Annotated in this window: 203 protein-coding genes, 7 tRNA genes, 1 other RNA gene and 4 pseudogenes (2 of these 215 cut by a window edge); 120 read left to right on the top strand and 95 right to left on the bottom strand. The window is 44.7% G+C overall.

Translation table 11 applies throughout. The annotated features are described in order from the left end of the window. The 16 genes from AACU28_RS20380 to AACU28_RS20305 all read left to right on the top strand — a co-directional run. Positions 1-1,581 carry the 3' portion of a chemotaxis protein CheA gene (locus tag AACU28_RS20380; RefSeq protein ID WP_121603514.1) on the top strand. 600 nt of this gene lie to the left of the window's left edge, so 1,581 of the gene's 2,181 nt are visible here — the last part of the coding sequence; the start codon falls outside the window, past its left edge; its stop codon occupies positions 1,579-1,581. Between the two features lie 13 nt (positions 1,582-1,594). Beyond that, entirely contained in the window at positions 1,595-2,716 is a 1,122-nt protein-coding gene (locus tag AACU28_RS20375) for a protein-glutamate methylesterase/protein-glutamine glutaminase (RefSeq protein ID WP_121603513.1), read from the top strand. 10 nt (positions 2,717-2,726) lie between these two features. Continuing rightward, complete coding sequence (locus tag AACU28_RS20370) at positions 2,727-3,509, top strand: ParA family protein (protein WP_017076808.1); 783 nt, start codon at positions 2,727-2,729, stop codon at positions 3,507-3,509. Beyond that, the gene (locus AACU28_RS20365; protein ID WP_121603512.1) at positions 3,496-4,695 is read left to right on the top strand and encodes a chemotaxis protein CheW; all 1,200 of its coding nucleotides are present in this window, start codon (positions 3,496-3,498) and stop codon (positions 4,693-4,695) included. Before AACU28_RS20370 ends, AACU28_RS20365 begins: the two co-directional genes overlap by 14 nt. A gap of 74 nt (positions 4,696-4,769) precedes the next feature. Next, a complete protein-coding gene (locus tag AACU28_RS20360) occupies positions 4,770-5,264 on the top strand; it encodes a chemotaxis protein CheW (protein ID WP_004736225.1) in 495 nt (164 codons plus the stop codon). Further along, the gene (locus AACU28_RS20355; protein ID WP_017090989.1) at positions 5,264-5,776 is read left to right on the top strand and encodes a DUF2802 domain-containing protein; all 513 of its coding nucleotides are present in this window, start codon (positions 5,264-5,266) and stop codon (positions 5,774-5,776) included. Before AACU28_RS20360 ends, AACU28_RS20355 begins: the two co-directional genes overlap by 1 nt. Before the next feature lie 278 nt (positions 5,777-6,054). Then, positions 6,055-6,672, top strand: coding sequence for a cytochrome c biogenesis heme-transporting ATPase CcmA (gene ccmA, locus AACU28_RS20350; protein WP_012603450.1), 618 nt, complete (start codon positions 6,055-6,057; stop codon positions 6,670-6,672). A gap of 1 nt (position 6,673) precedes the next feature. Then, the gene (ccmB, locus tag AACU28_RS20345; RefSeq protein ID WP_004736228.1) at positions 6,674-7,342 is read left to right on the top strand and encodes a heme exporter protein CcmB; all 669 of its coding nucleotides are present in this window, start codon (positions 6,674-6,676) and stop codon (positions 7,340-7,342) included. A gap of 178 nt (positions 7,343-7,520) precedes the next feature. Beyond that, positions 7,521-8,261, top strand: a complete 741-nt coding sequence (locus AACU28_RS20340) for a heme ABC transporter permease (protein ID WP_004736229.1) — start codon at positions 7,521-7,523, stop codon at positions 8,259-8,261. A gap of 14 nt (positions 8,262-8,275) precedes the next feature. Continuing rightward, a complete protein-coding gene (gene ccmD, locus AACU28_RS20335) occupies positions 8,276-8,482 on the top strand; it encodes a heme exporter protein CcmD (RefSeq protein ID WP_004736230.1) in 207 nt (68 codons plus the stop codon). Beyond that, a complete protein-coding gene (gene ccmE / locus AACU28_RS20330) occupies positions 8,479-8,961 on the top strand; it encodes a cytochrome c maturation protein CcmE (RefSeq protein ID WP_017076805.1) in 483 nt (160 codons plus the stop codon). Before ccmD ends, ccmE begins: the two co-directional genes overlap by 4 nt. Then, positions 8,958-10,928 (top strand): heme lyase CcmF/NrfE family subunit, encoded by a 1,971-nt coding sequence (locus AACU28_RS20325; protein ID WP_017084525.1) that lies wholly within the window; start codon positions 8,958-8,960, stop codon positions 10,926-10,928. The genes ccmE and AACU28_RS20325 overlap by 4 nt, the downstream gene beginning before the upstream one ends. A 5-nt stretch (positions 10,929-10,933) precedes the next feature. Continuing rightward, positions 10,934-11,485: a DsbE family thiol:disulfide interchange protein gene (locus AACU28_RS20320; RefSeq protein ID WP_004736035.1), complete on the top strand. Its 552-nt coding sequence runs from the start codon at positions 10,934-10,936 to the stop codon at positions 11,483-11,485. Continuing rightward, on the top strand, positions 11,482-11,970 hold the full coding sequence (locus AACU28_RS20315) for a cytochrome c-type biogenesis protein (RefSeq protein WP_004736036.1): 489 nt from the start codon (positions 11,482-11,484) through the stop codon (positions 11,968-11,970). Before AACU28_RS20320 ends, AACU28_RS20315 begins: the two co-directional genes overlap by 4 nt. Then, complete coding sequence (ccmI, locus tag AACU28_RS20310; protein ID WP_004736037.1) at positions 11,970-13,190, top strand: c-type cytochrome biogenesis protein CcmI; 1,221 nt, start codon at positions 11,970-11,972, stop codon at positions 13,188-13,190. The genes AACU28_RS20315 and ccmI overlap by 1 nt, the downstream gene beginning before the upstream one ends. 125 nt (positions 13,191-13,315) lie before the next feature. Next, positions 13,316-14,101: an MlaA family lipoprotein gene (locus tag AACU28_RS20305; RefSeq protein ID WP_121603511.1), complete on the top strand. Its 786-nt coding sequence runs from the start codon at positions 13,316-13,318 to the stop codon at positions 14,099-14,101. A 96-nt stretch (positions 14,102-14,197) separates the two neighbouring features. Here the strand turns inward: AACU28_RS20305 and AACU28_RS20300 are convergent, their stop codons facing one another. The 4 genes from AACU28_RS20300 to AACU28_RS20285 form a co-directional block, all read right to left on the bottom strand. Then, positions 14,198-15,520 (bottom strand): outer membrane protein transport protein, encoded by a 1,323-nt coding sequence (locus AACU28_RS20300; RefSeq protein ID WP_017084529.1) that lies wholly within the window; start codon positions 15,518-15,520, stop codon positions 14,198-14,200. 296 nt (positions 15,521-15,816) lie between these two features. Beyond that, complete coding sequence (locus AACU28_RS20295) at positions 15,817-17,070, bottom strand: outer membrane protein transport protein (protein ID WP_017084530.1); 1,254 nt, start codon at positions 17,068-17,070, stop codon at positions 15,817-15,819. 297 nt (positions 17,071-17,367) lie between these two features. Continuing rightward, positions 17,368-18,096: a DUF3379 domain-containing protein gene (locus tag AACU28_RS20290; RefSeq protein ID WP_017084531.1), complete on the bottom strand. Its 729-nt coding sequence runs from the start codon at positions 18,094-18,096 to the stop codon at positions 17,368-17,370. After that, complete coding sequence (locus AACU28_RS20285) at positions 18,089-18,637, bottom strand: sigma-70 family RNA polymerase sigma factor (RefSeq protein ID WP_004736042.1); 549 nt, start codon at positions 18,635-18,637, stop codon at positions 18,089-18,091. Before AACU28_RS20285 ends, AACU28_RS20290 begins: the two co-directional genes overlap by 8 nt. 562 nt (positions 18,638-19,199) lie before the next feature. On the opposite strand from AACU28_RS20285, the gene fadI reads away from it, so the two are divergent. Both fadI and fadJ read left to right on the top strand, forming a co-directional pair. Next, positions 19,200-20,507, top strand: a complete 1,308-nt coding sequence (gene fadI / locus AACU28_RS20280) for an acetyl-CoA C-acyltransferase FadI (RefSeq protein WP_121603510.1) — start codon at positions 19,200-19,202, stop codon at positions 20,505-20,507. Further along, the gene (fadJ, locus tag AACU28_RS20275) at positions 20,507-22,723 is read left to right on the top strand and encodes a fatty acid oxidation complex subunit alpha FadJ (protein WP_121603509.1); all 2,217 of its coding nucleotides are present in this window, start codon (positions 20,507-20,509) and stop codon (positions 22,721-22,723) included. The genes fadI and fadJ overlap by 1 nt, the downstream gene beginning before the upstream one ends. Before the next feature lie 303 nt (positions 22,724-23,026). On the opposite strand, the gene AACU28_RS20270 is transcribed toward fadJ, so the two are convergent. Beyond that, positions 23,027-25,804 carry an insulinase family protein gene (locus AACU28_RS20270; RefSeq protein WP_121603508.1) on the bottom strand — a complete coding sequence of 926 codons (2,778 nt, stop codon included), beginning with the start codon at positions 25,802-25,804 and terminating at the stop codon, positions 23,027-23,029. Between the two features lie 304 nt (positions 25,805-26,108). Here AACU28_RS20270 and sixA point away from each other — a divergent pair, with 304 nt between their 5' ends. Then, positions 26,109-26,573: a phosphohistidine phosphatase SixA gene (gene sixA, locus AACU28_RS20265; protein WP_017076794.1), complete on the top strand. Its 465-nt coding sequence runs from the start codon at positions 26,109-26,111 to the stop codon at positions 26,571-26,573. Positions 26,574-26,682: 109 nt separating this feature from the next. Here sixA and smrB read toward each other — a convergent pair whose 3' ends face one another. Further along, positions 26,683-27,213, bottom strand: a complete 531-nt coding sequence (gene smrB / locus AACU28_RS20260) for an endonuclease SmrB (protein WP_121603507.1) — start codon at positions 27,211-27,213, stop codon at positions 26,683-26,685. Between the two features lie 62 nt (positions 27,214-27,275). On the opposite strand from smrB, the gene prmB reads away from it, so the two are divergent. From prmB to hflX, 10 genes are all read left to right on the top strand, one after another. Next, positions 27,276-28,208: a 50S ribosomal protein L3 N(5)-glutamine methyltransferase gene (prmB, locus tag AACU28_RS20255; RefSeq protein WP_017076792.1), complete on the top strand. Its 933-nt coding sequence runs from the start codon at positions 27,276-27,278 to the stop codon at positions 28,206-28,208. A 286-nt stretch (positions 28,209-28,494) separates the two neighbouring features. Beyond that, positions 28,495-29,136, top strand: coding sequence for a LysE family translocator (locus AACU28_RS20250; RefSeq protein ID WP_121603506.1), 642 nt, complete (start codon positions 28,495-28,497; stop codon positions 29,134-29,136). Positions 29,137-29,675: 539 nt separating this feature from the next. Continuing rightward, entirely contained in the window at positions 29,676-31,133 is a 1,458-nt protein-coding gene (locus AACU28_RS20245) for a protein adenylyltransferase SelO (protein WP_121603505.1), read from the top strand. A gap of 157 nt (positions 31,134-31,290) precedes the next feature. Next, the gene (locus tag AACU28_RS20240) at positions 31,291-32,019 is read left to right on the top strand and encodes a response regulator (protein ID WP_121603504.1); all 729 of its coding nucleotides are present in this window, start codon (positions 31,291-31,293) and stop codon (positions 32,017-32,019) included. 72 nt (positions 32,020-32,091) lie between these two features. Further along, a complete protein-coding gene (locus AACU28_RS20235) occupies positions 32,092-33,537 on the top strand; it encodes an ATP-binding protein (RefSeq protein WP_017076787.1) in 1,446 nt (481 codons plus the stop codon). 111 nt (positions 33,538-33,648) lie between these two features. Beyond that, entirely contained in the window at positions 33,649-34,896 is a 1,248-nt protein-coding gene (locus AACU28_RS20230) for an ABC transporter substrate-binding protein (protein WP_004736057.1), read from the top strand. 181 nt (positions 34,897-35,077) lie between these two features. After that, complete coding sequence (locus AACU28_RS20225) at positions 35,078-36,016, top strand: carbohydrate ABC transporter permease (RefSeq protein WP_010439457.1); 939 nt, start codon at positions 35,078-35,080, stop codon at positions 36,014-36,016. After that, positions 36,013-36,870 (top strand): carbohydrate ABC transporter permease, encoded by an 858-nt coding sequence (locus AACU28_RS20220; protein WP_004736059.1) that lies wholly within the window; start codon positions 36,013-36,015, stop codon positions 36,868-36,870. The genes AACU28_RS20225 and AACU28_RS20220 overlap by 4 nt, the downstream gene beginning before the upstream one ends. A gap of 6 nt (positions 36,871-36,876) precedes the next feature. Beyond that, positions 36,877-37,989, top strand: a complete 1,113-nt coding sequence (locus AACU28_RS20215) for an ABC transporter ATP-binding protein (protein ID WP_121603503.1) — start codon at positions 36,877-36,879, stop codon at positions 37,987-37,989. Between the two features lie 286 nt (positions 37,990-38,275). Beyond that, a complete protein-coding gene (gene hflX / locus AACU28_RS20210) occupies positions 38,276-39,643 on the top strand; it encodes a GTPase HflX (protein WP_017080345.1) in 1,368 nt (455 codons plus the stop codon). A 97-nt stretch (positions 39,644-39,740) separates the two neighbouring features. On the opposite strand, the gene pfaD is transcribed toward hflX, so the two are convergent. From pfaD to AACU28_RS24590, 5 genes are read right to left on the bottom strand one after another with little or no spacing between them, the layout of a single operon-like run. Beyond that, positions 39,741-41,378, bottom strand: coding sequence for an eicosapentaenoate synthase subunit PfaD (pfaD, locus tag AACU28_RS20205; RefSeq protein ID WP_121603502.1), 1,638 nt, complete (start codon positions 41,376-41,378; stop codon positions 39,741-39,743). 39 nt (positions 41,379-41,417) lie between these two features. Beyond that, positions 41,418-47,384 carry a hotdog fold thioesterase gene (locus tag AACU28_RS20200; protein ID WP_121603501.1) on the bottom strand — a complete coding sequence of 1,989 codons (5,967 nt, stop codon included), beginning with the start codon at positions 47,382-47,384 and terminating at the stop codon, positions 41,418-41,420. Continuing rightward, positions 47,381-49,438: a PfaB family protein gene (locus AACU28_RS20195; RefSeq protein ID WP_121603500.1), complete on the bottom strand. Its 2,058-nt coding sequence runs from the start codon at positions 49,436-49,438 to the stop codon at positions 47,381-47,383. Before AACU28_RS20195 ends, AACU28_RS20200 begins: the two co-directional genes overlap by 4 nt. Further along, the gene (locus tag AACU28_RS20190) at positions 49,438-57,249 is read right to left on the bottom strand and encodes a type I polyketide synthase (protein WP_121603499.1); all 7,812 of its coding nucleotides are present in this window, start codon (positions 57,247-57,249) and stop codon (positions 49,438-49,440) included. Before AACU28_RS20190 ends, AACU28_RS20195 begins: the two co-directional genes overlap by 1 nt. Beyond that, positions 57,249-57,440 carry a hypothetical protein gene (locus AACU28_RS24590; protein ID WP_017076779.1) on the bottom strand — a complete coding sequence of 64 codons (192 nt, stop codon included), beginning with the start codon at positions 57,438-57,440 and terminating at the stop codon, positions 57,249-57,251. The genes AACU28_RS20190 and AACU28_RS24590 overlap by 1 nt, the downstream gene beginning before the upstream one ends. 527 nt (positions 57,441-57,967) lie before the next feature. Between AACU28_RS24590 and AACU28_RS20185 the strand changes: the two genes are divergently transcribed. After that, entirely contained in the window at positions 57,968-58,801 is an 834-nt protein-coding gene (locus tag AACU28_RS20185) for a 4'-phosphopantetheinyl transferase family protein (RefSeq protein ID WP_121603498.1), read from the top strand. A 25-nt stretch (positions 58,802-58,826) separates the two neighbouring features. Here AACU28_RS20185 and AACU28_RS20180 read toward each other — a convergent pair whose 3' ends face one another. After that, the gene (locus tag AACU28_RS20180) at positions 58,827-59,234 is read right to left on the bottom strand and encodes a thioesterase family protein (RefSeq protein ID WP_121603497.1); all 408 of its coding nucleotides are present in this window, start codon (positions 59,232-59,234) and stop codon (positions 58,827-58,829) included. A 347-nt stretch (positions 59,235-59,581) separates the two neighbouring features. On the opposite strand from AACU28_RS20180, the gene AACU28_RS20175 reads away from it, so the two are divergent. The 3 genes from AACU28_RS20175 to AACU28_RS20165 all read left to right on the top strand — a co-directional run bounded on the left by AACU28_RS20175 (position 59,582) and on the right by AACU28_RS20165 (position 62,762). Continuing rightward, positions 59,582-60,577 (top strand): TRAP transporter substrate-binding protein, encoded by a 996-nt coding sequence (locus AACU28_RS20175; protein ID WP_004736072.1) that lies wholly within the window; start codon positions 59,582-59,584, stop codon positions 60,575-60,577. Positions 60,578-60,642: 65 nt separating this feature from the next. Then, a complete protein-coding gene (locus AACU28_RS20170) occupies positions 60,643-61,398 on the top strand; it encodes a TRAP transporter small permease (RefSeq protein ID WP_054548189.1) in 756 nt (251 codons plus the stop codon). Between the two features lie 2 nt (positions 61,399-61,400). Beyond that, positions 61,401-62,762, top strand: a complete 1,362-nt coding sequence (locus tag AACU28_RS20165) for a TRAP transporter large permease (protein ID WP_102449285.1) — start codon at positions 61,401-61,403, stop codon at positions 62,760-62,762. Between the two features lie 32 nt (positions 62,763-62,794). Here AACU28_RS20165 and AACU28_RS20160 read toward each other — a convergent pair whose 3' ends face one another. The 3 genes from AACU28_RS20160 to AACU28_RS20150 all read right to left on the bottom strand — a co-directional run bounded on the left by AACU28_RS20160 (position 62,795) and on the right by AACU28_RS20150 (position 66,335). Continuing rightward, on the bottom strand, positions 62,795-62,968 hold the full coding sequence (locus AACU28_RS20160) for a hypothetical protein (protein ID WP_004736075.1): 174 nt from the start codon (positions 62,966-62,968) through the stop codon (positions 62,795-62,797). A gap of 78 nt (positions 62,969-63,046) precedes the next feature. Continuing rightward, complete coding sequence (locus tag AACU28_RS20155) at positions 63,047-64,396, bottom strand: sigma-54-dependent transcriptional regulator (RefSeq protein ID WP_004736076.1); 1,350 nt, start codon at positions 64,394-64,396, stop codon at positions 63,047-63,049. A 97-nt stretch (positions 64,397-64,493) separates the two neighbouring features. Continuing rightward, entirely contained in the window at positions 64,494-66,335 is a 1,842-nt protein-coding gene (locus AACU28_RS20150; RefSeq protein ID WP_121603496.1) for a sensor histidine kinase, read from the bottom strand. A gap of 163 nt (positions 66,336-66,498) precedes the next feature. On the opposite strand from AACU28_RS20150, the pseudogene AACU28_RS20145 reads away from it, so the two are divergent. The 8 genes and pseudogenes from AACU28_RS20145 to AACU28_RS20110 all read left to right on the top strand — a co-directional run. Next, positions 66,499-66,681, top strand: a pseudogene (locus AACU28_RS20145) (hypothetical protein); the annotation flags it as partial. A 335-nt stretch (positions 66,682-67,016) separates the two neighbouring features. After that, complete coding sequence (gene tig, locus AACU28_RS20140; RefSeq protein WP_004736079.1) at positions 67,017-68,315, top strand: trigger factor; 1,299 nt, start codon at positions 67,017-67,019, stop codon at positions 68,313-68,315. A gap of 105 nt (positions 68,316-68,420) precedes the next feature. Then, positions 68,421-69,047: an ATP-dependent Clp endopeptidase proteolytic subunit ClpP gene (gene clpP / locus AACU28_RS20135; RefSeq protein WP_004736080.1), complete on the top strand. Its 627-nt coding sequence runs from the start codon at positions 68,421-68,423 to the stop codon at positions 69,045-69,047. Positions 69,048-69,128: 81 nt separating this feature from the next. After that, on the top strand, positions 69,129-70,409 hold the full coding sequence (clpX, locus tag AACU28_RS20130; RefSeq protein WP_004736081.1) for an ATP-dependent protease ATP-binding subunit ClpX: 1,281 nt from the start codon (positions 69,129-69,131) through the stop codon (positions 70,407-70,409). A 132-nt stretch (positions 70,410-70,541) separates the two neighbouring features. Further along, entirely contained in the window at positions 70,542-72,893 is a 2,352-nt protein-coding gene (lon, locus tag AACU28_RS20125; RefSeq protein ID WP_017076773.1) for an endopeptidase La, read from the top strand. A 170-nt stretch (positions 72,894-73,063) separates the two neighbouring features. Further along, positions 73,064-73,357 carry an HU family DNA-binding protein gene (locus AACU28_RS20120; RefSeq protein ID WP_012604504.1) on the top strand — a complete coding sequence of 98 codons (294 nt, stop codon included), beginning with the start codon at positions 73,064-73,066 and terminating at the stop codon, positions 73,355-73,357. A 220-nt stretch (positions 73,358-73,577) separates the two neighbouring features. Then, positions 73,578-75,443 (top strand): peptidylprolyl isomerase, encoded by a 1,866-nt coding sequence (ppiD, locus tag AACU28_RS20115; RefSeq protein WP_076646035.1) that lies wholly within the window; start codon positions 73,578-73,580, stop codon positions 75,441-75,443. Positions 75,444-75,704: 261 nt separating this feature from the next. Further along, on the top strand, positions 75,705-76,004 hold the full coding sequence (locus AACU28_RS20110; RefSeq protein WP_004736087.1) for a ComEA family DNA-binding protein: 300 nt from the start codon (positions 75,705-75,707) through the stop codon (positions 76,002-76,004). Here the strand turns inward: AACU28_RS20110 and rrtA are convergent. After that, on the bottom strand, positions 75,995-76,543 hold the full coding sequence (gene rrtA, locus AACU28_RS20105) for a rhombosortase (protein ID WP_029406501.1): 549 nt from the start codon (positions 76,541-76,543) through the stop codon (positions 75,995-75,997). The two genes, AACU28_RS20110 and rrtA, sit on opposite strands and share 10 nt — an antisense overlap. 9 nt (positions 76,544-76,552) lie before the next feature. Between rrtA and AACU28_RS20100 the strand changes: the two genes are divergently transcribed. Next, complete coding sequence (locus tag AACU28_RS20100; protein WP_032546456.1) at positions 76,553-77,152, top strand: tRNA-uridine aminocarboxypropyltransferase; 600 nt, start codon at positions 76,553-76,555, stop codon at positions 77,150-77,152. A gap of 26 nt (positions 77,153-77,178) precedes the next feature. Here the strand turns inward: AACU28_RS20100 and AACU28_RS20095 are convergent, their stop codons facing one another. From AACU28_RS20095 to AACU28_RS20085, 3 genes are all read right to left on the bottom strand, one after another. Continuing rightward, positions 77,179-78,522 (bottom strand): anti-phage deoxyguanosine triphosphatase, encoded by a 1,344-nt coding sequence (locus AACU28_RS20095; RefSeq protein ID WP_121603495.1) that lies wholly within the window; start codon positions 78,520-78,522, stop codon positions 77,179-77,181. Between the two features lie 54 nt (positions 78,523-78,576). Further along, entirely contained in the window at positions 78,577-79,161 is a 585-nt protein-coding gene (yfbR, locus tag AACU28_RS20090; RefSeq protein WP_121603494.1) for a 5'-deoxynucleotidase, read from the bottom strand. 344 nt (positions 79,162-79,505) lie between these two features. Next, positions 79,506-80,738: a pyridoxal phosphate-dependent aminotransferase gene (locus AACU28_RS20085; RefSeq protein ID WP_017084554.1), complete on the bottom strand. Its 1,233-nt coding sequence runs from the start codon at positions 80,736-80,738 to the stop codon at positions 79,506-79,508. A 296-nt stretch (positions 80,739-81,034) separates the two neighbouring features. Here AACU28_RS20085 and AACU28_RS20080 point away from each other — a divergent pair, with 296 nt between their 5' ends. The 6 genes from AACU28_RS20080 (at position 81,035) to menE (ending at position 88,417) form a co-directional block, all read left to right on the top strand. Beyond that, the gene (locus AACU28_RS20080) at positions 81,035-82,342 is read left to right on the top strand and encodes an isochorismate synthase (protein ID WP_004736095.1); all 1,308 of its coding nucleotides are present in this window, start codon (positions 81,035-81,037) and stop codon (positions 82,340-82,342) included. After that, positions 82,339-84,063: a 2-succinyl-5-enolpyruvyl-6-hydroxy-3-cyclohexene-1-carboxylic-acid synthase gene (gene menD, locus AACU28_RS20075; protein WP_102487428.1), complete on the top strand. Its 1,725-nt coding sequence runs from the start codon at positions 82,339-82,341 to the stop codon at positions 84,061-84,063. Before AACU28_RS20080 ends, menD begins: the two co-directional genes overlap by 4 nt. Positions 84,064-84,072: 9 nt before the next feature. After that, the gene (menH, locus tag AACU28_RS20070) at positions 84,073-84,873 is read left to right on the top strand and encodes a 2-succinyl-6-hydroxy-2,4-cyclohexadiene-1-carboxylate synthase (protein ID WP_017080363.1); all 801 of its coding nucleotides are present in this window, start codon (positions 84,073-84,075) and stop codon (positions 84,871-84,873) included. 102 nt (positions 84,874-84,975) lie between these two features. Continuing rightward, a complete protein-coding gene (gene menB, locus AACU28_RS20065) occupies positions 84,976-85,842 on the top strand; it encodes a 1,4-dihydroxy-2-naphthoyl-CoA synthase (RefSeq protein ID WP_029222208.1) in 867 nt (288 codons plus the stop codon). Positions 85,843-85,917: 75 nt separating this feature from the next. After that, positions 85,918-86,925 carry an o-succinylbenzoate synthase gene (gene menC, locus AACU28_RS20060; protein WP_004736101.1) on the top strand — a complete coding sequence of 336 codons (1,008 nt, stop codon included), beginning with the start codon at positions 85,918-85,920 and terminating at the stop codon, positions 86,923-86,925. A gap of 52 nt (positions 86,926-86,977) precedes the next feature. Beyond that, positions 86,978-88,417 (top strand): o-succinylbenzoate--CoA ligase, encoded by a 1,440-nt coding sequence (menE, locus tag AACU28_RS20055; protein WP_121603493.1) that lies wholly within the window; start codon positions 86,978-86,980, stop codon positions 88,415-88,417. A gap of 145 nt (positions 88,418-88,562) precedes the next feature. On the opposite strand, the gene nagE is transcribed toward menE, so the two are convergent. Continuing rightward, the gene (gene nagE / locus AACU28_RS20050) at positions 88,563-90,008 is read right to left on the bottom strand and encodes an N-acetylglucosamine-specific PTS transporter subunit IIBC (protein WP_183091213.1); all 1,446 of its coding nucleotides are present in this window, start codon (positions 90,006-90,008) and stop codon (positions 88,563-88,565) included. 193 nt (positions 90,009-90,201) lie between these two features. Between nagE and AACU28_RS20045 the strand changes: the two genes are divergently transcribed. Both AACU28_RS20045 and AACU28_RS20040 read left to right on the top strand, forming a co-directional pair. Next, positions 90,202-91,080 (top strand): LysR substrate-binding domain-containing protein, encoded by an 879-nt coding sequence (locus tag AACU28_RS20045; RefSeq protein ID WP_061025004.1) that lies wholly within the window; start codon positions 90,202-90,204, stop codon positions 91,078-91,080. Positions 91,081-91,186: 106 nt separating this feature from the next. Next, a complete protein-coding gene (locus AACU28_RS20040) occupies positions 91,187-91,354 on the top strand; it encodes a hypothetical protein (protein WP_169798677.1) in 168 nt (55 codons plus the stop codon). Between the two features lie 133 nt (positions 91,355-91,487). Here the strand turns inward: AACU28_RS20040 and AACU28_RS20035 are convergent, their stop codons facing one another. From AACU28_RS20035 to AACU28_RS20025, 3 genes are all read right to left on the bottom strand, one after another. Then, on the bottom strand, positions 91,488-92,408 hold the full coding sequence (locus AACU28_RS20035; RefSeq protein ID WP_004736106.1) for a YeiH family protein: 921 nt from the start codon (positions 92,406-92,408) through the stop codon (positions 91,488-91,490). A gap of 146 nt (positions 92,409-92,554) precedes the next feature. Beyond that, positions 92,555-94,429 (bottom strand): MFS transporter, encoded by a 1,875-nt coding sequence (locus AACU28_RS20030; protein ID WP_017084561.1) that lies wholly within the window; start codon positions 94,427-94,429, stop codon positions 92,555-92,557. 17 nt (positions 94,430-94,446) lie between these two features. After that, on the bottom strand, positions 94,447-95,037 hold the full coding sequence (locus tag AACU28_RS20025; RefSeq protein WP_004736110.1) for a TetR/AcrR family transcriptional regulator: 591 nt from the start codon (positions 95,035-95,037) through the stop codon (positions 94,447-94,449). 196 nt (positions 95,038-95,233) lie between these two features. Here AACU28_RS20025 and AACU28_RS20020 point away from each other — a divergent pair, with 196 nt between their 5' ends. After that, positions 95,234-96,142 (top strand): Tim44 domain-containing protein, encoded by a 909-nt coding sequence (locus AACU28_RS20020; protein ID WP_017076759.1) that lies wholly within the window; start codon positions 95,234-95,236, stop codon positions 96,140-96,142. A 91-nt stretch (positions 96,143-96,233) separates the two neighbouring features. On the opposite strand, the gene AACU28_RS20015 is transcribed toward AACU28_RS20020, so the two are convergent. The 8 genes from AACU28_RS20015 to AACU28_RS19980 all read right to left on the bottom strand — a co-directional run bounded on the left by AACU28_RS20015 (position 96,234) and on the right by AACU28_RS19980 (position 98,975). After that, on the bottom strand, positions 96,234-97,475 hold the full coding sequence (locus tag AACU28_RS20015) for a hypothetical protein (protein ID WP_102462646.1): 1,242 nt from the start codon (positions 97,473-97,475) through the stop codon (positions 96,234-96,236). A 294-nt stretch (positions 97,476-97,769) separates the two neighbouring features. Next, positions 97,770-97,854 (bottom strand) — tRNA-Tyr (locus tag AACU28_RS20010). A gap of 102 nt (positions 97,855-97,956) precedes the next feature. Further along, positions 97,957-98,041, bottom strand: a tRNA-Tyr gene (locus tag AACU28_RS20005). 102 nt (positions 98,042-98,143) lie between these two features. Then, a tRNA-Tyr gene (locus AACU28_RS20000) sits at positions 98,144-98,228 on the bottom strand. A 101-nt stretch (positions 98,229-98,329) separates the two neighbouring features. After that, positions 98,330-98,414: transfer RNA gene (locus AACU28_RS19995), tRNA-Tyr, on the bottom strand. A 102-nt stretch (positions 98,415-98,516) separates the two neighbouring features. Next, positions 98,517-98,601, bottom strand: a tRNA-Tyr gene (locus AACU28_RS19990). 102 nt (positions 98,602-98,703) lie between these two features. Further along, positions 98,704-98,788, bottom strand: a tRNA-Tyr gene (locus tag AACU28_RS19985). A gap of 102 nt (positions 98,789-98,890) precedes the next feature. After that, positions 98,891-98,975: transfer RNA gene (locus tag AACU28_RS19980), tRNA-Tyr, on the bottom strand. Positions 98,976-99,538: 563 nt separating this feature from the next. On the opposite strand from AACU28_RS19980, the gene AACU28_RS19975 reads away from it, so the two are divergent. The 3 genes from AACU28_RS19975 (at position 99,539) to AACU28_RS19965 (ending at position 104,190) form a co-directional block, all read left to right on the top strand. Further along, the gene (locus AACU28_RS19975; RefSeq protein WP_121603696.1) at positions 99,539-100,615 is read left to right on the top strand and encodes an efflux RND transporter periplasmic adaptor subunit; all 1,077 of its coding nucleotides are present in this window, start codon (positions 99,539-99,541) and stop codon (positions 100,613-100,615) included. Then, the gene (vexH, locus tag AACU28_RS19970; RefSeq protein ID WP_065681128.1) at positions 100,615-103,728 is read left to right on the top strand and encodes a vibriobactin export RND transporter permease subunit VexH; all 3,114 of its coding nucleotides are present in this window, start codon (positions 100,615-100,617) and stop codon (positions 103,726-103,728) included. The genes AACU28_RS19975 and vexH overlap by 1 nt, the downstream gene beginning before the upstream one ends. Positions 103,729-103,869: 141 nt before the next feature. Then, positions 103,870-104,190, top strand: a complete 321-nt coding sequence (locus tag AACU28_RS19965; protein WP_004736423.1) for a DUF1244 domain-containing protein — start codon at positions 103,870-103,872, stop codon at positions 104,188-104,190. A gap of 92 nt (positions 104,191-104,282) precedes the next feature. Here the strand turns inward: AACU28_RS19965 and AACU28_RS19960 are convergent, their stop codons facing one another. Further along, a complete protein-coding gene (locus AACU28_RS19960; protein ID WP_121603492.1) occupies positions 104,283-105,350 on the bottom strand; it encodes a PLP-dependent cysteine synthase family protein in 1,068 nt (355 codons plus the stop codon). A gap of 129 nt (positions 105,351-105,479) precedes the next feature. Here AACU28_RS19960 and AACU28_RS19955 point away from each other — a divergent pair, with 129 nt between their 5' ends. Next, a complete protein-coding gene (locus tag AACU28_RS19955; RefSeq protein ID WP_017099910.1) occupies positions 105,480-105,953 on the top strand; it encodes an Lrp/AsnC family transcriptional regulator in 474 nt (157 codons plus the stop codon). Between the two features lie 90 nt (positions 105,954-106,043). Beyond that, positions 106,044-106,709 carry a hypothetical protein gene (locus AACU28_RS19950; RefSeq protein WP_017078856.1) on the top strand — a complete coding sequence of 222 codons (666 nt, stop codon included), beginning with the start codon at positions 106,044-106,046 and terminating at the stop codon, positions 106,707-106,709. A 140-nt stretch (positions 106,710-106,849) separates the two neighbouring features. Here the strand turns inward: AACU28_RS19950 and tesB are convergent, their stop codons facing one another. Next, positions 106,850-107,710 carry an acyl-CoA thioesterase II gene (gene tesB, locus AACU28_RS19945; RefSeq protein WP_026012255.1) on the bottom strand — a complete coding sequence of 287 codons (861 nt, stop codon included), beginning with the start codon at positions 107,708-107,710 and terminating at the stop codon, positions 106,850-106,852. A 168-nt stretch (positions 107,711-107,878) separates the two neighbouring features. Between tesB and AACU28_RS19940 the strand changes: the two genes are divergently transcribed. Then, positions 107,879-108,319: a YbaY family lipoprotein gene (locus AACU28_RS19940; RefSeq protein WP_029222253.1), complete on the top strand. Its 441-nt coding sequence runs from the start codon at positions 107,879-107,881 to the stop codon at positions 108,317-108,319. Between the two features lie 75 nt (positions 108,320-108,394). On the opposite strand, the gene AACU28_RS19935 is transcribed toward AACU28_RS19940, so the two are convergent. Beyond that, a complete protein-coding gene (locus AACU28_RS19935; protein ID WP_004736416.1) occupies positions 108,395-108,697 on the bottom strand; it encodes an MGMT family protein in 303 nt (100 codons plus the stop codon). Between the two features lie 51 nt (positions 108,698-108,748). Between AACU28_RS19935 and AACU28_RS19930 the strand changes: the two genes are divergently transcribed. Both AACU28_RS19930 and ffs read left to right on the top strand, forming a co-directional pair. Next, the gene (locus AACU28_RS19930) at positions 108,749-109,492 is read left to right on the top strand and encodes a hypothetical protein (protein ID WP_017080372.1); all 744 of its coding nucleotides are present in this window, start codon (positions 108,749-108,751) and stop codon (positions 109,490-109,492) included. A gap of 196 nt (positions 109,493-109,688) precedes the next feature. After that, positions 109,689-109,785, top strand: an RNA gene (ffs, locus tag AACU28_RS19925) — signal recognition particle sRNA small type. A 322-nt stretch (positions 109,786-110,107) separates the two neighbouring features. On the opposite strand, the pseudogene AACU28_RS19920 reads toward ffs, so the two are convergent. Next, a pseudogene (locus AACU28_RS19920) lies at positions 110,108-110,273 on the bottom strand (IS5/IS1182 family transposase); the annotation flags it as partial. A 292-nt stretch (positions 110,274-110,565) separates the two neighbouring features. Here AACU28_RS19920 and AACU28_RS19915 point away from each other — a divergent pair. After that, positions 110,566-111,216 carry a helix-turn-helix domain-containing protein gene (locus tag AACU28_RS19915; RefSeq protein ID WP_017093455.1) on the top strand — a complete coding sequence of 217 codons (651 nt, stop codon included), beginning with the start codon at positions 110,566-110,568 and terminating at the stop codon, positions 111,214-111,216. A gap of 385 nt (positions 111,217-111,601) precedes the next feature. On the opposite strand, the gene AACU28_RS19910 is transcribed toward AACU28_RS19915, so the two are convergent. From AACU28_RS19910 to AACU28_RS19835, 16 genes and pseudogenes are all read right to left on the bottom strand, one after another. Next, positions 111,602-111,874, bottom strand: coding sequence for a hypothetical protein (locus AACU28_RS19910; RefSeq protein ID WP_017093456.1), 273 nt, complete (start codon positions 111,872-111,874; stop codon positions 111,602-111,604). Further along, positions 111,861-112,073, bottom strand: a complete 213-nt coding sequence (locus AACU28_RS19905) for a hypothetical protein (protein ID WP_017093457.1) — start codon at positions 112,071-112,073, stop codon at positions 111,861-111,863. The genes AACU28_RS19910 and AACU28_RS19905 overlap by 14 nt, the downstream gene beginning before the upstream one ends. A gap of 699 nt (positions 112,074-112,772) precedes the next feature. After that, the gene (locus AACU28_RS19900) at positions 112,773-112,958 is read right to left on the bottom strand and encodes a hypothetical protein (protein WP_017093458.1); all 186 of its coding nucleotides are present in this window, start codon (positions 112,956-112,958) and stop codon (positions 112,773-112,775) included. Between the two features lie 884 nt (positions 112,959-113,842). Next, positions 113,843-114,232, bottom strand: coding sequence for a hypothetical protein (locus tag AACU28_RS19895; RefSeq protein ID WP_133152880.1), 390 nt, complete (start codon positions 114,230-114,232; stop codon positions 113,843-113,845). Positions 114,233-114,249: 17 nt separating this feature from the next. Continuing rightward, a complete protein-coding gene (locus tag AACU28_RS19890; RefSeq protein WP_121603491.1) occupies positions 114,250-114,564 on the bottom strand; it encodes a hypothetical protein in 315 nt (104 codons plus the stop codon). A 29-nt stretch (positions 114,565-114,593) separates the two neighbouring features. After that, on the bottom strand, positions 114,594-114,875 hold the full coding sequence (locus AACU28_RS19885; protein ID WP_017093461.1) for a hypothetical protein: 282 nt from the start codon (positions 114,873-114,875) through the stop codon (positions 114,594-114,596). A 111-nt stretch (positions 114,876-114,986) separates the two neighbouring features. After that, positions 114,987-115,262 carry a hypothetical protein gene (locus AACU28_RS19880; RefSeq protein WP_065608022.1) on the bottom strand — a complete coding sequence of 92 codons (276 nt, stop codon included), beginning with the start codon at positions 115,260-115,262 and terminating at the stop codon, positions 114,987-114,989. Positions 115,263-115,327: 65 nt separating this feature from the next. Next, positions 115,328-116,329 (bottom strand): porin, encoded by a 1,002-nt coding sequence (locus tag AACU28_RS19875; protein WP_102488128.1) that lies wholly within the window; start codon positions 116,327-116,329, stop codon positions 115,328-115,330. A gap of 536 nt (positions 116,330-116,865) precedes the next feature. Next, positions 116,866-117,357: pseudogene (locus AACU28_RS19870) on the bottom strand (hypothetical protein). A 102-nt stretch (positions 117,358-117,459) separates the two neighbouring features. Further along, positions 117,460-117,648, bottom strand: coding sequence for a hypothetical protein (locus tag AACU28_RS19865; RefSeq protein WP_121603489.1), 189 nt, complete (start codon positions 117,646-117,648; stop codon positions 117,460-117,462). Beyond that, positions 117,645-118,067: a hypothetical protein gene (locus AACU28_RS19860; RefSeq protein ID WP_102488130.1), complete on the bottom strand. Its 423-nt coding sequence runs from the start codon at positions 118,065-118,067 to the stop codon at positions 117,645-117,647. The genes AACU28_RS19865 and AACU28_RS19860 overlap by 4 nt, the downstream gene beginning before the upstream one ends. Then, entirely contained in the window at positions 118,054-118,527 is a 474-nt protein-coding gene (locus tag AACU28_RS19855; protein WP_121603488.1) for a J domain-containing protein, read from the bottom strand. The genes AACU28_RS19860 and AACU28_RS19855 overlap by 14 nt, the downstream gene beginning before the upstream one ends. A 207-nt stretch (positions 118,528-118,734) precedes the next feature. Beyond that, complete coding sequence (locus AACU28_RS19850) at positions 118,735-118,965, bottom strand: hypothetical protein (RefSeq protein ID WP_050634774.1); 231 nt, start codon at positions 118,963-118,965, stop codon at positions 118,735-118,737. A 182-nt stretch (positions 118,966-119,147) separates the two neighbouring features. Further along, positions 119,148-120,578 (bottom strand): YadA C-terminal domain-containing protein, encoded by a 1,431-nt coding sequence (locus AACU28_RS19845; RefSeq protein ID WP_259462838.1) that lies wholly within the window; start codon positions 120,576-120,578, stop codon positions 119,148-119,150. Between the two features lie 10 nt (positions 120,579-120,588). Next, a complete protein-coding gene (locus AACU28_RS19840) occupies positions 120,589-120,738 on the bottom strand; it encodes a hypothetical protein (protein WP_157372781.1) in 150 nt (49 codons plus the stop codon). A 697-nt stretch (positions 120,739-121,435) separates the two neighbouring features. After that, positions 121,436-122,068 carry a LysE family translocator gene (locus AACU28_RS19835; protein WP_004736413.1) on the bottom strand — a complete coding sequence of 211 codons (633 nt, stop codon included), beginning with the start codon at positions 122,066-122,068 and terminating at the stop codon, positions 121,436-121,438. A gap of 90 nt (positions 122,069-122,158) precedes the next feature. Between AACU28_RS19835 and AACU28_RS19830 the strand changes: the two genes are divergently transcribed. Further along, a complete protein-coding gene (locus tag AACU28_RS19830; RefSeq protein WP_121603487.1) occupies positions 122,159-123,076 on the top strand; it encodes a LysR family transcriptional regulator in 918 nt (305 codons plus the stop codon). A gap of 33 nt (positions 123,077-123,109) precedes the next feature. Here AACU28_RS19830 and AACU28_RS19825 read toward each other — a convergent pair whose 3' ends face one another. After that, complete coding sequence (locus tag AACU28_RS19825; protein ID WP_121603486.1) at positions 123,110-123,448, bottom strand: hypothetical protein; 339 nt, start codon at positions 123,446-123,448, stop codon at positions 123,110-123,112. A gap of 237 nt (positions 123,449-123,685) precedes the next feature. Here AACU28_RS19825 and AACU28_RS19820 point away from each other — a divergent pair, with 237 nt between their 5' ends. From AACU28_RS19820 to AACU28_RS19800, 5 genes and pseudogenes are all read left to right on the top strand, one after another. After that, on the top strand, positions 123,686-124,519 hold the full coding sequence (locus AACU28_RS19820) for an AraC family transcriptional regulator (protein WP_102450208.1): 834 nt from the start codon (positions 123,686-123,688) through the stop codon (positions 124,517-124,519). Between the two features lie 161 nt (positions 124,520-124,680). Continuing rightward, positions 124,681-125,409: an AzlC family ABC transporter permease gene (locus tag AACU28_RS19815; RefSeq protein ID WP_108208911.1), complete on the top strand. Its 729-nt coding sequence runs from the start codon at positions 124,681-124,683 to the stop codon at positions 125,407-125,409. 2 nt (positions 125,410-125,411) lie between these two features. After that, positions 125,412-125,741, top strand: a complete 330-nt coding sequence (locus AACU28_RS19810) for an AzlD domain-containing protein (protein WP_108189044.1) — start codon at positions 125,412-125,414, stop codon at positions 125,739-125,741. A 319-nt stretch (positions 125,742-126,060) separates the two neighbouring features. Beyond that, positions 126,061-126,560: pseudogene (locus AACU28_RS19805) on the top strand (DUF2059 domain-containing protein). A 192-nt stretch (positions 126,561-126,752) separates the two neighbouring features. Beyond that, positions 126,753-127,526, top strand: a complete 774-nt coding sequence (locus tag AACU28_RS19800) for a ribonuclease H1 domain-containing protein (RefSeq protein WP_121603485.1) — start codon at positions 126,753-126,755, stop codon at positions 127,524-127,526. A gap of 194 nt (positions 127,527-127,720) precedes the next feature. Here AACU28_RS19800 and AACU28_RS19795 read toward each other — a convergent pair whose 3' ends face one another. Continuing rightward, complete coding sequence (locus tag AACU28_RS19795; RefSeq protein ID WP_017100983.1) at positions 127,721-128,869, bottom strand: glycosyltransferase family 4 protein; 1,149 nt, start codon at positions 128,867-128,869, stop codon at positions 127,721-127,723. A 293-nt stretch (positions 128,870-129,162) separates the two neighbouring features. On the opposite strand from AACU28_RS19795, the gene AACU28_RS19790 reads away from it, so the two are divergent. The 5 genes from AACU28_RS19790 to AACU28_RS19770 all read left to right on the top strand — a co-directional run bounded on the left by AACU28_RS19790 (position 129,163) and on the right by AACU28_RS19770 (position 133,241). Beyond that, the gene (locus AACU28_RS19790; protein WP_121603484.1) at positions 129,163-130,089 is read left to right on the top strand and encodes a glycosyltransferase family 2 protein; all 927 of its coding nucleotides are present in this window, start codon (positions 129,163-129,165) and stop codon (positions 130,087-130,089) included. Positions 130,090-130,105: 16 nt separating this feature from the next. Further along, on the top strand, positions 130,106-131,542 hold the full coding sequence (locus AACU28_RS19785; RefSeq protein ID WP_121603483.1) for a lipopolysaccharide biosynthesis protein: 1,437 nt from the start codon (positions 130,106-130,108) through the stop codon (positions 131,540-131,542). Positions 131,543-131,679: 137 nt separating this feature from the next. Then, positions 131,680-132,012: a hypothetical protein gene (locus tag AACU28_RS19780; protein ID WP_183091202.1), complete on the top strand. Its 333-nt coding sequence runs from the start codon at positions 131,680-131,682 to the stop codon at positions 132,010-132,012. 130 nt (positions 132,013-132,142) lie between these two features. Beyond that, on the top strand, positions 132,143-132,757 hold the full coding sequence (locus AACU28_RS19775; protein WP_017096045.1) for a LysE family translocator: 615 nt from the start codon (positions 132,143-132,145) through the stop codon (positions 132,755-132,757). A gap of 49 nt (positions 132,758-132,806) precedes the next feature. Next, on the top strand, positions 132,807-133,241 hold the full coding sequence (locus AACU28_RS19770; protein WP_017092567.1) for a GNAT family N-acetyltransferase: 435 nt from the start codon (positions 132,807-132,809) through the stop codon (positions 133,239-133,241). 42 nt (positions 133,242-133,283) lie between these two features. Here the strand turns inward: AACU28_RS19770 and AACU28_RS19765 are convergent, their stop codons facing one another. The 4 genes from AACU28_RS19765 to AACU28_RS19750 form a co-directional block, all read right to left on the bottom strand. Continuing rightward, positions 133,284-133,751 (bottom strand): DUF3429 domain-containing protein, encoded by a 468-nt coding sequence (locus tag AACU28_RS19765; RefSeq protein WP_121603481.1) that lies wholly within the window; start codon positions 133,749-133,751, stop codon positions 133,284-133,286. Beyond that, entirely contained in the window at positions 133,748-134,293 is a 546-nt protein-coding gene (locus AACU28_RS19760; protein WP_121603480.1) for a glutathione peroxidase, read from the bottom strand. The genes AACU28_RS19765 and AACU28_RS19760 overlap by 4 nt, the downstream gene beginning before the upstream one ends. A 104-nt stretch (positions 134,294-134,397) precedes the next feature. Further along, on the bottom strand, positions 134,398-135,717 hold the full coding sequence (locus AACU28_RS19755; RefSeq protein WP_121603479.1) for an ABC1 kinase family protein: 1,320 nt from the start codon (positions 135,715-135,717) through the stop codon (positions 134,398-134,400). A gap of 222 nt (positions 135,718-135,939) precedes the next feature. Continuing rightward, positions 135,940-136,326: a thiol-disulfide oxidoreductase DCC family protein gene (locus tag AACU28_RS19750; RefSeq protein WP_121603694.1), complete on the bottom strand. Its 387-nt coding sequence runs from the start codon at positions 136,324-136,326 to the stop codon at positions 135,940-135,942. A 401-nt stretch (positions 136,327-136,727) separates the two neighbouring features. Between AACU28_RS19750 and AACU28_RS19745 the strand changes: the two genes are divergently transcribed. Beyond that, on the top strand, positions 136,728-138,518 hold the full coding sequence (locus AACU28_RS19745) for a hypothetical protein (RefSeq protein WP_121603478.1): 1,791 nt from the start codon (positions 136,728-136,730) through the stop codon (positions 138,516-138,518). A gap of 102 nt (positions 138,519-138,620) precedes the next feature. On the opposite strand, the gene AACU28_RS19740 is transcribed toward AACU28_RS19745, so the two are convergent. Further along, positions 138,621-139,964 carry a sigma-54 interaction domain-containing protein gene (locus AACU28_RS19740; protein ID WP_121603477.1) on the bottom strand — a complete coding sequence of 448 codons (1,344 nt, stop codon included), beginning with the start codon at positions 139,962-139,964 and terminating at the stop codon, positions 138,621-138,623. Between the two features lie 287 nt (positions 139,965-140,251). On the opposite strand from AACU28_RS19740, the gene AACU28_RS19735 reads away from it, so the two are divergent. The 4 genes from AACU28_RS19735 to soxR all read left to right on the top strand — a co-directional run bounded on the left by AACU28_RS19735 (position 140,252) and on the right by soxR (position 144,042). Further along, a complete protein-coding gene (locus tag AACU28_RS19735) occupies positions 140,252-140,809 on the top strand; it encodes a DUF1439 domain-containing protein (RefSeq protein ID WP_121603476.1) in 558 nt (185 codons plus the stop codon). 226 nt (positions 140,810-141,035) lie between these two features. After that, complete coding sequence (locus tag AACU28_RS19730; RefSeq protein ID WP_121603475.1) at positions 141,036-142,598, top strand: glutamate synthase-related protein; 1,563 nt, start codon at positions 141,036-141,038, stop codon at positions 142,596-142,598. Positions 142,599-142,915: 317 nt separating this feature from the next. Continuing rightward, positions 142,916-143,437 (top strand): NADPH-dependent FMN reductase, encoded by a 522-nt coding sequence (locus AACU28_RS19725; protein WP_102533593.1) that lies wholly within the window; start codon positions 142,916-142,918, stop codon positions 143,435-143,437. Positions 143,438-143,601: 164 nt separating this feature from the next. After that, positions 143,602-144,042, top strand: a complete 441-nt coding sequence (gene soxR / locus AACU28_RS19720; protein WP_017087167.1) for a redox-sensitive transcriptional activator SoxR — start codon at positions 143,602-143,604, stop codon at positions 144,040-144,042. Positions 144,043-144,059: 17 nt separating this feature from the next. Here the strand turns inward: soxR and AACU28_RS19715 are convergent, their stop codons facing one another. Both AACU28_RS19715 and AACU28_RS19710 read right to left on the bottom strand, forming a co-directional pair. Then, positions 144,060-144,824 carry a carbohydrate deacetylase gene (locus tag AACU28_RS19715; RefSeq protein WP_121603474.1) on the bottom strand — a complete coding sequence of 255 codons (765 nt, stop codon included), beginning with the start codon at positions 144,822-144,824 and terminating at the stop codon, positions 144,060-144,062. Positions 144,825-144,934: 110 nt separating this feature from the next. Next, positions 144,935-146,263 (bottom strand): 6-phospho-beta-glucosidase, encoded by a 1,329-nt coding sequence (locus AACU28_RS19710; RefSeq protein ID WP_108189054.1) that lies wholly within the window; start codon positions 146,261-146,263, stop codon positions 144,935-144,937. 104 nt (positions 146,264-146,367) lie between these two features. Here AACU28_RS19710 and AACU28_RS19705 point away from each other — a divergent pair, with 104 nt between their 5' ends. The 3 genes from AACU28_RS19705 to AACU28_RS19695 all read left to right on the top strand — a co-directional run bounded on the left by AACU28_RS19705 (position 146,368) and on the right by AACU28_RS19695 (position 148,301). After that, positions 146,368-147,252, top strand: coding sequence for a LysR substrate-binding domain-containing protein (locus AACU28_RS19705; RefSeq protein WP_121603473.1), 885 nt, complete (start codon positions 146,368-146,370; stop codon positions 147,250-147,252). A 76-nt stretch (positions 147,253-147,328) separates the two neighbouring features. Continuing rightward, positions 147,329-147,709 (top strand): VOC family protein, encoded by a 381-nt coding sequence (locus AACU28_RS19700; protein ID WP_017092556.1) that lies wholly within the window; start codon positions 147,329-147,331, stop codon positions 147,707-147,709. Positions 147,710-147,881: 172 nt separating this feature from the next. Then, the gene (locus AACU28_RS19695; RefSeq protein ID WP_029406066.1) at positions 147,882-148,301 is read left to right on the top strand and encodes a globin; all 420 of its coding nucleotides are present in this window, start codon (positions 147,882-147,884) and stop codon (positions 148,299-148,301) included. Positions 148,302-148,397: 96 nt separating this feature from the next. Here the strand turns inward: AACU28_RS19695 and AACU28_RS19690 are convergent, their stop codons facing one another. After that, on the bottom strand, positions 148,398-149,165 hold the full coding sequence (locus AACU28_RS19690) for a hypothetical protein (RefSeq protein WP_121603472.1): 768 nt from the start codon (positions 149,163-149,165) through the stop codon (positions 148,398-148,400). 137 nt (positions 149,166-149,302) lie between these two features. Here AACU28_RS19690 and AACU28_RS19685 point away from each other — a divergent pair, with 137 nt between their 5' ends. Next, complete coding sequence (locus AACU28_RS19685; protein WP_017087160.1) at positions 149,303-149,692, top strand: DUF4345 domain-containing protein; 390 nt, start codon at positions 149,303-149,305, stop codon at positions 149,690-149,692. A 9-nt stretch (positions 149,693-149,701) separates the two neighbouring features. After that, the gene (locus AACU28_RS19680; protein WP_065681155.1) at positions 149,702-151,204 is read left to right on the top strand and encodes an arylsulfatase; all 1,503 of its coding nucleotides are present in this window, start codon (positions 149,702-149,704) and stop codon (positions 151,202-151,204) included. 146 nt (positions 151,205-151,350) lie between these two features. On the opposite strand, the gene AACU28_RS19675 is transcribed toward AACU28_RS19680, so the two are convergent. The 4 genes from AACU28_RS19675 to AACU28_RS19660 all read right to left on the bottom strand — a co-directional run bounded on the left by AACU28_RS19675 (position 151,351) and on the right by AACU28_RS19660 (position 156,415). Next, a complete protein-coding gene (locus tag AACU28_RS19675; RefSeq protein WP_050652338.1) occupies positions 151,351-152,382 on the bottom strand; it encodes a LacI family DNA-binding transcriptional regulator in 1,032 nt (343 codons plus the stop codon). A 263-nt stretch (positions 152,383-152,645) separates the two neighbouring features. Further along, positions 152,646-153,740 carry a porin gene (locus AACU28_RS19670; RefSeq protein WP_017080405.1) on the bottom strand — a complete coding sequence of 365 codons (1,095 nt, stop codon included), beginning with the start codon at positions 153,738-153,740 and terminating at the stop codon, positions 152,646-152,648. Between the two features lie 199 nt (positions 153,741-153,939). After that, positions 153,940-154,956, bottom strand: coding sequence for a nuclear transport factor 2 family protein (locus AACU28_RS19665; protein WP_004736372.1), 1,017 nt, complete (start codon positions 154,954-154,956; stop codon positions 153,940-153,942). 163 nt (positions 154,957-155,119) lie between these two features. Beyond that, positions 155,120-156,415 (bottom strand): MFS transporter, encoded by a 1,296-nt coding sequence (locus tag AACU28_RS19660; protein WP_017092550.1) that lies wholly within the window; start codon positions 156,413-156,415, stop codon positions 155,120-155,122. 348 nt (positions 156,416-156,763) lie between these two features. Here AACU28_RS19660 and AACU28_RS19655 point away from each other — a divergent pair, with 348 nt between their 5' ends. Together AACU28_RS19655 and AACU28_RS19650 are read left to right on the top strand one after the other, a co-directional pair. Next, positions 156,764-158,305: a sodium:solute symporter family transporter gene (locus AACU28_RS19655; protein WP_121603471.1), complete on the top strand. Its 1,542-nt coding sequence runs from the start codon at positions 156,764-156,766 to the stop codon at positions 158,303-158,305. A gap of 26 nt (positions 158,306-158,331) precedes the next feature. Beyond that, positions 158,332-159,702, top strand: coding sequence for an L-serine ammonia-lyase (locus tag AACU28_RS19650; protein ID WP_121603470.1), 1,371 nt, complete (start codon positions 158,332-158,334; stop codon positions 159,700-159,702). A gap of 117 nt (positions 159,703-159,819) precedes the next feature. Here the strand turns inward: AACU28_RS19650 and AACU28_RS19645 are convergent, their stop codons facing one another. Further along, complete coding sequence (locus tag AACU28_RS19645; RefSeq protein WP_004736367.1) at positions 159,820-160,305, bottom strand: Lrp/AsnC family transcriptional regulator; 486 nt, start codon at positions 160,303-160,305, stop codon at positions 159,820-159,822. A 122-nt stretch (positions 160,306-160,427) separates the two neighbouring features. On the opposite strand from AACU28_RS19645, the gene AACU28_RS19640 reads away from it, so the two are divergent. Next, entirely contained in the window at positions 160,428-161,027 is a 600-nt protein-coding gene (locus tag AACU28_RS19640) for a LysE family translocator (RefSeq protein ID WP_004736366.1), read from the top strand. A gap of 174 nt (positions 161,028-161,201) precedes the next feature. Here AACU28_RS19640 and ahpF read toward each other — a convergent pair whose 3' ends face one another. Further along, a complete protein-coding gene (gene ahpF, locus AACU28_RS19635) occupies positions 161,202-162,794 on the bottom strand; it encodes an alkyl hydroperoxide reductase subunit F (RefSeq protein WP_121603469.1) in 1,593 nt (530 codons plus the stop codon). 227 nt (positions 162,795-163,021) lie between these two features. Further along, positions 163,022-163,579 (bottom strand): alkyl hydroperoxide reductase subunit C, encoded by a 558-nt coding sequence (ahpC, locus tag AACU28_RS19630; protein ID WP_017078889.1) that lies wholly within the window; start codon positions 163,577-163,579, stop codon positions 163,022-163,024. A gap of 481 nt (positions 163,580-164,060) precedes the next feature. On the opposite strand from ahpC, the gene AACU28_RS19625 reads away from it, so the two are divergent. Together AACU28_RS19625 and AACU28_RS19620 are read left to right on the top strand one after the other, a co-directional pair. Then, positions 164,061-164,552 carry a VOC family protein gene (locus tag AACU28_RS19625; protein WP_029406249.1) on the top strand — a complete coding sequence of 164 codons (492 nt, stop codon included), beginning with the start codon at positions 164,061-164,063 and terminating at the stop codon, positions 164,550-164,552. Between the two features lie 303 nt (positions 164,553-164,855). Next, positions 164,856-166,232: a uracil-xanthine permease family protein gene (locus AACU28_RS19620; protein ID WP_102494574.1), complete on the top strand. Its 1,377-nt coding sequence runs from the start codon at positions 164,856-164,858 to the stop codon at positions 166,230-166,232. Positions 166,233-166,424: 192 nt separating this feature from the next. Here AACU28_RS19620 and AACU28_RS19615 read toward each other — a convergent pair whose 3' ends face one another. Beyond that, positions 166,425-167,321, bottom strand: coding sequence for a LysR family transcriptional regulator (locus AACU28_RS19615; protein WP_121603468.1), 897 nt, complete (start codon positions 167,319-167,321; stop codon positions 166,425-166,427). A 217-nt stretch (positions 167,322-167,538) separates the two neighbouring features. On the opposite strand from AACU28_RS19615, the gene AACU28_RS19610 reads away from it, so the two are divergent. After that, positions 167,539-168,249, top strand: coding sequence for an SDR family oxidoreductase (locus AACU28_RS19610; RefSeq protein WP_121603467.1), 711 nt, complete (start codon positions 167,539-167,541; stop codon positions 168,247-168,249). Positions 168,250-168,577: 328 nt separating this feature from the next. Next, positions 168,578-169,030: a septal ring lytic transglycosylase RlpA family protein gene (locus tag AACU28_RS19605; protein WP_054543090.1), complete on the top strand. Its 453-nt coding sequence runs from the start codon at positions 168,578-168,580 to the stop codon at positions 169,028-169,030. Positions 169,031-169,150: 120 nt separating this feature from the next. On the opposite strand, the gene AACU28_RS19600 is transcribed toward AACU28_RS19605, so the two are convergent. Further along, positions 169,151-170,044 (bottom strand): LysR family transcriptional regulator, encoded by an 894-nt coding sequence (locus tag AACU28_RS19600; protein WP_054543091.1) that lies wholly within the window; start codon positions 170,042-170,044, stop codon positions 169,151-169,153. Between the two features lie 125 nt (positions 170,045-170,169). Here AACU28_RS19600 and AACU28_RS19595 point away from each other — a divergent pair, with 125 nt between their 5' ends. From AACU28_RS19595 to AACU28_RS19565, 7 genes are all read left to right on the top strand, one after another. Next, positions 170,170-171,372, top strand: a complete 1,203-nt coding sequence (locus AACU28_RS19595; RefSeq protein WP_069593647.1) for an NADH:flavin oxidoreductase/NADH oxidase family protein — start codon at positions 170,170-170,172, stop codon at positions 171,370-171,372. Between the two features lie 242 nt (positions 171,373-171,614). Next, the gene (locus tag AACU28_RS19590; RefSeq protein WP_121603466.1) at positions 171,615-172,628 is read left to right on the top strand and encodes a manganese-dependent inorganic pyrophosphatase; all 1,014 of its coding nucleotides are present in this window, start codon (positions 171,615-171,617) and stop codon (positions 172,626-172,628) included. A 354-nt stretch (positions 172,629-172,982) separates the two neighbouring features. Continuing rightward, positions 172,983-173,435, top strand: a complete 453-nt coding sequence (locus tag AACU28_RS19585; protein WP_017089087.1) for a hypothetical protein — start codon at positions 172,983-172,985, stop codon at positions 173,433-173,435. A 382-nt stretch (positions 173,436-173,817) separates the two neighbouring features. Further along, on the top strand, positions 173,818-174,021 hold the full coding sequence (locus AACU28_RS19580) for a hypothetical protein (RefSeq protein ID WP_004736343.1): 204 nt from the start codon (positions 173,818-173,820) through the stop codon (positions 174,019-174,021). Between the two features lie 329 nt (positions 174,022-174,350). Further along, positions 174,351-174,719 carry a regulator gene (locus AACU28_RS19575; RefSeq protein ID WP_121603693.1) on the top strand — a complete coding sequence of 123 codons (369 nt, stop codon included), beginning with the start codon at positions 174,351-174,353 and terminating at the stop codon, positions 174,717-174,719. A gap of 264 nt (positions 174,720-174,983) precedes the next feature. Beyond that, positions 174,984-175,484, top strand: a complete 501-nt coding sequence (locus AACU28_RS19570; protein ID WP_121603465.1) for a hypothetical protein — start codon at positions 174,984-174,986, stop codon at positions 175,482-175,484. Positions 175,485-175,494: 10 nt separating this feature from the next. Then, positions 175,495-176,079: a hypothetical protein gene (locus AACU28_RS19565; RefSeq protein WP_121603464.1), complete on the top strand. Its 585-nt coding sequence runs from the start codon at positions 175,495-175,497 to the stop codon at positions 176,077-176,079. 484 nt (positions 176,080-176,563) lie between these two features. Here the strand turns inward: AACU28_RS19565 and AACU28_RS19560 are convergent, their stop codons facing one another. After that, positions 176,564-177,460 carry a LysR family transcriptional regulator gene (locus tag AACU28_RS19560; RefSeq protein ID WP_121603463.1) on the bottom strand — a complete coding sequence of 299 codons (897 nt, stop codon included), beginning with the start codon at positions 177,458-177,460 and terminating at the stop codon, positions 176,564-176,566. A 99-nt stretch (positions 177,461-177,559) separates the two neighbouring features. On the opposite strand from AACU28_RS19560, the gene AACU28_RS19555 reads away from it, so the two are divergent. After that, positions 177,560-178,444 carry an SMP-30/gluconolactonase/LRE family protein gene (locus AACU28_RS19555; RefSeq protein ID WP_017089396.1) on the top strand — a complete coding sequence of 295 codons (885 nt, stop codon included), beginning with the start codon at positions 177,560-177,562 and terminating at the stop codon, positions 178,442-178,444. 112 nt (positions 178,445-178,556) lie between these two features. Here the strand turns inward: AACU28_RS19555 and AACU28_RS19550 are convergent, their stop codons facing one another. From AACU28_RS19550 to AACU28_RS19530, 5 genes are all read right to left on the bottom strand, one after another. Beyond that, positions 178,557-179,450 (bottom strand): DMT family transporter, encoded by an 894-nt coding sequence (locus AACU28_RS19550; RefSeq protein ID WP_121603462.1) that lies wholly within the window; start codon positions 179,448-179,450, stop codon positions 178,557-178,559. Between the two features lie 136 nt (positions 179,451-179,586). Further along, entirely contained in the window at positions 179,587-180,606 is a 1,020-nt protein-coding gene (locus AACU28_RS19545; RefSeq protein ID WP_121603461.1) for a helix-turn-helix domain-containing protein, read from the bottom strand. Positions 180,607-180,710: 104 nt separating this feature from the next. Further along, entirely contained in the window at positions 180,711-181,709 is a 999-nt protein-coding gene (locus tag AACU28_RS19540) for a DUF2860 family protein (RefSeq protein ID WP_017084624.1), read from the bottom strand. Positions 181,710-181,768: 59 nt separating this feature from the next. Next, complete coding sequence (locus AACU28_RS19535) at positions 181,769-183,340, bottom strand: amidase (protein ID WP_121603460.1); 1,572 nt, start codon at positions 183,338-183,340, stop codon at positions 181,769-181,771. Between the two features lie 186 nt (positions 183,341-183,526). Then, on the bottom strand, positions 183,527-184,771 hold the full coding sequence (locus AACU28_RS19530) for a lipase family alpha/beta hydrolase (protein ID WP_054543102.1): 1,245 nt from the start codon (positions 184,769-184,771) through the stop codon (positions 183,527-183,529). An 835-nt stretch (positions 184,772-185,606) separates the two neighbouring features. Here AACU28_RS19530 and AACU28_RS19525 point away from each other — a divergent pair. From AACU28_RS19525 to AACU28_RS19515, 3 genes are read left to right on the top strand one after another with little or no spacing between them, the layout of a single operon-like run. Then, positions 185,607-187,703, top strand: coding sequence for a protein-disulfide reductase DsbD family protein (locus tag AACU28_RS19525; protein WP_121603458.1), 2,097 nt, complete (start codon positions 185,607-185,609; stop codon positions 187,701-187,703). Beyond that, the gene (locus tag AACU28_RS19520) at positions 187,700-188,227 is read left to right on the top strand and encodes a protein disulfide oxidoreductase (protein WP_017084628.1); all 528 of its coding nucleotides are present in this window, start codon (positions 187,700-187,702) and stop codon (positions 188,225-188,227) included. The genes AACU28_RS19525 and AACU28_RS19520 overlap by 4 nt, the downstream gene beginning before the upstream one ends. A gap of 10 nt (positions 188,228-188,237) precedes the next feature. Further along, positions 188,238-188,963 (top strand): DsbA family protein, encoded by a 726-nt coding sequence (locus AACU28_RS19515; protein WP_102560150.1) that lies wholly within the window; start codon positions 188,238-188,240, stop codon positions 188,961-188,963. 727 nt (positions 188,964-189,690) lie between these two features. On the opposite strand, the gene AACU28_RS19510 is transcribed toward AACU28_RS19515, so the two are convergent. Continuing rightward, entirely contained in the window at positions 189,691-190,953 is a 1,263-nt protein-coding gene (locus AACU28_RS19510) for a metal-dependent hydrolase family protein (RefSeq protein WP_121603457.1), read from the bottom strand. Positions 190,954-191,358: 405 nt separating this feature from the next. Here AACU28_RS19510 and AACU28_RS19505 point away from each other — a divergent pair, with 405 nt between their 5' ends. Then, a complete protein-coding gene (locus AACU28_RS19505) occupies positions 191,359-192,693 on the top strand; it encodes a CAP domain-containing protein (RefSeq protein ID WP_121603456.1) in 1,335 nt (444 codons plus the stop codon). A 287-nt stretch (positions 192,694-192,980) separates the two neighbouring features. Continuing rightward, complete coding sequence (locus tag AACU28_RS19500) at positions 192,981-193,469, top strand: hypothetical protein (protein WP_121603455.1); 489 nt, start codon at positions 192,981-192,983, stop codon at positions 193,467-193,469. A gap of 100 nt (positions 193,470-193,569) precedes the next feature. Here AACU28_RS19500 and AACU28_RS19495 read toward each other — a convergent pair whose 3' ends face one another. Beyond that, positions 193,570-195,300 (bottom strand): amidohydrolase, encoded by a 1,731-nt coding sequence (locus tag AACU28_RS19495; protein ID WP_121603454.1) that lies wholly within the window; start codon positions 195,298-195,300, stop codon positions 193,570-193,572. 125 nt (positions 195,301-195,425) lie between these two features. After that, entirely contained in the window at positions 195,426-195,602 is a 177-nt protein-coding gene (locus AACU28_RS19490; RefSeq protein ID WP_017086128.1) for a hypothetical protein, read from the bottom strand. Between the two features lie 154 nt (positions 195,603-195,756). Here AACU28_RS19490 and AACU28_RS19485 point away from each other — a divergent pair, with 154 nt between their 5' ends. Together AACU28_RS19485 and AACU28_RS19480 are read left to right on the top strand one after the other, a co-directional pair. Beyond that, on the top strand, positions 195,757-196,617 hold the full coding sequence (locus AACU28_RS19485) for a helix-turn-helix transcriptional regulator (RefSeq protein ID WP_121603453.1): 861 nt from the start codon (positions 195,757-195,759) through the stop codon (positions 196,615-196,617). 150 nt (positions 196,618-196,767) lie between these two features. Beyond that, positions 196,768-197,298, top strand: coding sequence for a lipocalin family protein (locus AACU28_RS19480; protein WP_017104130.1), 531 nt, complete (start codon positions 196,768-196,770; stop codon positions 197,296-197,298). 117 nt (positions 197,299-197,415) lie between these two features. Here AACU28_RS19480 and AACU28_RS19475 read toward each other — a convergent pair whose 3' ends face one another. Further along, complete coding sequence (locus tag AACU28_RS19475; RefSeq protein ID WP_017104129.1) at positions 197,416-197,802, bottom strand: hypothetical protein; 387 nt, start codon at positions 197,800-197,802, stop codon at positions 197,416-197,418. Between the two features lie 94 nt (positions 197,803-197,896). Next, positions 197,897-198,202, bottom strand: coding sequence for a monooxygenase (locus AACU28_RS19470; protein ID WP_108109910.1), 306 nt, complete (start codon positions 198,200-198,202; stop codon positions 197,897-197,899). A 156-nt stretch (positions 198,203-198,358) separates the two neighbouring features. On the opposite strand from AACU28_RS19470, the gene AACU28_RS19465 reads away from it, so the two are divergent. Next, the gene (locus AACU28_RS19465) at positions 198,359-199,270 is read left to right on the top strand and encodes a LysR family transcriptional regulator (protein WP_108109909.1); all 912 of its coding nucleotides are present in this window, start codon (positions 198,359-198,361) and stop codon (positions 199,268-199,270) included. Positions 199,271-199,288: 18 nt separating this feature from the next. On the opposite strand, the gene AACU28_RS19460 is transcribed toward AACU28_RS19465, so the two are convergent. Then, positions 199,289-199,903 (bottom strand): TetR/AcrR family transcriptional regulator, encoded by a 615-nt coding sequence (locus AACU28_RS19460; protein ID WP_004736309.1) that lies wholly within the window; start codon positions 199,901-199,903, stop codon positions 199,289-199,291. Between the two features lie 236 nt (positions 199,904-200,139). On the opposite strand from AACU28_RS19460, the gene AACU28_RS19455 reads away from it, so the two are divergent. From AACU28_RS19455 to cyoE, 7 genes are all read left to right on the top strand, one after another. Then, positions 200,140-201,255, top strand: a complete 1,116-nt coding sequence (locus AACU28_RS19455) for an efflux RND transporter periplasmic adaptor subunit (protein ID WP_121603452.1) — start codon at positions 200,140-200,142, stop codon at positions 201,253-201,255. Between the two features lie 8 nt (positions 201,256-201,263). Further along, entirely contained in the window at positions 201,264-204,362 is a 3,099-nt protein-coding gene (locus tag AACU28_RS19450; RefSeq protein ID WP_121603451.1) for an efflux RND transporter permease subunit, read from the top strand. Between the two features lie 786 nt (positions 204,363-205,148). Continuing rightward, positions 205,149-206,045: a ubiquinol oxidase subunit II gene (gene cyoA / locus AACU28_RS19445; RefSeq protein WP_077680639.1), complete on the top strand. Its 897-nt coding sequence runs from the start codon at positions 205,149-205,151 to the stop codon at positions 206,043-206,045. Between the two features lie 5 nt (positions 206,046-206,050). Next, positions 206,051-208,138 (top strand): cytochrome o ubiquinol oxidase subunit I, encoded by a 2,088-nt coding sequence (gene cyoB / locus AACU28_RS19440; RefSeq protein ID WP_017078918.1) that lies wholly within the window; start codon positions 206,051-206,053, stop codon positions 208,136-208,138. After that, positions 208,128-208,745, top strand: a complete 618-nt coding sequence (gene cyoC, locus AACU28_RS19435) for a cytochrome o ubiquinol oxidase subunit III (RefSeq protein ID WP_010439790.1) — start codon at positions 208,128-208,130, stop codon at positions 208,743-208,745. Before cyoB ends, cyoC begins: the two co-directional genes overlap by 11 nt. Next, positions 208,745-209,056, top strand: coding sequence for a cytochrome o ubiquinol oxidase subunit IV (gene cyoD / locus AACU28_RS19430; RefSeq protein ID WP_004736302.1), 312 nt, complete (start codon positions 208,745-208,747; stop codon positions 209,054-209,056). The genes cyoC and cyoD overlap by 1 nt, the downstream gene beginning before the upstream one ends. Then, positions 209,017-209,937 (top strand): heme o synthase, encoded by a 921-nt coding sequence (cyoE, locus tag AACU28_RS19425; RefSeq protein WP_102429141.1) that lies wholly within the window; start codon positions 209,017-209,019, stop codon positions 209,935-209,937. The genes cyoD and cyoE overlap by 40 nt, the downstream gene beginning before the upstream one ends. A gap of 77 nt (positions 209,938-210,014) precedes the next feature. Here cyoE and AACU28_RS19420 read toward each other — a convergent pair whose 3' ends face one another. The 5 genes from AACU28_RS19420 to AACU28_RS19400 all read right to left on the bottom strand — a co-directional run bounded on the left by AACU28_RS19420 (position 210,015) and on the right by AACU28_RS19400 (position 216,851). Further along, entirely contained in the window at positions 210,015-210,503 is a 489-nt protein-coding gene (locus AACU28_RS19420) for a hypothetical protein (RefSeq protein ID WP_016798082.1), read from the bottom strand. Between the two features lie 221 nt (positions 210,504-210,724). Beyond that, positions 210,725-212,701 (bottom strand): alkyl sulfatase dimerization domain-containing protein, encoded by a 1,977-nt coding sequence (locus AACU28_RS19415; protein WP_061022704.1) that lies wholly within the window; start codon positions 212,699-212,701, stop codon positions 210,725-210,727. A 286-nt stretch (positions 212,702-212,987) separates the two neighbouring features. Then, entirely contained in the window at positions 212,988-213,977 is a 990-nt protein-coding gene (locus AACU28_RS19410; protein WP_017078921.1) for an efflux RND transporter periplasmic adaptor subunit, read from the bottom strand. Next, a complete protein-coding gene (locus AACU28_RS19405; RefSeq protein ID WP_102452913.1) occupies positions 213,977-214,618 on the bottom strand; it encodes a magnesium transporter in 642 nt (213 codons plus the stop codon). Before AACU28_RS19405 ends, AACU28_RS19410 begins: the two co-directional genes overlap by 1 nt. Before the next feature lie 997 nt (positions 214,619-215,615). After that, a complete protein-coding gene (locus AACU28_RS19400; protein WP_121603450.1) occupies positions 215,616-216,851 on the bottom strand; it encodes an OmpP1/FadL family transporter in 1,236 nt (411 codons plus the stop codon). Positions 216,852-216,985: 134 nt separating this feature from the next. On the opposite strand from AACU28_RS19400, the gene AACU28_RS19395 reads away from it, so the two are divergent. The 4 genes from AACU28_RS19395 (at position 216,986) to AACU28_RS19380 (ending at position 220,598) form a co-directional block, all read left to right on the top strand. After that, on the top strand, positions 216,986-217,921 hold the full coding sequence (locus AACU28_RS19395; protein WP_017089150.1) for a LysR family transcriptional regulator: 936 nt from the start codon (positions 216,986-216,988) through the stop codon (positions 217,919-217,921). A gap of 216 nt (positions 217,922-218,137) precedes the next feature. Beyond that, complete coding sequence (gene gloA, locus AACU28_RS19390) at positions 218,138-218,515, top strand: lactoylglutathione lyase (RefSeq protein ID WP_121603449.1); 378 nt, start codon at positions 218,138-218,140, stop codon at positions 218,513-218,515. 14 nt (positions 218,516-218,529) lie between these two features. Next, entirely contained in the window at positions 218,530-219,627 is a 1,098-nt protein-coding gene (locus tag AACU28_RS19385; protein ID WP_121603448.1) for an alkene reductase, read from the top strand. Between the two features lie 110 nt (positions 219,628-219,737). Then, positions 219,738-220,598: a DMT family transporter gene (locus AACU28_RS19380; protein ID WP_102449362.1), complete on the top strand. Its 861-nt coding sequence runs from the start codon at positions 219,738-219,740 to the stop codon at positions 220,596-220,598. Positions 220,599-220,701: 103 nt separating this feature from the next. Here AACU28_RS19380 and AACU28_RS19375 read toward each other — a convergent pair whose 3' ends face one another. After that, entirely contained in the window at positions 220,702-221,130 is a 429-nt protein-coding gene (locus AACU28_RS19375; RefSeq protein ID WP_017086111.1) for a MarR family winged helix-turn-helix transcriptional regulator, read from the bottom strand. Between the two features lie 16 nt (positions 221,131-221,146). Beyond that, a complete protein-coding gene (locus tag AACU28_RS19370; RefSeq protein ID WP_121603447.1) occupies positions 221,147-221,791 on the bottom strand; it encodes a cytochrome b/b6 domain-containing protein in 645 nt (214 codons plus the stop codon). A 224-nt stretch (positions 221,792-222,015) separates the two neighbouring features. Here AACU28_RS19370 and AACU28_RS19365 point away from each other — a divergent pair, with 224 nt between their 5' ends. Continuing rightward, positions 222,016-222,453, top strand: a complete 438-nt coding sequence (locus AACU28_RS19365; protein WP_121603446.1) for a c-type cytochrome — start codon at positions 222,016-222,018, stop codon at positions 222,451-222,453. 130 nt (positions 222,454-222,583) lie between these two features. On the opposite strand, the gene AACU28_RS19360 is transcribed toward AACU28_RS19365, so the two are convergent. The 4 genes from AACU28_RS19360 to AACU28_RS19345 all read right to left on the bottom strand — a co-directional run bounded on the left by AACU28_RS19360 (position 222,584) and on the right by AACU28_RS19345 (position 225,056). Next, a complete protein-coding gene (locus tag AACU28_RS19360; RefSeq protein WP_004736286.1) occupies positions 222,584-223,078 on the bottom strand; it encodes a peptidylprolyl isomerase in 495 nt (164 codons plus the stop codon). 203 nt (positions 223,079-223,281) lie between these two features. Next, on the bottom strand, positions 223,282-223,881 hold the full coding sequence (locus tag AACU28_RS19355; RefSeq protein ID WP_054541062.1) for a thiol:disulfide interchange protein DsbA/DsbL: 600 nt from the start codon (positions 223,879-223,881) through the stop codon (positions 223,282-223,284). Positions 223,882-223,970: 89 nt separating this feature from the next. Further along, positions 223,971-224,345 carry a hypothetical protein gene (locus AACU28_RS19350; RefSeq protein WP_017078933.1) on the bottom strand — a complete coding sequence of 125 codons (375 nt, stop codon included), beginning with the start codon at positions 224,343-224,345 and terminating at the stop codon, positions 223,971-223,973. Between the two features lie 102 nt (positions 224,346-224,447). Then, positions 224,448-225,056: a TetR/AcrR family transcriptional regulator gene (locus tag AACU28_RS19345; protein WP_017095220.1), complete on the bottom strand. Its 609-nt coding sequence runs from the start codon at positions 225,054-225,056 to the stop codon at positions 224,448-224,450. 197 nt (positions 225,057-225,253) lie between these two features. On the opposite strand from AACU28_RS19345, the gene AACU28_RS19340 reads away from it, so the two are divergent. Beyond that, complete coding sequence (locus tag AACU28_RS19340; RefSeq protein WP_032546691.1) at positions 225,254-226,210, top strand: glycosyl transferase family protein; 957 nt, start codon at positions 225,254-225,256, stop codon at positions 226,208-226,210. A gap of 98 nt (positions 226,211-226,308) precedes the next feature. On the opposite strand, the gene AACU28_RS19335 is transcribed toward AACU28_RS19340, so the two are convergent. Next, positions 226,309-226,605: a hypothetical protein gene (locus tag AACU28_RS19335; RefSeq protein WP_004736279.1), complete on the bottom strand. Its 297-nt coding sequence runs from the start codon at positions 226,603-226,605 to the stop codon at positions 226,309-226,311. A gap of 184 nt (positions 226,606-226,789) precedes the next feature. After that, positions 226,790-227,023 (bottom strand): hypothetical protein, encoded by a 234-nt coding sequence (locus tag AACU28_RS19330; protein WP_004736278.1) that lies wholly within the window; start codon positions 227,021-227,023, stop codon positions 226,790-226,792. 283 nt (positions 227,024-227,306) lie between these two features. Here AACU28_RS19330 and AACU28_RS19325 point away from each other — a divergent pair, with 283 nt between their 5' ends. From AACU28_RS19325 to AACU28_RS19315, 3 genes are all read left to right on the top strand, one after another. Beyond that, complete coding sequence (locus AACU28_RS19325; protein ID WP_017078938.1) at positions 227,307-227,723, top strand: CBS domain-containing protein; 417 nt, start codon at positions 227,307-227,309, stop codon at positions 227,721-227,723. 186 nt (positions 227,724-227,909) lie between these two features. Continuing rightward, a complete protein-coding gene (locus tag AACU28_RS19320) occupies positions 227,910-229,373 on the top strand; it encodes an MATE family efflux transporter (protein WP_017086104.1) in 1,464 nt (487 codons plus the stop codon). A 174-nt stretch (positions 229,374-229,547) separates the two neighbouring features. Beyond that, positions 229,548-230,686, top strand: partial view of a zinc/cadmium/mercury/lead-transporting ATPase gene (locus tag AACU28_RS19315; RefSeq protein ID WP_121603445.1) — the 5' portion only. Its footprint extends 1,210 nt past the window's final position; the window shows 1,139 of its 2,349 coding nt (coding positions 1-1,139); its start codon is at positions 229,548-229,550; its stop codon lies off the right edge, out of view.

The raw sequence follows: 230,686 nt of genomic DNA, 5'->3' as shown, positions 1-230,686 counted from the left end.
ACTCCTGTTGCTCCTCAGCAGGTTGCTGAGAGCGGTGATATTACGGATGACGAATTCGAAAAGTTATTAGATGAACTGCATGGCGCGGGCAAGAGCCCGACGGCAGTAGGTTCACCGCCTCCTCCTCCGCCAGCACCTTCTTCCGCACCCGTTTCGGCGATGTCTGAAGGTGATGACCTGATGAGCGACGAAGAGTTTGAGAAGCTACTAGACCAGTTACATGGTTCAGGTAATGGACCAACTATTGAAGAGCTAGATGCAGCAACTAAACCTGCTGCAGCGAAGCCTGTTGCCCCAGTGCCTGCTCCACAAGCAGCACCTAAGCCTCAGCCATCTGCACCGGTTGCTGTTAAAGAAGCACCAGCGAAAGCTGAAGTTAAAGTGCCAGCGAAGAAACAACAAGCCGACGCTACAGTTCGTGTCGACACGTCAACACTGGATACCATCATGAATATGGTGGGTGAGCTGGTACTGGTTCGTAATCGACTTGTGAGCCTTGGCTTAAACAGTAACGATGAAGAGATGGCAAAAGCTGTCTCGAATTTAGATGTTGTTACCGCAGACCTCCAAGGTGCGGTAATGAAGACTCGTATGCAGCCGATCAAGAAAGTTTTTGGTCGTTTCCCACGAGTTGTCCGCGACCTTGCTCGTAGTTTGAAGAAAGACATTGTTCTTGAAATGCGCGGGGAAGAAACGGATCTTGATAAGAATTTAGTTGAAGCACTTGCCGATCCACTGATTCACTTAGTGAGAAACTCTGTGGATCACGGTATTGAAATGCCTGAAGCCCGTATTGCGGCTGGCAAATCACAAACGGGTAAAGTGATTCTATCTGCCTCGCAAGAAGGTGACCATATTGAACTGGCTATCGTTGATGACGGTGGCGGTATGGACCCTGATAAGCTTCGTGCTATTGCGGTTAAACGCGGTCTGATGGATGAAGATGCAGCATCTCGCTTATCAAACAAAGAGTGTTTCAATCTTATTTTTGCCCCTGGCTTTTCAAGCAAGGAGCAGATCTCGGATATCTCTGGTCGTGGTGTAGGTATGGACGTTGTGAAAACAGCGATCAACACACTTAATGGCTCGATTGATATTGATTCAGAGATGGGACAAGGCACCAAGATCACGATCAAGGTTCCATTGACGCTGGCGATTCTACCAACCTTGATGGTCGGTGTTGCCGGACATCCATTTGCATTGCCACTGGCTTCTGTAAACGAGATCTTCCACCTAGATTTAAGCCGCACAAACGTGGTTGATGGCCAGCTGACGATTATCGTTCGCGATAAGTCTATTCCGTTGTTCTACTTGCAAAACTGGCTGGCACCTAAAGCGGGTATTGTGGAATCGCGTAAAGGACACGGCCATGTTGTTATCGTACAACTTGGTAGCCAACGTGTTGGTTTTGTTGTTGATACGCTTATTGGCCAAGAAGAAGTTGTTATCAAACCACTTGATAAACTACTACAGGGCACGCCAGGAATGGCAGGCGCGACAATTACAAGTGATGGACACATTGCATTGATTCTAGATGTGCCGGACTTGTTGAAGCAGTACGCAGCTGCGTCAAGAATTTAATTTAAGGATAAATATGGCGATTAAAGTATTAGTCGTTGATGATTCGAGTTTTTTTCGTCGTCGCGTTAGCGAGATCATCAACTCAGAGGCTCGCCTAGAAGTCATTGATGTAGCAGTAAACGGTAAAGAAGCGGTTGAGAAAGCGAAACAGCTGAGACCTGACGTAATCACGATGGACATCGAAATGCCTGTCATGGACGGCATCACAGCCGTTCGTGAAATCATGGCTGCGTCGCCAACGCCTATTTTAATGTTTTCATCGCTAACGCATGATGGTGCGAGAGCAACGTTAGATGCGTTAGACGCTGGTGCTCTAGACTTCCTACCTAAGAAGTTTGAAGACATCGCACGTAACCGTGATGATGCTGTCGCATTGCTTCAACAACGTGTGATTCAGATTGCAGCAAAGCGTGCGTTTATGCGCCGTGCTCCGATTGCGCCACGAGCTACAGCTACAACAGCAACAACTTCAACACCATTGCGCCAACCGATTTCAGCCGCAACTTCAGCAGTGAAACCAGCGGTTGCATCAACGGCGAAATTCAGAGCTTCGGGTAAAAAGTATCAATTAACTGCAATTGGTACCTCTACAGGTGGCCCGGTTGCACTACAGAAAATTTTGACGCGCATCCCTGCACACTACCCACATCCGATTGTGTTAGTTCAGCATATGCCAGCAACGTTCACCGCCGCTTTTGCTAGCCGACTGAATACCTTATGCAAGATTGAGGTTCGCGAAGCACAAGACGGAGATGTGTTGAAACCTGGAGTGGCTTATCTTGCTCCTGGTGGTAAACAAATGATGGTTGACGGCCGTGCAGGATCTGCTCGCTTAAGAATTATCGATGGCGGCGACCGAATGAATTACAAACCTTGTGTGGATGTAACCTTCGGCTCTGCAGCGAAGATCTACGGTGACAAAGTCTTGTCTATGATACTGACCGGTATGGGCGCTGATGGTCGAGAAGGTTCGCGTATGTTAAAAACTGCGGGCTCGACAATCTGGGCGCAAGACGAAGATAGCTGTGTTGTATATGGTATGCCTCAAGCTGTAGCAAAAGCTGGCATTTCTACTGAAGACCTCCCTCTAGACCGCATTGCGGAAAGGATTTTGGTTGAAGTTGGGTTAGCTTAGGTAAATCGAAATGATTGTTTGGAGTGTTGCAAACCAAAAAGGTGGTGTTGGTAAAACGACCTCGACCGTGACCCTAGCAGGTTTACTTGCGTTGAAGGGGCACCGTGTTCTGTTGGTTGATACTGACCCGCATGCATCACTAACCACCTATCTGGGTTACGACTCAGATACGGTGGAATCGAGTCTGTTTGATCTATTTCAGTTGCGTGAGTTTAACGCGCCGACAGTAAGACCTTTGATTTTACAAACGGAAGTCGAAGGTATCGATATTATTCCCGCGCACATGTCTTTGGCAACATTAGACCGTGTGATGGGAAATCGAAGCGGTATGGGGTTGATCTTGAAGCGTGCTTTAGCCGCTTTGAAAGACGACTATGACTATGTGCTTATCGATTGTCCGCCGATCTTGGGTGTGATGATGGTCAACGCATTGGCTGCCAGTGACCGTATTTTGATTCCGGTACAGACTGAGTTTTTGGCAATGAAGGGCTTAGAGCGCATGATTCGCACTTTGGCTATCATGCAGAAGTCTCGCAAAACACCGTTTAAGGTGACGATTGTCCCAACGATGTACGACAAGCGAACTAAAGCATCACTGCAAACATTAACTCAGCTAAAAGAAGATTATCCAAATCAAGTTTGGACATCCGCTGTGCCGATAGACACTAAGTTTCGAGATGCGAGCCTAAAGCGCTTACCAGCATCTCATTTTGCATCGGGTAGTCGTGGTGTATTTGCTTACAAACAGCTGCTTATTTATCTCGAAAGGCTGGCGATAAATGAGCGCGAATAAAGAATCAACAATGGCGCGATCAAGTTTATCAAGTGAACAAGCACTGGATGATTACTTTACTGCGCTGTTAGGTGATGAAATGCTGGATTCTGACGAATTTTTTGTTGACGAGACCAGCGATGAGTCATCATCTGCAGAGCCAGAGCCAGAGCCAGAGCCAGAGCCAGAGCCAGAGCCAGAGCCAGAGCCAGAGCCAGAGCCAGAGCCAGAGCCAGAGCCAGAGCCAGAGCCAGAGCCAGAGCCAGAGCCAGAGCCCAAATATTCGAGTTACTCGACCTATGCCGAGTTGCGAGAAGCTGAATTTGAAGTGCCCAATCTGGAAGATGTTCAAAAATTACTGAACCGCTTAGAAGCGACGAACGTGGTTGATGAACTGAATCTTGATGAATTAATGGATCAGAACACGCAGAAAATTGCTCAGCAAGCAGACATGCAAATATTTGATGCTGCGGTGGAATCCGTTCAGCTTTCTGTAGAGCCTGAGATTCAAGATTGGAACCTCCCAGAGTCAGATTCATCAATGGTTGTTGATCGACCTGTTGAACGACCAATTGAGCAGCAAGCTGAGTCACCAATAGCTGAAGAGTCTCCAATAGCTGAAGAGTCGCAGGTTGAAGCTCAGCAAGACGGAACTCACACTGAAGAGTCAGAAATTGAATCTATCAGTGAACCCGAAGTTGAGCTTGAAACTCAATCTGGCGGTATTGAACGGTTTACATCTTGGGAAACTACGGCTCGAACAGAAGATTTTCAGGTACTGTATTTTGACGTCAACGGGGTAACATTTGCTGTTCCTCTTGATGAGCTTGGTGGTATTCATCGCCTTGAAGAGCTAAGCCATTTGATTGGTAAGCCTGCTTGGTATTTAGGTTTGCAAACAAATCGAGATAGTCAGTTAGATGTGGTCGACACTGCAAAGTGGGTGATGCCTGAGAAACTAACGAATGATGAATACAAAGAAAACTATCAATATATAGTGATGCTTGGCGAAAGCTTATGGGGGCTCGCGGGGACTGAACTTAAAGGTACCGAGCTTCTTAATACAGATAAAGTTCGTTGGCGAGAAATGGCAGGTAAACGCCCATGGCTCGCTGGTATGGTAAAAGAAAAAATGTGTGCTTTGATTCATGTTGAAGCATTGATCGCCATGCTAAACGCAGGGCTAGATGTAAAAGCATTAAGCTAGTAATAAGCATTAGGCTAACAATAAACGCATCAAGTTAATAATAGTGGTCGGTAACGACGGCAAGAGGATTAAATATGTCTCATATGAGTGAAATTGAAGTAAGAAAAGACCCAACCAATGATGAAGTACTTCAATGGGTGACATTCCAGCTAGAAGAAGAAACTTACGGCATTAATGTTATGCAGGTACGTGAAGTACTTCGCTACAGTGAAATTGCTCCAGTACCGGGTGCTCCAGATTACGTTCTAGGTATTATTAACCTGCGTGGTAACGTTGTTACTGTTATCGACACTCGTTCTCGCTTTGGTTTGATGCAAGGTGAAATCACAGACAACACTCGTATCATCGTTATTGAATCTGAGCGTCAAGTCATTGGCATTCTAGTAGACAGCGTTGCTGAAGTGGTTTACCTACGTTCTTCTGAAATCGACACTACTCCAAGTGTTGGTACTGATGAAAGTGCTAAGTTCATCCAAGGTGTAAGTAACCGTGATGGCAAGCTGCTTATCTTAGTAGATCTAAACAAACTACTAAGCGAAGACGAATGGGATGAGATGGCTCACCTGTAATGTTTGAAGCGCTTCCTTTAAGCCCTGTTGCTCTGATTGCCGGAGTCGGGGTTTTTACGTTATTCATCGTGATTTTGATTAGCAAAGTAAAACGTGCGATTCAAAAGCAGCTCGATCAGTCACGCCTGCAAGTTCGTAACTTGGACAAAGAGCTTCAAAAATCGAGCAAGCAATTGCTTGAGGTTCGCTCTGTCGTGGTTGGCCTTGGTCAGAAAGTGACGGAACAGCAAGATCTAATAAAGCACTTGAATGAACGCATTGTAGAGCTGGAACATGTTGATACCGATGGGCGCTTGTACACGCGTGCAACGAAGATGGTTCAGCTTGGTGCAGGGATAAACGAACTGATCGAAGAGTGTGAATTACCTAAAGCTGAAGCTGAGCTGATGATGTCTCTGCAGAATAAGCTCGCGGGTAAGGAAAAAATTCCTTCGCTAAGAAGTAACCCTTCATCGTACGATGAACAACCAGATGCATCTCATAAGCGCAGAGACCCAACTCGACGTCGTTAAATCGAGCGCTCGCTGCGTATTGAGTAATTGATGTTTATCGTGCACTCCTCTTAAAAGAAGCTTCGGCTTCTTTTTTTGTGCCTGACAGCTCTATATAGAACGATGTTTATAAGTGCTTGTATCTAAGGCAGTATCTTGTTTGTTGATGAAAATGTGTAAATTGTGATGCGGTGGTAACAGTTTCTTACGGAGTTTGTTCTATCGAAAACGCCTAGTCCTGTTTTGTCACCATATTGGTGTGCTACTATAGCCCTTTCATTACTCGACTAAATTTACCTATGCTTGAAGTCTCAAATTTAACTGCTATTCGTGACGACAGGGTTCTATTTGAATCGTTGTCTTTTCAATTGAAACCCGGTGAGCTGGTTCAGGTTGAAGGTCGTAACGGTACTGGGAAAACGACACTCCTTAGGATTATCACCGGCTTAGGTGATCGTGATGAAGGCACTATCTCTTGGGATGGTGAGTCCATTGAAACGAGTCGAGATGTGTATCACCAAAATTTGCTTTTTCTTGGTCACCAAACTGGCGTAAAACGCGAGCTTAGTGCCTATGAAAACCTGAGCTTCTATCAATCGATTCACAGCAGTGGAACGAGTAAGGAAGAACTTTACAATGCATTGGCTCAAGTCGGCCTTGCTGGACGAGAAGACGTGCCTGCAGGTCAACTTTCGGCGGGTCAACAGCGCCGTGTAGCATTGGCTCGTCTGTGGTTAAGTAAGCAAATGTTGTGGATTCTAGATGAACCGCTGACTGCCATTGATAAGCAAGGCGTTAAAGTTCTTGAGTCTCTTTTTTCTCAGCATGCAGACAACGGTGGCATTGTGTTATTAACCACACACCAAGATATGTTTGCTGATAGCCCGAAACTAAGAAAAATAAAGTTGGGTGAGTAATATGATTTCTTCAATGACAACGATCATTCGACGTGAGCTGTTGATCGCATTTCGTCGCCAAGCCGATATCTTTAACCCTCTGTGGTTTTTTATCATTGTCATCACCCTTTTCCCATTGAGTATCGGCCCTGAGCCAAACCTACTTGCGCGTATCGCAGCGGGCATTGTTTGGGTTGCTGCTTTACTTTCTGCATTACTCTCTCTCGAACGACTATTCCGAGATGATTTTCAAGATGGCGCCCTCGAGCAGATGATGCTGATGCCCATCCCGTTGCAGTTGGTAGTATTGTCCAAGGTCATAGCGCACTGGTTATTGACAGGGTTACCATTAATATTGATCAGTCCGTTGTTAGCGGTACTGCTGTCCTTGGATTTCGATACTTGGTTATCGGTGGTCTTAACGTTATTGGTTGGTACGCCTGCATTAAGCTTTATTGGTGCGATTGGTGTCGCTTTAACGGTTGGATTACAAAAAGGCGGTGTGCTGTTAAGTCTGCTTATTTTGCCGTTGTATATCCCAATTCTTATATTTGCTACATCCGCGATTGATGCGGCAGCACTAGGCGTTGCGTATAACGGACAATTAGCTGTGTTAGGGGCAATGCTAATGGGCGCAATGACGCTCACCCCATTTGCCATAAGCGCAGCGCTGAGAGTGAGTGTTAACTAGTTAATTATCTGATTAAAACTAGCTAACCAAGCGCTCACTTCCACTTTGTTTGTTCAGAGTGAACTAATTGAAGCTTTTAAACTCATAGAGTCACTGAAAGAGACAGTAAGCCAAATAAATTATAATAATTATAGCTGTGATAGCTGTAAGCAATATGAAGTAAGAGTGAGATTACAACATGTGGAAATGGCTCCATCCCTATGCCAAAGCAGAAACCTCTTATCAGCTTGCTGGTAAACTTCTGCCGTGGTTCTCTATCCTAGCGCTATTGTGTCTATCAGTAGGTACTGTGTGGGGGCTTGCATTTGCGCCTTCTGATTACCAACAAGGCGATAGCTTCCGTATCATCTATATCCATGTTCCGTCTGCAATTTGGTCGATGGGCGTATACATGTCGATGGCAATTGCGGCATTCATCGGCTTGGTATGGCAGGTGAGATTATCAGACATGGCTGCACTGGCTATGGCGCCTATTGGTGCTGTCTTTACCTTCATAGCGCTGCTAACCGGTGCTGTTTGGGGTAAACCAATGTGGGGTGCTTGGTGGGTTTGGGATGCACGTTTGACCTCAGAGCTGATTCTTCTATTCCTATACTTGGGTGTGATTGCACTACACCACGCGTTTGACGACCAAAAAACCGCAGCGAAAGCAGCAGGTATTTTGGCGATCGTTGGTGTCATCAACCTACCTATCATTCACTTTTCAGTAGAGTGGTGGAATACACTTCACCAAGGCGCGACGATTACTAAGTTCGATCAGCCTTCTATTTCAAGTGACATGCTATGGCCGCTTCTTCTCAACATCTTCGGCTTCGCCTTTTTCTTTGGTGCAGTGACTATGGTTCGTTTTAGAAACGAAATCATCAGTAAAGAAAGTCACCGTCCGTGGGTTCGTAAACTCGCGGCTGATAAAGCGTAGTAGGGTAGGTAATTATGTATTTTGAATCTCTGAGTGATTTCTTTGCCATGGGTGGCTACGCCTCATATGTATGGAGTGCATTTGGAATCACATTCCTCGCGATGATCATTTTACTGGTCTTAAGCGTTCGTCGTGGTAAGCAATTACTAAATGAAGTACAAGCTAAGATTGATCGTCAAGCTCGTATCGATGCAGCAAAAAATATGGAGAACACTCTATGAACCCAAGACGTAAAAAGAGGCTGGGCATTGTCTTAGCGATCTTTTTTGGTATCAGTGCAACTGTTGGATTAATGGTTTATGCGCTTAACCAGAACATGGATCTGTTCTACACGCCAACTGAGCTTGTTAACGGCAAAGACGGCAAGAAACCTGAAGTTGGCCAACGTCTGCGTATTGGTGGCATGGTTGTAGTCGGTTCTGTAAGCCGTGACAACGAATCACTACGTGTAAGCTTTGACTTGAAAGATGTTGGTCCTAAAGTAACGATTTTATACGATGGCATTCTTCCTGATCTTTTCCGTGAAGGGCAAGGTATTGTTGCTCAAGGCGTTCTGAAAGATGCGACAACAATTGAAGCTTTCGAAGTCTTAGCGAAACACGATGAAGAGTACATGCCTTCTGAAGTTGCTGAAGCAATGAAGAAAACCCATGAGCCAATGCAGTACTCGACAGAACAAAAAGAAGGAAGTGCTCAATGATAGCCGAGATCGGCCACTTTGCCATGATCCTGTCCTTAGGGCTGGGATTGCTATTGAGTGTGCTCCCGCTGTATGGGGCAGCTCGAAATAACACATTATTAATGAATAGTGCACGACCGCTATCATGGGGTATGTTCGGATTCCTAGCGATTTCGTTTTTTATCTTGTGCTACGCGTTCTACACCAATGATTTTACGGTTCAATACGTAGCAAGTAACTCGAATAGCCAACTTCCTTGGTACTACCGAATCACAGCGGTTTGGGGTGCTCATGAAGGTTCATTACTGCTTTGGGTTCTTATCCAAGCGGGTTGGACGGTTGCAGTAGCGACGTTTAGCCGTGGTATGCCTCAAGAGTCAGTGGCTCGCGTACTGGCTATCATGGGTTTGATTACTGTCGGCTTCTTGCTGTTCATTATCGTAACGTCTAACCCGTTCTTACGTACACTGCCTTACTTTCCTGTCGATGGCCGTGACTTGAATCCATTACTGCAAGACCCGGGTTTGATTATTCACCCGCCTATGCTTTACATGGGTTATGTAGGTTTCTCGGTTGCGTTCTCTTTCGCTATTGCTTCTCTAATGAGCGGTCGTCTAGATACGGCTTGGGCTCGTTGGTCTCGTCCTTGGACAATCGCTGCTTGGTTATTCCTAACGGTAGGTATCGCACTTGGTTCATGGTGGGCTTACTACGAACTTGGCTGGGGTGGCTGGTGGTTCTGGGATCCAGTAGAAAACGCTTCATTCATGCCTTGGTTGGCTGGTACAGCGCTGATGCACTCGCTTGCGGTAACAGAAAAGCGTGGCACATTTAAAGCCTGGACAGTATTGCTGGCTATCTCTGCATTCTCTTTAAGCTTACTAGGTACATTCTTAGTTCGTTCGGGCATCTTGGTATCGGTTCACGCATTCGCGTCAGATCCTGCTCGTGGTATGTTTATTCTAGGTTTCCTAGTGTTCGTTATCGGTGGTTCACTGCTGTTGTTTGCTGTTAAAGGCGCATCGGTTCGTGTCCGTGGTAACTTTGATTTGGTTTCTCGTGAAAATGCACTACTCGGCAACAATATCTTATTGATTGCTGCGTTAGTGGTTGTGTTAGTGGGTACATTGTTACCACTCGTTCATAAGCAGTTAGGTCTGGGCTCGGTTTCAATCGGTGCACCATTCTTTGATATGTTGTTCTTCTGGTTAATGATCCCGTTCTCGTTCTTATTGGGTATCGGTCCACTGATCCGTTGGAAACGTGACAACCTGTCTAAGCTTATTAAGCCGATGTTAGTTTCGGGTATCTTCTCGTTAGGTTTAAGTGCACTAATGGTGACCATGCTAGCTGACCGCTTCAGTGGTACTGCTTTTGCTGGTTGGGTGATGGCGTTCTGGATCTTCTTCATGCACGGCTTTGAGCTGCATGAGCGTGCAACACACCGTCATACCTTCATGAAAGGCCTAACTAAGCTACCTCGTAGCCATTGGGCAATGATCTGTGGTCACATGGGTTTAGCCGTAACAGTGATCGGTATCGCGATGGTGCAAAACTACAGCATCGAACGTGATGTGCGTTTAGCGCCAGGCGAAAGCTACCAACTTGAAGAATACAGCTTCCTGTTTACAGGGGTTCGTGACAAAGACGGCCCTAACTATGATGGTTACATTGCTGACTTTGAAATTACCAAAGAAGGCAAATACATCAACACGCTTCACGCTGAAAAACGTTTCTACACTACAGCTAAGTCTATGATGACTGAAGCGGCGATTGATCGTGGCGTAACGCGCGACCTTTATATCGCAATGGGTGAGCGTTTAGACGACAACAAATCTTGGGCTGTACGTATCTACTACAAACCATTTGTACGTTGGATCTGGGCGGGTTCTTTGATCATGTCGATTGGTGGTGTGATTGCTATCAGTGACCGTCGTTACCGTTTCCGTAAGCCAACGAAAAAGTCGGCTCAAGAGCAGGAGGCTTAATTCGAATGAACAAGAAGATTTTATTCATTCCATTGATTGCGTTCATGGTTCTAGCTGGAATCTTTGCAACTCAATTGATGCGTAACCAGTCGGGTGATGACCCGACTAAACTTGAATCCGTATTGATTGGTAAGCAGGTTCCTGAGTTTGGCCTAGAGGATTTGGAACAGCCGGGTAAGTTTCATGATCAAGCTATCTTTAAAGGTGAGCCGCTGCTTCTTAATGTGTGGGCGACTTGGTGTCCTACTTGTTATGCAGAGCACTCTTACCTGAATAAGTTAGCGGATCAAGGCGTTAAGATTATTGGTCTTAACTACAAAGATGATCGTAATAAAGCGGTTGGTTGGTTAAAAGAACTGGGCAACCCGTACTTAATCAGCTTGTTCGATGGCAACGGTATGTTAGGTCTTGACCTTGGCGTATATGGCGCACCTGAGACCTTCCTAATTGATGCTAACGGTGTGGTTCGTTACCGCCATGTTGGTGACGTGAACCCGACTAACTGGGCATCGACGCTTCAGCCGATGTACCAAGAGTTATTGGAGGAGGCGAAATGATTAAACAAACACTTGTAGCAATGTTTGCCACCTTCGCTATCTCTGCGTCGGTAACGGCTGCGCCTATCGAATTTCATGAGTTTGATACGGTCGATCAAGAGCAGCAATTTAAAGATTTGAGCAATACGCTTCGTTGCCCAAAATGTCAGAACAACACGATTGGTGATTCGAACGCGGAACTTGCGGTCGACTTGCGTCAAAAAGTGTATGAGATGACAAAAGATGGCAAGTCTGAGCAAGAAATTATTGATTACATGATTGCTCGTTACGGTAACTTTGTAACGTACAACCCACCACTGACCTTAGCGACATCGATCCTATGGGTTGGTCCGTTTGCGGTTGTTGTATTAGGTTTTGGTTTGATTGTTTTACGAAGCAGAAAGTCAAAATCAAAAGCAGTAGAGTCCAATAAAGACTGGGATGCAGACAAAGAAGCACGTTTAAAAGCGTTACTCGACGAAGAGAACGACGGAGATAAACAGTAATGACTCTATTTTGGATTTCTACAATTGTCCTTTCGCTAGCCGCAGTTTTATTGATTGTTCTGCCTTTTTTGAACAAGAAGGAAAACAACGATGACGTGCTTCGCGATGAGTTGAATAAAGCCTTCTATAAAGATCGCTTAGTTGAATTAGAGGTAGAAGCTGAAGAAGGCCTTGTTGATAACCAGCAAGAACTGATCGCTGACTTAAAACAGTCGCTACTTGATGACGTTCCAACGCAAGAAAAAATCAAGAGAACGCAAATATCTACGCTGGGTGTCGTTGTACCGTCAGTGATCCTGGTTCTGGTTGTGACTTATGGTATGTACTTTCAGTTTGGTGCATTAGATAAGGTTCAACACTGGCAAGAAGTGAGTTCAAACCTTCCTGAGTTGTCTAAAAAGTTAATGTCATCAGAAGGTGGAACGCTTACCGATGATGAACTTGAAGATTTGACTCTAGCGCTTCGTACTCGTCTTCACTATCAACCAAAAGATTCAACTGGTTGGTTATTGCTTGGTCGTATTGCATTAGCAAACCGTGACGCAGAAACAGCGAAAGATTCTATGGAAAGAGCTTACAAACTTGAGCCTAAGAATGAAGATGTTCAGCTAGGTTTTGCTCAAGCACTGATGCTTTCACCTGACGAAGCCGATCAAAACCAAGCGCGTTTGATTTTGAGCCGTTTGATTCAAAATGATTATGTTGATCTTCGTGTGTTCTCATTACTAGCGTTCGATTCGTTTGAACGTCAAGACTACCCAGGTGCTGTCAAGTACTGGAGCATCATGCAACAGATGATTGGTCCACAAGACAGTCGCTACGAGATGTTGTCACGCAGTATTGAAAGTGCTCAGAAGAAAATGGGCGACACCATGGGTGTTGACCAAGGTAAGAGCGTTGCAGTAACGCTTGAGCTGTCTGGCGACGTGAACGCTGATCCTAAGTCTGTGTTGGTTGTTTCGGTACATAGAGCTGATGGTTCGCCAATGCCGGTCGCTGCAGCCCGTTACCCATTGGGTTCTTTCCCTCGCACTGTTGTTCTCGATGATGGTAACAGCATGATGGAAGGCTCGAAGTTGTCTAGCCTTGAAACTCTGATGGTTAGAGCTAGGCTTGATACAGATGGTAACGTTTCAACTCGCGATGGTGATTGGTACGGTGAAAGTGAAGTGGTTGAACTGGGTGCTCCAGTGACCATTAATATAAATAAGCAATATTAATCATCATTTTGCATAGGTGTTAGCTATTCCGATTTTGCAACAAACGGTATAGACTTACGCAACCAATTGAGGCCAGCGATTGCTGGCCTTTTTTTATTATATGAATTCCTTATGGAAAAGGTGATATGTCTGTCAGTGTTTTAAGACTCTCGAGTTTACTTTTTATCGCAAGCTTAACGGTGGGCTGTTCTAGCGCGCCAGATGAAAGCACGAACGATAATAACCTCGAAACCTCTGAATACGTCGAAGAGTCCCACCCGAATGACCCTTTCGAAGGGTTCAACCGAGCGATGTGGGATATCAACTACGAATATCTTGATCCTTATTTAGTTCGTCCTGTTTCACTCGCTTATGTTGGCTACACCCCTGTTCCAGTTCGTTCTGGTATCTCAAATTTTTTAGCCAACTTAGACGAACCTGCGAGCATGGTGAACAACATATTCATGGGTAATGGCGAGAAAGCACTCGACCATTTCAACCGTTTTTGGATTAACTCAACCTTTGGCTTGTTAGGCCTAATCGATATTGCCAGTGAAGCGGGTATCACCAAATATGACGACAAGTCGTTTTCTGATGCGATTGGTCATTATGGGGTGGGTAACGGACCGTACTTTATGGTACCGGGTTATGGCCCTATTACGACTCGTGAAGTGACGGAGCAAGTGGATAGTTTATATGTGCCTTTAGCTCTGTTGAACTTCTGGGCGAGCCTAGGAAAGTGGGCATTTGAAGGTATGGAGACTCGAGCTCAGTTAGTTTCTCAAGAAGCTCTGTTGGATGGCTCGCCAGATCCATATGCTCTGACTCGTGAAGTTTACATTCAGCGTCGTGACTTTAAAGCCGAAATCGAACCTGAAGAAGTCGATCTGGAAGAAGAAGATTTCATTGACGGATACCTAGAAGATTACTAGATATAAGATTTTGAATAACTGATAAAAGAAAGGCTTGATGTTGAAAATAACATCGAGCCTTTTTAATGTTTGTTATTTTAGACTAAGTAAAACAGATTAGAAACGGTAGTTAGCTTGGATACCTACTAGCCAAACATTACCAGTCGTTGTGCCGATAAATTGACCGCCAACAGCTTCGGCTGCATCGTCAGATGCGTAACCACGAGATTCTGTGATTGGAGCATCTTTAGCAATGATGTAAGTAAAGCCAGCATCCAATGAAAGCTGTTCAGACCATTGGTAACCAGCACCAACACTTAACCATGTGCGATCAGTTTCTGGAATAGTGATAGTACGGTTTTTGTCGCTAACTGCAGAAGTATCGTAAGCTACACCAGTACGTAGTGCTAGTTTTGGGTCAACTTGGTAAGTTGCACCTAAAGCAAGGCGGTAGTTATCTTCCCAGTTTTCAACTTTAACTGTATGGCTGCCATATGTGTTCAGTTCTGCTTGAAGCTTCTCGAAAGAGCTCCAATCAGTCCAGTTGAAACTAGCGTGAACTGCCAATGCTTTTGTTAGTTGATGGAAACTTGCAAGTTCTGCTGTTGCAGGAAGTGCTAACATCATATGGCCGTTGTCACGTTGACCTGGTGTCATGCCAAAGCCAATGCCTTCTGCGTGACCTTCTAATTTCAGTTCAACCTCAGACTTGTAAGCAAAACCGATGCGGTGGTCTTCGTTGATCTGCCACGCTGTACCTACTTGCCAACCCCAAGCTGTATCATCGCCTTCCATATATTTCAATGTAGTACCAGCAGGAACGGAGATTGGCATTTTATTTGAGTCTAGTGCGACTGCGTTTTTTGCTGGTGCTGTTGCGCCAAAGCTACCTTCACCCATAACGTAACGAATGCCACCACCAATGCTAACTTGCTCAACAATTTGGTAAGCAAAGTTTAGGTTAGCTTCTTTAGTGATTACGCTTGCTTCGTTACCGAAATGAGAAGCATTGAAGTCATCTCCTAGATTAGTTTCCATGCCGTAGTTTGTGCCAAATGCAAAACCGACAGCGAACTTTTCATTATAACGGTGAGAAATGTAAAGATTCGGGATAATAGCGTCATCTGCGAAATCGTTTGAAGATGCTTGGCTTGTACCTATAGCAGGGTGAGCGTGGTTTACTTCACCTTTAACATCAATGTTAGGGTTAACGTAGATACCACCAACAGAAACTTGTGTGCCTTCTAGGTAAGTCAGCATTGCTGGGTTACGCCATTGTGCATCTGCACCGTCTGCCATTGCAGCTTCACCAGCATACGCGCGGCCTAAGCCTGTTGCTGAGTATTCTGCTAGTTGAAAACCAGCCGCTTGAGTGACGGTAGAAGTCGAAAGTAGTCCAACTGCCACTGCAGCAGATAGAAGAGTCTTATTCATTTTCATTATTATGTTCGCTGAATCATAAGTATTTAGTGTCGTGATTCTACGTTTAGAGTTATTACTTTAAAAATGAAATTCGAATAAAACAGTGTTTTAGGGATTAAATGAGTAAATGTGTTTAATTATTAGAGAAATAATCTAAATGTTTCGGCTGTGTTGCGAAGTTTGAGCGTACACTTGTAGGCATAATTTACCTCTGCAGGCTACAGCTGTAAGCTTAAATCGATGTCGGTCAGTGGGTTATGCAATAAAAAAGGGTCGCATAATGCGACCCTTTGGGATTGTTAACTTCGATTATATTAGAAGCTACGGCTGTACTGCAGACCTAGTAGGATTGCATCAGCATGTGTAGTTGCTGTAAGCGGAGTTCCTGAAGAGGTTTCCTTAACATCTACATCATCACCTAATAGGTAAGTGAAACCAAAGTCTACATTAGATGCTGTATCGATGTGGTAAGTAAAACCAGCAGATAACCACTGACGATCAGAATCAGGTACAGAAATTGAAGTCAGCTCGTCTTGTGCACTTGTGTCGTACATGTAACCAGTACGAAGTGTCCAAGTATCGTTTAGGTAGTAAGTACCACCAATTGCATAGTGCCAGCCATCTTGCCATTGGTACTCTTTATTGTATGTACCTTGGATAGCGCCTTGAGATAAGTTTTCGAATTCGATTTGATCGAAGTCACCCCAGCCGATCCATTGTACTGAGTAGTGGACTGCAAATTTGGTATCTTCAATTTTGTGGTAACCAGAGAATTCAGCAATGTCTGGTAGAGGAAGAGTAATCTCTTGACCTTTATCGTCTTTAGCTGTGATTTCAGGGCTGTAGCGGTAAGACAAGCCAAAGCGGTTGTTCTCATCCAATTCGTAAACAGTACCAACGTTGAAGCCTACTGCCCAACCATCAGCCTCGTCGACGTTTAATAAAGGAGTTCCTGCCGGTGGGATCCCCATTGATGGAGCTCCAGGGCCAAAACCTGCGCCAGCTGTACGTTTCATTGTACCTTGGCCGTAGATAAGATCTAAGCCAGCACCAAAGCTCCATTGAGAGTTTAGGCGGTATGAACCAGCAAGACCAAAGTTGATGCTCTTAACATCAGTCAAGCCGCCGTATTCAGCCGCAGGATAGCTGTCTTCAAACTCTGTTTTGGTACCGAAGTTTGAGTAAGCATTCACACCCCAAGCAAATTTGTCGTTTACTGGAACGATTAAGTGGATGTTCGGAGCGATTGACGTATCACCTACATCATCTGTATCACCGACAGGCACTGCACCACCCATATAGTTGACATCGTTTACTTCAATCATTGAAGTAATACTTTCAAAACCAAGAGATAGTTCAGTTTTATCAAATAGTGCCATTGCTGCAGGGTTACGTGCCATTACTGACGCGTTATCTGCGATTACTGCATCACCAGCGAAAGCACGGCCGATGCCGGTTGCTGATTGTGCGTTAAGTTGGAAACCTGCTGCCATCGCTTGCGAAGACGCCAGTGTGATTGTTACTGCTAAAAGAGACTTTTTAAACAGACGCGTGTTGTTGGTAGTCATTCATTTATTCCTTTATATATCCGCCTCTACAGGGCGATTAATTTGAGCAATTGCTCAATGGTGGCTGATCCTATTCGCAAGTATACGATATACAAATCCGACCATTGGAAATTTTGAGGGTAAAATTATGGAAATGACGCCTATCTGGCACGAAAATGGTGTGAAATGCTGTTTTTTAGAGTTTTAACTCTAGAGGTATTGGTGTGGTGAATGGTTTTTCGGTTTATTGATAAATAAAGCCCAGCAATATCAGTGATATACTTGCTGGGCCTTTTGTTACGGGGCTTTGAGAGTAAATTAGCTCATTGGTTTGATCATTTTTGTCAGCTTTTCGGCGATTTTAGAGACATCCTCGCCATCTTCGCCTACAAGGATCAAACTGCTGCCATCGATCGGTGTTACTGAGCCTGACATGCCTTCTTCATCAAAGTCGATAGACTTGTCAGTCGGAATGCCAGTTAAAAACAGAGTGACCTTGCCTTTTTCGCCTTGGAAAACCATGTGCATTGCGTTGGACTTGCCAAAGCCACAATGGTTCAGGTAATAGACGTGGTAAGGGAAGGCTTCATCAAACTGAAAAGCAAACGGATTCATCTTGGCATTGATTTGTTGTGAAGTAACATTCTCATCAAGCGCACTCACAAAGCTCTTTTCATCGACAACATGTTTCATTGCCGTATCTGCCAAACTTGCTTGCGCGGGTGAAACGAATGCATTGCCCCAGTTAACTTGGCCAACCAATAAACCAGCAACAAACGCCACCGAGGCTGCCATTGCCATCGCTCGTCTAGCAAACGTAGGTCTTACTACTTTGCTTTCTTCGCTTGAGGTCTGATTGAACAGTATACGATCAGCAAGATCGTCTGGCACATCCACATTCATTGCTGAATGGATCTGTTTATCAAGCGATAGTACATCGTCTAGAAAGTTACTATTGGCTTCGCTGCTTGCTGCTGCATCAATAATATCTTGTGTACGTTGCTTAGGTTCCGACAATACACGACGACGAAATTCCAAATCATCCATTATGTTGCCCCCTCTCTGCCTCTTCTGTATCCAGCATCTCTTTCAACTGATTTCGAGCTCTGAATAAACGTGTCATTACCGTGTTTTTGTTGAGGTCGAGAATATCCGCGATCTCATCACCACTAAAACCACCAATCACTTGTAAGAAGAGGGGTTCACGGTAATCGATTTCAAGTTTCATGATCTGAGCTTGCAACCACAGGTGTTGATGATGTGGGTCATCGCTGACACTTGCATCGTTACCATGATCGTCGATATCAACCAGATCAAACTGTTTGCGTTCAAAACGTCGAGCGTTCTCGCGTCGCAAGATGGTGATCAGCCAAGATTTAGCGGCTTTTTCATCTTGTAAGCTATCGAGTGACTTCCATGCACGAAGGCAAGTCTCTTGTACTAAATCTTCGGCAATGCTTTTGTCTTTACATAGCCAATAGGCGTAGCGAAAGAGGTCACGATGATAGGCACGAACGAGTGCTTCGTACTTTCTTTGTTTGTCCATATCAGAGTTGACCGGACGCTTGGCTGTTTTCTTTCCAAACATTTTTATTATTGACACACGAGCCTCCATAATTGCTCTGCGTATAGCTGTCCTCTATACGTTGTGCTTCGTTTTTATATTCTGTTTCGTTTTTAGGGCTAACGATCGGCAGGAAACCGTAAAATCACATTAAAATTGATCTACTTCAAAATCTAAGGCCTCGAACAAGCTATAGTACACCTTGTCGTCTAGTTAGTCATTCGTGGCTAGCATGTTGAGCAAGACGACACTTCCTTTTGAAGGCTGACTTTACTTTCTCCTAATCAGGAAACTGATTATTTCAATTGGCGTTAAGTTAATTGCTTTATATACATTCCGACCACACAGTTTTGTGTGGTTTTTTTTTGCCTCAAGAAAACCATTCCCTACACAGCGATAACAGTCTTTGCTTACAATAGTTTAGTCTCTTACGACAACCTTTCCCCCAAAAAGGTTCGCCTGAATACGCAGTTATATTTTCAAACAGTGAGATACTCGTATCACGTTTATTTAAACGCTCGTTTGATTTAATTAACAACTTCTTTACAATGCTTCAGGTCAGACCTCTTAACTTTAAGGAGAAACCATGGGCAAACAGGAAGTCAAAACGCGTTCTGGAGAACGTGTTGCCGTTGTCGCTGGACTACGAACCCCATTCGCTCGTCAGAGTACAGAATTTAGCCAAGTGCCTGCGGTTGACCTAGGCAAAATGGTTGTGAGCGAAATGCTTGCAAGAACAGATGTCGATCCTGCGCTTATCGAGCAAGTGGTGTTCGGCCAAGTCGTACAAATGCCAGAAGCACCGAATATTGCACGTGAAATCGTGTTGGGTACGGGCATGGACATCAATACCGATGCCTACAGTGTGACACGAGCATGTGCGACCAGCTTCCAAGCGGCTGTCAACGTGACCGAGAGCATTATGGCTGGCACGATTGATGTCGGTATTGCAGGCGGTGCGGATTCTTCTTCTGTATTGCCTATTGGTGTTTCGAAAAAGTTAGCGGCAAATTTATTAGCGCTGAGTAAAACGAAAACCATGGGTCAGAAGCTGAAGATTCTTAAAACACTTTCAGTCAAAGATCTGATGCCAGTGCCACCGGCAGTCGCAGAATACTCGACCGGTTTATCCATGGGACAAACGGCTGAGCAGATGGCGAAGACGCATGGTATTACTCGCGAAGCTCAAGACGCACTTGCTCACCGTTCTCACTCTTTGGCTTCTCAAGCATGGAAAGAAGGCAAGATTAAAGACGGAGTGATGACGGCGTTCCCAGCGCCTTATAAAAAGTACCTAGCGGAAGACAACAACGTTCGCCACGACTCAACGGTTGAAGGCTACGCTAAACTGCGCCCTGCATTCGATAGAAAGTACGGTAGTGTAACGGCAGCCAATGCAACGCCTCTTACCGATGGCGGCGCTGCGGTGATGTTGATGCGCGAAGGTAAAGCTAAAGAGCTAGGCTTAGAAGTACTTGGTTATATTCGTGGTTATGCATTCTCAGCGATTGGTGTTGAAACGGATATGTTGATGGGGCCAACCTATGCGACCTCTCAAGTGTTGAAGAACACAGGTCTAGAGTTGTCAGATCTAACTCTAATCGAGATGCACGAAGCATTCGCAGCCCAAGTTCTAGCGAACGTCAAAATGTTTGCAAGTGACGAGTTTGCTCAGAAAAATCTTGGCCGTGACAAAGCGATCGGTGAGATTGATATGGAGAAATTCAACGTGCTGGGTAGTTCAATTGCTTACGGACACCCGTTTGCTGCGACTGGTGCACGCATGATGACTCAAACATTACGTGAATTGAAACGTCGCGGTGGCGGCTTGGCACTGAACACAGCGTGTGCGGCTGGTGGTTTAGGTGCAGCAATGATCTTGGAGGTAGAATAATGTCTACGACTCTTGATGCAACAACAGAAAAAGAAACCGTCGCTCAACCAGATTCAACGTCGGCGACTGAATTAACCAAAAAGAAAGCGACAGCATTTACTCTTAATATCGATGAACAAGATATTGCTTGGTTAGCGGTTGATGTGCCAAACGAGAAAATGAACACGCTGCAAGCGGCTTTTGCTGAAGAAATGAAAGCCATCTTCGAGCAGTTAAAAGAAAAGCAAAGCCGAGTTAAAGGCTTAATCGTTCATTCACTAAAGCCAGATAACTTTATCGCTGGTGCTGATGTACGAATGCTTGATGCTTGTAAAACGGCTGACGAAGCACAGTCTCTTGCTCGTCAAGGGCAGGAGATGTTCCAAACACTCTCAGATCTTCCATATCCAGTAGTCGCAGCGATCCACGGTCCATGTTTAGGTGGCGGTTTAGAACTTGCGCTGGCATGTGATTACCGCGTATGTACCGACTCAGATAAGACTCGCCTTGGCTTGCCAGAAGTACAGTTAGGTCTGTTACCAGGCTCTGGTGGTACACAGCGTTTACCTCGCCTTATCGGGTTGCTGCCTTCTCTTGACCTTATTCTTACGGGTAAGCAGTTGCGTGCTAAGAAAGCAAAATCGCTCGGTGTTGTCGATGCTTGTGTGCCAGAAACTATCTTGCTTGAAGTCGCTAAGAGCTTTGTTGAAAAGAACTCAGGCGGAAAAAAAGGTAAGCGTCTTGCGTCTAAAAGCCAAGCTTCGACCAAAGAGAAGCTTATTTCACGCACGGGTCTTGGTCGTAAGGTTATTTTTGAACAGGCTTCGAAGAAAACCAACCAGAAAACACGCGGTAATTACCCTGCAGCCGATGCGATTCTTGATGTGATTCGTTACGGCCTTGAGAACGGTTTTGATAAAGGCCTTCAGTATGAAGCGAAGCGTTTCTCTGAACTGGTAATGACTTCAGAATCTAAAGCCCTGCGTTCGATTTTCTTTGCCACCACTGAAATGAAAAAAGAGCACGGCGCAGACGCAGAACCCAAAGCGGTTAAGCGTGTTGGTGTGCTGGGCGGTGGCCTTATGGGTGCTGGTATCAGCCATGTTAGCGTTGCCAAAGCGAAAGTGCCTGTTCGCATTAAAGACGTATCCAATGAAGGCGTTCTGAACGCGCTGAACTACAACTTTAAGTTGTTCGATAAGCAGCGTAAGCGTCGCATTCTGACTAAAGCTGGTCTGGAAAGTAAGATGCTTCAGCTTTCTGGTGGTATCGACTTTACGAGCTTTAATCACACTGATGTGGTGATTGAAGCGGTATTTGAAGACCTCGATCTTAAGCAATCAATGGTTGCGGACATTGAAGCCAATGCAAAGCCAGAGACTATCTTTGCGACCAACACGTCTTCACTGCCAATCCATAAGATTGCGGAGAAGGCGCAGCGACCAGAAAACGTGGTCGGTCTTCACTACTTCAGCCCGGCAGAAAAAATGCCGTTAGTTGAAGTCATTCCTCATGAAACAACCTCAGAAAAGACGATTTCGACGGTTGTAGCATTAGCGAAGAAGCAAGGCAAAACGCCGATTGTTGTTAAAGACACAGCTGGTTTCTATGTGAACCGTATTCTTGCTCCGTACATGAATGAAGCCGCGCACTTATTATTGGCAAATGAGCCGATTGAAAAGCTCGATAGCACGTTATTGGACTTCGGTTTCCCGGTTGGCCCAATTACTTTGTTAGACGAGGTGGGTGTTGATATCGGCGCGAAGATTACTCCAATTTTAGTGAATGAGCTAGGCGATCGTTTCCAAGGCCCTGATGTGTTCGATATTCTTTTGAATGACAACCGTAAAGGCCGTAAGAGTGGCAAAGGTTTCTACACTTACAAAGGTAAGAAGAAAGAAGTCGATAAGTCAGTTTACAAGCTGCTTAAGCTGCAACCCGATCCTAAGTTGAGCGACAACGATATCGCGATGCGCTGTGTGTTACCTATGCTGAACGAAGCGGTTCGTTGTTTGGATGACGGTATTATCCGCAGCCCACGTGATGGCGATATTGGTGCTATTTTCGGTATCGGTTTCCCTCCATTCTTAGGAGGTCCGTTCCGATACATGGATCAAATTGGTATTAAGTCATTGGTCGAAATGATGAACGACTTCGCTAAGAAGTACGGTGATCGTTTTGCGCCATGCGATGGCCTACTGACACGCGCTGGGTTGGGTGAATCTTTCTACAAGTAACTTTCTAACTCATTGATTAAGAAGCCCGTATCAAGCGATTGATGCGGGCTTTATTGTTTTATGAACGAGTGTGAAAGGAATGAGATTCCCGACTCAGTCGTTCCTCCTTTTCGGGAATGATGTTCGAGAGATAAAAAGTAAGTTATTGCGTTGATTAGAAAGGTGATCAAACACATCTCAATCGAAACTACCGTCATCTCCTAAAGCGACGAAGGAGCGTAATAGGAGATCTGATTTTGTGCTTCATCCAAGAAAAAAGGTTGATGCTTTCACATCAACCTTATGATTTTTATCCCAGCTTTATCAGCCAAGTTCACAGTCTTTAGGACGTAACTGAAACTCATCAATTGAGCCAATCTCCACACCTGCTGACAGCTTTTCTTCCTCATTATGAGCATTACCGTGTGCATGCATAATCAGACGATTTGCCGTACGAGGTTTAAGTTGGCTGACCACAAAACGCATCATATCTGAGCGTGTTAGACCTTTGAGGTCTCCCAAGACACGCTCTCTCTGATTGAATTCCAAGTCCTTATTGCCTATCGCAACCCATAAGCGCTGAGCGCGACCGCGCAAGGTGGTATCTGGCGTTGAAATCTGATTCCAGAGCCCGCGTTTACTGCTGTGCCATTGATAGTCGTTAAGCTCCAACAGCACCATGTAAAAGGCATTGAGGAACTCATCTATCGAGGCTAACAAGTCTGCAGGGGCAGCATTCGGTGATTGCACATATAACACAATACCTGGGTGTCGGTTCAACGGCATATTGCCAGTGCCGACCATATAGCCTAGCTGCTGCTTGGTACGAATCTCATGGAAGAAGGTGGCTGACATCAAATGGTTCGCCAATGAATACAGCGCAATATTTTTAGGTGAAATATCAGCACATTGGTAGTAAACCACGATGGCTGAATCATCTTGATTGCATACGACTTCGCGTTGGAAGCTACCATTTTCACCCAACATGATTAATGGGCGTAGTGACTCTTCGTAAGCTTGGTCTTGAACACGTAATGCATCTTTTAGCGTTTCAGCCATCTTGTGTGCATCGGCTTTTTTCCAATCACCATACACAAACATTTCGACATGCAGTTCTGCCAAAATCGCTTGAACAAAAGAAGAGAGTTCATCGACCTCAATCGTTTCCAATGCTTCAATTAATACGGAATAAGGCGGGTTATTTGGCTGAAGTACTCCGGTCATCGCATTAAACAGCTGCGAAATAGGACGATCTTGCGACGCGTTATTCCAGTTTCTGAGCAATTGATGCTTAATAGTTTCAAAGCGTGTTGGACTAAAGTCGCGTGCTTGGAAGCGCTCAAGGATCATGTTGAGCAGCTGTGGTTGCTTTTCGCTGAATCCCGAAAGCGTGAGTGTTACACCGCCCTGATGGGTATACATGTTGTAGCCCATACCCGCAATCTCAGCCTGATACGTATCTTTTTCAAGCGAGTCCAAGAACATCTCTACACACAAGCGTGTTTTAACGATGTTTCTCGGGGTGGCGACTGAATGTGGGCTGTCGATAGCGATATACACCACACCTTTAGGTACTCGAAATTGATGGTCTTGGAGGTGCCATAACTTAAAGCCGTCGAGCTCTTCTAACAGTTGTGGGTGCTTAGCGTCACCTTCGAGTTCTGCAGGGTCTAAGTCGTAGCAAATAAATGGGTTTTTACTTGGCAGCTCAAACATCCAGCCGGGGTTGATGCACGTAAAGCACTGGGTCTGCTCTGAGCTAAAAGGCGTAACGGAGTAGGGCGTAAAGTACCACTTCGCTTCTCTATCATACTCGAAGCCTTGAGCTACGATGGTGACCCGCATGTTGTCGACAGATAAGTAGGGAAGCAAAGAGCGTTGTAACTCTTCGTCAAAGTGCGACATCTTATAATCGCCATACACCACATCTTGCTCTTGATAGTGCTGCATGTTGATAACAAGATGACTGACGACATCGAGCGGTCTGGAGGGCTCTTGAAAGCGGAAAGCGGACTCTAAAACGGCGCGTTTTTCAAGATAACGCCACTCTTCGATGCCTTGTTGTTCAATGAGTTTGATGTACTGAAATATTGCTTGAACGACGTTATCGGTTTTGGTTAAGCCTTCGATGGTCATTGAGCAACTGATCGTGAAGTCACGATAGTTACTGCCACTTGCGCCGCCACCTGCCGAGAGGGAAGTAATCCAACCTTTCTCTTTCAGCTGCATCATCAAACTGCCTTCGCCTTCGTAACCGATAAGGTGTGCAAAGAATGATAATGGCTTAACCCCGTAGTGTTCATCCATGCTTGGCATAGGGAAGGTTAAGATAAGTTTGCGTACTTCTTTTATCGGTTTAACGTGTACTTGTACACCCGTGCTTAATTCGCCAACAATCGGAACTGCAACCTTTTTACCTTGTAGTTTGTGATTGGTAATCGAGCTAAAACGCTCCTCAACCCAACTTTGCATCTCATCTAATGATTGATTGCCAGACAGTGTCAGCGTCATTAGATCGGCTGAATATTGTTGCTGGTGGAAAGCCAAGATCTCTTGTCGAATCGTTTCACCGTTTCTGTCACCCAACGTCTCGATATTACCGACAGAAAACTTCGAGAATGGGTGATTGTGATTCACCAGTTCTTTGGTAACTTGGTACAAGCGTCGCGAGTCGTCGTTGAGTTTCATCTTGTATTCTGAATCAACGGCTTGGCGTTCTTTGTCTAGTGCTTCTTCGTTAAAAAGTGGTGCTGTAAAAAATTGGCTGAAGCGATCGAGTGCAGTTTCAAAGGCATTCAATTCAACATCAAAAAAGAAGCAGGTGTGTTCGGTTCCGGTCCAAGCATTGTTGCTACCGCCATGTTGGCTGATAAAACTTTGGAACTCTCCGACCTTTGGATACTTTTCAGTTCCCAAAAATAGCATATGCTCTAAGTAGTGCGCTAAACCCTCTCGGTCGGTAGGGTCATCAAAATGCCCGACATTAACGGCGAGTGCGGCTGCAGCTTTTTGAGCGTTCTGATCGTGAACTAACAGTACTCGCAATCCGTTATCCAAGGTTACGTAACGGTATTGATGTTCATCATTAGGGCTTAAATGCACAGAAGCATCTCCAGAGAAGGTGGTTTTTAAATTATGTACGCGATGATTTGAGGTGCAAACCTTGCGATCACATTTTGGGATATGAAGAGCTTTTTGGCGACTTCTAAATCATTTTTATCGATTTTTATCAGTGATTTATTTTCTTTTAATAAGATTGTTAAGAAAGTCGAACTCTTTAGCAAGTGACTTGATATAATTATTTATATAGACTGCGGCTTCTCTAGTTTGAGAGCCAAACGCTAAGTAGCGTATCGCTGATATGGGATATATCGACTTTCGAAATGTTACGTAGACAGGACTGAACATGAAAATATTCATAATGCGCCACGGTGAAGCAGAACATTTTGCGGATTCGGATGCAGAACGAGCGTTAACCAAGCGCGGGAAAATGGCATCTCTTGCAGTGGCTCAAGCTGCAAATGAGCAGGGGATTAGTCAATTCGATAAAGTGCTTGTGAGCCCATATTTAAGGGCACAAGAAACGTGGTTAGAAATCTCTCAGGCGTTTTCTGGAAAGAAAGTAGAAACCTGTGATGATATTACGCCTTATGGAATGTCCGACGACGTGTTTGATCTGACCGTAGCAATGGCAGAAGTAGAAAAACTAGAGACCATTTTATTTGTTTCTCATTTACCTCTAGTGGGCTACTTAACAGCAGAATTTGCAACGGGCATGGCGCCACCTATGTTTCCGACGTCAGGTTTGGCTTGCATTGAATTCGACCTTGAGACACAAAAAGGCGAGTTACTTTGGAACATCAATCCATAGTCGAGGTTATATCTAACCTATAGGCTGAAAGATAACAAAGAAAAGGGCACCTCAATGATTTGAGGTGCCCTTTTCTGTTTTTGACGTTGGGGGAAATAGTGAGTCGGAGTTATTTGTCTGGAATAGCAAGCAAAACCAACAACGCACCGTTACCACCGAACTCTAAAGGTGCTTGGTGAAAGGCCATCACGTCAGGGTGCTGCGCTAACCATAAAGGCACCTTCTGTTTAAGGATGTGTTTACCGATACCGTGCTGAACGCAGGCACATGCCACGCTCTCTTTCACGCAGTGCGCAATCATGGCACCTAACTCACGTTTCGCTTCTTGTTGAGTCATACCGTGCATATCAAGATACACATCAGGTACGTAGACACCACGACGTAAGCGCTTCACCTCATACTTAGAGACATCATCACTCGCATAACGTGTTGGGCCTTCTTCGCTAAGATGCGGAATGAACTCATCCGAGAAATAAAACTCGCTATCACTGGCTTGTCTTGCCGTGCGAGTAATTTCTTTTTGCTTGGCATTTCTTTTTGGCTGCTGGACTATGGTATCCTGTTGCAACTTTTTAACGCCCTTTACTGCATCGTTGAATAGGGCGAAATCGTCATCGAAGTCGGTGTCTTTTTTGCTCATCAGGTTATGAATTCTAATTAGAAACGTAATTAGCAGTATTGTAGCGCTTTTCGGAGACAATTTTGGATAAGATTTTTGTAGAAGAAGCGGTATCAGAACTACACACGCTTCAAGATGTGATTCGTTGGACTGTTAGTCGCTTTAACGCAGCGGGCCTTTTTTATGGTCACGGCACTGATAACGCGTGGGATGAGGCGGTACAACTTATTTTACCTACTCTTTATCTGCCGATTGATGTTCCTTCGCATGTTATGAACTCTCGTCTAACGAGCAGCGAACGTCTGCGTATTGTTGAGCGCGTAATCAAGCGTATCAATGATCGTACACCAACGGCTTACCTAACCAACAAAGCTTGGTTCTGTGGTCTAGAGTTCTTCGTTGATGAACGCGTTCTTGTGCCTCGTTCGCCAATTGGTGAGCTGATTGAAGCTCAATTCCAACCTTGGTTAACTGAAGAGCCAACACGCATCATGGACCTTTGTACGGGTAGTGGCTGTATTGCTATTGCTTGTGCTCATGCATTCCCTGACGCTGAAGTAGACGCGATTGATATCTCTACTGACGCATTGCAAGTTGCTGAGCAGAACGTTCAAGATCACGGCATGGAGCAGCAAGTGTTCCCAATCCGTTCAGATCTTTTCCGTGACTTACCAAAAGAGAAATACAACCTGATCGTATCGAACCCACCTTACGTGGACGAAGAAGATATGAACAGCTTGCCAGAAGAGTTTACTCATGAACCAGAACTTGGCCTAGCGGCAGGTACTGACGGGCTGAAATTGGTTCGTCGTATCTTAGCTAACGCGCCAAACTACCTAACGGATGATGGTATTCTGATCTGTGAAGTGGGCAACTCAATGGTTCACATGATGGATCAGTACCCAGAGATTCCATTCACTTGGATTGAATTCTCTAATGGTGGTCATGGCGTATTCATGATCACTCGTGAGCAGCTAGTGGCTTGCGCAGATGAGTTCTCTCTCTACAAAGACTAAGTTTTTTTATAGACTAAGTTTGCACAGACTAAGGTTTGTATAGACTAAGCTTTGTATCGAAAAAGCTTCTTTGATTAGATTCGGGTTACCTTCGTTATTAAAGAAACCCAATCTGTATTAATTTAAACGCCATGCAGCAGTGCATGGCGTTTTTTATTACCTACATTTTGGATATCGTAGTTAGCGTTGAGGATTCGTTGCATATTATTTAGTTGCTTAATCTGAATAACTATCACATATTGATGGTCAATGTTTAATCGTTTTAGTGAGTTAAGGAGAATTCGCGATGAGCTTTGATACATGGATTTATTATTTATTAGCGGTGCTGATTTTGACAGCTTCGCCCGGGCCAAGCTCTTTATTATGCATGACCAAAGGTGTGCAATCAGGCTTTAAGTTATCGATATTTACCGCCTTGGGTAGCGTGACTGCCATTACCGGAATCTTAACGTTATCGTTTACCGGTTTAGGGGTGATTATTGCTTCATCAGAAGTGGTGTTTAATATCATTAAGTGGACGGGTGCTGCTTACCTTATTTATCTCGGTTGGAAGTCGCTACGGTCGAGTCAGCAAGATTATGACAAGCTATCGAATCAACAAGCAGGCTCTCAACCAGTTAAAGAAAGCGCTACGCAGCATTATGTGAGTGGCTTTATTGTTGGCGCGAGTAATCCAAAAGCTATCCTGTTTTTTACCGCACTTTTCCCTCAGTTTATTGACCCATCGATAGCGCTATTTCCTCAATTTGTGGTGTTCGCTTTGACCTTCGTTGTCATGGAATTGTCTTGGTTATTGGTCTACGCCTACCTAGGTGAAAAATCATCAACTTGGTTGTTTGCAAAGGGTCGAGCCAAGGTGTTTAACCGTGTTACAGGGGGCGTGTTTATTGGTGCTGGAGCGCTACTTTCAACGACAAGCCGAGCATAACTTTTCGATTTATCAAAGGGCTGAATAGTTACAGAAAATTCTTAGTGCTGTCATAAAAGGTTAATATTAATATGCTTGCTGCTTTTGGCGAAAAGCCGATATATTGGTGTTACACCATCACGTTCTCGAGGAGAGACATATGCAGCATCAAGAAATGATTCAACACAGTAATTTCGGCGTTATCAGTCGCACTTGGATTTTCTCTACCCTTTCTCTAATGGGTATTCTTGCTCTAATGTAGTCAGTTTTATGGCTCAATATTTTCAGTTTTTATTATGAATACACTTGTTAAAAAGTCTTCAAAGTCAGAACTCTTACTCTCGTAAATGTGGCTCTTCTCATCAGTCTAGCCACTTAGCTTTTCCTCTTCTTAGCAGTACCTTTCTCTCAGTAACCTTTCTCTCAACAACATTTTTCTCTGAACAATCTCTTTGTCTGATTAACCCCTTTATCTCACTAGACTCACTGCATAACCTGATCTGAAGTTGTTATCAAACTGTGATAATCTTAAATCATCTTTTATCTACAGTGTGCCTCTCATGTCTGTCTGGGATTCTATTTCATTTAACAATCGATTTACCGCATTACCTCGACTGTTCTATACCCCAATTCAACCTACACCGCTCAGCAATGTCCAATGGCTCGCATGGAACCATAATCTTGCGAACGAACTTGGCTTTCCGTCATTTGAAAACGCTTCCGAGGAATTGCTTGAGACGTTATCTGGCAATATTGAACCTGAGCAATTCTTGCCTGTAGCAATGAAATACGCAGGTCATCAGTTTGGCTCTTATAACCCGGACTTAGGTGATGGAAGAGGGCTGTTATTAGCGCAAGTTGTCGCGAAAAGTGGTGAAACGTTCGACTTACACCTTAAAGGTGCAGGTAAAACCCCCTATTCACGTATGGGCGATGGTCGTGCGGTTGTTCGCTCAACGGTTCGTGAGTATCTATGTAGCGAAGCGATGGCGGGTCTTAATATCCCAACCACACGTGCGTTGGCGATGATGACCAGCGATACGCCGGTTTATCGTGAGAAGCAAGAGTGGGGCGCATTGTTGGTGCGCGCTGCTGAGTCACATATTCGTTTCGGTCACTTTGAACACCTGTTTTATACCAATCAGTTGGCAGAACATAAATTATTGGCCGACAAAGTCATCGAGTGGCACTTCCCAGAATGCCTCGATGAAGATAAACCCTACGCAGCCATGTTTAATGAGATTGTTGATCGCACCGCTGAAATGGTCGCATTGTGGCAAGCGAATGGTTTTGCTCACGGAGTGATGAACACTGATAACATGTCTATCATCGGGCAAACTTTCGATTATGGCCCATTCGCATTCCTTGATGAATATGACCCAAGATTGATCTGTAATCACTCGGATTACCAAGGTCGTTATGCTTTCAATCAACAGCCTAGAATTGGATTGTGGAACCTATCGGCACTGGCGCACTCACTTTCGCCTCTGGTGGATAAAGCCGAACTTGAGGCGGCACTCGAACAATACGAACCACAAATGAATGGTTATTTCAGTCAGATGATGCGTCGTAAGTTGGGGCTGCTTTCGAAACAAGAAGGTGACAGTCGTTTGTTTGAATCTATGTTTGAGCTTATGTCGCAAAACAAAGTCGATTACCCAAGGTTCTTTAGAACGTTGTCGAACTTGGATACCTTGCCGCCACAGGAAGTGATTGATTTGGTTATCGACCGCGAGGCAGCGAAGCTGTGGATGGATAACTACTTACAACGCTGCGAATTGGAAGAGAGTTCAGTGGCAGAGCGCTGTGAAAAGATGAGACAGGTTAACCCGAAATTCATCCTCAGAAATTACCTTGCTCAACTCGCCATAGATAAAGCCGAGCGTGGTGATAGCAGCGATATTGAAGCATTAATGGTGGTTCTGGCTGACCCTTATGCAGAACACCCAGACTATGAATACCTTGCCGCCTTGCCGCCTGAGTGGGGCAAAGCCATGGAAATCAGCTGTTCCTCTTAACCTTCTATGATTCTTTGAGTCGCTAAGTACAGGTAGAGGTCACTAAGATGTGATCTTTATCTGTTTGTTCGTCTAACTTTACAAACATGTCAATAATCAAATAATCGGCCAGCCTATACACTATGTGAATAAGTTGTAAATTTAATAGGTTTGGGCGATGCCAACAAATACTCGAATTCTCGTGGTGGATGATGATCAAGAAATCCGCGAGCTGCTGGAAGAGTACCTCACAAAATCGGGTTTCGATGTCTCTTCTGTTGGAGACGGTGTTGAATTAGAAGCCCACCTGCAAAGCCAAGGTTATCCAGACCTGATTCTGCTCGATGTTATGCTCCCCGGTGACGATGGTTTTACCTTGTGTCAGCGAGTTCGAAAGCAATCTAATGTGCCAATCATCATGCTGACAGCGGTATCGGATGAAACCGATCAAATTATTGGTTTAGAAATTGGTGCCGATGATTACATTGCCAAGCCATTTAGTCCGCGCCAATTAATGGCTCGTATCAAAGCGTTATTACGACGTGTTCAAGTAGTGGATGACAAGCCAAGTGATGCACTGCCAAAGCAGATTGTTTTTGGTGATTGGACGCTCGATACACTCGCGCATAGAATTTCTCACAATGAAAACTCAGAGGAAATGGATTTGTCGGGCAGTGACTTTTCTTTGTTAATGCTGTTCTTGACTCGTCCTAATGAAGTTCTCGACCGTGACACCATCTCTTTCGCCACTAGAGGCCGCGAAGCGCTGCCTTTTGAACGTGGTATTGATGTGCAGCTTAGTCGCCTGAGAAGTCGGCTGGGCGACAGTGGTAAATACCCTCACTACATCAAAACTATGCGCGGTAATGGCTACATTCTTGCTGTGCCGGTTCAGTATGAACACTAAGCATGACCTACTGTTAATGAAGTAATGTTAATAAAGTACTTCCAATGAAGTATTCCGGATGAAATATCTCGTATGAACTGGATGAGTTGGTTGAAACCAAATTCGTTAGTCGCAAGAACCTTATTGTTGACGCTGTTAGCCGTGGTGATAGCTCAAGGTATCGCAACGTCTATATGGTATAGCGAATCAAAACATAAAGAGCTGGAAGGGATTCGTTCTGCGTCGTCGAGCATGGCGAACATGTTTGCTTCAACGGTGACTTTTTTCCAATCTCTACCCGTTAAATATCGTCATATCGTGCTGGATCAAATCCGCAATATGGGGGGAACGCGTTTCTTCGTTTCTTTCAATAAAGAGGCTTTGATTGTCGAACCGATCCCCGATACCCGCTTAAAAACCGCCTCGATTGAAGCGATAGAAAGTGTTTTGAGTAGCAAACTCAATAAAGTGGCGTCAGTGCGGGTTGATTTCTCTCGTCCTGAACACCTTCGCTTGCTCAAAAATGACATATATTTAAGCGATCTTCCGCGATCATGGGCACATCATACTTTAACGTTAGAACCGCTGAATCCACCCATTCTAGTTGTACAAATCGAATTGACCAGTCACGAATGGGTATACATTGCGGCATTGTTGCCTGCTCCATACGTAAAGCTCGACGATACGATTCTCGGTCGTGAGCAAGTAATTTTCTTAGTTTCCTCGACACTCATTCTATTGGTTTTGACTTACTTGATGATTCGTCGCCAAGTGCGTCCTCTGAAAAAGTTAGCAAGAGCGGCCAATGAGATGAGCATGGATATTCAGCAGCCCCAACTGAAAGAAGAGGGGGCGACTGAATTGGTCACCGCGACGCGAGCCTTTAATCGCATGCAGCAACGGATTCGTCGCTATGTTGCCGACCGAGAGCACCTTTTTTCTGCGATCTCCCATGACTTAAAGACACCAATAACACGTCTAAGATTGCGTGCAGAGTTGTTGGAGAGTGAAGTAAAGAAAGACAAATTCAATAAAGATCTCGATGAGCTCGAGATGATGGTCAAAGGTGCTTTGCAAGCGGTAAGAGACACCGATCTACACGAGAATAATGCCATTATTGACCTCAATGAAATGGTGCTCTCTGTGATTGAATCTCATAACCAATACCAAACAAAGGTAGAGTTCGAGCCGGTCGTCATTGAGCCATTGGTCGCGAAACCACTGGCGATTAAGCGTGTACTGACCAACTTAATCGACAACGCAGTTAAGTATGGTTCATCTGCCGTAGTGGAAGTTAGTGGTGATGAGCTTTGGGTGGTCGTGACTATTCAAGACCGTGGCAATGGTATCCCAGAAGACAAGCTAGAGATGGTCTTTGAACCCTACTTTAGGCTTGCAACCGACGACCAAGGACACGGACTTGGCCTCGGGATCTGCCGAAATATCCTGCACGGACACGGCGGAGATCTCATTATTCGCAACTCCTCTCAAGGCGGCTTAGAAGCCAAAGTCTATATCCCCACAGGCTTAGAAGTGTAATGTAACAATTGTGTTACATAGGGCTTACCTTTTGTTTCAATCTTATCAATCAGAATAAGTAGACTCTTTATTGAACCGGACGTCGAGTCCGCTAAAACATGGAAGATAATAATGAAAATCAATAAAACCCTACTTACTCTATCTCTTCTTGCTGCCTCAACATTTTCTCAAGCTGGTGAAGTGGAAGTGCTTCACTGGTGGACTGCCGGTGGCGAAGCGAAATCCGCAGCGGTACTGAAAGAGATGATTGAAGAACAAGGCCATACTTGGAAAGATTTTGCTGTTGCTGGCGGCGGCGGTGAAAGTGCGATGACTGTTTTGAAAACTCGAGCAGTATCGGGCAATCCTCCATCTGCCGCGCAGATTAAAGGTCATGATATTCAGGAGTGGGGTGGTTTAGGTTTTCTAACGTCTCTCGATGCGACTGCTAAACAGGAACAATGGGATGAACTACTACCAGAAGTAGTGACTAAAGTGATGAAGTGGGATGGCGAATATGTGGCAGTTCCTGTCAACGTTCACCGTGTTAACTGGCTTTGGGCTAACCCTGTTGTTTTAGAAAAATCAGGCGTGACGGTTCCAACTACGTTAGATGAGTTCTTTGTTGCTGCAGACAAGATTAAAGCGGCTGGCTTCATTCCACTGGCTCACGGTGGTCAACCTTGGCAAGACGCAACCGTATTCGAAGCGGTGGCTCTCGATGTACTAGGCAGTGAAGATTACAACAAAGCGTTCGTTGATCTTGATATGGACGTATTATCGGGCGACAAGATGGTGGAAGTGTTCACCAAGTTCAAAAAGATGCGTGACTACATCGACAGCAACTCTCCAGGTCGTGATTGGAACGTCGCAACTTCAATGGTTATCAATGGCGAAGCCGCGATGCAAATCATGGGCGATTGGGCGAAAGGTGAGTTTACTGCTGCAGGCAAAGTGCCGGGTAAAGATTACATCTGTGCACCAGCTCCAGGTACTGACGGCCAATTTACCTTCAACATCGATAGCTTTGCGTTCTTTGAGTTAAGTGACAAAGAAAACCAAAAAGCGCAGCAAGATCTAGCGAAAACCATTCTTACTAAAGACTTCCAAGAAGTCTTCAACCTTAACAAAGGTTCTATCCCTGTACGTCTAGATATGGACATGTCTAAGTTTGACCAATGTGCGTTGGACTCAATGGCAACCTTCAAAGCGAGTGCTGAATCTGGCGATCTTGTTCCGAGTATGGCTCACGGCCTAGCGACAACAAGCTACGCTCAAGGCGCGATCTATGACGTAGTGACCAACTTCTTCAATGAGAAAGATGCCGATCCGAAACAAGCGGCAGCTAAGTTAGCAAAAGCAGTGAAAGCGGCTATCTAATCTAACTTGATAAGCGACACACAACGCACGTGAGTGACGGGTTGTGTTGCTTTATCGAACCCCCAGGGTGGGTAGGCTCGTAGGGAGCCTATCTGCTCTTCACTCCCAATTCTAATATGCGTGATGCTGATGTGGTGCCGAAAGGTAAGCCATTGGCTCGATTGTGCAACAAGGATAAGTTATGGAGCATGTTTTGACTGAGTCGACTCCAAAACCCACAAGGAGCCAGCCTGCACCGAAACCGAGTTTTGCTGACAGGTTGCAACATTGGTTACCTAAAATTGTGCTGGCGCCAACTGCGTTAGTGACCGTGGTGTGTATCTACGGTTATATATTTTGGACGGCCGCATTGTCGTTCACCAACTCTCGATTTCTTCCGAGCTTCAACTTCGTTGGTTTAACCCAATATGAAAAGCTGATGGATAACGATCGCTGGATCACCTCGATCACCAACCTCGGTGTGTTTGGTTTTCTATTCATGGCTATTGCTATCTTGCTAGGTGTTGGTTTAGCGGTATTGCTTGACCAAAATATCCGCCAAGAAGGCGCGATTCGTACTATCTATCTCTACCCAATGGCGTTGTCATTCATCGTGACGGGTACGGCGTGGAAATGGATTCTTAACCCGGGTCTTGGCATTGAAAAGTTGATGCAAGACTGGGGATTTACTGACTTCAAATTTGACTGGCTCGTCAATTCTGAAATGTCGGTTTACACCTTAGTGATTGCAGCACTTTGGCAGTCTTCTGGATTCGTGATGGCGATGTTCTTAGCAGGTCTGCGTGGCATCGATTCTTCAATCATCAAAGCGGCTCAAATCGATGGGGCAAGCTTACCCACTATCTATCTCAAAATCATTCTACCTTGCTTGCGCCCTGTGGTTTTCAGTGCGGTGATCATTACTTCTCATATTGCAATTAAGAGCTTTGACCTTGTGACGGCAATGACGGCAGGTGGCCCCGGTTATTCATCGGATCTTCCTGCGCTATTTATGTACGCACACTCCTTTACTCGCGGACAAATTGGCCTTGGTGCTGCCAGTGCCATGATGATGCTTGCTGGTATCTTAGCGATTCTCGTGCCTTATCTTTACTCTGAACTTAGGGAGAAAAAGTCATGATGAATAACATCAATTTTGCTCGAATCTTTATTTATTCAGCACTGCTTTTCTTCTGTTTAGTGTACCTAATGCCATTGTTCGTAATGGCGCTGACGTCATTCAAAACTCTGCCTGATATCAAGGCGGGCAACCTGATGAGCTTGCCAAAAGAGTGGGTGTTCGACGCTTGGTATAAAGCGTGGGACACCGCTTGTACAGGCGTGAAATGTGAAGGCATCAAAGGCTACTTCTGGAACTCGTTCCAAATGGTGATTCCTGCGGTTGCGATTTCAACATTGCTCGGTGCATTCAATGGCTATGTCGTGACGAAATGGCAATTCAGAGGTTCAAACCTGTTCTTTAGTTTGTTGTTATTTGGCTGCTTCATTCCATTCCAAGTGGTGCTACTACCAATGGCAACCATGCTCGGCAAGATGGGGCTAGCGAACACAACCATCGGCTTGGTGATTGTGCACGTTATCTACGGTATGGCATTTACCACACTGTTTTTCCGTAACTTCTATATCTCGATTCCTGATGAATTGATCAAGGCGGCAAAGCTCGATGGTGCTGGCTTCTTTACGATTTTCTTCAAGATCTTATTACCGATCTCGACACCAATCATTATGGTGACGGTGATCTGGCAGTTCACCGCGATTTGGAATGACTTTTTGTTCGGAGTGGTCTATTCCGGATCAGATACTCAGCCGATCACCGTGGCATTAAACAACCTAGTCAACACCAGCACTGGCGTTAAAGAATATAACGTCGACATGGCTGCCGCGATCATCGCCGCACTGCCAACGCTGTTGGTGTATGTCTTCGCAGGAAAATATTTTGTTCGTGGCCTAACGGCAGGATCAGTAAAAGGATAATTACCCATGGCAACATTAGATTTAAAACAGATCCGTAAAACCTATCGCAACGCGGACAACGAAACGTTAAAGGGCATCGACATCAGTATCGATTCGGGGGAATTTTTGATACTTGTCGGCCCTTCGGGGTGTGGGAAATCCACCTTGATGAACACCATCGCTGGGCTAGAGAATATTAGTTCGGGTGAGATTGTAATTGATGGCATAGACGTGGCGCAGGTTGAACCGAAAGATCGCGATATTGCGATGGTGTTTCAGTCTTACGCGCTTTATCCCAATATGACGGTACGCGGTAATATCGCTTTCGGTCTGAAGATCCGTAAGATGCCGCAAGACGAAATTGACGCAGAAGTGAATCGAGTGGCGGAAATGCTGCAAATCGAACAGTTGCTGGATCGTAAACCGTCGCAGCTTTCTGGTGGTCAGCGTCAACGTGTCGCGATGGGACGCGCTCTAGCTCGTCGTCCTAAGCTGTATCTATTTGATGAGCCGCTTTCAAACTTGGATGCCAAGCTGCGTGTTGAGATGCGTCATCAGATAAAGCGTCTGCACCAGAAGCTGAATACCACGATTGTTTATGTAACCCATGATCAGATTGAAGCTATGACACTCGCTGATCGCATCGCAGTAATGAAAGATGGTGAACTGCAGCAGTTAGGCACACCACAAGAGATCTACACCAAGCCAAATAACATGTTCGTGGCGGGCTTTATGGGCTCACCATCCATGAACTTCATTAAGACCATGGTGGATTTGGATGACGAGCAGAATCCGATTATTAAAGTGGTCGGTACCGCAGATCAAGAACACCATATTCGTTTGCCACAAAGTATGCGCGACCAAGACGGCAAAGAATTGGTGATAGGGCTGCGTCCTGAGCACATTACCGAGCAGCAGGGTGACGATGTTTCTGCCTCTACAAAGCTAGACTTACAACTAGAGGTATTGGAACCGACAGGGCCAGATACTATTGCGATGGTTAAAGTGAACGACCAAGAAGTCGCGTGTCGTTTATCGCCAGAATTTGAAGTGTCCGTTGGGCAAATGGCACCGCTGCATTTTGACTTATCAAAGGCCGTATTCTTCGATGCTCAAACCGAAGCGAGAATCGATTTCTAACTTCTAACTTCTAGTTATTGAGTTAGTTTAACAATCAAAGTTCATGTCTCAATCAAAGGCAGTATCACCAACTAGTCATAAGTAATGTGATGCTGTCTTTTTCGTTGTCTATACTTGCTTTTTATCCCTTATAAAAACAGAGGGATAAACGATATATATGCTTCTACTGCAATAATATCTTGATTTAGTATCCCTTAGCTCTATAAAGCTGACGTAGAAACGCGTAGGATCACACTACTTTAGACCAAAAACTAGGTTGCACCTTGGTGCATAAACAGAAGAATACATGAAACTAACAGCAAAACCAGCGGCGAATAACGCTTTACTTATTTCTATTACGACACCGGATTTTAAAGGTGACGAAGCAAAAGAGTCTCTTGCCGAACTTGCTCGCTTAGTGACAACCCTAGGGTTTAAAGTAGTAGGTACGCAATCGCAACATCACAGCTCATCACAACGACAAAACGTGTTGGGTGCCGGTAAGCTTGCTGAAATTGCACATCTAACTGGTTATCAAGGCTCTATTGAAGAAGCAGAAGATGAAGACTTTATTGATGAGTCGTTTGATTTTAATACTGAAATCGATGAGCTAGATTTTGATGATCTTCCAACGGGCAACTTCCAATACGGTGCCGCAGATGTTGTGGTATTTGACTGTGATTTAAGCCCATCTCAAATGCGTACTGTTGAGGCGAGTTTGGGTGTGGAAGTATTTGACCGTACTGGCATCATCATCGAAATCTTTAGCCGTCACGCTCGTACTCGTACTGCTCGTCTGCAAGTTGATATCGCTCGTCTAAACTACTTAGTGCCACGACTTCGTGAAACGGCTGAGGGTGATAAAGAGCGTCAAATGGGTCAGGGCGCAGGTGAAACTTCACTAGAGCTAGACCGTCGTAACGTACGTGACCAAATTGCTGCGCTTAAGCGTGAGCTAGTAAGCGTACAAGATGAAATGAAGACCCGACGCACAAGGCGCGCGGAGCTTTTCACTGTTGCTTTAGTTGGCTACACCAATGCCGGTAAGTCTTCGATGATGCGTGCAATGACCGCAACCGAAGTGGTGGGTGAAGATAAACTGTTCGCAACGCTAGATACTACGGTTCGTGCACTTCAGCCGATTACTCAGCCACGTATCTTGGTTTCAGACACCGTTGGTTTCATCAAGAAATTGCCACACGATCTGGTTGCTTCATTCCACTCAACACTAGCAGAAGCGCACGATGCTTCATTGTTGCTTTATGTGGTTGATGCTTCAGACGTTTCATTTCGAGCTCAGCTTGATGTCGTACACGACGTATTAGCACAAGTGGGCGTTGAAGGTAGCGAAAAACTATTAGTGCTGAATAAGTGCGATAGATTGACTGAAGAACAGCAATTAGAGCTGATCGAAGAATTCCCAGATGCGATGCTAACGTCGACTCGTGATCCGCTAGATATTACGAAGCTGCACAAGTACATCGTTGGTGTTGCTGAAGAAGGCATGATCGAAGAAGAGATCACTATCCCTTATTCTGGACAAGGCATCATCGGCGAGATTCGCTCAAACATGAGTGTGGTTAAAGAAGAGTACGACTACGAACACATCAAATTAACGGTTCGTTCAAGCGCCATTGATTTAGCGCGACTGAAAAAGCGTATGCAGAAGTCTTAATCTTTTAGCTAGCTTAAGAAAAATGACCAAAAGAAAAGCGACCCGTTAAGGTCGCTTTTTTTATTCGTTGAGCTTAATTAACGCTGTATTGAAATGCCTATGCCATTCTTTGCGTCGGCTTCCAACGCGCTAGTTCTGGATCAAGCTTGATGCCTTGTGAGGTCAGCAAGTTAACACGTGCTAAGTAAGCCGCACCGTGCATCAGGTGCTTAGCAAGGTCGACCGCATTACGCTGTTGGTAATCATCTAGGTAGCTGTCTTTTGCCCATGCGTTGAATGCGCCAAGTGCAGGGCCTGCCCATACTTGGTAATCCATTTCACGACCTTGTTCACCTGTGTTTGACCAGCGGCTAGAAAGCCCTAAGTACCAACGGAAGATCAACGCCATCTTACGCTTTGGGTTGCCTTCAGCACGTTCGATCTGTTTAGGATCGCGCTCGTTAAAGTGCGCCACAGTCCCCGCCCAAATGTCGTCCAGTGTTGAACGGAATACTTGCTTTTCTAGCTTTAGACGCTCTTCTACTGGAATCGCTTCAATAGAATCGTAACGTGTATAAAGCTCGTAAAGTTTGTTGGCACGCATTGGGAACAAGGTGCCACGCTTAACCACTTGCAGTTTCACGCCCATTTCGAACATGTCTGCCGCAGGAGCCATTGTCACGTCAGCCATTTCGGTTGTCGAAAGCAGCTTACGTGTGTGTTCGCTCGCGCCAGCCTCAACACACGCTTGGTTGATTGAACCAGTAACAATGTAAGCAGCGCCCATGTTAAACGTCGCTAGAGCCGCGTCAGGCGTACCTACGCCACCACCACAACCGACACGTAGCGGTGTTTTGAATTGATATTGAGCTTGGATTTGCTCTTTCAGCGCAAGAATCGTTGGCAGCAGTGTTACTAGCGGACGATTATCTGTGTGACCTCCAGAATCGGCTTCTGCGGTAATGTCATCAGCCATAGGAACTAGCTGTGCCAGTTCCATCTGTTCTGCTGTGATTCGACCTTCATCAACCAAAGCTTGCAGCATTTTCACTGGAGCTGGCTGCATGAACTTACTTGCGACTTCAGTACGGCTTACCTTAGCAATAACCTTGTTGCCAATCTGAATCTCACCTTGTGCATCGCGGCTAAGGCCAGCTGCACGGTAGTGAACGATTTGCGGTGTTAGACCTAAGAAGGCAGAAGCCTCAACCGTTTTTACTTTATGTTTCAAAAACAGCTCTACACTGCCGCGCTCTAGTGCGGGTTCGCTTGGGCTGTGAATCAGGTTAAACGCGTAAGGGCCGTTTGGCAGTGCTGCTTGAATACGGTTGATCGCTTGCTCAACGCGAGACGGGATTAAGCCCGCCGCGCCAAATGAACAAAGAATGCCAGCTTGGCCAAGCGCAATCACCAACTCTTCAGATGAAATGCCGTTTGCCATTGCGCCTGCATAGTAAGCGTATTTCACGCCGTGGCAGCGACGAAAATCTTCGTCGCCTAGGCTTTGTGTACCAAGAGCTGGAGCAAATGCGCTAACAGGTTGGTTGTTCGCTGAACTTGCTGAATCGCCTGATGCAATCTCTGCTTGTTGGCTTACGCCTAAGCCTTTTTCTGGGTGGTTCACGACGTAACAAGCAAGGCTTAAATCTTTCAAGATTGTCGACATTGCTGCGTTATCGAAACGCGTTGTGTTCTCTTCGATCTGCCAAGGCCACGGAGATAGCTTTTCGTTATTGATTGTAGTTTGAGTTGTCATACTAAATTCTTTCCTAATTCTCTGTCTCTAAATGGCGGCTTATGCTTTATCGATAACAGGGGCTTCTTCGATACAAATCGCGATGTCTTTCACTTCGTAAATACGAAGACCATCTTTGCTCAGGTTTGCGTCGCCGACGATGATGCGTTTGCCGTCTTCGTCTTTAATCGCAGTGATATGTACATCCAGAGACATCTGTTTGTTCAGAGGGTTAATCTGACCACGATATTTCCATTTCACTTCAGATTGGATTTGACCAAACTTAGGATTACGGAAGCCAGCGCCAAGGTCTTTGTTTAGCGCGTAGGTTTGCATCAGTTCGATGATCGCTTCGACACCTAGAGAACCTGGCATTACTGGGTCTTGATGGAAGTGGAACTGGAAGAACCAATCACTTGGGTCAATCGTACGCTCAGCGTATAGGTAACCAAGACCGTCTTTACCACCATCGCTGGTGATCTGCACCGTATCGATAAAGTTCAAGCGACCGCCAGCCAGTTGGTAGTGCTCTTGCACTTCACCCGAAGCAGAAATAGGTGCATTGAAGTAACGCGTCGTTTTGTCTAGCAGGTTGATGTTTACATCCGGTGTGCGGTTGTTATCAACGTGCCAAGGGTGAGTCACTTTACCGTTGTCCAAACCAAGTTGGTCTTTCAGTGCTGCGCCTTTGAAGTAACCAAATACCGCTGTACCTTGGTAGAAAGGCACGCCGTCAGTACTCAGTTCGAAGCTGAAGCTCTGTACGATGTTGGTGCCCATCATTACGGTTGAAAGCAGACGAGAATCGTTGGTGATCGTTTTGCCACGTAAGTCGACGTTACGCAGCATTTTGCCGCTGCCATCTAGGTTGCGGAAAAACAGTTCTTCACCTGGGAAGCCCAGTGTTGTACCCATGTAGCCAGAGATAAAGCCGTTTGGCTGCAGTGAAATCTCCATTAATACCGAGTAAGGCATTAGGGTCTGGTGGCTGTTTTCATCAAAGTACCATGCATTTTCTGGCACTTCGTACTCTGCGATACACGATGAAGGCTTCTTGAAGTCGCCACGCTTGCCATCAATCTCTACCACACGAGTTGTTAGCTGCAAGTCGCCACACGGAGTACGTGGTGGAATCATTCCACGGTAGATAGAGAAATCAGGGCCGAAACATTTCTCGATATCGCCAGTCGCGAATTCGAACATGTGGTAAGGCGTGAATGGAACCGTATCGGGTGTGCGGTTCGGGTAATCAGGCGTTACCGGCGCTTCAACGTGTTGAAGAGGAACCACACCTTTGTTAGGTGCAGTTTCTAGGTCTTCAATTTGTGCCATCAATGGCGCATTCGCTGAAGCCTGTTGGTTCACTGCTGGTGTATGGCCCAAGCTTTTATGGTCCAAGCTTTCGATAACAGGGGTCGCGACAGCTGTTTCTAAAGAAGGTAGGTAACGAGTACATTCGTCGTCTTCTTTGATCATCACACCTAAGTTTTGGAAATCAACAATCACTTTTCCATTCAGCAAAATATCGATGTTGGCTTTCGCGTATGGGCGAGGGCTTAGACCAATCTCGGTCACTTCCATGCGGTAAGTCAGCTCTGCCGATTGTGGGAGAACTTGACCACGACAGCGTACTTGTTGAGGCGCATTTTCAAGCGGTTGGAAACGACCATTTTGAACAAGCGTATGCATGCCAAGGTGCATCATGAAGAATTGAAGCAGTTGACCACAACCTTCTGCCATCAAAGAACCAGCCATTACCGAGTCATCTTTGAAGTGGCAAGGGAAGTACCAGTGCTCAGGCTCTAGCTGCTTATGACCTTCAATCAGACCAAGTCCCCATGTGCCGCCTTGCGGTTCAACACGGCTAACCTTTTCGATCATCATGAACTTCTCTGAGCTGAAGCACAAAGAAGGCTGGTGGCTATTGGATTGGTGAGTTGGACCAAAACACTCTGCAATGTTAGCAGTCAGTAGATGACGTAATTCTTGGTGGTTAAACTGCGTTTTAGGGCAGTGCAGCATAGGGTCGAAGCGTTGCTTAGTTGCAAGTTTACGAGCCTTGATTTCGTCTTCAGTGTGAATCACACCCTTGCCGTCTGCTAGCTCTTCATCAGTGAAGAAGCCCGCACAACCGTTATCCATTTTCAGGATCATCTTGTCGCCAACGAAACACTCGTACGAGAAGAAGAACAGTAATGTGTCGCCATTGCGAGCAAAGTTGTTGATTGAGATATCGTAACGCAGTGTATCGCCACCACGAGGCAAGTCGCCAAGGAAGGTCAGCGTACAATCAAGCAGGCGATAAACACGCTCGCCTTTGTTTTCAAAATCAATGCCTAAGTAGCTGATCAGCATTAGGTCACACTGACCAGATTCAACTGCAACAGCCCAAGGGATCTGACCATCAACAAGATACGGCGCATCAACTGGGATGTCGTATTCGGTGGTCATTGTGCTTGGCTTGTACTCGTTCATTGTTGCGTTGAGCTTAGTGACACGAGATACCAGTAGGTAGTCGGTGGTTGGCAAACGAACGCGGCGCGAGTAGCTATCGATGATCGCGTAATCAGGACCAAATACGTTAGCGATGTCGCCTTCAGCGTATTCAACCAGATCATCGTAATCCCAGATACATGGTTTACGGATAGGCTTTACTGGAGCTGGTGTCGCAAGTGCGTTAACTGGTGTTGACTGAACCTGAGCTGATTGAGCTTGAACAGGCTGAGCTAATGTTTCGGTTGAGCTATCTAAACCAGACGTAACTGCGTTTAGCTGTGCTTTCAATAGTACATCAGCCATCTGCATGCCTTGGGCACGAGTGTGCAGGAATGCTTTGTGTACTTGCTGCGCTGCTTGCTGGTTCTGAGCAAAAGCTTGGTTGTGTGGTGTTACAGACGGCTGTGATGCTGCATCCGTATTAGCGTCGATATTCGATACGCCATTTTTAGCGGATAGGACATGAGTCATATTGCTGTGGTTACCTGTTAGCTGACTGTGGCGAGTTGGCGCCAGAGTAGGGGATACTGATGTAGGAGTTTCGATTACTGGCTCTACCGCGTTCTGCGCTAGTGCTTTCTTCTCTAACTCTTTTTGCGCAAGGGCTGCTTGAATGCTTGCTGTCGTTGGAATCGACGCCACTCTTGCTGCTTGTTTGCCAGAAGCTTTCTGTTGAATCGTTGCTAAGTTGGTCATTGGGGTTTGGGCAATATGTTGATAGATATCGCGACCACCTAATGTCACTTGCTTAACCAATTGGCGCTTAGCATCACTCGCCAGCTCATTGTTTAAACGAACGGACAGTGATTGAGATTCAACACTCGATTGGCTTAGTAGCAGCTGTGAGCATTGTCCTTCGCTGATGTTGGCAACAATCGCGCTCTTAGAGCTGACATTTGGGTTCAGAGACTCAAGGTTCAGGTTGAGCAGACCGTGTAGCAGGCTTGCCATGCCAGAAGCTGCAGAGCAGTGACCCACACGTTGACTTGCTTGAGTCGTCTTTGTGTTCCCTAAACTTAGAGACGAAGACTGATGAGATGAAGACTGTGGTGCATGGTTAAGTTCAAGCAGAGAAACATCGTTCGAGCTCATACCAACTTGAGTCAGTAACTCATCAACAACGGCGTTGTTACGCTCGCTTGAACCAAACGCTAATGCGTTGATGCTGCCGTAAGCCGCATCTTGGTTGCTCGCTACTTGGTTTTCTTCAACAAGAACAATTGCACCTGCGCCTTCACCCACATTCCAACTGCCGTCTTGCGGTTGCCCGAATTTTGGAGAAAGTGACACTGGGCTCACGCTGTTCTTCAGAATCACATGTTCTGCACTGCCACTAAGGTCAACGGCTGCAATCACGACTGCGTCCATGGATTCTTGCGACATTAGGTTTTGCGCGACATCGATACAACGAGCAACTGATTGTTCAGCGGCTGAAATCGTAAAGGCAGGGCCGTTAAAGTCCCACAATGAAGAGATACGCGAAGCCATGATGTTGCCGATGAAACTGGTGTATTGGTTCAGCTTGGCTGCGTCCATCACACTGTCCATCGCGATGGTTTCTAGCGCTTGGTATTCGTCTTGAGTTAGTTCGATACCCATGTTGGCAAAGCTGTCAGCCAATTGGCTATGCAGGTTTACGCGTCCACGGAATTGGTGCATCTCAAGCTCTGTTTCCATCGCAACGAGTACTGCAACCTTTTGGCCTGCTACAAGCTTGGCATCTTTGATGGCTTCGTCTGCAACTTTCATCAGTAACAACTGCTGAGAGATCAAACGGTCATCTTCATTTGGCGGCACTTTGAAGCGTAGAAAATCGAGATCGAATTGATCGATGTACGCTCCGTTTGGAATGCCGTGTAACCCAAACTGATTCAGTAGTTCTGGATGTTGGTCTAAGCCTTTCCAGCGTTTCTTAGGCAAAGCAATGAAAGCATCGTTGTTGGTCTCAATCGCAGTGCTTAGCGCATTGATGCTTTGCAGAGAACCGAAGTGAGACGCTAGACCAGTAATGCTTAAATTAGACGGTTGTAGGCTTGGAGATACTGATTCTGGAATCTGGTTTACATGACTGGTGTCTGAATACGCTTCAAGCAGTAAGTGAGCGTTACAACCACCGAAACCAAATACAGAAACACCTGCGCAGCGCTCTGGGTTGCCCGCTTTACTTGGCCAAGGTTGCACTTGTGTTGGTAGTGTCTGTGAACCAAATAAACCTTCAGGCGACGATAGTGGCTTTTCCAAATTAATACTTGGAGGAAGCACGCCTTCTTTCATCGCAAAGATCATTTTCATGATCCCCGGCATACCCGCAGCAGTCAGTAAGTGGCCGAGGTTTGACTTCGCAGAGCCAATCAATGGCGGGTTAGAACCATTCAATTTGTCAGTAAAGAATCGCTCCATTGAGGTTAACTCAACCTTGTCACCTAATGGCGTGCCGGTTGCGTGACACTCAATCACTTCAATGCTGTCTGGTGATAGGTTTGATGCCTCGTAAGCGCGTTCAAAGGCTTGTACTTGTCCTTTGCTATTTGGGCTTAATACGAACTGGCCACGGCCATCGTTCGACAAGCCAATACCGCTGACGACTGCATAGATATTGTCGCCATCACGTTCTGCATCAGCTAAGCGTTTTAGGACTAAAACACCGGCACCTTCGCCAGCAAACAGACCTTTACTGTTGCTATCAAACGGAACCGAAACACCGTGGTCAGGGTAAGCGTGGAAGATCGAAAAACCCATGTTGATAAAGAATGGGTCAGCACCGGATACCGCGCCTGCCAACATCATGTCGGCTTTGCCTGTGTTCAAGTAATCACACGCTAACTTCAATGAATACACTGAACTTGCACATGCCGCATCCAGGCTAAGTTGCACGTTGCCTAGACCCAATGCATCAGCCACTAACTTAGAGGCGTTGTGTGCTGCAGCACCATTGATAGGATTGAGGTCTTGCGCGGTTTCATTGGTTGGTAACAGTGAAAACTGGTCATTAGCCAATTTAGCTTGCAGTGCTTTTTCGACCACCGAGTGATACATCGGCAGAAACAAGTCGTTTGAACGTGTGGTTGGGAACGAAAGGGCACCCATGATCACGCCTGTGCGCTCTAAAACATCGGCATTCAGATCAATACCTGCGTCGGTTAAAGCCTTACGACTGGTATCCAAAGCCCATAGGAAGCTTTGATCTACGCCGTTGAACGATTCTGCTGTTAAGCGGTAGCCATTGCTATCGAAATTGAAGTTTTCGATGTAGCCGCCTTTGTCACAGTAAAAGCGGTCTGATTCGCCTTGCACGCCCTGATAGCTTTCAGGTTTAGCTCCTAACTTTTCAGCGCTTAATGTGGTTCGAGAATCTTTTTTATTCAGCAAGTTTTGCCAAAAATCTTTTGGCGTATCCGCTTCTGGGTATTGGTTAGCAATACCGACAATCGCGATTTTATTGCACTTCACTTGCTGCTTATTCTTAGTTTGAGTTTGAGTTTGAGTTTGAGTTTGAGCTTGATATTGAGATGGCTTCGATTGAGAACTCATACTAGCTCTCCTTGATGATTCACTGCGCTGCCTTGAGACACACCACGTAATTGCTTAGCGGCGGTGATCTGTTGTTCTAGCCCTTGAATAAGTGGCTCGACAGACAGTGGAATTTGATGAGTAATGAGCTGACCAATGCATTTGATGAGCGTGACAACATCGTCACCGCCTTTGGCATTGGAAGCGATTGTGCAGTATTGGTCGGCTACGTTGTCGCTACGATTGATCTTGTCGATCAATGTGCTGGTTTGACGATCGGCACCTACTTCGACAAACAGACGCGCACCTTGTTGACGTGCACTTTGGATCAACGCGGTGAAATCCAGCGTCGAACAGAAAGTGTCGGCAATCGAAAGGGCGATGCTGTCGCTGTCTATATTGACTGGGGCGCCCGTCGGTAGACCTGCTGCGCTGATAAAGCGGATATGCTTTGGCAACTCGTCGAACAGTAGTTGCGTGTAAAACTCACGCACTTGGCTATGTTGGCTCAATGCTGGTGTAGTGTGCATTGCGGTAACACGGTTCGCGGCAATGCCACGTTTACCTAGTTTTTTGAGTAGTGCACGACAGGTGCTTTCACAACCTGCCAGTACGCAGGTGTCACCTTGGATAATGGCAAGATAAGCGCGTGGGAATTCTGGCAACAGAGCCTCAATCGCTTGCGCATCACTGCGAACTACAAAGCTATTCCATTGGATGCTTTCGTCTTCGTTCAGCTGCCAATCTTGACGTACTGCGGTGAGCTCACCAGAAATAGCCGTGGTGAAGATAGGACTGGTTTGAGTCATCTCAATCAGCGCATGTGGGTTTTTCCAAACATTCAAGCTAGCCCACATGGAAGCTTCACCCTTGGAGTAACCCAAAGCGAAGTCTGGCTGCACTTTGAATTCATCACACAGCAGTTGTGTTAACAGATAACTACTGCCGACACCTGCAATTGCCAATTCACTGAGCGACATTTCTTGCGAGTTTTCTGCGTAGGTTTTGTCAGCCTGCAGCATCTCTTTCAAGTTACCTTCGCGTTCTAAGCGAGCAAATAACTGTGGGAAATGGTGGTGAAATTCGCGCAACATGCCGGGATAAACCGTGCCAACACCAGGGTAAACAAATGCAACGCCACCTTTGCTTTGAGGCTTCGGTGAGAAACAACTGCCCGCAGGCGTTTTGTAGTGGCTATTGTCAGCCATTACTTTTGGCAACGCATTTTCTAGCGCTGTGATCTCTTGTAGTGCAGCCTCAATTGAAGCGGCTTGAATCACGATGTTCGCGCCAAGGTCAACATTTTGTTGAACGCTTTGAAAGTGGCTTAGGTTTGAATGCATCAAGCTGGCAATAGCAAGTTCGCTGTCAGCCGCTTCGTTAACGTATTTAAGCTCAGCTCTTAGTGAGGTCAACTGAGAAAACAATTCAGCTTGGCCATTGCCAGAAACCACAAACATCAAACGCTCGCTCGATAGCAATGGCTTTGGTTCGTGCAAACCGGTCGCCTGAGTCAATATCAGGCTGGTGGCTTTTTGGCTATCTTCATTGAAAGTTAACGCAGCAACACGTGCTTTGTTCGGCTCAGTGAACCAATAATGGTTAGGTAATGAATGGCTCGGCAATGAACGGCTCGATATTGCCTCAATCATATTCAACAACTCATTAAACTGCTGCGAAGCAGATAGGGTTGAGTATTGTTGTTGATGGCTTAAATCTGAAGCGGGGCGGCGTGACATATCCAGAGCAAGCTGAACGCTATCTCCATTATCTAGATCGAGAGCTTCAACAAAGCCCGCCAAATTCGCGTGTGGGTGAATCTTATTCTGAGCAGCATTCAGCGCACTTAACATCAACAATGATGGTGAGTGAGAGTCTAAACAAAGTTTAATAACACTACCTTGAATGACAGCCTCAATCGCTTGAGCAAGTGCTTGATTAAAATTGCCATCAACCACAACAGTAACCATCTCTGGAAGCGAAGGTGATAAGTCGGCAGAAAGCTCAGCCGCGTTTGCTGGCTGAGCTAAAAGAGCGATGCGCAATGGCATCGCTTTATTAGTAGGAACAGTCACTATGACAATTGCTCCTTTTCTGCGTTTTTAGTCGCCTCTTTCTTTGATACTGCTGAGCTAGACTTCGGCAAAAATGCATCGTTTAAACTCTTGCTGATGGTGACTTTGGCACCTTTCATTACCGCACTTAAACGACCATCTTGGTGGTAAAGTGAGATATCAGCTTGCAGCGAACGAGTCGTGCTTTTTATCACGCTCAGCTCTAGCCAACCTTGGTCACCATTGTGCATCGGTGCGTAACAAATAAACTCACCGATTGCAGACGGTAGGCTTGCCGCGCCGTACTTCAATCGAGCCCATACCAGCATTGCTTGCAACAGATAATCTTCAGCAAATGGTTGGCTATCGCCAAAGCCTTGCTTAGGAATAAATGATCCGCAGTCGCTGTTTTCAATCTGAGGCAACTGGCATTGAGCCAATAAGCCTAAGTCGTCAAAGCGTTCAACTGAGGTAATACCTTGCAATCTTGGTCCATGAAACAGAGTGCCGTCACTGTATAGAGCTTGTGCCGTTGTTACTGGTGTTGAAGAGTTAGCTTCAAAGCGCTTTGTAGACGCTTGTTGAGCATCTTCAGACACTTGCACAGAGGCAACTTGCAACTGAGCTTGATACTGTGGTCGCCCTTGGCAGCTGATTACTGCTTTTAGCTGATCTTTTGATTTAGCGTCTGAAGACAAGACAAGCGTTAGCTCTTGCACTTCATCAGTATCAAAAATCACACCCTTAAGCAGTTTATAGTTGTGAACGCTAACGTTCACCCCTAACAGTTGCTCTGCTATTTCACGCATCCATTGGATAGCACACACTGTCGGTAACACTGGGTTACCGGCAATGCAGTGATCTTGAATGAAAGGTAATGCCTTCGGATCAAGATGACGTGTCACAGTGATGCTTGTATTCAGCGGACTCTTTGCAAGATGCACAGACTCCGCATTAAGCTTTTTTACAGCAGCTTCCTTGTTGTCAGAACCTTGCATGCTCGTGCCAACCAGCAATTGAATGCCAGTTTCGTTCAGTAGCTGAGAACTAAACAGCTCTGCACCTGCTTGAAGAGGAATTACGTACACACCGCGCTCTGTAAACATACGTTTTAGTGCAGCGTTTACCATGCCACCGTCCCACGGTCCCCAGTTGAAGCTCATCACTTTCGCTTGAGGGTTACGAGCAGACAATTGCATAGCCGCTTTGTTTAGGATTTCGTTAGACATCGAGTAATCGCTTTGGCCTGTGTTTCCGTAGAAACCCGCCGCCGAAGAGAACATCGCAATCAGTTTTAGCTTGCTGCTATCAAGACCACCAAGAACCGCTTCTAGTCCGCCCACTTTCGTGCCGTAAACCATGTTCAGTTCATCAAGCGTTTTATCTTGAATGTGCTTGTCAGCAAGTACGCCTGCGCCGTGGATAAGACCTGTGATGCCTTCGAAATTCGCCAGCGTTTTCGCTACTGACTCATGGTTCGACACATCTAAGCTTAGGTATTCAGCGCTCGCGCCAATCTCGTTGAAAGCGGCAAGTGCTGCGTTGATTTCAAGGCTGCTCAATACCGGTTTTAGCAAGGCATCAACTTTCTTAGGCGTTGGTTTGTCACCTGTTGCTTGTAGGTGAGCGATAGCTGCTGGTTTTAGCTCTTTCTCTTGCTTACCTTGTGCCCACTGAGGTAGCTCAGCTGAAGTAATATGCTTACTACGACCTGCAAGAATGAAATGAGATTTACATTGCTTAGCAAGCGTTAGTGCACATTCAAACGTCACGCCTTTAGCGCCACCAGTTACGAGAACTTTGTCGCTCTTGGTGAGTTGAGCACCTGTGTTTTTAGTTTGTGCAGCGCCTGGTGTTGTCGCAATCAGTGTTGCACGACCAGATTCACCGTTTTCCGCATGGCTAAGGCCGATTTCAACCGTGTTGGTATCGATATCGAACAGTTCACCTGTGATAGCTTCAGCTAGGTGACGAGCATCAATAGAAGCGTCAGCATCCAATGCACGGCAGAATACGTTTGACCATTCATGGCTCAGTGTCTTAGTTAGACCAGATAGAGCCGCTTGGTTAAGTTCTGCATTCGCTAATTGCTTAGTATCTAGGTAACCAAAGCCACCATCGATACGGCTTAGTGTGAAGAACACGCTACGACCAGAAACGGCATTCAGTTGGCCATTTAGGTGCTTGGCGAATAAGAACGCTGTCGTCAGTGAAGCTCTTGAATCTGCATTCAAGTTAACCGCTTGCTCGTTGCTTTGTTTCGCATCAACGATAGCTTGTAAATGAATGAAGCCAGCAATCACTTTGTTCGACGTTTTAAGGTCTGCTTCGATGTCGTTAATAACTGCAGTCACACCAGCATCATCGACGCTGTTGAGTGTGTAGCTTGCGATTTCACTGTTTAAAGGTGACGCGGCAGAAAGGGCACTACGCACTACGGCAACTTGAATGCCGTTAGCGGTCAACTTTTCTGCTAGAACACCGGCGTTGTGACCATCATCTGTGATCACGACACAAGCGTCTTTTGAGAAACAATCGACGAGTTTATCTGCCGCTGGTAGCTTTTTTAGCGCTACCTCATTGTGTGGAGGAAGTTCCGCTGTCGCTGTTTCTGCGATAGGCGTTACTGACTCAGCTTTTGGAGTCGCTACGGGTGCAGTAGCTGATAGCTTGCTTTGCATGTAGGTAACGATTTCACCAAGCGTACGACACTCAGCTAAGTCTTCAGGGTTTAGCTCCGGCAGTGTTGGTAGCTGGTCTTGAACCGTACCCAAGATTTCAACGCGTTTGATTGAGTCGATACCAAGGTCTGCTTCCATGTCCATCGTTAGGTCGAGCATTTCTGCTGGGTAACCTGTTTTGTCGGCAACCACTTCCATCATAGTTGATTGAACGTGAGCAGGGTTTAGGTCGTTGCTCGTGCTTTCTGCAGCAGGAGCTACTGTCGTTGCTTCCGAACTAGGAGCTAACTTGCTATTCATGTAGTCAACGATTTCGCCAAGAGTACGACACTCAGCTAGATCTTCAGGGTTCAGCTCTGGCAATGTTGGTAGCTGGTCTTGAACCGTACCAAGGATCTCAACACGTTTGATTGAGTCGATGCCAAGGTCAGCTTCCATATCCATTGCTAGGTCTAGCATTTCTGTTGGGTAGCCCGTTTTATCAGCCACTACGCTCAGCATTGTTCTTTGAACTTGCTCGGCGTTTAAACCGTTTGAGACTGCTTGCGCAGGTGCAGATACTTGAGCTGCTGCTGGAGCAGAAGCCGGAAGCTTGCTGTTCATGTAGGCTACGATTTCGCCTAGAGTGCGACATTCAGCTAAGTCTTCAGGGTTTAGCTCTGGAAGAGTCGGTAGTTCGTCTTGAACCGTACCTAGAATTTCAACACGCTTGATTGAGTCGATACCAAGGTCTGCTTCCATATCCATTACTAGGTCTAGCATCTCAGTCGGGTAGCCCGTCTTCTCTGCCACTACTTCTAACATGGTTTTTTGAACGACAGCCGCATCTAGACCATTGCTAGCTGTTGCTGGAGCAACTACTGCTGCTTGTGAAGACACGGGAGCAGAAGCTGGAAGCTTGCTGTTCATGTAAGCAACGATTTCGCCAAGAGTACGACACTCAGCTAAGTCTTCAGGGTTTAGCTCTGGAAGAGTAGGCAGTTCATCTTGAACCGTACCCAGAATCTCAACACGCTTGATTGAATCGATACCAAGGTCTGCTTCCATATCCATTTCTAGATCAAGCATTTCCGTTGGGTAACCGGTCTTCTCAGCAACCACTTCTAGCATGGTTTGTTGAACGACTTTCGCATCAAGACCGTTAGCTGCTTGAACAGGAGCGGTTGCGCTTGGTTGTGCTGCCACAGGCGCTGATGCTGGCATCTTGCTGTTCATGCTTTTACTGTTCATGTACTCGACGATTTCACCAAGAGTACGACACTCAGCTAAATCTTCAGGGTTCAGCTCAGGTAGGTTTGGCATTTCGTCTTGAACGGTACCAAGGATCTCTACGCGCTTGATTGAGTCGATACCAAGGTCTGCTTCCATGTCCATTTCTAGATCAAGCATCTCCGTTGGGTAACCCGTTTTCTCGGCAACGACTTCTAGCATCACTTTTTCAGCGTCGGCTGTTTGTACTGCTACTGGTGCAGCCAAAGGAGCTGGTTGCGCTTTAACTGGCACAGGTTGAGCTGCAACAGACGCTGCCGCTTGAGCCGCTACTTGTGGTGCAGGAGCTGCTTTCTGTACTGGCGTAACTTGAACAGACTGAGCTTGAACTGGCGCGGCTTGTACAGCAGTCGCTTGTACTTGAGCTACAGGCTGTTGAACGATAGTAGCTGGAGATTGAATCGCTGGCTGAGCATTGACTGGCGCAACGAAGGTTGGTTGTGCCGTTTGTACTGAACCTTGCGTCAGCATATTAAGTGCTGAGTTGTTGCTGTGTGCTTGCATCTCTAGGTAATGAGCGTGAGCTTTTAGCGTTTCAGCTTGGTGCTGGTGGAACATTTCCATAGAACGTTGCAGGTTCTCTGGAATTGCTACGCCTGCTGTTGCCATTTTCGCTTGCTCAGACATTAGGGTGTTGAACGTGTCACCGTATTGCTGAGGAATCGCCAAGAATTGCTGATGTACTTCTGCTGCTTGTTGCTGAGCATTGAAGAACGATTGCAGTGAAGATTCATCAACTGTTACTTGAGCTGCTGGGGCAGTCTGAACCACTTGTGATTGTGGAGCAGCTGTTGCTACTTGTGCACTTGGTGCTGGAGCAACTGACTGTTGTACATTTGAAGCTTGAGGAGCAGCCACAGGTACTTCAACGATTTCTGTTTTAATCACTTCTTTTTCCACGATTTTCTCGACTTCAACTTTCACTTCAACAATCTCAGTCTTTTCGGTGACGTTGCCCGAAGCCAATGATTGATCCATTTTCTTACGAGTAGCAGGGCTGATGTAGTTGGTTGCATTCAGCTTGATGTTCATTGGTGATGCCTTTGCAGGTTCAGCAATGTCAGCTTGGTAAGGGTCAATGTTGTCTAATGAAACACCAGCCACGCACAGTTGAACCGCAGCTAAGCGAAGTTGTTGGTCACTGTCGCCTTTAGGGCTTGGGTTGATGCTGATTGCGTAAAGTTCTTCGTTCTTATCAGCCAGTGTTTTTTCAACCAGCTTTTGAAGAATGTTTTTAGGACCGAACTCAACGAATACGCGCGCGCCGGCTTCATACATCGCTTCAATTTGCTCACTGAAACGAACCGATTGCAGCATGTGTTGCTTGAACGCTTTCTTGATCGCTTTAGCGTCTTTGCTGTGCAGTCTGCCCGTTGCGTTTGAATAAAGCGGCAGCGTTGGAGCGCTGAATGAAGCTTTATCAATTGCCGCAGCAAATGGCTTTTGAGCGTGAGCAACAAGTGGTGTGTGGAAAGCACCAGATACTGGCAGAGCAATCGCTTTGAAGCCTTGTTCTGTTAGCGCTTGTGCTGCTTGTTGAACGGTTGCTGTTGGACCTGCAATAACCAATTGAGTCGGAGCGTTGTAGTTGGCAATGCTCACGCCTTCGAATTGGCTGATGCAGCTTTCAACGGCTGGAAGTTTGTCTGCGTCTAGGATGACCGCAAACATAGTACCGCTGTCGCCTTGTTCTGGTGTTGCAGCCATCGCATCGCCACGAGCGAAAGCTAGCTGGTAGTAATCGTCCTGCGAGATAACACCCGATGCACATAGTGCGCTTAGCTCACCAAAGCTGTGGCCTGCGACCATGTCTGCTTTGAAGCCAGCTTGAGTCATGATGTCGAACTGACCCATAGACACAGTACCAATCGCACTTTGCGCATTGGCCGTGTTGGTTAGCACTGCTTCTTGAGCTTTGGTTGCTTCTGGTGTGAAGGTTGGAATTGGGAACAGAATTTGCGACAGAGCTGTTTTCTTGTGCTGACCAAATACCTGATCCGCTTGAGCAAGCTGTTGACGCATTTCAGGGTAATGACAAGCAAGCTCGCGACCCATGTTTAGGTATTGCGAACCTTGACCTGCAAATAGCGCTGCCACTTTACCAGCGCCGTTTTCAGCAATCAGTGCCGACTCACGGTAGCTAGTACCGTTTGGCATCTGCCAATGTGTTTTGGTTTGGCTCTCAAGCATAGAAACCGCTTGAGTCAGTTGCGCTTGAAGGTCTGCTTGGTCAGTCACGACTAAACCAATACGAGCATGCTTAGCGTCAACTTCGCGTAGAGCGTGGTGCTCAGCAAGCGCTTCTAGTTTGAACGCAGCATCTGCAGTTTGAGTTGAAACCTGTTTAAGTTCATTGATCAGTGCTTGACGAGATTCTGCGCTGAATAACAGCGTTTGCGGCACTTGGCGCTGACGGTATTTGTCACCGCGAGCATGTTCTGGGGTGTACTCTTCCAATACAACGTGGAAGTTAGTGCCACCAAAACCGAATGAGCTGATACCTGCACGGCGTGGTGTGCCGTCGACACGTTTCATCCAAGGACGCGTTTGTGTGTTCAGGTAGAACGGTGAGTTCTCGATATCCAACTTAGGATTCGGAGCCGATACGTTAATCGTTGGCGGCAGTACTTTATGGTGCAGTGCTAATGCAGCTTTGATTAAACCTGCAGTACCCGCAGTTGATTTGGTGTGACCAATTTGAGATTTCACAGAGCCTAACGCAATGTGTTGCTTCTCTTCATTGTTCTCACTGAATACCGAGTTTAAGCCACCAAATTCAGCCACATCACCCGCTGCAGTACCTGTACCGTGTGCTTCTAATAGGCCAAGCGTATGCGGTGCGAAACCAGCATCATCGTAAGCACGTTTCAGTGCTTTTGCTTGTCCTTCAGGGCGAGGTGCGTAAATACTCTTGAACTTGCCATCCGAAGAAGAACCGACACCTTTAATCACTGAGTAGATTCTGTCGCCATCGCGTTCTGCATCTTCAAGACGCTTAAGAGCAACCATGCCGATGCCTTCACCAATCATCATGCCTTTTGAGTCGATGTCGAAAGGTTGAATGGTTTCATTGGTGGTAAACGCAGGTGTTTTAGAGAAGCTCATGTACATGGTTGGTGAGTTATCAGTACACACACCACCTGTGATCATCATTTCACTGCGGCCTTCAACTAGCTCACTAAGAGCCATGCGCATTGCAGCTAGAGAACCTGCACAAGCAGCGTCTACTACACAGTTGATGCCACCAAGGTCAAAGCGGTTAGCAATACGACCTGAAATTACGTTACCCAATGAACCAGGGAATGAGTTCTCTTCCCAGTGGATGTATTGGTCTTGGAATTTTTTGATCAGCATTTCGCTGTCTTCGTCGTTGATGCCACTGCTCTTGAAGACTTTTTTCAAAACAGGGTATTGCAGACGAGCATTCAGGCTTTGAGCGATCTTCTGACCACCACCAACACCGAGCGTGATACCGATCTTATCGCGATCGTAGCCTTCAGGCAGCTTGGCATCTTCAAGTACTTCTTTTGCCACGATCAGAGAAAGCAGCTGCGACGTATCAGTCAGTTCTAGGATATTTGGCGGAAGACCGAACTCCATAGGGTTGAAGTCCACTTCTGGGATGAAACCACCGCGCTTACAGTAAGACTTGTCTGGCGTAGTACGATCTGAGTCGTAGTAATCTTCTGGACGCCAGTGCGTATCGGGCACTTCAGTAATAGCATCGATCTTTTCGCTAATAAGGTCCCAAAATTTATTCAGGTAACGAGAGTTTGCAAACATGCTCGCCATACCAACGATAGCGACAGGCATATCTTTAAGGCGTTTATTCAGTCGAGTATCGTCGACTGATTCCGGTGTATTTGTCTCGGGTTGGCTCATTATGAGTCTCCACTAGAAATCACAGAAAGTGATGTCGTGTTTTGAGGCTGCGCTTTTAAAATTAAAGAAAGAAAATCTGAAACAGATTTAGGGAAGCGCAGCTGAAAATTCAGGTTGCTGAGTGGCGGCAACCAGATAGAAATTAGGCTTTCGAAGTGCGTTGACTTACGAGAGTAGGGGAGGTGTTTCATGCGCGACGGTGGCATTCAAATGTTGAGGCGATGTCCATTAAAATCCTGTTCAAAGTCTGACTAATTGAAAAGTCGGTATCCGCAAAGAAAACGTGTGAATTTGTTTAATGGTTGAGCAGGCTACCCGAGGTGACTTATTGATACAATGCTCCGAGAGGCCACTATGATCTGTTCAGACCAGATGAATTTGGCATGGTTTTGATTTTTGCATTTTCAATTTCATTAACTTGTTGATAATTAATGGTTATGAGTTGTTATTTAGTGTTTTTACTCTATATTTTGATTTGGTGAGATCTATGTCATGTTTTTGTAAGTAACATTTAATGGATGCCTCTTGTGCAAGGCTAAGTGTGATCTGTGTTTTAATTTGTTATTATTTAAAAAATTGGTTTTAAGCCCGTATATGAAGGGTGTTTCCCTCCCGTATTCTCTAGGTTTTACTTAAATCATAGATGAGTTAAATTTGTTCGATTTGGTTGTTCCAATCGTGTTTTGAAGAGTGATTTCTAGAAGTGAGTTCGAGTTAAATGAAAACTTCCGTTGTTGATTTGTGGCTATGTTCTCTGAGTAATTTAGATGACCAGCCAGACAATGTATCGCAGCTCAAAAAGAGACTGACAGCCGATGAGATAGCTAAAGTTGAGCGCTATCGAATGCCCTCATCTCAAATTCAGGCTCTGTATGTTCGAAATTACCTAAGAAAGGTGCTGTCTCGCTATTCTGATTTGATGCCTGAAGCGTGGCGCTTTGAATATGGCGAGAAAGGAAAGCCAAGTTTAGTCGCCAAACAGCAACTCAAGACGGGGTTAAATTTCAATATTAGTCATAGCAAAGAACATTTGTTGATTGCAGTTTGCCAGAGAGAAGGGAAGCAAGTTCAATTGGGTGTTGATATTGAACACGCCAGAAGTTCGACCAATATCGACTCGATCATGAAGCACTACTTTTCAGGTAAAGAATTGGCGGATTTACTTGAGCTCAGCAAAGAAGAGCAGAGAGAGCGTTTTTTCGATCTGTGGGCGTTGAAAGAGTCGTACATCAAAGCGACGGGTAAGGGGCTAGCCACATCGTTGCGAAGCTTTTCGTTCGAATTCTCCAATCTGACGGAGCAAACATTGCCAATTCACGCTTCGGATTTTCAGCCAAGCTTGCAGGATGAAATTAGATTGTATCGCGAAATCAGGCTAGATAGCGGGATTGGGTTGGATTTGGATTCTTATCAACAAGACGATATTTCTACAGATTGGCAATGTTGCTTGGGTCGATTAGATGACCAGTATCGTTTCGCCGTGACTCTTGGTGGGAATTTGCTACCCATGCAGATAGAGATGAGAACCTTTTCGTCGTCTCATCTCCTTTAAGCTAGTTTGGTGAGGTAAGATGAGGTTAGTTCGTTTCGCCAAGCATCGCTTTTAATACTTCAGCAGGCACGGGCTGCAGTTGCTTGTCTTTGTCTAAACAGACCATTTCGATATCACCAATCACCGCGGGTTTGGTTGCATCTTTGCGCCACACTTCTTGTCGCCATAGCGTTTTGTATTTGCCATCGAGTTCAAAAGAGGTTCGGATGTCGCAGATCTCAGCGAATTCAACACCATCTTGAAAAGTCATGTTGGCTTTATAGACCGCAAAACCGAGTCCGTGCTCGTTCCACAATTCCGCCAATTTATCGCTACCCAAGACATGTTCGCGCGCACGCTCAAAGTACTTTAGAAAGTTAGGGTGATAAACCACACCTGAGTGATCGGTATCTTCATAGTAAATTTGTACTGGGTGATGGTAGATCTGACTCATTGGTATCAACTCTTATTAAGTGTAAATCTGACTAAGTTGTGCAGCACTCTACAGGATAGGTCGAAATTACTTCAAGGTATCATCGGCAATGTGGCTCTTGGTCAGACCTCATTCGGCCGTATCCATTAGTGATGCGTTGGTCAACTCCCACCCATTTACAAATATTCTATGTGTCATTTCCCACCCATTGATTTTTGCAGCGAGTTGGTGATTGCAGCAGGCAGATATCATGAAGCCTTATGGTTAAAGGGTTGTTAATGATTTGTGTCAATGTGGCGCGCTAATTGCCTTAGTGAAAGCACGCAGTTCCCATTGAAGGGCTGTTTTGTTTACTAAGGAGAATAATAATGTTTAAGCCTCTTACCCTGCTGTCTGTCTCTGCTCTGGCGCTCACAAGTTTTAATGCTGCTGCAAACTGTGATCCAGGTGAAATCGTGATTAAATTCAGTCATGTAACCAATACCGATAAGCACCCGAAAGGCATTGCCGCTTCTTTACTGGAAGAGCGAGTAAACACGGAAATGAATGGCAAGGCTTGTATGCAAGTTTTCCCTAACTCAACACTTTACGATGATAATAAGGTACTGGAAGCCCTGTTAAATGGTGATGTTCAAATGGCGGCGCCATCGTTGTCAAAATTTGAGAAGTTCACTAAGAAATACCGCATTTTTGACCTTCCTTTCCTATTTGAAGACGTAGAAGCCGTTGACCGTTTCCAAAACTCAGAATCTGGCGAAAAACTGAAGAATGCGATGAAGCGTCGTGGCCTTCAAGGTCTAGCGTTTTGGCACAATGGCATGAAACAGATGTCGGCGAATAAGCCTCTTATCAACCCTGAAGACGCGGAAGGTTTGAAATTCCGTGTTCAAGCATCAGACGTATTGGTGGCTCAGTTTGAACAACTAGGCGCTAACCCACAGAAGATGTCTTTCAAAGAAGTTTATGGTGGCCTGCAAACTAAGGTTATCGATGGTCAAGAGAACACATGGTCAAACATCTACGGTAAGAAGTTCTTTGAAGTACAAGACGGCGTAACTGAAACCAATCACGGTATCTTGGATTACCTAGTGGTAACGTCAAACGACTTCTGGAAAGACCTACCTGAAGATGTACGTACACAGCTTGGCACTATCGTTCAAGAAGTCTCTGAAACACGTAATGCAGAATCTTCAAAAGTTAACCTAGCGAACAAAAATAACATCATCGAAGCCGGTGGTGAGGTTCGTACACTTACGCCTGAACAGCGTGAAGCATGGGTAGCTGCACTTCAACCAGTATGGAAGAAGTTTGAAAAAGACATCGGTTCAGACCTTATCGATGCAGCGTTAGCTTCAAACCAATAACACCGCTAAGGGAGTGGCGTGCATTTCGCCACTCCTTATTAAAATAACTATAAGCGGAGTCAATTATGGATAATCCTCAAATGGAACAACCAAATTCTAGCGAATCAGCACTGGAAACCTCTCTTTTTTCCAAAGTCGGAAGAGTTACGGATGTGATTGAAGAGTCATTAATCGCATTTTTCCTTGGCGCAATGACGCTACTTACTTTTGCTAATGTGGTATTCAGATACGCATTCAATGGCAATATCTTGTGGGCACTAGAACTGACTGTGTTCATGTTCGCTTGGATGGTGTTAGTGGGCGCATCTTATGGCGTTAAAAAACACTTCCACATTGGCGTTGATGTGATCATTAACCTTGCCCCAGAAAAGCTGCGTAAAGTGTATGCGTTAATCGCCGTCACAAGCTGCTTAGCATTCTCAATCTTACTTCTTATCGGTTCTTGGAATTACTGGTACCCGTTCGCGACTGAGCGCGCTTGGTACGAGACCGATGATATTCCAATGCCCGAGATGCTTCAGTTTCTTGCCGACTGGCTGAATGAAGGCGAGCGATACGAGAAACTGCCACGTTTTATTCCTTATATGGCGCTGCCGATTGGTATGGCAATGCTGACGTTCCGATTCATCCAAATCGCTTATCAAGTGGCGACGGGCAAGCTTGACCGCATGATTGCAGGCCATGAAGCCGAAGAAGAGCTGGATGCATTGAAAGCTGATGTGTTAGCGGGTTCTGATGAAGACGCGACAGCGGTATTGGATTCGACTAAGCAAAACAAGGCGAACGAGTCGGGTACAAAATCTAACGGTAAGGAAGACTAATCATGGCAATGTTATTTCTATTTTTAATGGTAATTGCTTTCATGTTGGTCGGTGTACCAATTGCGATTGCCCTTGGTTTATCAAGCGTCATATTCTTGTTGATGCACTCTGATGCGTCACTAGCTTCGGTTGCACAAACGTTGTTTAATGCATTTGCAGGCCACTACACACTCTTAGCGATCCCTTTCTTTATCTTGGCCTCTAGCTTCATGTCCACTGGCGGTGTGGCGAAACGTATTATCCGTTTTGCTATCGCAATGGTCGGCTGGTTCCGCGGCGGTTTAGCAATGGCATCGGTTGTGGCGTGTATGATGTTCGCAGCGTTATCTGGGTCGTCTCCTGCAACGGTAGTAGCAATCGGTAGTATTGTTATCGCAGGTATGATCAAAAACGGCTACACAAAAGAATTCGCGGCAGGGGTTATCTGTAATGCGGGTACTTTGGGTATCTTGATTCCACCATCCATCGTTATGGTTGTTTACGCTGCGGCGACGGATGTATCTGTAGGTCGTATGTTCCTCGGTGGCGTGATTCCTGGTCTGTTGGCGGGTGTGATGTTGATGATTGCTATCTACATTGCAGCACGTATTAAGAAGATTCCTGCACAGCCGTTTGTGGGCTGGGGTGAGATGTTCGCAGCAGCAAAAGACGCAAGTTGGGGTCTGCTACTGATTGTCATCATTTTGGGTGGTATCTACGGCGGTATCTTTACACCGACGGAAGCGGCGGCTGTTGCAGCGGTATACGCGTTCTTTATTGCCAACTTTATCTATAAAGATATGGGGCCTTTCGCTGATAAGAAGAATACAAAGCCTGCTTTGGTTAAAGTGTTCCAAACCTTCTTCCATAAAGATACCAAAGACACGCTCTATGATGCAGGTAAGCTGACGATCATGCTGCTGTTTATCATTGCCAATGCTCTGATTCTTAAGCATGTACTGACAGAGGAACGCATTCCTCAGATGATCACTGAGTCTATGCTTTCTGCAGGCTTAGGTCCGATCACCTTCTTGATTGTGGTGAACGTTCTACTCTTGATTGGTGGGCAGTTCATGGAGCCATCAGGCTTGCTGATCATCGTTGCGCCATTGGTATTCCCAATTGCAATTGCACTGGGCATCGACCCAATTCACCTTGGCATCATGATGGTGGTGAACATGGAGATAGGGATGATAACGCCGCCTGTTGGGCTCAATTTGTTTGTGACTGCCGGGGTTGCCAAGATGTCGATGATGAACGTGGTAAAAGCAGCGTTGCCGTGGGTTGGCGTGATGTTCTTGTTCTTGATTATCGTAACTTACGTACCTTGGGTATCAACATGGTTACCGACCACGTTGATGGGGCCAGAGATCATCACTAAGTAGATAGTGAAGTAACAACGAAGTGATGAGGAGGGTTAAACCTCCTCATCGATAATCTTGCCATATCTAGAGCCTGAATCAATCTGCTCATAGAGCGCTCTTTTTGCCTCTAATTCTGGCGTGTATAGATCGACATGATTGTCAGTATAAAAAATACCATCTATCTCGAAAGTATCGGTGATCGAGGGAACTCTTGTTTTCTCACCCATAGTTATGTCCTTATTACTTTGATTGCATAACATCCTGTTATCAAAATAAGTATAGGTGATCTTGCTCCCAAATCTAATTTAGTTTTCGTTTTGTCTGTATGACTCTTTCACTAGATGGTGTTTTTGCATCTTATCGTAGAGTGTTTTTCGGGGAAGTTGCAGCCTATCCATCGTCTCTTTTATGCTGCCATTACACTCAATAAGCGCTTGCTTTAACGTGTTTTTCTCAAAATCACAAACCAGTTCTGCTAACGACAAATGTTGGGTCGACTCCGAAGTGCTGTCTGATAAGTGAGATAGCTTGCCTAAAAGTACGAAACGCTCCGCAGTGTTACGCAATTCTCGTACATTTCCCGGCCAATCGTGGGCTAAAAGCTCGTGCAGTTCTTTCTGTGGAATTGCCGGGGCTGTTTTGCCATAACGTGCCGCAGCGACCAGTAAGAAGTGGTGGAAGAGTGCTGGGATATCCTCTTGGCGGCTTCTCAACGGCGGTAAATCTAGGGTGACGACATTCAATCGGTAGTATAGGTCTTGTCTGAAAGTCCCTTCTTCAGCTGCCTTTTTCAAGTCAACTTTGGTTGCGGCGATTACTCGAATATCAAGTGGGACTAATCCGTTTGAGCCAACTCTTTCGATGACGCGTTCTTGCAAGACACGTAACAAGCGAATTTGTGCCTGCATCGGCATGGATTCGATCTCATCTAAGAATAGGGTTCCGCCTTGAGCAAACTCGAACTTGCCAATACGTTTACTCTCAGCACCTGTGAATGCGCCTTTTTCATGGCCATACAACTCACTTTCAATCAGATTTTCTGGAACCGCCCCGCAATTGACGGCAACAAAGTTTTGTTCTCGTCGACTGCTTTGCTCATGTAGGGATCGTGCGACTAATTCTTTGCCCGTGCCTGTCTCACCAAACAACAAAATATCGGCGTTAGTGTCGGCAACGTGGGTGATGATAGAACGCAGTTCGGTCATTGATTGCGTGTCACCAATGATTCTTGGTCCAAGCGCTTTACTGGCCTTGAGAGAGCGCTTTAATTCAAGATTTTCAAGGGTAAGTTGGCGTTTTTCAATCGCTCGCTTAGTGGTTTCGATTAGACGTTCATTGGCGAACGGCTTTTCAATGAAGTCATAGGCGCCGTCTTGGATCGCTTGCACGGCCATGGAGATATCGCCGTGGCCAGTGATCATGATTACGGGGACTTCTTTATCTTTGTGCATTACGGTGTTGAGCAAGTCATGCCCGGAAATACCCGGTAAACAGATATCAGTGATGATCACGTGGGGTAAGCCGTTCTCTTGAATTGCGAGCAGAGCAGATTCGGCATCGGGAAAGAACTCCGCTTCAATATCGGCGAGCTCAAAGCTCTGTTCAATCGCCATTCTTAGATCGGATTCGTCATCAATGAAATAGACGTGACACATAGTGATTCCTTTACTTCTTTGTATTCTGATTATCGCTGAGTTTTTTGCTTGTTGGTTGGCTCGCTTGTTCAATAGTTAGCTTGCTAACGGTTTAATCTCAGTCTGTTGTTTTTGGTTTGGGTGTTGGTTTTTTTTCTTTTTGTTCTTGCTCAACAAGGGGCAACTCTATGCTGAATCGAGCGCCACCTAGAGGGCTGTGACCGGTAACGAGCTTGCCGTTGATTCCGCTGATTATTTGTTGAGAAATCGATAACCCAAGTCCAAGTCCGTTTTTCTTGGTGGTATGGAAAGGTTCAAAAAAATCTCCGCTCGAAGAGGAAGTGAAGCCGGGGCCATTATCATCGACATGAATCAGCAAGGTGCTGGCTTGTTGATGGTCGGATTCCCTAATCTCTAACAGAATAGCTAATTGCTTGTCGTCTTGTTGCTCCATCGCCTGAATCGCGTTGGTCAGCAAATTAATGATCACTTGTTCCAATTGAATGGCGTTGGCGAGCACGCAAGCATCAAAGGTTTCAGGGAGTTCGTTGACCTTAACTCGTTCACTCTTGAGTTGTGGTTTCATCAGCTCTCTTGACGAGTGCAATACGGGAAGTATCTGTAACGTATGTAATTCTTCCGCGGTGGATTTCTTTGCAAAAGAGCGAAGCTGGTGGCTGATTTTCGCCATGCGATCAGTGAGCACCGAGATTCGCGAGAGGTTGTCATCGACACGATCGGTCTTTTCTTTGGCAAGAAACAGTCGGCCGTTGTCGGCATAACTGCGAATCGCAGCGAGAGGGTTATTCAACTCATGGCTAATGCTTGCCGACATTTGCCCTAGCACCGCCAGTTTGGCGGCTTGGATGAGTTCGTCTTGTGTCTGTCTCAGTACATGTTCGGTTTCGATACGATGTTTAATCTCGACATGCAGCTCTGATGTGCGCTCAAGCACTTGAAATTCCAGCTTTTGTTTGGCTTCAGATTGCAGCCTATCAATTTGGGCACGCCTTTGTTGTCGATGGTGATTGAGCTGCATCGTTAGATAAATAATCGCAAAGATAAGGCTCAAAACCACTAGGTAAGCCACCAGATTCCACCAAACTAAGTGGGTTGGAGAAAAAACCCGTATGGTGAGTTTCGGTTCGGCTAAGAAGCGTGATGAGCTAAAGAATTGCTCTTGGACGAGCTTGTGCGGAGACTCAATATTGCTAGTAGCACTCTCGAAATCACCAGAGAAGTGAAGGCTTTCTATTTTGGTATCGAGATATTGTCTGCTTTCTTGAATTCGAGCTTGCTGTGCTTGGCTCAGCGGCTGAAGGCTCTTGAACAGCCATTCAGGATTACTCGACATGAATACTATTTGGTCTTTATCGTCAGCAACAAAAAAACTCTGTTTGCCTTTCCAACTTGCTTCAATCAGCGATAAATCCATCTTTACGACAATGACGCCAATAATCTCAGCGGCATAGGAGACGGGGTAAGAATAATAATAGCCTCGCTTCCCAGACGTTGAACCTAGCGCAAAATATTGATTTTCATTGCCCTGAATGGCTTCTTGATAGTAGGGACGGAAAGCAAAGTTTCGACGAATAAAAGAATGCGGTTGATTCCAGTTACTGGCTGCGATAGTGGTGCCAATGCTGTCTAATAAATAAGTGTCGGACGCTTGAATCACCGAATTTACGTGCTCTAGATAGCGATTGGTGAGTTCGATTTGCGCAGAGTTACTTGGAGAGTGAAGGGCATCGACCAGCTCTTTGTCTTTTGAAAGCAGCTCTGGAATGTGCGCGAACTTATCCAATTGGCTTGAAATATGAACCGAAAAGCGGTCTAGCTTAGATTGATGATCATTTAACAAACTTTTATGACTTGTACTCCACACCCAATGACCGCCAAAGACCATCAGTAGACTGTATATGGCCATTAATAGTATTGGGATTCTAAAAGCTTGAAACATGAAGGCTCTCCGCTAATTTCTTTGGTAATCAATCAAGCCCGTCTTCTCTCATTTATGGTAGCAAATAGCGGTAGTTTTTGCTGAAAGGAGAAAGTCGACAGGTGGGGGTAGGTTAAGGGTTTGTAACGGGGATTGTTGAAAAAGTTATCGACTCTGAGGGGTAAAACAAGAGCAAGATCTCTTTTTAAGGTTTTTAGCAAAAAAAGCCCTCGATTCCCTTGAAAAAGTCGCTATTGTCCCCATTTCTGTTGTGCTAAGTGATGATTTGATCGTTTTTGTATCATTTAGTTGGACGAATTTAGAGCATTCATCATCATGCAGAGGTGAACGGCTCGACAGAGATTAAACAGATCGCTAGAATGTCGCATCTAAAATTTCTGTCCTGAGGCTAATCGGAGATACCTTTCTTGTTTCCGAAAACAAGCTTCACTGCTTTTTATAAGTGCGTGAAAACGTTTTATAACTGCGTGAGAACGTTCAATAAGCATGTGAAGAACGAAGATATCGCTGATTAGTCTGGTGTTTGGTTGAATAATCAATTCAGACATCAATGCTCGATTTTAAATTAGGTGTTCGGATAGAGCACTACACAAGAATGCAGCCAACAACGTCGGCTTTTGAATTAAAGCTAAGTTACGGCTCATATGCTCAGATTACTGAGCCAGTTTTGAGGTTTATATAATGCAAGTTACTGTTGAAACGCTAGAAGGCCTAGAGCGCCGTCTTAATATTACTGTTCCTGCTGCTAACATCGAAGATGCAGTTACAGCTGAACTACGCAACATCGCGAAAAACCGTCGTTTCGATGGTTTCCGTAAAGGCAAAGTGCCTATGAAGATGGTTGCTAAAATGTACGGCAAAGCAGTACGTCAAGACGTGATGGGCGAAGTAATGCAACGTCACTTCATCGAAGCGATCGTTAAAGAGAAAATCAACCCAGCTGGCGCACCTACTTTCGCACCAGTTGAAAACAACGAAGGCGCTGACCTAGTATTCAACGCAACTTTTGAAGTTTACCCAGAAGTTGAGCTGAAAGGTCTAGAAAACATCACTGTTGAGAAACCAGCAGTAGAAGTTAAAGAAGCTGACGTTGAAGAGATGATCGAAACTCTACGTAAGCAACAAGCAACTTGGACTGAAGTTGAAGCTGCTGCTGACGCTGGTTCTCGTGCAACTATCGACTTCGTTGGTTCTATCGACGGTGAAGAGTTCGAAGGCGGTAAAGCTGAGAACTTCCCACTAGAGATGGGTGCTGGTCGCATGATCCCTGGTTTTGAAGACGGTATCGTTGGTAAAACAGCAGGTATGGAATTCGAAATCGAAGTAAACTTCCCAGAAGATTACCACGCTGAAAACCTAAAAGGTAAAGCTGCTAAGTTCTCTATCAAGCTGAACAAAGTTGAAGCTCGTGAACTTCCAGAACTAAACGAAGAATTCGTTTCTAAGTTCGGCGCAGCTGAAGGCGTTGAAGGCCTTAAAGCTGAAGTTCGTAAGAACATGGAGCGTGAGCTTAAGCAAGCTGTTAAGAACCGCATCAAAGAGCAAGCAATCGACGGTCTAGTTAACGAAAACAACATCGACGTACCTTCTGCTCTAATCGATCAAGAGATCGGTGTTCTACGTCAACAAGCTGCTCAACGTTTCGGTGGCAACACTGAAGCTGCTGACCAACTTCCACGTGAGCTGTTCGAAGAGCAAGCTAAACGTCGCGTAGTTGTAGGTCTTCTTCTTGGTGAAGTAATCAAGACTGAAGAACTAAAAGCTGACGACGAGAAAGTTAAAGCTATCATCGAAGAGATGGCTACAGCATACGAAGATCCAACAGAAGTTATTGCTTACTACGAGCAAAACGAGCAAATGATGAACAACATGCGCAATGTTGCTCTAGAAGAGCAAGCTATTGATGCAATCATCGCTAAAGCTCAAGTTTCTGATAAAGAAGTTAGCTTCAACGAGCTAATGAATCAGCAACCTGCTTAATATAGTAATATCTGACGTAGAAGGTTGACGTACGGTCAACAATTCTGCTAACAATGGTCCGTATGATTTAATCATTCGGGCCATTTATTTTAGGGACATAAGAATATGAGCTACCAAGAAAAAAATACAATGCCATCGATTATGGACGCACTAGTTCCTATGGTGGTTGAACAGACTTCCCGTGGTGAACGTTCTTACGATATTTATTCTCGTCTATTAAAAGAACGTATCATTTTCTTAACAGGTCAAGTGGAAGACCACATGGCAAATCTTGTCGTGGCTCAACTGCTTTTCTTGGAATCAGAAAACCCAGACAAAGATATCTATCTTTACATCAACTCACCTGGCGGTAGCGTAACAGCGGGCATGTCTATCTACGACACAATGCAGTTCATCAAGCCAAACGTGAGCACAGTATGTATGGGTCAAGCTTGCTCTATGGGTGCATTCTTACTAGCGGGTGGTACTCCGGGTAAGCGTCACGTGCTTCCAAACTCACGTGTAATGATTCACCAGCCACTTGGCGGCTTCCAAGGCCAAGCGTCTGATATTCAAATTCACGCGCAAGAGATCCTAACGATCAAACAAAAGCTAAACAAACTATTGGCAGAGCATACTGGTCAGCCTTTAGAAGTTGTTGAGCGTGATACAGATCGTGATAATTTTATGTCTGCTGATCAAGCAGTAGAATACGGCTTGGTAGATTCAGTTCTTAACCACCGCGGTCAATAATTGCACGGCAATTGTTTAACGCAAAGTGATTCAAATTGATATACACTCAAGCATAGAGAGTAAAGGCTAAGAGGTTAGCGAATGACAGATAAAAGCAAAGAGGGTGGTAGCGGTAAACTGCTTTACTGCTCTTTCTGTGGCAAAAGCCAACACGAAGTTCGCAAGTTAATCGCAGGTCCTTCTGTTTACATTTGTGATGAATGTGTCGATCTTTGTAACGACATTATTCGTGAAGAAATTAAAGATGTTCTTCCTAAGAAAGAATCGGAATCGCTGCCAACGCCGCGTGAGATTCGTGAGCATCTTGACGACTATGTAATCGGTCAAGAATACGCGAAGAAAGTGCTAGCAGTTGCGGTATACAACCACTACAAGCGTTTGCGTAATGGTGACACGACAGCTGAAGGCGTAGAGCTAGGTAAGAGTAACATTCTTCTTATCGGTCCTACTGGTAGTGGTAAAACGCTACTGGCTGAAACACTGGCTCGTTTCCTAGACGTTCCATTCACAATGGCAGATGCAACAACACTAACCGAAGCTGGTTATGTGGGCGAAGATGTTGAAAACATCATCCAGAAGTTGCTTCAGAAGTGTGATTATGACGTAGCGAAAGCAGAACGCGGCATTGTTTACATCGATGAAATCGACAAGATTTCTCGTAAAGCTGAAAACCCATCAATCACGCGTGACGTGTCTGGTGAAGGTGTACAGCAAGCTCTACTTAAACTTGTTGAAGGTACAGTTGCTTCAGTTCCACCTCAAGGTGGTCGTAAGCATCCACAGCAAGAGTTCTTGCAAGTGGACACGTCTAAGATCCTATTTATTTGTGGCGGAGCGTTCTCTGGCCTAGATAAAGTGATTGAGCAACGTGTAGAAAAAGGTTCGAGCATCGGTTTTGGCGCAGAAGTGCGTTCAAAAGATGAAGCAAAAACTGTGGGTGAACTGTTCACTCAAGTTGAACCTGAAGATCTCGTGAAGTACGGTCTAATTCCGGAATTCATTGGTCGTCTACCCGTGACAACGACACTGACAGAACTTGACGAAGAAGCTCTAGTTCAAATTCTTTGTGAACCGAAGAATGCGCTTACTAAGCAGTACGCAGCATTATTTGAAATCGAAGAGACTGAATTAGAATTCCGCGACGATGCTCTACGTGCAATTGCGAAGAAAGCAATGGAACGTAAAACGGGTGCTCGTGGTCTGCGTTCTATCTTGGAGGGTGTTCTACTAGAAACTATGTACGAACTGCCATCTTCGACAGACGTAAGCAAGGTTGTGATTGATGAGTCGGTAATTAATGGTGAGTCAGAACCACTGTTGATTTACAGCAACTCAGATAACCAAGCAGCGGTTGCAGAGTAGGTCTTTTTTAGACAAGTCACTCAAATTGAAAAAGGAGGTAAGCAATTACCTCCTTTTTTTTATTCTTCCATTGAATCCAGTCGTTTAAGCCCCATATACTGCTTTATAAGTTAAAGCGGAAGAGAGAAATATATGAACTTGGAACGTTCCGAGCGTATCGAAATCCCCGTGCTACCTCTACGTGATGTAGTGGTTTACCCACACATGGTTATTCCATTGTTTGTCGGTCGTGAAAAATCGATTACTTGCCTTGAATCGGCAATGGAAGCTAACAAACAAGTACTACTTGTAGCGCAGAAAGAAGCGGACACTGATGAGCCTTCAATCGACGACCTATTTAACGTAGGTACCGTCGCTACTATTCTTCAGTTGCTAAAGCTGCCTGATGGTACTGTGAAAGTACTTGTCGAAGGTCAGCAGCGTGCAAAAATTCACCAGTTCAAAGAGAGTGAGTTTTTCTTAGCGGATGCCGAATACGTTGTAACCTCAGAACTTGACGAAAAAGAACAAGAAGTGGTTGTTCGCAGCGCGATCAATCAATTCGAAGGCTTTATTAAGCTAAACAAGAAAATCCCACCAGAAGTTCTAACGTCTCTGAACGGTATTGATGAGGCTGCACGCCTAGCCGATACGATTGCAGCGCACATGCCACTTAAATTGGTTGATAAGCAGCACGTTCTAGAAATTGCAGATGTGACTGAACGTCTGGAATTCTTAATGGGCCAGATGGAGTCAGAAATTGACATCCTGCAAGTTGAAAAACGCATTCGTGGCCGCGTTAAGAAGCAGATGGAGAAATCTCAGCGCGAGTACTACCTGAATGAGCAAATGAAAGCGATTCAGAAAGAACTGGGCGAGATGGATGACGCACCTGATGAATTCGAGACTCTGAAGAAGAAGATCGAAGATTCAAAAATGCCTCAAGAAGCTCGTGAAAAAACCGAGCAAGAACTGCAAAAACTGAAAATGATGTCGCCAATGTCTGCTGAAGCAACAGTAGTACGTAGTTACATTGATTGGATGGTTGGTGTTCCTTGGGCTAAGCGTTCAAAAGTTAAAAAGAATTTAGCGAAAGCGGAAGAGGTCTTGAATGAAGACCACTACGGCTTAGAGCGTGTTAAAGAACGTATCCTTGAATACTTGGCAGTACAAAATCGAATTAACAAGCTAAAAGGTCCAATCCTTTGTCTTGTTGGTCCTCCTGGTGTCGGTAAAACCTCACTAGGCCGTTCGATTGCAGCGGCAACGGGCCGTAAGTACACTCGTATGGCTCTTGGTGGCGTACGTGACGAAGCGGAAATCCGCGGTCACCGTCGTACTTACATCGGTTCACTTCCGGGTAAACTGATCCAGAAGATGTCTAAAGTTGGTGTTAAGAACCCACTGTTCCTATTAGATGAAATCGATAAGATGTCTTCTGATATGCGTGGCGACCCGTCTTCAGCGCTTCTAGAAGTGTTAGATCCAGAGCAAAACGTTGCATTCAACGATCACTACCTAGAAGTAGATTACGATCTGTCAGACGTCATGTTTGTTGCAACGTCTAACTCAATGGACATTCCTGGCCCGTTACTGGACCGTATGGAAGTGATTCGTCTGTCGGGTTACACAGAAGATGAAAAGCTGAACATCGCTAAAAGTCACTTACTGGACAAACAAGTCCAACGTAACGGCCTTAAGCCTCACGAGATTAATATCGAAGATTCAGCTATCGTTGGCATTATTCGTTATTACACGCGTGAAGCGGGTGTGCGTAATCTAGAGCGTGAAATCTCGAAGATTTGTCGTAAAGCAGTTAAGAATATCTTGCTAGACAGCAGCCTTAAGTCTGTAACGGTTAACATTGATAACCTGAAAGAGTACTTAGGCGTTCAACGTCATGACTTTGGTAAAGCGGATGAGAGCAACCGTATCGGTCAAGTGACTGGTTTAGCGTGGACTCAAGTGGGTGGTGACCTACTGACTATCGAAACTGAATCAATGCCAGGTAAAGGTAAACTAACGCAAACCGGTTCTCTTGGCGATGTGATGAAAGAGTCGATTCAAGCAGCCATGACTGTGGTTCGTTCTCGTGCGGAAAATCTGGGTATTAACACAGATTTCTACGAGAAACGTGATATTCACGTTCACGTACCGGAAGGTGCAACACCAAAAGATGGCCCAAGTGCGGGTATCGCAATGTGTACTGCATTGGTATCCAGTCTAACGGGTAATCCTGTGAAAGCTGAGGTCGGTATGACAGGTGAAATTACCCTTCGTGGTGAAGTTTTACCTATCGGTGGCTTGAAAGAAAAACTGCTTGCAGCACACCGTGGTGGCATCAAAACTGTCTTGATTCCTAAAGACAATGAGCGTGATTTGGAAGAGATTCCAGACAATGTAATTGCTGACTTAAAGGTGATTCCGGTTCAATGGATTGATGAAGTACTTAAAGTCGCGCTAGAACGAGATCCGTCAGGGGTCGAGTTTGACGTGAAAAAATAGTGATGCATAGCAAAAATAAGTAAAGAATTACGCTGATAGACCCGAAAAGGCTTGTCAGCGTTTTTTTTGGACGCTAAGTTATTTGACTAAAGCGGCAGCCCTTTTGCAATAAGGCTTGCGGCTAAATTAAAACCAAAATGGAACGTACAGTCATCGAGAAGTAGTCACAGATGACACATAGGGGAAAAACAGTGAATAAAACACAACTAGTAGAATCAATCGCAGAAAACGCAGACATCTCTAAAGCTTCAGCTGGTCGCGCTCTAGACGCTTTCATCGAAGCAGTTGGCACAACGCTACAATCAGGTGACCAAGTTGCACTTGTTGGCTTTGGTACTTTCAGTGTTCGTACTCGTGCTGCTCGTACAGGTCGTAACCCAAAAACTGGTGAAGAGATCCAAATCGCAGAAGCTAAAGTACCTGGCTTCAAAGCAGGTAAAGCACTTAAAGACGCATGTAACTAATTTTCACTGCTGAAACCTCGCTTTTAGAGAGGGGAAGGCAGTAAAATGCGTTTACTGTTTGAAAAATGATGTTTCATTCTTAGACAGTATGTGTGCAAAGCACATTGAACTTATTTAAATTATGCGCATCCTACTGATGCGCATTTCTTTTTCTGATAATATCGCGTGAATAGATTTTTATTTTGAAGCCAATGCTTCATATCCGGAGAGCACTTAAATTATGATGGATCGATTACGCGAAGGCGTGAATAGCATCGCGGTAAAAATTATCCTTGGGTTGATTATCCTGTCATTCGTATTCGCAGGTGTAGGCAGCTACATCACCGGTGGCGGTAACAACGCAGCAGCTAAAGTTGGCAACACAGAAATTGCTCGTGGTGAGTTCGAACAAGCTTACCAAAACGAACGTAATCGTATGCAGTCTCAACTTGGCGATTACTTCGCTCAAATGCTTGCAGACCCTGCATACGTAGAGTCTTTCCGTAAATCAGTACTTGATCGCATGATCAACGATGTTCTACTTGAGCAGCAAGCTGAGTCACTAGGCCTACGAATCAGTGATTCTCAAATCCGTACAATGATTCTAGAAATGCCTCAGTTCCAAACTGCTGGTCAATTTGATCAAGAAGTTTACCAATCAGCCCTGCGTCGTGCAGGTTTCAGCGCAGAAAGCTTCGCTGAATACATGCGTCGTGACCTAATGCGTAACCAGCTTGTGACTGCGCTTCAAGGCAGTGAATTTGTTCTTCAAGGCGAAATCGATACGCAAAGCAAACTTATTGCTCAAACTCGTGACATTCGTACAGTGACCTTGTCTGTTGCTGATCTAGCGAAAGGCATCGAACTAACTGACGAGCAAATCGAACAGTACTATTCTGAGAACCCTCAAGCTTACACTCGTCCAGAGCAAGCTAAGGTGTCTTACATCGAGCTTTCAGCTGAAGCACTTAAGTCTCAGCTTGAAGTAAGTGATGAAGAAGCACAGAAATACTACCAAGAGCACCTAGACAAGTACTCGACTGAAGAGCAACGTAAAGTTAGCCACATCCTAGTTCAAGGTGATGACGAAGCGAAAGCTCAGTCAATCCTAGACGAGCTAAATGCAGGCGCTGATTTTGCTACGCTAGCGGAAGAGAAATCTGACGACTTCGGTAGTGCAGATGTTGGCGGTGACTTAGGTTGGATTGAACGCGATGTTATGGACCCAGCATTCGAAGACGCGGCTTTCGCTCTTGAGAATATTGGCGATACTACTGGCCTAGTTAAATCTGATTTTGGCTACCACATCATCAAGCTAGACGAAGTAAAAGAGTCTCAAGCTCAGCCTTATACAGAAGTAGCGGCTGAGATTAAGCAAGAACTACTAGATCAGCATGCTGTAGACCAGTTCTACGAACAGCAAACTGAACTAGAAAAAGTAGCGTTTGAATTCCCAGATTCTTTGGATGATTCTGCTGAAGCTATCAATGCGAAGATCACGACAACAGATTTCATCTCTCAAGTTGACGCTCCGGAAGTTCTGATGACGCCTGCAGTTATGCAAGCTATCTTGAGCCCTGAAGTGAAAGAAGACGGTCTGAACTCTGAAGTTATCGAAGTTGCACCTGAGCACGTGATTGTTGTTCGTGTAGAAGAGACTCGCGACGAGACAGTTCTTCCTCTAGCTGAAGTGAAAGATCAAGTTGTCGCTGCATTGTCTGCTGTACAAGCTGAGCAACAAGCAGTTGAGCTAGGTGTTTCTCTAGTGAACGAGCTTAAGCAAGGTAACGAAGCAGTACTTGCAGATAACAACCTTGAGTTCACTGAACTTGAAACGATTGACCGTAACTCGCCACTAGCGGCGTCTGTATTCGCTCTAGCGAAACCAGAAGCAGGTCAAGCTGTGTTTGGTCAATCTAAAGACCAAGACGGTAACATCGTTGTTGTTGAGCTTTCTAAAGTAACGGCTGAAATCAACCCAGCTTACAGCACTCAAATTGGTGCACAGTTGGAACGAGTTGGTAATCAGCAAGACCTTACTAATGTACTAAACGTACTGCGTAAAAATGCAGACGTTGAATACTACGTAGTGGGTCAAGGTCAGTAAGTTCAGGTTAGCTTGAGTTAGATTAGCTTGGTAGTTAAGCCTGTTTGGTGGCTGACTACCGAGAATCAACATGCGATGGTTGTTGTTTTGCAAATTAGGTTTATTCGATAAATAAGAATTGCGAGCCAACAAACAAGCTGATGAAAACAAGATGTATAACGAAGCGGGTCACTTAGGTGACCCGCTTTATTTTTGTCTGGTGATTGTGTTATCTAGTGCGGTAAATGCATAAGTTACGTTTTTTGTTCAAAGGAACGGTTTATGCGCACGATATATTCAACACTACTTCTTTCATTTCTGATGGCCCTGAGCTCCCCAGCGTTTTCTGATAGCCCAACTAAAGCTGAGCTTTACGATGGCATTGAGATTACGGTAAACATCAATACTGCGACGGCAGAAGAACTCTCAGCGCTATTAGTTGGTGTTGGGGACAAGAAAGCCCAAGAGATCGTCGATTACAGAGATCAAAACGGTGCGTTTACGACTGCTGATGATTTGGTGAGTGTGAAAGGGATAGGTGAAGCGACGGTTGAAAAGAACCGCGAAAGAATTCAACTTTGATCCGTTTTTCTACTTGTTAGAAATGAAGCGGTAGATATGAAGCCTCCGGCCAATGCACCTGCTAGGTGGGCTTCAATCGCGACACGAGCATTAATCAGTTCGCCAGTCGTGCTAGAAGGGCCAATAAGCTGCTCCCAAGCGATTTTAGCGATTAATCCCAACACTAACAGCCAACTTGATCTCCTACCGTTTAAAGCCTCACTGAGCGCGAATAAGCCAAACAACCCATGCAAAGTGCCAGATAGGCCAACATAGATCTGAATACTCGAAAACAACAGAGCGATCCCAGTCACTAAACTAATCACAAGCAGAGCAAGAACAAGCTGTTTTTTACTCGGTTGAAACAGATAGCTGATGATCCATAAGCCTGCTAGATTCATCAGAAGGTGCGAGTAGTTGGTATGTGAAAAGTTTCCTGTTAGGATCCGCCACCATTGCCCCTCGGCAATCGCATTGCTATCCCATACGACCCAAGCTTGTATTGGCTCAAATTGGAATAAGACGCATAAAAGTGAAGTGAAAATTAAAACAGGGTACACATTAAATCCATGTCTCGTTATTGCCCCCAATGCAGCAAGGCTTTGAAAGCTTGTATTTGTCAGTGGATTACACCACTCGAATCGAATGTTGAGCTTATCATTCTTCAGCACCCATCAGAAGAGCATCGCCCGATGGGAACTGCGCGTATCCTCTCGTTATCTCTAAATAACAGCGTGACGCTTGTCGGTGAAGACTTTTCAGACAACGAACAATTGAACGCATTGCTGGCCGATGAACATTACCAACATGTGATTTTATACCCAAGCGAAAACTCTGTTTCAGTTGAATCTGCGACATGCCCAAGCAAGAAGCTGCGTGTGATTTTATTGGATGGGACGTGGAAGAAGGCGTTCAAGATGTGGCAGGTGTCGAGTAACTTGCATGCGCTGAGCACGGTTCATTTACCGAAAGAGCTCAAGGGTAATTATCGAATCCGTAAAGCGCCCAGTGAAAACAGCCTTTCTACCGTCGAAGCTGGCTATCATTTGCTTAGCTTGCTAGAGAGTGATGGTGACTTTAGCCCTTTGCTAACGGCATTTGACCAAATGATTCAGTTTCAAATCAATCAAATGCCGCCGGGTGTGTTTGAGAAAAACTACTTAGATTAAGCCGATTCACTGGTACGAGTCAGGAATTAAAACTCGGTATGAGCTGAGAACAATTGCTGATGCATTTTCTGCGCAAGGTCATCGGTCATTGATGAGATGTAATCCGCAATCACGCGCATCTTTCTTGATTCATTTTGATGTTGTAGCCATTGCTTCTTGATAGGCAGTGGCAGCAAGCGTTCAGGATCTGCGCTGAATGCTTCAAACATATCCATGATGATCTGTTGGCCTTTGTATTCGATGACTTGAACCTGAGGCACTTGAATCACGAACTCGCTGACAAAGTGCTTCAGTTTATCGAGTGTGCCATCCATGCTCGGTTCAAGCACGGCATTGTAAGCCAACAGCACATTCTCAAAGCTAGCATCCACTCGTTCAATCGAAATACTGGTCAACAGAGCGTTAACTATCCCACCAATCGCATCTTTTCTACGATATTGCTCTCCCGAAAAAAGCATCTCTGTAATCGAATCTAAATGCTCACAGATCCAAGGATCGGCCATCTCTTTCAGTTGAGGATAAGCTGAATCTACCCATTGTGTTTTGGTCACAGAGCCAAGCACAATGGCATCTTCTAAATCGTGGACGCCATAGGCGATGTCATCAGCCAACTCCATGATTGAACAATCAAGTGACTTATATTTGGTCTTATTGTGCTCAAGTGGCTCGGTATGCGTTTTTCTTTTCTGTTTTAGAAGCTGTTGGTCGCTGCTTGAAAGCGGCTCCAGTACCCAGTTAAAAAGTTCTTCATCATGATCGTAGATGCCTTTTGCTGGCATCCAATCTTTGGCTCGGAGTTGTCGTTGGTGCTTAACAGGCTCAGACTGTAATTTAGCTTGAACTTCGCTAAGAAGTGAAGGGTATTTAATCAGCCCCAACAGAGTGCGTCGAGATAGATTCATCCCGTGATGTTCGGTGTAGGGTTCTAACTGAGTCACTATTCGGAACGTTTGGGCATTGCCTTCAAAGCCACCATGGTCGCGCATCATATAGTTGAGTGCGACCTCACCACCATGCCCATAAGGCGGGTGGCCGATGTCGTGAGCTAAACACAGTGAATCAATCAAGCTATCTGAGGGGAGAAGATCTCGAAACTCGGGCTGCTTTTTCTTGAGTTGAGCGACAATGCCAGTACCAAGTTGTGCGGCTTCTAGCGAATGGGTAAGGCGAGTTCGGTGGAAATCGTTTACCGTGGTGCCATGAACTTGAGTTTTTGCTTGGAGGCGACGAAAAGCCGCAGAGTGAAGCACACGCGCACGATCGCGTTGATACGGGCTACGATGGTCATCACGCCTTATTTTATGTTCATCGTCATTTCGATGTTGCCATTCTTGTTCGAGTTCAAATGGTGGTTCGAGTGGAGAAGTCAAAATAGCACCTATCAATCTGATTTATTTAGCTAATTACACTCAAGTTATACCCAGCTAGCTTATCTCGTCTAGTGATAATTCAAAGCTTGGCGCAAATGTGGTGAGAAAGTAGTCCATTTCTGGGCTTTTACGCTGTTCGAGTGTTTCTTCCAGTCGGCGTTTCGCTTGCTCGTATTCGTGGTTTCCCGCGCTGAGTTCTTCCAAGCATTTGAGGTAAGCACAGATAGTGTCGGCTTGCTTGACGATGTTTTGTTCTTCTTTGTTTGCTGTTCCGGATATTAAGAAGGGCGCGAAATCGTCTTGGAATTCTTCCGGTAGCATTGAAAGCAGTCTTTGTTCTGCTGCCGCTTCTATCTTCTTGTACTCTTGGGCGATGTCTGGGTTGTAGTATTTAACCGGAGTTGGTAAATCCCCAGTCAGTACCTCGCTGGTATCGTGGTACATGCCAAGCAGAGCAATGTGCTCGGGGTTGAGCTGACCATCAAACTTCTTATTTTTAATTAATGCCAAGGCGTGTGCGACGAAAGCCACCTGTAGGCTATGTTCTGAAATATTCTCGCTTGAGATTGAACGCATCAAAGGCCAGCGTTGGATAAGCTTCATACGTGCGAGATGGGCGAAGAAATGGCTCTGTTTCATAAATGTCCTTATAGTACCAATCGTAGTAAATAACTGGTCATCCTAGCTTGTTAAAAAACTCGATAACTTTGTTAGAATTTTTGATTGTAGAATAACTACTTATCGAAGCTGCTTGTCGAAAATAGCTGCCTTGTTCTCAAGCTTTTTTCCTGCGCTATTTCTGATCACTTACTTACTGTGATTGGTATAAATAATTCTCCACTCGTATCTTGTGTTTGCACAGGCATACGAGACAGCGGATACAAAAAAGGCTCCCAAACAGGAGCCCTTTAAGCATAGAAGTGATTGATTACAAGTTAAAGTCTTTTAAAACAGCAAATTGTAGTCATCTTTCTTTGTGTTAATTAACCTTCGATGAGGTCGTCTTGGTTGTAGGTCTGTAAGAAGCGCTCTAGACGACCAATCGCGATTTCTAGGTCTTCGATATGTGGCAGAGTCACGATGCGGAAGTGATCCGGTTTTGGCCAGTTGAAGCCAGTACCTTGAACCAATAGCACCTTCTCTTGCTTAAGGAAATCGAGCACGAATTTCTGATCGTCTTTGATGTTGTACATGTTGGTGTCGATCTTAGGGAACAGGTACATCGCGCCTTTTGGTTTTACACAAGAAACGCCAGGGATCTTGTTGATCAGTTCCCATGCACGGTCACGTTGCTCAAGCAGTCGACCACCAGGAAGAATCAGTTCGTTGATACTCTGATAACCACCCAGTGCCGTTTGGATAGCGTGCTGCATGGGTACGTTGGCACACAAACGCATCGAGGCGAGCATTTCTAGCCCTTCAACGTAGCCTTTCGCTATGTGCTTCGGACCCGTTAAGAACATCCAGCCACCACGGAAACCACACACGCGGTAAGCCTTAGATAGACCATTGAATGTGACCATTAGTACGTCTTCAGCAAGCGTTGCGACTGAAGTATGTACGGCACCGTCGTAAAGCACTTTGTCGTAGATTTCATCAGCGAAGATGATCAAACCGTGCTCACGAGCAATCTCAACAACTTGTAATAGGAAATCACGGCTGTATACCGCGCCCGTTGGGTTGTTCGGGTTGATAAGAACGATGCCGCGAGTCTTTGGTGAGATCTTCGCACGCATGTCGTCTAGATCTGGATACCAATCAGCATCTTCATCACACATGTAGTGAACCGGTGTACCACCAGAAAGCGCAACAGACGCTGTCCATAGTGGGTAGTCCGGAGCGGGAACTAAGATTTCATCACCATTATCCAGTAGCGCCTGCATAGACATAACGATAAGCTCTGATGCGCCGTTACCAATGTAAACGTCTTCTACATCAAGGTTACGTAGGCCTTTTTTCTGGTAGTGCTGAACAACCGCTTTGCGGGCTGAATAGATGCCTTTTGAGTCACAGTAACCTTGAGATGTCGGTAGGTTACGAATTACATCAACAAGGATTTCATCAGGGGCGTCAAAACCAAATGGGGCGGGGTTACCAATATTAAGCTTCAGTATTTTATGCCCTTCTTCTTCCATGCGCTTAGCATGTTTGAGTACAGGCCCCCTGATTTCGTAGCATACGCTGTTGAGTTTTGACGACATCCCGATATTTTGCATTGCCGATTTCCTGAAATTAATTTAAATACTTTATTAAAGTACCGCAAAATGGGGTTTGATAGAATAAAAATCTGATGAATGTCGCATTTCAGTGTCACGTTTGGTCTTTTTGTTGTCACTCTTTTCTAAATTTTAATTAATCGCTTTCTTTGTTGTTGTCTAAGATGAATAAAGAGGCTGGATCGCTTAAAATCACAGGAATGTTCAAAAGATATAGTAGATTCTTGATCTAAGTGGGTGCTGCCCATAAAGTATCAAACTAATATAATAATAATTTAGATGTGAACGAGGTCGATTTGTCACATTTCCAGCAAACTATCTCCGCTTTGATTGAGCGAGTACAAAATGCCCAAGCAAGTGAAGTTCGTTGTGTTGAAGTTCTAACGCAAAAACCATCGTTTGCATTTATAGAATGGCTTCATGCTCAACCGCTCTTTCCAAAGTTCTACTGGCAGTCACGCGACACTCGTGAAGAAGTGGTCGCGCTCGGTCAACTGCACACTTTTTCTGATCCTGCTCCCGCGTACGCAATTCTTGGTGAAGACCAACGAATTTGGGGTGGACGTTCATTTGATGGGCATACCGCAAAGAACCGTCGTTGCATGGAATCGTTTTTCTTCCTTCCTCAGGTTGAATTAATCCGCTTTGACGACACTTGGTCGCTAGCGGTTAACTTGTCTCCTGATCGCGTTGCCTCCATTAATGCTTTGAATAAGCTTTCTGTAGAAGCGGCGATATTGGCACCTTTGTCGGCTCACATTGAACAGATTAACCACGTTCCAGAACGAGAACAGTGGGGTAATTTGGTCGATAAAGTGCTTCAGGGCATTAGTGACGAAGAGTACAAGAAAGTGGTTTTAGCGCGTAAAACCACACTGCAGCTCGATGCGCCAATCTGCGCGGCTCAATTACTCAAGGCCAGCTACCTGCAAAACCATCACAGCTTTCACTTTATGTTGGTATTGGATTCTAAACACAGCTTTATTGGCTCAACGCCAGAGCGTTTGTACAGCCGATATGGGACAGAGCTTGATACTGAAGCTCTAGCGGGAACCATTGGTCGCGGAGAAAACGCGACAGAAGATATGGAGTTAGCGAACTGGCTTTCTCAAGACAGTAAAAACCTCAATGAGAACCAGTATGTGGTAGATGACATCATTGAGCGCCTCACTCCTCATTCTCAAACGGTCCATGTTGAAAAGGATACGCGTCTTGTGCGCTTGCGTAAGGTGCAGCATCTTAAGCGTAATATCCACGCTCAGCTTAATAATGGCGTTAACGGTGTACAGTTGCTTGCTGCATTGCAGCCGACTGCTGCGGTGGCGGGTTTACCGCGTAAAGAGGCGATGGATTTCATTCTTGAACACGAACCGTTTGCGCGAGGCTGGTATGCAGGTTCTGTTGGCTATATCAGTCATCAGAGAGCGGAGTTTTGTGTCGCGATTCGAAGTGCGCTAGTTGTAAACGATCAAGTACAGCTGTTTGCTGGTGCGGGGATCGTGCCGGGATCGGTTGCTGAGCATGAATGGCAAGAATTGAACAAGAAGATGTCGACTTTACTCAGCTTGATTTCGGATCACCCGCCGTTGGGTGTGGCGTCATGAATCATGACCAAGCCGTATTAAATAGAGTTTGGAGTCACACATTACTTGAAGAGCTAGCACGCAACGGTGTTGAACATGTTTGTGTCGCACCGGGCTCTCGCTCAACACCATTAACTCTCGAAGCGGAAGCTAATCCCAAGTTAACCTTACACACGCACTTTGATGAGCGTGGTCTTGGATTCTTAGCTTTAGGTTTAGCTAAAGCCAGTGCTAAGCCAGTTGCCGTGATTGTTACCTCTGGTACTGCTGTCGCTAACCTTCTTCCTGCGACGGCTGAATCTGGGCTGACACGAGAGAAGCTGATCTTGCTGACCTCTGATAGACCCATCGACTTGGTCAACTGTGGTGCCAATCAAGCGATTCAGCAACAGGGTATCTTTTCTTCCCATGTTGAAAGTGCTTTAAACTTACCAAGCCCTAGTACACAAGTTTCTCTGAATTGGTTACTGACATCGGTTGATCACGCCCTAGTGAAACAACGCAATGTTGGTGGTGCGATTCATATCAACTGTCCGTTCTCAGAACCTCTATATTCTGGGAATAGCGCGGAAATGTATGCGGAATACACATCCAGTGTCGCTGGGTGGAAATCGGGAGCAGGTTGTTACAGCCAAACGTTTTTACCTTATCAAGTAAACACACAACTTATTGCTCTAGGTGAGTATCTTGGACGTAAGGGTGTGGTTATTCTCGGTTCGCTAGATATTGAACAAGCGACAAAAGCTCAGCAGTTTGCCACTGCATTAGGTTGGCCAGTTTTTTGTGACCCTCAATCAGGTGTCACAAGTGATTGGAAACATTATGATCTGTGGATGCAGAGTGATGTAGCGAAAGAACAACTTAACCAATGTGATTTTATCCTTCAGTTCGGTGAACGCATTGTTTCTAAGCGCCTTAATCATTGGATAAAGTCGCAAGCATCATCATTCTGCTCATCACAATATATTGTTGTGTCACCAGATACGCACCGAATCAACCAAGATCATTTGCCTCAAACCCATATCGTTGCTGATATCGAGTCATGGGTGTCAGAGCAGCATTTACCCACCTTGTTAGGCCAGCATGCAGGTTGGGCGGCTCCTTTGGTCGAAATCGCGAATACTGTTCAGCAACTCGCCCTCGCGCAAATATCCAACAATGACCAATTGACGGAACTCAGTGTTGCCGTTGACTTGTCGTCTAGACTTAAAGGCAGAGAGCTATTTGTGGGAAATAGCTTGATGGTAAGGCTGGTGGATATGCTGTCATCAATATCTGCGAATCAAGTTTACAGTAACCGTGGTGCATCGGGCATTGATGGCTTGGTTGCGACGGCTGCGGGCGTGGTGAAAGCCAACCAGAATCCTTTGTTGATGTTGATTGGTGATACCTCTTTGTTGTACGACCTCAATTCACTGGCTCTGCTGACTCATAATTTAACGCCGATGGTTATTGTTGTGACCAACAATGACGGTGGTGCGATCTTTGACTTGTTGCCGGTACCAGAGCAGCAAAAACAGTCACTCTATCAAATGCCTCATGGTTTCAGTTTTGAACACGCTGCTGCGCAGTTCCAACTTGGTTACGCGGCGCCAGAAACTTTGAATTGCTATCAAAACATTATCGAACAACATTTCGAACAGGGTCAGGGTACCTTGCTCGTTGAAGTTAAGACGCCTCCCGAACAAGCGTCTACTTTACTGAAACAATTCAGTTCAATGCTCACCGAGGCATTAGCCTAAGGACTTTACATGCTTTACTCCAATTATTACCCAGCTGTACAAGAACCTTCCGACAAACCTTTGCTTGTTTTTTTACATGGTTTACTCGGAAGCGGGGATGATTGGAGTGCATGTCATCCATTTCTCGAGAATTTTCCTCTCCTTTGCATCGATTTACCCGGACACGGACAAAGTCGCTTTATCGATCCGGTAGGGTTTGATCATTGCTGCAAGAAAATTGTCCAGTGCATCTCAGCTCAATTGGCGCTAAACGATCTTCCTGCTGATTATCCTATCGTGGTGATTGGCTACTCTATGGGGGGAAGGCTCGCCATGTATGGAGTGACAAGCCCTTGCTTTGAGACGCTCAACCTAGAGAAAGTCATCATTGAAGGTGGCAACTTTGGCTTGGAATGTGATGAAGAAAGAGCACAGAGGTTAGTACATGATACGCAGTGGGCTGTTCGCTTTGCGCAGCAGTCGATTGAAGATGTTTTAGACGATTGGTATCAACAAAGCGTCTTTTCTTCACTAAATCATGAGCAAAGACAAACTTTGGTCATAAAGCGTAGTGGTAACCTTGGAGTATCCGTAGCAAATATGTTGTTATCTACTTCGTTAGCTAAGCAACCGGATTTACGTGCCACATTGAAATCTCATGAGCATTTATTGCATTATGTGTGTGGAGAAAAAGATCGTAAATTCATGGAGCTAGCTGAGAATAGTGGCTTTGAATATAGTCAGGTCGACTACGCTGGTCATAATGTTCATTTTGAGCAACCAGAGTTGTTTTCAAACTTGATAATCCAATGTATCGCCAGTCGTCGCTAATCTGACTGAGCGGATCTCTAGTCTCAAGCACTATCAAAAGCAGAGCAACACCGTCACGACTACTTGTTAGTCGTGGTCTCTAATAGAACAATGGGAATCACCATGGCTAAAACAGTAGGCATCACAGAAGAAGAACTTTACGCGGCAGTTAACTGGAGCGATGAAAGCAGTCAATTTGAAGATATTCAGTACCACAAGTCTGACGACGGTATTGCGAAAATCACGATTGCACGTCCTCAAGTCCACAATGCGTTCCGTCCACAAACCGTAAAAGAGATGATCAATGCACTGGCTGATGCTCGTTATGACGAGAAGGTTGGCGTAATCATTTTGACGGGTCTTGGTGAGAAGGCGTTCTGTTCTGGTGGTGACCAAAGTATTCGTGGTGACTACGGCGGCTACCAAGATGATTCAGGTACACACCACTTGAACGTACTTGATTTCCAACGTCAAATTCGTACTTGTCCAAAACCAGTAATCGCAGCGGTATCGGGTTGGGCAGTCGGTGGCGGTCATGTACTTCATATGATGGCAGACCTTACTATCGCAGCTGAAAACGCTCAGTTCGGTCAGACGGGTCCTAAAGTCGGTTCATTCGATGGCGGTTGGGGTGCTTCTTACATGGCTCGTATCGTTGGTCAGAAGAAAGCACGTGAAATCTGGTTCTTGTGTCGTTTCTACGATGCTCAAGAAGCATTGGACATGGGCCTGGTAAACACCGTGGTGCCTGTTGCCGACCTAGAAAAAGAGACCGTTCGTTGGTGTCGTGAAGTGCTTCAACATAGCCCAATGGCGCTGCGTTGCTTGAAAGCTGCACTAAACGCAGACTGTGATGGTCAAGCCGGTCTACAAGAGTTGGCGGGTAACGCAACCATGATGTTCTACATGACAGAAGAAGGCCAAGAAGGCCGAAATGCATTTAACGAGAAGCGTCGACCTGATTTCGACAAATTTCCGCGTAACCCATAGTCTTTCTCTTCTTTAAAATGAGTCGCTAATAGCGGCTCGTTTTGTTTTGATGTTCCCCGTTTTTTAGGAAACTTTATGAACTCAGTGAATTCTCAGCGTCACGCTAAACTCTACCGTTATCAATTGCCTATGGATAGTGGCGTGATTCTTCGTGACAATAAGTTGAACGAACGCGTTGGCTATATCATCCAACTAGAGTGTGATGGTAAAACTGGCTTTGGCGAAGTCGCACCTTTGCCAGGTTTTAGCCAAGAAGATGCCGAACAAGCTGGCATTCAGCTTCAACACGAATTAGAGCTTTGGAGCCACAATAACCCTCAAACGCCTTTTGATGAGCTATATCCTTCTGTTGCCTTCGGCTTTTCAATGGCGATGATGGAATTACGAGGCGAACTCAACGCTGAAGGTAACTACCAAGCTGCGCCGTTGTGTACAGGCGACCCAGATGAATTGATCCCTGTGCTGAATGAGATGAAAGGCGAGAAGGTCGCGAAAGTGAAAGTCGGTCTCTACGAAGCGATTCGTGATGGCATGCTTGTCAGCTTATTCCTTGAGTCGATCCCTGATTTAACCTTAAGACTTGATGCTAACCGTGCATGGAAGCCGGAAAAGGCTAAGCAGTTTATCAAGTACATTGCGCCGTCACTGCGTCAACGTATTAGCTTTATTGAAGAGCCTTGCCAAAAACCAGAAGACAGCTTGGCATTTGCCATTGACCATGGCGTAGCGATTGCATGGGATGAAACATTGCAAGAAGCGGTGCGAAGCCCAGAGTTTGATCTTAGCGACCTTACTGGTGTTAAAGCTGTCGTGATCAAGCCAACTCTTATTGGTTCTGTCGAGCGTTGTGTGGCAATCATTGAGCGAGCACAGCAACTTGGCATTAAGCCTGTATTAAGCTCAAGCATAGAGTCGAGCCTTGGCTTAACTCAGATTGCTCGATTAGCACAACAATACTTGCCTAATGAAGTTCCAGGACTTGATACAATTGGCTTGTATCAGCAACAGCTAGAGGTTTCTTGGCCGGGTTGTCAGCTTCCGGTTTCTACTCTTGAACAGCAACAATTGATTTGGTCTTCTTAAGCTGATCGTTCGATTGGCTTAGACCGTTTTCAATCTATAATTTGGTTATCTTATGATGCGCCCACAATCTAATCATCACCCGCTTTGGGTACAGTGGGCGCAGCAAAACCCACATCAAACAGCGTTAGTGACTACTACTCACCACACTTATACTTGGCAGCAAGTGTCTGTGCTAGTGAGTGAGTACCAACAACAGCTATCTCATCAAGGCCTATCTGAAGGTGATGTACTGACGGTTGTTGGTAAGAATCAAGCTGAAGTGACCCCTGTTTACCTTGCCGCACTCAATTTGGGTGTGGTTTGTGCGTTTACGATGCCTCAGCCTAGCTTACGCCTGAAGCAAAAGCTCGATTCCTTATATCAAGCAGGTCAACAAAGCTACCTTTGGCTTTTGGACAGTAGCGGGATAGAGCAATCAGAGACTGTCGATTTAAATACTCAGTTGGTGACCTTGTCTTGCTTAAATGAAGTGAAGGTCGATGGTGATGATAATCGGATAACGACATCTCAAGACTCCAACTTCAATCCGAAAAATCTAGCGAGCATCGTATTCACTTCTGGCTCTACCGGAAATCCCAAAGCAGTGGTTCACACGCTTGAGCAACATTTATGCTCGGCGGTCGGGTTGCTTGAGGTGTTTCGTTATCAACAAGGTGACACTTGGTTACTGAGTTTACCTATGTACCATGTGTCGGGGCTGGCGATAGTTCATCGTTGGTTAGCGGCTGGTGGCTGCATCAAGATAGGCACAGGTCAGCTTGAGACTGATATAGAAGAGTGCAGTCACGCTTCATTAGTCGCTACTCAGCTACATCGATTACTAAAGAGTAAGCAAGCACTTACTTTAACGCATGTACTTTTGGGTGGTAGCCATATACCTGAGGCTCTTGGGCTTGAAGCTCAACAAATGGGTGTCGAAACATGGCTTGGCTACGGCATGACAGAAGCGGCTTCAACAGTGACTGCGAAGCCCGTTGATTCTAGTAATACTGCAGGTTGTGTCCTTAACCATCGCCAGCTGAAAATTGAAGAACAACGTATCTTTATTGGCGGCGATACGCTCGCTTCCGGTTATTACCACCAAGGTAAATTAACGCCATTAGTTGATAAGAACGGCTGGTTCGATAGCAAAGATCTTGGTGAGTGGGTTGGTGAACAAGTGTCGATTATTGGTCGCGCCGACAATCAGTTTATTTCTGGTGGTGAGAACATTCATTGCGAAGAGATTGAGCGAGCACTCAACCAATTGTCTGAGGTTAATCAGGCGTTTATTGTTCCTATTGAAGACGATGAGTTCGGATTCCGACCTGTCGCTATTGTGGATTGTGCTGATTTGCCAACCAAAGAGTGGTTTGCTGAGCAATTGAATGGCCGTCTTGAACGGTTCAAATTTCCTGTTGAGTATTATCGAATGCCTGAGCAAGAACAGCAGGGTATTAAGGTCTCACGCGCTGGATTAGCGCAGTGGCTACAGCAGATACGTTCTAAATAGAACTGAGAACAATAAAATGAAGCGCAATACACGGTGACTAGTCGTAATTGCGCTTCAGGGGGTTGTGACGGTGGTGAAGCCGTCACAAATTCTTAATATTTTATCTGGTCATTAAGGGTTTTATCTTTCCAGTTGGTTGTTTAACTTAAGCGAGTGCCTTCTTCATTTGTTCAGCAACCTTATCTACCTTACCTAAACCGATAATGACTTGTAGGCCACCTTTCCCAATGGGAACGACGCCTGCAGCACCTAGTTTTTTCAGTTTGCCACTGTCTGCTGCTGACGAGTCTTTTACTGTTAAGCGTAGGCGAGTAATACAGTTGTCTACTTCTAGAATGTTGTCTGCACCACCAATAGCTTCGATGTAGTTGTTGGTTAGGCTAACTAACGCTTCTGGAGATTCTGTCTCGCCTTCTGCTTCCATCTCTTCACCACGACCTGGAGTGCGCAGGTTGAACTTGATGATAGCGAAGCGGAAAATACCGTAGTAAAGCGCGAAGAACACCACACCTTGAACTAATAACATGTACCAGTTAGTTGCTAGTGGGTTTTGACTTGATAGCACTAAGTCAACAAAGCCTGCAGAGAAGCCGAAGCCTGCCATCCATTCCATGCTTGCTGCAATGTAAAGCGATAAACCTGTTAACACGGCGTGCAGTAGGAACAATACAGGAGCTAGGAACATGAAGCTGAATTCTAGCGGTTCTGTAATGCCGGTGAAGAATGAAGCCATCGCTGCGGCAAGCATGATTGCGAATACTTGGTTCTTGTTTTTCGCGTCAGCGCAGTGATACATCGCCAATGCTGCTGCTGGAAGACCAAACATCATGATCGGGAAGAAGCCCGCTTGGTACATGCCTGTTTTACCCGGAATACCCGTACCGTTAGCGATAGATTGTGCTCCGCCTAGGAAGTTTGGAATGTCGTTAATACCCACAACGTCGAACCAGAACACAGGATAAAGGGCGTGGTGCATACCAACTGATAGGAACAAACGGTTGAAGAAACCAAACAGACCGGCACCCACTGCGCCCATGCTTTCTAGTTTAATACCCAGAATGATCAGAGCGTCGTAAACAGCTGGCCAGATGTAAAGTAGAGCAAAAGAGAGAGCCATACCTGCGATTGAGGTCAGGATAGGAACCAAACGCTTACCGCTGAAGAACGCTAAAGCTTGTGGAAGTTCAACGGTTGAGTAGCGGTTGTAGATCTCAGCAGAGATGATACCCACAATGATACCTACGAATTGGTTGCTGATTTTGCCAAATGCCGCTGGCACTTCACTGAGTTCAACATCCATTAACTGAGCCACAGAGCCCGGAGCAAGTAGAGTGGTGACGACAAGGAACATAACAAAACCAGACAGTGCCGCAGAACCATTCTTATCACGGCTCAAACCAAATGCGACACCCACCGCGAACAGAACCGCCATGTTGTCGATGATTGCCCCACCAGATTTGATCAAGAATGCGGCTAAGATACTTTCAGAACCCCAACCAACAGGATCCAACCAATAGCCGATCCCCATAAGGATTGCTGCAGCTGGCAGTGTGGCTACGGGAACCATCAATGCCTTACCTACTTTTTGCATATACCCGAGTATATTCATATGTGCCCCTAAGTTTGTAATTAATTTTTTTAATGTTTCTGCTCGTCAACGTATGGAGTCAAATGTTGATCGAAGCAGTGCTTTAAGTAACTGCGGCCATTAGAAACTTATTTCTTAATGCAAACAAACGAAACGGGTAGTACTATGGATTAAAATTTTTAATGCATGAGTTCGTATGGCTAACCATCAATCTTTACTTAGAAATCTTCATACTTTTAATGTTGCGGCAGAGAAAATGAGCTTTACGCTAGCGGCGAAAAAGTTGCATCTGACTCAGGGGGCGGTAAGCCATCGAATCAAAGTGTTAGAAGGTGAACTCGGATTTAACTTGTTTGTGCGAGGGACTCGTAAACTTGAACTGACTGAAGAAGGTCAGCGCTTTCAACGAACGTTATCTAAGTCATTAAGCTCTATTTTTGGTGAGATCGAAGATATTACCAACACAGATCTGTATGGACAGATCAATATCGGAACCAGTCCTGCCTTTGCCAATAGTTGGCTACTACCAAGATTGGCTGATTTTAAACAGCGATACCCTAAGTTTAACCTCAACATTTTCTCGCAAGAAGAGCAGGATTTTCATCAAAATCATCTCGATGTCGCTATTTACTATGGTGCTGAAGATCTCAAAGATATGCATCGACAGCGCTTGTTTGGTGAAAAGTATATTCCAGTGTGTACGCCGAGTTATGCGGCTGAACACAACATCTTTGATGATGGTGTAGAGTCGTTACATCGGATTAATTTCATTCATGCATTAGGGTCAGACGTGTGGCAGCGTTGGATTAAGCATAACGGCTTGGATGTGAACTTGTTTGAGCAGTTTTATTGCGTGAGCCATCGGGATATGGGCGTAAAAAGTGCCCTGAGCAATCTCGGTGTCGCGATGGGGCGCTATCATTTTGTTAAGCAGTACATTGAGACTGGTGAGCTCATAACGCCTTATCCGAGCATGGATACAGACAAAGGGTATGATTTGATCTGTCCGTTGGGCACGGAAAAGCGGCCTAAGGTTAGAACCTTTATTAAGTGGTTAGAGGGCCAATTATGCTAGGTTAGTTAATTTAGCAATTAGATAGTTCAAAACAGAATTTATTATCTTTATAACCATCCATCATAATAAGCCCTATAAATAACGGATTATAGAATAAGGTCTTATTATGAAAATTGCCCTCATCATTGCGGTTTTACTGCAGATAGGCCAAGCGGTCACTTCGTCAGGGTTGACTCGATCGTTGGCCGAACTCACCGCATTTGTGTTGGTTGTGGTACTTGTTTTAATGAAAAGAGAGAGCAAGAAGAGTGATAAGCCCCTGTTTAATTTGTGATTGTTGCAACAAAGAATATCGTTACCACAAACGATAAAGGCAAAGCCCATTGGAGCTTTGCCTTTTTGTTTTGTTGCTCGCTAATCTGAGTGTCTAGGTAACCGAACAACCAGTTAAAGCGTTTCTTTGCGAACTAAGCAAGAGTTAACCACGCCAAAGAGCCCGTCGAAATCATCGTCCACATCGTAATACCAAACATCAATGGCTTCGGCCCTGCTGCTTTTAACTTCTCTACAGAAATACCACAGCCAATTAAGAACAGACACACAACCAACGCGCGTTTGGACACATCAAAGATCCCTTGGTAGACCATCTCAAATTGTGGCAGCAAGTCACTGATAGCAATGGCGGCGCAGTAGAAGAAAATGAAGTAAGGAATCGTAATCTTCTTTTGATCGTTCTTGAAGATCATCGCGCTGACTAAAGCGATTGGGATGATCCAAAGTGCACGAGCGAGCTTCAATGTTGTCGCTGTCGTCAGTGCTTCTTCACCATAAGCCGAAGCTGCACCTACCACAGAAGATGTATCGTGAATTGCAATGGCGGCCCAAGTACCAAATGTTTGTTGGCTTAACTCAAGCGCGTGGCCAATCATCGGGAATAAGAATAGAGCTACCGAGTTCAACACAAATACCGTAGCTAACGCCAAGCCAATCTGTTCATCGTCTGCTTTAATCGCAGGTGCCACAGCTGCTATCGCGCTACCACCACAAATAGCGGTACCTGAAGAGATTAGGTAACCCGTGGTGCGATCCAACCCCATTCGTTTGGCTAAGAACCAACCAATGACTAACGTACCAATGATGGTCGTGACAATTAGACCAATACCGTCGCCTGTTACCGCCAATGCTTTTTCAAACTGAATGCCAAAGCCTAAGCCGACAATCGAGTAGGCCAGTAACTTCTTTGTGAGTTTGCCTACTTCTAGATGCTCAGGGACTAAACCTAAACTAGCAAGCAGGAAGCCAATAACGAGGGCCGTCGGAGAGCTTACCCAAGGTGTTAAGCAAAACAGTGCAGCAAGATAAAATGGAGCAGACTTTTTTAGATTCATTGTATTTAGAGTCTTGTTGTATTGTCGCGTTATTGTAATGAGACCACTATACGTTCAATAAAATGATAAGTAAGTCTAAATGAATTGAACAAACGTTAAGGAAAACTTAACGCTTGTTCAGCTGATATGAATAAAGGGCTGGTTAGCTAGCGTAGTGTTCCACGAAGGTCTGAGACTGACTGCCGAAGAGTTTTGCACGAGGCATCTTTAGCGAGAATTGGCTTGCCAGCTTCTATTTCTAACTTGGTCCAGAAGCGGGTTGGTAACCCTTTGCAGGCACTGCCTTTGTAACGACTGAAGTAGCTGCCCCATAGCCCTTTGAGAGCCATTGGAATGACTGACACAGGAGATCGTTTGATAATCAGCTCCATACCACGCATGAACTCTGCGACTTCACCATCAGAGGTTAGCTTTCCTTCTGGAAAAATACACACGATGTGGCCTTCATGCAGAGCGCGTTCTACTTCTTTAAAAGCATTTCGAATAGAGCTACGGTTGGTTGCGGAGATTGGAATAACCCCAGCTCTTTTCAAGAAACGTCGAATAGGCGGCAACTTGGTGTAATCTTCTTCCATCACAAAGCGGATCAGGCGAGGGCAAACGGCGCTCAGCAATAATGCATCCATATAACTCACATGGTTGCAGATAATCAATGCGCCGCCTTTTTCTGGCAGGTGATGTAAATTTTTATGTTTAACTCGGTACATGGTGTGAGTGACCACCCACGTAAAGAAACGGAAAGCGTAAATAGGCACCTGATAAAACAGATACAGCATAACCAAAGTGTTTCCTATCGCGAGCAGTACAAATAGCTGTGGAATTGAAAGCTCCAGAATACTAAGGCAAACAATACCTAAAACAGCGCTCCCGACCATGAATAGCGAGTTGTAGATATTGAGCCCGGCGATTACTTGAGCTCGCTCATTTGGCTTTGCCCGTAGCTGCATTAGAGAGTAAAGCGGAACAATAAAAATACCACCAGAGATCCCCAGTAGTAGAAGATAAGCAAACAGCGGCCATAGTTCTGAATACGTCACAAACTGATGGAAAGAGTTAAAGTCAGGCAAAGACTCTGGGATGGATATCGCCATCAACAGGCCGAAGATCGAAATACCCAGGCTGCCCATTGGCACGATGCCGATTTCAATGCGGTGATTAGATAACTTATCACAAGCCAACGAGCCAATCGCAATGCCGACCGAGAACAGTGCCAACAAAAACGCGACAGCGCTTTCAGTACCGTTTAGGTAAACCTTGGTGAAGTTGGGAAACTGAGTGAGGTAAGCTGCACCGAGGAACCAGAACCAGCTGATCGACATCAGTGCTTGAAAGGTTGGGCGGTCTTTTTTGGCAATAGCGAGTGTTGCGCGGGTTAGCTTTACTGGCTGCCACTTTACTTTCAGATCTGGTGCGTTACTTGGCGCTTCTGGGATAAAGCAACTTGATACATAGCCAAGCACGGCGAACGAAACAATACATATCGCAGCAATGAGCTTCGCGCTTTCTTCAGATGCAATAATACCAGCACCTAGAGTACCGATTAGGATGGCTAAGAATGTGCCTGTTTCAACCAAAGCATTTCCGGACACAAGCTCTTTGGTTTCTAACTGTTGCGGAAGTAGGGCGTACTTAACGGGGCCAAAGAAGGCACTTTGTGTCCCCATCAAAAACAAAAGCAGTAGTAATATTTCGTAGCTTTCGTAGATAAATCCGACCGCACCCAGTGACATTATCACCACTTCAAGAAGCTTAACTTTACGGATAAACCACGATTTTTCATATTTGTCAGCCAGCACACCAGCCAAAGCAGAAAATAGGAAGAAGGGCAGAATAAAAAGGCCAGCGGCCAAATTAATAAATAAATTACTGGAAATAGGTAGCGTGTCTACGCTTGCGAAAGCAACAAACAGTAACAGAACATTTTTGAATATGTTGTCATTAAAGGCTCCCAGAAATTGGGTAATAAAGTAGGGTAGGAACCTTTTTTGCGTTAACAGCGAAGATTGGCTGCTGTTGTTCATTGTCTTTCCTTGGATGATTACCAGTTGGTTAAGTAGTTTGAGACTAGGTTATTGATCAACTCTTTACCATCGATAGGCTCAGAGGCGAAAAATTTATCATCAACGCTAAGTAGAGTAATTCCATGTACTCCAGACCATAATACACGGCTGGCTTTAACGACTTCGCTTTCAGTATGTTCAGGAGCAATCGCGATTAATAGTTGCTCTAGCATACCTGTCATTCTATCGATACGGTTCGATTGCCATTCAGGAAGGTTTTCACCGTTCATGTTGTGCTCAAAGATAAGCTGCCAACGGTGAGGGTGTTTTTGTGCAAAATCGTGGTAGCAGTAGGCAAGGTTGAATAGAGCTTGCTGAGGATTGCTCGATTGTTCAACTGCTACAGCAGATTCTGACGCCAGTTCATCTAATGTTTGAGCAACAACATGCAGTAGCAATAGGTTGTAGTTGCCGAATACATTCACCAAGGTACTTGGAACATAACCAATCATATTGGCGATTTTACGCAGACTTAGCTCGTGATAAGAGTGCTCTTCTAAGAAGTCGGTCACCGTTTTTAAGGTTAATTGCACTAATTGTTCGCGAGTATGATCGTTTCGTCTTGCCATGGGTACTTTCTATTAAATGAACATCGTTCAATATTTTAATGCTGCCCCAGAGTGCCGTCAATCCCTTCGCTAGTTTAGTAATCAATTAATAGCCGCAATATTATGATACATGTGTAAACGCCGTGAATATTTCATTGTTCTTTGTTAACGAGTATGATTAAGGTGTCGAAAGATAAAAAACCTATAAAGGATAATAATGAAACGATTTTTCTCACTAGTCGCGATCCTGTTGGTAACAGTCGCGGTGACGCCAATCGCGGAAGCGAAAAAGTTTGGTGGTGGTAAGTCATTTGGCAAAAGCTTTAAAACGGCTCCAGCACCAAAACAACAAAACACGAATTCGATCCGTCAAGATCAAACGGGTAAGAACACAGCAGCTAACTCTAGCAAGAAAGGCCTTATGGGCGGTCTGCTAGGTGGTTTACTTGCTGGTGGTCTTTTAGCTGCATTTTTTGGTGGCGCATTTGAAGGTATCCAGTTCATGGATATTCTGATTATGGGTCTGATTGCTTTCCTAGCGTTTAAATTTCTACGCGGAATGTTGGGTGCGAAGCAGGGCTCAATGAATCAGCAGAATGCACGTGGTCAACAGCCAGCATTCGGCGGCATGGGTCAGAACAAGTTTGAACAACCTAAGCAACAGCCAAATGTTCATAACTTCGAGCAAGCACAACCTCAATCACAAGGCGCTGCTGGTGGTTTCGGTTTTGGTGCACAAAGCGATGTTCCACATAACTACCCACCGGGCTTTGATCAAGCGGCATTCATCAACGGTTCTCGTGAGCACTACCGTACACTGCAAGGTGCATGGAATCACAACGAGCTAAACACGATTGAAGAATATGTATCTCCAAGCCTATTTGAAGACCTAAAAGCTGAACGTAATAAGCTAGACGGTGATCAGCACACAGACGTAATGTACGTTGATGCTGAAATCGTTCGTGCAGACCACGATGGTAGCAAAGCACAGCTAAGCCTTCAGTTCAGCGGTCGTTACCGTGACACTGCGGATGGCGTTGAAGAAGATATCACAGATATCTGGCACCTAGAGCGTGACCTAACAACTGACAATGCACCTTGGTTAATTGTTGGTATTCAAGGCTAATTAGTCCAGTTTCGTGATTAAACGAAGAGCCCTCGCCAAATAGGTGAGGGCTCTTTTTTATATTCAGAAAGCAATTAGTACTGAGAGTGAGCTATGGCGCGTAGTTCAGTGTATGAGTGTGCATGCTTCCCCAATCATAGATCTCAAACTTTAGCTGGTTATCGCCAGTCTTTTTGAGGCTGATGCTCTCTTCGACACCGCTTGTTCCATCATAGTAATTACTCCAAGGACTATCAGGGCGCTGTTCACGTAAACTTTCAGACTGAACGCTAAGTTTGAGCGAAAGGGTGTTTGAAGGTTGACCGTTATTGATAAACGTATAGTCACCTGATTTTACGGATTCAGTTTTGAATACGTTCGTTCCGTTAATACTGCAGTCCCCATCTTGATAAGTCACCTTTGTTAGTGTGTAACTGTCTTGCGATAGCGCGAGTTGGTATCGTGCATTATCTGATGGTACGGGTGAGCATTGGTTAGTGGTTTCTGCCCAAGTTCCATAAAATGCCTCAATACCAAAGGCTTTATGTAGATTTTTCCAAGGGCTCTTTTCATCAATTTCAATGGCAACTGGCAGTGATGCGATTTCATCATCTTGGTCTCGATAGCGATTGAAGCTGTCGAGTGAGAGTTCAGCTGGGTAGGTAATTGAAGAGCTAGAGTCTTTGATTTTGACAATACCAATCCCCGGTGAAAACCAAAGTTCTTGCATTAGTGATACTTGATCTAGGTTGATCGTCCCATAGGCAGGCGTATCGACCGTCACATCAAACGCTAGGGTGAACTCGATGTGCACGGCCTCATAGTAACCGTGTTGAGTTACTATGGTTTCAATACCATGATTTTTCCATATCGGTAGGACATTTGTATATGCGGGGCCTATATCTGGTGTAATGGTGGTTACGGCAGAGGTATAGCTTGTGTCCAAGCGTCCTCCTAATTCAGCGTAAGCCGGTAGAAGGGTAAATGGAGTGTTTGAAATATCAAAGTGCGCTTTGTAGTGAACACCATTAACCCAAACTTGATTGAAGGTGAGACCTTTTAGATTCAGCTGATCATCTTTGTATTCGAAAGATTGGGTAAATCCACTGTGGACCCAATTCAGTGAAAATGTCTCAATACCATTAGCATCAATGGTTACTGGAGAACTGGTGACTTGATAGCTTTGCCCTGTATTGTCATCACTATATTGCCAAACAGCGTTATGCTGTGCTGGCATATATTGATTGGTAGAAATATATGATGATGCGGGAGCCGAAGGAGAACTGGACCCTCCGCCGCCACACGCTGTTAATCCAATAAGACACAGATTCATCATCCAATAGTTGTTATTCATGATTTATTTCCCTTGCTTAGCCTAAACGACATTGTGCGTTTTAATGAGTATTTGCAGGAAAACCTTATGCTTATTGTTTTATAAAATATTGATATATCTCAATAGATTAATAAGGGATGTGATTATTTGATTATGGAATCTAAGAAGTATTGAATACATCAAGTTCTGTAGGTCTACATAGTTTGAATAGAGTCTACGATTGTATTGGGCTAAGAAGGGCTTTGCAGGAAGGCTCGGAAACGAAAAAAGCCAACTCAATGAGTTGGCTTTTCGATTTTCCAATTAAGGAGAATATGGTGGAGGGAGACGGATTCGAACCATCGAAGGCAGTGCCGGCAGATTTACAGTCTGCTCCCTTTGGCCACTCGGGAACCCCTCCAGGGTGTGTCTTACTCTTCACAAAGTAAGCCTAAATTGATGTTTTCCCATAAGCCCATCAATCAGGTTGTTCTCTTAACTCTCGAAAGAGGTAAGAAGAATATGGTGGAGGGAGACGGATTCGAACCATCGAAGGCAGTGCCGGCAGATTTACAGTCTGCTCCCTTTGGCCACTCGGGAACCCCTCCAGGGTGTGTCTTACTCTTCACAAAGTAAGCCTAAATTGATGTTTTCCCATAAGCCCATCAATCAGGTTGTTCTCTTAACTCTTAAAAGAGGTAAGAAGAATATGGTGGAGGGAGACGGATTCGAACCATCGAAGGCAGTGCCGGCAGATTTACAGTCTGCTCCCTTTGGCCACTCGGGAACCCCTCCAGGGTGTGTCTTACTTTTCACAAAGTAAGCCTAAATTGATGTTTCCCATAAGCCCATCAACTAGGTTGTTCTCTTAACTCTCAAAAGAGGTAAGAAGAATATGGTGGAGGGAGACGGATTCGAACCATCGAAGGCAGTGCCGGCAGATTTACAGTCTGCTCCCTTTGGCCACTCGGGAACCCCTCCAGGGTGTGTCTTACTTTTCACAAAGTAAGCCTAAATTGATGTTTTCCCATAAGCCCATCAACTAGGTTGTTCTCTTAACTCTCAAAAGAGGTAAGAAGAATATGGTGGAGGGAGACGGATTCGAACCATCGAAGGCAGTGCCGGCAGATTTACAGTCTGCTCCCTTTGGCCACTCGGGAACCCCTCCAGGGTGTGTCTTACTCTTCACAAAGTAAGCCTAAATTGATGTTTTCCCATAAGCCCATCAACTAGGTTGTTCTCTTAACTCTCAAAAGAGGTAAGAAGAATATGGTGGAGGGAGACGGATTCGAACCATCGAAGGCAGTGCCGGCAGATTTACAGTCTGCTCCCTTTGGCCACTCGGGAACCCCTCCAGGGTGTGTCTTACTCTTCACAAAGTAAGCCTAAATTGATGTTTTCCCATAAGCCCATCAATCAGGTTGTTCTCTTAACTCTCAAAAGAGGTAAGAAGAATATGGTGGAGGGAGACGGATTCGAACCATCGAAGGCGGAGCCGGCAGATTTACAGTCTGCTCCCTTTGGCCACTCGGGAACCCCTCCAGGGTGTTTTTCCTAACTCATAATGGATAGGCTAAAGAGATGTTTTTCCCAACGCATCTCTCAAGTGCGGAGCGCATCATAGCAAACACGTTAAACCTGTAAAGAGTTTTTCTTATGGTTTTGTGTTGAATGCTGCCTTTTTGGGCAAAGATGGCGAAAAGTACGCATATTGCTCGGGAAGTGAACATCTGTACTAAGGTTTACGTAGTGATAGGTAACACCTTGAGGTAACTCGCTTTCTACATTGTGTTTGGTTTGTGCAATTCGCCAAGAAACGTAAATGGAATTTAATCTAGATTTACACTTCTTGACGTTACAGCATTCATCAGTTGATAGAATACGGTTAATTTCATTTATAGATATTAATACCAATCGTAGTAAATAACATGTCATCCTAGCTTGTTAAAATGCTCGAGAACAGCGTCAGAAATTTTGATTGTAGAATAACTACTTATCGAAACTATCTGTTGAAAAGAGCTGCTTTGTTCTCAAGCCTTTTCCCTACGCTATTTCTGACCACTTACTCACTGGATTGGTATAAACCTTACTTGCAGACCATTATTATGAAGCATAAATCTGTTTTAACCCTGCTTAGCTTGTCTATTCTTATGGCGTCTCCAGCCGTACTAGCTAAACGCATGGGCCCTAGCACTGTCACTGTTGTTACTGAGCAAGTTGATATTCACCAAGTTAGCCAATCTCTTTCTTTGGTGGGTAAGTTAGAAGCAGAACAATCTGTGATCATTACCTCTGAAGTAGCGGGCAGAGTTGACTCTATCAACATCAAAGCCAATCAAGATGTCACCAAAGGGCAGATGTTGGTTCAATTAGATGACGACAAAGCAAAAGCTGCAGTTGCAGAAGCGCAAGCGTACCTAAAAGACGAGCAACGTAAGCTAGCGGAATTCCAACGACTAGTGAAACGTAATGCGATTACGCAAACTGAAATTGACGCTCAGAAAACGAACGTAGAGATCGCCAATGCTCGCCTAGCTGCCGCAAATGCCAATCTTAAAGACTTACACATCAGCGCGCCTTTCTCTGGCACGGTCGGTTTTATCGACTTTAGCCGCGGAAAAATGGTGACAGCAGGTACTGAGCTTGTGACTTTAGATGATTTGTCTGTGATGCAGTTAGATCTTCAAATTCCTGAGCGTTACCTTTCTAAGCTGTCTAAAGGCATGACAGTGACGGCTCGCACCAGTGCGTGGGGCGAGACTCAGTTCACTGGCACAGTGGTAGGCATTGATTCTCGTATTAATGCTGAAACCTTGAACCTTCGAGTTCGAATCCACTTTGACAACAATAATGATTACCTAAAGCCGGGCATGCTAGTAGCAGCTGATATGGATTTCCCTCCTGTAGAAGCGCCGATCATCCCAGTTCAAGCGCTTGAGTATTCTGGTACTAAGCGTTTCGTCTATGTTATTGGCGAAGATAACAAAGCAACTCGTACAGAAGTTTTCCTTGGGGCACGTATTGATAACGAAGTTGTGATCGACAAAGGCATCGAAATTGGCCAGAAGATCGTGGTGCAAGGTATCGTGAACATGCGTGACGGCGTCTCGGTTCAAGAGCTTACTGTTAATCGCCCGGCTGATGCTGCAAGCGATAAAAAAGCACAAGAAGGCGCTAACTAATGTTGTTATCTGATGTTTCTGTAAAGAGACCAGTAGCGGCTGTCGTATTGAGCCTGCTTTTGGTTGTGTTTGGTATCGTCTCTTTCAATAAGCTCGCGGTTCGTGAGATGCCTGATATTGAAAGTCCGGTGGTATCGATCAGTACTCGTTATGAGGGTGCGTCTGCCACCATCATTGAAAGTCAAATAACCTCCAACCTTGAAGACCAGTTATCCGGCATCAGTGGTATCGATGAGATCGAGTCCACGACGCGTAACGGTATGTCGCGTATCACGATTACCTTTGAGCTTGGTTACGACCTCAATACTGGTGTCAGTGATGTTCGTGATGCCGTAGCGCGTGCTCAGCGTTCGTTGCCAGATGAAGCCGACGACCCAATTGTTTATAAGAACAATGGTAGTGGTGAAGCCTCGGTCTACATCAACTTAAGCTCGACGGAGATGGACCGAACGCAGTTGACCGATTACACCGAACGTGTGTTGATTGACCGCTTTAGTTTGATCTCAGGTGTGAGCTCAGTGGATATCTCGGGTGGCTTGTACAAAGTAATGTACGTGAAGCTGAAACCTGCGCAGATGGCGGGTCGTGGCGTGACTACTTCGGACATCACATCTGCGTTGAACAGTGAGAACATTGAAAGCCCGGGTGGTGAAGTACGTAACGATGCGATTGTGATGTCGGTTCGTACCGCTCGTTCTTACACTGAAGCGGAAGATTTCGAATACCTAGTGGTAAAACGTGCTTCTGATAACACACCTATCTACTTAAAAGACGTTGCGGATGTTTATATTGGCGCAGAAAACGAGAACTCGACCTTTAAGAGTGACGGCGTTGTTAACGTTAGTATGGGGATTGTGCCTCAGTCAGATGCGAACCCACTTGAGGTTGCTGACTTAGTCCATAAAGAAGTTGAGGCGATTCAGAAGTTCCTGCCTGACGGGACTCGACTGGCGGTCGACTATGACTCAACTGTCTTTATCGATCGTTCGATCTCAGAGGTTTACAGCACACTCTTTATTACGGGTGGTTTAGTTATCCTCGTGCTTTACGTCTTCATAGGTCAAGCGCGTGCAACACTGATTCCAGCGGTAACCGTTCCAGTATCTTTGATTTCGTCGTTTATTGCGGCTTACTACTTTGGTTTCTCTATTAACCTAATCACCTTGATGGCACTTATCCTGTCTATTGGTCTGGTGGTTGATGACGCTATCGTAGTGGTTGAGAACATCTTCCACCACATTGAACGTGGTGAATCGCCACTGCTTGCGGCTTATAAAGGGACGCGTGAAGTAGGATTCGCGGTAATCGCAACAACGCTTGTATTGGTGATGGTATTCCTGCCAATCTCGTTCATGGATGGCATGGTCGGTCTCTTGTTTACGGAGTTCTCGGTACTGTTGGCGATGTCAGTGATCTTCTCGTCGCTAGTCGCACTAACGTTAACGCCAGTGTTAGGCAGTAAAATCCTAAAAGCGAACGTTAAACCAAACCGTTTCAACCTGTTTGTCGAGCGCGTATTTGGCAAACTTGAGTCTGGATACCGCTCGGTATTGCGCCGTGCTTTAAACTGGCGTTGGGCAGCTCCAATCATCATTATCGCGTGTATGGGCGGTAGTTATGGCTTGATGCAACAAGTGCCGTCGCAACTGACGCCTCAAGAAGACCGTGGTGTTATCTTTGCGTTTGTTCGTGGTGCTGATGCAACCAGTTACAACCGTATGTCTGCCAATATGGACATCGTTGAAGAGCGCCTAATGCCGCTGCTTGGTCAAGGTTTCTTGAAGTCATTTAGTATTCAATCACCAGCGTTTGGTGGTAATGCTGGCGACCAAACGGGCTTCGTTATCATGATCCTGGAAGATTGGGATGAACGTGATGAAACCGCTCAGGAAGCGCTGAACGAAGTTCGTAAATCTTTAAATGGTATTCCTGATGTACGTGTATTCCCGTTCATGCCGGGCTTCAAAGGTGGTTCAAGTGAGCCTGTGCAATTCGTACTGGGTGGCTCTGATTACTCTGAGCTTCAGAAATGGGGCGAACTGTTAAAGCAAGCGGCTGAAGACTCTCCAATGATGGAAGGTGCGGATATCGATTACTCTGAGAAAACACCAGAGTTATTGGTAACCGTAGATAAACAACGTGCAGCCGAGCTAGGCGTTAGCGTTTCGGATATTTCAGACACGTTAGAGATCATGCTTGGCGGCCGTAGTGAAACCACTTTCGTTGACCGTGGTGAAGAGTATGACGTATACCTTCGTGGTGATGAGAACAGCTTTAATAATGCTAATGACTTGAGCCAAATCTACATGCGAACTCAGTCTGGTGAGCTGGTTACACTCGATACGTTGACGCACATTGAAGAAGTGGCATCATCGATTCGTTTATCGCACTACAACAAGCAGAAATCGGTGACCATCAAAGCGAACCTAATGGAAGGTTACACGCTGGGTGATGCTCTGGATTTCCTTGATGAACAAGCGATTGAGCAGTTACCAGGCGATATCTCAGTGAGCTACTCTGGCGAGTCAAAAGACTTTAAAGAGAACCAATCGAGTATCTTAGTGGTATTTGCGCTAGCGATGCTGGTCGCGTACTTGGTACTGGCCGCGCAGTTTGAAAGCTTCATTAACCCGCTGGTGGTGATGTTCACCGTACCTATGGGTATCTTTGGTGGCTTCTTAGGTTTGGTGTTGATGAATCAAGGGCTTAACGTCTACAGCCAGATTGGTATGATCATGTTGATAGGTATGGTGACCAAAAACGGTATCTTGATCGTAGAGTTTGCTAACCAACTTCGTGACCGTGGCATTGAGTTTGAAAAGGCGATCATTGATGCTTCGGCTCGACGTTTACGTCCAATCTTGATGACGGCGTTTACCACACTAGCCGGTGCAATCCCATTGATTACTTCAACGGGCGCGGGTTATGAAAGCCGAGTGGCGGTGGGTACGGTTATCTTCTTTGGTATGGGCTTTGCAACTTTGGTTACTCTGTTCGTAATTCCTGCGATGTACCGACTGATTTCTGGCTCAACACGCTCTCCGGGTCACGTGGAAGCGGTTCTAAATAAAGAGCTGAGCCACGATAACGTGGGAAGAAGCTCTCACGGCTAATAAACACGCACGGCCAATGAACATGGAATAGTGTAACAATATTGAAAAGCCTGCGTTTGCTCCTAGCGAATGGCAGGCTTTTTTTGTATAACAAGCAGAGCTCAATGAATTAATACAATAAATCGAATAAAGGAAAGTAAAGTGGCTGAATTTAAATACAAAGATCTTTCTCAAGAAGAACAAGATAAGCTAGATGCAGCAACCTTTCGTCGTCTGCTAGCACACTTAGACAATAATAAGGATGTGCAGAACATCGACCTTATGATCTTGGCTGGCTTCTGCCGTAACTGTTTCAGCAAGTGGTATAAAGCGGAAGCTGAGCAACAAGGCCTAGACTTGGATATCGATGACGCTCGTGAGCGCGTATATGGCATGACTTACGATGAGTGGAAACAAAACCATCAGCCAAAAGCGACGCCTGAACAACTCGCGGCATTTGAAGCGAAGCAGAAGCCAGAGTAATTTGTTCTCGTTGGTGGTTGATTAATAGAATGAATAAACAAAAAGAGCCCATCAAGGCTCTTTTTAGTTTGGAGTCGGTGCTTGCTCTGTATTTAAGCCAGCTCACCCGTTTGCGAGAAAGCTTCTAGCTTCGCTGCATAAGGTTGTAGGTCACCGATATTCAGATTTACCCACTCGTCATTGAAGTAAGTGTCTAGGTAACGCTCACCGCTGTCACATAGCAAAGTCACGATAGACCCTTTTTCTCCGCGCGCTTTCATCTCACTGGCTAGCTGAAGCACACCGTACATGTTAGTACCGGTTGATGCGCCAACCTTGCGGCCAAGAATGTCAGATAACCAATGCGTCGTTGCGATACTTGCTGCATCTGGAATTTTACGCATTTCGTCAACCACACCAGGAATGAAGCTTGGCTCTGCTCGTGGGCGACCAATACCTTCAATCTTGCTGAATGTACTGCCTTTCACATTCACATTGCCTGTTTGGAAGTATTCGTGGAATACAGAGTTTTCAGGGTCGACAACACAAAGCTTAGTTTCATGCTGTTGGTAGCGAATGAAGCGGCCGATAGTTGCAGAAGTACCGCCAGTACCTGGGCTCATTACAACCCAAGCTGGAACTGGGTGATCTTCCATCTGCATTTGATTGAAAATTGAGTTCGCGATGTTGTTGTTACCACGCCAGTCGGTTGCGCGCTCAGCGTAAGTAAATTGGTCCATGTAATGGCCATTCAGCTCTTCTGCTAAACGGCGAGACTCATCGTAAATTTCATCTGAGCGGTCAACAAGATGCGCTTGGCCTCCGTAGAATTCAATCTGCTCAATTTTCTTCTTCGCTGTGCACTTTGGCATCACTGCGATAAACGGAAGACCTAGTAGGCGAGCAAAGTACGCTTCAGATACCGCAGTGCTACCCGATGAAGATTCAATGATCGTTGTTTCTGGGCCAACCCAACCGTTACAGATAGCGTATAAGAACAGAGAACGCGCTAAGCGGTGCTTCAAAGAGCCCGTTGGGTGTGTGCTTTCATCTTTAAGGTAAACATCAATGCCTTCGATACTTGGTAGTTCGAGCTTGATAAGGTGCGTATCCGCTGAGCGTTGGTAGTCCGCTTCAATTTTACGAATCGCGTTGTTAATCCATTGATGGTCAGTGCACATAAGCGTTCTCCTGATCGAGTGTAGGAATTCTTTGTAATTGGTATGGTTCTAATTTAGCTACAATCAGAGAGAAAAACTTTGCCATATTTGCTTTGTTTTGCTTAAATTGTAGAAAATAATTCTCTCTAAATGCAATTTGGTGAAAATGTGATAGATGCCGTAGATAAAAAAATATTAGGATTACTGCAAGAAGATAGCACCCTGTCATTGAATGACATTTCTGAAGCGGTCAATCTCACCACAACGCCTTGCTGGAAAAGGCTTAAGCGCCTCGAAGAGAACGGCATTATTGAGAAAAGAGTCGCGCTGCTGAACCCAGAAAAGCTCGATCTTTCTTTTACCGCGTTCGTATTGATTAAAACCAGTGATCATTCTCACGAATGGTATGGTCGTTTTGTGAATACTGTGTCGGAATTTCCAGAAGTGATGGAGTTCTATCGCATGGCTGGCGAATATGACTATATGATGAAGGTTCAGGTGAAAGACATGAAGTGCTTTGATGATTTCTACAAGCGCTTGGTGAATAGCATTGATGGTATCTCTAATGTGACCTCGACATTTGCGATGGAACCATTGAAGTACACGACAGCATTGCCGCTTTAAGCTACGCCTAGTTACGCATTAACAATCGTCTGAGTTTAACTATCGTCTCAGTTTAGATATCGCCTCTGCGATAAAAGAAAAGGATTATTCATGTTTGCAAAAGTATCTACCGCTATCCAGCTGGTATTGGCGGTCGCCATTTTTTACTTGGGCTACACCATCTATTCGTTTACTAATAAAGTAGGGGAGATCGTCGATACTTATCCGCAGGTTATCGAAGATTTATCCGGTCTCACGAAAGGGCTCAAAGTGGAAGAGCTGCTAGCGTTTGCTGAACATGTCAGCGAGCTTGCTCCTCAAGTTTTGAACACAGTCGAAGAGGTCAGAAAGACGATCGATGACGTGAATCAAACCGTTTCATCGGTCGACAACAAAATCCCTGCGATATTAGATGAAGTGAAAAATGTTCGAACGGAAGTCGAGCAGGTAAGAACCGATGTTATTCCACCAACATTAACTGAGCTGAAACGATACCGTGTGGATGTCATGCCACCGATGCTCGCTGAAAGTAAATCGTACCGCGAGCAAACTATCCCCGCCGTTGTTACTGAATCTGAAATGCTAAGAGCGGAAGTGCCGAATATTTTGGTGCAAGCTAATTTGTTGGCAGATAAGAGTCAAGCTTTGGCTCAGGACGCTGCAGAAGGCGCTGTGAAAGGTGTGGTGTTATCACCATTTAACCTTCTGCGAGATGCCGGAGATGGCATCAAAACACGAGTACAGAGCGAGTTTGAGCCTACGCTAGAAGCAGAATAGATTTTAGTCACTCTTAAGTGACGGATTTTCGTTAGTGTTATAAAAAAGAGAGGCTAGGTATTAAACCTAGCCTCTCTTTTTGTTTTCTCGTACATATTTGGGGCTTTTAAAACAGCGCTTGATCGCTATTTATTTGAGCGCTATTTAGTAAAGCGCATCACACCTTCTTGTACTGCTGTCGCTACGAGCTCACCTTTCTGATTGAAAATTTCACCACGCACTAGGCCACGAGTGTTCGCCGCCGTCGGGCTTTCAATCGCATAAAGCAGCCATTCATCCATTTTGAACGGGCGGTGGAACCAGATTGAGTGGTCAATCGTCGCCACTTGGAAATTCGGCGTCATGATAGAAACCTCATGTGGGTGAAGTGCTGTCACCAAGAATCCCCAATCGGACGCGTAAGCCAGCAAATATTGGTGAATCAATTGGTTGTCTGGCATTGCGCCATTTGCTCTTACCCAAAGGTACTGTTTCGCTTCCGCCTTCTTAGGATTGAGCGGATTCACGACAGTCACAGGGCGCATCTCAATCGGCTTTTCACCACAGAAGGTTTTACGCAGTTTCTCTGGTAGGAACTCCGCAATGTGGCTCGCTAACTCGGTTTCAGATGCAAAGTTCTCTGGCCCAGGAATATCAGGCATTGAAATCTGGTGCTCAAAGCCTGGAGCATCACCGTGATAAGAAGCCGTGAGATAGAAAATAGGGCGGCCATTTTGAATCGCTTTAACACGACGTGTGCTGAAGCTTCGCCCATCTCTTAGGTTCTCAACATCGTAGATAATTGGCTTTTCAGGATCGCCAGGAAATAGAAAGTAACTATGAAACGAGTGCACACTACGGTCGTCTTGAACGGTATAACGAGCAGCAGAAAGCGCTTGCCCTAATACTTGACCACCATAAACCTGTGGTAGACCTAGGTTCTCACTTTGCCCGCGGAACAGACCTTCTTCCAGCTTCTCTAGCTGAAGTAAACTTAATAATTCTTGTAAAGGTTGACTCATCGCCAGCATGCCTCTTGGTAAAATGGATGTCAGATTATTGTGTTAATCATTTAGCTTAGTCAGATATCTGTCAATAAATCATAGGGTTTCAAGACAGAATATGAAAGCTCTCTTATAATTGGTGGGTAGATTTGCCGAGTCCGGCAAACATGTTGAGAGAAATTGAATATGAAAAAGGCTCTAATTCTTATTACGTCTTTAGTATCGTTTGGCCTACTTGTTGGTTGCCAAGCAACATCAGAAACGAACGCTTCTCAGGAAGTGGTTGCAGAGAACACTCAAGTGATTTCAGGAACAGTAAGCTACCGTGAAAGAATTGCATTGCCAGAGAATGCCGTGGTGACTGTTACGCTAGAAGACATTTCACTGGCTGACGCACCATCGACAGTTATCGCAACTCAAGAGTTCACCACTGACGGTAAGCAAGTGCCGTTCGCATTCGAACTGAGCTACGACAATAACAAGATTAAAGCTAACCACCGTTACAACATGCGCGCAACGATTCACGTTGACGGTAAACTGCGCTTCACTACTGACACTATTAAGTCAGTAATTACTGATGTAGAAAATACACAGCAAGCAGACCTACGTTTAGTTGGTGTTCGTTAACAAGAAATCGATGCCACTGTTAAGGCATCTTGATTGGCTTCACTTAGCCAGTTGAATTAGCGATTAGTGGCAGCTCTAGGGCTGCCATTTGTATATTCTGAGTTTGATCTTTCCTGCATCACTCACCTCAACCCCTTCTTTAACCAAATGCTGCTTTTGTCGGTCGAACGAATCACCCTTTAAAGATATTTCACCCTTGCTGTTGATTACCCGATACCAAGGCAGTTTGCTACCTTCTGGCAGGTTACCCAGCGCTTTACCAACATGGCGCGCATAGCCCGGAAATCCTGAAAAACGTGCGATGTCTCCATAAGTTGTTACTTTCCCATATGGAATTTGGTGAATCACAGCAAAGATTTGAGGCAAAAATTGGTCCATACTAAATGTTCCTAGTTCATTAATACCACGGATCGGTAGAAGGAGAGGGCTATGGTATTTACAACGTTTCAGTTCTTGATAACCACATTATTAGCGGTTGTCTGCGCGAGAGCAATCAGTTTAAGTGAGGGAGATATCCCAGTACTTGCAATGGTCATTCCTGCTTTATGGATTTTGCCGCAAGGAGGCATCGCAGGATTAGCTTTGCTTGTCTCCATGACCACTTATGGATTAACGCTACCGCTACAACCCATCACGCTATCAGTCAGTGTATGGGTATTATTCCCACTATTGATGGTGGTCTTTTCAAAACGCAGCAGTTTGTCGGTCGTGATTATTTCTGGCTTGATCGTCGCAACGCTACAAGTCGGGATTATGGTCACGCAATCTGCAGGTAAGCTTGAAGGCGTTCCTTGGGTTACCACACTACAAACCTTGTCAATCATCGTTATTTGGTGGGCGGCAAATCATCTTAAGCCAGCCAGCCGACACAGCTGGTGGTCATTAGGCTTGATACTTCCATTATGGATGGCCGATTTACCTTATGCCGCTTTGGTTGCTTTGTGTGTAACGGGCATCATGGCATCGATGGAAACACTGACGCGCTTGAAAACCTTCCGCTGGAATAAACTATTGTGTTGGACATTGCCGACGGTTGGTTTTGCGGCACTGGTGATTACCCCAAGCATCGAAGTGCCTAGTCCAGTCTTTGTGGTGTGGTTATGTCTATTAGGCACCGCGTGGATGACAGACTACATCATTCGTACAGAAGATAACGAAGACATCGATATCTAGTACGTAGATAACCCGAACCTTACAAATGCAGGTAAATGGTGAATTTACCTGCGATTTTCTAGTGGTTTGAATAAAGGATAAGCACTTAGACAGCAATTGTTCAAAAATAGGGTGGAAGGGCTTGCAATGGTTGCTGTGATGCTTAATAATCCAATCACTCTTTGAGGCAAGCCTCTTAGAAAACGAATCTATGGGGGCCTGGTCCTCCCGCAACAATAACTCGTGAACTCGGTCAGGCCTGGAAGGGAGCAGCCGCAGCGAGTGACTTGTGTGCCGGGATGTGGCTGGGTTCCCACCCCTTAAAAAAGCCGTTACTTATGTGACGGCTTTTTGCTATCTAAACTATAGTAAATCAATCAGTTAGTAGACTATCCATACTAGATTGAGCTGGCTTTAGTCTCAAAATAGGCTTTGTTTCCTAATTCAAATTTTGATAAATAATCCCCTGCGCCGCTAATTACTAGGTGATCGCTATCGTTTTAGGCATATCTAGCTCTGTTAGCTTGTTTAACGCTTTTCTTATCGCGTAAGTTTCTCCAGGCTCGTTGCTTCTCGTCAATACCATGCTTTTTAACTTTCTATGACCCTCACCGTAGATTTTCAACCCTGTAGTCTCAAGGATAAGTCGCCAAACAAACGAGGTCTCCCACAGTTACTTTGTTTGATCTGTTGCCACTGTTGGAGAGCTTTTTCATCGATCCAAAATGTCAGTGAACCACTGTTGATCCAAGTTTGATTAATAGTGGTTCCAGTTAGTTGTTTTATAGCGAGGCTTGGTCATTAGTATAAATCTTTGAATGAATTTAGTAGATCAGGCTATGAATTGCCCGGAATAAACATACGCATAACTAATAAGCATATGTCCAAGATGGGTATAGTCGCTTATCGTCAATTAGAGTGTTTGTTAGATAAAGCGGATGGTTAAATAAACCTATTTTAACAATAGCTTACTTCGATGCGATAAATTTAACAACACACCAGAAGTCTGTTTATTTGTTGCCGAACGCGTCATTTTCAGGCACTATCTACACGCATAAAGTATGTTTACTCTTTTTAACTTTTGAGGTGCGACCATGACGGAGCTATCTATACTCGCTACAAACATCGATCAGCGAAAAAAAGACCTAAACATCCGTACAAATATTGAAATTGCTCGTTTATCTGGTGTTAGCCGTGCCGTGATTACTAATATCATGCTACATCCAGAAAAAAGCATAATGCTGGATAGTGCAGTTTCTTTAGCTAATGCTTTGGATTGCCGTCTAGAATGGCTAGCTACTGGTAATGGACCTGTCAACTATGACGACGTTGTTCGTCACGCTCGTATCAAATTCGGTTCTCCTGTAGTAACAATGCAGGAATTATCAGCGAGCAGCATTAAGGATCTTCTTGAGGACTTGATGGAAGACGAACACCGCGAGCGTTTGCCTTGTCCAGCTCGCAGTAGTGAAACTACATTTATTATTCGTCTGAACAACAATGTGGGCCGTTATTTTGCTGGTGGCATGATCTTTTTTGATTATGATAAAACGGCAGTTTCTGGTGATTTAGTCTTGGCGCGAGTGCGCGAGGGCGTTATGCCAGAAATAATGGAGTATCAAATTGCACACGGTCGTGAGTTCTTGAAATCAATGAACCCTGATATTCCAGAAGATCTAAAATTTGTCGAAATGAGTGATTCTATTAAAATTATTGCGGCGTTCTCTGCTTTCGCAGTAATCTAGTACTGCAGTGATAAATTATTTCAAATAAAAAGCCTAGCGCCCGCTAGGTTTTTTATCTCGAACAATTCTAAAATTATACACTTGGTATGCCCCCACAAAATATACCCTCTAATCGCCTCACTACTTTGTTTCAACTTACTACAGCATATCTGTTCGTGATCCTAAACGAGAAAAACCCACCTCTTCAGGTAGGTTTTACAAGGTAACTATGACTGACAATACTCCCCAATCGGTTGACGTGTCAGTAAACAACCTAACTAGAATGTTTCAAAATCTAGAAAGCCTCTCTTCACTTCTAAATTTAGTGTAGCAAGCGTTCGAGGTAACAAACGCCTTTCGGTAGCGAGCCTAGCCACACACATCATGTAAGGTCTTTCTGTGTTTTTTATAGTTCTTCTCGAATATTTAACTTGAGATATTTGGCAATCTCTAACAAGGCGTCGCGTTCAACATGATAAATCGATTCACCAGCACGAAGTATGAAAGCTACCGGATTTAGGTCGTCAGCACCAATATGAGTAAGTTTAACGTTACAAGTTTGCTCTGCCTGTACCGTGATCCCTTCACCAATAGAAATGAATACAAGACTATCGTTGGTTCTGTTAATCGTTAACTTAGCGCCCATTGTTTCTAGTATTAACTTGTTATCTATAATCATTAGCTAACCTTTTCACTTTCAATTTTCTGACCGCATGATCAAGTTCTTTGCCCGTCATATGGTGCGTCTTTTCATACTGTTGAATCTGTTTTATAGGAACTTTACTTTCTTGAGTCAGCGATAAAGCGCCTAAACTAAACGTTACAACACTTATAATGAGAGCAATGCCGACGGTTTGTAAATGATGTTTAATGTTCATCTGCGGTCTCTTATATCTCGTTATTCAGTCCGCGATTTGTGACAGTTTTGTGCCAAATTTACATTGCTACCATTTGCGGGCTTCGATAAGACTTAATGGATTGCCGTTTATCATGTTCAGTAATTGCAGGTACTTAAAACACTGCTCAGAATCCGTCAATGGTGTCGCCGCCATTGTTGTTAGTAAGAACGTTCACCCAATATAAGTTAGACTTTGAATTGATAGGCTTATCATCTAACTTTGAATAAATGTGATTGTTGATATCGCTAATCACCCATGCCGTGTTTTTATGGTATACCACTAAATGGTTAGGAGGTCAGTGATCAAAGCCCTCACGGGCCGTTAGAGCGTCTTTATGGGGCTATACTCACGTGAATTGATGCCGTTCTGCGGTGCTTTGTACAACTCTTGATGTCTTGCTCGCGCTTCTTTATGGCTAAGGGGCGGGAAATTACCCAAACTCATGATCGTCTTTTTACCTACCCATCAATATCGGAAGAGTTTTTCAGCACTTTGATAGTTAAGATCATAAATCCTAGAGCTTAGTTAGTAATGATCAAAAGCGAACTTGTTCAGCCTAAGTTCACCTATTAATGTTCATAACATGATTAATATAAGGCACAGGCCTCATGTAGCTATAGGTTGTAGGCATTAAAAAAGGGCCATCCGATGGCCCTTTATTCACTTCGATATACACACTTATGTATGTACATCGCCTGTAACATCTTCTGACGTTAAAGCATTCAACTTTTTAACCGTTTTCAGCAGGTTCGCAGCCTCCGCTGTCGTTTCCGCAATAAAAGCCTTGGTACTGTCGTCAAGAGGCTCTTTTATTTCCATCAATGTAGAAACAACACGTAAATCACGCTGTAGTTTAGTTATCATATCGGACCTCGTAGTTAGTTGAATGTAATGTGAGCAAGGCAACAATATAGAGTATTTACTCAAAGTCCTCACTGTTTATGTGCAAATAGTGATTTCAGTATTGTTTATTATAATGATAACTATTAACATGTACTCTATGGGGTTGCTGTTGCATACGCGCCTAAAATACTTATTTATTGATTAAAAAATTGTTTTTTAATCTGAATCATATACTTAGCGTTGTAGTGTGCCCCAATTACTGCTTGTTGTTGCTTAACTTGGTGTGAACGAATAGAGCGCTTGATCACATCACCAATCATCGGATTCAAAGGGTTCTATTTGCTTTAGTTGAACTCATGATCACTTTTCTCAAGTTCGCTAGCTCATTGTGCTCATCATTTCGATACAAAACGCAATACTTAATCATGATCGTCTGACGACGTGTAACCTTCATTTCGTAGATTTTAACGGCACAATTGACCTCATATTGTGTAGGTAGATGCGACTCTTTTTGAAACCAAACAACTGACACGTGTACTTTAATGGAGCTAAGTCCGCGATTATTAGCTCACCATTCTTGTTGGCAATATTGCCACCCTCTGACAAATATGAGTCGTTTTCCGGCCGCTCTTAAGCTAAATAGGTAGACATAGTTCCGCGTTTCGCATGGTTTGGCCTTCAATGATTTTTATTATGATTCTGGCCCGGGCCACACTTCTACAATCTTAAAGCTAAATGGCGTGTTTTTTCAGTGGCCTAATACGCTTGCGATAGCCGTCTTCGTTTCAGAGTATAGAAATATATGGCCTAACCTTGTGCTGTGTACCTTGGATACGAATAAATACGATTTTGACTCGATTGTAAACAATTTTAGTTAAGATTAGCGAATTGCGGCGTCGTCCAGTTTATAACCTGAATTTCGTCAGAATGGCGTCACATCTAAAATCCTCATAGTAGAGAGTTGCTGCGTATTCCTCTCTCAAGCTGTTGATTTTTTCCAGCTGTTCTTTAAAGGTCAGATTCTTATCGTAAAGCGCATTTTCTTTGCTATACAAATCTAGGTAGCCACGTGCGTAATATTCGCCAGTTTGCTGGTTAACAATCGCAATGTTCTTATGGTTGGCGAAATAATCAAAGGACTCCGCAGCATCATAGTTTTTGCTCGCCTCAGCCAAGTAGGTGCATGCGCCTATAGATTCATCAAAGTTCAAATAAGTCGTTGGTGCGCCGATTGATATTTCAGCATTAGCAGCACCAACAACGAGCAATAGCATTAATGGGATTAGTCTCTTCACCGTTATTGACCTCTAACTTAATAGGGCCAAAAGAAATAAGTATTCTCTTGGCCCTTATATGGAATAAAAAATGGCCGACCTAAAGCGCTCTCAATGATTCTGTAAGCTTCATTGTGGTTTTTTGAGCATGGCGCTCGCTTATTTGAAAACGATATCTCCGCAGTGTCGCCACGCTCGCGTGTATAGCGACCTGATACTAAGTCGTCGCGTAAAAATTCATAGCCAGCTTCTAGTAGCTGGCTCACGATCCATTTTTTCTGTTCATCCGTTATTTTTTCATAGCTATATTCATCGTCTGATGTGGATATCCACCAGTTATCCCAAAGGGCCATAACGATGCATACCGACACGGAAATAATATTTAGCGTTGTGCTGAAGCGATAGCTATACGTTTGTTTTCAAGCTGTAGGTAGTACTCATCGACATAGTACTTAACCGACTCGCGCAAATCGCTCATGGTATCGGTTTCAAACTCTGCGATTAGTAAAACATCTACAATCTTGCAAACGTATAGATCCTGACAGCTTAACGAGTGTTCACGGCGCATAAGCATCACGCGAACGCCACGATATGCAAATGCGCAAAAATCATCGTGGTTTAGGTTTGCACTGCGCATATTTACGAATTTTGGGAGTGTTAACATGTTGACTCTTGGGTGGTGGTCGGCCATTTCTATCCATCTCGTCTTTATTGGGTGTTACGAATATAAACACGATACCTTTATTTGTAAACAATGAGGGTAAAAATGATCACTTCAGAACATTATTTTGAAGTTGACCGCGGTGCTGTCTAAATCTAAGTCTGGATCTTCTGTATTTAGTTCCCCTCCGACTTCAAAAGAAACACTAGTGTCGTCACTTAAGTGGTACTCAATGCCCCCTGCATAGTTAATGAGTTCATCATTTTGATCCCTGACAGATTCCAGCACTTCACCTTGACTCACCTCTGTTGGGCGCTGGTCATTGCCAATGAAATCTATGCTCGCGCATCCCTGTAAAATGACAACCACGATTATTACTATTCTTTTCATAAGTTCCTTAACGCAAAAAAGCGGCCCGTTAGGGCCGCAATAGTAATCACAAAGGTAGTGTGAATTTAGAAAGTAAGTTTAGCGCCTAGCATCGCGTTGTTTGCTGTGTTGCCAGTCCCGTCGTTTAGTACTTCTTGGTATGCTGCGTAGGTAACGAAGTTAGGTGTAAAGTTGTAGTTCATTTCAATAGCAGAATGTTCCACGTTTTCTGTAGCGCTATCTTTATCAAGCATGGTGTAAGTAGCTACAAATGAAATCTCGTTAGTAGCTTTGAATCGTGCCGCTGTTTCGTAACCTTTGAAGTCATCACCTTTATCTGAACCATCGTAACCAATACCTGATAAGTAAATGCTTTCTGAATCCCACTTAATACCCACAATGCCATCTGTGCTGTCCTTACCAATATCGTAGGTTTCAATAGCGTAGGCACCTGTTAGGCCAAAACCTGCGCCAATTTCGTAGCTGGCAGCTGCGCCGTAGCCAGTATCGATGGTTTGCTTCAGTGTTGATTCTGGTACGAACTTGCCAGTGCTAGAATCTACGTGTGCATCTTCGTGGAATAAAACCTTGCCGTCTTCACCACCGAAGTTAACGTGCGTACGTAGAGTAAGATCGCCCAAATGAGAAATGGCTAGAATTGAGTTCTTGGCGCGGTCTGCTGTAAGTGGTTTGATGTTACCGTCACCGCCGTAAGTGTTCATGATATCGGTGTAATCAGTAGTTAGTTCTAGTGCGCCATCAGTTTGACCATAGTAGATCTCGTTATTTTCAGTCGCGAAACCAACATACATATGTTTCGGTAGGATGTTCTCACCGCTAGCGTTGTATTCTTGCTCTAGATAACCAACTGCATCGACGTCTTTACCAATGTCTTGAGTAACTTTAATGTGCAGACGTGCTCGAGAAATGTCATTCGTTTTGTGAACATCTTCACTTTGGTATTGTCCACGAGCTTCAACTCGTCCGCCTACATTGATACCAAAACCGTCCTGTTCGTAAACTTGAGCCGCGTTAGCTCCAGTTGATGCTGCTGCAATAAAAATAGCAAGAATTGTTAATTTTTTCATCTTAAGTTCCATAAATTACTGTCTATAAAACTTGTAAACATTAATATCTGCTAAAAATGAAAAATATATGTAGATTTGCAATCATTGTTTTATTGTTTTGATCGTATACTTATTTGTTCTGATCGTGCACTCTATTTGCGAGCTTAATGATCTTAGTTCATTGTCCAGATAAAGCCTCGACGCTCTTTCTCCGTCGGGGCTTTCTCATATATGACATATGACATATGGCATACGAGGAATTGTTATGCCTGCTACCTAATCCTGATTTTACTCAACCACAAAAAAGTGATGAGCTAAACAATGGTTTGCAAGTCGTTGCTAAGTGCTCTTACCTGTATTCACGATTAGAAATAACAAAAAGCCGCCTATCTAAGCGACTTTTTTATTGTGCTTGATGTGATTCGAAGAATAGCTTTTGAGCTATGTCTTAGTAAAAATAGGATCTGTTATCACATACTCGTTGGTATCTAGCGACTGCAGTAACCAAGGCCATAATAAATACCAAACTGGCATTACTTGCATTGGTCGCCATTGTGCTATTTAGCTTCTTTGTTTAGCATATTGATATACATAAGCGTTACCATGCCTAGACCTAGTAATTGCCATAAGTATTGGCCATCGTCAGCCCCCGTGATTGTTTGGCTGAATAGCATTACGCTTGTTACACATAGAGACGCAATTGCAGCCAATCGAGTGAAAGTAAGATCGATGTGGCCAGTTAGAAACTCTTGGTTTAAAACACTGCGTAGAATGAATAGAACAGGCATTATCTGCAGACCAATAAGTACCGGGAACATAAATGGGAACATAGGGCTTAATAGCGCATGACCTATTTCTGATTTATCCCACGTTCCGACAATTTACTCGGCCCAACCTGCATACGTATCACCATGTGGTACTGAGCCTGGTGATACGAAACCCATTAGAATGCTGAAAAACTTATCTACCACACCATTCTTAAACCAGAATATGAATAGAAAGATCTGCACAGGAATGATTTGGAAATTTAACTTGCTTAGTGCGTTCATTGTTTTTGTCCTAGTTACGAGCTCTATGCTCTCTTATCCGGGTGTACCGGGTTACTTAACCTTTCCCTTGGTGTACAGCGACTAGCATCCATAACTAACCGCTTATTCGTTTCTATTGGGTTTTATCTCACCACTGCCGATATGACGGGCAATAGTCTCGAACCAGTGAATGTTGCAATTACTTTTCTCGTTCTGCATTTCGCGTAGGAGCATTGAAATACAAATTTCCAAAACGTTTCTCTTCATTGCTAACAAGTCATATTTAGCTTGTCTTGTCTTGTCTTTACTCATGCTTGTTCCTGCAAGGCAATGAAGTATTCAAGTGCACGGCGAACGTCTTCAAAACGGCACTTAGGCGCAAAATTCATCGCTTGCACGTGATTCATGGAGAAAAACAAAGTAACGCAGTCCTGCTTTGAATTCGGGAGGTATGGAACGCGGCACGCCCATTCGTTATAGAGCTCAGTGATAGCAATCATTTCATGCTCACGTGGGCGCGGTGGTTGGGGATATGTAGCATCCACCAGTTGTGGGGCGCGTTCAATCTTAGTAATAAGCGTGTTTTGATTGATCATGGTATCCACTAATCGTGTAGCCAGTAGTAAACCTGAAATTTCTTGATCGCTTGCGCTAAGGGCAGCTAAACGCAAATGGTCTTTCATTTGGGCCAAAGTTAAATACTGAGCCTCATGGAAATTATTCAATGTCATATTTAATGAGCTCTTGTTCGTATGAATTATTTACTATCTGCATTGCTTCCACTGAGCCGCCAACGTCTGGGTGGAATGCTTTGCAAAGTATCTTGTAACGCGCTTTGATTTCGTTCTTAGTCGGTTTATGGCCAAACATGAATAAAATACTTGAGTCAGATTCACTAATTACCAGCTTGTTGTACTCGCCGATCAGTTTATGTTGACGCTCAAAACCTCTTTCGATAACGCCGCTCTGTTTAACTGAAAGCTTTTCAAGTTGAATACAGCAAGTCTCAAGGCGATTCTTATAGCGATCTAAGACAGTTATCCTCAATTCGCTGGCGCGTTCTTTCTCTTTCATTAACTTGATACTGTTGTTCAGACTCTTGAGGTACCCGTTTAGAAGTAAAGAACCAGATCCCATGGCTGCTACTGTTAGCAATACTGCAATCTCTAGATCGGTTGCGCTTACCCACATTAAAATTCCTTAGAACTGATAAATAAGTTGTAAAAAAGGACCGTTATAAACATGTATGGGGAGTTCATTACATAAGTGTGCACGATCGCGTATGTTTGTGGTGTCATGCTGGATATAGCCAAAGCAAAGAAAGTTACTCTAGGTGGGTAGATAACGAATAGAGACGCCTTACAAGCGTTAGAAAATTTCTTGCGTGGTAAAGCGACCTTAGTCATCTTGGTCAGCCTTTGTGGTCAAGATTGCGCCGTTGTTGGCTTTAGTCACTTTGAAATAGTGGTTCTGGCAATAAGGGCAGAAAGCCATTGAATCCCAATCAAAAGAACCTTTGTTTAGAACGTCTTTGAGTTGCTTCTTGCAACTAGGGCAATTGAATGTCGTTAGACGCTCTGCAGGGAACTTGGATAAGTATCGCTCGTAGGTCTCTATCGCATTTTTCATTGTCATACCTTGTTAGATGGTCTTAATTTGTGTGTATGTGATCTTAAAAACAGTCATATGGTTTTGAAAATGAAAGAAAAAATGCCCCAAGGAGGAGGGGCTGTAGAAAGAAAAATTTGGGATTCTACTAAATGTATGGAAATTGGATGGGCTTTGACGCCATCCATGGCGTCTAATTCAAATTACCACTCGTATGCTGCACCAGCGTACAACGTTGCAGATTCTGAACCTGTATCGTATGCGCCACCTAGCTTAGTCGTAAATTGCTCATTCCAGCGACGGCCTACACCTACAGCGATAGCTTGAGCGTCGCCGTGGTAGCCAAGGCCAACCGTAGCGTTTGTTTTGCCTACGCCGTATGGGTCAACCAGACCAGCGAACGCACCAGCTGTAGCCGCTACGCCATCAAGCTCTTTAGCCTGACGCTCGAAGTCAGAGCGAAGATCTTTGATATCGTTTTCGTTCTTGTTCGTTTTAGCTTGCAGGTCTTGAATAGAGTGTGTGTTGCGGCCAGCCTGTTCACTAATTTTAGAAACTGCCGGTTGCAGAGTAGCTTGCTGGATTGAGGGTGTGTTAACTGGCGTTGCTTTCAGCGTAACATTGGCTGGCGGTGCTGCTGCTTCATCAGCATCCGAAGATTTACTTGTTAGATCATCTAAGCGTACTGGTGTTTGCTGCGGTACTGTTGGGATTGCATAAGGTACTGCTGTGGGAACTTCTTGTTTAACCGGGGTCGCATTCGGGATTGCATTCGGTGTAGCTTGTGGAATAGCTTGCGGCGCTGTTTGTTGAACCGGGGTCGCGTCTGGAATCGCATAAGGTACTGCTGTAGGTACTTCTTGTTTAACCGGGATCGCAGTCGGGATCGCATTTGGTATAGCTTGTGGAATAGCTTGTGGAATAGCTTGCGGTGCAATTTGTGGAATTGCTTGCGGTGTAGCTTGTGGAATACGTGATGGAGTCTGTTGCGCTACCGTTGGGATCGCGTTTGGAATAGCTTGCGGTGTCGTCTGCAGGACTGGCGTTTGCTGTGGCATCTTAGGGAAGATGTAAGGCGTCGCCGTTGGAACTTCTTGTTTTACCGGGATCGCGTTTGGATACGCATAAGGTGTCGCCGTTGGTACTTCTTGCTTAACCGGGATCGCATTTGGATACGCATGCGGCGTCGTCTGCAGAACAGGGGTTTGCTGCGGCATCTTCGGGTAGATGTAAGGCGTTGCCGTTGGAATTTCTTGCTTAACCGGGATCGCGTTTGGAATTGCATTTGGAATCGCTTGCGGCGTCGTCTGCATTACCGGGATTGCATTTGGAATCGCATATGGTGTTGCAGTCGGAACAGCTTGCTTAACCGGGATTGCATTTGGATACGCATACGGCGTTGCAGTTGGAATGCTTTGCTTAACCGGGATTTGCTGGATAGCTGTCGGGTATGCCATAGGCGTAGCTTGAGGATGCATAACCGGTGTTCTTTGACCAGTTGCGTAGTGATCAACTGGTACGCGTACTGGAGTCAATTGCGGGAATGCGTCAGGGGTTGCTTGCGGTGCTGTCTGTGCCATTGCTGGCACAGAAAACGCAGCTGCTAACGAAACCGCCAAAATTGATTTTTTCATTTCTTGATCCTTAATTCACTATCGATAGTTTTTTGTGGTATTTGCTGGTTAACGTTGCGCGAACAAGAGAACGAATTAACTTCTTGTCTCTTTTCCAGCGTGTCTCTGCTTCGTCTGATTCATTGGCGATATCAGCGACCTTGAGTTCATACTGTTTCAATTGGTTCGATAACGATTCATGTTTAGATTCGATAAGATCTTGTTGTTTACGAATGTAAACTTAATTTATTCGTATATTGCACGTAGTGCAATTTAAAATACTTCGCGTGTTTGGAATAAAAGATTTCATTGTTGATCGAGAATTTTTGTTGACGAAGTGGTTGGGGTGGTCGTGATGAGTACACGCCTTAATGTCAGAACCATTACGGTTGGCGGTGTAACCCTGCTGTTTCATCATGCCGCCAGAGTCTCTGTTGTTTGCTTTCGAAAATCTTCGGGGACGTCATTATTCGTCTCCATGGTGCAGTAAAGCGCATCGCAAAACTTGGGCGTGTTAGGGCCGTAGACATGATCGCGTGAGTTACACCATAGTTAGGTATCTCAGCATCGACTTGTAAGAGTGTTAATTTGATTAGCAGGTCAAAAAATATGAAATTCTTAGCAGTTATGGCATGTTGGTTCATAGGAACCGATAATTGGACATTGATCAGTTAAGCGGTTACGCCAACCTTTTCATCAGCTCATAGGTGTGGAGGTGGGAGGGGGCTTTGGAAAGGACTGGGTTCCAGTTCTTTTAAAAAACCGCTCTTTATGGGTGGCCTCTTGCTATCTGAAGTATGTCTAAAATTGAGATGTGTTTACGTATGTTTTCCTCCCGAATGAAACTCAATTTATTGTTTTTTCCTTTACTGGCTCGACTATAGGTTGGAGCTGTGACTTGTTACTGCGAGTGCGATGGCTGCAGTTAAAAGCGCTGAGCCACCGATTTTATTCAGGTACGTTGGGTGATCTTGCATAAACCCAAGAAGCTTCTTGGCAGAGATGGCGTAAATCATCACCCACGTAAAATCCAACACTGCCATTGTGGGGCACATCACCAACATTTGTGATAACAGGGGCTTGGTTGGGTCTATGAACTGGGGGAAGAATGCAGTGAAAAAGACAATCGCTTTGGGGTTACCCGCTGCAACGAAGAAACCACTTAAATAGAGTCTGTGGCCTGAAATCGCGGTGGGTGAATTGGTGGTTATTTGTGCATCACACTCAGGTTTATCACGCAACATCTTGATACCCATGTACAGCAATGTTGTGACCCCAAGCCACTTGATAACGGCGAACGCTAGTTCAGACGTTGACATTATGATGCCAAGTCCAACTGCAACAATGATCATCTGTATGAAGTTTGCTGAGATATCGCCTAGTGCCGTAAAAATAGCTTTATTAACGCCATATTTCATTGAATGAATGACGCCCAACAAAATGCTGGGACCTGGCGTCATGGTTAAGATAAGTGAAGCGAGGCAGAAGGTTAGCCATGTTTCTATAGTCATTTGTTTTCTCCGGGTGACTGGTATCTATTTTTCGGAAAAAGTAGTCTGCTAGCATAGAGATAGATATCAAAATAACCTGAGGTTATATAAATGGTTGAAGACTTGGAAAGCATCCCATCATTAGTTCCCAAATTACTTCTGCAGTTACTAGCGCTCGGAAGTATCACTGATGCCGCTCTGGTATTAGGAGTCAGCCAACCCGCAGCGAGCAAAGCTCTTCGACGTGCTGAAGATGTGTTAGGTTTCGCTTTAGTCCGAAGAGACAGTCGTCCCTTATTGTTAACAGAGGAAGGGAGGTTGATTGCTGAGTTCGCGAAACAGCAGGAGTTGCAGGGAGGGGTGTTATTGAGACAGCTTCGACTTATTCAAAAAGATGGCGCTGGACAGGTGAAAGTGGCTTCTTTTGGCGCATCCGCTTCCACACATATTTTACCCAGCCTAATTCATGCGATCAGCCAACACTTACCTCAAGTTAAAATTGAAATAAGCGAGTTTACTGACGAAGGAGCATTATTGGCATTGCGAGAGGGGCGCGTAGATTTTGCAATCGCGGTTGATAAAGAGTATTTGGATCTAGATATCATCCCAGTTTTTACTGACCGTATGGTGGCTTTAGTTCATGAAGATGACCCTTTATCCCAGCTGCCAGTTTTGTCGGCTGTGGATATCGAAGATCGAGATTTTATATTGAGTAAAGGGGGCAGCGAGGCGCTCATTAGAGAATGGTTTAAGCTATCAAAATCTCGCCTTAGAGAAAAACACATCATTGTTCAATTGACCTCGATACTTGCTTTGATTAGAGCGGGCTTAGGTGTTTCTATTGTTGCAGAGCTTGCCGTTCCAGAATCTCATCCCAGCGTAAATGTTATTCCTCTTGCGCCCGAGTACCCTCGTAATATTTGTGTAGCGAAAAGAAGCGGTTGTTTTTCTTCGAACGCAGCCAGGTTAACTTGGGATTTTTTGAGTAAAAATAGGTCACACAGTTACCTAAGCAAGCGAGGTCATTAAGTGCGAACAGACGTTTAGCTGTCATTGCCTCATTTAATTCGCAGGCAACACCGCGGCAGATGCTTCTTCCTCCGAATCTTCTTTGTCTTCTACTTGGTCAGCAACCCAATCAATCGTCTTTGTTAGATAAAGCTTATTGGCTTCAGTATTACACCAACTCTTTGATAATCCTCTTCGATTAAACTCACTGCCAATTGCTGCGAGTGTCTGGTCGCTTGAGCGCCCATAATACAAGGTGTCGCACAGTTGCAGGTTCGACATGGATTGAGGATACGTATTGACTGGCGAGGAGTTCATGCTCAGTGCTTTTGATTGATTATGAGTGCACCCAGTTAGGCTCAGGAAAAAGAAAAGGATTAGCGTATTTTTCATGGTGTATTAGATCTGTTGCCGATGATTTGAAGAGAGTATTGCCATGATTGCCCCACTAATTTGTCAATTTCTCGCCAACTAGTTATAGACCAAGACTTTCCTCCCAGTTAGAAAGCGTTATTAAGCCAACGATAAAAACAGTATTAACAAACAAAAGCGCAATTTTGTACAAAAGCTGAAAGAGCCTATAGAGTAGACTGATAAGTCGCTCGATAATTAACAGGCTTGGGGATTGTTATGGAGAACAAGAAACGCTCTAAAGAAAAGGCCGAATATAAGATCACAGAAGAGCTCGGTGGCCTTGAAACCCTTAATGCTGAATACGAAAAGCAGAACTTCTCGCGCCACAGCCATGAGGGCTATACGCTTGGGGTTATTGAGCAGGGCGCTCAGCGTTTCTATCGAACGGGCGGGCATCATATTGCACCACAAGATGCGATTATTCTGGTCAATGCCGACGAAGTTCATAGCGGTCACTCTGCCACTGAAGGTGGTTGGGCATATCGAGCCATGTATCCTCTCCCAGAGCAACTTGCCAAGATCACTCAAGAGCTTAACCTACCGAACTACGGCGCGCCTTATTTCCCAAGAGCGGTTGTTGAAGACCCTGAACTCGCCAATCAATTGAGATTAGTCTTTAACACGATTGATGAATCTGACAATCGCTTGTTAAGAGAAACCTTGATGTACGGGATGTTGGTTAAACTGATTAGCCGACACGGAAAATCGCCGCTTAACCCTCAACTCGACGGGAAAACTCAGCGCCAGCTTGTCTTGGTGAAAGAGTTCTTAGATGATTTTCCACAAGCCGATGTGTCCCTAGAGGAGCTATCTAAGCTAGCGGCATTGAGCCCGTTTCACTTAGTGCGTTCTTTTCAGAAAGAATTTGGTCTTCCGCCGCATGCGTATCAAATCCAATCTCGGTTAAGGCTTTCGCGTAAGTTATTGAAACAAGGACATACCATTTCTGATACCGCGCAAGAGTGTGGTTTTCATGATCAAAGCCATTTTCATCGACACTTCAAAAAGGCCAATGGCTACACGCCGGGACAATACATCAAAATGTTCTAAACTTGCGTGGCTAACTAAGGCATGGCTAACTTGTGTTAAGTGCGGTTAAGTACGGTTAAGTGCGGCAAACAGAGGGGCATGAAATCGAGCAAGTTTGTACAATCGAACCGACTCAACTCCTCTTACATTGAATAGCCAATGTGAAGAGAGAAAAGAACTATATGGATAGTGAAACAATGGATAGACGAACACAGTTATGGAAGGGCGTTTTAGCGGGAATGCCCTTGAGCATTGCGGTAATCCCTTGGGGAATTCTAGCGGGCTCATATGCGATAGATGCTGGATTGAGTCAGCTTCAAGCGCAAGCGATGTCGGCTATTCTATTTGCTGGCTCAGCACAACTTGTCGCTGCGGGTATGTTTAAAGCGGGTATTGGTCTAGGCACCATGTTGTTGACTACCTTATTCATCACGTCTAGACACTTTCTGTATAGCGTATCGATGCGTGACAAAATCAGCCATCTTCCTGCGCGTTGGCGCCTATTACTTGGATTTTGGCTCACCGATGAGCTGTTCGCGATTTGTAGTGGGCAGTCTCAGAAAGAATTTAATCGTTGGTACGCTGCGGGTGTAGGCGGCGGTTTTTATCTCGTTTGGAATATTGCGAGCTTTGTCGGCATTGTCGCGGGAAGCCAAATTCCTTCACTCAATGAAATTGGGCTCGATTTCGCGGTCGCAGCAACCTTTATCGCCTTGGTGTTCCCATTAATCCGAACTCTACCCGTCGTAGTGTGTGTGGTGGTTTCATTGGTCACTTCGGTTGCCATGTCGGTTAACAATATTGAGGGCGGGCTAATGATTGCAGCGATTGCCGGTATGTTAGCGGGCTTTATCAGCGAATCGTTCCAAGAGCGAAACAACGGCAACAAGACAATTGTGGAGGAGAAATAGAGATGATTTGGTTAACGATATTACTCATGACTGCGATTGTTTTCTTTAGTCGGTACCTGTTTCTAGAGCCAGCAATCCCGCTTCGATTAAATCAAACCACGCGTCGCCTGTTACGCTATTCAAGCCCAGCTGTGCTTACCGCAATTTGGGGGCCGATTGTATTTGCACCAGAGCAGACATTTTGGCCAAGCCTTGAAAACCCATACTTGATAGGCGCGCTGGTCACAGGTCTGTTGATTTGGAAAACAGGCAATGTGCTACTGACTATCGGCGTTAGCATGGCGGTGTTTTTGTTCTATAACCTTGTCGCGGTTGATTACCTTTTTAATTGATACGTAGCTCAATTGATACGTCGTGTCACGCCATTAGTTATCCTCGTTTCAAGTGTATGACTCATTACTTGAAACGAGTGCTTTTAGGCTCTAGTTCTCTTGTGGTTCTTTATTCAAAAGCGCTCTGTTCCTCTCTTCGCCTTCCTCATATCTGTCCAATAAACTCCTGATATTCAAATGCAATTGATTTTATATTATTTTGTACTGTTTAATTCGTTTTACTTATGGATAAAAAGTGAGTAAATTTGCAAATAATTCAATGTGTTGAGATGTTTGGAAAGATATTTCAGCTGTTTTACCAAGCTAAAGGGACCTCAAAATGTATAGATTTTTCGCAATTTTATTTCTACTCGTACCGCTGCAATTATCAGCGGCACAAGATGATAGGCAAGCTCTGATAAAAGAGCTTCTTCAGATTATGGATGTCGATTCCACGTTGGACGCGGTATACGTTCAAATGGATAGCATGATGGCTAATATGTCTAAAGACCTAGGGGTTTCAGAGTCAGAACAAGCTATTTTTGATGATTACTATCAGGGCATGAACGACTTAATGAAAGAGGAGGTTAGCTGGCAAAAGCTAGAGCCAGGAATTGTAACGATTTACAGCAATCAATTCACTGAAGAAGAGCTCAGTGCAATGATCGATTTCTACAAAACAGAACATGGAAAAAGCATTCTGAAAAAAATGCCAACCGTGACAACAGAGTCAATGATCATGACTCAGTCGTTAATGCAACAAGTTCTCCCAAAAGTTCAAAAGTTCAAAAGTTAACGACTAAACTAAAACAAGACCTTGAAGCACATAGAGGTTCTTGATCAGAAGCCGTTAGGTTTGTGATTAGAAATAACGCTCTATACTTGGTCGATAACGTAGATATTCTTGAAACACACGCTGCATTTCATGCAATGATTTATGTGTTTCAAGCGTAATCAGGCATAATTACTACCCCATAGCTGAATCATTTTAGGTGTGGGTATTGTGTATTTAGGTTTTGGTAAGGAGTTAGTTTGGCTAAGAAATATTATGTGGTTTGGAAAGGTCGCACACCGGGTATTTTTACCACTTGGAACGAGTGTAAAGCGCAAGTCGATGGCTTTGCTGGTGCGAGATATAAATCGTTTCCAACACTAGGCGAGGCTGAGTCTGCTTTCGGTGGTAAAACGTCGTCTGCGTCAGGTTCTACAGCGACAAAGCCAAGCTCTGCGGGTAAGGCGACGAAAGTGAAGGTGCCGCCTCTTTCGGAGCAGCAAATCACAGATATGCCTTTTGATATCAAGATCTTTACCGATGGTGCTTGTGAGCCAAATCCTGGTGAAGCGGGGACGGGTTTAGCGGTATACCAAAACAACCAATTAACAGAATTGTGGTATGGCTTGTATCAGCCTGTTGGTACCAACAATACCGCCGAGTTACATGGGCTTAAGCAAGCGTTTATTCTCGCGAAAGAGAAGTTAAACGCGGGTCTGTCTGTTGCGATTTATTGTGACTCTAAGTACTCAATTGATTGTATTACTAAGTGGGCAACGGGCTGGGAGAAAAAGGGCTGGACTAAGTCGGGCGGCGAGATCAAAAACCTCGATATTATTAAGCCTGCGTATGCTTTCTACCAAGAACTGGCTTCAAAAATCACCATCTACCATGTGAACGGACACGTTGGTATTGAAGGTAACGAATTGGCCGATAGAATGTCGATTGTGGCTATTTCATCGAAAGAGCAGGAACTCGCTCAATATCGTGACATCGAAGATCTTGAGTCTATTTTGGCACTTCGAGCCGGCTAGCTAGGCTTCTTAATGAAAAGCTAATAAAAGTTACTGAAAGCATAAGTTGCCATCATTAGGCTGTGCTAAGTTGAGCGTTACATTTCAAATCAATGTAGCGCTCTTTTGTTTTTGTGGTGCTCCGTTTTCTTATGGTGCTTAGTTTTTAATGGTGCTGAGTAGTTAGTGTGATGCTCAGTTGTCTGTGTTAATCCTTATTGAGCTGGGTTCTCTATCCAACGAGATAATTGCTGAGCTTGTTTGATCGAATTAAAACTGTCTTTCACTCTCTCACGTGCCTTTAAACCCATCGATGCTTTATCGTTACTGCTTAGTTGTGCAAAACGCTCAATCGCTTCTCTTAATTCTTCCACGTTCTTTTCGCTAACCACAAAACCTGTCTCTGGTGAGACGATCTCTTTGCATCCCATGATGTTGGTGGTAATGACTGGTGTGCCCACGGCCATCGCTTCTTTTAAAACCAGTGGACCTGTATCCACACATCCAGTTTCTGAAAAACAGAAGGGCGCGATTAGGCTGTCATAATTCGATAGTTTCTCTTTCACCCACTCGTGAGGTTTAGCGCCAAGAAAGGTCACGTTTCGAGTGAGCCCTTGCTCTTTGACCTGCAATTTTAATTGTTGCTCTAAATCGCCAGTACCGATGATATCGAGATGAATGTCGAGAGGTTCGGCAATCGGCGCTAATGCATCAATAAGATGGTGGATGCCTTTTTGCTCCACTAATCGGCCAAGAAAAACGAGACGAAGTTGCTTAGCTTCGGTTTTTGGGTGTAGTTGAAATTGTTTGGTATTTACCCCACAGTGCAGGAGTTTAATGTTTCCCTTAGCCATGGTGTTGAAATCCGTGAGCATGTCTTTGCACACTGCGACCACAAAATCACTCGACGAAATCTTCTGTTCAATATCATAAGCGAACTCGTAAACATCATGACCGTGAGCAACGAACGAGCAGGTGATATTCAGAAGCTTTGCCGCGACGATGGCGTGAGCTGTAGTGTGCTGACAGAAATGCGCATGAACGTGTTCGACGTCGTTCTCGGCGAGTTGCAGCGCCAGTTTGAATCCATAAGCGAACAGTGATTTTTTTGGCATACTGGTTTGCTTGGAAACAAAGGATACCGCCCGGAGAAAGCCAAACCAATTGATGCTGGCTATCTTACCCGCCCGAACATCCTTACCAATTTTTATGATGTCATAGTCAAATGACTTTTCACTCTCTTCTATCTCAAATGCCATCACGCAAACATCGTGTCCACAAGCTTTCACCGAGTCGACTTCTGTTTGGATGAAGGTCTCGCTGAGTACAGGATAAGTTGGTGCTATAAATGCTACTTTCTTCATTTTTTGCTCCTTTGACTAATGCTATTAAAGTCAAATAAGCAAAATACGAACCAAGATAAAATCGTAGCTTTGGAGGGCTTTCGATGGTTTTCCAAAGGTTATCCCCCCAGAAGTCGCTCATTTTCTCAAATTGATAATCAAATTGGAGTTTTGACGCTCATGTCTGATCACCCTATTCGTCATTTTGAGAGTGTCTGCGTAGGCGACTGATCTAAAAGTGATTTCATAGCAATACACTCTCGGCATAGAACCTGCAACGTCAGCCATATAACGTATAATTCTGGGGCGTCATTATGGCTAAAGTAAGTGTTGTTATCCCGACCTACAACTGTTTGGATTACCTGCCGAAGGCAATTGGCAGCGTACTGAAGCAGACACATCAAGCCGTGGAGTTGATCATTATTGACGACAACAGCAACGATGGAACGTCTACTTATCTCGCGTCAATCTATGATGAACGCATCATTAAATTATCCACTTTGGGTGTTGGCGCGCCTCAAGCGAGAAACCTAGGGATTGAAAAGGCGACCGGTGAATACATTGCTTTTTTAGACGCTGACGACTTTTGGTTTCCAGAAAAAATCGAACGACAACTCGAGTTCCATCAGCGCTACCCAGATCTTGCGATGAGCTTTACTAACTACGAGCACCTCACTGAAGACTACCAAGTGATAGTCGACTGTTTTAGTTACTGGTCGCAGTTTCAAGACCAAGACGAGCTGTTCATCAATATCGAGAACCCGTTGGAGTTCATCATTGAAAACAATGTAATTGGAACATCGACGGTCATGGTAAAAGCGGATGTGTTCTCTCAAACAGACAGTTTCAATGCTAACATTAAGTATGGGGAAGATTGGGAACTGTGGCTTCGAATGAGTGAAAGCCATCAGATCGGTGTGTTGAACTCCGTGCAGGTTGGTTACTTGATGAGAGCGAGTTCCGTTACCCAAACTGAAAGTCTTAAATTGAGAAATTTGCAGTCTATCGAAACCATTCTTCAACGTTACCAAGATGACAGTCTGAGATGGAACTTACGGACGTCCAGTTTCAAAATTGCAAAGGCAAGAATACTAGAAGGTTACGCCGACTATTACAGAGGCTTACAACAGAACCGACGGGCCATGTCTTATAGCATCCGCTCGTTAGCGTTGGCTCCTCAAAAAAGAACCTTACGACATCTTCTTGGGGACTGTAAAAGTTTCCTAATGCCTGCATTGTAAGGAATAGGTGACATCTATGGGTTCATTAAAACAGTCGGCCTATTACGCCATCGGCATCGTGATGATGAAAGGGATCTCGCTCGTGATGATCCCCTATATCACCCATAAGATGACGTTGGTTGAATACGGTTCTTTAGAAGCCATCGTCTTGTTGGCTGACATCGGGACGATCCTATTTAGCTTTGGGATTGTTGAGGCAATGTACCGGTATGTGGGCGTCGCTGAGGGTGAAGAAAAGAGAAAGCTTGTCTCGAACTGTTTCACGTTGAGTGTCTTGGTCTGTGTGCTAGGTGGGGCTTTAATTGCTCTTAGTATGCCGTTGTTGTTACTGATGTTGCCCGTCGAGTTTCGGCCCTATCAAATATTACTTCTATTGATACCGACCATGTTAGATGGTGCGATTTCTATCCCGTTAACACTGATGCGAATGAATACGTTAGCTAAACGCTTTTGCATGCTCAATGTGTTGAAGGCGAGTGTGCAAGCTGCAATGACGTTTGCATTGCTTGAAGCCGGTTATGGCATTGATGGTGTACTAATATCTGCCGCTGTTTCTAGCGTGCTGTTGATGCTGTGTTTACTGCGTTATCAATGGCAAGAGATGGGCACGTTTGGCAGCCTCAAGTACTCCGCTAAGATCCTAAAGTTTGGATTGCCCACGTTAGTCGGTGGAGCTTCGATGTATATGATCACAGGGCTAGACCGCTGGGTGATGGCGAGCTTTGTGGGCGTTGAAGAACTGGCGATTTACGCGGTCAGTGGTAAGTTTGCGTTGCTTCTTGGCTTACTACTACAGCCTTATGCTTTGTGGTGGTTTCCAAATCGGGTGGCCATGCTGCAACAACCTGATGGTAAGAAAGAGTGTGCGGACAGAGCGCTAGTTGGCGTTAATCTGGCCATTGTGTTGGGTTGTTTGATGATCCTCACTGTACCCGGTTTTATTACTTTGATTTTGCCCAGCAGTTATCAATATGCGGGTACCATCGTCGTGGCACTCTTGGCCATCGGCGTGATTAAGAATGCAGGGGATTACCTTAACCTCGGTTGTTTTAGCGGTGACTCAAGTCAGTCGCAAATGTGGATACAGGGTGGTTGTGCGATCTTAGCAACCATTGGCTATCTTGTTGTGACACCGATTTATGGCGTGTGGGCCGTGGTAGTGGTGCTTTGTGGTACTTATGCCGTGAGGCTGTCACTGCTCTATATCGTGAGCCAAAAAATGGAATATTTACCTTATGATCACCGTAAATGGATAGCAGCGCTGAGTATCGCAATACTAGCCATCATTGGTGATCGAGTTCTTGGCTTGGTGCTGGTTGATGTTCATGACTTTGTTTTAGGCAGTTTTGTGGCAATAGTGACGTTAGTCGTCTTTGTTCGATACTCTGTTATTCCTGTTCCGCAAGCGCTGCTTGATAAGTTTACGCTAGGTAAGCAATCACATGTAAGTTGAACTCACTTCATCCAGATCGCGGGATATCCTGATAAGCGTCTAGAAATATATGAATTATTAATAATAAAACACTGTTCATAATTATTTTAATTAGATAGTATTTATAAATATAACGAATACTAACGATGGAAAGATATATGAATAAGTGGATGTTGCTCCTTTCTCTGTTTTCAGCTGCCTCATACAGCGCCTCTAATTTTTCAACCGAGGGTATTGCTGCTCCCGACTTCAATTCACCGGATTTCAAGCCGCCTGAAGTTTCTCGACAGGAACAAAACAATATCGTTTGTGAAAGCGTGGTCTGCAAATCAACGTCTGCACGTCAGTCGGTTCCTGTTGTTGGTGAAGTACCTGATAGAGAGCTTAATCAAACCATCGAAACCCTTGCGAGTGCTATCTATATTGTCGGTGAAATTGGCGTCGCGGAAAATTTGTCTACGCCAGAATATGAGAAATTTTTTGAGAACTAATTAGCACGGTGCGCCAGAGAATGGTTACTGCTTTCAAATGTTGCTACCAAAGATATTAAATGCTGTTATAAAAGGTAAAGTCTCGTTCAACGATTCAATCACCGCGGCATCTGGCAATTAGGAAGCACCAATGGAAATCTGGAAGTTACTGCTGTTCATCCCCGCTTGTTTTGCGCTCAACATGACACCGGGCCCAAACAATTTGTTATCAATGAACAACGCCCGTTGTTATGGGTTTCAGGTCGCCTTTGTAGCGGGCCTGGGACGAATCCTCGCTTTTTCTGGCATGATTGCTTTGGCTGCATCCGGCTTGGCTGTCGTGCTTTATACCTCTGAAACTTTGTTTTTCCTTATTAAGCTATTTGGCGCGATGTACCTGTTATGGATCGCGTTCAACCTATGGCGCTCACAAGCCAGCCCGGTCGCGGATATCGAACGAAATAAGAATTGGTTTGGTCTGGTTAAACAAGAGTTCGCGCTCGCGGCGGGCAATCCAAAAGCGATACTCATTTTTACTGCATTCCTCCCTCAATTTGTCGATGTTTCAGCGAACGTAAATACTCAATTCTTTGTTTTAGGAAGCACGTTTCTTGTATTAGAAATGCTCGCGATTTCTATCTATGCGGCCTTTGGTTTATATCTACGAAATTGGTTTTCAAAACCTCAAATGGCCAAGCGCTTCAATAAAGCATGTTCTGTGTTTCTTGCCTTATCTGGTGCGAATTTGTTAGTGAGCCGTCAGTAGGGTTCGTTTTACTTGTTTAGTTTATGGTTAATCTATTTAAGGTCGATGTATGAATGTTGTTTGTGCGGAAAAACAAGAACTGGCTGATATCTACCAGCTTGAACATGCTTTATTTGGCGATCACGCCTATCCGTTGTTTTTCTTTCGTCAGGCATTTGATTGCTGGGGGAAGGGCTTGTTGGTGGCGAAACAGGATTCGCAGGTTGCAGGCTACGTGTTAATGACGCCAACCGACAAACAACAAGAGTATTGGGTTTTGTCACTGGCTGTTGATACTGCTTACCGAGGCATGGGGATTGGCCGTTCATTGATGCAGCAGGCGATAGAAACCTTGCCACAAGATTCCAAGCTGTTGCTTACTGTTGATCCAAATAACAACTCGGCTTGTGAGCTGTACTTGTCGATGGGGTTCGTGACCATCAAGGAAGAGGGCAATTATTTCGGTGACGATGAGCCTCGTCTGGTCATGCAGCTCATCGTCTAGTTCCCGTTTCATTGTGTCTATTTAGATGCAGGCATCACGCGCTTAGGTCAACATCACGATACCATGCATCAACACCACGCTAGAGGTCAGTCGGGTTCGCATATCAAAATAGCCATCGGGGCCTTCACTTTGGTTCTCTTCTCTCATGGACCTTTCCGCTCGCCAAACCGCAATGTAGCCTAAGATCAGAATCAGTGTGGTGAGGAACTCTTGCTGCTCACCGAGTTGCACCGCTAGCCACGCTGCCAACACAATAACATTGCTTAGAATCAGAGCCTTGTTGCTGGATTGGCTTTCGAAGTTCTCTATCCCATTGCCCCACAAGATGCCCGACAAAAAGCTCAAAATAACCACGCTGTAGGTGATGAAGAGTGTTTCGCCGCTCAAGCTAAGGAATTGGCTGTCGGTGAGTGACAACAGTAGACCGAACAAAAATGGGATTAAACCCATATAACCCAGCTTGGCCATGGTGTTGCGTGTTTGAGTTGTCTCCGAGTAACCTGACCTCATAGCTGCTGCTCTATTGCATTTTTGAGGGTACTACTGGTTGGCGATGTAGAACTCGGGAAGGTTGCTATCACTTTGCCTTCTTTGCTGACCAAGAACTTGTAGAAATTCCATTTTGGTTTGATAGCGGCTTGTTGTTGGATTTCGGCAAAGACTGGGTTTGCGTCTGGCCCAGATAGTGAAGCGCGCGCCATCATCGGAAAAGTCACACCATAATCTAGGTAGCAGATTTTAGCGGATTGCTCCTCGCTTCCTCTGTCTTGGCGAAAATCATTACTTGGGAAACCAACAACCGTGAACCCTTCATCTTTATACGTTTGGTGAAGCTGCTCAAGTTGTTCGAACTGAGGCGTGAAACCGCATTGGCTTGCCGTATTCACGATTAATAAAGTCTTGCCTTGAAACTCTTCACACAGCTCAATTTCTTCGTTTGAATTTAACAGCCTTTGTTTGCCGTTGAGTATATCTGGGCAGCTTGCTGAAAAAGCGAATGAACTTGTTAGGCTCGCGATTAGGGCGGTGGAGCACAGCAGTGAATGTTTCATAAGTCTGACTCATTTTAGTTGGCGTAACTGTTATTACTGTTCAGCGACTAGAAATGATCACTTTAAAGACCAGAATCGCTCCAGTATCACCTGTCGCTTAAGTGTCAATTGTCGCTTAGCAAATAGGGCTCCACCAAGCGCCTGATATTCACCTTTGCTCCAAGGCGAGATGCCAGCAGGTACATGCCTCCAATCTTTCGGTGGAGGAATAGGGCATCGGCTGGTGGTGTGTGCCAATACTCTTGCTCCATGCTGAGTATGGTTCCTGCTTCACGAAGCCTTTGTGCTAAACCGCTGGCTTTGAAGTCGTAATCTTCATCGACAAGCATGGGTTCACACGCCATTTTCACTAAGTTGAGAATCGCTTGGCGTTGGTCTGGGAGGATTGTCTCGCTAAAAAATCCAATTTGCTCTAGGGCTTTGTTTAACCCCTGCTCATCATGAGTAACTACAGAAGTGAAAGCCATGCGATAACCATCACTGAAACGGTCGCTGTATTCTCGGGTTGCTCCAAAGTCTAAAAGCCCAATCTGTCGCGTGTTTTCAACGTAAAGATAGTTGGCGAAGTTGGGATCGGTTTGCACCATTTTGAAGTCGAATAACTCTCTGAACAGAAGCTCGAGCAAGCTGTGCATCACAAAATCTCGAGTACTTTGATCATAACCTTCAATTTGCTCTATCGAGATGCCCTCAATGAAGTCCATGGCGATCACCGATTCTGATGAGATTTGCGTATGAATTTTAGGCACGACGAAGTGAGAGTGCTCTTTAAGCGCATGATAGTAACGAGTCGCGTAGTCAGCCTCGCGAGCATAGTCGGCTTCATCATGTAGTTGTTTTTTCGCCTCTTCTAACAAGCCTTTGTAATCGACTGACTTTGGTATCAACCCAACAATATTGAGCAATGTACCAACGTTGTCCACATCACTGTCGATGCTTTTTCGAATGCCTGGGTATTGGACTTTTATGGCAAGTTTGTCTCCAGAGTCGCTATACGCTTGGTGAACCTGACCGATGGACGCACTGGCGATGGGATTAAAGTTGAAGGAGATAAACTCCGCCTTCCAGTTCAGTCCGAGTGAATTTTCTAACACTTGGCTGAGCTGTTTTGCTGGCAGAGGATCTGCGTTTGAGCGCAGGCGAGAAAGAATATCGGCTAATTCAGGTTCTAAGACATCGCCTGCATCCATTGATAGCATCTGCCCCAGTTTCATTGCTGCACCGCGCAGGTGTGCGAGTTGATCGGTGAGCCGAGCAATGTTTTGTGGCGTTAGCAGTAAGTCTTTTGCTTTGGGCCTGTTGCCTTGTGCTATTTGCTTGGTGCCTTCCGTCAGCACATTACCCGCGACCCTTGTTGCCAGCGAGGCGAACTTACTGAATCTTGAAATACGATGGGTAGGTAGATTTCTTTCTTTTGCCGACATAAAGGTTCTCACTTAGTTATCAAGACTCACTACAAAGTTCTATAAATCATTACCCAACCGAATGTTTTGTTGTGGTAACTTGTCTCGCGAAACAGTAAACAGAATTTAAAGGACAAAACATGAAGTTTATTTGGTTAAAAGTCGCGGTTACCGTTTTAGTTTTTGCTGCGCTGTTTGGTGTGGTGTATTACAAAGTCGCAAGTGGTATGTCTTAACCAAGTACTATTTTGTGCAGCTGTTACCATCGCAGCGTGACTTTCCAGTTAGCCAGAAAGAGGCTTTGTATCGGTTCTTGGCAAACCGAAGATAACACCAGTCGGCCACTGGCTTGAATATCGCCCAACGTAAAGGGGCGTATAGCCAACCTTTTCCTACTAAGCGCCACGCTTGGTAGGTCACGTCTAAACCTAGCAGCAGTTTTCCATTCTCATCCAGTGCATGCAAAACGGTGTTGGCTGCGTCGGCATCAATCTGAGGGTAGTCTGAAAAGGCTTCACTGTAGATATCGATGGTTTGAATCTTATTCTCGACATCATGCTTGGCAAGTGCCGCCATCTCCTTTGCGCACAACGGGCATGTCCCATCGTAAAATATCGTAAGTTGTGTCATCGTCTGTTCGCCTATCATTTCACGACCTGAACCTTCAGTAACCCGTTAAGTCGGCACCCGTCAATTCAATCGCTTGTTATTCAATAATCTAGCAATGGCTACGTGATTGTACCTTTTAAAGATCACTCTCCTCGTATCAAAGCTAAAAAAATGTCTGACGTAGACACTTTGTTCATCTTTTCAAGTCCTTGATTGTTTGGTCAAATCTCGGGTTTATGGACAAAGGATAACAAAGCGTTCAATAAAGGTTTGCCTTCAATATATAAACATCAATCAATTCAACAAGTTGAACTTGGCTTGGAATATGCTCTATCGAACCTACGAATTGCTAAAGGATTTTCTCTAATTTGGGCATGGCAGAAAACCCTAAAAGCATAAGTATGGATAAATGGAGAGAGAACATGAAGGTTATAAATTATTTACTTAGTGTGCTTTTGTTGTTTAGTAGCCCTCAGTTGGCGTGGGCTACTGTTGATGTGATGGAACTTGATGGTAACGCGACCAGTGATAATAATGGTATTGATTGGGATGACGTAAATGATCCTAACAGCATGGTTGGGATTGCAGAATTTTTCGAAAAAGACCGTAATGGTATCGACCAAATCTTTTGGAAGGGTGGATCAAAAGATGATTCCGACATTACAGATTGGGCGTTCCGTACCGCGTCACCACAACCAAAAGATGACTTTACCAATGCGTATGCCGCTGCCTTTGAAAGCGAAGGTGACTTGCTGATTTACTTTGGTGCTGACCGATATGCGAACAATGGTGATATGTACATTGGGTTTTGGTTTTTACAAGACCAAGTAGGGTTACCGGATGGGAAAACTAAGGGCGACTTTGTTGGACAGCATATCAATGGAGACATCCTTGTGCTGATTTCATTCCCACAAGCAAGTGGCGGTAATCCGTATATAGAAGTGTTGCAGTGGGATTTGAATAATGGCGATGTCACCGACAACATGACGAGAATCTTCCAAACTGATGGTGACCCTAAGTCGAATGACTTCGTTGGTGCAAGATGTGGCAGTGGTGCTGTCGGTGTCGAGAAGATCTGTGCGATTTCAAATGATGATTCTATCGGGGCAATTGATCTACCCAATGTACAAGGTTGGGAGTATCTCGCGAAAACGGGTGAAACAACCTCTATTCCGACAGAAAGCTTTGTGGAAGGTCGATTAAACTTGTCAGCTCTGTTGAATGATGAGTTTGGTATTGAGGATATTCCTTGTTTCAGTAGCTTCTTAGTGGAGTCACGAGCTTCTCGTTCGATTGATGCATCTTTGGCTGACTTCGTTGTCGGTTCATTCAGTTTATGTAGCATCAATATAGCGGCGACTTGTAACACAACCAGCTTTACGGTTGATGGTATGTTCAACATAGATTACACCGTGACGGTTACCAACACTGGCCCTGGTTCGTTAGGCACCAATGGTGACTACGAAGTGGCCTTTTTATCTGAGTCACCAATCTTAGGTGCGCTTCCAGTGGTTGGTAACGGCGATGAAGTGTGGAGTGTCGGTGAGTCATTCTCATTCATGGGTAATTACTTGTCGGTAAATAATGGTGCTGTCGGTGTCATAGATGGTTCGGTGGATCTTGATGGGCTTATCGTGAATGCTCAAGCGCCAGTGGCCTACAATTGTCCACCAATAGACTTGAGCCCGATGGTTGAGATTTCTAAGGTGTGTAATAGCTTCTTAGAGGTTGATGGCGGTCAAGTTGTGCTTAAGAAAACCTATGATGTTGAAATATGTAATACCGGTGATATCCCATTGGCCATTGAATCGCTGGTGGATTCTAAGGATGACTCTCTGAGCCGTTCTGATTTACCTACTGAAGTAGTCAACAGCAGTTATTACCTCGACTTTGCTTTGCCTTGTGATGATCTTGAGGATGTGACCACATGTGGTGCTGGTAATATGTGTAGTGCATTAAGTGCCGACCCTGAGTTGTTTGCTTGTAAAACAGGTGAAGGAGAGTGGATACCGAACTTTGGTGATGCGATTGGTCAAGTGTGTACACAAGTAAGTAAAACTTATGCACCAAATGTGTTACCAACCGGGACTGCAGGGATGCTATCTAATCAAGTGACAGCAACGTTTGACTCGCTGTTCTTGCAAGAAGCATTTATGGAAACATCGAACATTGCAACCTGTGATGTTTGTCCGTTTACTGTTCCTGAGCCATAAGCACTTTCATTAATTGAGTACAACTAAACTCCAAAGCAGCCTAGTTCGTTAGGCTGCTTTATTCGTTATTTATTTAGTTAGCTAGCTAGCTAGTTAGGCGACTTAAATTACTATCTGATGTTTTTTGATCAGCTTGTATAAGGTTGTCCGAGAGATAGATAACGCTTTAGCGGATTGGGAAATATTGTAGTGGTGTAGCTGAATCACTCGACGAACATTTTTTGAAGAAAGTCGTGCGTCACTCTCAGTATCGGGCGACGCGTCTTTTAATTGAATTCCCATATGACGAGTAGAGAGGGCGCTTGAGTTAGAAAGAACAATCGCTCTTTTTATGCAGTTGAATAATTCTCTGACATTGCCTGGCCAATGGTACTGTTTCATTTGCTCAAGGGTGTCACTAGGCAGTTTTGTTTTGGATGCGTAATTGTGCTTCAGTTCAAATCGAACCAAATCTTCAATGTCTTCTTTGTGGTCATTGAGTGGTACTAGGTCCAATGGAAGTACATTGATGCGATGAAAGAGATCCTTTCGAAATTTACCCGCAGCAACGGCTTGTTCGATATTGACGTTGGTGGCGAAAATCACACGGCAATCTACGGGCAATTGGTTGTTACTGCCGAGTCGCTCTATCAAGTTATTTTCTAGAAAGTGGAGTAAGTAGGTTTGCAGCGACAGTTCAAGGTCGCCGATCTCATCCAAAAACAGTGTGCCACCATTCGCTCTTTCCACGTGTCCGACGTAGCGTTTGTTTGCACCCGTGAACGAGCCTTTTTCAAAGCCAAATAACTCTGAGTGAATCAGGGATTGTGGAATTGCGCCACAATTTACAGCGATGAAAGGTTTTTGACTGCGGGCTGAGGCCTCATGTATTAAACGCGCACATAGGCTTTTTCCTGTTCCGGTTTCCCCTTGAATTAGCACTGGAAAATCGTTGTTAGCGATCTTGGCTATCTTCTTTTTAAGTTGCTGGATGGTTCTGGATTGTCCCACCAATTGACATTCATGGCACGAGGCAGACTTAGGTTTAGTTTGCTTGATGTCTACCATGCCATACGCATGCCCTAAATTTCGACAAAGCCATTCTGTATCAATAGGGAGGTGGTAATAATCCCAAAAGGTTTGTTTAATGAGCGATAAGTTGCGGCTTGGTGGTTGGTTGCAGATAGCGATTGCTTTTAAATTTGGAGAGTGAACCTTTAACGCTGATATTTGCTCACATTGTTTGTCGATTGAGGATGATGTTAGACAAGAAACCACAATTGGTGCGTAGCTTTCGCTGCGTGTATCGAGTAAGTGAATGGCCTGTTCGGTTGTTTCTGCAACTTGAGCTTCCCAGTTATGGAGACGCAGTTCTCCAACCCACTGACTATGGTGCAGGCATGCGGTGTTGCATAACAAAATCACAGAACGAGTTATTGGCTCAGGTGATACTCTTTTTGATGGCATTGTGCTCACTCTTCATGTTTCGATATCCATGATGAAACCTTCAGTAAGCCCCCTAAATATCCCATAAGCTTAGAAGCAAAATTCAATTAATTCGAGTACACAAACCTAAGAACGTTGAGCAAGTAAGTGGCAGTATTTTAAGCGGGAAAGCCAATCTGGTGCTTTACTTACTGATAGTTATACTTATTAATACACGTATTCACGGATATTGTGTTTTTGCTGTTTTGTGTATTGATGATCACAAGGTAAACTCCGCGGTAATCACTAACAATAAAGAGCTGATATTGATGATAATTAACGTAGCAAAAAAGTTCATTTTGGCAGCGTCTGCACTGATATTAGGTGGTTGTGTTAGCTACAGCGTGACTGAGCAAGAAATGACGAACTACCTTCAAGATTCGGTGATGTTAGAGCAAGAAGTGGGTGTACAAAACGTTATGTATGCGCAAGTCGCTGTCGATGACTTAGCGGTGAAAATTGGCCGAGCTGATGCCGAGCGCGTGTCTGTTCTGGCGAATACCAATGCACAAGTTCAGGTGTTTAACGTGCCGAATATGAGGTTGGATCTTGATATCGAGTTCAGTGCGATTCCTGAATATGACAAAGAGAGTGGCGAGATTTATTTGAAATCACTGCGTTTAGAGCGCTTTGAAGAAAAAGATAAACAGCTTTCGCCTGAGGTCGTCAAACTACTTAAGCCTGCCGTTTCTATGATTGGCTTTGCTTTGTCCCAGTCGCCAGTTTACAAACTGGACAGCAACAAGGTTCAAGAGTCATTGATCAAGTCATCGGAACCTAATCTAGTGATTAAAGACAACAAGCTGGTCATCGAGTTATTCGATTAACCTTTCACGTTTAGCTTAGACTCAGATTTAAAACACAATGGCTGCCGATTTGGTGGCCATTTTTGTTTGTGTTGAATCAGCAAGATTTCTGTTTTTAGGCTGTCTATCCAGCTTGTTTTCTCTGGCTCATTTATTGAATTAGCCGCGTATCTCACCTTTACTTTACTCTTGTGAGCAAGTCATCGCTTCAGTCATCAAATCATAAGAAAGAAAAGGTGAGCGAACTATGAAGAATCCAGTAATAGCGGATAACAAACCCGTTAAGGTCGAGCTAACAGAAGGGGAGGAGTATTACTTCTGTACCTGTGGGAAATCAAAAAACCAACCGTTTTGTGATGGTTCTCATGCAGGAACGGGCTTCAAACCGAAGAGTTTCGTGGCCCAGGAAACCGGCGACGCTTACCTGTGCCGCTGTAAGTATTCGAACAACCTCCCTTTCTGTGATGGCACCCATAAACAGTTTACGGCTGAGCAAGTGGGCCAAGAAGGCCCTGATGTTCATATCCAAGCGGCAACGCCCGATCTCTCACCTGCGGCTTCTGCAACCAAAGAAGAGCCCACGGTCGAATTCATTCATCAATTAGCACGAGATGGCTTATCCAAAGTGGGTCACCATGGGCCAATGACTTCAATGGGTGTTCCAAGATATCTATTACCTCACTGGGATGATATTCAAGTGATGGTTGCACAAATGGCGACCAAACCGTTATTGGAAAATGTGCCCGTCGGTACTGAGCTTATTATTGGGCCAAAAGCGAAAAAGCCGCTTAAATTGAACATCTCCTTGTTTGTTTCTGATATGAGTTTTGGGTCGTTATCTGAAGAAGCGAAAATCTCTTTAGCGACAGGCGCGGAGCTGGCGGGAACGGGAATTTGCTCGGGGGAGGGCGGCATGTTGCCCGAAGAGCAAGCGGCGAACTCACGTTACTTTTATGAATTAGCCAGCGCACAATTTGGTTACGATGAATCTAAGCTCAAAAATGTCCAAGCCTTCCATTTTAAAGGCGGGCAGGGTGCTAAAACCGGAACAGGCGGTCACCTACCTGGGGCGAAGAACATTGGCAAGATAGCTGAGGTGCGTGGTATTGAAGCAGGTACAGCCGCGATTTCTCCACCCACCTTTGTTGATCTAAAAACCGTCGAGGATTTCAAAAAGTTCGCCGACCGAGTTCGAGAAGTGACGGGCGGGATCCCAATTGGCTTCAAGTTGAGTGCCAATCATATTGAAGAGGATATTCAGTTCGCATTGGATGCCAGTGCCGATTACATCATCTTGGATGGTCGAGGCGGTGGTACTGGGGCGGCGCCAGAAATGTTCCGTGACCATATTAGCGTGCCAACTATTCCAGCGCTTGCTCGTGCCAGAGCCTATCTAGACAAGCAAGGCGTCAGTGACAGAGTCACCTTAATCATTACTGGTGGGCTTCGTGTTCCGATGGACTTCGTAAAAGCGATGGCGCTTGGTGCAGATGGTGTCGCTATCTCGAACAGTGCCATGCAGTCGATAGGTTGTGTTGCTGCCCGAATGTGCAACACCAATAATTGCCCGGCGGGTATCGCGACTCAAAAAGCCGATTTACGCCAACGGTTAAATGTAGAAAAGGCATCGAACCAATTGAAGAACTTTTTCGAAGCCTCGACTGAATTGATGCAAGTGATGGCGAGAGCGTGTGGTCATGATCATTTGAATCAGTTTAACCCTCACGATTTAGCGACGTGGAATCGCGAAATGGCCGAACTATCTGGAGTCGCTTACTCTGGTGTCAGTTCACTAAATCAACTTAAGTAAATAGTATTTCGATAAAGCACACTCACTGTATTTTGGGTGTGCTTATTTTTGTCTGTGTAATGCCAACCTATGTTTAACCTTTCGTAATTAACTGCTTTATAAGTTTTTTTAAGTTATTTCCTATTTTTTGAAAATATCGCTTTACCTCAAGTTAACTTGAGGTTTTATCATCATCCCCAATCTAAAAACACAATCTATCACCTAGTGCAGGTTTTGATGTTATCAAACAGACGTTACGAATCTTCAGTTATGAACTTTGAGCTCCGTAATTGAAGTCATGAGTGCATAAAGGTGAGAAAACTGAACAAGGATCAACAATGAAAGTATTAGCGATTGGCGCGACCAACAGTAAAGCATCGATTAACCAACAATTGGCAGCGTACACCGCAAGCTTAGTTGAGGGCGCGCAAGTAGAGGTGCTCGATCTTAATGATTTCGAGATGCCCATTTACAGTGAAGACAGAGAAAAAGAGTCCGGTGTTCATCAACACGCGCAGCGCTTTTTCAGCAAGATTGGCGAAGCTGATGCTGTGGTCATCTCTTTTGCAGAGTACAACGGCTCATACACCGCAGCCTTTAAGAATGTGTTTGATTGGACATCACGAATCGACATGAAAGTGTATCAAGGCAAACCTGTTGTGATGCTCTCCACATCACCAGGCCCAGGTGGCGCAAGCTCTGTGTTGTCGTCTGCGGTAAATTCTGCACCTTACTTTGATGCTGATGTGAAGGGCTCGATGTCGGTGCCGAGTTTCTACGACAACTTTAATGTAGAAACGGGTGAGATCATTAATGCTGAAATAGCAGAGAGCCTGAAATCTATCATGAGTCAGATTTAGAGAGCGAGAACACCACAATAAAACAAAGCAGCTATTTGCGTGGTTTCTTTTCATTGCGCCCGTTGTCAAAGTTTAAGGAAATTAACTGGTTAAGGTAACAATAGGTCGCTATTCTAAAGTTAAAGTAAGCTTTAAATATTTATGATCTCAGGGATAGTGTAACAATGAGAAACATCGTATACCTCAGCATCGGCCAGTTGGCAGAGCGCAGTGGCGTGGCTCCTTCGGCGTTACGTTTTTACGAAACCAAGGGGTTGATTGCTTCAATTCGTACTAACGGAAATCAGCGTCGATATCAGTCGGCGATGTTGAGACGAATTGCTTTGATACAAGTCGCGCAGTCGATAGGCTTCACGCTGGAAGAGATAACCGAAGAGTTATCGACACTGCCGATGAACCATACCGCGACTAAGCGAGATTGGGAGCGCGTTGCTAAGAAGTGGCAGGGGCAACTCGACAGTAAAATGGCGCAGATTAAATCGCTACAAGAGAACTTAACCGGCTGTATCGGTTGCGGGTGTTTGAGTATGCAGAAATGCCACTTGTTGAACCCTGAAGATATTCTGCATGACCAAGGGCAGGGCGCACAACGGATCGTTGAGTAGCCCTGAATTAATGTATCTTATCTGAGATCGTCGAATCCAATGCACTCAATCTGATGGTCAGCCAACCACTGTTTTAGCGCAGGGCTAGTGAGAAGTTGATGCTCTTCGACGCGTTTATCACTATAGCTTGATAGGGACTTAAGCTGTTCACTTGCCACTGATGAAGGGTGGCACATTAACTCAAGTACACCGTCAGGCATCATAGCTTGGTAGCTCAGCAATAAATCTTGCAGGCCATTAAGCGATACGCCTTCGTCAAAGAAACGCATATCGAAAGCGTCTGGCGTTGGCACTCGCAGTGCATCTTGGCCACTTAGGATGTTATCGATTCGTCTAACTGGAAGACCAATGCGATTCACTGTGCGGGTAAACGCTGCTTTTAGAGATTTAAATACACCACCAAAGTGATGGCTGTCGATATGGTTAATCTTTAAACCGGCATCGAGGGCGGCTTGATATTGCGCGTTGAGTTCGAGCATCACCTCATCTTCATTCACGTCTGATTTATCGAACAGGGTGACGTTGCTAAAGAAGTGGCCGTGCTCGTCGACTAAGCTCGGAACTAACTCTGGTGAAGTCAGTGGTTTGCCTGCGGTGACCGTAAAGTGCAAGCCAACTTCAGGGACTAAACCTTGATGATAGAGCTCAATCGCGTGCTGTGTACCCGGTTGATTCATCATGATGGTGGTCGACTTAACCAAACCCGTCTTGAAGCAGTCAACGATGCCATGGTTCACGCTTTCAGTGAGGCCGAAATCATCGGCGTTGAGTATCAATTTCATCATGACCTCTTATTAATACATTTGGATTCAATATCTTGAATGAGTTCTGCTGTCACTGAGCTTATTAGCTTGTTATCACCGAGCTTATTAGCTGCTAACAAAATGCCACATTAAGCGAGTCGATGAGCGAACGCAGGCATGAAGTCTAAGTTCTCCCGAATGGTTTCTTGCAAAGCCTCGTCGATATGCGAACCACTATCGACGATAGGGTTTAAGATCAGGGCACGTTTTGCTGTTGCGATGTCACCCGTCATCGCCGCTTTAACGGTCAAGGTTTCAAACTCTTTCATCTGCTGAATCAAGCGCAGCGTGTCGCTATCAAAAGGTTCAACGTTCAGTGGCAGGATTGCACTGCTGGTGATTACCGAACTTACTTCTACCGCACAGTCATCGGGTAATCCTTGAATCGCACCATTGTTGCGAGTGTTGACGTGCATGATAGAACGTTTGTTATTGTGAATACTGCTCATCAGCTCACAGGCCGCTTCAGAGTAGTAAGCACCGCCTCGTTCTTCTAACAATTTAGGCTTGGTATCGAGCATGGGATCTTTGTAGATTTCTAACAACTGCTGTTCAACCTTGGCAACTAAATCTGCGCGATTGGTGCTGTTTTCAGACGCAGCAAACTCTTTGTCTAAGATGTCTCTGGATTGGTAGTAGTAACGTAGGTAAGCACAAGGAACGATGTTCAGAGAACGAATCAATTCAGCGTCCCACTCAAAGGGAGGGATGTTCTTTGGCATCATTTGATCGTTACCACCAAGGAGTTGTTCGATGAGTTCTCCCAACTTGTCTTCACCTTTATGAAGCACCTTACGAGCCCACACTAGGTGATTTAATCCGGCAATTTGCATCGTGATATCTTTACGTTCTGCGTCGAGCATTTTCGCTGCGCCTAGCTCCATGTTGACGGGAACGTTACATAGACCAACGGTTTTAATGGTTGAGTGCTTAATCAGTGCTTCCGTTACCATGCCTGATGGGTTGGTGAAGTTGAGTAACCACGCATTCGGACACAGTTCTTCCATCTCTTTCGCTATATCGAGTGCAATCGGAATGGTTCGGCACGCATTAGAGAAGCCACCCAAGCCATTGGTCTCTTGGCCGATCATGCGATACTTCAGAGCAATCCTCTCGTCACGTAATCTTGCTTCCATTCTTCCTGCGCGAAATTGTGAGCAGACAAAATTAGCGTCTTTCAGGGCTGATTTTCGATCTGTGGTGAGGTGAACATTAATCTCACAGCCTGCTTTGTTTATCATTCGCTTGGTGAGCGCTGCGATTATCTCTGCTTTTTCCATGCCTTGTTCGATATCGACCAACCACAGATCAGAGATAGGTAATTCGTGATGTCGCTTGAGTAGCCCTTCAACGAGCTCTGGGGTGTAACTTGAGCCACCACCAATCACGGTTACTTTGAGTTTTTGATTCTGTTGCATGCTGTTCACCATTTAATGTTGTAGATTACTTGGTTTAATTTATATGATGGTCACATACACCGACAAACCAGTTATGACGACTTATGAATTAGTGGAGTTAATGCATGGGGTTGTTCGAAAATCGCCAACAAACGTTGTCACTGCTACACACCTTTAGTGTTGCGGCTAAACATTTAAGTTTTACACTTGCCGCCGATGAGCTCTTCTTAACTCAGGGAGGGGTCAGCCATCGCATCAAAAAACTCGAACAACAATTGAAGTTCAACCTGTTTGTGCGCAAGACAAGAAAGCTCGAACTGACGCCAGAAGGTCAGCGCGTGTTATCCATGTTGAACGTCTCGTTTGAGTCTATCTTTTCCGAACTCATGGATATTCAAACGGGTGAGCTAAGCGGGGAGTTATATATCGCGACATCGCCTTATTTCGCTTCCTCGTGGTTAATGCCGCGTTTGCCGGAATTCAGACGCTTGTATCCGAATCTAAGCATCAAACTGCAAACCAAACAGAGCCAGGCAGACTTCCAGTTTGAACCTTATGACGTGGCAATTTTCTATAGCGAAGGCCATTACCCAAACCATTACAGCGAGCGATTATTCAGTGGAGTAAGAACTCCTGTGTGTAGCCCTGAATACGCGAAACGCTTCAAATTAGAACAAGGCATACAACACTTAGATGACGTTCGTTTCATCCACAGTGGCGATATCACAGCGTGGCAGCGTTGGTTGTATGAAGCTCAAAGTGATACCAACTGCGCGCTTCAGTGTGACTATTACAGCGATAACCGCTTGGCGATGGATGCGGCGATATTATCGATGGGGCTGGCATTAGGGCGGTTAGAGTTTATGACTCCGCAGATTGAACAAGGCTTGTTGGTCGCGCCTCTTATGAGCATTGAATCGGGCAAAGGGTATGATTTAGTGTGTCCGAAAGGCATGGAGCAGCGAACTAAGTTTCAGGTGTTTGCTCAATGGGTTAAGCAACAGTTGTGACCGAATAGCGTGCCTAGACAAACACGAATTATAGGTCTAGTTTAGGTGGCTCTTTCAATAAAAGAAGAGGTTAGTTATGTTCAGCCATGTTTTTCTCGGTACCGAAGATATTGAACGCGCGAAGGCTTTTTATGACCCAATCATGAAAGTGCTTGGTTATAGCGAAGGTTCTGTTGACCCTAAAGGGCGCTGTGTTTACGTTAGCCAAACGGGTGTGTTGGGCTTAACGAAGCCGATTGATGGTCAGCCTGCGACTCACGGCAACGGCATGACGGTGGGTTTTCTTGCGTCTTCTCCTGAAGTTGTAGATGACTGGCATCGAGTTGGCGTCGAAAATGGCGGTACCAGCATTGAAAATGGCCCCGGAGCGAGAGGTTCTGATGAGCGCCGCTTGTACATGGCTTATTTGCGAGATCCTGATGGAAACAAGATCTGTGCAACTCACTTTATGCCATAGTTCGCTTTATGTCATAGTTTACGTTATGCCACAGTTCGTCTTATGTCATCGTTCAAAATATGCCACAGTGGCGTATAATTAGAGTGTGTTGATAGTTCGGAGTTAGTTTATCGCTGCTCTGAACTAACCTGTTATTTTAAAAACCTGCTGACTATTGCAAAGGACTTGCTAGATGAAACCGAACGAACTGTTTTATGAAAGCTTTGAGCGCTGCCGGATTGACCAAGAATTTTTGGAGAGCTTTCTGGCGGATTTTTGCGAGCATAATCCAAGGTTTTCAGAACGTTTTGAAAAGATAGGGTTAGAGCAGCAAACCAAGATGCTTAAAGCCTCGATCATTCTTATCTATAACTCTGCTGGTCTACCGAGCGTGCGTAACTCAGTAAAGAAATTGGGTAAAAGGCATAAAGACTTAGGACTGGATATTTCCGAGATTGAGCTCAACGAGTGGTTTAATTCGTTACTCAATACGGTTAAAAAATACGATCCTCACTATGATGAAAGCGTTGAACAAGCTTGGACAGAAACTCTCGAAGCTGGCTTAACTATCATGAAGAAAGAATGTATTGTGCCACACCCTGTGAATCCATAGGTAAGTCACCAGCAGCTTTTCGTGAAAGGTAGACTTCGTTTGAAAGGTAAGCCATGAATCTGGCTTACCTAAATTTCTAATATCCTGACTCTCTAATTAAAAGTGAGCAGCCCAACCAACCAGGAACCCTTGCGATGCGGTATCGTATTCAAAGGTACCTTTGTTTTCGTAATCAACCCAAGTGGATTTGTATGCGATATTTAAGTCAGACCAACTGTTTATCTGGTATCGAGCGCCAGTTAACAGGGATGAGGTAAAGTCGGTATCGCTTCCTAAGCCCATATCTAAGCTCGTGTGCACAGTCCAATTTTTGTTGAGTTCCTTGGTCCAACGAACGCCTATCAGATAATCAATCCAATCTTCTTCTAAAGATCTTGAATTCAGGGTTGTCCCGCTGTTTGTGTAGAGTTTGGAATCAATATCGTTATCCCACCAACGTAATCCAACCATATAATCAATGGTACCAATGTCGTATTGGTAGCGTTTAAAGCCTTTTGCTTCTAAAACGCCTTGTCTGATCTCAAGCTTGCCATTAAGAATACCTGTGTTGCCGATGATTGAATCTGACTTTCCGCTCAGTTTCATGTAGCTGTAGTCAACGTAATAACCCCACTGATTGTTATAGACCCCCTCTAGTCGAAGCATCGCTCCCATATCCAAATGATCCACGATGAACGCTGGGTCAACATCAACATCACTGGACAAATTACCAATGGTGGTATCGCCACGAATATTCAGCGCCAGTGCGTAAATTTCAATGCTGTGTTGCCATTTTTTGGTGTCTGTTTGTGAGTCGGCCTGTTGCGCATTTACGGTTGAGCTAGCGACCAATGCTGATGCGAGTAGGTAATGCCATTTAGCCATATTGATATCCTTATCCAGTTTGAAGAACACATACTATAAATGTATGTATTCATTATCCATTTTTCATATATGCAACTTGTATATTGCTGATTGTAGACTATGTTTTTTAAAAAGAGCCAAATTTAAAGAGTGAGGATATGAAGTTACAAAGTATTTTTTTGTTCGTCGCGGTTTTGGGATTAACGCCTATTGCATTGTCTTACGGGTATGCACCAGCTATTTCTCTGGATTACCTTTTCGGAATCGATGCTAGCCCTATCAATGTCACACATATCTTTCGTGCAGTGATGGGGTTGTACTTAGCATTGGCTTTGTTTTGGATAGCAGGAGCGTTATTAAAGAAATATCGATTGCCAGCACTTTACAGTTTGGTGGTCTTCATGTTGGGTTTGGCTGCCGGCCGAGTCATTAGCTTGGTGATAGATGGCATGCCTCACTGGCTACTTGTCGTCTATCTACTATTGGAGCTTGGCTTTGGTTTGGTAGGAATAAAAATGATTCATAAAGAACAATCTGAAACAGTATAAGGACATTCTATGAAAAGGATTTTTCACCTTGTTACTCTGAGTGTGTTGAGTAGCTTTTCGCTATCAGCATGGTCAGCACAAGAGCAACCGAATATTTTTGTTATCTTCACGGATGATATTGGGATCTCAAACCTGAGTGCTTATCACAATGGTGTGATGAGCAGCGAAACACCGAACATCGATAGTATTGCTGAAAAGGGTATGTTGCTGACCGATTATTACGCTCAACCGTCTTGTACGGCGGGTCGTTCCGCATTCTTAACGGGTCAACTTCCTGTTCGAACAGGCATGCACTCTGTTGGGTTACCGGGTGGCCCAGTTGGTTTAAGTGCCGACACGCCAACGCTTCCTGAGGTTCTTAAAACCATGGGTTATGTCACGGGGCAGTTTGGTAAAAACCACCTTGGTGATCGAGATGAATTCCTACCGACAATGCACGGTTTTGATGAGTATTGGGGTTGGTTGTATCACTTGAATGCAATGGAATACACGGAAGATCCAGATTGGCCAAAAGATGGATCTTTGGATGCATTTGCACCTCGTAATGTCATTTACGCAAGATCAGATGGCAAAGGCGGTCAAACGATCGAAGATGATGGTGCATTGTCGATTGAGCGTATGCGTACACTCGACGATGAAGTTAATAAACACGCGATCAACTTCATCGAAAGGGCGGTTGAAGCGGATAAGCCATTCTTCACTTGGTACTGTCCATCACGTGGTCACGTTTGGACGCACCTGTCACCTGAATACGAAGCTATGCTTGGCCAAAACGGTTGGGGACTTCAAGAAGTGGTCATGAAAGATCTTGATGACCATGTTGGTGAAATGATGGCCAAAATGGAAGAACTCGGTATTGCCGATAACACCATCATCATTTTCACTGCGGATAATGGTCCTGAGATCATGACGTGGCCAGATGGTGGTATGACACCATTCCATGGCGAAAAAGGCACAACTTGGGAAGGCGGCGTTCGCGCTCCTGCACTTGTGAGCTGGCCGGGTAAAATACCTGCAGGTACTGTAGGCAATGGCATCTTTGATGGTATGGACTGGTTACCCACTCTGGTTGCTGCGGCTGGTGGTCCAGCGGATCTTAAAGAAAAAATGCTGAAAGGTCACGATGGCTTTAAAGCGCACCTTGATGGTTACAACCAAGTGGACATGCTGACAGAGAAAGGCGAGTCTAATCGTAAAGAGATCTACTACTACGAACGAGACAAGCTACAAGCGGTTCGTATTGGTGATTGGAAGGCGCACTTTGTGGTCCAAAACCATGGCTGGAGTGGTCCGAAAGAGGAGCTAAACGCACCGTTACTCTTTAACTTACGTCGTGACCCATACGAGCGAGCGGCAGAAGAGTCGGGCATGTACTTGAAATGGATGGGGCAGAAAATGTGGGCATTTGGTCCTGCTCAAGCTGCTGTACAACAACATCTAGCGACCTTCCAAGAGTGGCCCCCAGTGACACCAGATTTACCAGCTGAGAAAACAGGTGGTGTGGGTAACTAATACGCACTTGTCTCAAGTAGTTGGGGCAGAAAAGGCTGAGTAGAAATACAAAATCCCGTTGGAGACTCTAATCGTCGCCAACGGGATTTTTGTATTTTGGTTGTTTAAAAGCTTGTTTTAATCATGCAAAAAAGCTGAAGAAAACGCTATTTTGCTTTCAACGTAGTGTTACGTTCTACAAATTGAACCGGCACCATTAATTTCACTAAGCTGGTGTCTTGCTCTTGAATCTGGCTAACGACAATTTTCACGGACTCACGTGCAAGGCGTCGGAAATCCTGCTTGAAAGTGGTCAATTGGTAGTTCAGCCACTGAGTTTGTGGGATGTCATCAAACCCAATCACTTGTAGATCTTCTGGGATACGGAGCCCGAACTCTAAACGAGCCACGTCCATCACTGCCATAGCGAGATTGTCCGTCGCACAAAATATGGCTTCAGGGTGAGAAGCTTCTTTGAACATGGCTCTGATGATCTCGAGTGAATCAAGGTAATCGTAGTCAGCTTCAATCACGCGAGCCTGTTTGCCAGTTAAGTCTTCAAATTCTGTGCAGAAACCCACTTGGCGCTCGCCATTGGTAAATGTCGGGACGTTACCTGTGAGGTAAGTAGCTGACTTGATACCAAGTTTATGAAAGTGCTGAGCAGCAAATTGACCTGCAGCGTAGTTGTCGCTCACCACATGGCTACTCTTAGTCCCTTCAACAACACGCGCGAACTGAACGATAGGGATGTCGAACTCTTCACACTCTTCATAAAGCGACTTATTAAAGGTCGCAGAAGCGGCAATCACGCCATCAACTCGGTATTGGAAGATATTAGGAATAGAGTGGTTATCGTTTCCATCAACTTGCCAAGGAATCAATACCGCAGAGTACCCCTGTTTTTGTAGCTCAGTAGAGATAAGCTGCAGTGTTTTCATGTGAATAGGGTAGTCGGCATCTGGGAAAACTAAGCCAATCAATTTGGATTCATTTGTCGTCAGACTGCGGGCAAAGGCATTGGGACGATAATTCAACGATTTTGCTGCATCGAACACTTTCTGCTTGGTCTTTTCAGACACTGAACTGCCTGGTACAAATACGCGAGATACAGTTGATTGAGAAACGCCAGCAAGCTTAGCGACATCTTTAGAGGTGACGGTTGGCTTTGACGCCGTGGAGTGTTTTGGAGAGTTCATAGACCATACTTTTGAACCAAATTGACTGCGCACAGAGTAACATGATTAGGTACGTACTCATAAAGTAATGCCAAGGAATGATATGAAAAATAAGGAATAATGGTTATTTTGAATTCTATGTTGGGTACAACCCATTAACTGTGTCGCTACAAATGTCGTTACAAAAATGTAGCTTTAAATAAATAGTGACTAAAAAGCTCTGCTTAGAAGCAGAGCTTTAGGTTACGAATTTACTCAAAAATGAATTACATACCGCTACATCGTTAGAAGTAGTAACGAATACCGGCAGCGAACTGATCATCGTTGTTTTCGTATTTCACACCATTGTATGAATCTTTACCGTTGTCGAATTGGTACTCCGTCCATACTAAGAACTTGTTCTTCTTAAAGTGGTACTCAAGGCCAGGGATAATCAGCTGACGCTCATAGCCATTTGCGTTGTCGTCTGTGTCCGTTAAGTAGTTAACGTTAAAGGTTGGACGTAGACCATTTTCAAAGTGGTAGTAGGTGAAGAATTCAGCACCACGGTGGTCGTAGAATTCAGATTGGCTGGTGGTCTCCCAGTTTGAACCTTGGCTATAGGTGAAACCAACAAATAGTCCATCATTAGTGTAGTTCACACCTAATAAACCTATGCGTTGTGTGTCGCCATCTTTGATGTTTTGAACTGTGCTATCCACATCATCAAACTCATTCTGATGGTACGCTAAACCAATCGTTAGGCCATCCATAACGGTGTACAGCGTTGAAGCACCGATACCGTTTTTCAGCGTAACAGTATCTGAATTCGTTTGGTTGAATCTTGTTGATACAGCGACATCTTCACGAGTTGTTTGGTAAGTGAAGCCGTATTTCCAGTTGTCGTTAATGTTGTTGCGGTAAGTTATCGAGTTTTCAGCACGGCCTGTGCCTGATGAAATACCCCAGTCAGATAGGTTGTAGTAACCAGAACCACGTGAACCAAACACACGACCCATATCGGTAAACCAAGCCACATCGTAGAAGGTAGACCACTGCTTAGTGCCTGCTGCGATCTTGCCGTATTTCTCGTGCTCTACGCCTGCGTATAAAAGTCGGTCGTAAATGTTATCGCCGTTAGCGCCCGAGTTATAACCCCATTCGGCATGGCCAAAGCCAGTCCAATCGTTGTCTAGTCCCATTTGACCTTTAAGGCCGAAACGAGAACTACCGCTGTTCCATTCGCCATTATGATCGCCACCTTTGTCCTGGTAACGAACGTCGAAACGACCGTCTAAAGTAAGGCTATCGCCCGCGTCATTGGTAAAAGTGTGTGCAGCAAAAGCTGAACCTGATGTAAGTGCCGTCAGGATCACTGCAGAAAGTATCGACTTGTTCATTGTTGTTCTCTTTATTCAGGCCGCAGAAAGCCACCGTGCTTTCAAGCCCGTTATATCGGTAATGGTTTGGCAGGGTGTGCCCATCCGTGAGGCACAAGTTGGTTATCTTGGGTGGAGCAAGTTGCCGAGGGCGAGAAGGAGCCCTCGGCAGTCATGCCTGCCTAGCGTAGGTAAGGACTAGGTAGACAATAGAACATGGTTACAGCGTAGGGTTCATGATAGATGAAGTACGTTCGAACACGTCCAGACCTTGCTGTTGTAGCCAGTAAGGAAGGTCGATAAGAACCCAGTTCTCAGACAGTTTGTCGCCGTCACGGTAGTACACGTCAACCACTTGCATGTTTGCACGCACTTCGCCGCCAGTCATACCTAGGAAGCCACCTGTTGGTGTGTTTGATAGGTTTGGCCAACCGAAGAAACAAGAGAAGTTACCTTCAGCGAAACGACAAACGTGACCGTTGAACTTCTTGTCTTTCAGGTTGTTACGGAAAGGAAGTTGGTGTTGCTGTTGGTAGCGAGGAATAGTGTAAGACGCGCCGATACCACATGGGCCGTACCAAATCATGTCTTTTGACCAGCTCTTCGCTAGTACTTCTGGTGGGCAACCCATCGCGCCGCTGTCGTTAAGAGCAGACAGGTCATCAACCATTTTGTTTACTAGAGCAAGCGTTGCAACGCCTTCTTCTGGAGCCGCATCCTCAAACAACAGACCATCGTGGTTACGTGGGCCAGGGTATACGAAGTGCTTACCAGTTGATGGTGGAAGTGGGTAGCAACCCGCTTGATCCATCATGCCTAGAAGGTCTAGGAACAGGCCTGTCTTAGTGATTTTGCCGTCAACCACACAGTTAAACTCTGCGTAGCGAACGTTCATGATCTTGCCAGTAGGGCGCATGCCTAGGTATTCAGCGTCGAATAGACCCATGAAGTGACCCATGCTCATTACCCAAATCTCATCTGGGTTAACTTCGTTGTTACCACCGATGAAGATATCTTGACGACGCTGCATGCGAGTCATTGACTTCATCATTGGCGCCCAGAATACGTCAGCCGCTGCTTGTGCGCCTTCTTGCTCGCGGAATGGGTAAACACCGCGCCATAAGTAATCTTCAGACGTGTGCGCTTTTAAAACTTCAGCAACGTTCTCGTGTGTTGCGTTTTCGATAGCGTCAAAGTAATCGCGAACAATGCGTTTAGCTTCTTGATATTTAGACATAGTAAATTCTCTTTTTTGTTGTCGAGCCAACATTCGGAACAGGACTCGATTTGGATTTTGTTACCGGCTGACTTTCTCAGCCGGATTGATGTTTATTTCGTGTCTTTAGAGGTTTTCAACTTTTAGAGGTCTTCAACTTTTAGAAGTCTTCAACTAAAGGGGATTAAGCTTTTGCTGTTTCCGCTTTTTTGCTCTTGTCGAAAATGCCGCCTTTCAATGTTTCGGGTAGAGATAGCCACAGTAGACCAGCTAGAATCCATACGATTGGTGAGCCCCACATTGCTGTCGCAAGGTCGCTGCGCTCTTGGATGAATACCAACACCATTGGTGCCCACATGCCGATGATACGACCACCGTGGAACAGAGCTGCACCGAAGCTACGTAGGTGAGCTGGGAACAACTCAGAGAAGTAGCCACCCCATACCGCAGAAGCAGACAGACCGAAGTTGTAGATAAGACCTAGGATAGCCAGCATGTTTAGGCTGCCGATCATCACGTCGCTTGGTGCTACGAAGAATACTGAAGCCATGACACCCGCAAGGATGAAACCAAACGCGTTCACTTTACGGCCGTATTTGTCGGCGATTGCACCCCATACCCAAGCACCGAATAGAGAACCGAATGCTGAGATAGAGAAGATGATGCCGATAGTTGAACCGTCAAATTGGCGAACTTCTTTCAGGTACGTTGTCACGAAGCCAGAGAAGAATTGGTAGCCATAGAAGTTAAGGCCAGCCAGTAGTAGACAAGTAATGGTTAACTTGCGGTAAGGCGCGCTTAGCATTTCACCCCAAGAACCTTTCTTCGCTGGTTTATTCGATGCTTCAGCTGCGGCTTGATCTTCTTCACCGTAAGCGATCACTTTCTTGTCGCTAGGTAGGATGAAGATCATCAGTGCTGCAGCAACTAGAGGAGGAATACCACCCACCCACATTAGGCTCTGCCAAGGTGCATCAACGCTAGAAATGAACGCCGCGTACGCACCCATTGCCATTAGAGCAACCGAGAACATAGACGAAGCGAATGCGGTTAACTTACCGCGAACGCTTGGTGTGAAGAGGCCGATCATTAGGCTTACTGCTACGGTGAAGTAGCCACCTAAAGAAATACCGATGATGAAACGCATTGCTGCCCACATCGCGTAGTCAGTAAACATCATGTTGATGATGGTTGCGCCACCGTTCAGTGCAGTGATGACAATAAGAGTCGATTTCTTACCAAAGTTTGATGCCACCCATGCACAGCTCAGAGCACCAATAAGTGCACCAACCGACTGCCATGTATAGAACTGAGCGGTATCCGCCAAGTTAATACCATCATACGCATCAACGATGTATGGGCGTACGTAGTCAATAATTACAAAGTTATAACAATAGAAAAAGTAGCCAACTAGAATTGCAAGATAAGCAGCTACCCTTTGAATCATAGGAACTTCGCTCATGTGTTTTTTAGTAGTCATGACCGATAAACCTTTATTTTTTATAGGGTGTTTTTAGTTTCGATTATTGTGTGGCGTTTATTGAATATCACCACACCATCTTCATTTCGGGAGAGATAATAGAATTTTTGTGGTTATTAGATCCGTGATCAAAGTCAATTTTAAAATGAGTGCGTACCCATTTTATGCATTTTAGTGATCTTGATCTCATTAGATCGTTGTTTTGGGACTTTTTGGCCATTTAGAGTGTTTAATCATCTATCTTAGTGACAATACTCACACTTATTGTGGGTTTTTGAGGGAAAATATCCATTTTTGAGTACTATTGGCGGCGAATGAATTGCGAAATATAATAAACGGAATCTAAAAATGGTTACGTACTCAAGTTTTGTGGTTATTGCTCTTTATGTACTAACTACTCTATTTATCAGTTACTTAGTGAACAAGCGTTATAGCGTTGGTGGCGATTTCTCAACGGGCGGAAAACAATTTGGTTGGTTTACGGCAGGTGTGTCGATTCTTGCCACCTACATCAGCGCAATGACGTTCGTGGGCATGCCAGGCTGGGTTTATAGCTCAGGCATGGAAGCGATGAGCGTCCATTTGAATTACCCAATAGTGATCTTTTTCGCTGTGGTTTTCTTTGTCCCGGTGTTTTACAAACTCGGCCTGACTTCGATTTATGAATACCTAGAGCACCGCTTTGGCGTTGTTGCTCGCACGATCAACTCTATCGTGTTTATTGTGGTTCAGTGTATTTCGGCAGGTGTGATTTTGTATGCGGTTGCACTGATCTTGGTGCAAGTGTTGCCGGTGAGTATCTCCGAGGCGATCATCTACATCAGTTTGTTTACCGCTCTGTATACCTATGCGGGGGGGATCTCGACCGTTATATGGACAGATATGTTGCAGTCGGCGGTGCTGATCATCGGCAGTATTGCTATTTTTGCCTTATTGCTAATGAAGATTGATGCAGGTGAGGTGTTGTCTCCTGAACACCTGAATATCATCAACCTCGATTTCGACTTGGGTGTTGATACCACCTTGTGGGCGGGTGTGGTGGCTGTGAGCTTCTTACATCTAAGTGTGTATGGCACTAACCAACTGATCATTCAAAGAACGTTGGCAACAAAGAACGTGAAGACAGCACAAAAATCCATGCTGCTTTGTGGTTACGGCGCGTTCTTTATTTACCTGTTTTTCTCTGTAATGGGCGTTCTATTGAGTGTTTTTTATCAAGAGCAAAGCTTTGAAAACAGCAATGAAGTGATTCTCGATTTCGTGTTTAACCATACCAACCCAATCATTATTGGTTTGGTGATTTCCGCACTCTCAGCAGCAGCGATGTCGACCTTGGATTCGACTTATAACTCAATGGCGACAGTGGCAACGTTCGATTTCTATAAGCGCTTTTTCCGTAAGAAAGCTTCCGATGCACATTACGAATCGGTAGCCCGAAAGATGAGCTTGGTTGCTGCGGCTTCAGTTGTTGTACCTGCTTTGTTGGCGGTTTCTAATGAATCGGTACTTAAAACGATTGCGAGCCTAACCTCCATTTTTGTCGGTATTCGCCTTGGCTCTTTCATCCTGGGTTTGTTCTTTAAAAAGGCAAATGAGAAAGGGGTGATTGCAGGCAGTATTGGCAGTGTGGCTGTGGTGTTTATTGCTAAATACAGTGGCATCGCTTGGCCTTGGTTTGCCTTGATTGGCACCGTGGTTTTCCTAGTGTTAGGCGTTGTTGTCAGTCGTTTCTGGGGAGAAGTAACCGAGCAACAAAATGAATTTATAGCCAAGCAGAAGCACTTGTTCGCCAAGCCTACCGCGAGTCATTACGGTTTGTTGGTGTTCGCTGTTGTGACGATTGCTGCTTGTACTGTTATCCCTGATTGGCTTTATGCCGCTCTTTCTTAATTGACCGATTTATTACTGGTATATCTATGTTATCGATCTTTGATATCTACAAAATTGGTGTTGGGCCATCGAGCTCTCACACCAACGGCCCAATGATTGCGGGTTTTCATTTCACACAATTAATCGCAGATAGAATCGCAGAAGTGACGCGTGTTCAGGTGGATTTATACGGTTCTTTGTCATTGACTGGCATAGGTCACCACACCGACAGAGCAACCATCTTGGGTTTGCTTGGAAATAAGCCAGACACGATTAAGATCACCAGCGCTAATGAAGCGATGCGTCTTGCTATCGACAGTGGTGAAATGCAGCTGAGTGGCAGTCACACCATTGGCTTTAGCTACCAAACCGACATGCTGTTCCACGAAGACAATCTGCCTTTGCATGAAAACGGCATGATGATTACCGCGTTTGACCAAAGCGGAAGCGTAATTGTTGATGAAACCTATTATTCGATTGGTGGTGGCTTTATTGCAACCGCGGATGAACTGCAGAATGGAACTAAAATCCAAACAGTAGAAGTCCCGTTTCCATTCAAAAATGCCGATGAAATGCTGAGAAAAGCAGAAGACAGCGGCATGAGCTTGGGTGGCATGATTCTGAAAAATGAAGCGGCTTTCCAAGGCGATGATGTTATCTCAGAAAAGGCCGATCAAATCTGGCGAGTAATGACTCGCTGCATGGAACGCGGATTTGAAACCGAAGGCATTCTTGATGGTGGTTTGAACGTGACTCGTCGTGCGCCAAACTTGTTGAAGAAGCTTGAAGCGAATGCGGCCGTTGAAAACGATCCAATGGAAATCATGGATTGGATTAACTTGTTTGCTTTTGCGGTGAGTGAAGAAAATGCGGCTGGTGGCCAAGTGGTGACATCACCAACTAATGGTGCCGCGGGCGTTATTCCAGCCGTATTGATGTATTACCATCGCTTCATTAAAGAGTTGGATACTAAGCAGTTAAAAGACTTCTTAGCCGTATCGGGTGCGATTGGTATTTTGTACAAAACCAACGCTTCTATTTCTGGTGCGGAAGTAGGGTGCCAAGGTGAAGTGGGCGTGTCGTCTTCTATGGCGGCAGCGGGTTTAACGGCATTACGCGGTGGCAGCAATGAGCAGATTTGTATTGCGGCCGAAATTGCGATGGAGCATTCACTCGGTATGACGTGTGACCCGATTGGTGGCTTGGTACAAGTACCATGTATTGAACGAAATGCGATGGGCTCGATGAAAGCGATTAATGCTTCGCGAATGGCACTCAAACGTAACAGCAAAAGCCTGATTTCATTGGACAAAGTGATCGCCACTATGTATCAAACGGGTAAGGACATGAATAAGAAGTATCGTGAAACGTCTCTAGGTGGTTTGGCGCTGATTCATTTAGCTCACCCTTGTGAATAGCAAGCGTCAATAAACGATATCTGTTTCAAAATAACAAAGCCCAGCCCCTAAGTTTTAGAAATCTAGGGAGCTGGGCTTTTATTTTGCTTAAAGAAAAGGGCTGTCAGGAGAAGTGAACTAGTCCCCAAGAGGCAACTTATAGCTGTTTTTCAACTCTTTAACCGAGATATTCGACTGAATCGCACTTACGCCTTTTACTCGCCTGATCGAGCTAATACGCTCAAAGTACTCTTCCAAATCTTTCGCTAGCACTTGAATCATATAGTCGGCACCACCTGCAATGCAGTGACACATAGGAATCCAATCGGTTACTTCGACAAACTCTTCAAACGGTTCTGTGTTTTCTACTTCATGGTTACCCAAGGTCACAAGAGTAAAACCAGCTACATGAAAACCAAGCTTTTTGCGGTTTAGCTTCGCGGCGTAACCATCGATATAACCCGTCTCTTCCATGCGTTTCCAACGGCGCCAGCACGGGGTCTCGCTGAGGTTCACTTTCTCTGCGAGCTTACTGTTGCTCATGCGTCCGTCTTGTTGGATATGTTCTAAGATGGCGATATCTGTGTCATCTAACACTTCTTTGGTGGATTCTTTCTGTTTCATGGTGTTTTTAGAAAAGTCTTGCTCAAATTTGGATTAATATTAGCCTATATAGCAATTTAATTCCTAGTCGAATCTGTAAACTCTCTCCGTATAAATACTTTACTTATTAGGAGTGAGAGGAAATGAGCTCTCAATTAATGCTGGCGTTCTTGCTATTTTCAACATCAATTGCAATTACACCTGGGGCAGGCAATATCGCATTACTTGGGATTTCAAGTCGTTATGGGTTTGCTGCGACTTTACCTTTTATCTCTGGAAACGCTGTTGGCATCATCATCGTACTGGCCGGTTCCAGTGTCGGTTTGGTGAGCCTATTTACCCTTTACCCAGAGCTATACAACATTTTGAAATACGCGGGTGCGGCTTATTTGCTGTTCATGGCATGGTCGATTGCGAACATGCAAATCGAAGAAAGCACCACAGATAAACGTTCAGGTTTTATGTCAGGTGTGTTGGTGCAGGTGTTAAACCCTAAAGGTTGGATAGCGTCATTGACCGTGTTTTCACAGTTCATTACTCCGAATGCAGATTACTTGATTCAAGTAGTGACCATTATCGCGGGTATGGTGATTACCGGTGTACCGTGCATGTTGGTGTGGGCGTATTGCGGCACCATGCTGAAAAAATTACTGCAATCACCAAAACAGATGATGTTTGTGAACCGTTGTTTGGGTGGAAGCTTAGCGATGGTGGTTGCCTTTATGCTTTATCAACCAGCATAAAGCGTCTCTACAAATAAAAAAAAACCACTCCTAAATCCATAGGAGTGGTGTCTAAAAGTCGACTAAGTCGTTAACAGTAAAGAATTAAGTTAACAAATATTTAAGGAACTTGAGTTAAAAGCTTTTATGCCTAGAAGCTTTTAAGTTTTAAGTTTTAAGTTTTAGGTTTAAAGCTTAAGCCGTTTCAGCCTCTTTAACTGGAGCTGAGTTACGGATTAGGTGGTCAAATGCACCTAAGCTTGCTTTTGCACCTTCACCCATCGCAATGATGATCTGTTTGTAAGGTACGGTTGTTACGTCACCCGCTGCGAACACACCTTTCATTGATGTAGCGCCATGAGCGTTGATTTCAATTTCACCGCGTGGTGAAAGCTCAACTTTCGAACCCTTCAACCATTCGCTGTTTGGCATTAGGCCGATTTGAACAAAGATACCCGCGAGTTCGATCTGTTTAAGTTCATCCGTATTGCGGTCTTTGTATTCCAGACCGGTTACACGGTTGCCATCACCAATCACTTGCGTTGTTTGCGCCATCTTGATGATTTTGATGTTTGGTGTTGCGTTCGCTTTGTCGATAAGCACTTGGTCTGCACGTAGTGTGTCTGCAAATTCAAGTACGGTTACGTGTTCAACGATCCCCGCTAAATCAATTGCCGCTTCAATGCCTGAGTTACCACCACCAATAACCGCTGTTTTCTTACCTTTGAATAAAGGGCCGTCACAGTGTGGGCAGTAAGCGACGCCTTTGTTGCGGTAGTCTTGCTCACCCGGAACGTTCATTTCACGCCAGCGAGCACCAGTACTTGTGATAACCGTGCGAGATCGTAATGTTGCGCCGCTCTCTAGCTCAACGTGGATGTAACCGTCTTCTGTGTCTTCGGCTGCGATGATGTTCGCAGCGCGCTGCTCAGTCATTATCTCAACACCGTACTCTTTTACGTGCTCTTCAAGGCTAGCTACTAGCTTAGGACCTGTCGTCGCTTTCACGGAGATAAAGTTCTCAATCGCCATCGTGTCCATGACTTGGCCACCGAATCGGTCAGCAACCACACCAGTGCGAATGCCTTTACGTGCAGCATAGATAGCGGCTGAAGAACCTGCTGGGCCACCGCCGACAACCAATACATCAAACGGTGCTTGTTCGTTTAGGTTAGCTGCTTTCTTTTCTGCAGCGCCTGAATCAACTTTGTTAAGGATCTCTGCCAGTGACATACGGCCTTGACCAAATAGCTCACCATTAACGAACACACTTGGCACTGCCATGATGTCGCGAGACTTCACTTCGTCTTGGAATGCTGCGCCGTCGATCATGGTTGTCTTAACCAGAGGGTTAATCGCCGACATCATGTTGAATGCCTGAACCACTTCTGGGCAGTTTTGGCATGAGAGCGAGATGAAAATCTCTACATTGAGCTCTTGATCGAGTTCTTTAATTTGCTCAATTACGTCAGCTTCAAGCTTGATAGGATGACCACCACTATGAAGCAGTGCTAGAACCAGTGATGTGAACTCGTGGCCCATTGGCAAACCGGCAAAACCGATCGCAGTGCCTTTCTCTTGGTTCACTACCTGCATGATAGGGCGGCGAGCACTTGCGTTATCATCTCGAATTACTTCAATTTTGTCGGTTAAAGACGCGATGTCATTCGCCAGATCTTGAAGTTTGTTCGCGGTGTCGCTGTCATCTAGACTAAGGACTAACTGAACATTGGTTTTTAGGTTTTCTAGGTATGCTTTTAGCTGCTGCTTCATTGCTTGATCTAACATAATCGTGCCTGCTCTTAAATTCTGTGTCTTGGTATTGACCAATACCTTCTTGCTGAAAAAGGAAAATAAAAAGGGGGCGCAAGTCGGCAAATATTGTGGTGTTGATGTTTTGAAAGGGTGGCGCGCAACTGCCCTTTAGGAGGGGGGCCGAAGCGCGCCTGTAGAACTGTTTAACTGTTCTGCTTTACTTGTTCTTTCTTAGCAGTTCTTGTTTAGCTGGGCTTAGATTAAATCTTGCCTACTAGGTCTAGAGATGGCGCTAGAGTCTCTTCGCCTTCTTTCCATTTAGCTGGGCAAACTTCACCTGGGTGAGCGGCTACGTATTGTGCAGCTTTAACCTTGCGTAGTAGGTCTTCAGCGTCACGACCGATACCTTCAGCAGTGATTTCCATTGCTTGGATAACGCCTTCAGGGTCGATTAGGAAAGTTGCACGGTCTGCAAGGCCTTGACCTTCACGCATAACGTTGAAGTTATTTGTGATGTTGCCTGTTTGGTCGCCTACCATGAAGTATTCGATAGTGCCGATTTTGTCAGAAGTATCGTGCCATGCTTTGTGAGAGAAGTGCGTGTCAGTTGATACTGAGTAAACTTCTACGCCGCGAGATTGAAGCTCTGCGTATTTGTCTTGTAGGTCAACTAGCTCAGTTGGACATACAAATGTGAAGTCTGCTGGGTAGAAGAAGAATACAGCCCACTTGCCTTTAACGTCTTGCTCAGTGATTTCTACGAATTCGCCGTTTTTGAATGCTGTTGCGTTGAATGGTTTGATTTCTGTGTTGATCATGATTCGACTCTCTTTCTAATTTGTAGTGTTTAACGCTATCCCGCGTCGATGGAGCTATATTGCATTCGCACCGAAAATTAGTGAAATCGGACATTTCTATAGATTCAATAGGCAAATCCTATCTTCGTAAGAAGAGAGCTATCGACAAAAGCTATCGATAAAAGTTATCAAACTAGGGCTACGTTCTATTTGGGTAGCTATGCTCTTTAGGCTGTTCTCTATTTCGGCTTATCTCTATTCACGTAAGCCTCTATGTATCTATGTATCTATGTATCTAAGTAGGTAAGTAGGTAAGTAGGCAAGGCTTCTTTCAGCGAGCTGGGATTTGATGCTAAATCTGTAAATAACGAAATATTATCATTAATATAATTTATGATAATTTCAGTTAATCGTCACATCTCCATATACTCTCTCCATCGAAACGAAACATCGAAGCCAGTCTTCGAAACGCACAGAATTAAAAACGAATTTGGAGCAAGTTATGAAAATGAATCACGTAGGCATCATGGTTGGCGATATGGACAAAGCCGTTGAGTTTTATACGAAAGCTCTGGGTCTAAGAATCGTAATGAACAACACCAAAGTAATGGAAGAGCGCGAATCAGCAATCGGCCGTATGTGTATCGCAGTATTTGGTGAAGGCTTCAAAGGCTTCAACATTGCTCACTTAGTCACATCTGATGGCATCGGTGTTGAGCTGTTCGAAATGAAAGATCGTCAAGAGCGTCACGAAGTTGATTTCTCTCGCCTAGGCATCTTCCACTTCTGTCTACAGCTTCCAAAAGAGCAGTTCCATTCAGCAATCAAGCGTGTTGAAGAGTATGGCGGTAAGGTTCGTATGGACATCATGCGTTACCACCCAGAAGACGAACTAAAACAAGCACAAATGGTTTACCTAGAAGACCCGTTTGGCAACCTATTCGAATTCTACTCGCACACATACGAAGATACGTACGCGACTGATTACGAGTAATAGCGTTACTGCCTTTCATAGGTAGAAAAACCGAAACACCCCCTAAAGAGGATTGGTAGAGATACCAGTCCTTTTTTTGTGTCTGCGGTATTGGGTTGGAGGTTACGGATAAACCAGAATAAGTGAGTGCTTTGTGTTCTTCGGTTGCACTAAAACAAGCCGACATTGTTGATCTATAGTGCAACGTTGGACTGATTGAGAACTTAACTGATTGATAAATATAATGTTAAACCATTGGCATATATGTTGCTCTATTGCCTTTATGTAAATTGTATACAATAAAAAATACATAAAGGAAGTCACATGGAACAGAACAGTGAATTGATCTACGGATTAGACGATCGACCATCAGTCAAAGCAGCCAGTTACGCGGCGCTGCAGCATGTATTAGCCAGCTTTGTTGGCATTATCACACCCACGCTCATTATTGGCGGTGTTCTAGGGTTGGGTGAACACATCCCTTATTTGATCAGCATGGCACTGATGGTGTCTGGGGTTGGAACTTTTATACAAGCTAGAAAAATAGGGCCAGTTGGCGCAGGGATGATCTGTGTCCAAGGGACCAGCTTTGCGTTCTTAGGTTCTGTGTTAGGTGCGGGTTTTCTTGTTAAATCAAATGGAGGTGGGCCGGATGAAATGCTCGCCACCATTTTTGGTGTCTGCTTCTTTGGTGCATTTGTCGAAATCGTCCTATCGCGCTTTATCGAAAAACTCAAAGTAGTGATCACGCCCGTTGTTACTGGCATCGTTATCACGACGATTGGTGTCTCTTTGATTAAAGTCGGCGTCACTGATATCGCTGGTGGTGTTGGCGCAGAAGATTTTGGTTCTGGAAGCAATTTGATGTTGGGTGCGATTGTGCTCGGAACCATAGTGGCACTTAACCTAAGCAACAACACCATGGTAAGGCTATCGTCGATTTTAGTCGGATTGGTTGTAGGGTGGGGCGTTGCTATTCTGATGGGCAAAGCGCCAATGGTTTCTTTTGCATCTCAACCGCTATTGAGTATCCCAGTCCCATTTAAATATGGCTTCGCTTTTGATTGGCAAGCCTTCCTCCCTATTGCTTTTATCTACTTGATTACTGTTATTGAAACGACGGGTGACCTTACCGCCAATAGCATGTTCTCAGGCCAACCAGTTAAGGGTCCAAAATACATCAATCGACTCAAGGCGGGCGTGCTAGGTGACGGTGTGAACTCGCTCATCGCAGCGGTATTCAATACTTTTCCGAACACGACTTTCAGCCAGAACAATGGCGTGATCCATTTTACTGGAATCGCGAGCCGCTACATTGGCTACTTCATTGCGGCAATTCTGTTTCTATTAGGTCTATTTCCCATCTTAGGCGCGGTATTAATGACGATTCCAAAGCCAGTATTAGGCGGAGCGACATTGGTGATGTTTGGTACGGTTGCTGCGGCGGGCATCAAGATTATCGCTAGTGAGAAGCTGGATCGTCGCAGAATCATGACGATTGCCATCTCATTAGGTTTAGGGCTGGGGGTAATGCTGGTACCGGATTTATTGAAAGAAGCACCCAAGCTAGTGCAAAGCATATTTGGCTCGCCAGTCACGATGTCGGGTGTTGCTGCTCTTGTTATTACCGGGTTGATGTCTTTGGTGCCTGAAACTAAAGCCAAATCGATGACGAATTCGGTACAAACCAGTAAAGCGTAACTTATACAGCCGAGAAGAAGCGTACGTGACTGATTACGGACAATTGCGCTTAAGGCAGAAAAGTCGAAACACCTCTTAAAGAGGATTGGTATAGATACCAATCTTCTTTTTTGGGTTGGTTATGATAGACATGGTTCGACTTATACATCGTCATCAGCTAAATACCTTCTGCTGACGTACGAGATACAAAAACTAAAGAGTAGTTCCGAAATGATCCGCAAGGAAATCGAGAAACACTCGAACCTTGCTCGGAACTAGCTGGCGGTTTTGATAGATTGCGTATGTGCTGGTTTCATAGTTACATGGGCTAAACGTAAACTCAGGAAGCAATTGCACCAATTTACCTATTTTAAGCTCTTCTTCAATCGCCCATTCTGGGAGCAGGGCAATACCACCACCGTTTAATATCAATTGCTTTTGCCCGTTCACAGAGTCGATTTCCATGTAATAAGAGATGTCGATTTTTTGTGGTTTTTTATCCAATACAAACCAATCATGCCACCCCTTGTAGCCATAAACTAAGCAGTCATGTTTTGCTAGATCTTCAACATGTTGAGGGGCTTTGTTTCTTCTTACATAGTCAGTACTGGCGCATAGAATAAAGTTGTTTTGGACGAGCTTCTTAGCGATCAAATTAGAATCAGGCAGTCGGCCACTGCGAATCGCGATATCCACATTTTCCTCGATCAAATCGACCACTCTTTCTGTGATTTCAATTTCAATATCGACCTCGGGAAAGGCATCCCTAAAGATAGGAACAAGGGGCAAGATTTTGCTTTCTCCAAACGCAACGGTCGTGCTTATTTTGAGGCTCCCTCTCGGCGAGTGATGCAATGCGCTGACGACTCGTTTCGCTTCATCAAACTCGCCCGTAATTCGCTTGGAATATTGATAGAACAATTGACCGGCTTCAGTGACCCCTACGTTGCGTGTCGAGCGCTCTAACAGTCGCACATTGAGTTCTTCTTCCAACGCAGAGAGCTGTCGTGAGATAGAAGAGGGCTGAATATCAAAAATCCGACTGGCTTTGGAGATACTTCCTTGTTCAACCACGCAGTTGAAATAGGCAAGACGATTGAAAAGGCTCATGTGTATTCCTCGTTAAATGACGGTTTCAGTTCTTTCAAAATGCAGCCTTCTAAACAAGATGGTTGGCGCCGCAGTATGGTGACATTGATGCTTTAACTGTCACTAAATGTTAGCTTAATTGCTTTTAAAGCAAAACTGAATTGCTTCTCGGCAGATTCAAACCTTAGGTTGTTGTCTTTATGATTCTCCACATCATTACCAACAACGAGCAATAATCATGAATGCAATTAAAACAGCCACTATCGCAGCCTGCTTTTCGGTAACAGCCCAACATTTGATAGAGAAGCTCATTACGAGCGGAACCCGTGTCGTCGCTTTTGGGCGTATCGGAGATGAAGCAAGAGCAAAAAGCATAGAAGATAAGTATTCAGGTCATCTGACCGTGTTACTTGGAGACCTTACGGATGAAGTGCAAAGCCAAGCGCTTGCTGCTAAGGCTTCAAAAATCTTAGGTCATATCGATGCTCACTTTCATTGCTCTGGCATTTATATCTGGAGTCATTGGACTGATGTGGAAGTGAGTAAAATGTCTGACTTATGGAACGCGAACTTTATGACGGCGTTTGTCTTCGGAAGAGAAATTTTTAAATTAATGAAGTCGCAAGGGAAAGGTTCAATGATGTTCGTTTCCGCTCGTGATACAGCACGTAACATATCCGCAGGATTCGGACCTTACATGGCATCTAAAATAGCATTGAATGCTTTGGTCGAAAGTTTGGCTGCAGAGGCGGCTTCATCTAATGTTCAAGTGAATGCGGTGTTGCCGACCATTGTTGATACTGAAGTAAATCGACAAGCACTTCCTGAGGCTGACCACTCTACTTGGGTAGATCCTGTAGATTTGGCAGATTTGATGATGGAGTTGACCCAACCGAATAAAACTTATCTAAGTGGTTCTCTAATAACCGTTAACAACAAGATGCATTAATCATAGGTTAGTAAGTTTGGATAGCATTGCTCTATCTGCAACAAACTAACAACCGAATCACCCCTAAAGAGGATTGGTCGAGATACCAATCCCTTTTTTGTTTGGATTTTTTGGAACAGTAGCTTATCTATATGCGGGTGATTGAGAAATGTACAAATTTAAGACGTTGTTAAAGTTGACGTTTTGACGATAAAACCTTTCATGAATATGACGGAAGAAAGTGTCGTTCATGAAAACATTCCGTCATCATACCGAATGGTAGCCTTGGCTGAGCAGTGACTATACTCAGCATTATATTGCTAACCAACAACAACGAAAATAGAGAAACATGCAGAGATTAGCGCATACAAATTACATGAAAAAATTACATATTATCTTTACCGCTCTTATCCTTATGATATTAGCCGGATGCACCTCAACGTCGGCTGTCGGCAGTTCTAAAACAAAGGAATATGCCAAGTCACATGCTCTTGTTGGTAAAGCTTCTTGGTATGGCGATAAATTCCATGGAAGGCTCACAGCAAGTGGTGAGACGTATAATATGAATGCGAATACTGCGGCTCATAAAACCTTGCCATTCGGGACTATCGTGAGAGTGACCAATACAGACAATAACAAGTCTGTTGATGTGAAAATTAACGACCGAGGCCCATACGTAAAAGGCCGAGTTATTGACCTCTCGCACAAGGCATTTGCAAAAATCGGCAATGTTAAGCAAGGTACTGTACCTGTCAAAATCGAGATTGTTGATGACAGCAATACCTTTAGGTACAAGCACTAATACTCCACTTGTTTATGAATCTAAAGGATTGGTAGAGATACCGATCCTTTTTTGTCTGAGTAAGTCGAGAACTGTTAATCAGACACTTCTGAGCCACGATTCAAAATCCCTATATGCCCGTCAAAAAACGATTTGAGCGATTTTCTTCCTGAGCAATTCCCGAAAAGCGATAACCGCGGGGCTAACTTGTTCTCGGCTTGGACAGATTAGATTCAACTCAACGGATGGCGATTCAAATTCTGACAAAATGCGTATAAGTTGCCCACTTTCAAGGTCTGAATGGATATCTATCTGAGAGCGATACGCTATACCTTTGCCACTGACTGCCCACCTGCGAACTATGTCGGTATCATTACTAACTCGATTGCTATCCACTTTGACTTTGTATGAACCCGTATGATCCGCGTATTCCCAACTATTAAATAAACGACCAACTCGGCGGTGCAATAAGCAGTTATGCGCTTTTAAGTCACTAGGGTGCGATGGCTTGCCGTGTTTAGAAATATATTCAGGTGATGCGCAGGTGATCCTGTTCATGGTCGCGATATGAAATGAAACCATCGATGAGTCTTCAGGCTTCCCGTAACGAAGGACCATATCAACCTGATCGAGGAAAAAATCTGAAATAGAATCACCAACCGTCAGGTCAATCGACAATAAGGGGTGTTCGTCCAGTAGCTCTTCTATCCAGTGGATTATGGTATTGCGACCCAAATCAGATGAAACGGATAACCTGAGATTACCACTGACCTTTCCTAACGTCTGATGTGCGGCTATGCGCCCTTGCTCCAAACTCGCCAACGCTTGGCGGCAATGAAAAAGAAACTGCTCGCCTTGAGGTGTGATTCTCAATTGTCTGGTCGTTCTGATGAGCAGCTGAACATCCAACTGTTTTTCAAGTCTTTTAAGTGCAGAGCTAACCGCCGGAGGGGTGAGACTCAGTTGGTTTGCGGTTTCCGTTATGCTCCCGGTTTCTACTATTCGAATGAATAGATTGAGATCTGATGTGTTCATTGTTAAATAATATTTAAAAGTATTTGAATGATTACCATCTTTTTAGTTTAGTAAAAAACGGCAACAATGTCTGTACCGTTATTACTTAACATCGTACATAGATATTGGTACGCAGAGAGAACGATATGACTCAGCTATTACGCCCTACAAACTTACTTAACCGCTCCCTAGAACTTCCTTGTGGTGCCGTCATAAAAAACCGTCTAATGAAGTCAGCTATGTCTGACTCACTCGCTGACGGTGAAGGAAACCCGACTCATACTCAGTCTCGACTCTATGAACGATGGGCTGAGGGCGGAATTGGGTTATCTATCGTTGGTGAAGTGCAAGTCGATTCGAGATTTCCAGAAAAACCAGGAAATTTGGTGTTAACGGAGCACTCCAATCTGAAAGACTTACAAATGTTAACCTCTCGCGCATCAATTAATAACGCCCACATTTGGCCTCAGCTAGGCCATGCGGGAGGGCTGGCTTACAAACCACTTAGCGACCCTAAAGGGCCATCACCTATTAAAATCAGTGAATTTGAATGTGCGGGTATGTCAGAGCAAGAAATATCTTTGCTGCCAGATATATATGCTAAAGCTGCGAAGATAGCTAAAAAAGCAGGGTTCACAGGTGTTCAGATACACGCTGGACACGGTTTTCTGCTTAGCCAGTTTCTGTCTCCGTTATTCAATCATCGCCAAGACCAATATGGTGGTTCAATAGAAGCACGCAGCAAAATTGTTATGGAGATAATTGAAAAAGTCCGATGTGCGGTCGGGCCTACTTTTCCAATCGGCATCAAGATGAACTCTTCTGATCAACTAGAAGGTGGATTAACTCAGGATGAGGCTTTAGAAGTGATTGGTATCCTGAACCAAACTTCAATCGATTTGATTGAGATAAGTGGCGGTTCCTATTTCCCAGGGGCGAAATCAAGTTCTGATAGCGCTTCAAGCGGGCCGTACTTCGTTGACTTTGCAGTAAAAGCCAGAAAATTAACCAGTATTCCTTTGGTTGTGACAGGTGGCTTTAAAACCTATGACCAAGTAATTGGTGCTTTATCCTTGAACGCAGTGGATTCAATTGGTCTGGGACGAGCATTAATACTTAACCCAGAATTACCAAATGAATGGATAGATGGATCAAGTGTTGTTCCTCGTTTTCCAAAGTTTAAGTTACCACCTGTCGGAGGAGTGACAGCTTGGTACACGATGCTTCTCACGGCAATAGGGAGTGATAACGAAAAAGAGTTCAACTTAGAGCTATTGCCCGCGATTCAAGCCTATGAAAGTCGTGATAAAGCTCGTGTTTCGAAATGGCTAGCTAAGTACCCGTTGTAATCTAGAGGTCAAACCTTAAACCAATATTCGGTATTCACCTTGAGCTATACCTTCAATCGCTTTTTGATAGAAGAGAGGGGAGGCATCGAATATCACTCATCTTTTGTGTTTGGAATAACTTGGGGAGTGAAATTACATTTCGTTACTCATTGAAGTAAATCTGAAATATTAGTGACACGGTTCTGAAATTTTTGGTGTTTAGCTTATGGGATTCTATATCGAATTCAAATAAGGAAATACCCGTGAAGCTATCCCCTGTCGTTGCAGCCGTAATTATGTCTTTCAGTTCAGCAAGTTTTGCTTTTAGCTTGCAACAATCTGCCAATGAAAACAGTGAAGATCTCGTATGGACAGGGCACCTAAGCCCAGACAGCGACACGGTAATGTCTGCGATGCTCGCGGCTCATATCTATGGCGGTACAGCGACAGTGCCAGAGCCGATTAATCCAGAATCCACCTTCATCTTGAACTACTGTAATGCTGAATCTCCACGCGTAGAGACAGATTACTCTTCATACCGAGTGGGGCTGGTGGATTTCAACCAGGTCACTCAGCTAGCGCCAACTATCGACCAAGCATCGATTGTTGCTGTGGTTGATCATCACGCGATTGGTGGCTCACCGATTAACACCCCACAGATTGTCGAGATGGATATTCGAGGTTGGGGATCGGCTGCAACTATTCTGGCTGACAACGCTGAAAAGCTGGATGTGACACTACCTAAGCACCTTGCTTGTGTAGGCTTAGGCGCAATCCTTTCTGATACCGTGGTATTCCAATCATCAACCACTACTGAGCATGATCGTGAGTACGCAGAGAAGCTGGCGAAGGTTGCAGGTATTTCAGATATTGAAGATTTCGGCCAACAGATGCTGATTGCTAAGTCGGATCTCAGTCACCTTTCTTCTGAAACCATTCTGACTCTGGATTACAAAAACTTTAAATACGGTGGCAAACAGGTGGGCATCGGTGTCGCTGAAACGCTAACGGCTCAGCAATTGATTGACCGCAAAGACGATCTTCTAGCAGCAATGAAGACTTACAAAGAAGAGAACGGCTTGGACCATCTGTTCTTCTCTATTACAGACACTAAGAACAAAGAAGCTAATTTATTGTGGGTGGATGAAAGCGACTATCAAGTGATTAAATCGGCTTTCAACGCTGAACCAACAAGCGACATGTTGACGCTAGAAGGTGTAACTTCTCGCAAGCGTCAGATTGGCCCTGCGGTACAGAAAGCCATTGAGAGTTTGTAGAGAATAAGAGCCGTTACTTTATAAATAAGTAGTGAAAGGATTGGTAGAGATACCAATCCCTTTTTGTTTTTGGGTCGTGTTGAACTGGATTTGGATAAAATTGAGTTGCGCTTTTTCTAAATTAACAAAGCTTATGGATAAGCCAGATCTAACATAGCTCTTTATGGCACGAACCCCCAAGGACATTCACGACCAACCACGTGAAAAGTTAGACTTAGAGCAGTCTTAAACAAGTAACCAATCCTAGTCGCGGCTTTCCATTATCGGTAAGTTAGTATTCATAGTTTGAACTAATAATACAGTGTTTTATTGTTTATAGTAAATCCCAGACAGAATGACTAACAGGACAATGAAATGACCTCAATCAAAACCATTGGTTTAACAGCTATCGCACTTGCACTTATGACAATTACTGGCTGTACCAGCTTAAAGGTAAAGGCTGCGAACGCCTTCGTGTCTGACCCAATTATCACACACGCAGACCACGACCAACTTACCGAAGCCAGTTCGAAAATCGATGGTATCCGTTATACATCAATGACGACGACGATCATCACGACCAAAGCAGCCAAGCGCACAAATGGAGTTGCTCGCGTAGACATCGAGGCTGATGGAATCGAAGAGGTGCAATCAAAATGGCATGGTGAAGAACACGTTTGTCAGATGTACCACGATCGCATGAACAATCCAGAAACTGAGGGCCTGTCAGACATCGTCGGCAATGGATTGGCGCTGAACTACCAGATCGCTATTCGTGGTGTTGATGGTCAGTCCTATACTTGTTCTGGGCATGTAGATCCACAATAACAAAAAATAACACTGCGCTTTACTGGGTCTATTTCAAAATTTGGAAACGAATTTTTTTTATCGCTGTTTGGTGAGCAATGTGCCTGTTTTTCACATTAGCTAGCTGTATTACTCGTGCCATACCTAATGAAACGTTTGGGACACTTTCGAGAAAGGAAGTGCCAAAGGTAAAAATTCATCCTACGAAGCTTCTGGACATAAATGAGTTTCGAAGAACCAAGTATTAGCAAATCACGAATTAGCATAAGTATGGAAAGTCACTAAGCTCACTGTCCAGTATTGTTTTTACACAAATCTGACATTGATGAATGCCATAAGCTATCGATATAAACATCAATATATTGTATTATTATATCCGTATTTATACTTATTAGGATTTTCTATGTTGATTCACGAATTTTCGAATAAGGACGTTACCGCTGAGCATGTAATTTTGGCTCAAGCAATACTAGCAGGGACTGCTCAAGGTGATAAAAGTAAAGCACAGCGCTTTATGATTTTTGTAAATGAGATTCCAGATGCGCCGACTGTGCAAAACCTGATTCCACGCTTTAGTCAATTTATGAAGCGCTTTAAAGCCAGCTGACATTCAGAATACGTTACACAGGGATGTGTAATTAAGATCACCAAATCCCCCCCCCTAACCACTACCTACTTTTAAACTCTATCTGACCCTATGCTCGCTCTATATCTAGCCATTGTTGTCGGAGGACAATAGAGTTTGATCAATTTTAAAAACGTTTCTGGACATTTCTGTTTCAATGATTTTGCTAAATTAGCAATTCATGAATAAGTTTTTATAAGGCAAATTCGCCAATTAATACGTCTTCGTACAGTGCGTACTTTGCCTGATTATATTTAATAGTGTACATCTTATAAATGCAGTGCAACCTCTTGTATTTAGGGGTTTTATCATTGAAGTATTGCAAAATGAGTAAGAATTACATTTTTCGAGAGTTAGAGTGCCAAATGACAAAGGAAGAGATCGCTGAACTGTGTTTTAAATCTGTGAGAACCGTCGCAGGTTGGGGTGAGGAAACCCCAATACCTCCCGAATGCAAAAGACTGATGCGGATGGCCAAAGGTAGAGAACTTAGCATTTGTGAAGAATGGAAACAGTTTAAAATGTTGAATGACCGACTGGAGTTACCTACTGGCCAAGTCGTCAGGCCACAACAAATTCTAGCGGGTATTGCACTGTTAGGCATTCAATCCGAGCTAGAGATAAAAACATCAACACACCTCCTTAAGCTAGCGAGAATAATTACTAGAATAAAGTCTTAACTAAAAAATGGCTCACACTAATGGTGTGAGCCGAATGTAACTTTTGCCTCAAAATACGCTGATACCGAATATCGATGTTTTCGAATCGCCACAAAACAATATTCAATCAGGTATTACTTAAGTATTGATAAGGTAGTCAACTATTTGACCTGCATGGACTTTCTTTCTTTTATCTGAAGATATTTTTATGCGATGAGCAAAAGTAGCTGTAATATCGGGCTGAGTGAAAACTCATTATTATTAGCTAGCGTAAAGAGATTTATTATGGGATTTAAACCACCACCACCACCGAGCTCATTTGGTCAAAAACCTACGAATCCATTTGGGCAGGAACCGTCAAATCCATTTGGGCAGGAACAAACGAGTCCATTCGGGCAAAAACCAGAGAATCCATTCGGTCAGACAACGCCACCGAGCCCGTTCGAAAGCCTTCAGCAACCAAATGGACTTCAATCTCTAGCCGAAGCAGCGTTAGGGCTTGGTCCCAAGCTTATTGAAAGCAGAGATTTATGGTTCAACAAAAAGGTAGTTACATTAACAGGGTATAAGTTTACGAATTGCAGATTTGATGGCTGTGAACTTTATGTTCAGTCTGACAATTTTGAAATGGAAAGTTGCTTTATTAGTCCAGACACGGTTATCAAATTCAGTGACTCATCATTGCGAGTTTTGAAGATCTTCAATAAAGATAGTGAAGTCATTAGGAAGTCGATGCCAAATTTTGCAGCGATTAAAAATGATGACGGAACCATAACTATTAGGTAAGGAGTCGAATATGGAAATTCAGCCTAATGTTAATGTTCAAGCTTCCCTAAACCCCCAAAAGAGTCAAATTGTATTAATTTGTTTTCTCTTTTCAGGCTTACTAGTCCTGTGCATCGGTCTCTTTTTTCTATATGACAAAATAGAATTGTGGGGAGTGCCTTTTACTATCGGCGTGTTGATGATTGTTTTTTCTGGCGTTGCATGGATTAAGTCTCAAAAAGACACTGACTTAGCTGGAAGTACAACTTCTATATCAAGAGCTGATGATAAAATTGAAATAACCACTGATGCTCGATTTGCTAACAGTAAAGATGGCGTGCTGTTATTGAATAAGGTAATAGATATAGAGCTCAATCGTCAACTTCTTCCTCAAGCTGACGGGATGATAAACCAATATGGAGAGGTTGTTCCAGGTACTGAAGCCATGGCTAATGTTCAGGTTTCTGAGATTAATGCTCAAACTCAGATGAGAGCAGATAAAGTTTGCGAACTAACTGGGATGCAACAACAGGATTTGAATACTTTAACTGAAGGTACGATGCCTGATGCTGAGTCAATTCCTGAAGCTGTTCTGAATGCTAACCAAGCTATTTAAAAAATATTTAAGTCACTAGGCGTTGATTGCCTGTCGAATTTACCCCCGTGATACAACACGGGGATTCGCGACGAACAGCACGGGAGAATGGATAACTTCTAGTCGGGCAAAACCCCATGAGCAGGATATGAATGAGTAAAAGGTCTACCTTATAATGGGGCAAATCCGTGTTAGCCCAACCTCAAATCCCCTCCTAACCTCCCCTTAATCTGTATCTTCGATTCATTATGATTCGTGGAAAGGGGAGGAACTGAATACCGATGGCGGCATGTGCATTTACACGTTCAGCGATAAAGAAGGTTCTCCCCCTCGGTCGTCAATCTAGAGGGGGTGATGAACTCAACTTGAGGGGGAGTTAGAGGGGGAGGCTGTTTAAAAATCGACGAAAACACGGCAGCCTATCAACTATTGAAAGCACTGCGATTGCGCCTGATATGAATGGAACGCACATGCATTCCAATTGAAAGATTTAGTGCTCTAAAACTCACAACGTATAAGCGTTATTCGAATCCAACCACTCTTTTACCGCTCGGTTAAAAGTGACCAACTTCTGCGGTGTTACCCTTCTTTGAGCATAGATAAGGCTTAGCTTTTGGGCTTTTATCGACCATTCTGGGAACACGTGAATAAGCTTACCTTGTTTGATCTGCTCTTCAACTTGATAGAACGGCAAGCTGGCGACACCTATCCCTTGCATCGCTAACTCTAAAATTGAACTGTAGGTATTAGAGCTAACACTTCCGGTTACTTCAACATGGTAGGTTTGTTCGCCATTGATCAACTCCAGCTGATTCCAACGTTCATTTTGACTGTTAAGAATGAAGCTGCATTTATGGATGTCTTTGGTGGTGGCGAGTGGGTTAGTCGATGCGTAATCCGCACTGCAAACGAGAACATTGCGGATATGCCCAAGATCGTTGGCAATCACATCATTAGGCAGTTCATCGTAAGCTCGAAAAGCAATGTCAAAGTCGCCAGACTCTATCTTCTTTTTCATCGGTCCAAAGTCGAGAATCAAATCCACTTTTGGGTACTCTTGCTTGAAAGTAGGGATGATATGACGACAAAGCGCACGCCCAAACTCTATCGGGGCGGTAATTTTCAAATCGCCTGCCACTTCCTGCGTCATGTCTAAGACACGCATTTCCGCTTCGATTGCTAATAGTTGAATTTGCTTCGCTTTCGCATACAACTCTTCACCCACTTCCGTGAGGCTGATAGAGCGAGTCGTTCTGTGAAACAACTTAGAATTCAATGTTTCTTCGAGTCGTTGTACATGCCGAGACACCAAACCTTTTGACACATCCAATACTTCAGCGGCCTTGGTGAAGCTTTGCTCTTCGGCGACAGTCAAGAAGGTCTGCATATAAATCAAATTCATCATTAACACCATTTAGTAAACAGTGAAGTCATTTTGTACTGTTTTTCTCACTCCTTCAAGAAACTAAGATTCAAAACGTAAACAGAAAGGAGAAGAACAATGAACAAATTACTACTTATTACCGCTGCAATGGCTGCCTCTATGAATGTTTCAGCTGCCTCTGTTGTAGAAAGCAACCCAACATTGGTTGGAGACTCATTCGGCTTTGTTGAAGGCCCTACATGGGATGTGGAACATCAACGTTTCTTGTTTAGCGACATTCCAAATAACACAACCTATTCTTACGACCTTAACGGCAAGTTGAGCGTTTTTGATGACAATTCTGGCTATGCCAATGGTCTCGATATCGATGCGAAAGGCAACCTTTGGGCTGCCCGCCATGATAGAAAGCTGTCGTACCGTCAGGGCAACGGAGAGAAAGTGATTGTCGCTGCAACGTATAATGGCAAGCTGCTTAATAGCCCGAACGATTTAACCGTTAATAGCGATGGAAGCGTGTGGTTTACCGATCCTCCATTTGGTATTCAAGGTTACGGCCCAGCAAAGGCAGAACCAGAGCAACCGGTTAATGGCGTTTATCGTTATTTAGATGGTGATCTAAAGTTGATCACTGGAGAGTTCAAGCTACCAAACGGCATCGCATTTTCTTCTGATGAATCTTCGTTATACGTTGCCGACACATCTGATGGCTGGGTATACCGATTTGATGTTGATGGACAGTCACTCAGCAATAAGACTCAGTTTGCCCAGGTGAAGGCGGAGTCTGGTTCTGAACCTATGGTTGATGGCGTTGCTGTTGATGCCGATGACAACCTATTTGTTGCAGCGCACGGTGGCGTGGGTGTGTTCGATAAAGACGGTAAGCAAATAGACTTCATTGCTATCGATGCGGGCCATATCAGCAATCTAGAAATTGGCGGGAAACAGCAAGATTTACTGATGGTAACGGCATACAACAAAGTGTTGGTGTTCAAGCTTAAGTAACGCTTAACACAAGCGAAAACAAAAAGGGACGGGTAGAAATACCGGTCCCTTTTCTAGTTTGAATAAGTCGAAAGTGGGTTAGCTCAATGCGCTTTAATGATGCTGCCGACGATTAAGGCTTAGGCTGATTGGCTTCTACATCAAGAGCCGTTTGATTTGACCTGCTGAAGTACTTTTTCCATTTTATTGGCATCATAGGAATGACGATCAGGCTGATGCCGACAAGGGTCAACATGTCTGGAATCTCGTCAAACCACATCACGCCAAATAGGGTCACAAACACCAACCCCGAATATTCTGCGAGAGCAATTTGGTTTGCTGGCGCTTTTTTATAAGCGACCACCACAAGGGCATGGTATCCCAGAACGAATAGGTTGATTGCCATAATCCACCCAACATGACGCCATTCAATCGCCGCCCATGCAGGCAGAGCAAGAGCCAACGCCAGCGGCAGAGTCATCACACTGGTCCAAAATAGTGTCGAGATAATGTGTTGTTCTGCGTGAAGACGTTTAATCAAAATATTGCCGACGCCCATCGCGAGCGCACTGCCTAAGCCTGCAATAGCGGCCCAGTGAAATTGCTCTGGACGTAACACGATTAACACACCTACGAAACCAATCAATGTCGCGACCACTTTTGATGATGTCGGCTTCTCTTTCAGTAAAACAATAGAAAGCGGGAGCATAAGAATAGGTCCAACATAGAACATCGCATTTGCGGTCGCCAAGGTGAGGTGTGTGATGGCAATCATTGCGCAGCCGCTGCCCACCAGGATGAATTGAGCCCGCAAGAAGTTGATGCGACAACCACCTTGCATCCGCGTCTCTCTGGGTAGCTTTAGCCAAAAAGGAAGCAGCAACATCACGCTCAATAGCTGGCGGATAAACACATATTGGAACGTGGGCACTTCGCCATTCAGTACTTTTAGTGAAACGTCTGAAAAGGAGGCGAGCAGGTTGGCGAATACTAAGAGCAAAATCGCGTGGTTGGTGGCTTTGGTCATACAGAAACGGCGCTACATATTTGTCATACAATTGTGGGCGCACATAATACATGAGAATCGAAAATATGTAAGAACAAAAAACCAAGTAAGAACAATGTCGTTCGATGCTTAGTGATACGGGGTGCGAGATCTGCTATTACGACCTGAGTTCAGTAGGAGGGTGCCCAGTCCAATTCTTGAATGCTCGACTGAATGCGCTCGAGTCTGAGAAGCCAAGTTCGTGAGCCACATAGGTAATATTGCCGTCGTTTTGATTCAGTAGCGTCATGCTCAGCTCAAGTCGGTATTTATCGAATAAACGACGAAAGCTCACACCTTGTTGTTTAAGCTTACGATTCAGGGTTCGAGGGCTGATATGAAGATTGTTCGCCACGCTATCTAGGTTGGTGTCTTTCACCTCGAGCACCTTGAACGTTTCATTCACTTTGTAGATCAGGTTAGTTTTTAACGTTTTTTCCATCTGTTGATCGGCGATTCGTACTAACTCTGCATGAAAGTCAGCTTGGAATTGGCGAGGTTTCGCTTGGACAAGATCGTTAGGAAATAGGAGGTAGCGGGCGGGGAAGCCCTCCTTCATTTCAACATTAAAGACACGCTCATAGATGCTCAAGAACTCATCACCGATGGTGTTCTTATGGATGTGAATGGCGAGCTTTTGATTCGGCGCATTAAGGTATCTGCGAACGAGCTTGATCATAATACTGAAATAGAGCCCCAAGCTGATGTGTGTCATCAATGTGGTTTCGTCAATGTACTCGGGTGTGACGCCCCAAAGCTCGACTTCACCATTTTCTGTTTCACGGCTGAATATTTTCAGTAGCGGATGTATATGAATGGAATATCGACTCAGCAGTTGGCAAAAGCTGGCGAGATCTGGCGCGGTGAGCATTGCCATTACTGGCGCGCCCATTTCAAGCTCATCGAAGTAGCGAGCGGACTCATCAAATAGGTCGATCAGTTCATGATCAAAGCGTTGGTAGATGTTGGTGATGGCGGTTTGAAGCTGATAAGCCGAGATCGATTCGGCGGAGCAAAGTTGTTTATAGACCTCTGCTCCCGACCAGATATCGCTGCTGTCTCCAATTCTAGCCTGAATAGCAGAATCTAAAGTTTTAAACCAAAATATGGGCAATTGAGTACTAAAACTTTCCACCATAACTCCCTGTTATTGCTGGCGATTGAAGAGTGTTCTTCTCGGTAATATGTCCAAATTAAAGGATTTGTTTACGGGTTACAAGTAATGAAAACCTCAGTTCAATCTTAGAATTTGTAATCAACACCGACTGAAACCACATATTGTGATGATTGGTAATACTCAATATTCGAATTCGTTGTCTTCGCGCCGAGTAGTGACACCAAAGACCAGTTTTTTGCATCAAAGATATTGGCGTATTCATAAGCAACGAAGGCGCCAAAGTCTTTGTCTTCACGTGTCTTATTAAAGATTGGATTCTCTTTATCATAGCTGCGTTTTGCTGCATTGAGTGTTAAAGCAAGACCATGATTTCCGTATCTTTTCGCTAGGTTGATTTCCGCGCCAAGGCTCAAGAACGATAGTGCATCACCTTCAGAATCTGAAGAGAAAACATTCATTGAAGGTGTGAGAATGCCTGACCCATCTTTCAAGAAGTACTGATAACCAGACTTGAGATAAAAGTACTTTCGTTCTCGAATCATCAATGCGCGTTCTTCTTCGGTTAATCCAAGCCCCTTTAGGCCGGTGTTTTCTTTTTTAACGTCTGACTCACCAGAAGCGACATCGAGATTAAAGTTCGAGCCCATTATTCTTGAAAGCTGCATTCGAACCACAGTGCCAGTGAGGTCGGTTTCTTTCCTATTTGAGTCAACAGCATAAGGGTCATCCCATACTTCGCCTGATATCAGAGTCGGCAAGATAGAAAAATCGACCACCATGCCACTTTCGACTTGCTGCCTATATCCAACTTCAAATGCCAACGTACCTGTGATGATGTCGTCTCTTGAGGTACCTAAGAAAAACTGTTTGTGATTCAAAGCGCCAAAGGTGTATTGCACCGAACCCAAAACCGCGACCATTCCCTCGGCTTCCGTGTTACCCGACGACATTAAATCGGCTTGAGATTGATGGTTGCTTTGACCAACATCGAGGTTACTTGAGTTTGCGGTGAAGCCAGTTAGGAAGGTCATGTTGCCACTGAAGCCTTCGCTTGGTGCTAGAGCTGCGAATGAGTGTGGCGCAAGCGTCAGGCTTGCCAAGAATAGGAAAATAATATGTTTCATCAAAAGACTCGTACTTAAATGGTTTTCTAAATTGAACTGTTTTGAAAGTGAATTGCTTTTTAAAGCGCAATCGGGGCTTTTTTGTTTGCCCAAGGCTTGGCGTGTTCTAGTTGATAGGCCAATTCAAATAGCAGGCGGTCGTTGCCTCTTGCTGCGGAAAAGTGGCTACCAACTGGAAGGTTCTGCTTGTTCCAATACAAGGGAACCGACATCGCCGGATTGCCTGCCACGTTTTCGATTGGCGTGTAGGACATTAATTTCTCTGAACGTGCCCATATCTCTTTGCCGGAATGCGTTTTCTGGTCGAAATATTCGATGTCCAAAGGAACATGGTTTGCACAAGGGGTGAGCCAAATGTCGATGTTTTTAAAGAACTCTCGGTTGTGATTGGTCGCGAAGTTTCGGCATCGTTCTTGAGAATCGATATACAAGCTAGGAGTGGCTTTTAAGCGAGCTTGCATCGTGCGAGCTAAATAGACGACGTTATCGCTGACTTTGTCTGGCATCGATTCTAGCGGCATACCTAAGTGGTCGAATTGCTCAGCAAAGCTTGCCATCTTGTTGCCAAATACGCCCATATAGTTACGCATGAACACATCGCCATCTTGGATTGGTTGTTCAACTTCGATAACGATATGCCCAAGGCTTTCGAGCAAAGAGACCGTAGAACGAATGGCTGCAAGCGTATCTTCATCAGGAAGCCTACCGTGGATATCTTTAAGGGTGACGCCAATCTTTATCTGACGGTTAAGAGATGCATTAACCATTCCTATTGGGGTTCGAGGAAAAGGCGTCTCAAAATCATTCTTTGTATGTTGCTCTGTGACTGAAACAGCCAAAGCTGCGTCACGAACGGTTCTCGACATAAACGATTGATGGGTAAAACCTTCGTTTGTTGAACCGTCAGTTAGCCCTGAGATCAAAGATTCTCGACTTGGCTTAAAACCAAAGATTCCAGTCGCCGAAGCGGGCATACGAGAAGAACCGCCACCATCAGTAGAGTGCACTAAGGGTACATAGCCAGCTGCAATCGCTGCTGCGCCACCGCCAGTCGATGAGTGAACACCTCGGCTTAGATCCCATGGGTTGCGTGTAGCGCCGTAAAGGGAGTTCTGTGTGCAGCCTAGTGTCATCATCTCGGGGATGTTCGTCATGCCAATGGTGTTCAGCCCTGCATTTTGAGTCGCTCGAATAAACCAAGAGGTCGCGTTGGGTTTTCTGCCTTGGTTTAGCTTCGAACCCAGGGTGCATTCAAGCCCAACAACATCAACGCAGTCTTTCACCAAGAAAGGCACGCCAGCAAAAGGTGAGTTCGGGTTAAACGAGTTTGCACGCTCTAGCGCTAAGTCAAAGCACTCAGAAACAACTGCATTAACTTGATCGTTGGTCTGGCGAATTTTGTAGATGGCTTCTTGTACGAATTCTTTTGGCGAGGCTTTTTTGTCTCTTATCAGGTTCGCCATCTCGGCCGCGTCCAGTGGCGAGTCAGCGGTTTGGTGATCTGAAGGCACCTTGGTTGGCGAAGTTGGCGTTGCATTCGCTAAGGTAGGCAGAGAGATAGCCGCAGCGGAAACTGCACCTTTCCCCATAACTTTGAAAAAATCTCTGCGTTTTAATTCATTGATAGTCATCGTTTCTATCCCAAGTTAGAAAGTCACTATCCTTGTCTCGAAACCTAGCTCGCTAGGCTTAGCGTCACTCCGTGTGCTGATTTATGGGACTAGAATAAAGATTGGCGTGTTGGCTTGCAGTGCAAATACCGCCAATGTTCATACCATTCACGCCAACTGGTTTGTCGGGTTATGTATAGGGAGGGGTTATTGCTCTGCTGCTAGCCAAAAGCTCGACAGGTCTTCAAACAGATCATCATTATCTAAAATACTGAGATGGTTTTCGTTGTAACCACGAATTTGGTCGGCGTTCAATTGAGCGGGGCGTGATAACTGGCTTGATAAATTGATGACGCCATCGTTACTGTTGGTATTAAATAGATCGCCCGAGTTATAGCCAAAGGCTAAAAAGTGGGGAATGTGAATCTTACTGTTATCAATAAATAAGTCAGCGATAAATTGGCCGTCTGGGTTTAAATCAACCCAAGCAGGCATTACCACGGGAGAGTATTCCACCCCTTGTTTAGCTGACTCGACACCACCAAACGGCGAAGAGATGGTGGTTACGCTGCTAATAAAATCACATAACTGCCCAATGCGACACTGACGAATACTGTTAGTCACGATCAAGCCGCCCATACTGTGGGCAACAACATGCAACTGTTGGATCTTATATTCAGTCACAACTGTATGGAATAGGTTATTTAAGCCTTTCGAATTCAAAGAAAGAGATAGACCTGAAGGGTAGTTAAACACCCATATTTGGTATTTAGATTGGTCCACTTTTTCAATTAGAGGGGCGAAATCTAAAGCCGTTGAATTGATTCCATGTACGAATAGGATTGGGATTTTATTTGGGTCATATTCAGATAGAAAATAGAGCCCAGCATTATCTTCAAGTAAGAATGTTAGTGGCTGCCACATACCGAGTTTTGCATTCCCTTTTTCAAAAGGGGGATCTGATAAATCCACCACTGTGCCTATATCGACGAGGTCTAACTCTATTTTTAATAGTGAGGACAATGAACGATCAACAAACGCTCTTGGGGCATCACTCTCATTAACGGCGAGTGATACTTCGATTGTCGATTTGTCTTTGTGACCGCGCAGGTTAACCACGCTGAATGCTTCATCAGCTTGTAGGGTTAGGTCTTGATTCTTATCTTCAAAGACGAGGAGGTAATGGATGTTATTTGAGAGTTGTAAGTGAATACTGTCGCTGTCTATGATGCCATCGTAGCCATCCACTTCGCTTTTATTGATGTCTTTGATTTGTTCAATCACCACGGCAGAGCCGGAGGCAGGTTGACTCAAGGTCACCATGTATTGATTGGTTATGGAGTCTATAGCTTCTATCTCATTAGACAGGTTTCTAAAGTTACTGCACCCTGATAGCACAGTACTGAGTAACAGCACTGTACTGAGTAAGCGTGCAGTCAGTAATCGTCTCATTCCAATCTCATCCCCATATCAACAAGCTTCGTCATTCAATCAACAAATTTTATACATAAACAAACAGCATGAATTTAATACTAGCAAGAAAACAGAGAGTTAGGTCATATGTTGTTCTTGATCATGTCCTGTTTTGATTCGAGTTTATTTATTCCATGCAGCTCGACAGCGCTATGGCTGATACCGATGTGCTATAGAGATTGTCTTTTCGATACTGATTGTTGGTATACGATTTTTACGATTCTCAATCGCTTTGATTCATGAAAATTATCGGCCATACGAAAAAAATTGAACTTTATTATTTTAGTTAAGTCGTATTGCTACGTTTACCATCACAAGACATCTGCAGTTTAGATATGATCTCAAGTCGAAACACACATCAGCTAACTCGTAGCGCACTATTATTAGTGGGTTGGGTTATCTGTTTCTGTCTTGCCAGTAATATGAGTTTTATCCAAGGTTGCAAAGTAAATTATGACAATAGTGATTCTGCTATTTCTACTGCCGTGCAGGCAAACAAGATTAGCGATGGTGGCGGTTTTACTGATGGGGCATCTCAATCCCAAGACGGCCAATCCGTCCAAAAATGTGAGTTATCAGAACACCTGATAAATTTTGATCACCACCAAGTCAATGATCAAGCTATATTCACGTACTTCATACTCGTTGTCGTCGTATTGTGGCTGCTAAGTACTGTCCCGTATTTCCCTCCCTTCACTGAGCCAATCCTTCACAAAGGTAGGCGCATCCATCTCAAGGTCTGTGTCTTTAAAGAATGAGAATAAGAGCGTTTAACTAACACTCATATTATTCATTTTTTAAGGAAAAATTAGACATGCCTAAAAGCAAAATGTCATTGCACTTTGTTGTGCTTTGGCTATTCGTTGCGTTGTGTTCAACATTCACTGTGAACGCAAGTGCGAGCGAATCGATGACTCCTGTTACAACGGGTTGGATGCAAGACAAGTTACATCCGTATGTAGAAACGCGCTTTGTCATGACAGGACAAATTAATAAAGAAGATAAAACCGCGGCGGGTTATCTGGAAGTGAACCTTTCTGATGAATGGAAAACTTACTGGAGAAGTCCTGGCGAAGGAGGCATTGCGCCCAAAATTAAATGGGCCGACTCTAAGAACGTTTCGCAACTGCAATGGTTTTGGAAGTTTCCTCAACGCTTCAACTTGCTCGGCATAGATACGCTAGGCTACAAGCACAACATCATCTTTCCGATGAATCTTCATATTGATGATATGAACAAACCTGTTGAGCTCCATGCAGTGCTGACGATGTCTTCATGCACCACCATATGTATTCTCACGGATTTTGATATCAATTTGGTGTTTAACCCAAGTGAGATGACTGTAGATAACGACGCGATGCTTGTCTACGCAAAAGCAATGAGCGAAGTGCCGAAAGACTCACCGCTTGTAGAGGGCACATCTACGATTTGGGATGCTCACAAGTCGCAACTTCAAGTGATTGCTACACATCAAATTGGTTGGACTGCACCCGATATAATCGTGGATGGTGATTCAGATGAAATGCAAGATGCTGAATTTGGTATTCCTCACATTGAAATTGAAGGTAACCAAGCCATTGCGACTTATGACGTAAGCAGCTGGATGGGCACACCCGATCTCAACAACCAACACATCCGTGTAAGCATCAAAGACAAAGACTTCATTACAGAATACCCAGCCACTGTTACCAACGGCATTGTGGGTAATAGCTCTATGATAAGTATGGTGCTTTTGGCGCTATTAGGAGGGTTGATTCTCAATATCATGCCCTGTGTATTCCCTGTGCTTGGAATGAAACTGAGTGGGGTTATTTCTGCTCAAGGCATGGCAAGGAAACAGGTTAGGTTCCAATTCCTTGCATCTGCGAGTGGCATCCTCGCATCCTTCTGGTTAATCGCCACTTTCTTGGCTGTGTTAAAAATATCAGGCAGCGTTATCGGTTGGGGAATTCAGTTCCAAAATGGTTGGTTTATCGGTGGGATGTTTATCGTCACAGCCCTTTTCAGCGCCAACATGTTAGGGCTTTTCGAGATCCGTCTTTCATCGAATACAAATACGTGGATGGCAACCAAGGGAGACAGTAGTTACGTCGGACACTTTACTCAAGGCATGTTCGCAACGCTATTGGCTACGCCATGTTCTGCTCCATTTCTTGGTACAGCCGTTGCATTTGCTCTTGCCACGACTATCCCGACGATGTTTGGTATTTTCACCGCACTTGCCGTTGGTATGGCACTTCCATGGATCATCGTTGCTGCATTCCCATCGATAGCTTTGGCGCTGCCTAAACCTGGGGCATGGATGAACCGTGTTAAATACCTGTTCGGCGGAATGATGCTAATCACTAGCGTCTGGCTCTTTAGCTTGCTTCGACCTCATGTCCCTCAATTGTGGCTATACGCAATACTGGCGGTCAGTGTTTGCCTATTGCTTGTCAGGTTGGTTCAAGTGCATGGAATCAAGACTGCGGGTGCTGTTGGCTTGCTGCTGTTGAGTGTTATCTCTGCCTCGTTATTTGTCGAGAAAGCAACATCCAAAATACTGCCACCAGAACCTGAGTGGGAAGCTTTGTCGACCGTAGCCATTGATGATCATGTTGCTAATGACAAAGTAGTTTTCGTTGATGTTACCGCTGATTGGTGTGTGACTTGTAAAGCAAACAAGATCGGGGTTCTCTTACAAGATCCTGTTTACAGCGCATTGACTGAAGGTGATGTAGTGCCGATGGAGGGGGATTGGACAGTCCCAAGTGATAGTGTCACGTCATACCTACAAGATCACAACCGGTTCGGTGTTCCGTTCAATATGGTTTATGGCCCTAACGCTCCGGAAGGTATTGAGCTTCCTGTCATCTTAACCAGTGATGCGGTTATGGAAGCCATTGAGAAAGCAAAAGGTGGTGACGAATGATGAGAAAAAAAGCTAAGGCAAAACCTCAGACCAAAAAGCAGAAGTTGAGATCGGCATTACTGTATACCTTGTTTGCATTGGTCGTGGTCTTTGGTGTTGATTATTGGCGTACAAAAGACGTTCCAATGCAGAACGTTCCGCCAATGGTTGGGATGTCGTTATCCGGTAAACCGATAGATGTAATAGAGATGAGTAAGAAAGAGCCGGTATTAGTTTATTTTTGGACGACATGGTGCGTCGCCTGCAAATTTGTGACGCCAGTGGTTGATTGGTTTTCATCAAGCTATCCCGTCGTTGGTGTATCACTGACTTCGGGTAAAGATGAAAGAGTTCAACGCTATATGAATGCTAAAGGGTATAGCTACGACAACATTAATGACACTCAAGGTAAAATTGCACGCGATTGGGGAATCTCCTTAACGCCAACACTCATTGTTATTAATGATGGAAAAGTAACAAGTGTTACTTCAGGAATTACTACGCCAATAGGTATCGCAGCCCGACTTTGGTTAGCTAAGTATTAATGGGAAAAATATGAAATTCATTACAAAAAGCATCATCACACTATTGGTTACACTGGCTTTCTCTCCCGTCACTTTCGCAATGACAAAACAAGAAAAGATTGCCGAGATAACGCAAATGTTAGAAACGAACGAAGGTATTATCGATTCGGTTCACGACAGTCTGGCTGCTTACATAGATCAACAAAGTAGCTTTGATAAAACGTTAGCTGAGAGTCATGACTTTATTTATAACAACCCACATCACCCTTGGTATGGTTCCGAACATCCAAAACTGACGATCGTAAATATGACTGATTTTAGTTGCCCGTGGTGCAAAAAATTAGACCCTGTTCTTCGAAAAATAGCGGATGAGTTCCCTAATGACATCAAGGTGATAAATATTTATATCCCTCTAAAGGAGAGAGATTCGCCACTGAACTCAGCAACTTTTGGACTCAATGTCTGGAACAATGACAAAGATAAATACAAAGCAGTTGAAGAGATGTTGATCAGTAAGCCTGGCATTCACAACGTTCGTTCGATAATGAAAGTAGCGAAGAAGAACAAAGCCACCGATTACGTTTCTTCAGACAGTAAAATAACGACTGAAGTTGCTGAAAACTATGACTTGTTCACAAAGCTGGGTGTTCGAGGTACACCAGCGATGCTCATTGATGGAACATTGCTCCCCGGTTATCTGCCATACGAAAAACTATATCAAATAGTAAAGGCTAAGCTAGAAGAGAAAAGTAAATAGAATAATTTACAATATTTGCACTGTTTTTATTGATGGATAAAAGGAAGCCCTATTTATTAGGGCTTTTTATTATTTGTTTATTAACTTATAAAAGTAGTTTAAAAATTAGTAAACAATGTATAACGCAGCTAGGCCAAATATTCCTAGAAAACTAAGAACACCACATGTTGAGTACAACAACAGTCTCATTGTTAATTCCTGATTACAAAAAATTATTAATGATATTTACTTATCCAAATTACTTAATGTGCAACTTAAGGGGGAAGGGTTACCAAAGTTGCATTAGAATAGTACCTCCAGATAAATGATTATTTAACATTTAGTTAGAGCTGTCTATGCTGAAATAATTCCCTTTATTCTGTATTTTTTCACGAAATAATTATAGATTGTTTATGTTGAATTTTTACAGGTTTATATTCCATTTGTGTTTTTTAGGCGGATGTTATTTGGGTGGCTAATACGTAAATGTAAATTAATTCATAGAGTGGAAATTAATTCATAGAGTGAGAATTAACTCGAAAAACGGAAACTAACTCGTAGTATGGAAGTTAATGTCTATATTTTACTGCGCGAATTGGATATATAACATTTTCAATTGAGGGCGAGATAAGCTTTAGGCGATCCAAAAAAAAGCAAACAACCAAGTTAGCCATCTCGGTTATTTGCTTTAGATGTGTTGTTTTGTTGTTTTGTTGTTTTGTAGCGTAGGGACGAGAGCTTTTAGAGGTTAAAGTGTGTTTTTGTACACCTTGCCGTCTTTCATGATCAGTTTTTGTGTCTCTGTGTTCGCCACACAAGCAACACTTTCCAGTGGGTTGCCATCGATGATCAATAGGTCGGCATACGCGCCTTCAACGATCTGACCTAGCTTGCCTTCTTGGTATGGGTGTTGATAGGTCGACATCTCGAACAAGCGTCCACAGTTTGATGTCGCCATGCGAAGTGCGGTGATGGTATCGAATACTTGCTCAATCGCACCAAGTTCATTCAATTGTGTCGCGTGAACGTTGGTTTCACCTACACAGTCAGTGCCAAAAGCAATGTTCTGAATGTCGTATTTCTTAATCAGTTCTGCTGACTTGAACATCGCTTTGCCTACGCGTTCTGTCTTGCGGTATGTCTCTTCATTTGGCAGCGGGATCTTACGCTCTGCAATCAATGAAGAGGTAAAGTAAGAAGGAATCACCCAAATGCCTTTCTCTTTAATGATCTCGGCAATGTCGTCGTCCATGATGGTGGCGTGTTCGAAAGACATCACGCCCGCTTCTGCCGCTCGGCGCATCGCATCAGAAGTGTGGATGTGCGCGGCAACATAAGTACCGTAATCGGAAGCGGCATCAACCGCGGCTTTCATTTCTTCTGATGTGAATTGCAACGTGTCTAGCGGGTCGAACGTTGAAGATGCACCACCACCCGCCATGATCTTGATTTGAGAAGCGCCCATAAACAGTTGTTCGCGAACCGCTTTTAAGACTTCTGAACGACCATCTGCCACTTTCATTGCACCAAGCTTCATCATTGGTGAATCTTCATGCCCGTTAGCTAAACGCTCTTGTGCTTGGTTTTGACGGTAATCTGAGTGACCACAGGTTTGTGAGATAGCCGCCATTGAAGGAAGAATGCGTGGGCCAGTCGCATAGCCCTTGTCGATACTGTTTTTAAGGCCAAGCGTATTGCCCGCCACGTCGCGAATGGTAGTAAAGCCGCGCATTAACATCTCTTCAGAAATCTTTGTTGAGCGAATCGCCACTTCTTCACGAGTCATCGTATCAATGACATTAAAAGAGGCAGAGAGCGTGATATGAACGTGCGCATCAATCAGGCCTGGCATGACCGTACCGCCTTGAGCATCAATCGTTTCATCGGCAATCGTTGGGTCAATCTCTCCAATCTGAGTGATCAAGTTATCTTCGATGAGGATTGATACGTTCTCGATTAAGTTGTTATCAACACCGTTAAATACGTTCGCGTTAGTGATTAGCTTTTTCATAGTCTGCACCTTTTGGAAATGAGTGTGTGTCGCTGATGGGGTCATCATATGGGGCGTAGCATTTGAAGAATGGCCATTTGGTGACAAGCAATGACGAGACTTATCTTTTGGTGCTTTTCTATATTTCTAAGTTTTTCCTATTCGAACGTTAAGGTGTATTTCAAATCGTCGTCACCTTGTGTTGAGAATCAATTTACCGAACTGTAACTGGCTCTTAAACGGAAGGCCTAAGGAAAATACTGAATGAGTTCATCTACTTATAGGTCGAACGTTAAATTGACAATATCTTATAAAATGTTAAATCGGTGTCAGTATTTAGGGGCTCTGACATTGGTCTGAAATTTAAGTTCGTTCTATGAGGCAGCATCCTTACATCAAGAAAAATATATGGTTAAGGATTAACTCATGAAAAAACAAAATATCTCGGCAGTCGCCCTTCTAGCACTGATTATTACGGGTTGTGGAGGAGAAAGTTCATCAGGAGGTGACAACACAACGTCTAACAACGCTAATGTTCCAAGTAATCCGAGTAATACTGGCTCATCATCTACCTCTCAGCAGCCTGACATTAAAGCTCTTAGCAACAATATGATTTTTGCTATCGAAGGTTTTATCGAAGAAACGGATCCAATCAGAAATTTCTCATCTATTATCGTCAAAAATGAGCTGCCTGCGTTCAAGAGTGGAGATACTCAGAAGGTTGATGTGACTATCGCTGTACCAACAATCGTTATCGATAATGGCAGCAACTTTGTTAACGATTGGCACTGTTACGAAACCACAGGATTAAGCGCGCAAAGGAAGAATCATCAGTTACTTGTGGACGGTACAATTTCTGAATATAGATACGATATGCAAAGTAACTCTTGTTCTAGTGAGCACTTGGGATCGTATGTGTTTAACGATACGGTGTTCGACAGTTCGTTGGAATTTAAAACCGTTGGCAGCGTAGTTTCCAAAGATGGGAGCGGGATAGAGTCTAATTTACCTACTTACGATTTTATCGCTCAAGCTTATGGAGAGCAGTCAAAAGAGCGGTTTGGTGATTCTTGGGAATTATTACAGCGCGACAAAATTAATGCAGCAGCTAAGGAGGTTGGGGCCTCGATCTTTGAGTTGAACACTTCATCTGGAAAGATCGATTTGGATCTAGGTCAGCTTAATAGCGACACTCTCATCGATTTCGCTTCACTAGATACAAATCAATTATTGAATGGTGCGATTTGGGGGATGCCCGGTCAAGGCGTTGCCGATGAAAAATGGTGCCGAATTGTGAACATTCCAGAAGATCTAAGTCAGAACAGTATTAAGTATCAATCTGTTATCTCGACAAATTGTGCGAGGTCGACACAACGTTATTGTGATGCATTTGGTTCATCGTTTTCGAGTGGTAACTACCCACCAGCAGCTCCTATCGCTTGGGACAATAACACGGCGAGTAATGCCCAGTTGAACTCAGATGAGCAGTACCGAAGAGATGCTCAAGGTCACTTTGTTGTGAACAGTTCTGGTCAGAATGCGTTTGTCCTCTCATCCAATTCTGTTGTGATTCCTATTTTTGGTTACACCAGCCCGCGAAGTGATGGGCAAGTTAACAATGCTGGTCTTAATAGTTGGGCTGGTCACGAAGGTCACTGCCAAAACGTGATGAATAGCCGACACACAAAGATGGGGATTGGATACAAAGCCAGTAAGTCAGATGCATCGAAGATGTCTTATTGGACGCAAGATTTCAATTAACACACTCATTGCTTAAATAAGGGTCATCCATTTAGCGTTTCTATTCTTTCCTTAGTTGGTAGTGGCAGGTTACTTGGTAGTAGCAGATCACTCGAGAGTGCCATTTTACTTTACAGTGATACGTGGGCGATCAGGATTATTAAAGGTGGAGGCGCGAGGACACTATGACGATTCATTAATTTCGTGAATGATTTTGAGTGGTGTCATGAAATGGTAAGTTTTGCTTCGATTCGAACGCTAAGATGTATTTCAAATCAAGGCTACTTATCAAATTAGAGAGAGACAGAATGACTAAATCAGACAAAGTTTACGGGTTCAACACACCACAACGTCTATTCGTAGGTTACACGTTAGCCGTGCTGGTGGACTTAGTCGTACTTAACTTTTTCGATGAGTACTGGGACTTCGTCAACATTGAATCTTTCACTATTTCTTTGATAGCGGCGTTGTTACTGCAGTTGTTGTTGAAGCTCTCTATTGGTTTAGAGCACAAGGTAGCGGATTACTTTAAACAGAAACCTGGAACGGTACCTAAGGTGTATCGAGCACTGTCGACATACATTATTCTTGTTGGCTCAAAATTCGTCATGCTAGAAGCGATAAACCTCATGTTCGGTGACAAGGTGAGCTTCACAGGCCCTTGGGGTGGCGTGGTAGCTTTCTTCGCTGTGGTATTTACGATTCTGGTTGCTGAAGTGATTGTGTCGAAGATCTACTTTGTTCTGGATGAAAAGCAAGAATCAAATGAGAAAGCACTAAAAGAGACCAACGCGTAACACAACATAAAATACATATGTGAATAACAGACGAGCCAGCTGATTAAGCTGGCTCGTTTTCGTTTGAGTTGCGATAACCAATTCGATGCGCTTGTGGGCTCTATTTTTCGTAAACCACATCCCCGCGTAACACCGTCATCAACACCTGAGTCTTGGCTATTTGTCTTGCCGATACTGTGGTGATGTCTCGGTCGAGAATCGCGAAGTCTGCTGATTTTCCAACCTCAATAGAACCTGTTACGTCTTCTATTCCAAGACTTTTGGCTGCATTGAGCGTGTAAGCGTCGATAGCCGTGTAGATATCAGTTAGGCCTGTTTTACCCATGATTAAACTGTTGGCGATGCCGACTAAAGGGTTGATGTCGTGTACGTTCCAGTCACTGCTTAAGGTGATATTGGCGTCAGTCTTAAGTATCGCGTCTAAGTTCATCATGGCTTTGGCACGGCGAGCACCAAGGAAAGCTTCGGCCCATTGGTGTTGATGCCTTGCAACGTAATCAGAGCCGACTTGGAAATCTGCGGTCACGTCTAATTGGCGAAAACGTGGCACATCTTCATCATTGATTAATTCGACATGGGTTAGGGTGTAGGGCTTGGTTGAACCTTGTTTGCGAATGCTTTCTATCGCATCAAGCGATTCACGAACGGCACCATCACCAATGGCATGAATGTGCGCACTAAATCCGATTTCTTCGAGCGCAGTTAGCCACTCTTTCATTTGTTCTGGTGGAATATAGTTCAAGCCATTAGGAGACAGGGGCAGATAAGTATCTAAGTAGGGTGCGAGCGTTTTGGCGGTGCCATTGATGAAGATGCCATCACTGTACATTTTCACCTGATCGACGAGCAGTAGGCGACTTTTATCGTCGGAATACATCTTTTCAAAGACTTCTAATTGAGAAGGCATTGCCATCGATGGGTACACCCAAGGGCGTAGCGAAACACGCGCCGTTAAGTCTTGATTTTGCTCGGCCTCTAGCCAAACGTCATACCAACCTCGTTTCCAATACATGCGACCGTCGCCAATGGTAGTGATGCCGTGGGCTGCCGCTTCCTCAAGTCCGAACATTAACCCTTGGTAGCTTTGCTCAAACAGCTCGCTTTGGCTGTTCCAAGCCATCTCCATCACTTGATCGCCAGCATTGTCTAATAAGATGCCGTTAAGTTTTCCGCTATCAGAATCTTTTAAATAGGCGCCGCCTTGTGGGTCTGGAGATTGTTGGCTGATTCGGGCGATTTTCAGAGCCTTTGAGTTGACCCACATTGAGTGTGAAGTCTGCTCCATGATCACCACAGGGCGATCCGGGAAGATACTGTCGATGATCTCTAGTGGGGTGTAGTCAGAGTCACTATCGAGCGTCGCTTCCAAAGAAAAACCATAACCCATTAGCCAACCTCTGCCATCGGTATCAGCATTGATCTTACACGCTTCTAGGTAGGGAATTTGTTCTTCTAATGTTGCTTCTGAGTCGAGTTCACAATTGCCACCCAGCTCTGAGGCGGCTTCAAACACATGATTGTGATTATCAATGAACCCCGGCAGCACAAAGGCATTATCTAGATCAATGACATCAGTACTTTGCCCTTGAAAAGTTTGCGCCTGTGATTGGTTACCAATGAAGATGATCTTGCCTTTGTGGGTAACGATCGAGTCCGACTCGCGATGCCCGTATATATCTGCATTGGTAAATATCTGGTCTGCACTTTGGCTTTTAACGGCTGTTTGCGCTTGGACAACGGTGTTGACTTGTGAAAGAACTGGCGCTACGGCCGTTAAGCTTGCGAGTAATACTATCCATGCAGTGCGTGACAGAGTGAGCTTGTTGTTCATTATTATGTCTTCCATGTTCCACTGTTTAGTAAGTATAGAAAGCGAGTGGCAAGTGTGAAACTCTACATGAATGACAAATAAAAACCGCGATTAATCAATAAATTGTGGTTTGAATAAGCCTTTCATCACGACTCTTGTCTTAGGCTCTTACGCAGATCTTTCTTATATTCGTCATAAGAGTTATAGCCATAGAATTTCCAGGTGTGGTCACCTTTAATATTGTGACTGTAGGTGATCTCGCCGATCCACTGTTGACGTGTGGCAAGAATCATATCGCGAATTTTTAATAATAAAGTGTCCATAGTTGCTCTCCTGATTAAGTTCACTTGCAGTATATTTATCGGAGACGAAGAGAAGAGTACCGTCAGCGCAATGTTCAATACTTTTCAGTCAATGTGCTGATTTGGGTGGTTTGTTACGTATAATTTCAATATTAAAAAGTCATTGAGTATCGTAATGAAAGGTTACTTGGAAAAAGTGCCACAGCGAGTTGGCATGTCTTGGCGCTATAAGAAAATTGTCGAGAACAGTAAAAGCTATGGTTGGCATCGGCACGAAGAGTATGAGATAGCGATCCATCGTCACTTTACTGGTCATGGTTTTATTGGGCATCACCAAAGCGATGTGTTCCATAATCATATGATTTTGGTTGGGCCGGACTTGCCTCATGCTATTTATTCGGACGACAGTACGGATGACCAACGAGTATGTGAAACGCATGTGGTTTGGTTTCGTAAAGACTGGATAGAGCCGTTGATAGACAGTTGTCGAGAGCTCGAACCGTTGCGTGCATTGCTGGAAGATTCAAAGAAAGGCCTGCAGTTTTCGTCCGCTACCGCAGAGAAGGCAACGGAATTGTTAGATAGGGTGATGGAGAAACCACCACACCAGCAGTTACTCACCTTATTCTCATTGTTTTCGGTGTTACTTGATGACGAAGAGGTGGTGCAGTTGATTAACCCGATCTTTAAGGCCGGTGAAGGTGATGAGATCAGCGATAAGTTAGATAAGGTCGAAGCCTTCTTAATGAATCACTTCATTCAAGATATCTCGGTTAACGATTTAGCCAGTCACTTATATATCAGTGAAAGTAGCGTTAGGCGCTTGTTTCAAAAACATTATAAAGAGAGCTTCAGTCAACGGCTTAAAAAGATCAGGTTGAATGTCGCGTGCGACTTGCTGATTAATACGTCCTTGCCTGTCAGTTTGATCTTGGAGAAAGTGGGATACGATAACCAAGCTAACTTCAATCGTCAGTTTAAATCCTATAAACAGGTGACACCGACTCAATATCGAATAGCAATGAAACGCCATTGATTCATTCGCAGACTAAACGATTCACATAAGATTCTGAATAAATTACAGTTAAGTGAACTATAAAAATGGATTTAACGTATTACCAAGGATGTAAGTTTATGTTTTCAAGAGACTTACTCGCATTACTAATAAAAACAAGTCGAGGTTAGGATGAAAAAAATATTATTGCTGCTTAGCGTGATCTTATTGGGTGGTTGTGTCGGCATGCCCGAAACGGTTAAGCCCGTTCAACAGTTCGAGTTGGATAGATACTTAGGGAAATGGTACGAAGTGGCTCGTTTGGATCACTCGTTTGAGCGTGGTTTAGACAACATCAGCGCGGAGTACAGCCTTCGTGATGATGGCGGCGTGAAGGTGATTAACCGTGGCTATTCGGCTGAAGAAGGTGAATGGAACGAAGCGGAAGGCAAAGCGTATTTTGTTGAAGGTTCTGAACAAGGCTATTTGAAAGTGTCTTTCTTTGGCCCTTTCTATGGCGCTTATGTGGTATTCGAGTTGGACAAAGAGAATTACCAATACGCGTTTGTTTCTGGCCCAGACACCGATTACTTATGGCTGCTTTCAAGAACACCAGAGGTTGCGCCAGAAGTGATGGAGAAGTTCAAAGCGATGTCGAAAGAGCGTGGCTTCAATACCGATGAGCTGATTTTTGTGGAGCATGACAATAAGCCTAGTTCTTGAGAAGAGTTCTAACGCTTGGCTCTTGAGAGCTGTGACATGTAATTAAAGAAAGGCACCGATGAGCAATTCACCGGTGCCTTTTTTGGTTTGGCTTTGTTCTTTGTGTTTGCTAGCTCGTTAAGTAAGTAAGTAACGTTGTCGACGAGCCTGCAAAACACTGAGTACCGATAGTGAAATGAAGAATGCTGGGTCGCTCCAGCCAAAGCCAACAAAGATTCCTGTAAACGCTGCATACAGTGTGATGATGGCGCCAAGCATATTCGTAACCACCAAACCTTGGATGAGCTTTTTAGCTGATACGCCGGGTTCAATGTCTCTAAGCAACCAGCTTATCGCTGCGATACCACCCAAAAAGATACTGGTGTGTTGAGAGAGAAAGTAAGCGTACTTATCATTAATTTCCACGCCGTACATGGGCCACATTACCGTTGGGATAAAAAACAGTGCGATGGCAAACCCTGCGTAAATAATGCCGTGTAGGCTAAGAAAAGTTTTGTTGTTCATTACGTATCTCTCTATTTATTACTTAGCGACTTAGCGACTTAGCGACTTAGCTATTCAGTATCTTTGTTGTCATTCAGCGAATGAACAAGTTTGATTAACCGTTGATTGGGCCTTTATTAATGGTAGTTAATGGCTGATTGACGTCAAAAATCACACCACGTACTTCGTCGACACCCATCTGTTTAAGGCGAGCAGCGTGCATCGCCAGATAGGTTTCAGCACTCAGCTGATCTTCAAATAAGTAGACGCCGCCCCCCAGTTTTTCTGCTTCGCTCTCTGTCCAAATTTTCCAGATCATGCCCGGTTCGTTGTTAATAGACTTTGCTAGGTCAACGAGTGCGTTTGACATCTCTTCACCAAATGGGCCGCTAAATTCAAAATCGACTTGTAATAATTTCATGGTTATTTCTCCAAACAGTTACTTGGTATTGCGCTGAGACTCATGGTCATTTCGCAAAACATAGGAGGCTTGATTGCCTGTTGAAATAGATATTACCTGTAAAAAACAGACAGAAAAGTTCATAATATAGTTACTAACTGTCAGGATTTTAGACCGATGAGATTGAAAACCACCCTCGACCAATGGCAAACCCTTTACGAGATTGACCGCGCAGGCAGCATTCAGGCGGCGGCAGTGCAATTGAATAAGAGCCATACCACGCTGATTTATGCTTTGAGAAAATTGGAAGACCAATTAGGCGTGACTTTAGTGCAGGTTGAAGGTCGCAGGGCGGTATTGTCGGAGGATGGGAAATCACTGTTGCGCCGTGCGAGCAGTATGTTGGAACAAGCTCGCGAGCTAGAGTTGATCAGTGAACAGCTAGCGAAAGGTGTTGAGTCTGAAATTGTGGTTGCGGTTGATCACTTGTGCTGCCTTGAACGTCTTTATCAACCGATGGCTGCATTTTTGGCGGAGAACAACACCACATCGATACAAGTGATTGAAACGTCTCTGTCTAAAACAACCGAAATGGTGACTCAAGAACTGGCTGATGTGGCTATCATCAACTTGCCTATTACTAATTACTCAGCCGAAGCCTTTGGTTTTACGATGATGGAGCCAGTAGTTGCTAGCTCACATCCGTTAGCAAGTGCCGTTTCAGTGTCGTTGAATCAACTGTCGTCTTTGCCACAAATTGTGGTGCGAGATTTAGGTGCTCAAGCTATTCAAGGCAGTAAAAAGCAAGGGAACAAAAAGGATGTGGGCTGGTTGAAGTCGAGTCAGCGTATTACGGTGGATAATTTCGACCATGCGTTTGGCGCGGTAGAGCAGGGAGTTGGGTATTGTCGACTACCAAAGCACATTGTTGAAAGTCGAGGAAGTGACAAGCTCACTGTGTTGAATGTCGAAAATGGCAGTGGGTATCACGTTCCGCTGCACCTGACTTTACCAAAAGGAGCCAAGACAGGCCCTGCTGCTAAACGTTTCTATGAGTTACTTCTTGAGTCAGCTTCAAATGCGAGCTAACGGTTAAATATTCTAAGATTAACGAGGCTGATTGCCGTTTAAGAATAGCGCGACACATTCGCGAGTGTAGTGAAGTCTTTCTTCTTCAGATTCTCCGCTATCGTGTCCGAAGAATCCCCAATACGCTGATTTGCCGTGAAACATCAACAACAGTTGGCGTGCTGCAATGACTGGTGAGCTTGATGTCGACAGTGTGAGATCACCAGAGTCTATTTTCGACTGCAAATAATCAGCAAGTAACTTGGTGGTTTTCTGAGGCCCAGTTTCTAAATAGATAGAGGCGATCTCTGGATGCGTATTCGCTTGGCTAATGGCATTTTGAAAGGTTTGTCTAGATTGCTCATCAAGTAATAAATCCTGAAACTTCACACCAAACTTCACCAACTCATCACCCACCGCAGCATCCATATCAAAGGCAGCAGGACTGAGTTCTCGCTCCGCACACTTGGTTTGCATGCAGGTTTCGAAAAGTTCGTCTTTGTTTTTAAAGTGAGAGTAGACCGTTTGCTTGGAAACGTTCGCTGCTTTGGCTATCTGATCCATATTGATCTTGAAGCCATGTTCAGAGAAAAGTTGGCTGGCTGCGGTTAAGATCTGCGATCTCTTCTGTTCACTCTTGATGATTTTAGTCACGTGCTTGCTTCTCGTTACTTAGTATTGTCTCGTTACCTAGTTTGTCTCGTTGCTTGGTGCCTGTTGGTGCTCAGTTCTATGTGTCTCGTTTTACGCTAAGCATTATGCTTTTTGTGATGGTTTTATCAATCATTAACGATGAAACTTATTTTTAACACAATCAAACTAGACAGTCTAGTTTGATTTGGTTAGTCTAAAAAAAGAACATAATTGAGTACCGCATAGGAACAGTACGTATGTATAAATTGATGAAGGGAAGCGCAGTGGCAGTGGCATTGTCGGCTTTTCTTGTTGGATGTGGCGAAAAGGAACAAGCCCAAGAGTCGGTTGATTCAACCGCTGAAACGGCATCGAGCGTCCAAACCATTTTAACGGTGGAAACGATGGCCTTGGCGCTGTCTTCCTCTTATGCAGTACAACGCGAATATGTCGGTGTGGTTAAGGCGGGTCAACAGGCCAATTTAGGTTTCGAGTTGGCCGGAAAAGTAAACGAGATTCTGGTGGATGTCGGTGACACAGTCACAACGGGTCAGCCGTTGATCAGACTGGATACCCAACTTTTGGAAACCGAGTCTAGCCAACTGAAAGCGCAGGCTGAAGAAGTCAAAGCTCAATTGAGTTTGGTGGCTGCGAACCTTAAACGTCAACGTTCATTGAAAGCGAAAGGCTTCAGTGCCGAAGCTGAGATTGATTCGTTAACCAGTGAGCAACGCGTGTTACAGGCGAACTTACTGCGTATTGATGCCTCGGTAAAAGGCAATCAATTGAAGCTGGTGAAATCGACAGTTCGTGCGCCATATTCAGGGACCATCGCAACACGCTTTGTCTCGTTGGGTGATGTGGTGAATGTGGGTAATCCAACACTGACACTGCTGGCCTCTGAAGGGAAGGAAGCCTTTATCGGTATTCCTGCCCATCAAATGCAAAAAGTGACTTCGCTTTCTTCGCCAAGTATTCGCGTCGGGCGAGATGAATTCGCTGTGAGTCTGTTGAATCCGGGGGCGATGGTGGATACTCAATCTCGCAGTGTCGGTTTACGTTACCTGTTTCCGGAGCAAGCGTCTGTTTTAGAAGGGCAACTTGCGTACCTTAAGTTTGACGAGCAAATCGATGATCAAGGTTACTGGGTTCCGCTCACGGGTTTGATCGATGGTTTACGTGGTGTGTGGAATATCTTCGTTATTGGTGAAGACAATAAGGTTGAACGTCGAAGCGTGCAGGTGTTGTTTGCCAACAACCAACAAGCCTACGTGAGTGGTGCAATCAGCGAAGGCGAACAGGTGATATCCAGTGGATTACATCGTTTGGTTCCCGGCCAAACCGTGAAGCCAGCCAGCGTTACTGCTGAATAGGAAATAGTATGAAAATCATAGAGACTATTTCCAACACTCGACTGCTTATCTTAATGACCGCACTGCTGATGGTGAGTGGTATTTCTGCGTTCATGACGTTGCCGCGTGCAGAAGATCCAGTAATCATCAATCGTTACGCGAACATTACTACCAGTTTCCCCGGCGCCAGTGCCGAGCGTGTTGAAACCTTGGTAACAGAAGTTATCGAGAACAAGCTGCGTGAGCTGAGTGAAGTTAAACTCGTGAGCTCAACCTCAAGGCCGGGCGTGTCTATTGTCACCTTAGAATTGAATGACACCATCACCGAGCCTGAGCCAGTTTGGTCTCAAGCTCGCGACAAGCTATCTGACATCGAATCCATTTTGCCTGCGGGCTCTCATTCTCCCGATCTCGATAGCGACCATACCTATGCTTTCACAACCATCGCATCTCTAACCTGGTCTGGTGCAGGCGAGCCTGACCGATTAACGCTGGGTCGTTATGCCAAAGAACTCGCTAAGCGATTAAGAACTTTGTCGGGTACTGAATTCGTTGATGAATACGGGATGCCACAAGAAGAGATTCAAATCAGTTTACGTACCGCAGATGCAGCCGCGCTTGGTCGTTCAAGTGCCAATATCGCAGAATCTTTGGAAGGAGCAGATGCGAAAAACTCTGCCGGTGAATTGGTCAGTGCTTATTCTCGCTTTGGCTTAGAAATTAAATCTGAACTCGATTCTATTGAACGTATTAAGCAAGTGCCAATAGCCACTGACAGCAAAGGTCACATCATCCGTATGGAAGACATTGCTTCTGTGAGGCGTGGTGAGAAAACCCCGCAAGACCAGATTGCCATTATTGATGGTGAGCCGGGTGTGATTGTCGCGGCAAGAATGCATCCTGATCTGCGAGTTGATAATTGGACGTCGCGAGCTAATGCTCTGATTGGTAAATTTGAGCAAGAGTTACCAAGTAACGTTAAGGTGACAGTGCTGTTTAATCAGCAAGGTTATACCGAGACTCGCTTAGACGATTTAGGCAAAAGCTTGATGATCGGTTTCGGTCTGATTTTGATTGTGCTGTTTGTCACTTTAGGCGTACGTGCCGCGATCTTAGTCGCCATTTCTCTGCCGTTAACCTCATTATTGACCTTGTCGATCATGAAAATAACCGGTGTACCGATTAACCAAATGTCGGTGACGGGCCTAATTGTGGCGCTCGGGATCATGGTTGATAACGCGGTGGTGATGGTCGATACCATTCAAGCGTATCGCTTGAAAGGGCAACAGCGCGCTGAAGCGACCATGAATGCATTGAAGCATTTATGGGTGCCGTTATTAGGCTCAACCTTAACTACCGTGTTGGCGTTTGCCCCGATTATCTTGATGCCGGGTGCATCGGGTGAGTTCGTCGGTGGTATTGCGATTACCGTTTCTTTCTCATTGATCGGCTCTTACATCATCTCGCACACCTTAATCGCAGGCTTAGCGACTAAGCTACTGCCGAAACAACTCAGTGATGTCGACAAGAAAGGGCAGCACCATTGGTACATGACTGGTTTGAGAATCCCGGCTTTGACGCGTTGGTTCTCGTCTTCTGTCCGTTTTGGTGTGACGCATCCAATCATCACGATTGCTTTGGTGTTATTGGTACCGTTTACCGGTTACTGGAGTATGTCTCAGCTGACTGAGCAATTCTTCCCGCCATCAGACCGAGACATGTTTGAGATTCAGGTTTACATGCCGCCGCAAGCGAGCATTTACGCCACCAAAAACACATCTGAAAAAATTGACGATATTATTCATCGTTACCCTGAAGTGGAGCGTATCGATTGGCTAGTGGGCGCAAACTTCCCATCCTTCTATTACAACCTGCAAGCAAGGCAAAATAACGCGCCGTACTTCTCGCAAGCCATGGTGAAAACAGAGAACTTTGACCAAGCCAATGCGCTAATTCCACAGTTGCAAAAGGTGTTGGATGAAGAGGTTCCGGAAGCACAAATCTTGGTACGTAAGCTTAACCAAGGGCCTCCATTTACCGCGCCCGTTGAACTGCGAGTGTATGGTGAAAACCTCGATACGTTGAAAGCGATTGGTGAGGATGTGCGATTGATTTTGGCGGGTGTTCCTCATGTGACGCACACAAGGGAAACGCTGCAACCAGGTACGCCGAAGGTGTGGTTGAAGGTCGATGAAGACACCGCAAAGCTGAATGGTATTTCATTGAACCAGTTCGCAGGTATGCTGCAAACTACGCTGACAGGTCGTGAAAGTGGCTCTGTGATTGAAGGCAGTGAGTCGGTACCAATCCGTGTTCGTGTGGCAGATGAGGCGCGTGAAAACTTAGCGCATCTGAGTAATATTCGCTTGCCGATAAGCTCTGATGTTTATTCTACGGGTATCAATGTGTCTACTCTGGCTGAACTTGAACTGACCACAAGTCGTGGAGCGATTACCCGTAGAAATGGGCAACGTGTGAATACCATTGAGGGCTACATTGAAGCGGGAGTCTTGCCTCAAACCGTGCTCAATGAATTCCAAAAACGCCTAGAAAGTTATCAGATGCCATCGGGTTACACGATTGGTTTTGGTGGTGAATCCGCTGAACGAGACAATTCAGTCAACAGCCTGATCTCGAATGTCGCCGTTGTGGTGGTATTGATGGTGTTGGTGGTGGTGATGTCGTTCAACTCGTTCCGAATGAGTAGCATCATCTTCATGGTAGCAGGATTGGCTGGTGGACTAGGGCTGTTGTCGGTATGGATCTTCGGTTATCCGTTTGGCTTTACGGTGATCATCGCCATGCTCGGGATTGCGGGCTTAGCGATTAACGCTGCCATTGTCATTCTGACCGAATTGAAGCTAGACAAGGAGGCTTCCTCTGGGAATGTTGATGCAGTCGTCGAGGCCGTTATGTCGTGTACTCGACATATCAGTTCAACCACGATTACGACGGTGGGGGGCTTTATGCCATTGATCATCGCTGGCGGTGGTTTCTGGCCTCCGTTTGCGGTCGCGATTGTGGGCGGTACCGTGTTAACCACGCTTATCTCGTTCTACTTCGTGCCGGTGGTTTATCATTTGATGACTCGAAATCAGCGAAAAACCATCGCAACTCAAGCGGCATAACTGTTTTTCAATTTAACGCATCTTTAATTTAACTGCTCTTCAATTTAGCTACTCTTTAATTGCCCATAATCGAGCCGTATCTGGCTCGATTATGGTGTTGTTATTCTCGATAAATTCATCCCAATTCCTGCCATTTTGTTGGTCTTTTCACCGCTATTACACTCTCAATTAGTCAAATTATCCTTTCTGTGAGCCAAAATATTCTTTCTGTTAGCCATTATATTCTTTCAATTCGTCACATTAGTGCATCGATGAATGCTTGATTATCTTGTTGGTGAATGAGTGGGTGTTTTGAAGAATCTAACCAGTGAATACCTTGTAAATGGTATGTGAATTCACAATTTTGACGGGCGTCACACTTCTATTTATTCGCTCTTTCTAATGTACCTTGAACTTGCCCCGAGCTTTGGTGGTGAGCGAGTGTTTATCTACTTTTTCTAAATCCCTTGTCAGTACTGGCTCCACCCGTGTAGCACGCTATTGATGTGTGTCTTAATCGCTTACTGCTTCTTAGTTTTCGTCTTCATAAATGGAAGGTTAGTTTCCAAGTTTGTTTGGTGAGCTTTCAATTTCAACTCTTCATAATGCGCCAAATGTAACAATGCATTTCAAAGTGTAACAATTAAGTCATGTTTTCTGTGTGGTTTTAACCCGGCAGTAACGAACCTTATTGCATTGCTTTTTGAGATGCGGCGTTTCACATGCTCAACACATAAATATTCTAATGACCATGACAACCAGTACTCGGGCGTTCGTTCTGAGGCTGGATAACCATCGAGAAAGTTAATGGAAGCTTCAAGATATAAACGCATTTTATCGAGAGCAAATCTGTCGAGGATTGGTTTGGTGGGAACCGTCCTGATGCTCGAAGGATGTAACTCCGCATTGCTCGACCCAAAAGGTAGCGTTGGCGTTCAGGAAAAGGAGCTGATTATTACTGCTCTGTTGCTGATGCTGATTGTCGTCATCCCCGTGATCCTGATGACCATCTACTTTGCTTATAGATACCGTGAAAGCAACACCACAGAAGAGTATGCACCTGACTGGGCGCACTCAACCAAAATTGAAATAGTGGTATGGACGATTCCAATCATCATCATCGCGATTCTAGCCACCATCACTTGGCGAACAACACACGAACTGGAGCCTTCCAAGCCTCTGGAGAGTGACGTTAAGCCTATGGTGATCGAAGTGGTCTCTCTGGACTGGAAGTGGCTGTTCATCTATCCGGAGCAAAACATTGCGACGGTTAACTATGTTGCGTTCCCGAAAGATGTACCGGTGACGTTTAAGCTAACTTCAGACAACATCATGAACGCATTCTTTATCCCGCGTCTTGGTTCGCAGATCTACGCGATGCCAGGAATGGTGACCAAGCTGAATTTGATCGCGAACCACGAAGGTGACTTCAAAGGTTTTGCATCGAACTACAGTGGTAAAGGGTTCTCTCAAATGAAATTCACCGCATCAGCCATGCCTGATCAAGTGGCGTTTTTAAACTGGGTGGAGAAAGTGAAAGCAAGTCCTGATCGTATTGAAGATTGGGAGCAGTTCCGTTCATTGGCCGCGCCAAGTGTGGCTGAACCTGTGACTCTGTTTTCTAGTATCCCACCATTTTTATTCACTGATGTCGTGACCCAGCACCCTGGTTCAATGAACTGTTTGCCGGAAACCCAAGGATAATCGTCATGTTTGGAAGATTAACTCTAGACTCAATTCCCTACCACGAACCCATTATTTTGATCACCTTAACCATGATCGCTTTAGTGGGTAGTTTAGTGGTGTATGCGGTAACAAAAGCCGGTAAGTGGCAATACCTATGGAATGAATGGTTTACGTCTGTAGACCACAAAAAACTAGGCTTCATGTACATTGCGGTCGCGATGGTGATGTTAGTTCGTGGCTTTGCCGATGCGGTCATGATGCGCAGTCAGCAATTGCTTTCTGCAGCTGGTGAGACTGGCTATTTACCGCCACATCACTATGACCAGATCTTCACGGCTCACGGCGTGATCATGATTTTCTTCGTCGCGATGCCACTGGTTATCGGCCTGATGAACATCATCGTGCCGCTGCAAATTGGTGCTCGTGATGTTGCATTCCCTTATCTGAATAACTTGAGCTTCTGGCTGTTTGTTGTGGGTATTATCCTAACCAACATGTCACTGGGCTTAGGTGAGTTTGGCCGAACGGGTTGGTTGGCGTATCCGCCGCTGTCTGGTATTGAGGCGAGCCCGGGAGTCGGGGTCGATTATTGGATATGGGCGCTGCAAATATCCGGTGTGGGTACCACGTTAACGGGTGTGAACTTCTTCGCGACTATTTTGCGCATGCGTACTCCATCTATGCCAATGATGAAGATGCCCGTGTTCACTTGGGCATCTCTGTGTGCCAACATCCTGATCATCATCTCTTTCCCAATCCTAACGGTCACCATCGCGTTGCTGACTTTGGATAGATACATCGGCACGCACTTCTTCACCAATGACCTTGGTGGCAACGTGATGATGTATGTGAACTTGATTTGGGCATGGGGACACCCTGAGGTGTACATCCTAATCTTGCCTATCTTCGGTGTGTTCTCTGAAGTGACTGCAACCTTCTCTCGCAAAAAACTGTTTGGTTATACCTCGCTGGTATGGGCGACGGTGGCTATCACTATTTTAGCGTTTGTGGTTTGGCTGCATCACTTCTTCACCATGGGTTCTGGCGCCAATGTGAATGCCTTCTTCGGCATCGCGACCATGATTATCTCTATCCCAACCGGGGTTAAGATCTTCAACTGGCTATTCACCATGTACAAAGGTCGTATCCGCTTTACCACACCAATGATGTGGACGGTCGGTTTCCTAATCACCTTTACTGTAGGTGGTATGACGGGCGTATTGATGGCGGTTCCGGGTGCGGATTTCATCCTGCATAACTCTGTATTCCTGATTGCTCACTTCCACAACGTGATCATCGGCGGCGTTGTCTTCGGTTGTTTTGCAGCGATTGGTTACTGGTTCCCGAAAGCGACCGGTTTCACTTTGAACGAGCTTTGGGGCAAACGCGCGTTCTACTGTTGGATCATCGGCTTCTTGATGGCGTTCTTGCCGCTTTACGCTCTTGGTTTTATGGGCATGACGCGTCGTTTGAGCCAAGACATTAACCCTGAGTTCTTCCCACTACTGGCGGTTGCGGCTGCAGGTACGGGCGTGATTGCGATGGGTGTGGTGTGTCAGTTCGTTCAGATTTACGTGAGTGTTCGTGACCGAGACCAAAACCGAGATCTAACCGGTGACCCGTGGGGCGGACGTACCTTTGAATGGGCAACGTCTTCACCACCGCCGTTCTATAACTTTGCAAAATTGCCTAAGGGCGATGAGATCGATTCGTTCTGGTATCAAAAGCAAAGTGGCGAGTTTGATCCAACTCAGGAAGAAGAATACGAACGTATTCATATGCCGAAGAACACACCGACAGGCATTTATGTGTCTGCATGGGCGTTGGCATTTGGCTTCGCAATGATCTGGTACATCTGGTGGCTAGCGGCTGCAAGCTTAGTGGGCATCGTGGTGACGTGTATTCAACACAGCTACAACGACGATGTGGACTACTACGTGGAAGTTGAAGAGATCAAAGCGATTGAAGCGGCTCGACGTGCGCAGCTTGCAGAAGCGAAAAAACAGTCAGTGAAAGGCGATCATTCTGGTCGTGGTAACAGCGCTGACAGTGATGCTGATAGTGGTAATAACGACAATAAAGATGACTTGGAGACGACGTATGCAAGCTAATACTCCGTCACACACTTATGATCTTGCACATTCGCATGATCATCACCACGAAGCTGCGGGCAACAAGTTGTTTGGCTTCTGGGTTTACTTGATGAGTGACTGTGTCCTGTTTGCCACGCTTTTCGCGACGTATGCCGTGCTTGAGAGTGGATCAATTGCAGGGCCGACAGGTAAAGACATCTTTGAACTGCCGTTCGTGTTTGTCGAAACCATGATGCTGCTGTTCAGTAGTATCACCTTCGGTTTTGGCATGATTGCGATGAAGCGCAAAGACGTGACCGGACTGAAGCGCTGGATAAAAGTCACTTTCGTATTGGGCTTAGCCTTCATCTGTATGGAAGTGTATGAATTTCATCACTTGATTGCAGAAGGCTATGGCCCTCAAGAAAGCGCATTCCTTTCTGCGTTCTTTACCTTGGTTGGCACACACGGTTTGCACGTAACGTTCGGTCTGATTTGGATGGCGGTGGCGTATCACCAGCTTTCAACCAAAGGCTTGAACGACAACATGTCGATGCGTTTCCAGTGCTTAAGCCTGTTCTGGCATTTCCTTGATATCGTTTGGATTTGTGTATTTACCATCGTGTACTTAATGGGGGTGATGTAATGGAGCAGCATCTAGACAGTGGTGCAACGGATTATGTGAAAGGCTTTATTGCGTCACTGATTCTCACCATTATTCCGTTCTACATCGTGTGGGCTCATGTGTTACCAAGCACAGAAACGTACGTGATCTTGTTCGGCTGCGCGTTGGTGCAAATTTTTGTGCACTTTAAGTACTTCTTACATATGGAAGCGAAATCTTCCGATGGGCGTTGGAACTTGGTGTCACTGATGTTTACCGCCATTGTTGTATTGATTCTTATCGCTGGCTCGGTATGGATTATCTACAACATGAACGTCAACATGAAGTTGTAGGCAAGGGTATGCTGAAAAGATATCTGTCTATCACCAAACCGGGCATCATTTTCGGCAACCTGATTTCTGTTGCGGCGGGGTTCTTCCTCGCCGCAAAAACAGAACCAGCCAGTGCGATGTTGTTACTGACAACATTAGCGGGTGTGGGACTTGTGATTGCATCAGGTTGTGTTGTGAACAACATCTTTGATCGAGACATCGACCAAAAGATGAAGCGCACACAAAATCGAGAATTGGTTCAAGGAAACATCAATACAGACGTCGCGTTCGTCTATGCCTTGGTTTTACTGCTAGCAGGCACAGCGCTACTGTTTCAGTTCGCTAATCCGATCTCTGCGGTCATGGTGTTGCTTGGCTATGTGTTTTACGTCTTTTTCTACACCATGTGGTACAAGCGTACATCGGTTTACGGCACTTTAGTCGGCAGTATTTCGGGCGCCGTTCCACCATTGGTTGGTTACTTGGCGGTGACTAATTACATTAGTTTGGAAGCGGTTTTGTTGTTCGCGATGTTCTGCTTATGGCAAATGCCACACTCGTACGCGATCGCGATGTTTCGCCTTCAAGATTATCGAGATGCAGGCATTCCCGTGTTACCGGTGAAAGAGGGCGTCGACAAAGCGCATCAGCACATGAAAGCCTATGTGGTGGCGTTTGGCGCAGTCTCGTTGGCGCTGTTCCTACTCGGAGAAGCGGGCTACGAATACCTCGCGGTGTCGGCGGCAGTCTGTTTTATGTGGACTAAAGTGACGTTTCGTAAGGTTGATTGCCTAAACTACATCCAGTGGTCAAAGACGGTGTTTAAGGTGTCCCTGCTGGTGGTCATGAGCATCAGTGGTGTACTGGGGCTGGAGTTGATTCCGTTGCCTACGCTTTTTTGATTTAAGTTTGTCGTTGAACCCTCAATGTTCTGAAGTCCGAGGGTTTGACGACTTTTTATCTGTCCCGCTTTAAGCTATTACCCTTCAAAAATATCACTCAGCCAATCTTCAAGCTGCTCTCGTTTATCTTGTGGGCCGTTGATGATCACTAAGCCGTTTAGTGTCGCGTGATCCCAAGAGATGGTGCCAGTTGCTAACGCATCGAACACATCGAGTTCCGTAATCAGTAATAGATCTTCCTCGGTAGGCAAAGTATCTCTGCCTGAGACATCGACCCCCTTCTCAAATTTCACTTGGCTGTAATGACCTTTGATTGCTTCGAACAAGTTGAACTCAATTTTGCTTGGGTGGGGTTTCGCAAGCGCAGCCTTGATGGCAAAGAGTCGAAAGTGATCTGGCTTATTGAGGTTGTTGAATTCATCGTCTTGTCTGGCTGTAATGACGTTGCCAAATACCTCGAGTGAACCGGGCTCTGTCACTAAACTAAACCCTGTCTCTTGGTGAAGACCGCAGGCAAACGTAAGTGAAGAGGTGAGTGAAAGAATCAGAGCAAATCGTTTTAACATAATGGTTATCGAGACCTATAACAGGGTTAAGAATCTGACGGCAGAAGCCGAACCTGACGATAAAAAAAGGGACCACAAAGGGTCCCTGTATTTGTTTGTCGTCCATGTGAAGCGGTCAGCTTATTGGTTGATAGTGTGTTAGTGATTGTTTACTAACACGCTATCGTCGAAGAGTTATCATCGAAGAGCTATCGCTGAAGAGCGACCGTTCAAACTCGCTATTAGCGAACGATGAGCATGATCTCTTCTGGAGTCATTGGCTTATCGAAGTAGCTCATGAATTGACCGAAGCCTTTGATGTCGCCATTCGAGAACTTGAATGCACCAGACTGTAGGTTGGTACCAATCACTTGTTGAGCGTTTGGACCCGCAATCAAGATTTGGTTCAATACTGCACGAGTGGTGTTGATTTGAACATCTGCGCCTTTCACTGCCTCTTCGTGTAACTGAGCAATGCCGTTACGAATTTCGATAGTGAATGCTTCGTTAGTATCAGAGAAGTTGTACGTTAGCATCATGTTTACGTCTAACGAGTTTTCTGCGATTAGCGTCGACGTCATCATATCGAAGATTTGCTTACTTGGTAGCGCAGTTAGTACGTCTACAGAAGCGAAGCTGATCATGTTAGAGAAATCACGAGTACCTTCTAGTTCAGCTGCAGCATTCAATGCCCAGTTTCGCCAGTTGATGTTCACTTGATCTGCAGACCATGCTTTGTAAGCTTGTGCTTTCAGCAAGCGTGCTTCCATGTCATCTTTGTTTACCGTGATTGGGTAAGAAAGAATCTCTGCTGCAAAGGTGTAGTTCTCTGCTTTCATCGCCGCTTTTGCTGTGTCGATGATGTTGTCACGACCGCCCATGATCTCTACGAATGCTTTAGCGCGTTGCTCGTAAGCCATTGGCTCTAGCTGCCATGGATCCGCTTCGAAGAAACCGTTGTAACCTACGTAAATCTGGCGAACGGCGTGTGCAACAGTGCCGTAGTGCTCACCTAACCAAGGGTGCTCAGCAAGGTGCTTAGGAAGTTTAACCACTTCAACTAGCTCGTCTGGCGTCATACCTTTGTTCATGTAACGGATTGTTTGGTCATGCGTGTATTGAATCGCATCACGATAAGCCGTTAATACGTCAGATACCGCTTCTTTACCTTCAACAGGGCGACCGTGAGAGTTAATCATGATCTCAGTGTCGAACTTACGCATTACGTCGATGCCCTTGAACCACATTGATGGGTCACGGAATTTAGTACCACGAATGGTGTGAAGGTTAGGGAAGTTCTCACCTTGAAGTACTTCAGCCGCGTGCAGGATTTTCTGCTCTGGGAAGTAAACCACTAACTCATCTTTAGTTTCAGATGGCACGTTCTCGATGTGCATCTTAACGCCAGCAATTTCGATTTCGATGTGGCTTTGGCTTGGTACAAGCAGGTTTGGTTCAATGAATGAGATAGCACCTTGCATGAAACGTGGACCAAGGCCGTCGTTTACTGTGCCGTGCTCACCTTCTTCTACGTGCTTAGCACCTGTGTAAGAAGTACGGTGACCAAATAGAGTTCCTAGGTTTGAAGACCAGTTAGCCACTGCTGCGGTTAGGCCTTCTTCTGCGATGATTTTTACTTCGCCTGATGCTACTTCTTCATCAGTCACCCATGCACGCACACCAGAGATGTGGTCGATGTGGTTGTGAGAATAGATGATGGCTTTAACCGGCTTGTCTGTGATTTGACGGAACTGTTCTTTAACCGATTGAGCCATTTCTACCGACTCGCCTGGATCAACAATGATGATGCCGTCCGTACCTTCGATCATTACTGGTGTATCTAGACCGAAACCGTAACCAAGGTAAACGTTGTCATCCACTTTAATGATTGCTTGGTCCATTTTACGACCATGCTTGGTTAGGATTGGATGAACGTGATCAGATTCTTCAGTGTAAGCCAGTGAGTCGCCCGTTTTCGAAACAACTTGGATGCGCTCGCCTTTGCCCCAGAACATGTTTGACTTGTGTTCGAATAGAACTTCGCTCTTGTAGCGAGCATCAAGGTCAATGTTTTGGTATTGCGCAGCATTTGCTGTCTGAAGTTCTTGGCCTACTTTCGATGTCGCTTCTACAGTTGGCGTTGCAGATGCAAAACCAGAAGCAAATAGAGCGCTCGCGATAGCAACAGGGAGCGCCATTTTTTTGAATGTATTAGTCATGGTAGTGACCTTATATTTGGATACAGGAATTGGATTTCTTGAGCCAAATGATAGAGGTGGGAGAGGTCGCTATCTACGCGCAAACAGAATTTCAATCTATCGGTTTTACGATTGATTGGATAACTAATGATTATTTTTGCGATTTATTTTGATCTAAGTCAATTAGTAAGTGGGGGCTTGTGACAGATACAAAAATGCCCTGAAATTCAGGGCATTTAATTTGGAACTAATGGCTGTTATATAAGTGTTTACCGAGAATCTTAATACTTACCGAGAACCTCAGTACTTACCAAGCACCTAAGTAAGACTTGTAAGATTGTAGGCGAACCGTTGCTGCGCCGATTACATCGATGAAGCCCCAGAACGGATGCGGCTTCTCAGCCGAGATCCAAGCCGCGCCAGTTGAACCAATAGGGATGTTGTAACCTTCTGGTTCGATGATCTCAAGTACGATAGTACGACCTAAAGCATTCCCGTTTCTTACTACGTGTTGACCGACGCTTTGTGGCCCCTGAAGTGGAGAAATACTCGACTCACCGGTACCTGCGTTAAAGCTGTGTACTTTTGCTCGGAACACGTGCCCTGGGTAGGCATCAACGAAGAACTCAGCGAAGTCTCCTACTTGAACATAGCCATAAGTTTGGTCTGAAATGCGCATCTCAAGGAACTTTTTGCTGGTGTTGTAGAGGTGCATGTTACCCATGACAGAACCTTCAGCAATATTCACTATCGATACCTGACCATCAAATTCAGCCCTAATGGTTTTCTTCTCTTGCGCCCAATTTACTTTTTGTAGGTCGGCTTTTAACGACACAAGTTCAGCGTGCAGCACTCGAAGATCTGAGTCGTACTTTTCTACGTCACGCATATTGAAGATTTCAGGTGACGTTTCAGCACGCTCTAAGTCGCGAGTCATTTGCTTGATTTCTTCTTCTTTCTGAACAATTGAAGATTCGATCTTTGCTTTGTCTGCGGCAGAATCGATGTCGACGAGCGTGTAGATTATGTCGCCTTCTTTAACCATTTGGTTGTGATCAACAAGCACTTGGTCGATCTGTTGGCCGAAGATAGGTGACATCACCGCGTGTGGTGCTTTCACTGTGGTTGAGTTCGTTAAATCAACGGGTGCCCACAAGCGAGAGATAACCGCTAATACCGCAAGAATCGTTACACCGCCAATGGCAGCCCAAGTATAGTTCTTGAAGTTCTTCTTAAGTGCGCCTGTCGCAAACAGTGACCATACAATTAGGATGTATGGAATCATCATCTCTTTCATTATGCGACCTCTTTTTCTGTAGGGGATGGTTTTGTTGGAGCCTTTTCTTCTGAAGCCTGTTCTTTTGAAGATTGCTCTACTGGAGACTGTTGTGTTTGAGATTGATTTGTTTGAGACGGCTCTGTTACCGATTGTTCAGGTGATACGTGTACTGCGGCTGTCTCTGTATTGGTCGCGTCTTGTTTAGGCTGTACACCACGGCGAATCACATCACTCAGTGATTGACCAATATGCTTCCAGTTCGCCAATGCGATAACCAACGCGATAACCCAGAATGTTTTGCTGATGAAGAGCCCGCAAAGTGACAGTGCAAACACGATCTGTACGTGAGCGCTTTTGTGCTCTTTTGCTTTATGCACTCCCAGTTCATGCAATTGCCACATGCCGTAAACACCGGCTAATACCACAGCAATGGTCACAGAGAACAAGTAACCAGAGAAGTATTCCATCTGGAAGAAGTTCATCATCATTTCATTGGGATGGTTGTTGAATTGAGACATGTCGATGTCTTTAGAATGGATAGTGCCTAACGGTGCAAGAGCCCATGCACCAGCAAACATCACCGCCATAAACAGGCAGAATTTAATCAAGACCATAGCAACGGCCCAGATCTTCTGGAAAACGATTTTTATAAAGTTCATATCTCAACCTACATCAATAAGAAGAGAGAATTTGCAGCCTAGAAGTCATCTTTAATGACATCTTAAAAAGTAGATGTCTATTATGTGGAGAGATTGGTGCTCATAATAAACAAAAGTAATAGATGATATTTAAAGTGATATTGCTCAGTCCAGACAACCGATTCTCGGTATCAAGAAGCGAATATGCTCCTCTACAAATCAATTCTTATTGTTAGCCTGAAACGCAGGTTGAATGACGATGCACTGTTGAACGAAATATTAGGCTCGTTCTTTTAGCTATTGTCTTCTTTACGTGTAATACCTCGTCTGTCGAGGGGATCTTCCATGGCAATTGACATAGTGTTGTAAAACATTTGTCAGCATTCTGTTTGGGCTAAGAATTGATTTGTTAGCAGGATAATAGGAAGAGTTTTGAGCAGTATCTACCCAGAATTACGATTTGATAATATCGTAATTACGATTAGTAGTTATAACTCTAAATCGGTAGGTCGATTTATTTGAAAAGGCTCATATACAGATAGAAAACATTGTTCATTAACTTGGTTTGGATCAATGAAATGACTAATAAAAGCATCAATAAGCAATTTGGCGGAATTAATCTTTTTACACGCTTCTTACAATAAAAGGAGTAATAGAAACGAATGATGGATGACATATAACTGATAATAGGTTTTTGAACACTGGAAAAATACGTTTCTGTTTACGGTAGAGCGCTGGATTCGAAATATTGTAGCTTTAATTCTTCAAATGTATATCTCAATGTCGCTGAACACAGTGTCATGATAAACGAGACAATATCGTATTGTTTATGTTCTATTGAATGTGTAATCTAACCCAATCAAATGCGATGTTGATTGGGGATAAAACATTGCAGTTGAAGAACAGATAGAGAAAGACCTAGCGGATAGCTAGGCCTTGATGTTGTGCACGAGTGAGGCCATGAATCAGGCACTGTGCGTGACTCATAGATAATTGACGAAAGGTCGAGACTGCCGCTTTACAGGAAGCGGTAGTTCGCTTGCATACCGAAGAAGTGTGCGCTGTTATCATAAGCGCCTTGAACATTGATAACTTGCCCCTTTGAGTAATTAAGCTCAGGCTCGTCGAGATCGATGTAATCGTAGTAAGCGCGCAGTTCCCAGTTCTTATTGAGCGCATAGGTGGCACCGGCGCCAATACGTTTGGTTTCGCCTACAGGAAGATCCATATATTGATGAGTTGCGTCATCTTGAGGCGAAGTCTCGTAGCTGATGCCTGTTTCTAGTCGCAAGGTTGGGGTGATTTGGTAATGAGTACCTATGGCTAGGTTCCACACATCGTCAAAGTTACGGTCGACAACTTTTACTGAGTTATCATTGATGTCTAGTGTGAGGTCAGTCCAAGTTGATAGGTCATACCAAGTCACACTCCACAGCATGTCCCATTGGTTATTAACGGCGTGCACGCCGCTAATTTGGATGTGTTGAGGCATGATAAAGTCGAGCCCAACATCATGCTTGGTGTCGCTAGCCGAATGTTGAAGATCCCCTTCACCGTAATGAGCAAGTTCAGAGCGGTAGATAAAGCCAAAACGGTGTTGTTCGTTCGGTTGGTAAAAGGCACTAAGAGAGTAGCCAACCGTGAAATCATCCGCGTCTGCTTCGAATAAGTGTTCAGAACCAATGTCGCCAGTGCCGATAAAAGGATTCAACTCGCCGTTTGCAGTGAGGTATTCCGCATTGACTGAGGCACCCAACGAAAGCTGCTCATTCACTTTGTAAGATATCGAAGGCATCAGTTGAACAGTCATGAATTCAACATTCTTTAATAAACGCTGCCCAGAAAAGTTATCGCCATAATCGATTCCCGAACCACCTTGAGAAGCCAAAGCAAAACCAGCGTGAAATTTGTCGTTGATAGGGGCAACAAAGTAGAAGCTTCCTACCGGAGCCCAACCACCAGCATCAATGTTGCTGTCAAAACGCTCTGTTGGGTTTGTGTCTGAATAGTTGATGTCTGTGTAGAGGCCTGCCAGATTGACGGTGAGTTCAGGGTTTTTTAGCTGAGACATAGCGGCAGGGTTAGTCCATGCGGTTAACGCACTTTCAGCTAACGCTGCCGATCCTGCGCCTGCGGTACTTGCGTTGAGAGAACCAAGTTCAGGAAGAAGGTGAGCCGCAGCCAGTACTGGGTTTGAAAGCATCGCGTTACTCGTCATCATCGCAATAGTGATGGCAAGGTAGTGTTTTTTCATGGGGAAACCTATTAAGAAACTAATTACGCGGGATGTTAGTGTCTCAATTTGGGACTTTAAACGAGGGATTCTTATTTCATTCTATCGCTTTTACGATAGCATAGTACTCATGGTCGCCTAACGAGTAATGATATATGAGTAATGACATCCCCAACTTCAACCTACTTGCTGTTTTTTCTGCGGTGATGGAGCAGGGCAGTTTAAGTAAGGCTGCGGATCAACTCAGTACCAACCAATCGACCATCAGTACCGCGTTAGCCCGCCTAAAGAAAGAGATTGGCCAAGAGCTTTTTGTTCGTAAAGGAAGAGGTGTTGCGCCTACGTCTTATGCGCAAAGCTTGTATGAACAAATTAAAGCGCCGATCAATGAACTCAATGGCGTCTTTCAGTCGATGGCGAATTTTGATGAGCAATCCTCTGAACGTAAATTTGTGATTTCTGCACCTGAGCACTTACAGTGGGTGCTGCTCAATAGTTTCGCGGCGCTTCCTAATCAAAATTTGTCGTTAGAAGTGTTTGATCAACCAGACAGTGATGAGCGCATTTACGAAGATCTTTTGACTCAAGAGTTCGATGCGATGATCGATATTGTGGTGCCTGAACACCCAAGTATCGTCAGTGAAACACTTTATGAGGGCGAGTTTGTGATCGTGTGTCGAGCTGATCACCCGAGAATCCAAGGTGAAATCAGCGAAGCTCAGTTCCTAAGTGAAAAGCATGCCGTATTAGACAGAACACGACGCAAAGTTCGCAGTTTGAATCACTACACATCTTTGGATCTGTCCCAACGTAAAATCGTATTTCATGGGCGTTCACTATTCAGTAATATCTTGCTGTGTAGCCAATCTGATTACATTACAGTGGTGCCTTTATCAATGGCCGTGCAGTTTCAAGAAAAGTTAAGTTTGCAGCTGTTCAAGCCGCCTTTTGAGTATCAGCCGATGTCTCACTACCTGATTTGGTTGAAGAAGCAGAACAGCGACCCCGCTCATAAATGGTTCAGAGAACAAGTCATCAGTACATCAGATGCAATGTCGAAGGCGCTTAAAGATAGGCGTTTGCGGTTTTAATTGAGAGTTTAATTCTAGGGAAGCATTGGCTTCCCTTTTTTGTGTCATTGAGTTCGTGTTAGTCATAAAGTTCATAACAAAAAATTATCATATTGAGAATTTTTGATAATTTCCTTAATTCCTCGCTGAATCGTATTATTTCACTCAGAGATTAGTGGATAACCTCCACTCAAAATAATAACGGCGCCATGCTTGTGGTGCTAATAAGGGTGAAATATGAAATTCCTACACACAATGATCCGAGTTACTGATTTAGACAAGTCTATCGAGTTCTACACCAAGGTATTGGGAATGAAGGAACTTGAACGCCATGAAAACAAAGACTACCGCTACACATTGGTTTTTGTTGGCTACGAACAAGGCGGCACGACTATCGAGCTAACGTACAACTGGGATACGAATGAGTACGAGATGGGCAGCGCGTTTGGTCATCTGGCATTGGGTGTAGACGATATTTACGCAGCATGCGACAAGATCAAATCGCTAGGTGGCAATGTGACTCGTGAAGCGGGGCCAGTAAAAGGTGGCTCAACGCACATTGCTTTTCTTACTGACCCAGACGGCTACCAAATCGAACTGATTCAACTAGGTTAATCGAGGATATAACAATGACAAACGCACTATTTCAACCAATTCAACTTGGTAATATCGAGCTTAAAAACCGTATTGTTATGCCACCGATGACGCGTTCTCGCGCAACGCAACCTGGTAATTCAGCAAACGACATGATGGCGGCTTACTACGCTCAACGCGCTTCTGCAGGTTTGATTATTGCGGAAGGCACACAAATTTCACCTATGGGCCAAGGTTACGCTTGGACTCCGGGTATCTATTCTGATGAGCAGATTGCGGGTTGGAAAAAAGTGACTGATGCCGTACATGAAAAAGAGGGCGTTATCTTCGCTCAACTTTGGCATGTAGGCCGTGTCACACACCCAGACAACATTGGTGGTGAACAACCAATTTCGTCTTCTGCACTTAAAGCAGAAAACGTAAAAGTATTCATCGATAACGGCACTGATGAGCCGGGTTTTGTGGATGTGGTTGAACCTCGTGAGATGACGAAAGAAGACATCAAAGCAGTGGTTGAACAATATCGCCAAGCGGCTTTGAACGCGATTGAAGCAGGCTTTGATGGTATCGAACTTCACGCCGCGAATGGTTACTTAATCAACCAATTCATCGATTCTGAAGCAAACAATCGCACTGACGAATACGGTGGTTCAATCGAAAACCGTTTACGTTTCCTAGGTGAAGTGGTTGAGGCTATGGTTGAAGCGATTGGTGCTGACCGTGTTGGTGTGCGCCTTGCTCCGTTCACATCGTTGAATGGTACGGTTGACGCTACGCCAGTGGAGACTTACACAGCGGCGGCAGCATTACTTAACCTATACAAAATTGTTTACCTGCACATTGCAGAAGTCGATTGGGACGATGCACCTGAAACACCAAAAACCTTTAAATCAGCAGTACGTAATGCTTATCAAGGTGTCCTGATTTATGCGGGTAAATACGATAGCGAGCGTGGCGAAAAAGCGGTTGCTGAAGGCATAACTGACATGGTTGGTTTTGGTCGTCCATTCGTTGCTAACCCAGATTTACCAGCTCGTATTCAAAATGGTTACCCACTTGCGGCGCACGATCCAAACACATTGTTTGGTGGTGCGGAAAAGGGTTTAATTGATTACCCAGAATACGCAAGTTAAAAACAGCTGCCTGAAGCAGAGTATTGAGATAGTATCTTGATCCTGTTGAATGTTTATAAAAAGCAACCTTGCAGAGTCGGGTTGCTTTTTTTGTTATTGGACCAAGTAAAATGATGAAAGCGATGCGCGGAGAGCTTTACCTCCTATTTGCTACCCTGTTAGCTGGGATTGGATGGATTGCATCTAAGCTGGTGGTATTAGAAATGCCGGGGCCAGTGTTCATTGGTGTGCGATTCCTCGTCGCGAGTTTGATTCTTCTGCCGTTTTGTATTCATCACATTCGTAAGCTTTCGCTTAAGCAGGTTCTTTCTCTTTGCGGAGTGGGTTTGCTGCTGTCTGCCTCATTGCAGGTATGGGTATTTGCAGTTTCGGTGACTGAAAGCTTGTCGGAAGGGGCATTCATCATGAGCTTAGCCATGATCATTGCACCGTTTGTGTCTTGGATTTTTTTTCGAGTTAAGCCTAATCGTGCGTTTTGGATGTCTTTCCCTATCGCGATTATCGGCATGCTACTGCTGACTTTGGGCAACGGCTGGCATGTTGAGCAGAGTCAGGTTTACTTCTTGTTAGCATCGATGTTGTTGTCTGTTCACTTTGTGATGAACAAGCGTGTGATTACCAATATCAAGCCTATCGCATCAATTTGTGTGCAGCTGTTTGTAGTGGGTGTGAGTGGTTTAGCCTTTGCTTCTATGACAGCTCAGCCGGAGTTCGAAATCACCAAAACCTTAGTCTTCTGGTTTATTGTCTCTGCGGTGATCGCAACATCTATTCGTTACTTGCTGCAAACGGTCGGTCAGCACTCCGTGAATATGGAAGTGGCGGCATTGATCATGATTCTTGAGCCTGTGTGGACGCTGCTGTTAAGTGTGAGTGTGCTTGGCGAAAGTGTAGAGATGCAGAAGCTGCTCGGTGGAGCGGTGATCATTGCTTCACTGTTTTGCTATATCAAATGGTCGAGACGAAAATAAAACACTCGGCGCAAGGCCGAGTGTTGGTTGTTTTTTAATACACGTTCAGAGTGTAACAAGCTTTGCTAAGCAGTGAGATTGGTAAGCAGCGAGCGCGGTAAGATCAGATTGCCGCGACTACTTTCTGAAGTAGCTTGAGCATTTGCTGCTGTTCTTCAGCATCTAACTCGTTCATCAACGCTTTGTTTAAACGAACTGGGATAGGAACGAGTTGTTCTTCAAGTGCTTTGCCTTTTTCCGTTAAGTAAATTCGGAAAGAACGGCGACTGTTTGGATCGGCTCTGCGTTCCACCAGTTCAAGTTTTTCTAACTTGTCTAATGTACGTGTCGTTGTTGAATTCTCGACTTTGGATTTCGCAGCAATATCACGCTGAGTCACACCTTCTTCTTCCCAAAGACACATCATGGTTGGCCATAGTGCAATGCTTAAGCCATGTTCCTTCAATTCCGTGTCGAAATCTTTGGTCGCTTTATTGGCGATCACATTGATCATCCAACCAAAGCTTTTTTGTCTATCAAACTCTTCTGGCATCTTTCGCTACCTAATTTTACTGTGATATTACAACTATTGTCATCGTAACTAATACCGATGCAATTAGCACCAACAACGCTTTCCTATTTGATGAAAAAGCCAATTGACTACCATTTCTGAAATAATCCGTTGACGCTGAATGGCTTTGTTTGCCTGTGATCATGGCAAGAACCAGCGGTTTTGAACGCAGTTTGTAGATGAAAATGGCCACCAAGTGCAGTACCACAAAGACCACTAACATGCGTGCTGCAATGCCATGCACCGTACATAACACATCGAATACTGCACCAGTAATCACGCGTTCCGAACCTGGAATCGCATCAAAGAAACCAGCAATAACAAGCCCTGTCATACATTGGACAAACAGAGTCGTGATCATTCCTATCACCATCCACGCACCTAACGGATTATGGCCCGGTTTTGGTCGTGCTTTTCCTCGTAAGTAAATCCAAGCCGATTTTGGAGAGCTAATAAATTGAGAAAAGCGACTGGTATCGCTGCCGACGATTCCCCAAACCAAGCGCCATAAAATCAGACTGAACAGTGCGAGGCCTAAGTAAACATGAGGGCCTTGTCCGTTAAACCCTGACGCAGCAAGTCCAATAAAGAGTGCGGCTTGAAGCCAGTGATAAAGTCGAGTTGGTAGATCCCAGATTTTCATAATGCTTTTCCTGTTTGCGAATTTGCTTGGTGGGAATAATTTACACAACAATAGTTGCACGCGCAACTATTGTTGTGTAAATTAAGTGCATCTCATCGATTACGGCTGAACTATCAAGCCGTAATTTATTAAGAAACCAATCAGTAATTAACGAACAAATCACTCAGTCAATTAGCCACTCAGTCAATTAAGCACTCAATCAATTAATCACTAGGAATGACACTATGAAAAAATTCACCATCGCTTTAATCATCGCACTGCCTACGATTGCTCTACCTATGATCTCTATCGCTGCAGCGGATGTTGTAAATAATCGTCAGCAAGCTTTTAGCTCTATTGAAGAGGTCAGCAAACAAGTCGATTCAGAATTGAATAACAGTGACGTGGATTGGCTGAAAGTGGGTGAGCTAAGTGACATGTTGGTGGAACATGGAACCGTATTGAATGCGAGTTTTGCTGAAGGTGATACTGGAGGTAAGGCAAAAAAGGAGATTTGGAGCAAGCCTGAGAAATTTAACCAACTGATGTTACAGATGAACCAAGGCTTTGCAGAGCTTTATCAAGCGAGTGTTGAGCAAGACTTGTCGAGCGCAGAACAAGGGTTAGATTCTGTGAACAAGACTTGTAAAGGATGTCACCGTACTTACCGCTCTCGTTGGTAACGATTCTAACAACGAGCTTTGAATACAGGTGGTAAAGTCGAATCCTTACCACCATAGTTCTAGCGCGCTGCCTTCTTTTCTTTGTGCAATCAATTCGAATGCACTAGGGGCAGGAAAGCACGTGAGTGAATTAGTCGCGAACAGTGACTTTAGTAATCACGATGTCTTCACACGGCACATCTTCATGTCCCCAGCGAGTGGTGGTTGGTGCAAGCGCAATCTTGTTTACCACATCCATACCTGCTGATACCTTGCCAAACACAGCGTAGCCCCAACCTGAGTTGCTGGTTGCTGTATGATCAAGGAAATCATTGTCGTCAAGGTTGATAAAGAACTGCGCCGTTGCTGAATGGGGTGCGTCAGTGCGAGCCATTGCGAGAGATCCAATCACGTTCTTTAAGCCGCGGTTAGCTTCATTCACAATAGGTGCACGAGTTGGCTTTTCTGTCATGTCGATAGTGTGTCCACCACCTTGAATCATGAAACCTTCAATAACACGGTGAAATGTTGTGCCTTCGTAGAAGCCATCTTGGCAGTATTTAAGGAAGTTTTTCGACGTTACCGGCGCTTTTTCAAGGTTCAGTTCAATTTCAATGTCGCCAAAGTTTGTGGTCAGAATGATCATAAAGGTCCCAATATTTGAGTGCTAATATTTTGAATGCTACAGCACAGTGGATAGCTTAATTGAGTGCAGTATATGAAAAATTGTGGAGGATGCCAGTTAACAATACTTCCCAAGCGGATTTACGGGAATGGTGAGCGGCTAGGGAGACTTCATATATAAGAAAGCCAGCGATGAAATCACTGGCTTTGAGATGAAAAACGGACTTAGAGCGTTAGCAGGTAGTTAACTAGTTGGTTGTACTCTTCGTAGCTCTTGATTTGATCCGGTTTCACGATGTATTTGTTGTTAACCAGAACTCCAGGAACACCTGTTAGTGTGCTTTGATCAAACTCTTTATCGAAACGTTTTTGCATCGAGTTCACTGCAAAGCTGTTGTATGCCGCATCAAACTTCTTCGCATCGATACCGTTATCAATGAAAACTTCACGCAGTTCTGCTTCATTTTTTGGTGTTTGTTGCTTCTCATGGATCTGAGCAAACATGGCAGGAACCATGCTTTCTTCAGCGTCTAGAGCAATCATGGTCGCGTAAGCCTTCGCCATTGGTACTGCCATGTTGTTACCCATAAAAGCGACGTGCACTTTTTGGAAGCTTGCTGACTTTGGCAAGTCTGCTTTTAGGTACTTAATGACCCCTTCAAACTTGTAACAATGTGGGCAGTAGAAAGAGAAAAATTCGGTAACGACAGGCTTGTCGGCCTTTGCTACATCAAGGATTTTGTAGTGCGTGCCTTCTTCAAATTGTGCGGCGTTTACTGAAGCGCTCAAGAGTAGAGCGGCAAAGAGGCTAAATAGTTTTTTCATGTGTTCATTTCCTAAATTCGGATGTCATTTGATACAGCAAAAATGCTGTTATAACTTGGTGGCAGATATTGCCAAACAGGGACAAACGATTAGGAAATAGGGGGGCGGTATGGCGCTTGTGGTGCAACAATCGCTTTGTGCGAAGGCTCTTTTTCTATCAGTGCCAGTGATTCAATCTGCGGTTCGAAAGATTCAGAAACGATCAGTGGTGGCATTTTCAGTAGACAGACCGATCCACAACAGTGGTGCTCAACGGTGGGTTGTGCGCTGGAAAAAGGTGTTGGGGTGCTCTCTACAGAACTGATGTTAGAAGCAGAGAAAGAGAAGCTATTGGCAGAAGTTGATTGAGCTTGGGGGGCTTGCAGAGCATTGCTGCTCGCGATGCTGTCCACACTAATGGTGGCCATTAGCATAGCGAAGAGCATGAAAGCGTGTACCCAAATTTTGTTAATCAACTTTGGCATGAATTCTTAGTCTTGGTAAACGAGTGAAGCAGGCGAATCATACCTCACTCGTTTGTGCATCTCTAATCAAACCCAATAAAACTTAGCCGAGCTCAACTTTTATTACGCTTGATACTGTTTCAGGAACATCTCGACACTGGATTGGATGATCACTTGTTTGTGTTCAGCATCCGGTGACGGCGTATGACCAATGATTTGTGGCCAAAATGCAAAAGACTTTAACAGTGCAATAAACTGGGTAGATGCAAATAGAGGGTCTAGTTCAATTAAGCGGTCATCTGCCAGTGCTGCTTTAATCCAGGTTGTGAGTCCACTTTCTGCTTGGGAATACTTTTCCATCGCTTGATGCGCCAGTTCGGCATTGTGGAAATACTCTGAGAATAAGACACGTGACAGATCGATGAAGCCTTCAGACTCAAGTAACTCAAGTTCTTGATTGGCTATCGACGAAAGCTGTTCTTCAAGTGGCAGTTCTGCTTGATAAGGGAAATGCGTCGCGGCGAGAGTTTTGCTCCAAATGCTGTCTAGAATCTCTTCTAAAAGCAGTTCTTTGCTGGCAAAGTGATTGTATACGGTGCGCTTTGATACTTCCGCGCGGCTCGATATTTTATCCATGCTGGTGGCCTTGTAACCGTGCTCAGTAAACTCTGCGATAGCAGCGGCAACGATCGATTCACGTTTTCTTTGGCTCAGCGTTTTTTTTACAGTCATCGGGATACTACTCAATAGGTCGCAGTTAGCATTGCATTCGATAATTTTACACCAGTAAGTTTACTTTTAGAACACCAATCCGCGTATTGGTAATTAGGTCGATAGCCACTGAATCGCTTTGCAATGCACTGTGGGTATCATAGAATCGAAAGCGTATTCGAATTTTATTGATATCAACGGAAGAGAATAAACAATCAATGAGTAGTATTTTAGAGTGTATTCGTACAGTTGGACGAGGAGAAAGAGGGCGTAAGCCTTTATCGTTCGAACAAGCCTACCGCATCATGGATGAGTATTTAAGCGGAGAGGTCGGCGACGACCAAATGGCTATGCTACTGATGTTGATTCGTGTGCAGAATGAAACTAATGAAGAGATCGCTGGCTTTGTAAAAGCGTTTCAATCTCGAGTGCCAGACTTAGGCGCCGATATTGACTGGCCGTGCTACGCAGGTAAGCGTAACGATACCGCCAGTGGTAAGCCTTGGAATTTGTTGGCGGCAAAAATCTTAGCTGATAATGGCTATAAAGTCTTAATGCATGGCTACATGGACAAACCAAGTGGCCGTACGCACGTTGAGACTCACCTAGAGTGTGTTGGTGTTCGCCGAGCTCAAGACACACAAGACGCCAAGCAGATCCTTGAAGCGGATGGTATCGCCTATTTGCCTTTGGCGAACTTCGCACCTGAAGCTCAAACTATGATTGGTTGGAAACACCGTTACGGGCTGAGAACGCCGATTAATACTGTAGTTCGAGCATTGAACCCCGGTGGTGGTCGTTTGGGCTTGCGTGGTAGTTTTCACCCGGGCTTTCCTCAATTACACGCTGAAGTTGAGCATGTCATTGGTAATAAATCCCACTCGGTGATTTCATTTAAAGGCATGAATGGCGAATCAGAATACAACCCTAAAGTGAGTCAAACGGTCTGGATGAGTTCTCCTGAGAAGGTGGAATCTTTCTACTGGGAAGGCACGATGAATGTTGAACTGCCTCTGCCTTCTGAATGTGTACTGGGTACACCGGAAGATGAGATGGAGTTGATGGCGAACAGTGTTGTGGACAGTATGACTGCGATTTTATTCGCAGAAACGCACGATAAAACTGAGGCATACCAGAAAGCGGTGCGTCTGTGGCATGAGTATTGTGCGCGTTAGATGATGGTTTTTAACCAATGAGAGAAGGTCAGCGAGCGCTGGCCTTTTTTATGCTTAATTTCTAGCAAGGGCCTTTCGTGAATGCCCAAACAATAGAGCTACTTCACTCGCATCAATCGATGCATCTTGTCTTCGAATTGAATCTCAATCACTTGTGAAATTTTCATCTTCTCAACTCGTTCAAGCATTGCTGTTTGATAGGCTCGTTTCTTCATCCACTCTAACGGTTCTTTAAAGCCATCTTCATTTATAACAAAGGACTGATCGGTGATGGAGTCTTCAAAAATATGAACCACCCAAATGCGCGATTGGAAATCCAATAATTCGCTAAAGTAGCTTTTTAGCTTAGGGATAAAGTGAGATAGAACAGTTTGAGGAGAACGAAGCGAAGTCATAGTGAACCGTTTGGACAATGAAAAGCGGTGCGACGGATGTCTCCAATTCGAGCGCTTATCGGTTAAAGCAGGTAATCATCGTCAATGTGATTACCTACTCAAGAACTTGCCACAAAATACGGTATTCATGTGTCGTTGACAATGCTTGTTGAGCTTGTCGGTCAAGACATGTGTGATGAGTCTGCTATTTAACGAACAAGCCGAAGTCGATCTCTTGCTCTCTTTGGTATTTGACCAGCTTTACTTTCAAATTGTGTTTTGCCGCCAGATCAATCGCTAAGCTAGACATGTGTTTTATCTCATCGACGCAGCTAGAGATAAGGGGCTTTTCTTGGTTATCGACAGTAGCGATGAGGGTGTTTTCTGTACCATCGACACCGGAATAAATGTACGCGTACATACTGTTGTTGTGTTGCATAAACGGCCTAATTGTAACGATATAATTATTTATGGCGTGAAGAGTACAAGGTTTATTCATTCAAGCCAGTGTCATAAAGTAAGGCTTTGTAAGGACTCTATTTTTTATTTTTTTGCTTGCGTAAAAATGCTCACAAGCCTTTTGTGACCTTGTTTTCTCGCCTTGGTAGGTTTTACCTATCAATAAAATTGTTGAAATCCATTTAGTAAAATCAAGATTTTAGACAACAATTAGGTTAACAAGATAGAAAAAGACATGACGAAAAGTATTTAGGGAGAACGCAATGCATTCAATAAAAGTGAAAGATTACATGACGCCGCAGGTTGTGACATTCACTCCTGACATGCCGTTAAGTCTCGCGTTAGATAGAGTAATGAGCAGCCATCACATGGGCGGTCCAGTAATTGATGATAATGAGCAAGTTATTGGTTTCCTTTCTGAGCAAGATTTATTAGAAAAATTGGTGAAGGTAAGCTATTTCTGCCAAGACACACACATTGTGGGTGATTGTATGTACCAAGAGGTGCTATCGGTATCACCAGACTTATCCATCATTGAATTGGCAGATATGATGCAAGTGGGTAAACCAAAAGCTTATCCAGTGCTCGATAATAAAAAGCTAGTGGGTATTATCACCAGAACCGATGTTTTGAGAGCAATCGGCAAGAACTTGGAAGAATGCTTCAAACATCAGGTATAGTAGCGTGTTAAGAACGATTATTTTTCTCAATACCCTCAATTGAAAAAAGGCGCACTAGCGCCTTTTTTCTGTATAGAGCCTTTCTTGGTCGATCCTTTCTTTGTCGCTCCCTAGCTTGTGGAACGCTCGCTTTGGATCACTAGTTTAGGGAGCTTGCTTGTGGGTGTCCCAGCTTTTGGAGGTTTCATGTCAAATCAAACGGCAAAGTTTGTAGAAGGTTCAACGATGCGCCACATCTTGGTGATGTCGGGGGCTGGCTCAGTCGGTTTGATGGCGTTATTCGTGGTCGATTTACTCGATATGTTGTTCATCAGTATGTTGGGACAAGTCGAATTGGCCGCTGCGGTGGGTTTTGCAGGCACGCTGACTTTTTTCTCTACCTCCGTTTCGATCGGTACTTCCATTGCTATGGGCGCGTTAGTTTCCAAAGCGATCGGTTCAAAGAATCAGGAACACGCTCGAAACCTCGCCACCAGTATTATGCTGACTGCTTTTGTCATCAGTTTGACGATTACCGCGGTTATGTTTGCTTATATCCCAGAACTGTTAGCCGCTATAGGGGCAAAAGGGGTTGCCGCAGAGCGTGCCCAAGCTTACCTACAGATTTTATTGCCAAGTGGTCCATTTTTGGCGTTGGCGATGGCGGCTGGTGCGGGTTTGAGGGCGGCAGGCGATGCCAAACGTTCGATGTGGGCGACTTTGTCGGGCGGTATCGTTAATGCGATTTTGGATCCTCTGTTTATTTTTGGTTTTGGTTGGAATATAGAAGGGGCGGCTATTGCTTCTGTTTTTGCCCGTTTTTCGGTGCTTCTTTTCTCGCTGTATCCTCTGATTCGTAGTCATCACTTGGTTGCACCTCCTTCACTGGTACAGTGGCGCATTAATATTCGCCCTATATTGGCCATTGCGCTTCCCGCAATTATCACTAATACCGCAACACCTATCGGTAATGCGATTGTGACAACGGGTATCGCACAATACGGTGAGGATTTTGTCGCGGGTTTTGCCGTGATTGGTCGTCTAACGCCGGTTTGCTTTGCGGTTATTTTTGCCTTGTCTGGCGCTGTAGGACCAATCATTGGGCAAAACTTTGGTGCAGAACGAATGGACAGAGTAAAAGAAACACTCAACAACTCATTGTTGGTTACTACGGCATACACCATCGCTGTCTGTATTCTGTTGTACTTTGTCCAAGACTATGTGATCCAAGGCTTTAGCCTGCAAGGTGATGCAGCAATTATTGTTGCGGCATTTTGTACTTATGTCGCCTTAACCTTTACTTTTAATGGCGCGCTGTTTGTTGCCAATACGTCTTTCAATAACCTGGGTAAACCGCTTTACTCGACAGCACTGAATCTGGGTAAAGCCACTCTCGGTACATTGCCGTTCGTCTACTTAGGCTCACAATGGTATGGCGCATTGGGTGTGTTGTATGGGCAAGCCTTGGGTAATGTTTTGTTCGGAATACTCGGTACCTTGGTGCTTCGCTATCATATTGCCGAGCTTATGCAAGGTTCCCAAGTTGATCCTGTAGAAGACGATGTATCGATAGTGAGCTTGAATACACAACCGTTTTGTTCACACGATGCGGTTCTTATTGATGATGTATCTGCGAACAGAGAAGAGTGTAAAGAGTTCAAGTCGCAATAACACCGGCATTCCAATACGAGATTGGTCGGTTTGCAAATTTCTTCTTGGCCTTGGACAATTTCTTCTTGACCTTGGAGTAGCCTCCAAGGTTTATACTTTTGATGAACTTAAGGTTTGGTTGCTGTGATTAGCCAGCAACAACCTCAAGGCTTTTGAGTATTAAGGAGATACATTATGTGCGCAAAACATGCAGCATGCCGCTCAACAAAAGTGGACGTTCAACCTCAAACGGCAGGAGCAAGCTGTTCCAGTCCTAAAATTTCCAGCATCACGGCAGCGGGTACTTCATCATGCTGTAGTTCTACGACGGCTTCTGCAGCAGCAGATGATTGTTGTGGTTCAGACAGTGGAGAAGAAGACCGGCTGCCCTTAACTGAGTCTCTTAACGCCCAATTTTCCAAAAGTTGGCTGGTTGCCGGAATGGACTGCCCAGCTTGTGCAAGAAAAATAGAAAACGCGATCAGTAATATTGACGGTGTTATTCAAGCGAAGGTTCTCTTTGCTACCGAAAAACTGGTTGTTAAATTCGATAATGAAAGTCTTGCCGACACCATTGAACAGGTCTCTATCAAAACGGGCTTCCCTCTTTCGGAAGTCGGTTCTAAGAAAGAAAAACAACAACCTGAGACTTTTTGGCAAGCGTACATCCAACCTAATTTTCAGATTATCGCGATTGCAGCGGCAATGCTGTTCGCTGCGCTTCTGAAAAGTACATATCCTCAATTAAGTGAAGGCTTATTCACCGCAACCTGTCTACTCGGATTATATCCGGTGGCTAAGAAAGCGGTTCAGTTGGCACGCTCAGGTACACCTTTCGCAATAGAAACTCTAATGAGTGTTGCCGCGCTGGGTGCCTTGTATCTGGGCGAAACCGCGGAAGCGGCGATGGTTTTACTGTTGTTTTTGATTGGTGAGCGCTTAGAAGCGTTTGCTTCATCAAGAGCAAGAAGTGGCGTTCAAGCGCTAATGGCGTTGGTACCAGAAAACGCAACCAAGATCATCAACGGCGAGCGTGTCGAAGTAGCAGTCAGTGAACTGGTTCCCGGTGATGTGATTGAAGTGGCGGCGGGCTCTCGTTTACCTGCTGATGGCAAACTGATTACCGACGCTGCAAGCTTCGATGAAAGTGCGTTAACCGGTGAATCTGTTCCTGTTGAACATATCGAAGGCAACAGCATCATGGCTGGCGCTGTGGTGGTGGATAAAGTGGTGCGTATCACCATCACTTCAAAACAGGGTGAGAACGCGATCGACCGAATTCTTCACCTGATTGAAGAAGCCGAATCTCGTAAAGCGCCGCTCGAGCGATTCCT

It is taken from the genome of Vibrio sp. SBT000027, from assembly GCF_963894355.1.
Classification (GTDB): Bacteria; Pseudomonadota; Gammaproteobacteria; order Enterobacterales; family Vibrionaceae; genus Vibrio; species Vibrio splendidus.
The sequence above is the reverse complement of the archived record's forward strand: the minus strand, read 5'-3'. Positions and strand labels throughout refer to the sequence as shown.

Excerpts from the sequence above, each read along its gene's own strand:
- AACU28_RS19530 (WP_054543102.1), bottom strand. The coding sequence starts at position 184,771 with ATGAGACGATTACTGACTGCACGCTTACTCAGTACAGTGCTGTTACTC.
- AACU28_RS19735 (WP_121603476.1), top strand. The coding sequence starts at position 140,252 with ATGATAATTAACGTAGCAAAAAAGTTCATTTTGGCAGCGTCTGCACTG.
- AACU28_RS19320 (WP_017086104.1), top strand. The coding sequence starts at position 227,910 with ATGTCAAATCAAACGGCAAAGTTTGTAGAAGGTTCAACGATGCGCCAC.
- cyoA (WP_077680639.1), top strand. The coding sequence starts at position 205,149 with ATGGAAGCTTCAAGATATAAACGCATTTTATCGAGAGCAAATCTGTCG.
- yfbR (WP_121603494.1), bottom strand. The coding sequence starts at position 79,161 with ATGAAACAGAGCCATTTCTTCGCCCATCTCGCACGTATGAAGCTTATC.
- AACU28_RS20220 (WP_004736059.1), top strand. The coding sequence starts at position 36,013 with ATGATGAATAACATCAATTTTGCTCGAATCTTTATTTATTCAGCACTG.
- AACU28_RS20375 (WP_121603513.1), top strand. The coding sequence starts at position 1,595 with ATGGCGATTAAAGTATTAGTCGTTGATGATTCGAGTTTTTTTCGTCGT.
- AACU28_RS20290 (WP_017084531.1), bottom strand. The coding sequence starts at position 18,096 with ATGGATGATTTGGAATTTCGTCGTCGTGTATTGTCGGAACCTAAGCAA.
- AACU28_RS19750 (WP_121603694.1), bottom strand. The coding sequence starts at position 136,326 with ATGACACAACTTACGATATTTTACGATGGGACATGCCCGTTGTGCGCA.
- AACU28_RS20045 (WP_061025004.1), top strand. The coding sequence starts at position 90,202 with ATGGCTAACCATCAATCTTTACTTAGAAATCTTCATACTTTTAATGTT.
- AACU28_RS19405 (WP_102452913.1), bottom strand. The coding sequence starts at position 214,618 with ATGAACTTTATAAAAATCGTTTTCCAGAAGATCTGGGCCGTTGCTATG.
- tesB (WP_026012255.1), bottom strand. The coding sequence starts at position 107,710 with ATGAGTCAACCTTTACAAGAATTATTAAGTTTACTTCAGCTAGAGAAG.
- AACU28_RS19410 (WP_017078921.1), bottom strand. The coding sequence starts at position 213,977 with ATGAAAGAGATGATGATTCCATACATCCTAATTGTATGGTCACTGTTT.
- AACU28_RS19655 (WP_121603471.1), top strand. The coding sequence starts at position 156,764 with ATGGTTACGTACTCAAGTTTTGTGGTTATTGCTCTTTATGTACTAACT.
- AACU28_RS19360 (WP_004736286.1), bottom strand. The coding sequence starts at position 223,078 with ATGATCATTCTGACCACAAACTTTGGCGACATTGAAATTGAACTGAAC.
- AACU28_RS19915 (WP_017093455.1), top strand. The coding sequence starts at position 110,566 with ATGACGGAGCTATCTATACTCGCTACAAACATCGATCAGCGAAAAAAA.
- AACU28_RS19880 (WP_065608022.1), bottom strand. The coding sequence starts at position 115,262 with ATGAAAAGAATAGTAATAATCGTGGTTGTCATTTTACAGGGATGCGCG.
- ppiD (WP_076646035.1), top strand. The coding sequence starts at position 73,578 with ATGATGGATCGATTACGCGAAGGCGTGAATAGCATCGCGGTAAAAATT.
- sixA (WP_017076794.1), top strand. The coding sequence starts at position 26,109 with ATGAAAATATTCATAATGCGCCACGGTGAAGCAGAACATTTTGCGGAT.
- ccmA (WP_012603450.1), top strand. The coding sequence starts at position 6,055 with ATGCTTGAAGTCTCAAATTTAACTGCTATTCGTGACGACAGGGTTCTA.
- AACU28_RS19520 (WP_017084628.1), top strand. The coding sequence starts at position 187,700 with ATGATGAGAAAAAAAGCTAAGGCAAAACCTCAGACCAAAAAGCAGAAG.
- AACU28_RS19535 (WP_121603460.1), bottom strand. The coding sequence starts at position 183,340 with ATGACTATCAATGAATTAAAACGCAGAGATTTTTTCAAAGTTATGGGG.
- AACU28_RS19940 (WP_029222253.1), top strand. The coding sequence starts at position 107,879 with ATGAAAAAGGCTCTAATTCTTATTACGTCTTTAGTATCGTTTGGCCTA.
- AACU28_RS19725 (WP_102533593.1), top strand. The coding sequence starts at position 142,916 with ATGAAAGTATTAGCGATTGGCGCGACCAACAGTAAAGCATCGATTAAC.
- AACU28_RS20155 (WP_004736076.1), bottom strand. The coding sequence starts at position 64,396 with ATGTGTCACGTCTATTTCATTGATGACGAATCCGATCTAAGAATGGCG.
- AACU28_RS19705 (WP_121603473.1), top strand. The coding sequence starts at position 146,368 with ATGGGGTTGTTCGAAAATCGCCAACAAACGTTGTCACTGCTACACACC.
- AACU28_RS20185 (WP_121603498.1), top strand. The coding sequence starts at position 57,968 with ATGAAAACTTCCGTTGTTGATTTGTGGCTATGTTCTCTGAGTAATTTA.
- AACU28_RS19680 (WP_065681155.1), top strand. The coding sequence starts at position 149,702 with ATGAAAAGGATTTTTCACCTTGTTACTCTGAGTGTGTTGAGTAGCTTT.
- AACU28_RS19480 (WP_017104130.1), top strand. The coding sequence starts at position 196,768 with ATGAAAAAAATATTATTGCTGCTTAGCGTGATCTTATTGGGTGGTTGT.
- AACU28_RS20110 (WP_004736087.1), top strand. The coding sequence starts at position 75,705 with ATGCGCACGATATATTCAACACTACTTCTTTCATTTCTGATGGCCCTG.
- AACU28_RS19455 (WP_121603452.1), top strand. The coding sequence starts at position 200,140 with ATGTATAAATTGATGAAGGGAAGCGCAGTGGCAGTGGCATTGTCGGCT.
- lon (WP_017076773.1), top strand. The coding sequence starts at position 70,542 with ATGAACTTGGAACGTTCCGAGCGTATCGAAATCCCCGTGCTACCTCTA.
- AACU28_RS19465 (WP_108109909.1), top strand. The coding sequence starts at position 198,359 with ATGAGATTGAAAACCACCCTCGACCAATGGCAAACCCTTTACGAGATT.
- menB (WP_029222208.1), top strand. The coding sequence starts at position 84,976 with ATGGCTAAAACAGTAGGCATCACAGAAGAAGAACTTTACGCGGCAGTT.
- AACU28_RS19835 (WP_004736413.1), bottom strand. The coding sequence starts at position 122,068 with ATGACTATAGAAACATGGCTAACCTTCTGCCTCGCTTCACTTATCTTA.
- AACU28_RS19815 (WP_108208911.1), top strand. The coding sequence starts at position 124,681 with ATGGATAGTGAAACAATGGATAGACGAACACAGTTATGGAAGGGCGTT.
- AACU28_RS19775 (WP_017096045.1), top strand. The coding sequence starts at position 132,143 with ATGGAAATCTGGAAGTTACTGCTGTTCATCCCCGCTTGTTTTGCGCTC.
- AACU28_RS19615 (WP_121603468.1), bottom strand. The coding sequence starts at position 167,321 with ATGAGCCTTTTCAATCGTCTTGCCTATTTCAACTGCGTGGTTGAACAA.
- AACU28_RS19935 (WP_004736416.1), bottom strand. The coding sequence starts at position 108,697 with ATGGACCAATTTTTGCCTCAAATCTTTGCTGTGATTCACCAAATTCCA.
- gloA (WP_121603449.1), top strand. The coding sequence starts at position 218,138 with ATGAAATTCCTACACACAATGATCCGAGTTACTGATTTAGACAAGTCT.
- AACU28_RS20175 (WP_004736072.1), top strand. The coding sequence starts at position 59,582 with ATGTTTAAGCCTCTTACCCTGCTGTCTGTCTCTGCTCTGGCGCTCACA.
- AACU28_RS19685 (WP_017087160.1), top strand. The coding sequence starts at position 149,303 with ATGAAGTTACAAAGTATTTTTTTGTTCGTCGCGGTTTTGGGATTAACG.
- AACU28_RS19395 (WP_017089150.1), top strand. The coding sequence starts at position 216,986 with ATGAGTAATGACATCCCCAACTTCAACCTACTTGCTGTTTTTTCTGCG.
- AACU28_RS19910 (WP_017093456.1), bottom strand. The coding sequence starts at position 111,874 with ATGATTATAGATAACAAGTTAATACTAGAAACAATGGGCGCTAAGTTA.
- menE (WP_121603493.1), top strand. The coding sequence starts at position 86,978 with ATGATGCGCCCACAATCTAATCATCACCCGCTTTGGGTACAGTGGGCG.
- ccmB (WP_004736228.1), top strand. The coding sequence starts at position 6,674 with ATGATTTCTTCAATGACAACGATCATTCGACGTGAGCTGTTGATCGCA.
- AACU28_RS19795 (WP_017100983.1), bottom strand. The coding sequence starts at position 128,869 with ATGAAGAAAGTAGCATTTATAGCACCAACTTATCCTGTACTCAGCGAG.
- AACU28_RS19660 (WP_017092550.1), bottom strand. The coding sequence starts at position 156,415 with ATGACTACTAAAAAACACATGAGCGAAGTTCCTATGATTCAAAGGGTA.
- ccmI (WP_004736037.1), top strand. The coding sequence starts at position 11,970 with ATGACTCTATTTTGGATTTCTACAATTGTCCTTTCGCTAGCCGCAGTT.
- AACU28_RS20295 (WP_017084530.1), bottom strand. The coding sequence starts at position 17,070 with ATGACTACCAACAACACGCGTCTGTTTAAAAAGTCTCTTTTAGCAGTA.
- AACU28_RS19825 (WP_121603486.1), bottom strand. The coding sequence starts at position 123,448 with ATGAAAAATACGCTAATCCTTTTCTTTTTCCTGAGCCTAACTGGGTGC.
- AACU28_RS19345 (WP_017095220.1), bottom strand. The coding sequence starts at position 225,056 with ATGACTGTAAAAAAAACGCTGAGCCAAAGAAAACGTGAATCGATCGTT.
- AACU28_RS20040 (WP_169798677.1), top strand. The coding sequence starts at position 91,187 with ATGAAAATTGCCCTCATCATTGCGGTTTTACTGCAGATAGGCCAAGCG.
- AACU28_RS19905 (WP_017093457.1), bottom strand. The coding sequence starts at position 112,073 with ATGAACATTAAACATCATTTACAAACCGTCGGCATTGCTCTCATTATA.
- AACU28_RS20200 (WP_121603501.1), bottom strand. The coding sequence starts at position 47,384 with ATGAGTTCTCAATCGAAGCCATCTCAATATCAAGCTCAAACTCAAACT.
- AACU28_RS19960 (WP_121603492.1), bottom strand. The coding sequence starts at position 105,350 with ATGTGCACTGACCATCAATGGATTAACAACGCGATTCGTAAAATTGAA.
- fadJ (WP_121603509.1), top strand. The coding sequence starts at position 20,507 with ATGTCTACGACTCTTGATGCAACAACAGAAAAAGAAACCGTCGCTCAA.
- hflX (WP_017080345.1), top strand. The coding sequence starts at position 38,276 with ATGAAACTAACAGCAAAACCAGCGGCGAATAACGCTTTACTTATTTCT.
- AACU28_RS19645 (WP_004736367.1), bottom strand. The coding sequence starts at position 160,305 with ATGAAACAGAAAGAATCCACCAAAGAAGTGTTAGATGACACAGATATC.
- AACU28_RS19675 (WP_050652338.1), bottom strand. The coding sequence starts at position 152,382 with ATGAACTCTCCAAAACACTCCACGGCGTCAAAGCCAACCGTCACCTCT.
- AACU28_RS19650 (WP_121603470.1), top strand. The coding sequence starts at position 158,332 with ATGTTATCGATCTTTGATATCTACAAAATTGGTGTTGGGCCATCGAGC.
- AACU28_RS19560 (WP_121603463.1), bottom strand. The coding sequence starts at position 177,460 with ATGAATTTGATTTATATGCAGACCTTCTTGACTGTCGCCGAAGAGCAA.
- AACU28_RS19780 (WP_183091202.1), top strand. The coding sequence starts at position 131,680 with ATGAATAAGTGGATGTTGCTCCTTTCTCTGTTTTCAGCTGCCTCATAC.
- soxR (WP_017087167.1), top strand. The coding sequence starts at position 143,602 with ATGAGAAACATCGTATACCTCAGCATCGGCCAGTTGGCAGAGCGCAGT.
- AACU28_RS19950 (WP_017078856.1), top strand. The coding sequence starts at position 106,044 with ATGTTTGCAAAAGTATCTACCGCTATCCAGCTGGTATTGGCGGTCGCC.
- AACU28_RS20035 (WP_004736106.1), bottom strand. The coding sequence starts at position 92,408 with ATGAATCTAAAAAAGTCTGCTCCATTTTATCTTGCTGCACTGTTTTGC.
- AACU28_RS19415 (WP_061022704.1), bottom strand. The coding sequence starts at position 212,701 with ATGACTAATACATTCAAAAAAATGGCGCTCCCTGTTGCTATCGCGAGC.
- AACU28_RS20225 (WP_010439457.1), top strand. The coding sequence starts at position 35,078 with ATGGAGCATGTTTTGACTGAGTCGACTCCAAAACCCACAAGGAGCCAG.
- AACU28_RS19730 (WP_121603475.1), top strand. The coding sequence starts at position 141,036 with ATGAAGAATCCAGTAATAGCGGATAACAAACCCGTTAAGGTCGAGCTA.
- AACU28_RS20230 (WP_004736057.1), top strand. The coding sequence starts at position 33,649 with ATGAAAATCAATAAAACCCTACTTACTCTATCTCTTCTTGCTGCCTCA.
- AACU28_RS19380 (WP_102449362.1), top strand. The coding sequence starts at position 219,738 with ATGATGAAAGCGATGCGCGGAGAGCTTTACCTCCTATTTGCTACCCTG.
- AACU28_RS19695 (WP_029406066.1), top strand. The coding sequence starts at position 147,882 with ATGAAACCGAACGAACTGTTTTATGAAAGCTTTGAGCGCTGCCGGATT.
- AACU28_RS19760 (WP_121603480.1), bottom strand. The coding sequence starts at position 134,293 with ATGAAACATTCACTGCTGTGCTCCACCGCCCTAATCGCGAGCCTAACA.
- AACU28_RS19900 (WP_017093458.1), bottom strand. The coding sequence starts at position 112,958 with ATGATAACTAAACTACAGCGTGATTTACGTGTTGTTTCTACATTGATG.
- AACU28_RS20025 (WP_004736110.1), bottom strand. The coding sequence starts at position 95,037 with ATGGCAAGACGAAACGATCATACTCGCGAACAATTAGTGCAATTAACC.
- AACU28_RS19580 (WP_004736343.1), top strand. The coding sequence starts at position 173,818 with ATGTTGATTCACGAATTTTCGAATAAGGACGTTACCGCTGAGCATGTA.
- AACU28_RS19790 (WP_121603484.1), top strand. The coding sequence starts at position 129,163 with ATGGCTAAAGTAAGTGTTGTTATCCCGACCTACAACTGTTTGGATTAC.
- AACU28_RS19830 (WP_121603487.1), top strand. The coding sequence starts at position 122,159 with ATGGTTGAAGACTTGGAAAGCATCCCATCATTAGTTCCCAAATTACTT.
- AACU28_RS19595 (WP_069593647.1), top strand. The coding sequence starts at position 170,170 with ATGACTCAGCTATTACGCCCTACAAACTTACTTAACCGCTCCCTAGAA.
- AACU28_RS19335 (WP_004736279.1), bottom strand. The coding sequence starts at position 226,605 with ATGACTTCGCTTCGTTCTCCTCAAACTGTTCTATCTCACTTTATCCCT.
- AACU28_RS24590 (WP_017076779.1), bottom strand. The coding sequence starts at position 57,440 with ATGAAACACCTCCCCTACTCTCGTAAGTCAACGCACTTCGAAAGCCTA.
- AACU28_RS19325 (WP_017078938.1), top strand. The coding sequence starts at position 227,307 with ATGCATTCAATAAAAGTGAAAGATTACATGACGCCGCAGGTTGTGACA.
- AACU28_RS19525 (WP_121603458.1), top strand. The coding sequence starts at position 185,607 with ATGCCTAAAAGCAAAATGTCATTGCACTTTGTTGTGCTTTGGCTATTC.
- AACU28_RS19375 (WP_017086111.1), bottom strand. The coding sequence starts at position 221,130 with ATGCCAGAAGAGTTTGATAGACAAAAAAGCTTTGGTTGGATGATCAAT.
- AACU28_RS20340 (WP_004736229.1), top strand. The coding sequence starts at position 7,521 with ATGTGGAAATGGCTCCATCCCTATGCCAAAGCAGAAACCTCTTATCAG.
- AACU28_RS20165 (WP_102449285.1), top strand. The coding sequence starts at position 61,401 with ATGGCAATGTTATTTCTATTTTTAATGGTAATTGCTTTCATGTTGGTC.
- cyoE (WP_102429141.1), top strand. The coding sequence starts at position 209,017 with ATGGATTATCTACAACATGAACGTCAACATGAAGTTGTAGGCAAGGGT.
- AACU28_RS19540 (WP_017084624.1), bottom strand. The coding sequence starts at position 181,709 with ATGAAACATATTATTTTCCTATTCTTGGCAAGCCTGACGCTTGCGCCA.
- AACU28_RS19890 (WP_121603491.1), bottom strand. The coding sequence starts at position 114,564 with ATGGCCCTTTGGGATAACTGGTGGATATCCACATCAGACGATGAATAT.
- clpP (WP_004736080.1), top strand. The coding sequence starts at position 68,421 with ATGAGCTACCAAGAAAAAAATACAATGCCATCGATTATGGACGCACTA.
- AACU28_RS19700 (WP_017092556.1), top strand. The coding sequence starts at position 147,329 with ATGTTCAGCCATGTTTTTCTCGGTACCGAAGATATTGAACGCGCGAAG.
- AACU28_RS19470 (WP_108109910.1), bottom strand. The coding sequence starts at position 198,202 with ATGAAATTATTACAAGTCGATTTTGAATTTAGCGGCCCATTTGGTGAA.
- AACU28_RS19770 (WP_017092567.1), top strand. The coding sequence starts at position 132,807 with ATGAATGTTGTTTGTGCGGAAAAACAAGAACTGGCTGATATCTACCAG.
- AACU28_RS19555 (WP_017089396.1), top strand. The coding sequence starts at position 177,560 with ATGAACAAATTACTACTTATTACCGCTGCAATGGCTGCCTCTATGAAT.
- AACU28_RS19370 (WP_121603447.1), bottom strand. The coding sequence starts at position 221,791 with ATGAAAATCTGGGATCTACCAACTCGACTTTATCACTGGCTTCAAGCC.
- AACU28_RS20120 (WP_012604504.1), top strand. The coding sequence starts at position 73,064 with ATGACACATAGGGGAAAAACAGTGAATAAAACACAACTAGTAGAATCA.
- AACU28_RS19495 (WP_121603454.1), bottom strand. The coding sequence starts at position 195,300 with ATGAACAACAAGCTCACTCTGTCACGCACTGCATGGATAGTATTACTC.
- AACU28_RS19740 (WP_121603477.1), bottom strand. The coding sequence starts at position 139,964 with ATGCCATCAAAAAGAGTATCACCTGAGCCAATAACTCGTTCTGTGATT.
- AACU28_RS19620 (WP_102494574.1), top strand. The coding sequence starts at position 164,856 with ATGGAACAGAACAGTGAATTGATCTACGGATTAGACGATCGACCATCA.
- AACU28_RS19400 (WP_121603450.1), bottom strand. The coding sequence starts at position 216,851 with ATGAAAAAACACTACCTTGCCATCACTATTGCGATGATGACGAGTAAC.
- cyoC (WP_010439790.1), top strand. The coding sequence starts at position 208,128 with ATGCAAGCTAATACTCCGTCACACACTTATGATCTTGCACATTCGCAT.
- ccmD (WP_004736230.1), top strand. The coding sequence starts at position 8,276 with ATGTATTTTGAATCTCTGAGTGATTTCTTTGCCATGGGTGGCTACGCC.
- ccmE (WP_017076805.1), top strand. The coding sequence starts at position 8,479 with ATGAACCCAAGACGTAAAAAGAGGCTGGGCATTGTCTTAGCGATCTTT.
- AACU28_RS20100 (WP_032546456.1), top strand. The coding sequence starts at position 76,553 with ATGTCTCGTTATTGCCCCCAATGCAGCAAGGCTTTGAAAGCTTGTATT.
- AACU28_RS20015 (WP_102462646.1), bottom strand. The coding sequence starts at position 97,475 with ATGAATAACAACTATTGGATGATGAATCTGTGTCTTATTGGATTAACA.
- menH (WP_017080363.1), top strand. The coding sequence starts at position 84,073 with ATGCTTTACTCCAATTATTACCCAGCTGTACAAGAACCTTCCGACAAA.
- AACU28_RS19855 (WP_121603488.1), bottom strand. The coding sequence starts at position 118,527 with ATGTGGGTAAGCGCAACCGATCTAGAGATTGCAGTATTGCTAACAGTA.
- AACU28_RS19565 (WP_121603464.1), top strand. The coding sequence starts at position 175,495 with ATGGAAATTCAGCCTAATGTTAATGTTCAAGCTTCCCTAAACCCCCAA.
- AACU28_RS19715 (WP_121603474.1), bottom strand. The coding sequence starts at position 144,824 with ATGAAATTGATACTCAACGCCGATGATTTCGGCCTCACTGAAAGCGTG.
- AACU28_RS19625 (WP_029406249.1), top strand. The coding sequence starts at position 164,061 with ATGAAAATGAATCACGTAGGCATCATGGTTGGCGATATGGACAAAGCC.
- AACU28_RS20355 (WP_017090989.1), top strand. The coding sequence starts at position 5,264 with ATGTTTGAAGCGCTTCCTTTAAGCCCTGTTGCTCTGATTGCCGGAGTC.
- AACU28_RS19475 (WP_017104129.1), bottom strand. The coding sequence starts at position 197,802 with ATGAACAACAAAACTTTTCTTAGCCTACACGGCATTATTTACGCAGGG.
- AACU28_RS19955 (WP_017099910.1), top strand. The coding sequence starts at position 105,480 with ATGCAATTTGGTGAAAATGTGATAGATGCCGTAGATAAAAAAATATTA.
- AACU28_RS19640 (WP_004736366.1), top strand. The coding sequence starts at position 160,428 with ATGAGCTCTCAATTAATGCTGGCGTTCTTGCTATTTTCAACATCAATT.
- AACU28_RS19850 (WP_050634774.1), bottom strand. The coding sequence starts at position 118,965 with ATGAAAAATGCGATAGAGACCTACGAGCGATACTTATCCAAGTTCCCT.
- AACU28_RS19505 (WP_121603456.1), top strand. The coding sequence starts at position 191,359 with ATGAAAAAACAAAATATCTCGGCAGTCGCCCTTCTAGCACTGATTATT.
- AACU28_RS19745 (WP_121603478.1), top strand. The coding sequence starts at position 136,728 with ATGAAGGTTATAAATTATTTACTTAGTGTGCTTTTGTTGTTTAGTAGC.
- AACU28_RS20360 (WP_004736225.1), top strand. The coding sequence starts at position 4,770 with ATGTCTCATATGAGTGAAATTGAAGTAAGAAAAGACCCAACCAATGAT.
- AACU28_RS20315 (WP_004736036.1), top strand. The coding sequence starts at position 11,482 with ATGATTAAACAAACACTTGTAGCAATGTTTGCCACCTTCGCTATCTCT.
- AACU28_RS19585 (WP_017089087.1), top strand. The coding sequence starts at position 172,983 with ATGACCTCAATCAAAACCATTGGTTTAACAGCTATCGCACTTGCACTT.
- AACU28_RS19420 (WP_016798082.1), bottom strand. The coding sequence starts at position 210,503 with ATGTTAAAACGATTTGCTCTGATTCTTTCACTCACCTCTTCACTTACG.
- AACU28_RS19490 (WP_017086128.1), bottom strand. The coding sequence starts at position 195,602 with ATGGACACTTTATTATTAAAAATTCGCGATATGATTCTTGCCACACGT.
- vexH (WP_065681128.1), top strand. The coding sequence starts at position 100,615 with ATGTTGTTATCTGATGTTTCTGTAAAGAGACCAGTAGCGGCTGTCGTA.
- cyoD (WP_004736302.1), top strand. The coding sequence starts at position 208,745 with ATGGAGCAGCATCTAGACAGTGGTGCAACGGATTATGTGAAAGGCTTT.
- AACU28_RS19485 (WP_121603453.1), top strand. The coding sequence starts at position 195,757 with ATGAAAGGTTACTTGGAAAAAGTGCCACAGCGAGTTGGCATGTCTTGG.
- AACU28_RS20300 (WP_017084529.1), bottom strand. The coding sequence starts at position 15,520 with ATGAAAATGAATAAGACTCTTCTATCTGCTGCAGTGGCAGTTGGACTA.
- AACU28_RS19755 (WP_121603479.1), bottom strand. The coding sequence starts at position 135,717 with ATGTCGGCAAAAGAAAGAAATCTACCTACCCATCGTATTTCAAGATTC.
- AACU28_RS19610 (WP_121603467.1), top strand. The coding sequence starts at position 167,539 with ATGAATGCAATTAAAACAGCCACTATCGCAGCCTGCTTTTCGGTAACA.
- AACU28_RS19765 (WP_121603481.1), bottom strand. The coding sequence starts at position 133,751 with ATGAGGTCAGGTTACTCGGAGACAACTCAAACACGCAACACCATGGCC.
- AACU28_RS19865 (WP_121603489.1), bottom strand. The coding sequence starts at position 117,648 with ATGAGTAAAGACAAGACAAGACAAGCTAAATATGACTTGTTAGCAATG.
- AACU28_RS19510 (WP_121603457.1), bottom strand. The coding sequence starts at position 190,953 with ATGAAAAAGCTAATCACTAACGCGAACGTATTTAACGGTGTTGATAAC.
- menC (WP_004736101.1), top strand. The coding sequence starts at position 85,918 with ATGAACTCAGTGAATTCTCAGCGTCACGCTAAACTCTACCGTTATCAA.
- AACU28_RS19355 (WP_054541062.1), bottom strand. The coding sequence starts at position 223,881 with ATGAAAAAACTATTTAGCCTCTTTGCCGCTCTACTCTTGAGCGCTTCA.
- AACU28_RS19605 (WP_054543090.1), top strand. The coding sequence starts at position 168,578 with ATGCAGAGATTAGCGCATACAAATTACATGAAAAAATTACATATTATC.
- smrB (WP_121603507.1), bottom strand. The coding sequence starts at position 27,213 with ATGAGCAAAAAAGACACCGACTTCGATGACGATTTCGCCCTATTCAAC.
- AACU28_RS19690 (WP_121603472.1), bottom strand. The coding sequence starts at position 149,165 with ATGGCTAAATGGCATTACCTACTCGCATCAGCATTGGTCGCTAGCTCA.
- tig (WP_004736079.1), top strand. The coding sequence starts at position 67,017 with ATGCAAGTTACTGTTGAAACGCTAGAAGGCCTAGAGCGCCGTCTTAAT.
- ahpC (WP_017078889.1), bottom strand. The coding sequence starts at position 163,579 with ATGATCAACACAGAAATCAAACCATTCAACGCAACAGCATTCAAAAAC.
- AACU28_RS20320 (WP_004736035.1), top strand. The coding sequence starts at position 10,934 with ATGAACAAGAAGATTTTATTCATTCCATTGATTGCGTTCATGGTTCTA.
- AACU28_RS19600 (WP_054543091.1), bottom strand. The coding sequence starts at position 170,044 with ATGAACACATCAGATCTCAATCTATTCATTCGAATAGTAGAAACCGGG.
- AACU28_RS19710 (WP_108189054.1), bottom strand. The coding sequence starts at position 146,263 with ATGCAACAGAATCAAAAACTCAAAGTAACCGTGATTGGTGGTGGCTCA.
- ahpF (WP_121603469.1), bottom strand. The coding sequence starts at position 162,794 with ATGTTAGATCAAGCAATGAAGCAGCAGCTAAAAGCATACCTAGAAAAC.
- AACU28_RS19975 (WP_121603696.1), top strand. The coding sequence starts at position 99,539 with ATGAAGCATAAATCTGTTTTAACCCTGCTTAGCTTGTCTATTCTTATG.
- AACU28_RS20180 (WP_121603497.1), bottom strand. The coding sequence starts at position 59,234 with ATGAGTCAGATCTACCATCACCCAGTACAAATTTACTATGAAGATACC.
- AACU28_RS19810 (WP_108189044.1), top strand. The coding sequence starts at position 125,412 with ATGATTTGGTTAACGATATTACTCATGACTGCGATTGTTTTCTTTAGT.
- AACU28_RS20305 (WP_121603511.1), top strand. The coding sequence starts at position 13,316 with ATGTCTGTCAGTGTTTTAAGACTCTCGAGTTTACTTTTTATCGCAAGC.
- AACU28_RS20250 (WP_121603506.1), top strand. The coding sequence starts at position 28,495 with ATGAGCTTTGATACATGGATTTATTATTTATTAGCGGTGCTGATTTTG.
- AACU28_RS19330 (WP_004736278.1), bottom strand. The coding sequence starts at position 227,023 with ATGCAACACAACAACAGTATGTACGCGTACATTTATTCCGGTGTCGAT.
- AACU28_RS19885 (WP_017093461.1), bottom strand. The coding sequence starts at position 114,875 with ATGTTAACACTCCCAAAATTCGTAAATATGCGCAGTGCAAACCTAAAC.
- AACU28_RS19930 (WP_017080372.1), top strand. The coding sequence starts at position 108,749 with ATGGTATTTACAACGTTTCAGTTCTTGATAACCACATTATTAGCGGTT.
- AACU28_RS19570 (WP_121603465.1), top strand. The coding sequence starts at position 174,984 with ATGGGATTTAAACCACCACCACCACCGAGCTCATTTGGTCAAAAACCT.
- AACU28_RS20170 (WP_054548189.1), top strand. The coding sequence starts at position 60,643 with ATGGATAATCCTCAAATGGAACAACCAAATTCTAGCGAATCAGCACTG.
- menD (WP_102487428.1), top strand. The coding sequence starts at position 82,339 with ATGAATCATGACCAAGCCGTATTAAATAGAGTTTGGAGTCACACATTA.
- AACU28_RS20150 (WP_121603496.1), bottom strand. The coding sequence starts at position 66,335 with ATGTTTCAAGCTTTTAGAATCCCAATACTATTAATGGCCATATACAGT.
- AACU28_RS20285 (WP_004736042.1), bottom strand. The coding sequence starts at position 18,637 with ATGTTTGGAAAGAAAACAGCCAAGCGTCCGGTCAACTCTGATATGGAC.
- AACU28_RS19340 (WP_032546691.1), top strand. The coding sequence starts at position 225,254 with ATGAGTAGTATTTTAGAGTGTATTCGTACAGTTGGACGAGGAGAAAGA.
- AACU28_RS19550 (WP_121603462.1), bottom strand. The coding sequence starts at position 179,450 with ATGACCAAAGCCACCAACCACGCGATTTTGCTCTTAGTATTCGCCAAC.
- AACU28_RS19450 (WP_121603451.1), top strand. The coding sequence starts at position 201,264 with ATGAAAATCATAGAGACTATTTCCAACACTCGACTGCTTATCTTAATG.
- AACU28_RS20085 (WP_017084554.1), bottom strand. The coding sequence starts at position 80,738 with ATGCAAAATATCGGGATGTCGTCAAAACTCAACAGCGTATGCTACGAA.
- AACU28_RS20245 (WP_121603505.1), top strand. The coding sequence starts at position 29,676 with ATGTCTGTCTGGGATTCTATTTCATTTAACAATCGATTTACCGCATTA.
- fadI (WP_121603510.1), top strand. The coding sequence starts at position 19,200 with ATGGGCAAACAGGAAGTCAAAACGCGTTCTGGAGAACGTGTTGCCGTT.
- AACU28_RS20325 (WP_017084525.1), top strand. The coding sequence starts at position 8,958 with ATGATAGCCGAGATCGGCCACTTTGCCATGATCCTGTCCTTAGGGCTG.
- AACU28_RS19515 (WP_102560150.1), top strand. The coding sequence starts at position 188,238 with ATGAAATTCATTACAAAAAGCATCATCACACTATTGGTTACACTGGCT.
- clpX (WP_004736081.1), top strand. The coding sequence starts at position 69,129 with ATGACAGATAAAAGCAAAGAGGGTGGTAGCGGTAAACTGCTTTACTGC.
- AACU28_RS19500 (WP_121603455.1), top strand. The coding sequence starts at position 192,981 with ATGACTAAATCAGACAAAGTTTACGGGTTCAACACACCACAACGTCTA.
- AACU28_RS19365 (WP_121603446.1), top strand. The coding sequence starts at position 222,016 with ATGAAAAAATTCACCATCGCTTTAATCATCGCACTGCCTACGATTGCT.
- cyoB (WP_017078918.1), top strand. The coding sequence starts at position 206,051 with ATGTTTGGAAGATTAACTCTAGACTCAATTCCCTACCACGAACCCATT.
- AACU28_RS19385 (WP_121603448.1), top strand. The coding sequence starts at position 218,530 with ATGACAAACGCACTATTTCAACCAATTCAACTTGGTAATATCGAGCTT.
- AACU28_RS20020 (WP_017076759.1), top strand. The coding sequence starts at position 95,234 with ATGAAACGATTTTTCTCACTAGTCGCGATCCTGTTGGTAACAGTCGCG.
- nagE (WP_183091213.1), bottom strand. The coding sequence starts at position 90,008 with ATGCAAAAAGTAGGTAAGGCATTGATGGTTCCCGTAGCCACACTGCCA.
- AACU28_RS20215 (WP_121603503.1), top strand. The coding sequence starts at position 36,877 with ATGGCAACATTAGATTTAAAACAGATCCGTAAAACCTATCGCAACGCG.
- AACU28_RS20365 (WP_121603512.1), top strand. The coding sequence starts at position 3,496 with ATGAGCGCGAATAAAGAATCAACAATGGCGCGATCAAGTTTATCAAGT.
- AACU28_RS19350 (WP_017078933.1), bottom strand. The coding sequence starts at position 224,345 with ATGCCAAAGTTGATTAACAAAATTTGGGTACACGCTTTCATGCTCTTC.
- AACU28_RS19860 (WP_102488130.1), bottom strand. The coding sequence starts at position 118,067 with ATGACATTGAATAATTTCCATGAGGCTCAGTATTTAACTTTGGCCCAA.
- AACU28_RS19785 (WP_121603483.1), top strand. The coding sequence starts at position 130,106 with ATGGGTTCATTAAAACAGTCGGCCTATTACGCCATCGGCATCGTGATG.
- AACU28_RS20160 (WP_004736075.1), bottom strand. The coding sequence starts at position 62,968 with ATGGGTGAGAAAACAAGAGTTCCCTCGATCACCGATACTTTCGAGATA.
- AACU28_RS19875 (WP_102488128.1), bottom strand. The coding sequence starts at position 116,329 with ATGAAAAAATTAACAATTCTTGCTATTTTTATTGCAGCAGCATCAACT.
- AACU28_RS19545 (WP_121603461.1), bottom strand. The coding sequence starts at position 180,606 with ATGGTGGAAAGTTTTAGTACTCAATTGCCCATATTTTGGTTTAAAACT.
- pfaD (WP_121603502.1), bottom strand. The coding sequence starts at position 41,378 with ATGACAACTCAAACTACAATCAATAACGAAAAGCTATCTCCGTGGCCT.
- AACU28_RS20235 (WP_017076787.1), top strand. The coding sequence starts at position 32,092 with ATGAACTGGATGAGTTGGTTGAAACCAAATTCGTTAGTCGCAAGAACC.
- AACU28_RS19670 (WP_017080405.1), bottom strand. The coding sequence starts at position 153,740 with ATGAACAAGTCGATACTTTCTGCAGTGATCCTGACGGCACTTACATCA.
- AACU28_RS20240 (WP_121603504.1), top strand. The coding sequence starts at position 31,291 with ATGCCAACAAATACTCGAATTCTCGTGGTGGATGATGATCAAGAAATC.
- AACU28_RS19665 (WP_004736372.1), bottom strand. The coding sequence starts at position 154,956 with ATGTCTAAATATCAAGAAGCTAAACGCATTGTTCGCGATTACTTTGAC.
- AACU28_RS20030 (WP_017084561.1), bottom strand. The coding sequence starts at position 94,429 with ATGAACAACAGCAGCCAATCTTCGCTGTTAACGCAAAAAAGGTTCCTA.
- AACU28_RS19845 (WP_259462838.1), bottom strand. The coding sequence starts at position 120,578 with ATGAAAAAATCAATTTTGGCGGTTTCGTTAGCAGCTGCGTTTTCTGTG.
- AACU28_RS19820 (WP_102450208.1), top strand. The coding sequence starts at position 123,686 with ATGGAGAACAAGAAACGCTCTAAAGAAAAGGCCGAATATAAGATCACA.
- AACU28_RS20190 (WP_121603499.1), bottom strand. The coding sequence starts at position 57,249 with ATGAGCCAACCCGAGACAAATACACCGGAATCAGTCGACGATACTCGA.
- AACU28_RS20370 (WP_017076808.1), top strand. The coding sequence starts at position 2,727 with ATGATTGTTTGGAGTGTTGCAAACCAAAAAGGTGGTGTTGGTAAAACG.